199 protein-coding genes and 4 pseudogenes (1 of these 203 cut by a window edge) are annotated in these 230686 nt (G+C 59.4%); 151 read left to right on the top strand and 52 right to left on the bottom strand.

Annotated features, from left to right (window positions below; translation table 11 throughout):
* Positions 1 to 171 precede the first annotated feature (171 nt).
* From CRX69_RS12375 to CRX69_RS12385, 3 genes are read left to right on the top strand one after another with little or no spacing between them, the layout of a single operon-like run.
* On the top strand, positions 172 to 669 hold the full coding sequence (locus tag CRX69_RS12375; RefSeq protein WP_047227934.1) for a hypothetical protein: 498 nt from the start codon (positions 172 to 174) through the stop codon (positions 667 to 669).
* A gap of 33 nt (positions 670 to 702) precedes the next feature.
* The gene (locus CRX69_RS12380) at positions 703 to 1479 is read left to right on the top strand and encodes a class II glutamine amidotransferase (protein WP_047227933.1); all 777 of its coding nucleotides are present in this window, start codon (positions 703 to 705) and stop codon (positions 1477 to 1479) included.
* A gap of 13 nt (positions 1480 to 1492) precedes the next feature.
* On the top strand, positions 1493 to 2035 hold the full coding sequence (locus CRX69_RS12385; RefSeq protein WP_047227932.1) for a DUF2937 family protein: 543 nt from the start codon (positions 1493 to 1495) through the stop codon (positions 2033 to 2035).
* A 109-nt stretch (positions 2036 to 2144) separates the two neighbouring features.
* On the opposite strand, the gene CRX69_RS12390 is transcribed toward CRX69_RS12385, so the two are convergent.
* The 3 genes from CRX69_RS12390 to CRX69_RS12400 all read right to left on the bottom strand — a co-directional run bounded on the left by CRX69_RS12390 (position 2145) and on the right by CRX69_RS12400 (position 5423).
* Complete coding sequence (locus CRX69_RS12390) at positions 2145 to 3323, bottom strand: vWA domain-containing protein (protein ID WP_047227931.1); 1179 nt, start codon at positions 3321 to 3323, stop codon at positions 2145 to 2147.
* Positions 3324 to 3359: 36 nt separating this feature from the next.
* Complete coding sequence (locus CRX69_RS12395; protein WP_003184225.1) at positions 3360 to 4205, bottom strand: AAA family ATPase; 846 nt, start codon at positions 4203 to 4205, stop codon at positions 3360 to 3362.
* Positions 4206 to 4346: 141 nt separating this feature from the next.
* On the bottom strand, positions 4347 to 5423 hold the full coding sequence (locus tag CRX69_RS12400; protein WP_047227930.1) for a DUF748 domain-containing protein: 1077 nt from the start codon (positions 5421 to 5423) through the stop codon (positions 4347 to 4349).
* A gap of 129 nt (positions 5424 to 5552) precedes the next feature.
* Between CRX69_RS12400 and cysK the strand changes: the two genes are divergently transcribed.
* Entirely contained in the window at positions 5553 to 6527 is a 975-nt protein-coding gene (gene cysK, locus CRX69_RS12405) for a cysteine synthase A (RefSeq protein ID WP_107322095.1), read from the top strand.
* A gap of 168 nt (positions 6528 to 6695) precedes the next feature.
* Here the strand turns inward: cysK and CRX69_RS12410 are convergent, their stop codons facing one another.
* Entirely contained in the window at positions 6696 to 7613 is a 918-nt protein-coding gene (locus tag CRX69_RS12410) for a DMT family transporter (protein ID WP_047227928.1), read from the bottom strand.
* A gap of 130 nt (positions 7614 to 7743) precedes the next feature.
* Here CRX69_RS12410 and aceK point away from each other — a divergent pair, with 130 nt between their 5' ends.
* The 7 genes from aceK to CRX69_RS12450 all read left to right on the top strand — a co-directional run bounded on the left by aceK (position 7744) and on the right by CRX69_RS12450 (position 18899).
* A complete protein-coding gene (gene aceK, locus CRX69_RS12415; protein WP_047227927.1) occupies positions 7744 to 9465 on the top strand; it encodes a bifunctional isocitrate dehydrogenase kinase/phosphatase in 1722 nt (573 codons plus the stop codon).
* Positions 9466 to 9672: 207 nt separating this feature from the next.
* Positions 9673 to 13584, top strand: a complete 3912-nt coding sequence (gene hrpA / locus CRX69_RS12420) for an ATP-dependent RNA helicase HrpA (RefSeq protein ID WP_047228035.1) — start codon at positions 9673 to 9675, stop codon at positions 13582 to 13584.
* Positions 13585 to 13908: 324 nt separating this feature from the next.
* On the top strand, positions 13909 to 15030 hold the full coding sequence (locus tag CRX69_RS12425) for a beta-ketoacyl-ACP synthase III (RefSeq protein WP_047227926.1): 1122 nt from the start codon (positions 13909 to 13911) through the stop codon (positions 15028 to 15030).
* A gap of 163 nt (positions 15031 to 15193) precedes the next feature.
* On the top strand, positions 15194 to 15805 hold the full coding sequence (locus CRX69_RS12435; RefSeq protein WP_047227925.1) for an RNA polymerase sigma factor: 612 nt from the start codon (positions 15194 to 15196) through the stop codon (positions 15803 to 15805).
* Positions 15799 to 16035: an anti-sigma factor family protein gene (locus CRX69_RS12440; RefSeq protein WP_047227924.1), complete on the top strand. Its 237-nt coding sequence runs from the start codon at positions 15799 to 15801 to the stop codon at positions 16033 to 16035. The genes CRX69_RS12435 and CRX69_RS12440 overlap by 7 nt, the downstream gene beginning before the upstream one ends.
* Before the next feature lie 284 nt (positions 16036 to 16319).
* A complete protein-coding gene (locus tag CRX69_RS12445) occupies positions 16320 to 17630 on the top strand; it encodes an OprO/OprP family phosphate-selective porin (RefSeq protein WP_047227923.1) in 1311 nt (436 codons plus the stop codon).
* 144 nt (positions 17631 to 17774) lie between these two features.
* Positions 17775 to 18899, top strand: a complete 1125-nt coding sequence (locus tag CRX69_RS12450) for a GNAT family N-acetyltransferase (protein WP_107322096.1) — start codon at positions 17775 to 17777, stop codon at positions 18897 to 18899.
* 16 nt (positions 18900 to 18915) lie between these two features.
* Here CRX69_RS12450 and aqpZ read toward each other — a convergent pair whose 3' ends face one another.
* The 5 genes from aqpZ to CRX69_RS12475 form a co-directional block, all read right to left on the bottom strand.
* The gene (gene aqpZ / locus CRX69_RS12455) at positions 18916 to 19605 is read right to left on the bottom strand and encodes an aquaporin Z (RefSeq protein ID WP_107322097.1); all 690 of its coding nucleotides are present in this window, start codon (positions 19603 to 19605) and stop codon (positions 18916 to 18918) included.
* A gap of 368 nt (positions 19606 to 19973) precedes the next feature.
* Complete coding sequence (locus tag CRX69_RS12460; protein WP_047227920.1) at positions 19974 to 21806, bottom strand: ABC transporter ATP-binding protein; 1833 nt, start codon at positions 21804 to 21806, stop codon at positions 19974 to 19976.
* Positions 21807 to 21890: 84 nt separating this feature from the next.
* Complete coding sequence (locus CRX69_RS12465; RefSeq protein ID WP_047227919.1) at positions 21891 to 22454, bottom strand: peptidylprolyl isomerase; 564 nt, start codon at positions 22452 to 22454, stop codon at positions 21891 to 21893.
* A 4-nt stretch (positions 22455 to 22458) separates the two neighbouring features.
* Positions 22459 to 23262: an alpha/beta fold hydrolase gene (locus CRX69_RS12470; protein ID WP_047227918.1), complete on the bottom strand. Its 804-nt coding sequence runs from the start codon at positions 23260 to 23262 to the stop codon at positions 22459 to 22461.
* A gap of 14 nt (positions 23263 to 23276) precedes the next feature.
* Positions 23277 to 24200, bottom strand: a complete 924-nt coding sequence (locus CRX69_RS12475) for a PA3225 family LysR-type transcriptional regulator (protein ID WP_107322098.1) — start codon at positions 24198 to 24200, stop codon at positions 23277 to 23279.
* 50 nt (positions 24201 to 24250) lie between these two features.
* On the opposite strand from CRX69_RS12475, the gene CRX69_RS12480 reads away from it, so the two are divergent.
* The 3 genes from CRX69_RS12480 (at position 24251) to CRX69_RS12490 (ending at position 26531) form a co-directional block, all read left to right on the top strand.
* Entirely contained in the window at positions 24251 to 24565 is a 315-nt protein-coding gene (locus tag CRX69_RS12480) for a hypothetical protein (RefSeq protein ID WP_047227916.1), read from the top strand.
* A 151-nt stretch (positions 24566 to 24716) separates the two neighbouring features.
* On the top strand, positions 24717 to 25316 hold the full coding sequence (locus CRX69_RS12485) for an FMN-dependent NADH-azoreductase (RefSeq protein ID WP_047227915.1): 600 nt from the start codon (positions 24717 to 24719) through the stop codon (positions 25314 to 25316).
* A 348-nt stretch (positions 25317 to 25664) separates the two neighbouring features.
* Positions 25665 to 26531 (top strand): carboxylate/amino acid/amine transporter, encoded by an 867-nt coding sequence (locus CRX69_RS12490; protein WP_107322099.1) that lies wholly within the window; start codon positions 25665 to 25667, stop codon positions 26529 to 26531.
* A 116-nt stretch (positions 26532 to 26647) separates the two neighbouring features.
* On the opposite strand, the gene CRX69_RS12495 is transcribed toward CRX69_RS12490, so the two are convergent.
* A complete protein-coding gene (locus tag CRX69_RS12495; protein WP_047227913.1) occupies positions 26648 to 27946 on the bottom strand; it encodes a mechanosensitive ion channel family protein in 1299 nt (432 codons plus the stop codon).
* 193 nt (positions 27947 to 28139) lie between these two features.
* Between CRX69_RS12495 and CRX69_RS12500 the strand changes: the two genes are divergently transcribed.
* Positions 28140 to 29486 (top strand): DEAD/DEAH box helicase, encoded by a 1347-nt coding sequence (locus tag CRX69_RS12500; RefSeq protein ID WP_107322100.1) that lies wholly within the window; start codon positions 28140 to 28142, stop codon positions 29484 to 29486.
* A gap of 236 nt (positions 29487 to 29722) precedes the next feature.
* On the opposite strand, the gene CRX69_RS12505 is transcribed toward CRX69_RS12500, so the two are convergent.
* Positions 29723 to 29998, bottom strand: a complete 276-nt coding sequence (locus tag CRX69_RS12505; RefSeq protein WP_047227911.1) for a hypothetical protein — start codon at positions 29996 to 29998, stop codon at positions 29723 to 29725.
* 290 nt (positions 29999 to 30288) lie between these two features.
* On the opposite strand from CRX69_RS12505, the gene CRX69_RS12510 reads away from it, so the two are divergent.
* From CRX69_RS12510 to CRX69_RS27590, 5 genes and pseudogenes are all read left to right on the top strand, one after another.
* Entirely contained in the window at positions 30289 to 31995 is a 1707-nt protein-coding gene (locus CRX69_RS12510; protein ID WP_107322101.1) for a ShlB/FhaC/HecB family hemolysin secretion/activation protein, read from the top strand.
* 24 nt (positions 31996 to 32019) lie between these two features.
* Positions 32020 to 32424, top strand: a pseudogene (locus CRX69_RS12515) (two-partner secretion domain-containing protein); the annotation flags it as partial.
* Positions 32425 to 32542: 118 nt separating this feature from the next.
* A complete protein-coding gene (locus CRX69_RS12520; RefSeq protein ID WP_107322103.1) occupies positions 32543 to 32806 on the top strand; it encodes a MafI family immunity protein in 264 nt (87 codons plus the stop codon).
* Positions 32807 to 33035: 229 nt separating this feature from the next.
* A pseudogene (locus CRX69_RS12525) lies at positions 33036 to 33407 on the top strand (ShlB/FhaC/HecB family hemolysin secretion/activation protein); the annotation flags it as partial.
* A 24-nt stretch (positions 33408 to 33431) separates the two neighbouring features.
* Entirely contained in the window at positions 33432 to 33596 is a 165-nt protein-coding gene (locus CRX69_RS27590) for a hypothetical protein (RefSeq protein WP_157952123.1), read from the top strand.
* Between the two features lie 111 nt (positions 33597 to 33707).
* Here CRX69_RS27590 and CRX69_RS12530 read toward each other — a convergent pair whose 3' ends face one another.
* Positions 33708 to 33980 carry a hypothetical protein gene (locus CRX69_RS12530; protein WP_047227909.1) on the bottom strand — a complete coding sequence of 91 codons (273 nt, stop codon included), beginning with the start codon at positions 33978 to 33980 and terminating at the stop codon, positions 33708 to 33710.
* A gap of 253 nt (positions 33981 to 34233) precedes the next feature.
* Positions 34234 to 34965 carry a DUF899 domain-containing protein gene (locus tag CRX69_RS12535; protein WP_107322104.1) on the bottom strand — a complete coding sequence of 244 codons (732 nt, stop codon included), beginning with the start codon at positions 34963 to 34965 and terminating at the stop codon, positions 34234 to 34236.
* A gap of 187 nt (positions 34966 to 35152) precedes the next feature.
* Here CRX69_RS12535 and CRX69_RS12540 point away from each other — a divergent pair, with 187 nt between their 5' ends.
* Positions 35153 to 35545: a transcriptional regulator gene (locus CRX69_RS12540; protein WP_076385904.1), complete on the top strand. Its 393-nt coding sequence runs from the start codon at positions 35153 to 35155 to the stop codon at positions 35543 to 35545.
* Between the two features lie 136 nt (positions 35546 to 35681).
* On the opposite strand, the gene CRX69_RS12545 is transcribed toward CRX69_RS12540, so the two are convergent.
* From CRX69_RS12545 to CRX69_RS12555, 3 genes are all read right to left on the bottom strand, one after another.
* Entirely contained in the window at positions 35682 to 36548 is an 867-nt protein-coding gene (locus tag CRX69_RS12545; protein WP_076385902.1) for a DUF6279 family lipoprotein, read from the bottom strand.
* Positions 36549 to 36644: 96 nt separating this feature from the next.
* Positions 36645 to 37361 carry a TorF family putative porin gene (locus CRX69_RS12550; protein WP_107322105.1) on the bottom strand — a complete coding sequence of 239 codons (717 nt, stop codon included), beginning with the start codon at positions 37359 to 37361 and terminating at the stop codon, positions 36645 to 36647.
* 194 nt (positions 37362 to 37555) lie between these two features.
* A complete protein-coding gene (locus tag CRX69_RS12555) occupies positions 37556 to 37744 on the bottom strand; it encodes a hypothetical protein (RefSeq protein WP_018607615.1) in 189 nt (62 codons plus the stop codon).
* Between the two features lie 352 nt (positions 37745 to 38096).
* On the opposite strand from CRX69_RS12555, the gene CRX69_RS12560 reads away from it, so the two are divergent.
* A complete protein-coding gene (locus CRX69_RS12560; protein WP_047227905.1) occupies positions 38097 to 38933 on the top strand; it encodes a CvfB family protein in 837 nt (278 codons plus the stop codon).
* 430 nt (positions 38934 to 39363) lie between these two features.
* The gene (locus CRX69_RS12565) at positions 39364 to 40809 is read left to right on the top strand and encodes an NCS1 family nucleobase:cation symporter-1 (RefSeq protein WP_047227904.1); all 1446 of its coding nucleotides are present in this window, start codon (positions 39364 to 39366) and stop codon (positions 40807 to 40809) included.
* Here CRX69_RS12565 and CRX69_RS12570 read toward each other — a convergent pair whose 3' ends face one another.
* Positions 40810 to 41982 (bottom strand): MFS transporter, encoded by a 1173-nt coding sequence (locus CRX69_RS12570; protein WP_047227903.1) that lies wholly within the window; start codon positions 41980 to 41982, stop codon positions 40810 to 40812.
* Between the two features lie 103 nt (positions 41983 to 42085).
* On the opposite strand from CRX69_RS12570, the gene ptrR reads away from it, so the two are divergent.
* Together ptrR and CRX69_RS28075 are read left to right on the top strand one after the other, a co-directional pair.
* On the top strand, positions 42086 to 42979 hold the full coding sequence (gene ptrR / locus CRX69_RS12575) for a putrescine utilization regulator PtrR (RefSeq protein WP_047227902.1): 894 nt from the start codon (positions 42086 to 42088) through the stop codon (positions 42977 to 42979).
* A gap of 140 nt (positions 42980 to 43119) precedes the next feature.
* Positions 43120 to 43248, top strand: coding sequence for a PA1414 family protein (locus CRX69_RS28075; RefSeq protein ID WP_256222727.1), 129 nt, complete (start codon positions 43120 to 43122; stop codon positions 43246 to 43248).
* A gap of 268 nt (positions 43249 to 43516) precedes the next feature.
* Here CRX69_RS28075 and CRX69_RS12585 read toward each other — a convergent pair whose 3' ends face one another.
* The 4 genes from CRX69_RS12585 to speB all read right to left on the bottom strand — a co-directional run bounded on the left by CRX69_RS12585 (position 43517) and on the right by speB (position 48044).
* A complete protein-coding gene (locus tag CRX69_RS12585) occupies positions 43517 to 44905 on the bottom strand; it encodes a sodium:solute symporter family protein (RefSeq protein ID WP_047227901.1) in 1389 nt (462 codons plus the stop codon).
* Positions 44906 to 45062: 157 nt separating this feature from the next.
* Complete coding sequence (locus tag CRX69_RS12590) at positions 45063 to 46607, bottom strand: purine-cytosine permease family protein (RefSeq protein WP_240539602.1); 1545 nt, start codon at positions 46605 to 46607, stop codon at positions 45063 to 45065.
* Positions 46608 to 46658: 51 nt separating this feature from the next.
* Positions 46659 to 47084: a YybH family protein gene (locus CRX69_RS12595; RefSeq protein WP_076385888.1), complete on the bottom strand. Its 426-nt coding sequence runs from the start codon at positions 47082 to 47084 to the stop codon at positions 46659 to 46661.
* 9 nt (positions 47085 to 47093) lie between these two features.
* Positions 47094 to 48044, bottom strand: a complete 951-nt coding sequence (gene speB / locus CRX69_RS12600; protein ID WP_003198979.1) for an agmatinase — start codon at positions 48042 to 48044, stop codon at positions 47094 to 47096.
* A 324-nt stretch (positions 48045 to 48368) separates the two neighbouring features.
* Between speB and CRX69_RS12610 the strand changes: the two genes are divergently transcribed.
* Both CRX69_RS12610 and CRX69_RS12615 read left to right on the top strand, forming a co-directional pair.
* Positions 48369 to 49262, top strand: coding sequence for a LysR family transcriptional regulator (locus tag CRX69_RS12610; protein ID WP_047227898.1), 894 nt, complete (start codon positions 48369 to 48371; stop codon positions 49260 to 49262).
* A 9-nt stretch (positions 49263 to 49271) separates the two neighbouring features.
* On the top strand, positions 49272 to 49868 hold the full coding sequence (locus CRX69_RS12615; protein ID WP_076385886.1) for a tRNA-uridine aminocarboxypropyltransferase: 597 nt from the start codon (positions 49272 to 49274) through the stop codon (positions 49866 to 49868).
* 151 nt (positions 49869 to 50019) lie between these two features.
* On the opposite strand, the gene CRX69_RS12620 is transcribed toward CRX69_RS12615, so the two are convergent.
* From CRX69_RS12620 to CRX69_RS12635, 3 genes are all read right to left on the bottom strand, one after another.
* Positions 50020 to 51384, bottom strand: coding sequence for an HlyD family type I secretion periplasmic adaptor subunit (locus CRX69_RS12620; RefSeq protein WP_047227896.1), 1365 nt, complete (start codon positions 51382 to 51384; stop codon positions 50020 to 50022).
* A 167-nt stretch (positions 51385 to 51551) separates the two neighbouring features.
* The gene (locus tag CRX69_RS12630; protein WP_107323257.1) at positions 51552 to 53711 is read right to left on the bottom strand and encodes a type I secretion system permease/ATPase; all 2160 of its coding nucleotides are present in this window, start codon (positions 53709 to 53711) and stop codon (positions 51552 to 51554) included.
* A 27-nt stretch (positions 53712 to 53738) separates the two neighbouring features.
* Entirely contained in the window at positions 53739 to 55097 is a 1359-nt protein-coding gene (locus tag CRX69_RS12635) for a TolC family outer membrane protein (protein ID WP_107322109.1), read from the bottom strand.
* A 452-nt stretch (positions 55098 to 55549) separates the two neighbouring features.
* Here CRX69_RS12635 and CRX69_RS12640 point away from each other — a divergent pair, with 452 nt between their 5' ends.
* On the top strand, positions 55550 to 62647 hold the full coding sequence (locus CRX69_RS12640; protein ID WP_107322110.1) for a retention module-containing protein: 7098 nt from the start codon (positions 55550 to 55552) through the stop codon (positions 62645 to 62647).
* A gap of 128 nt (positions 62648 to 62775) precedes the next feature.
* Here the strand turns inward: CRX69_RS12640 and CRX69_RS12645 are convergent, their stop codons facing one another.
* Positions 62776 to 63171 carry a YbaN family protein gene (locus CRX69_RS12645; protein ID WP_107322111.1) on the bottom strand — a complete coding sequence of 132 codons (396 nt, stop codon included), beginning with the start codon at positions 63169 to 63171 and terminating at the stop codon, positions 62776 to 62778.
* 8 nt (positions 63172 to 63179) lie between these two features.
* Positions 63180 to 63767, bottom strand: a complete 588-nt coding sequence (locus CRX69_RS12650; RefSeq protein ID WP_047226200.1) for a UPF0149 family protein — start codon at positions 63765 to 63767, stop codon at positions 63180 to 63182.
* A gap of 420 nt (positions 63768 to 64187) precedes the next feature.
* On the opposite strand from CRX69_RS12650, the gene recQ reads away from it, so the two are divergent.
* From recQ to CRX69_RS12670, 3 genes are all read left to right on the top strand, one after another.
* Positions 64188 to 66314, top strand: a complete 2127-nt coding sequence (recQ, locus tag CRX69_RS12660) for a DNA helicase RecQ (protein WP_107322112.1) — start codon at positions 64188 to 64190, stop codon at positions 66312 to 66314.
* Between the two features lie 118 nt (positions 66315 to 66432).
* On the top strand, positions 66433 to 66867 hold the full coding sequence (locus CRX69_RS12665; RefSeq protein WP_047226202.1) for a MarR family transcriptional regulator: 435 nt from the start codon (positions 66433 to 66435) through the stop codon (positions 66865 to 66867).
* Positions 66868 to 66960: 93 nt separating this feature from the next.
* Complete coding sequence (locus CRX69_RS12670; RefSeq protein ID WP_107322113.1) at positions 66961 to 68886, top strand: FimV/HubP family polar landmark protein; 1926 nt, start codon at positions 66961 to 66963, stop codon at positions 68884 to 68886.
* 126 nt (positions 68887 to 69012) lie between these two features.
* Here CRX69_RS12670 and CRX69_RS12675 read toward each other — a convergent pair whose 3' ends face one another.
* Positions 69013 to 71214 (bottom strand): patatin-like phospholipase family protein, encoded by a 2202-nt coding sequence (locus CRX69_RS12675; RefSeq protein WP_107322114.1) that lies wholly within the window; start codon positions 71212 to 71214, stop codon positions 69013 to 69015.
* 71 nt (positions 71215 to 71285) lie between these two features.
* Here CRX69_RS12675 and CRX69_RS12680 point away from each other — a divergent pair, with 71 nt between their 5' ends.
* Positions 71286 to 71573, top strand: coding sequence for an Rdx family protein (locus CRX69_RS12680; RefSeq protein WP_047226205.1), 288 nt, complete (start codon positions 71286 to 71288; stop codon positions 71571 to 71573).
* Here CRX69_RS12680 and CRX69_RS12685 read toward each other — a convergent pair.
* Positions 71567 to 72460 (bottom strand): DMT family transporter, encoded by an 894-nt coding sequence (locus tag CRX69_RS12685; RefSeq protein WP_107322115.1) that lies wholly within the window; start codon positions 72458 to 72460, stop codon positions 71567 to 71569. The two genes, CRX69_RS12680 and CRX69_RS12685, sit on opposite strands and share 7 nt — an antisense overlap.
* Before the next feature lie 92 nt (positions 72461 to 72552).
* Positions 72553 to 73302 (bottom strand): helix-turn-helix transcriptional regulator, encoded by a 750-nt coding sequence (locus CRX69_RS12690; protein ID WP_076385868.1) that lies wholly within the window; start codon positions 73300 to 73302, stop codon positions 72553 to 72555.
* A 134-nt stretch (positions 73303 to 73436) separates the two neighbouring features.
* Here CRX69_RS12690 and CRX69_RS12695 point away from each other — a divergent pair, with 134 nt between their 5' ends.
* A complete protein-coding gene (locus CRX69_RS12695; RefSeq protein WP_047226208.1) occupies positions 73437 to 74255 on the top strand; it encodes a UDP-2,3-diacylglucosamine diphosphatase in 819 nt (272 codons plus the stop codon).
* Between the two features lie 124 nt (positions 74256 to 74379).
* Here the strand turns inward: CRX69_RS12695 and CRX69_RS12700 are convergent, their stop codons facing one another.
* Positions 74380 to 74970 carry an HD domain-containing protein gene (locus tag CRX69_RS12700; protein ID WP_107322116.1) on the bottom strand — a complete coding sequence of 197 codons (591 nt, stop codon included), beginning with the start codon at positions 74968 to 74970 and terminating at the stop codon, positions 74380 to 74382.
* Positions 74971 to 74990: 20 nt separating this feature from the next.
* Positions 74991 to 75302, bottom strand: a complete 312-nt coding sequence (locus CRX69_RS12705) for an Mpo1-like protein (protein WP_047226210.1) — start codon at positions 75300 to 75302, stop codon at positions 74991 to 74993.
* 161 nt (positions 75303 to 75463) lie between these two features.
* Between CRX69_RS12705 and CRX69_RS12710 the strand changes: the two are divergent.
* Positions 75464 to 76520, top strand: a pseudogene (locus CRX69_RS12710) (AraC family transcriptional regulator).
* On the opposite strand, the gene CRX69_RS12715 reads toward CRX69_RS12710, so the two are convergent.
* Complete coding sequence (locus tag CRX69_RS12715; protein WP_107322117.1) at positions 76477 to 77931, bottom strand: TrkH family potassium uptake protein; 1455 nt, start codon at positions 77929 to 77931, stop codon at positions 76477 to 76479. The pseudogene CRX69_RS12710 and the gene CRX69_RS12715 overlap by 44 nt on opposite strands.
* Positions 77932 to 78114: 183 nt before the next feature.
* Between CRX69_RS12715 and CRX69_RS12720 the strand changes: the two genes are divergently transcribed.
* Positions 78115 to 78684, top strand: coding sequence for an NAD(P)H nitroreductase (locus CRX69_RS12720; RefSeq protein WP_076385862.1), 570 nt, complete (start codon positions 78115 to 78117; stop codon positions 78682 to 78684).
* 199 nt (positions 78685 to 78883) lie between these two features.
* Here the strand turns inward: CRX69_RS12720 and CRX69_RS12725 are convergent, their stop codons facing one another.
* The 3 genes from CRX69_RS12725 to phhA form a co-directional block, all read right to left on the bottom strand.
* Complete coding sequence (locus CRX69_RS12725) at positions 78884 to 80077, bottom strand: amino acid aminotransferase (RefSeq protein ID WP_076385860.1); 1194 nt, start codon at positions 80075 to 80077, stop codon at positions 78884 to 78886.
* Positions 80077 to 80433 (bottom strand): 4a-hydroxytetrahydrobiopterin dehydratase, encoded by a 357-nt coding sequence (locus tag CRX69_RS12730; protein WP_003184087.1) that lies wholly within the window; start codon positions 80431 to 80433, stop codon positions 80077 to 80079. The genes CRX69_RS12725 and CRX69_RS12730 overlap by 1 nt, the downstream gene beginning before the upstream one ends.
* A gap of 99 nt (positions 80434 to 80532) precedes the next feature.
* Complete coding sequence (gene phhA, locus CRX69_RS12735; protein ID WP_047226214.1) at positions 80533 to 81318, bottom strand: phenylalanine 4-monooxygenase; 786 nt, start codon at positions 81316 to 81318, stop codon at positions 80533 to 80535.
* A 336-nt stretch (positions 81319 to 81654) separates the two neighbouring features.
* Between phhA and CRX69_RS12740 the strand changes: the two genes are divergently transcribed.
* The 64 genes from CRX69_RS12740 to CRX69_RS13060 all read left to right on the top strand — a co-directional run bounded on the left by CRX69_RS12740 (position 81655) and on the right by CRX69_RS13060 (position 150681).
* The gene (locus CRX69_RS12740) at positions 81655 to 83214 is read left to right on the top strand and encodes a sigma-54-dependent transcriptional regulator (protein WP_107322118.1); all 1560 of its coding nucleotides are present in this window, start codon (positions 81655 to 81657) and stop codon (positions 83212 to 83214) included.
* Positions 83215 to 83558: 344 nt separating this feature from the next.
* Positions 83559 to 84296 (top strand): flagellar basal body rod protein FlgF, encoded by a 738-nt coding sequence (locus CRX69_RS12750; protein WP_047226216.1) that lies wholly within the window; start codon positions 83559 to 83561, stop codon positions 84294 to 84296.
* 49 nt (positions 84297 to 84345) lie between these two features.
* Complete coding sequence (gene flgG, locus CRX69_RS12755; RefSeq protein WP_047226217.1) at positions 84346 to 85131, top strand: flagellar basal-body rod protein FlgG; 786 nt, start codon at positions 84346 to 84348, stop codon at positions 85129 to 85131.
* 51 nt (positions 85132 to 85182) lie between these two features.
* Complete coding sequence (gene flgH / locus CRX69_RS12760; protein WP_047226218.1) at positions 85183 to 85878, top strand: flagellar basal body L-ring protein FlgH; 696 nt, start codon at positions 85183 to 85185, stop codon at positions 85876 to 85878.
* A 45-nt stretch (positions 85879 to 85923) separates the two neighbouring features.
* Positions 85924 to 87009: a flagellar basal body P-ring protein FlgI gene (locus CRX69_RS12765; RefSeq protein WP_160892017.1), complete on the top strand. Its 1086-nt coding sequence runs from the start codon at positions 85924 to 85926 to the stop codon at positions 87007 to 87009.
* A 10-nt stretch (positions 87010 to 87019) separates the two neighbouring features.
* Positions 87020 to 88324 (top strand): flagellar assembly peptidoglycan hydrolase FlgJ, encoded by a 1305-nt coding sequence (gene flgJ, locus CRX69_RS12770; RefSeq protein ID WP_107322120.1) that lies wholly within the window; start codon positions 87020 to 87022, stop codon positions 88322 to 88324.
* A 10-nt stretch (positions 88325 to 88334) separates the two neighbouring features.
* A complete protein-coding gene (gene flgK / locus CRX69_RS12775) occupies positions 88335 to 90401 on the top strand; it encodes a flagellar hook-associated protein FlgK (protein WP_047226220.1) in 2067 nt (688 codons plus the stop codon).
* 13 nt (positions 90402 to 90414) lie between these two features.
* Positions 90415 to 91980 (top strand): flagellar hook-associated protein 3, encoded by a 1566-nt coding sequence (locus tag CRX69_RS12780; RefSeq protein WP_047226221.1) that lies wholly within the window; start codon positions 90415 to 90417, stop codon positions 91978 to 91980.
* A 93-nt stretch (positions 91981 to 92073) separates the two neighbouring features.
* Positions 92074 to 95640 (top strand): glycosyltransferase, encoded by a 3567-nt coding sequence (locus CRX69_RS12785; RefSeq protein ID WP_107322121.1) that lies wholly within the window; start codon positions 92074 to 92076, stop codon positions 95638 to 95640.
* Positions 95641 to 95896: 256 nt separating this feature from the next.
* Positions 95897 to 96670, top strand: a complete 774-nt coding sequence (gene rfbF, locus CRX69_RS12790) for a glucose-1-phosphate cytidylyltransferase (protein WP_076385852.1) — start codon at positions 95897 to 95899, stop codon at positions 96668 to 96670.
* Positions 96652 to 97734 carry a CDP-glucose 4,6-dehydratase gene (gene rfbG / locus CRX69_RS12795; RefSeq protein WP_107322122.1) on the top strand — a complete coding sequence of 361 codons (1083 nt, stop codon included), beginning with the start codon at positions 96652 to 96654 and terminating at the stop codon, positions 97732 to 97734. The genes rfbF and rfbG overlap by 19 nt, the downstream gene beginning before the upstream one ends.
* Positions 97731 to 98291, top strand: coding sequence for a dTDP-4-dehydrorhamnose 3,5-epimerase (rfbC, locus tag CRX69_RS12800; protein ID WP_047226225.1), 561 nt, complete (start codon positions 97731 to 97733; stop codon positions 98289 to 98291). Before rfbG ends, rfbC begins: the two co-directional genes overlap by 4 nt.
* Positions 98291 to 99160, top strand: a complete 870-nt coding sequence (locus CRX69_RS12805) for an NAD-dependent epimerase/dehydratase family protein (RefSeq protein ID WP_107322123.1) — start codon at positions 98291 to 98293, stop codon at positions 99158 to 99160. Before rfbC ends, CRX69_RS12805 begins: the two co-directional genes overlap by 1 nt.
* Positions 99150 to 100220: a class I SAM-dependent methyltransferase gene (locus CRX69_RS12810; protein WP_047226227.1), complete on the top strand. Its 1071-nt coding sequence runs from the start codon at positions 99150 to 99152 to the stop codon at positions 100218 to 100220. Before CRX69_RS12805 ends, CRX69_RS12810 begins: the two co-directional genes overlap by 11 nt.
* A gap of 15 nt (positions 100221 to 100235) precedes the next feature.
* On the top strand, positions 100236 to 100973 hold the full coding sequence (locus tag CRX69_RS12815) for a cephalosporin hydroxylase family protein (RefSeq protein WP_047226228.1): 738 nt from the start codon (positions 100236 to 100238) through the stop codon (positions 100971 to 100973).
* A 50-nt stretch (positions 100974 to 101023) separates the two neighbouring features.
* Positions 101024 to 103957 carry a TIGR00180 family glycosyltransferase gene (locus CRX69_RS12820; protein WP_107322124.1) on the top strand — a complete coding sequence of 978 codons (2934 nt, stop codon included), beginning with the start codon at positions 101024 to 101026 and terminating at the stop codon, positions 103955 to 103957.
* Positions 103958 to 103982: 25 nt separating this feature from the next.
* Complete coding sequence (gene pseB / locus CRX69_RS12825; RefSeq protein WP_107322125.1) at positions 103983 to 104984, top strand: UDP-N-acetylglucosamine 4,6-dehydratase (inverting); 1002 nt, start codon at positions 103983 to 103985, stop codon at positions 104982 to 104984.
* A complete protein-coding gene (gene pseC, locus CRX69_RS12830; protein ID WP_107322126.1) occupies positions 104981 to 106141 on the top strand; it encodes a UDP-4-amino-4,6-dideoxy-N-acetyl-beta-L-altrosamine transaminase in 1161 nt (386 codons plus the stop codon). Before pseB ends, pseC begins: the two co-directional genes overlap by 4 nt.
* Before the next feature lie 4 nt (positions 106142 to 106145).
* On the top strand, positions 106146 to 106847 hold the full coding sequence (gene pseF / locus CRX69_RS12835; RefSeq protein WP_047226232.1) for a pseudaminic acid cytidylyltransferase: 702 nt from the start codon (positions 106146 to 106148) through the stop codon (positions 106845 to 106847).
* On the top strand, positions 106844 to 108349 hold the full coding sequence (gene pseG / locus CRX69_RS12840; protein ID WP_107322127.1) for a UDP-2,4-diacetamido-2,4,6-trideoxy-beta-L-altropyranose hydrolase: 1506 nt from the start codon (positions 106844 to 106846) through the stop codon (positions 108347 to 108349). The genes pseF and pseG overlap by 4 nt, the downstream gene beginning before the upstream one ends.
* Positions 108342 to 109394: a pseudaminic acid synthase gene (pseI, locus tag CRX69_RS12845; RefSeq protein ID WP_047226234.1), complete on the top strand. Its 1053-nt coding sequence runs from the start codon at positions 108342 to 108344 to the stop codon at positions 109392 to 109394. Before pseG ends, pseI begins: the two co-directional genes overlap by 8 nt.
* A 196-nt stretch (positions 109395 to 109590) precedes the next feature.
* Positions 109591 to 110517, top strand: coding sequence for a ketoacyl-ACP synthase III (locus CRX69_RS12850; protein WP_107322128.1), 927 nt, complete (start codon positions 109591 to 109593; stop codon positions 110515 to 110517).
* An 84-nt stretch (positions 110518 to 110601) separates the two neighbouring features.
* Positions 110602 to 111894: a motility associated factor glycosyltransferase family protein gene (locus CRX69_RS12855; RefSeq protein WP_047226236.1), complete on the top strand. Its 1293-nt coding sequence runs from the start codon at positions 110602 to 110604 to the stop codon at positions 111892 to 111894.
* Positions 111891 to 112160: a hypothetical protein gene (locus tag CRX69_RS12860; protein ID WP_047226237.1), complete on the top strand. Its 270-nt coding sequence runs from the start codon at positions 111891 to 111893 to the stop codon at positions 112158 to 112160. Before CRX69_RS12855 ends, CRX69_RS12860 begins: the two co-directional genes overlap by 4 nt.
* A 253-nt stretch (positions 112161 to 112413) precedes the next feature.
* The gene (locus CRX69_RS12865) at positions 112414 to 113265 is read left to right on the top strand and encodes a flagellin domain-containing protein (RefSeq protein WP_047226238.1); all 852 of its coding nucleotides are present in this window, start codon (positions 112414 to 112416) and stop codon (positions 113263 to 113265) included.
* Between the two features lie 72 nt (positions 113266 to 113337).
* On the top strand, positions 113338 to 113703 hold the full coding sequence (locus CRX69_RS12870; protein ID WP_047226239.1) for a flagellar protein FlaG: 366 nt from the start codon (positions 113338 to 113340) through the stop codon (positions 113701 to 113703).
* Between the two features lie 81 nt (positions 113704 to 113784).
* On the top strand, positions 113785 to 115221 hold the full coding sequence (gene fliD, locus CRX69_RS12875; RefSeq protein ID WP_107322129.1) for a flagellar filament capping protein FliD: 1437 nt from the start codon (positions 113785 to 113787) through the stop codon (positions 115219 to 115221).
* 134 nt (positions 115222 to 115355) lie between these two features.
* The gene (gene fliS / locus CRX69_RS12880; RefSeq protein WP_107322130.1) at positions 115356 to 115751 is read left to right on the top strand and encodes a flagellar export chaperone FliS; all 396 of its coding nucleotides are present in this window, start codon (positions 115356 to 115358) and stop codon (positions 115749 to 115751) included.
* A gap of 11 nt (positions 115752 to 115762) precedes the next feature.
* Entirely contained in the window at positions 115763 to 116059 is a 297-nt protein-coding gene (gene fliT, locus CRX69_RS12885; RefSeq protein ID WP_047226242.1) for a flagellar protein FliT, read from the top strand.
* 169 nt (positions 116060 to 116228) lie between these two features.
* Positions 116229 to 117704 (top strand): sigma-54 dependent transcriptional regulator, encoded by a 1476-nt coding sequence (locus tag CRX69_RS12890; RefSeq protein ID WP_047226243.1) that lies wholly within the window; start codon positions 116229 to 116231, stop codon positions 117702 to 117704.
* 111 nt (positions 117705 to 117815) lie between these two features.
* A complete protein-coding gene (locus CRX69_RS12895) occupies positions 117816 to 119024 on the top strand; it encodes a sensor histidine kinase (RefSeq protein ID WP_107322131.1) in 1209 nt (402 codons plus the stop codon).
* Between the two features lie 5 nt (positions 119025 to 119029).
* On the top strand, positions 119030 to 120418 hold the full coding sequence (locus CRX69_RS12900; RefSeq protein ID WP_047226245.1) for a sigma-54-dependent transcriptional regulator: 1389 nt from the start codon (positions 119030 to 119032) through the stop codon (positions 120416 to 120418).
* Positions 120419 to 120633: 215 nt separating this feature from the next.
* Positions 120634 to 120960: a flagellar hook-basal body complex protein FliE gene (fliE, locus tag CRX69_RS12905; protein ID WP_047226246.1), complete on the top strand. Its 327-nt coding sequence runs from the start codon at positions 120634 to 120636 to the stop codon at positions 120958 to 120960.
* Between the two features lie 15 nt (positions 120961 to 120975).
* Positions 120976 to 122760, top strand: a complete 1785-nt coding sequence (gene fliF, locus CRX69_RS12910) for a flagellar basal-body MS-ring/collar protein FliF (RefSeq protein WP_047226247.1) — start codon at positions 120976 to 120978, stop codon at positions 122758 to 122760.
* Positions 122753 to 123772 (top strand): flagellar motor switch protein FliG, encoded by a 1020-nt coding sequence (fliG, locus tag CRX69_RS12915; RefSeq protein WP_003199086.1) that lies wholly within the window; start codon positions 122753 to 122755, stop codon positions 123770 to 123772. The genes fliF and fliG overlap by 8 nt, the downstream gene beginning before the upstream one ends.
* Before the next feature lie 7 nt (positions 123773 to 123779).
* Positions 123780 to 124625, top strand: coding sequence for a flagellar assembly protein FliH (gene fliH, locus CRX69_RS12920; protein ID WP_047226248.1), 846 nt, complete (start codon positions 123780 to 123782; stop codon positions 124623 to 124625).
* The gene (gene fliI, locus CRX69_RS12925; protein ID WP_047226249.1) at positions 124615 to 125973 is read left to right on the top strand and encodes a flagellar protein export ATPase FliI; all 1359 of its coding nucleotides are present in this window, start codon (positions 124615 to 124617) and stop codon (positions 125971 to 125973) included. The genes fliH and fliI overlap by 11 nt, the downstream gene beginning before the upstream one ends.
* A 6-nt stretch (positions 125974 to 125979) precedes the next feature.
* Positions 125980 to 126429: a flagellar export protein FliJ gene (gene fliJ, locus CRX69_RS12930; RefSeq protein ID WP_047226250.1), complete on the top strand. Its 450-nt coding sequence runs from the start codon at positions 125980 to 125982 to the stop codon at positions 126427 to 126429.
* A 102-nt stretch (positions 126430 to 126531) separates the two neighbouring features.
* Positions 126532 to 126927: an STAS domain-containing protein gene (locus CRX69_RS12935; protein ID WP_331717220.1), complete on the top strand. Its 396-nt coding sequence runs from the start codon at positions 126532 to 126534 to the stop codon at positions 126925 to 126927.
* 9 nt (positions 126928 to 126936) lie between these two features.
* Entirely contained in the window at positions 126937 to 128643 is a 1707-nt protein-coding gene (locus CRX69_RS12940) for an ATP-binding SpoIIE family protein phosphatase (protein ID WP_047226251.1), read from the top strand.
* A 31-nt stretch (positions 128644 to 128674) separates the two neighbouring features.
* Positions 128675 to 129019 (top strand): Hpt domain-containing protein, encoded by a 345-nt coding sequence (locus CRX69_RS12945; RefSeq protein WP_107322132.1) that lies wholly within the window; start codon positions 128675 to 128677, stop codon positions 129017 to 129019.
* Between the two features lie 88 nt (positions 129020 to 129107).
* Complete coding sequence (locus CRX69_RS12950) at positions 129108 to 130478, top strand: flagellar hook-length control protein FliK (RefSeq protein ID WP_107322133.1); 1371 nt, start codon at positions 129108 to 129110, stop codon at positions 130476 to 130478.
* A 234-nt stretch (positions 130479 to 130712) separates the two neighbouring features.
* On the top strand, positions 130713 to 131216 hold the full coding sequence (gene fliL / locus CRX69_RS12955) for a flagellar basal body-associated protein FliL (RefSeq protein ID WP_047226254.1): 504 nt from the start codon (positions 130713 to 130715) through the stop codon (positions 131214 to 131216).
* Between the two features lie 9 nt (positions 131217 to 131225).
* The gene (gene fliM, locus CRX69_RS12960) at positions 131226 to 132194 is read left to right on the top strand and encodes a flagellar motor switch protein FliM (protein ID WP_003184019.1); all 969 of its coding nucleotides are present in this window, start codon (positions 131226 to 131228) and stop codon (positions 132192 to 132194) included.
* 54 nt (positions 132195 to 132248) lie between these two features.
* Positions 132249 to 132707, top strand: a complete 459-nt coding sequence (fliN, locus tag CRX69_RS12965) for a flagellar motor switch protein FliN (protein ID WP_047226255.1) — start codon at positions 132249 to 132251, stop codon at positions 132705 to 132707.
* Positions 132708 to 133145 (top strand): flagellar biosynthetic protein FliO, encoded by a 438-nt coding sequence (gene fliO / locus CRX69_RS12970; protein ID WP_047226256.1) that lies wholly within the window; start codon positions 132708 to 132710, stop codon positions 133143 to 133145.
* Positions 133145 to 133894: a flagellar type III secretion system pore protein FliP gene (fliP, locus tag CRX69_RS12975; protein ID WP_047226257.1), complete on the top strand. Its 750-nt coding sequence runs from the start codon at positions 133145 to 133147 to the stop codon at positions 133892 to 133894. The genes fliO and fliP overlap by 1 nt, the downstream gene beginning before the upstream one ends.
* Before the next feature lie 24 nt (positions 133895 to 133918).
* Positions 133919 to 134188, top strand: coding sequence for a flagellar biosynthesis protein FliQ (gene fliQ / locus CRX69_RS12980; protein ID WP_047226258.1), 270 nt, complete (start codon positions 133919 to 133921; stop codon positions 134186 to 134188).
* 4 nt (positions 134189 to 134192) lie between these two features.
* Positions 134193 to 134975, top strand: coding sequence for a flagellar biosynthetic protein FliR (gene fliR / locus CRX69_RS12985; RefSeq protein WP_107322134.1), 783 nt, complete (start codon positions 134193 to 134195; stop codon positions 134973 to 134975).
* A gap of 3 nt (positions 134976 to 134978) precedes the next feature.
* Complete coding sequence (gene flhB, locus CRX69_RS12990; protein ID WP_047226260.1) at positions 134979 to 136115, top strand: flagellar biosynthesis protein FlhB; 1137 nt, start codon at positions 134979 to 134981, stop codon at positions 136113 to 136115.
* A 181-nt stretch (positions 136116 to 136296) separates the two neighbouring features.
* Positions 136297 to 138426, top strand: coding sequence for a flagellar biosynthesis protein FlhA (gene flhA, locus CRX69_RS12995; RefSeq protein ID WP_047226414.1), 2130 nt, complete (start codon positions 136297 to 136299; stop codon positions 138424 to 138426).
* Positions 138427 to 138437: 11 nt separating this feature from the next.
* On the top strand, positions 138438 to 139787 hold the full coding sequence (gene flhF, locus CRX69_RS13000; RefSeq protein WP_107322135.1) for a flagellar biosynthesis GTPase FlhF: 1350 nt from the start codon (positions 138438 to 138440) through the stop codon (positions 139785 to 139787).
* Between the two features lie 117 nt (positions 139788 to 139904).
* A complete protein-coding gene (gene fleN / locus CRX69_RS13005; RefSeq protein ID WP_003184001.1) occupies positions 139905 to 140735 on the top strand; it encodes a flagellar synthesis regulator FleN in 831 nt (276 codons plus the stop codon).
* On the top strand, positions 140732 to 141475 hold the full coding sequence (gene fliA / locus CRX69_RS13010) for an RNA polymerase sigma factor FliA (protein WP_003184000.1): 744 nt from the start codon (positions 140732 to 140734) through the stop codon (positions 141473 to 141475). The genes fleN and fliA overlap by 4 nt, the downstream gene beginning before the upstream one ends.
* A 166-nt stretch (positions 141476 to 141641) precedes the next feature.
* Positions 141642 to 142013, top strand: a complete 372-nt coding sequence (locus CRX69_RS13015; RefSeq protein ID WP_003183998.1) for a chemotaxis response regulator CheY — start codon at positions 141642 to 141644, stop codon at positions 142011 to 142013.
* A gap of 18 nt (positions 142014 to 142031) precedes the next feature.
* Positions 142032 to 142817 carry a protein phosphatase CheZ gene (locus tag CRX69_RS13020; protein ID WP_047226262.1) on the top strand — a complete coding sequence of 262 codons (786 nt, stop codon included), beginning with the start codon at positions 142032 to 142034 and terminating at the stop codon, positions 142815 to 142817.
* Positions 142818 to 142844: 27 nt separating this feature from the next.
* Positions 142845 to 145109 (top strand): chemotaxis protein CheA, encoded by a 2265-nt coding sequence (locus tag CRX69_RS13025; RefSeq protein WP_107322136.1) that lies wholly within the window; start codon positions 142845 to 142847, stop codon positions 145107 to 145109.
* Positions 145110 to 145157: 48 nt separating this feature from the next.
* The gene (locus CRX69_RS13030; protein WP_047226264.1) at positions 145158 to 146276 is read left to right on the top strand and encodes a protein-glutamate methylesterase/protein-glutamine glutaminase; all 1119 of its coding nucleotides are present in this window, start codon (positions 145158 to 145160) and stop codon (positions 146274 to 146276) included.
* The gene (locus CRX69_RS13035) at positions 146276 to 147016 is read left to right on the top strand and encodes a flagellar motor protein (RefSeq protein WP_018606553.1); all 741 of its coding nucleotides are present in this window, start codon (positions 146276 to 146278) and stop codon (positions 147014 to 147016) included. The genes CRX69_RS13030 and CRX69_RS13035 overlap by 1 nt, the downstream gene beginning before the upstream one ends.
* Before the next feature lie 15 nt (positions 147017 to 147031).
* Positions 147032 to 147916, top strand: a complete 885-nt coding sequence (gene motD, locus CRX69_RS13040; RefSeq protein WP_047226265.1) for a flagellar motor protein MotD — start codon at positions 147032 to 147034, stop codon at positions 147914 to 147916.
* Positions 147917 to 147965: 49 nt separating this feature from the next.
* Positions 147966 to 148757, top strand: coding sequence for a ParA family protein (locus tag CRX69_RS13045; RefSeq protein ID WP_047226266.1), 792 nt, complete (start codon positions 147966 to 147968; stop codon positions 148755 to 148757).
* Positions 148758 to 148853: 96 nt separating this feature from the next.
* Positions 148854 to 149726: a CheW domain-containing protein gene (locus tag CRX69_RS13050; RefSeq protein ID WP_047226267.1), complete on the top strand. Its 873-nt coding sequence runs from the start codon at positions 148854 to 148856 to the stop codon at positions 149724 to 149726.
* A 72-nt stretch (positions 149727 to 149798) separates the two neighbouring features.
* Positions 149799 to 150284 carry a chemotaxis protein CheW gene (locus tag CRX69_RS13055; RefSeq protein ID WP_024778681.1) on the top strand — a complete coding sequence of 162 codons (486 nt, stop codon included), beginning with the start codon at positions 149799 to 149801 and terminating at the stop codon, positions 150282 to 150284.
* Between the two features lies 1 nt (position 150285).
* Positions 150286 to 150681: a DUF2802 domain-containing protein gene (locus CRX69_RS13060; protein ID WP_047226268.1), complete on the top strand. Its 396-nt coding sequence runs from the start codon at positions 150286 to 150288 to the stop codon at positions 150679 to 150681.
* Between the two features lie 270 nt (positions 150682 to 150951).
* Here the strand turns inward: CRX69_RS13060 and CRX69_RS13065 are convergent, their stop codons facing one another.
* Complete coding sequence (locus CRX69_RS13065; RefSeq protein ID WP_047226269.1) at positions 150952 to 151281, bottom strand: EscU/YscU/HrcU family type III secretion system export apparatus switch protein; 330 nt, start codon at positions 151279 to 151281, stop codon at positions 150952 to 150954.
* Entirely contained in the window at positions 151278 to 152864 is a 1587-nt protein-coding gene (fliK, locus tag CRX69_RS13070) for a flagellar hook-length control protein FliK (protein ID WP_047226270.1), read from the bottom strand. The genes CRX69_RS13065 and fliK overlap by 4 nt, the downstream gene beginning before the upstream one ends.
* A 199-nt stretch (positions 152865 to 153063) precedes the next feature.
* Here fliK and ccmA point away from each other — a divergent pair, with 199 nt between their 5' ends.
* From ccmA to CRX69_RS13130, 12 genes are all read left to right on the top strand, one after another.
* Positions 153064 to 153699 (top strand): cytochrome c biogenesis heme-transporting ATPase CcmA, encoded by a 636-nt coding sequence (gene ccmA, locus CRX69_RS13075; RefSeq protein WP_047226271.1) that lies wholly within the window; start codon positions 153064 to 153066, stop codon positions 153697 to 153699.
* Complete coding sequence (ccmB, locus tag CRX69_RS13080; RefSeq protein ID WP_047226272.1) at positions 153696 to 154364, top strand: heme exporter protein CcmB; 669 nt, start codon at positions 153696 to 153698, stop codon at positions 154362 to 154364. The genes ccmA and ccmB overlap by 4 nt, the downstream gene beginning before the upstream one ends.
* Positions 154365 to 154458: 94 nt before the next feature.
* The gene (locus tag CRX69_RS13085) at positions 154459 to 155214 is read left to right on the top strand and encodes a heme ABC transporter permease (RefSeq protein ID WP_047226273.1); all 756 of its coding nucleotides are present in this window, start codon (positions 154459 to 154461) and stop codon (positions 155212 to 155214) included.
* Complete coding sequence (gene ccmD, locus CRX69_RS13090; protein WP_007939192.1) at positions 155211 to 155387, top strand: heme exporter protein CcmD; 177 nt, start codon at positions 155211 to 155213, stop codon at positions 155385 to 155387. Before CRX69_RS13085 ends, ccmD begins: the two co-directional genes overlap by 4 nt.
* Entirely contained in the window at positions 155384 to 155839 is a 456-nt protein-coding gene (gene ccmE / locus CRX69_RS13095; protein ID WP_047226274.1) for a cytochrome c maturation protein CcmE, read from the top strand. The genes ccmD and ccmE overlap by 4 nt, the downstream gene beginning before the upstream one ends.
* 3 nt (positions 155840 to 155842) lie before the next feature.
* On the top strand, positions 155843 to 157828 hold the full coding sequence (locus CRX69_RS13100; RefSeq protein WP_047226275.1) for a heme lyase CcmF/NrfE family subunit: 1986 nt from the start codon (positions 155843 to 155845) through the stop codon (positions 157826 to 157828).
* Complete coding sequence (locus tag CRX69_RS13105) at positions 157825 to 158361, top strand: DsbE family thiol:disulfide interchange protein (protein WP_047226276.1); 537 nt, start codon at positions 157825 to 157827, stop codon at positions 158359 to 158361. Before CRX69_RS13100 ends, CRX69_RS13105 begins: the two co-directional genes overlap by 4 nt.
* The gene (locus tag CRX69_RS13110; RefSeq protein ID WP_047226277.1) at positions 158358 to 158831 is read left to right on the top strand and encodes a cytochrome c-type biogenesis protein; all 474 of its coding nucleotides are present in this window, start codon (positions 158358 to 158360) and stop codon (positions 158829 to 158831) included. Before CRX69_RS13105 ends, CRX69_RS13110 begins: the two co-directional genes overlap by 4 nt.
* Positions 158824 to 160026, top strand: coding sequence for a c-type cytochrome biogenesis protein CcmI (gene ccmI / locus CRX69_RS13115; protein ID WP_047226278.1), 1203 nt, complete (start codon positions 158824 to 158826; stop codon positions 160024 to 160026). The genes CRX69_RS13110 and ccmI overlap by 8 nt, the downstream gene beginning before the upstream one ends.
* A gap of 14 nt (positions 160027 to 160040) precedes the next feature.
* A complete protein-coding gene (locus CRX69_RS13120; RefSeq protein WP_047226279.1) occupies positions 160041 to 160448 on the top strand; it encodes a lipoprotein in 408 nt (135 codons plus the stop codon).
* 167 nt (positions 160449 to 160615) lie between these two features.
* Positions 160616 to 161491: a polyamine aminopropyltransferase gene (gene speE, locus CRX69_RS13125; protein WP_047226280.1), complete on the top strand. Its 876-nt coding sequence runs from the start codon at positions 160616 to 160618 to the stop codon at positions 161489 to 161491.
* A gap of 290 nt (positions 161492 to 161781) precedes the next feature.
* Positions 161782 to 163875, top strand: coding sequence for an LTA synthase family protein (locus tag CRX69_RS13130; protein ID WP_076385811.1), 2094 nt, complete (start codon positions 161782 to 161784; stop codon positions 163873 to 163875).
* 58 nt (positions 163876 to 163933) lie between these two features.
* Here CRX69_RS13130 and CRX69_RS13135 read toward each other — a convergent pair whose 3' ends face one another.
* Positions 163934 to 164086 (bottom strand): DUF3309 family protein, encoded by a 153-nt coding sequence (locus CRX69_RS13135; protein WP_018606531.1) that lies wholly within the window; start codon positions 164084 to 164086, stop codon positions 163934 to 163936.
* A 367-nt stretch (positions 164087 to 164453) separates the two neighbouring features.
* Here CRX69_RS13135 and CRX69_RS13140 point away from each other — a divergent pair, with 367 nt between their 5' ends.
* The 3 genes from CRX69_RS13140 (at position 164454) to csrA (ending at position 166011) form a co-directional block, all read left to right on the top strand.
* On the top strand, positions 164454 to 165269 hold the full coding sequence (locus CRX69_RS13140) for an SDR family oxidoreductase (RefSeq protein ID WP_076385809.1): 816 nt from the start codon (positions 164454 to 164456) through the stop codon (positions 165267 to 165269).
* A gap of 57 nt (positions 165270 to 165326) precedes the next feature.
* The gene (locus CRX69_RS13145; RefSeq protein ID WP_076385806.1) at positions 165327 to 165659 is read left to right on the top strand and encodes a YnfA family protein; all 333 of its coding nucleotides are present in this window, start codon (positions 165327 to 165329) and stop codon (positions 165657 to 165659) included.
* Positions 165660 to 165810: 151 nt separating this feature from the next.
* On the top strand, positions 165811 to 166011 hold the full coding sequence (gene csrA, locus CRX69_RS13150; RefSeq protein ID WP_076385804.1) for a carbon storage regulator CsrA: 201 nt from the start codon (positions 165811 to 165813) through the stop codon (positions 166009 to 166011).
* Here the strand turns inward: csrA and CRX69_RS13155 are convergent.
* From CRX69_RS13155 to mnmC, 5 genes are all read right to left on the bottom strand, one after another.
* Positions 166000 to 166227, bottom strand: a complete 228-nt coding sequence (locus CRX69_RS13155) for a YheU family protein (protein WP_047226285.1) — start codon at positions 166225 to 166227, stop codon at positions 166000 to 166002. The genes csrA and CRX69_RS13155 overlap by 12 nt on opposite strands.
* A 222-nt stretch (positions 166228 to 166449) precedes the next feature.
* Positions 166450 to 167640: an osmoprotectant NAGGN system M42 family peptidase gene (locus tag CRX69_RS13160; RefSeq protein WP_047226286.1), complete on the bottom strand. Its 1191-nt coding sequence runs from the start codon at positions 167638 to 167640 to the stop codon at positions 166450 to 166452.
* Between the two features lie 189 nt (positions 167641 to 167829).
* Positions 167830 to 169566 carry an N-acetylglutaminylglutamine synthetase gene (gene ngg / locus CRX69_RS13165; protein ID WP_107322137.1) on the bottom strand — a complete coding sequence of 579 codons (1737 nt, stop codon included), beginning with the start codon at positions 169564 to 169566 and terminating at the stop codon, positions 167830 to 167832.
* Positions 169567 to 169569: 3 nt separating this feature from the next.
* Positions 169570 to 171342, bottom strand: coding sequence for an N-acetylglutaminylglutamine amidotransferase (locus CRX69_RS13170; RefSeq protein WP_047226288.1), 1773 nt, complete (start codon positions 171340 to 171342; stop codon positions 169570 to 169572).
* A 283-nt stretch (positions 171343 to 171625) separates the two neighbouring features.
* Positions 171626 to 173608 carry a bifunctional tRNA (5-methylaminomethyl-2-thiouridine)(34)-methyltransferase MnmC2/FAD-dependent 5-carboxymethylaminomethyl-2-thiouridine(34) oxidoreductase MnmC1 gene (gene mnmC / locus CRX69_RS13175; RefSeq protein WP_107322138.1) on the bottom strand — a complete coding sequence of 661 codons (1983 nt, stop codon included), beginning with the start codon at positions 173606 to 173608 and terminating at the stop codon, positions 171626 to 171628.
* 151 nt (positions 173609 to 173759) lie between these two features.
* Between mnmC and pap the strand changes: the two genes are divergently transcribed.
* The gene (gene pap, locus CRX69_RS13180) at positions 173760 to 175280 is read left to right on the top strand and encodes a polyphosphate:AMP phosphotransferase (RefSeq protein ID WP_047226290.1); all 1521 of its coding nucleotides are present in this window, start codon (positions 173760 to 173762) and stop codon (positions 175278 to 175280) included.
* Positions 175281 to 175386: 106 nt separating this feature from the next.
* Positions 175387 to 176571 (top strand): thiolase family protein, encoded by a 1185-nt coding sequence (locus tag CRX69_RS13185; RefSeq protein WP_107322139.1) that lies wholly within the window; start codon positions 175387 to 175389, stop codon positions 176569 to 176571.
* 184 nt (positions 176572 to 176755) lie between these two features.
* Here the strand turns inward: CRX69_RS13185 and CRX69_RS13190 are convergent, their stop codons facing one another.
* Positions 176756 to 176953, bottom strand: a complete 198-nt coding sequence (locus CRX69_RS13190) for a DUF6316 family protein (protein ID WP_047226415.1) — start codon at positions 176951 to 176953, stop codon at positions 176756 to 176758.
* A gap of 187 nt (positions 176954 to 177140) precedes the next feature.
* On the opposite strand from CRX69_RS13190, the gene CRX69_RS13195 reads away from it, so the two are divergent.
* Positions 177141 to 178103: a DMT family transporter gene (locus CRX69_RS13195; RefSeq protein WP_047226292.1), complete on the top strand. Its 963-nt coding sequence runs from the start codon at positions 177141 to 177143 to the stop codon at positions 178101 to 178103.
* Positions 178104 to 178268: 165 nt separating this feature from the next.
* Here CRX69_RS13195 and CRX69_RS13205 read toward each other — a convergent pair whose 3' ends face one another.
* On the bottom strand, positions 178269 to 179663 hold the full coding sequence (locus CRX69_RS13205; RefSeq protein ID WP_076385794.1) for a class II fumarate hydratase: 1395 nt from the start codon (positions 179661 to 179663) through the stop codon (positions 178269 to 178271).
* A gap of 190 nt (positions 179664 to 179853) precedes the next feature.
* On the opposite strand from CRX69_RS13205, the gene CRX69_RS13210 reads away from it, so the two are divergent.
* The 5 genes from CRX69_RS13210 (at position 179854) to CRX69_RS13230 (ending at position 184225) form a co-directional block, all read left to right on the top strand.
* A complete protein-coding gene (locus tag CRX69_RS13210) occupies positions 179854 to 180372 on the top strand; it encodes a DUF2059 domain-containing protein (protein WP_047226294.1) in 519 nt (172 codons plus the stop codon).
* A gap of 12 nt (positions 180373 to 180384) precedes the next feature.
* Positions 180385 to 180684, top strand: coding sequence for a BolA family protein (locus CRX69_RS13215; protein WP_047226295.1), 300 nt, complete (start codon positions 180385 to 180387; stop codon positions 180682 to 180684).
* 150 nt (positions 180685 to 180834) lie between these two features.
* Positions 180835 to 181776, top strand: coding sequence for an oxygen-dependent tRNA uridine(34) hydroxylase TrhO (trhO, locus tag CRX69_RS13220; protein ID WP_092397619.1), 942 nt, complete (start codon positions 180835 to 180837; stop codon positions 181774 to 181776).
* A gap of 36 nt (positions 181777 to 181812) precedes the next feature.
* Complete coding sequence (locus CRX69_RS13225) at positions 181813 to 182415, top strand: DsbA family protein (RefSeq protein WP_171061403.1); 603 nt, start codon at positions 181813 to 181815, stop codon at positions 182413 to 182415.
* Positions 182408 to 184225, top strand: a complete 1818-nt coding sequence (locus tag CRX69_RS13230) for an ABC transporter ATP-binding protein (protein ID WP_107322140.1) — start codon at positions 182408 to 182410, stop codon at positions 184223 to 184225. Before CRX69_RS13225 ends, CRX69_RS13230 begins: the two co-directional genes overlap by 8 nt.
* 10 nt (positions 184226 to 184235) lie before the next feature.
* Here CRX69_RS13230 and CRX69_RS13235 read toward each other — a convergent pair whose 3' ends face one another.
* Positions 184236 to 187724: a deaminase domain-containing protein gene (locus tag CRX69_RS13235; RefSeq protein ID WP_107322141.1), complete on the bottom strand. Its 3489-nt coding sequence runs from the start codon at positions 187722 to 187724 to the stop codon at positions 184236 to 184238.
* Positions 187709 to 188899 (bottom strand): hypothetical protein, encoded by a 1191-nt coding sequence (locus tag CRX69_RS13240; protein WP_107322142.1) that lies wholly within the window; start codon positions 188897 to 188899, stop codon positions 187709 to 187711. Before CRX69_RS13240 ends, CRX69_RS13235 begins: the two co-directional genes overlap by 16 nt.
* Positions 188900 to 189200: 301 nt before the next feature.
* On the opposite strand from CRX69_RS13240, the gene CRX69_RS13245 reads away from it, so the two are divergent.
* Both CRX69_RS13245 and CRX69_RS13250 read left to right on the top strand, forming a co-directional pair.
* On the top strand, positions 189201 to 191660 hold the full coding sequence (locus CRX69_RS13245; RefSeq protein ID WP_047226416.1) for an EAL domain-containing protein: 2460 nt from the start codon (positions 189201 to 189203) through the stop codon (positions 191658 to 191660).
* A 79-nt stretch (positions 191661 to 191739) separates the two neighbouring features.
* The gene (locus CRX69_RS13250) at positions 191740 to 192510 is read left to right on the top strand and encodes an iron-containing redox enzyme family protein (protein WP_218575624.1); all 771 of its coding nucleotides are present in this window, start codon (positions 191740 to 191742) and stop codon (positions 192508 to 192510) included.
* A 147-nt stretch (positions 192511 to 192657) separates the two neighbouring features.
* On the opposite strand, the gene CRX69_RS13260 is transcribed toward CRX69_RS13250, so the two are convergent.
* The 5 genes from CRX69_RS13260 to CRX69_RS13280 all read right to left on the bottom strand — a co-directional run bounded on the left by CRX69_RS13260 (position 192658) and on the right by CRX69_RS13280 (position 197665).
* Entirely contained in the window at positions 192658 to 193584 is a 927-nt protein-coding gene (locus CRX69_RS13260) for a GGDEF domain-containing protein (RefSeq protein ID WP_047226301.1), read from the bottom strand.
* A gap of 362 nt (positions 193585 to 193946) precedes the next feature.
* Positions 193947 to 194687, bottom strand: coding sequence for a YciK family oxidoreductase (locus CRX69_RS13265; RefSeq protein ID WP_047226302.1), 741 nt, complete (start codon positions 194685 to 194687; stop codon positions 193947 to 193949).
* A gap of 210 nt (positions 194688 to 194897) precedes the next feature.
* Positions 194898 to 195569: an N-acetylmuramic acid 6-phosphate phosphatase MupP gene (gene mupP, locus CRX69_RS13270; RefSeq protein WP_047226303.1), complete on the bottom strand. Its 672-nt coding sequence runs from the start codon at positions 195567 to 195569 to the stop codon at positions 194898 to 194900.
* Positions 195570 to 195573: 4 nt separating this feature from the next.
* Positions 195574 to 196272 (bottom strand): bifunctional 2-polyprenyl-6-hydroxyphenol methylase/3-demethylubiquinol 3-O-methyltransferase UbiG, encoded by a 699-nt coding sequence (gene ubiG, locus CRX69_RS13275; protein WP_047226304.1) that lies wholly within the window; start codon positions 196270 to 196272, stop codon positions 195574 to 195576.
* A 61-nt stretch (positions 196273 to 196333) separates the two neighbouring features.
* A complete protein-coding gene (locus CRX69_RS13280; protein ID WP_107322145.1) occupies positions 196334 to 197665 on the bottom strand; it encodes a TRZ/ATZ family hydrolase in 1332 nt (443 codons plus the stop codon).
* Positions 197666 to 197771: 106 nt separating this feature from the next.
* Between CRX69_RS13280 and mtnA the strand changes: the two genes are divergently transcribed.
* The 27 genes and pseudogenes from mtnA to CRX69_RS13415 all read left to right on the top strand — a co-directional run.
* The gene (gene mtnA, locus CRX69_RS13285) at positions 197772 to 198848 is read left to right on the top strand and encodes an S-methyl-5-thioribose-1-phosphate isomerase (RefSeq protein WP_107322146.1); all 1077 of its coding nucleotides are present in this window, start codon (positions 197772 to 197774) and stop codon (positions 198846 to 198848) included.
* Positions 198849 to 199295: 447 nt separating this feature from the next.
* Positions 199296 to 201959: a DNA gyrase subunit A gene (gyrA, locus tag CRX69_RS13290; RefSeq protein ID WP_047226307.1), complete on the top strand. Its 2664-nt coding sequence runs from the start codon at positions 199296 to 199298 to the stop codon at positions 201957 to 201959.
* A 233-nt stretch (positions 201960 to 202192) separates the two neighbouring features.
* Positions 202193 to 203278: a 3-phosphoserine/phosphohydroxythreonine transaminase gene (gene serC, locus CRX69_RS13295; RefSeq protein ID WP_076385786.1), complete on the top strand. Its 1086-nt coding sequence runs from the start codon at positions 202193 to 202195 to the stop codon at positions 203276 to 203278.
* Complete coding sequence (pheA, locus tag CRX69_RS13300) at positions 203278 to 204372, top strand: prephenate dehydratase (RefSeq protein ID WP_003199233.1); 1095 nt, start codon at positions 203278 to 203280, stop codon at positions 204370 to 204372. The genes serC and pheA overlap by 1 nt, the downstream gene beginning before the upstream one ends.
* A 13-nt stretch (positions 204373 to 204385) precedes the next feature.
* Positions 204386 to 205498 (top strand): histidinol-phosphate transaminase, encoded by a 1113-nt coding sequence (gene hisC, locus CRX69_RS13305; RefSeq protein WP_107322147.1) that lies wholly within the window; start codon positions 204386 to 204388, stop codon positions 205496 to 205498.
* Between the two features lie 28 nt (positions 205499 to 205526).
* Positions 205527 to 207734: a bifunctional prephenate dehydrogenase/3-phosphoshikimate 1-carboxyvinyltransferase gene (locus CRX69_RS13310; RefSeq protein ID WP_047226310.1), complete on the top strand. Its 2208-nt coding sequence runs from the start codon at positions 205527 to 205529 to the stop codon at positions 207732 to 207734.
* Positions 207731 to 208420 carry a (d)CMP kinase gene (cmk, locus tag CRX69_RS13315; protein ID WP_047226311.1) on the top strand — a complete coding sequence of 230 codons (690 nt, stop codon included), beginning with the start codon at positions 207731 to 207733 and terminating at the stop codon, positions 208418 to 208420. The genes CRX69_RS13310 and cmk overlap by 4 nt, the downstream gene beginning before the upstream one ends.
* Positions 208421 to 208540: 120 nt before the next feature.
* A complete protein-coding gene (gene rpsA / locus CRX69_RS13320; RefSeq protein ID WP_014337228.1) occupies positions 208541 to 210235 on the top strand; it encodes a 30S ribosomal protein S1 in 1695 nt (564 codons plus the stop codon).
* 270 nt (positions 210236 to 210505) lie between these two features.
* Positions 210506 to 210784: a hypothetical protein gene (locus tag CRX69_RS13325; protein ID WP_107322148.1), complete on the top strand. Its 279-nt coding sequence runs from the start codon at positions 210506 to 210508 to the stop codon at positions 210782 to 210784.
* A gap of 146 nt (positions 210785 to 210930) precedes the next feature.
* Complete coding sequence (gene ihfB / locus CRX69_RS13330; RefSeq protein ID WP_047226313.1) at positions 210931 to 211227, top strand: integration host factor subunit beta; 297 nt, start codon at positions 210931 to 210933, stop codon at positions 211225 to 211227.
* Positions 211228 to 211253: 26 nt separating this feature from the next.
* A complete protein-coding gene (locus CRX69_RS13335; protein ID WP_047226314.1) occupies positions 211254 to 211478 on the top strand; it encodes a LapA family protein in 225 nt (74 codons plus the stop codon).
* 195 nt (positions 211479 to 211673) lie between these two features.
* Positions 211674 to 212741 carry an LPS O-antigen chain length determinant protein WzzB gene (locus tag CRX69_RS13340; protein WP_107322149.1) on the top strand — a complete coding sequence of 356 codons (1068 nt, stop codon included), beginning with the start codon at positions 211674 to 211676 and terminating at the stop codon, positions 212739 to 212741.
* A 232-nt stretch (positions 212742 to 212973) separates the two neighbouring features.
* Positions 212974 to 213833, top strand: a pseudogene (locus tag CRX69_RS13345) (IS3 family transposase); the annotation flags it as partial.
* A gap of 484 nt (positions 213834 to 214317) precedes the next feature.
* A complete protein-coding gene (locus CRX69_RS28235; protein WP_157952124.1) occupies positions 214318 to 214830 on the top strand; it encodes a transcriptional activator RfaH in 513 nt (170 codons plus the stop codon).
* 150 nt (positions 214831 to 214980) lie between these two features.
* On the top strand, positions 214981 to 216258 hold the full coding sequence (gene tviB, locus CRX69_RS13355; protein ID WP_107322151.1) for a Vi polysaccharide biosynthesis UDP-N-acetylglucosamine C-6 dehydrogenase TviB: 1278 nt from the start codon (positions 214981 to 214983) through the stop codon (positions 216256 to 216258).
* Between the two features lie 71 nt (positions 216259 to 216329).
* Positions 216330 to 217355 carry an NAD-dependent epimerase/dehydratase family protein gene (locus tag CRX69_RS13360; RefSeq protein ID WP_107322152.1) on the top strand — a complete coding sequence of 342 codons (1026 nt, stop codon included), beginning with the start codon at positions 216330 to 216332 and terminating at the stop codon, positions 217353 to 217355.
* Between the two features lie 171 nt (positions 217356 to 217526).
* Entirely contained in the window at positions 217527 to 218657 is a 1131-nt protein-coding gene (gene rffA, locus CRX69_RS13365; RefSeq protein WP_107322153.1) for a dTDP-4-amino-4,6-dideoxygalactose transaminase, read from the top strand.
* Entirely contained in the window at positions 218654 to 220060 is a 1407-nt protein-coding gene (locus tag CRX69_RS13370) for a lipopolysaccharide biosynthesis protein (RefSeq protein ID WP_107322154.1), read from the top strand. Before rffA ends, CRX69_RS13370 begins: the two co-directional genes overlap by 4 nt.
* The gene (locus CRX69_RS13375) at positions 220061 to 221347 is read left to right on the top strand and encodes a glycosyltransferase family protein (RefSeq protein ID WP_157952125.1); all 1287 of its coding nucleotides are present in this window, start codon (positions 220061 to 220063) and stop codon (positions 221345 to 221347) included. It abuts the gene before it with no gap.
* A 48-nt stretch (positions 221348 to 221395) separates the two neighbouring features.
* Positions 221396 to 222385 (top strand): EpsG family protein, encoded by a 990-nt coding sequence (locus tag CRX69_RS13380; RefSeq protein WP_157952126.1) that lies wholly within the window; start codon positions 221396 to 221398, stop codon positions 222383 to 222385.
* Positions 222386 to 222441: 56 nt separating this feature from the next.
* Complete coding sequence (locus CRX69_RS13385) at positions 222442 to 223578, top strand: glycosyltransferase family 4 protein (protein WP_107322157.1); 1137 nt, start codon at positions 222442 to 222444, stop codon at positions 223576 to 223578.
* Positions 223579 to 223790: 212 nt separating this feature from the next.
* Positions 223791 to 224915 carry a glycosyltransferase family 4 protein gene (locus tag CRX69_RS13390; RefSeq protein ID WP_107322158.1) on the top strand — a complete coding sequence of 375 codons (1125 nt, stop codon included), beginning with the start codon at positions 223791 to 223793 and terminating at the stop codon, positions 224913 to 224915.
* A 121-nt stretch (positions 224916 to 225036) separates the two neighbouring features.
* The gene (locus tag CRX69_RS13395; protein ID WP_107322159.1) at positions 225037 to 225630 is read left to right on the top strand and encodes a sugar transferase; all 594 of its coding nucleotides are present in this window, start codon (positions 225037 to 225039) and stop codon (positions 225628 to 225630) included.
* Positions 225631 to 225670: 40 nt separating this feature from the next.
* Positions 225671 to 226309 carry an acetyltransferase gene (locus CRX69_RS13400; RefSeq protein ID WP_240539596.1) on the top strand — a complete coding sequence of 213 codons (639 nt, stop codon included), beginning with the start codon at positions 225671 to 225673 and terminating at the stop codon, positions 226307 to 226309.
* A 144-nt stretch (positions 226310 to 226453) separates the two neighbouring features.
* Positions 226454 to 227632, top strand: coding sequence for a DegT/DnrJ/EryC1/StrS family aminotransferase (locus tag CRX69_RS13405; RefSeq protein WP_107322160.1), 1179 nt, complete (start codon positions 226454 to 226456; stop codon positions 227630 to 227632).
* A gap of 75 nt (positions 227633 to 227707) precedes the next feature.
* Positions 227708 to 228757: an MraY family glycosyltransferase gene (locus tag CRX69_RS13410; RefSeq protein ID WP_107322161.1), complete on the top strand. Its 1050-nt coding sequence runs from the start codon at positions 227708 to 227710 to the stop codon at positions 228755 to 228757.
* Between the two features lie 87 nt (positions 228758 to 228844).
* On the top strand, positions 228845 to 230686 hold the 5' portion of the coding sequence (locus tag CRX69_RS13415; protein ID WP_107322162.1) for a polysaccharide biosynthesis protein. Its footprint extends 153 nt past the window's final position; only the first 1842 of its 1995 coding nucleotides appear in the window; it begins with the start codon at positions 228845 to 228847; its stop codon lies beyond the right edge, outside the window.

The raw sequence follows: 230686 nt of genomic DNA on the forward strand, positions 1-230686 counted from the left end.
CTCGAACGTTGTACGAAATAGGGACTGATGGCCGGTGTGGTTAGTTCGGTCAGCCACCTGCGGCGGCAGAAATTAACCGACAGATACTGCGGCACAGACCACTCGACAGACGCCGGGGCAGCCTGACGAGCGAAAAGCCGTTACTATAAGCGCCTATTTGCCTGCCTTGCCATGGACACCATGACCGAGAACGACTATCTGATCGCCTGGGGCCTCTATGCCTTCGCCGCCCTGGGCTGCCTGCTGGTATGGATGCGCATGACCCGCTGGATCTGGCGCTGGTTGCGCGAGCCCCTGCGCCTGTTGATGGCGGTGTTGCTGTTCAGCCCCACTATCGTCGACCCCGTGAAGGAACAGGTTGCTCCGGCCCTGGCCATCGTTGCCCTGGACGTGCTGTTCAAGGTCGGCAACAACGCCTGGCGTGCGGTATCCGATCTGTTCATGTACGGCATGATCGTCTTTGGTCTTTATTTGATCTTCGTGCTGATCCGCTTCCCCATCGAGCGTGCAGCCAGCGCTCGCAAGGAAAAAGCCGCTGCCGCCAAAGCCGCCGCCGCTGCCGATGAACTACAGGATGAGCAGCCGTTCGGCGTGGCGGGTGATGACCGTTACGGTCGCCCGCCAGTACCGAGCAACCCTCAGCGTTCGCGCATCGAACCGCGGCTGTAGCCAGGCTTGTCCCATTGAAGCGAGGGTCCGAGCATGTGTGAGTTACTGGGCATGAGCGCCAACGTGCCGACCGATATCGTGTTCAGCTTCACCGGGCTGATGCAGCGTGGCGGCAAGACCGGACCGCACCGGGACGGCTGGGGCATTGCCTTCTATGAAGGTCGTGGCCTGCGCCTGTTCCAGGACCCGGCCGCCAGCAGCGAGTCGGAAGTGGCGAACCTGGTGCAGCGCTATCCCATCAAGAGCGAAGTGGTGATCGGGCACATTCGCCAGGCCAATGTCGGCAAGGTCTGCCTGTCCAACACCCACCCGTTCGTACGTGAGTTGTGGGGCCGCAACTGGTGCTTCGCTCACAATGGCCAACTCGCCGATTTCCAGCCGGGCGCAAGCTTCTATCGTCCGGTGGGCGATACCGACAGCGAGGCGGCGTTCTGCGATTTGCTCAATCGCGTGCGCCAGGCGTTCCCGGAACCGGTGGAGGTGGAGCAACTGTTGCCGTCGTTGATCCAGGCCTGCACCGAATACCGCAGCAAGGGCGTGTTCAATTGCATGCTCAGCGATGGTGACTGGCTGTTCTGCTTTTGCTCGACCAAACTGGTCCAGATCACCCGTCGCGCGCCGTTCGGCCCGGCGCGGCTCAAGGATGTGGACGTGATCGTGGATTTCCACGCCGAAACCACGCCCAATGACGTGGTCACGGTAATTGCCACCGAACCCTTGACTGAAAACGAAACCTGGACCCGCTACGAACCGGGCCAATGGAGCCTGTGGCGGCGCGGCGAATGCGTCAGCCATGGCCAGACCGAATAAGGACTTCACGATTATGTTGCTCAGTTATCTACGGCTGGTGTTGTTCGCGGTAGGCCTGTTGGTGGGGGTGCAGGTGCCCGGTTTCATCAGCGATTACGCCAAGCGGGTCGAGGCGCACCTGATCGAAGCGCAGACCGGACTGAAAGGCTTCCAGGGCACCGCCAACCAGTTTTTCAAGGGCGACATGCAAGCGCTGGTGGCTCACTACCGTGCCAGCGAAGACCCGATCTTTCGCAGTGATGCTGACAGCCTGAACACCTTGCTCGTCCGTCAGCAGGCGTTGGACAAGCAATTCCAGGCGATGCAGGGGCCGTGGTACATCCGTTTGCTGCAAGTGGCACTGGCCGCTGACCCGGAAATTCGCAAGGAAACCTGGAACGGCTACAGCTACCAGATTCTCCTGACCCCCGAAGCGATGATCTGGGGCCTCAGTGGCGCCATGTTGCTGTCGTTTGGCCTGGAGTGCCTGTTCCGCCTGATCGACTGGGTGGTGCTGGGCGGCAGGCGTCTGCGCCAGAGCCGACCGATTGAAGAGCGCGATTTGCGCGGGCTGTAACATCGCTCGGAGGCTGAAAGCATCGCGAGCAGGCTCGCTCCCACATTGGACTCGAGACCCTGCGGGAGCGAGCCTGCTCGCGATGAGGCCCTAAAGGGCGGAAAAAATCTTACTTGGAAAGAAACCGCATCCCTTCTTCCAGCCCTCGCAAGGTCAGCGGGAACATGTGGTCCTCCACCAGTTCGCGCACGATGTTGGTCGACGCGGTGTAGCCCCAGGTGTCCTTCGGGTATGGATTGATCCAGATGAGTTTCTTGTACTTCTCCATGAAGCGCTGCATCCAGACATACCCCGGTTCTTCGTTCCAATGCTCGACGCTGCCGCCGGCCTGGGTGATTTCATACGGGGCCATGGCGGCGTCGCCGATGAAGATCACTTTGTAATCGGCGCCATACTTGTGCAGCAAGTCTTGGGTCGACGTGCGTTCGGAAGTGCGGCGCAGGTTGTTTTTCCACACTGATTCATAGACGAAGTTGTGGAAGTAGAAATACTCCAGGTGCTTGAACTCGGTCTTGCAGGCCGAGAACAGTTCTTCGCAGATTTTTACGTGGGCATCCATCGAGCCGCCGATGTCGAACAATAACAGCAACTTGACGGTGTTGCGTCGCTCCGGGCGCATCTGGATATTCAGAAGGCCGGCGTCCCGGGCGGTGTGGTCGATAGTGCCATCGATGTCCAGTTCTTCGGCGGCCCCCTGGCGGGCAAACTTGCGCAGGCGGCGCAGGGCGACCTTGATATTACGGGTGCCCAGTTCCACCTGGTCGTCCAGATTCTTGTACTCGCGCTGGTCCCAGACCTTTACGGCTTTGCCCTGGCGCTTGCCGGCGTCACCGACGCGGATGCCTTCGGGGTTGAAACCGCCGGAGCCGAACGGGCTGGTGCCGCCGGTGCCGATCCATTTGTTGCCGCCGGCATGGCGCTCCTTCTGTTCTTCCAGGCGTTTCTTGAATTCCTCGATCAGCTTGTCCAGGCCGCCCAGGGACTGGATCTGCGCCCGCTCTTCGTCGGTCAGCGAGCGCTCGAACTCCTTGCGCAGCCAGTCTTCGGGAATCAGCGCCTGGAGATGATCATCGAGTTTCTCCAGGCCATTGAAGTAGGCGGCGAACGCCCGGTCGAATTTATCGAAATGCCGTTCATCCTTCACCAGGATCGCCCGGGACAGGTAATAGAACTCGTCCATGTCGGCGAAGATCACCCGCTGTTTCAGGGCGTTGATCAGGTCCAGCAGTTCACGCACCGACACCGGCACCTTGGCGGCGCGCATTTCATTGAACAGGTTAAGCAGCATGGCAATCGCCCTCGCTCTTGTTGAAACGAAGAGGGTTCAGCGGGTGCCACGGCGGCTCATGAACGCCAGGCGCTCGAGCAGTTGCACGTCCTGTTCGTTCTTGACCAGGGCACCGGCCAGAGGCGGAATGGCCTTGGTTGGGTCGCGCTCGCGCAGCACCGCTTCGCCGATGTTGTCGGCCATCAGCAGCTTGAGCCAGTCCACCAGTTCGGAGGTGGAAGGTTTTTTCTTCAGGCCCGGCACCTTGCGCACGTCGAAGAACACGTCGAGCGCTTCGCTGACCAGGTCTTTCTTGATATCCGGGTAATGCACGTCGACGATTTTCTGCAGGGTGACGCGGTCGGGGAAGGCGATGTAGTGGAAGAAGCAGCGGCGCAGGAAGGCGTCCGGCAGTTCCTTTTCGTTGTTGGAGGTAATGATGATGATCGGCCGCTGTTTGGCCTTGATGGTTTCATCGGTCTCGTAGACGTAGAACTCCATCTTGTCGAGTTCTTGCAGCAGGTCGTTGGGGAATTCAATGTCGGCCTTGTCGATCTCGTCGATCAGCAGAATCACCCGCTCTTCGGACTCGAACGCTTCCCAGAGCTTGCCTTTTTTCAGGTAGTTGCGCACGTCGTGCACCTTGTCCACGCCCAACTGCGAGTCCCGCAGGCGGCTGACCGCATCGTACTCGTAGAGGCCTTGATGGGCCTTGGTGGTGGACTTGATATGCCAGGTGATCAGGCGCGCGCCGAAGGATTCAGCCAGTTGTTCGGCCAGCATGGTCTTGCCGGTGCCCGGTTCGCCCTTGACCAGCAAGGGACGTTCCAGGGTGATGGCGGCGTTGACGGCCAGCTTCAGGTCATCGGTGGCCACGTAGGCGCTGGTGCCTTCGAACTTCATCTGTAATTTCCTCGAACGTGACGCCGGCCTGACGAGGCGGGGCGCGCGAAATAAATGTCGTGCCCGACTATAACGCGGTGCCCCGCCGACTGTGAACGCAGACGCTGTATTCAGTCTCTGAATGGAGCGTCACATGTTGACTCAGTCGGCCGACGGCGGCGGCTGCTCATACCGGGCATTGAAGGCCTGGACGAAACCGTTGCGCAGGATCTGGAGGAAGGCTTCGAAGGCGCTGATGTCCTGCTGATGGACATTGCCGCTGAGTTCCACCCGGGTGGCAAACTGGTTCTTGCGCTGGTTCTTCAGGGCCGTTTCTCCCGCGCCCACCAAGGCCTCCCAGACCGAACGGAAGATGTTCTTTTTTTCGTTTTCCACATCCTGCTGCCAGTCGAACACGTCAACGTCGCGCAATAGCGGTTTGATGTAGCCGCTGAGCTGGGCGTTCTCGGCTTCTGCCTCCACCACCAGATCGCCATGGCCGGCATTGAAATCGAATTTGCCATAGGCCGCGGCGAAATCGTTGAGGCGCTTGAGTTCGATGTCCCTGGCGCGCAAGCGGAAGTCGAAATCCTCGAAGTCGCTCAACGGGTCGAAGGTCGCCTGCACTTCCAGCGGCGCATGTTCGGCCACCAGGGCCTTGCCCTCGAAACGGGCGTCGCGCTTGCCTTCGGTGTCGACCACGTTGGTCAGGTTATAGAAGCTGGCATTGACGTCGGTAGCCCGCAGGTTCACGGGCGGCTTGGAGTTGAAGTTGCGAAATGTCACCTTGCCATCCCGGATCCGCACTTCGTTGAAGGTAATGGGCAGCAGCTTGCTCAGTTGCTCGCGCCAGTTGGTGCCCCTACCGGTCTGGGAGTTCTGCCGGTCGGCTCCGCCGTCGACGAAATTCACTTCGGGACGGACGAACTCCGCCTCGGCCACCACCGCATGGTCGTACCACAGCGAATGCCAGCTGACCGACAGGTCGATCAGTGGCGCCTCGACAAATGGCACGGGAACCTTGCCGTCGACCTTGACGATCTCCAGGCCGTTGATCCGGTAGGCCCCGCGCCAGAGCGCCAGGTCCACATCGGTCACCTGGCCGCGGTAGTCACCCATGTCGGCCAGTTTGTCGTTCAGGTAGTCGCGCACCAGGAATGGCAAGGTGAAATGCAGGGCCACCAGCACCGCAACGATGGCGGCGAAAGTCCACAGTGGCCAGCTGTATCGACGCTTCATTTCAGTCAGTCTCCCGCGTTGTTAAAACATTGACTGTTGTAACAACTGGAACGTTCGGTGCAACTGGACGCCCATGGGCAACAGGCATACCTTTAAGCGCTAAATCCCCGCTGCATTAAGGACCCAGTCATGAGCCGCATATTTGCTGACAACGCCCATTCCATCGGCAATACGCCACTGGTGCAGATCAATCGCATTGCCCCGCGTGGCGTGACCATCCTGGCCAAGATCGAAGGGCGCAACCCAGGTTACTCGGTCAAGTGCCGGATCGGCGCCAGCATGATCTGGGACGCCGAAAGCTCGGGCAAGCTCAAGTCCGGCATGACCATCGTCGAGCCGACTTCCGGCAACACCGGGATCGGTCTGGCGTTCGTAGCCGCCGCCCGCGGCTATAAGCTGATGTTGACCATGCCGGCCTCCATGAGCATCGAGCGGCGCAAGGTACTCAAGGCCTTGGGCGCGGAGCTGGTGCTCACCGATCCGGCCAAGGGCATGAAGGGTGCCATCGAGAAAGCGGCCGAAATCCTCGCCAGCGACCCCGCCAAATACTTCATGCCGCAGCAGTTCGATAACCCGGCCAACCCGGCCATTCATGAAAAAACCACCGGCCCGGAGATCTGGAACGACACCGACGGCGCTGTGGATGTGCTGGTGGCGGGCGTCGGCACCGGCGGGACCATTACCGGGGTTTCGCGATACATCAAGAACACCTGCGGCAAACCGATTCTGTCGGTGGCGGTGGAGCCTGTGGTTTCGCCGGTGATCACCCAGGCGATGGCGGGGGACGAGATCAAGCCCAGCCCCCACAAGATCCAGGGGATCGGTGCCGGGTTCGTGCCGAAAAACCTCGATCTGTCGATCGTCGATCAGGTCGAGCGGGTTACGGATGAGGAGTCCAAGACCATGGCCCTGCGCCTGATGCAGGAGGAGGGAATCCTGTGCGGCATTTCCTGTGGCGCGGCGATGGCTGTAGCCGTGCGCCTGGCGGAAAAGCCGGAAATGCAAGGCAAGACCATTGTCGTGATCCTGCCGGATTCGGGTGAGCGCTACCTGTCGAGCATGTTGTTCAGTGATCTGTTCACTGAGCAGGAGACTCAGCAGTAATCGTGCCCCCCAGCGACTGGTGAGCGAAGGTTATTGTGGCGAGGGGATTTATCCCCGTTGGACTGCGCAGCAGTCCCCAGAACAGCTCAGTCACCTCGAGGTGTCAGTTATGGGGTCGCTTCGCAACCCAGCGGGGATAAATCCCCTCGCCACAAGGGTGGGGGATGTTCAGTTGCGCTGGCCTGGGAGCGGCTCCTTGGTCGCGCTCGCCGCTGGTTTCAATACCAGCCACAGCGCCGCCGCAATCAGCACCCCGCCATACAGGTGCGCCATCCCCAACGGCTCATCCAGCAGCAACGCCCCCCATAACACGCCAAACGGCGGGATCAGGAAGGTCACGGTCATGGATTTGACCGGGCCAATGGAACTGAGCAGGCGGAAATAAAGAATGTACGCCAGCGCTGTACACACCAGGCCCAACCCCAGCAGCGACAACCAGACGCTCCAGCCACCCCAACTGGCCGGAGGGTGACTGATGACGCTGTAGCCAAACAATGGCAACAGCAACACCGTGGCGCCGAACATGCTGCCCAGGGCCGCGAGACGGCTGTCCAGCCCGCCTTGATGATCAAGCCAGCGGCGGGCAAGGAACCCGGCGAAACCGTAGCAGGTGGTGGCGAGCAGGCAGGAGAGGGCGCCCATCAGCAATTGCAGGTCGAAGGCCACCGGCCCCGCGCCGGTCAGGATGCCGACGCCGAACAATCCCAGGAACACACCGCTGACCTTGGTCATGGTGAGTTTTTCGCTGAAGAACAGCGCGCCGATCAACACCCCCATCAAGGGTGTGGTGGCGTTGAAGATTGCCGAGTAACCGGCCGGCAGCACCTGGGCCGCCAGCGAATAAAACGTCGCCGGAATGCCCGAGTTGATCAGGCCCAGCACCATCACGATTTTCAGCTTGCCGCGAAAATTCCAGTCGATACGCATCAACGCCAGGATCACCAGCAAGCCGACAAAAGCGATGGACACGCGAAAAAATGCAGTGGGGATTGTGCCAATGACAGGGGCGATAATGCGCATGAACAGGAAACTGGCTCCCCAGATGGCGGCCAATGACAGCAAACGCAGGATATCAACGGGGTTCACAGCGCATTCCTTCCTTGATCGGGTCGCAAGTGTCGCCTCGCTCAAGACCGATGGCAATGGTTGCGTTGCCGCGCGATTGGCCTCTAAGCTCAGTCGCCAATAACAAGCATGACCCGCCGAGGTTTACCCTATGCCGCAGCCATGGCCCGCCGCCGATATCGCCCGTTCGATCCTCGAAGGCTTTGACGATTACCGTGAGCATTTCCGGCAGATCACCGATGGCGCCCGCGCCCGGTTCGAGCAGGCCCGTTGGCAGGAGGCGCAAGAGGCGTCTGCGGCGCGGATCAACTTGTATGAAGAAAAGGTCTTCGAAACCGTCGCCCGCTTGCGCAAGGCTTTCGCAGCCGAGGCCCTGATGGACGTCAGTTGCTGGCCGCTGGTCAAAAGCGCCTACATCAGCCTGATCGACCTGCGTTTCGACGATGAGCTGTCCGAGACCTGGTACAACTCGATCTTCTGCGGGCTGTTCAGCCATGACCTGATCAGCGACGGCACCATGTTCATCCATACCACCCGGCCCAGCCTGCGCCGCGCCCGAGCCGCCCAGACTCGTACCTACAAACCCGAGGGACAGCTGGACCGGATGCTGGCGGCGATTTTCGCCGATTACCGTTTCAGCGAGGATTACGCCGACTTGCCGGGCGATTTGCAGCGCCTTGAAGCCCAATTGCGGGAGAACCTGCCCGACTGGGTCTGCAAGGACCCGCAACTGACGGTGGAATTGTTTTCGTCGGTGCTCTATCGCAACAAGGGCGCCTACCTGGTGGGACGGATCTATACGCAAGACGACCAATGGCCGTTGGTGATCCCGCTGCTGCACCGCGAAGGCCGGGGCATCCAGATCGATGCGCTGATTACCGACGAGGCGCAGGTGTCGATCATTTTCTCGTTCACCCGTTCTTACTTCATGGTGGACGTGCCGGTCCCGGCGGAATTCATCGGCTTTCTCAAGCGCATCCTGCCGGGCAAGCACATCGCCGAGCTGTACACCTCCATCGGTTTCTACAAACACGGCAAATCCGAGTTCTACCGGGCGCTGATCAACCATCTGGCGAATACCGACGACCAGTTCATCATGGCCCCTGGTGTACGTGGCATGGTCATGAGCGTATTCACCCTGCCGGGCTTCAACACCGTATTCAAGATCATCAAGGATCGTTTCTCGCCGTCGAAGAACGTCGACCGCGCGACCGTGATCGAAAAGTACCGGCTGGTGAAAAGCGTCGACCGGGTCGGGCGCATGGCCGATACCCAGGAATTCGCCGATTTCCGCTTTCCCCTGAGCAAGTTCGAACCGGCATGCCTGGAGGAACTGCTGGACGTGGCGCCGTCCACGGTGTCGGTGGAAGGCGACACGGTATTGATTCGTCACTGCTGGACCGAACGGCGCATGACGCCACTGAACCTCTACCTGGAAAACGCCAACCAGGACCAGGTGCGCGAGGCGCTGGAAGACTACGGCCTGGCGATCAAACAACTGGCGGCGGCCAACATCTTCCCTGGCGACATGCTGCTCAAGAACTTCGGCGTGACCCGCCACGGCCGCGTGGTGTTCTACGACTACGACGAAATCTGCTTTCTCACCGAAGCCAACTTCCGTCACATTCCCCAGCCGCGGACCCCGGAAGACGAAATGGCCTCCGAGCCGTGGTATTCCATCGGGCCGCTGGACGTTTTTCCCGAAGAGTTCCCACCTTTCCTGTTCGCCGACGCGGGGCAACGCAAACTGTTCGATCAACTGCACGGCGAGTTGTACAACGCCGATTACTGGAAGGGCCTGCAAGAGGCGATTCGGGCGGGCAAGGTGATCGACGTGTTCCCCTATCGGCGTAAAGACCTGGACAGCGAATAACCCCGAAGTCAGCGCAAAACCTCTGTGGGAGCGAGCCTGCTCGCGATAGCGGTGGATCAGCCAGCATTAATGTCGACTGACACACCGCTATCGCGAGCAGGCTCGCTCCCACAAGGGAACAGCGGGCAGGCTGCCATGGGTCGGCGCAGCCTGCGCAAATCTGCGACAATCGGCCCCCTGCACAAACCGACGACCCTTGCGTACCTGATGACTGACCAAGCCCCCGCTATCGACAAGCTGCTGAAAAACCTCGACCACGCCATGCTCGCCGACCGTCACCGGTTGCGGCGTCAGTTGCTCGAGCTGCGCAAGAAACCCGACGAGGCCAAGCTGGCCCAGTGGGTGACGCGCATGCAGGCGTCGTGTGATCAGGTGTTGGCGCGCAAGGCCAGCCTGCCGGTCATCCGTTACGACGACAGCTTGCCGATCGCCGCCAAGCGCGACGAAATCAAGGACGCGCTGCTCAAGCACCAGGTGCTGATCATCGCTGGCGAAACCGGCTCGGGCAAAACCACGCAACTGCCGAAAATCTGCCTGGAAATCGGTCGCGGCCAGCACGGTTTGATCGGCCATACCCAGCCGCGGCGGATCGCCGCGCGTAGCGTGGCGAGCCGGGTCGCCGAAGAGCTGGCCACGCCGCTGGGGGCGCTGGTCGGTTACCAGGTGCGGTTCGAAGACCAGAGCGACGCCAACACTCTGATCAAGTTGATGACCGACGGCATCCTGCTGGCCGAGACCCAGAACGACCGTTACCTGGAACGCTACGACACGATCATCGTCGACGAAGCCCACGAGCGCAGCCTGAACATCGATTTTTTGCTCGGCTACCTCAAGACCCTGCTGCCGCGTCGCCCGGACCTTAAAGTCATCATCACCTCGGCGACCATCGACCTGGAGCGTTTTTCCAAGCACTTCGATGACGCGCCGATCGTGGAAGTCTCGGGTCGCACCTTCCCGGTGGACACCTGGTATCGCCCGTTGACCCTGGAGCAGGACGAGGAGGGCAACCGCGTCGAGGATGACTTGACCGTCGACCAGGCGATCCTCGCCACCCTCGATGAAATCGCCGCCTATGAGCGTAGCGAACGCCGCAGCCCCGGTGATGTGCTGGTGTTCCTGCCGGGCGAGCGGGAGATTCGCGACGCGGCGGAAATGCTGCGCAAGGCCCAGCTCAAACACACCGAAATCCTGCCGTTGTATGCGCGGCTGTCGCCAGCCGAACAGCAGCGGATCTTCCAGTCCCACCCTGGCCGTCGCGTGGTGCTGGCGACCAACGTCGCTGAAACGTCGCTGACCGTGCCGGGCATCCGCTACGTGATTGACAGCGGCACCGCGCGCATCAGTCGCTACAGCTATCGCGCCAAGGTCCAGCGCCTGCCCATCGAAGCCATTTCCCAGGCCAGCGCCAATCAGCGCAAGGGCCGCTGCGGGCGGGTCGAGCCGGGGATCTGCGTGCGGTTGTACAGCGAGGAGGATTTCCTCGGCCGGCCGGAATTCACCGACCCCGAGATCCTGCGCACCAACCTGGCGGCGGTCATCCTGCAGATGTTGCACCTGCGCCTGGGGGAGATTACCGATTTCCCGTTCATCGAACCGCCGGACGGCAAGGCCATCAGCGACGGCTTCAACTTGCTGCAAGAGCTGTCGGCGGTGGACCGCAACAGTCAGTTGACCCCGCTGGGCCGCCAGTTGGCGCGCTTGCCGGTGGACCCGCGCATGGGCCGTATGCTGCTGGAAGCGGCGAAACTGGGCAGCTTGCAGGAAGTGCTGATCGTCGCCAGCGCCATGTCGATCCAGGACCCGCGCGAGCGTCCACCGGAGCGTCAGCAGGCGGCTGACCAGGCCCACGCCCAGTGGAAAGACCCCGACTCGGACTTCGCCGGGCTGGTCAATCTGTGGCGCGGTTTCGAAGAGCAGCGCCAGGCCCTGACCGCCAGCCCGCTGCGCAACTGGTGCCGCAAGAATTTCCTCAACTACCTGCGCCTGCGCGAGTGGCGCGATTCCCATCGCCAGTTGAGCTTGATCTGCCGCGACATGCAGTTGAGCCTCAATAAAGAGCCGGCTGATTTCCCGAAACTGCACAAGGCGGTGCTTTCCGGCCTGCTGAGCCAGATCGGTCAGAAAACCGAAGACGGCGACTACCTCGGTGCCCGTCAACGACGGTTCTGGGTTCACCCCTCGTCAGGCTTGGGCAAGAAGCGTCCGCAATGGCTGATGACCGCCGAACTGGTGGAAACCACCAAGCTGTACGCGCGCATGGTGGCCAAGATCGAACCGGACTGGATCGAACCGCTGGCCGGCCACCTGATCAAGAAAAACCACTTCGAACCCCATTGGGAGAAAAAGCGCGGGCAGGTGGTGGCGTATGAGCAGATCACCCTGTTCGGGCTGATCGTGGTCGGTCGCCGGCCGGTGCATTACGGGCCGGTGGACCCGGTGGTGTCGCGGGAACTGTTCATCCGCGAGGCGCTGGTGCGCGGCGAGATCCAGTCCCGGGCCAAGTGCCTGAGTGCCAATACCCAACTGCTGGAGCAACTCGACGAACTGGAAGCCAAGGCCCGCCGTCGCGACATCCTGGCGGACGAGGAAACCCTGTTCGCCTTCTACGATGCGCGCTTGCCGGCCGAGATCCACCAGACCGCGACCTTCGACAGCTGGTACCGGATCAACAGCCAGAAAGACCCGCAACTGCTGATCATGCGCGAAGAAGACGTGCTGGCCCGCGAGGCCAGTGAAGTCACTGCCGCGTACTACCCCGACACGTTGCGCGTCGGTGAGCTGACCTTGCCGCTGAGCTACCATTTTGAACCCAACCATCCCCGCGACGGCGTGACCTTGCGCGTGCCGGCACCGCTGCTGCCCATGTTGCCGCCGGAGCGTCTGGAATGGCTGGTGCCCGGGATGATCGAAGCCAAGTGCATCGCCCTGGTGCGCAACCTGCCCAAGGCCCTGCGCAAAAACTTCGTGCCCGTGCCGGATTTCGTCAAGGCCGCGCTGCAACGCATCACCTTTGCTGAGGGTTCGTTGCCGCAATCCCTGGGCCGCGAACTGCTGCGCATGACCGGCGCGCGGGTCAGCGACGAAGCCTGGGCGGAAGCTGCGCAGCAGGTGGAAAGCCATCTGCGCATGAATCTGGAAATCGTCGACGGCCAGGGCAAGTTTCTCGGCGAAGGCCGTGACCTGGCCGAGTTGACGGCGCGCTTTGCCGAAGCCAGCCAGGCCGCCTTGGCCGTGCCGCAGACGGCGAAAAGCCAGGCGCCGGTGGAAGCGAAAATCTTCGCCCCGGTGGCCGAGAAAACCCAACAGAAGATTGCCGGGCTGTCGATGACGGTGTACCCGGCGCTGGTGGAAGAGGGCGGTGTGGTCAAGGAAGGCCGTTTCCCGACCCCGGCTGAAGCCGAGTTCCAGCACCGTCGCGCCTTGCAGCGGTTGCTGATGCAGCAATTGGCAGAATCGGCCAAGTTCCTGCGCGGCAAACTGCCCGGGTTGACGGAACTTGGCCTGCTGTACCGCGAACTGGGACGCATCGACAGCCTGGTGGAAGACATCCTGCTGGTCAGTCTCGACAGCTGCGTGCTGGAAGGCGAGGCGAGCCTGCCCCGTGATGGCGCCGCACTAGCATCCCTGGCCGAGCGCAAACGCGGCGGCTGGACCGAACACGCCGAACGCCTGGCGAAGCTGACCCTGGAGATCCTCAAACTCTGGCACGGCCTGCAAAAACGCTTCAAGGGCAAGATCGACCTGGCCCAGGCCGTGGCGCTGAACGACATCAAGCAGCAACTCAGCCATCTGGTGTACCCGGGATTTGTGCGCGAAACCCCGCATCAGTGGCTCAAGGAGCTGCCACGCTACCTCAAGGCCATCGAGCAGCGCTTGGAGAAACTCGGCAGCCAGGTGCAGAAGGACCGGGTCTGGAGCGGTGAACTGTCGAACCTCTGGGCCCAGTACCAGACCCGCGCCAGCAAACACGCCCAGGAAGGCAAGCGCGACCCGCAACTGGAGCTGTACCGCTGGTGGCTGGAGGAATACCGGGTGTCGCTGTTTGCCCAGCAACTGGGCACCAAGGTGCCGATTTCGGATAAGCGCTTGAGCAAGCAGTGGGGGCAGGTGGAGCCCTGACCCCGGCGCAAGACCTGTGGGAGCGAGCCTGCTCGCGATAGCGGTGGGTCAGTCAACATTGATGCTGGCTGATCCAGCGCTATCGCGAGCAGGCTCGCTCCCACAGGGTTTGGTTTTGTAATTCACTGAGAATGGGCCAAACGCCAGCGTTTATGGCAAACTTCGCGCCTATAAATGCCGGTCCCGTGGTTTTTAGCGTCGATGATCACGGGCGGATCGGAATAAAGCGCTGCCAGGTCTGCTTCCCCTGGATGGGAAAAGACCCCTTGTGTGTTGGTACGTCGGTGCCAACGCTTTCTGCCTGAACAGATCAGAGACACGACCATGCATAACGTCGTCATCAGCGGCACCGGCCTGTACACCCCGGCCAACAGCATCTCCAATGAAGAGCTGGTGCAGTCTTTCAATACCTACGTCGCGCAATTCAACGCCGACAATGCCCAAGCCATCGAGCGGGGAGAAGTCGAGGCGTTGACCGAATCCAGCGCGGCGTTCATCGAAAAAGCTTCTGGCATCAAGAGCCGCTTTGTCATGGACAAGGATGGCATCCTCGACCCGCAACGCATGACCCCGCGCCTGCCCGAGCGCTCCAACGACGAGTGGTCGGTGCTGTGTGAAATGGCCGTCGGTGCCGCGAAACAGGCCCTGGAACGCGCCGGCCGCACCGCCGCCGACATCGATGGCGTGATCGTCGCCTGTTCCAACCTGCAGCGTCCGTACCCGGCCATCGCCATTGAAGTCCAGGAAGCGCTGGGCATCGAAGGCTTTGGTTATGACATCAACGTGGCCTGTTCCTCGGCGACGTTCGGCATCCAGGCCGCGGCCAACAGCGTACAACTGGGCCAGGCCCGGGCGATCCTGATGGTCAACCCTGAGGTGTGCACCGGCCACCTGAATTTCCGCGACCGCGACAGCCACTTCATCTTCGGCGACGCGGCCACCGCGGTGATCATCGAACGGGCGGACCTGGCGACCTCGCCGTATCAGTTCGACGTGGTCAGCACCAAGCTGCTCACCAAATTCTCCAACAACATCCGCAACAACTTCGGCTTCCTCAACCGCGCCGGGGAAGAGGGGATCGGCAGCCGTGACAAGTTGTTTGTCCAGGAAGGTCGTAAAGTCTTCCGCGATGTTTGCCCGATGGTGGCCGAACTGATTGGCGTGCACCTGGAGGAAAATCAGCTGAGCGTCGGTGAAGTGAAGCGTTTCTGGCTGCACCAGGCCAACCTGAGCATGAACCACCTGATCGTGCGCAAGCTGCTGGGTCGCGAAGCCACCGAAGAAGAAGCGCCGGTGATCCTCGACCGCTACGCCAACACCAGCTCGGCGGGTTCGGTGATTGCGTTCCACTCCTACCAGGATGATTTGCCCAGCGGTTCGGTCGCCGTACTCAGCTCGTTCGGCGCCGGCTATTCGATTGGCAGCGTGATTCTGCGTAAGCATTGATCCTCTGGCGGCGACGAATTTTTTGTGGGAGCAAGGTCATGTGGGAGCAAAGCTTGCTCACGAAACAGGCAGCGCGGTTTATGAAGGACCGCATCGCGGGCAAGCCTTGCTCCCACATCAGCCCCCTCGCCACAGCCGCGATCTATTCAGCAATGGGCGTTGAATGACCGTCACCGACGACACACAACTGCTCCAACGCCTCTTGGCCGGTGAGCAGCAGGCCTTCAAAGAGCTGGTCAGCACCTACCAGAGCCCGATGCGCGCCGTGGCCTACGCCATCGTGGGCAGTCGGCATGCCGATGAAGTGGTGCAGGACGCCTGGTTGTCAGTGGTGCGCAACCTCAATGGCTTCCAGGGCCGCTCCAGTCTCAAGACCTGGCTGCTGACCATCACCGCCAACGCCGCCAAGGGCCGCTACAAGCAGAACCGTCGGGAGGTGTTGCTCGATGATCTGCCGTCGCCCCACGGCACCCTGGGCGATGATCGTTTCGCCGCGGATGGCCATTGGCTGCTAGCACCGTTCGCCTGGCATCAGGACACACCGGAGGCGCTGCTCACGATGAGTGAGCTGCGCGAATGCCTCGAGCACACGCTGCTCAGTCTGTCGCAACTGCAAAGCAGTGTCTTGACCCTGCGCGAACGTCAGGGCCTGGAACTGGAAGACATCTGTAATCTTCTGGACATCTCGCTCTCCAACGTACGTGTGCTGTTGCATCGGGCACGGCTGAAGGTCTTTGCGACCGTAGAACATTTCGAGGAAACCGGCGAATGCTGACCTGTAAGGAACAAGTGGCGCGCTCCAGCGATTTTCTCGACGGCCAACTGAGTTTTCGTGAGCGCCTGATGATGCGCCATCATCTGATGTTCTGTGCCACGTGCCGGCGTTTCATTCGCCAGATGCGCCTGATGCAGGCCACGCTCAGAAAGCTGCCTGAATCGCCGGTTCCCAATCTGGATCAGTTGGCTGAAAAACTCGCGGCCGAGCGCCGTAAAAATATTCGCTGAGTCCCAGACACCCCTACGCCCCTGTGGGAGCGAGCCTGCTCGCGATGGCATTGTTTCATTCGACATCAATGCCGGCTGATTGACCGCTATCGCGAGCAGGCTCGCTCCCACTGGTATTGGTGCATCGGTTATTCCCTTTCGAAGTAAAAAGTTCCCCTGTCATAAAATCTTTATCTGACAGCAACTGCGCTGACACAACCCATCGCCAAGATCCCCTCCAACACCAGCGGGCTCAGTTCCGCGTGTTTTCTAACGGCATAGACTACCAACAGGGGAATTCTTCGATGATCCGTAAGCACTTCGCAGGTGTTGCCGCCAGCGCACTGGCAATGGCAGTAACCGCCCAGGCTTTCGCCGGCACCGTCACCACCGATGGCGCCGATATCGTGGTCAAAACCAAGGGCGGCCTTGAGGTCGCTACCACCGACAAAGAGTTCAGCTTCAAGCTTGGCGGTCGTTTGCAGGCTGACTACAGCCAGTTCGACGGTCTCTACACCGATAATGGCAATTCGGCCGACGCCGCTTACTTTCGTCGCGCTTTCCTGGAACTGTCCGGCGTGCTGTACACGGACTGGGCCTACACCATCAGCTACGACTTCTCGCATAACGCCGGCAGTTCAGACGACGGTTACTTTGACGAAGCGTCCATGGCCTACAACGGCTTCAAGCCGGTCTCGATCAAATTCGGTCGTTTCGACCCGGATTTCGGTCTGGAAAAAGCCACCAGTTCCAAGTGGGTGACCGCGCCGGAGCGTAACGCCGCTTACGATCTGATCGACTGGGCCAACGGCCACCAGAACGGTCTGGGTCTGCAAGCGTCCAGCACCTTCGCCGATTCGTTCTATGCCTCCGCTGGCGTATTCGCCAAGGACAACAACGACACCGACGGCGACAGCGTCAAGCAGGTCAACGGTCGCTTCGTATTCGCGCCGATGCATGACTCCGGCAACGTCCTGCACTTCGGTGTGAACGTCGCCTCCCGTGACGTCTCCGACACCGTATTCGATGCACGTTACCGTTCCCGCCTGGGCATGCGTGGCGTCGAAACGCTGGGTGGCAACGATGCCGGCCCTAACGGCAACCGTCCGTTGCTGGGTGGCGCGAACAACTCGCCGGCCGGTTCGTACGACACCGACACGGCGTTCGGCCTGGAAGCCGCTTTCGCCATGGGGCCTGCGTCGATCCAAGGTGAATACATTTCGCGTAAAACCAAGGCTGACAGCGATGCCTTCGAAGACATCAAAGGCCACGGCTTCTACGTCCAGGGTGCCTATACCATCACTGGTGAGTCCCGTGGCTATAAAGTCGGCAAGTTTGACGCGATCAAACCCCAGAACAAATCCATCGGCGCCTGGGAAGTGTTCTATCGCTACGACAGCATGACCGTCGAAGACGACAACATCACCACTGCCTCCGCGACCCGTGACGTGGGCGATGCCGAAGCCAAGGTGCACAACCTGGGCGTGAACTGGTACGCCAACGAAGCAGTGAAAATCTCCGCTGCCTACGTCAAGGCCAAGGCCGACAACGTGACCAATGCCAACGGCGACGACGATGGCGACGGTTTTGTCATGCGCGCCCAGTACGTGTTCTGAGTTGGGCTGACTTGATACAACGCTTCATGTTTCATCCGTTATAGCTCCTTTGAACCCCGCCTCTGGCGGGGTTTTTTTTTTACGTCCGTCCGCTCAGGATCGGCGATACTCGCCCCATCCGCATTCTGGATATCGGGGAGCCGCATGCCGCTACACGTTCTGGACAGCCTGTCCGCCATCGCGCCGCAAGAGTGGGACGCGCTGGTGCCCGCCAATCAACCTTTCCTGCGCCACGCTTTCCTCACGGCCCTGCAAGACAGTGGCAGCCTGGGCCCGCAATCAGGCTGGCAGGCCGAGCATCTGCTGCATATTGAAGACGGGCGTGTGCTGGCGGCTCTGCCCAGTTATCGCAAGTGGCATTCCTACGGCGAGTACGTGTTCGACCATGCCTGGGCCGACGCCTGCGCCCGGGCCGGGATCGACTATTACCCCAAGCTGTTGACGGCGGTGCCGTTCAGCCCGGTCAGTGGCCCGCGGCTGCTGGCGGCGAGTGGGGAAGACGGGTTGGAGTTGCTTGCCAGCCTGCCGGGTTATCTGGAAATCGAATCGCTCTCCAGTGCCCACATCAACTTCACCGATGCCTTTACCGACGCAGCGCTGGCCGGGCAGGAGGGCTGGCTGCAGCGGATTGGTTGCCAGTACCACTGGCGCAATCGCGGGTATCGGGACTTTCAGGATTTTCTCGACGCGCTCAGTTCCCGCAAACGCAAGCAGATGCGCAAGGAACGTGAGCAAGTGGCGGGGCAGGGCATCGATTTCCAATGGCTGGAAGGTCATCAACTGGACCAGGCCCAGTGGGATTTTGTCTACGCCTGTTACGCCAATACTTACGCGGTGCGTCGGCAAGCGCCGTACCTGACCCGGACGTTTTTCAGTCTGCTGGCCGAGCGCATGCCCGAGGCCATTCGCGTGGTGTTGGCCAAGCAAGGTTCACGGCCGGTGGCGATGGCGTTCAGCCTGGTGGGCGGTGACAGTTTTTATGGGCGTTACTGGGGGTGCCTGGCGGAATTCGACCGTTTGCACTTCGAGACCTGTTTTTATCAGGGCATGGATTACGCCATTGCCCACGGCTTGCAGCGTTTCGATGCCGGTGCCCAGGGCGAGCACAAACTGATTCGTGGTTTCGAGCCGGTGATCACCCGTTCCTGGCACTACTTGCGCCATCCTGGCCTGAAGGCGGCGGTTGCAGACTTTCTGGTCCGGGAGCAGGAGGGCGTGTTGGCGTATGCCGAAGAGGCGAAGACCGCACTGCCTTATCGACAGTGCTGATCTTCGCCGGCGTGACTCAGCTGTTTTCCTTGCCCAGCCAGCGGTAAGCAACACCGCCAACGATGGCGCCCAGCAACGGTGCCACCCAGAACAGCCACAATTGCTCGATGGCCCAGCCGCCGACGATCAGTGCCGGACCGGTACTGCGGGCCGGGTTGACGGAGGTGTTGGTGACCGGAATCGAGATCAGGTGGATGAGCGTCAGGGCCAGGCCGATGGCAATCGGTGCCAGGCCGACTGGCGCACGTTTGTCGGTGGCGCCGAGGATGATCAGGATGAACATTGCCGTCATGACCAGCTCAGTCACAAAGCCGGCCACCATGGAGTACTGACCGGGCGAATGTTCGCCGTAACCGTTCGCTGCCAGGCCGGAAGCGGCCAGGTCGAAGCCTTCCTTGCCGCTGGCGATGAAGTAGATCAACGCGGCGGCGAGCACCCCACCAATGACCTGGGCAATGATGTAGGCAGGCAGTTCCTTGGCCGGAAACCGCCCGCCCACGTACAAGCCCACCGACACGGCCGGGTTCAGGTGGCAACCTGAGATATGGCCGATGGCGAACGCCATGGTCAACACCGTCAGGCCGAATGCCAGGGCAACCCCCAGCACGCCAATCCCGGAAGCGGCCAATACAGCGCTGCCACAGCCGCCCAACACCAGCCAGAACGTACCCAACAACTCAGTCGTTGAACGTTTGAGTAAAGACATAAGCATCCTTGATAGAACAGTCGTGATAATCGGTTATGCATCCAGCAGAGTTACGACAGGTTCATCTCCAGAACCTGGGCTGAGTACAGCAGAACGTTGCGACAAATCCAGCGGCATTAAAAAACCGCCAGAGTCATGGACTGTGGCGGTTTCGTCCTTGGACGGTGGGGAGTATGTGGTTGCGGTGTGGGCTAAATGGATCCTGGACAGAATTTTTCAGAATGGCGCTCGGGCGCTGGGCTGTGGGAGCAAAGCTTGCTCGCGAGGCAGGCGCCTCGGGCCATCCGGGAGACCGCGTCATCTTCATCGCGGGCAAGCCTTGCTCCCACACGACTCCCACGCCTCCTGTCTGTAGAAGCCAACCCGGTTCAGTCGATGCCCACAAACCCACCCGTCTGATGCTGCCACAGCCGCGCATACAACCCGCCATGGGCCAGCAGTTCGGCATGGCTGCCGGTCTCGGCGATGCGGCCGTTTTCCAGCACCACCAGCCGGTCCATTCGCGCGATGGTGGAGAGGCGGTGGGCGATGGCGATCACGGTCTTGCCTTGCATCAGGGTCTCGAGGCTTTCCTGGATCGCCGCTTCGACTTCCGAGTCCAGTGCTGACGTCGCTTCGTCCATGATCAGGATCGGCGCATCCTTGAGCAGCACCCGTGCGATGGCAATACGCTGACGCTGGCCGCCGGACAGCTTCACCCCGCGTTCACCCACATGGGCATCGAAACCGCTGCGGCCTTCAGCGTCCGACAGCAGCGGGATGAACTCATCGGCCCGGGCCTTGTGCACCGCCGCCCAGAGTTGCGCATCGGTGGCGTCGGGTTTGCCGTAGAGCAGGTTGTCGCGAATGGAACGGTGCAGCAGCGACGTGTCCTGGGTGATCATGCCGATGCGCTCGCGCAGGCTTTCCTGGCCCACTTCTGCGATGTCCTGCCCGTCGATCAGAATGCGTCCGCCTTGCACGTCATACAGACGCAGCAGCAGGTTCACCAGCGTGGATTTGCCCGCACCGGACGGGCCGATCAGGCCGATCTTTTCCCCCGGCTTGATCACCAGGTTCAAGTCGCCGATCACCCCGCTTTTCTTGCCATAGTGGAAATCCACATGCTCGAAGCGCACTTCGCCACGGGCCACCGCCAAAGGCTTGGCCTGGTCGCGGTCGGTAACGCTGACGGGCTGGGCGATGGTCTGCAAACCGTCCTGGACCATGCCGATGTTTTCGAAGATGCCATTGACCACCCACATGATCCAGCCGGACATGTTGACGATACGAATCACCAACCCGGTCGCCAGGGCAATCGCGCCCACGCTGATCAGCGACTGGGTCCAGAGCCACAGGGCCAGCGCCGTGGTGCCGACGATCAGCAGCCCGTTCATGCTGGTGATGACCACGTCCATGCTGGTGACCACGCGGCCGGCCAATTGGGCTTTCTCGGTCTGCTCCTGGATGGCTTCGCGGGCGTATTGCTGTTCGAAGTTGGTGTGGGCGAACAGCTTCAGCGTGGTGATGTTGGTGTAGCCGTCGACGATCCGGCCCATGAGTTTGGAGCGGGCATCGGACGATACGACGGAGCGCTCCTTGACCCGCGGCACGAAGTAGCAGAGTGCACCGATGTAGGCGGCGATCCAGATCAGCAGCGGGATCATCAGGCGCCAGTCGGCTTCGGCAAACAGCACCAGTGAGCTGATGGCGTAGATCAGCACGTGCCACAGCGCGTCCACGGCCTGCACCGCTGAGTCGCGCAAGGAGTTGCCGGTCTGCATGATGCGCTGGGCGATGCGTCCGGCGAAGTCGTTCTGGAAAAAGTTCAGGCTCTGCTTGAGCACGTAGCTATGGTTTTGCCAGCGGATCAGGCTGGTCATGCCGGGGCTCAAGGTCTGGTGCACCAGCAGGTCATGCAAGGCCACGAAGATCGGCCGGAAAACCAGCGCCACCACCGCCATCCACGCCAGCTCCAGGCCGTGGAGCTTGAAGAAGTCCACGTTCGGCGTGCCCTGGGTCAGGTCGATGATGCGGCTCAGGTAGCTGAACAGCGCCACCTCGATCAGTGCGCCGATCAGGCCCACCACCAGCAGCACGGCGAAGCTGGGCCAGACTTGTTTCAGATAATAGATGTAGAAGGGCAGGACGCGGTTCGGTGGTGCCGAGGTCGGGGCGTCGCGGAAAATGTCGATCAGTGTTTCGAAACGGCGATAAACCATGGGTACATAGCCCGGGCCGGGCTCTCCTTCTTTCCTGTGAGCGGCGCGGGATCGCCGCCGCCGCTCAGGCTTGCCCTGTGCTGTTTAGTCGATGCGCTTGGCCGACTTGATGATCACAGGATCGATCGGCACGTTTTGCATGCCTTGTTTGGTGGTGGTCTGGGAGTTGACGATGATGTCCACCACGTCCATGCCCTTGACCACTTTGGCGAACACTGCGTAACCGGCGTCGCGGCCCGGGTCGAGGAACGCATTGTCGGCCACGTTGATGAAGAACTGGCTGGTGGCCGAGTTCGGGTTGGAAGTACGCGCCATCGACAAGGTGCCACGAACGTTATGCAGGCCATTGCTGGCTTCGTTCTTGATCGGTGCCTTGGTGTCTTTCTGTTGCATCTGTTGGGTGAAACCGCCGCCCTGGGCCATGAAGCCCGGGATCACGCGGTGGAAAATCGTGTTGTTGTAGAAGCCGCTGTCCACGTACTCAAGGAAGTTCTTGGTACTGATCGGCGCCTTGACCGGATCCAGCTCGATTTCGATCTGACCGTTGGTGGTGTCCAGCAATACGTGGGGCGCCGTGGTCGGCTGTGCGGCCATCAGGTTGGCGGCAAACAGGACGGAGCCGGCGGCGAGGGCGATTTTTTTCAGCATGGGTTCAGTGATCCTGAGTAGTTGAGTCGATTGCGGTCAAAAATTCGAGCAGGGTTTGGTTGAAGCGCTCGGGTTGATCCAGCGGGGTCGCGTGCCGTGAGTCGGCAATGACCACCAGCCGGGCATCGGGCAGCAGTTTCACATAGGCCTCTTTCAAGGCCACGGGGGTGTAGTCGTGGTCGGCGCAAATGACGAGGGTTGGACAGGCCACCTGCGACAGTCGTTCCTGAACCCCCCAACCCACAATGGCATCGAAGCTGGCGAGATAAGCACGTTTGTCGTTTTTTGCCCAGCGCCGGGCCATTTCCAGGCGTAACTCGGTCTGTTGCGGTTTGGGGAACAACTTGGCGCCCAGGGCCTTGCCAATGGTTTCAAGGCTCAGAAGGCGCATCAGGCTCCAGCGCTTGAACCATTGCCAGCAGTCATCAGGCGTGCGGACTTTGACTTGCGGCGCGCTGTTGACGATGCACAGGCTCTTGACCCGCCCTGGCTCATCCACGGCCAGTTGAAAACAAATCATGCCGCCCATGGACCAGCCCACCAGATGCACCGGGCCCAGGTCCAGGTGTTCGAACAGGGCGATCAGGTCGGCGCTGAAACCTTCGATGCTGTAAGGCCCGCGAGGTTTGTCGGAGCGTCCATGACCACGCACGTCCACCACGATCAAACGGTAGTGGGCGGACAATACCGGGATCTGTTTTTCCCAGTCGCGGGTGCTCGAGCCCAGCCCGTGGACCAGGATCAAGGGCGCGCCGTGGCCGTATTCCTCGTAGTGCAGGTTGCAATCTTCGTGGGCGAAATAGGCCATTGGCAAAATCCTTGTCAGGCTTGTTCAGGGGCGGCGAACGGCGCATCCAGCGGCGCGGTGTCGAAGGTGCGCAGCAGTTCGATGAGGATTTGCGTGGCCGGGCCCAAGGGTTTTTCCTTGTTGGAAAAAAGATAGAAGGTGGAGTTGCGAGTGCCGCCCTGTTCCAAGGGTAAACGCTTGAGCAAGCCTTCCTTGAGTTCCCGCTCGATCATGTGCCGCGGCAGCCAGGCGAAGCCCAGGCCGCTGCCGACGAACGTCGCGGCGGTGGCCAGGCTGCCGACGGTCCAGCGTTGCTCGGCACCCAGCCACCCGACGTCGCGGGGTTGCTGGCGACCGGAGTCGCGGATCACCACCTGCAATTGGCTTTCCAGATCCTGGAAGTTCAGTTCGCGGTTGAGGCGATGCAGGGCGTGTTCGGGATGGGCCACCGCGACGAATTCAACATCGCTCAGTTCGGCGCCCAGGTAACCGGGAATGCTGAAGCCGCTGATGGCCAGGTCCGCCACGCCTTCGAGCAGCACTTCCTCGACACCCGATAGCACTTCTTCGCGCAAGCGCACGCGACAGCCACGGCTTTGCGGCATGAACGCGGTCAAGGCGCGTACGAGGCGGGCGTTGGGATAGGCGGCATCGACCACCAGCCGCACTTCCGCTTCCCAGCCTTGCTCCATGTGATGGGCCAGGTCTTCCAGTTGGCTGGCCTGTTTCACCAATTGACGGGAACGACGCAGCAATACGCCGCCGGCTTCGGTCAACACGGCCTTGCGCCCATCGATACGCAGCAACGGCACGCCGAGCTGGTCCTGCATGCGGGCCACGGTGTAACTCACCGACGACTGGGAGCGGTGCAGCACCTCGGCGGCCTGGGCGAAGCCGCCGTGGTCGACCACCGCTTGCAAGGTTCGCCATTGATCCAGGGTCACGCGGGGCGCTTTCATATTGAGCTCCTCTTGTCCTAAGCTGGCGGTCCCTTGGTGGAGACTGCCTAATGAAAAAAATCTGTTGTGTGGTGCTGGCCCTGTTGCCGCTGACTGCGTTCGCGTACCCGATCGATGTGGAAAAACACCTCAACGGCCTGAGCATCGACTACACCGCCTATGACACCGACGCCGACATCGGCTCCATTCAGGTCAACAACTACGGCGGCACCGACGCGGCCTGCACTGTGGTGTTTCGCAACGGCCCTGAAGCACCACGTACCCGCAAGATCGAAGTCGCCGCCGGCAAGTTCAAGAACGCCACCGCCAAGTTCAACCGCAACATCATCAAGCTGCGCATCACACTGACCTGCCAGCCGAAATAAGTCGGTGACACAGGAGCGAGCCAATCCTTGCTCCGCTTATAAACGAATTTATCGATGTTTTGCAGCAATTATTTGCGCTTTTTGATCGATGTAACCATGTTTAAGCTTCACTCCATCGACTGACAACATTCTCCGATGGAGGCTACAACCCATGTCCCGCGTTCTGATCATCGAAAGCAGTGCCCGCCAGCAAGACTCGGTTTCCCGTCAACTGACCCAGACCTTCATCAACCAATGGAAAGCTGCGCACCCGGCCGATGAAATCAGTGTTCGTGACCTGGCCATCCATCCGGTACCGCACCTGGACGCCAATCTGCTTGGGGGCTGGATGAAGCCCGTCGAGCAGCGCAACGACATCGAAAACGCTTCCCTGGAACGCTCCAACCAGTTGACCGATGAATTGCTGGCCGCTGACGTGCTGGTGATGGCTGCGCCGATGTACAACTTCGCCATCCCGAGTACCTTGAAAGCCTGGCTGGACCACGTACTGCGTGCCGGTGTGACCTTCAAGTACACCCCCACCGGTCCCCAGGGCCTGCTGACCGGCAAACGTGCCTTCGTCCTGACCGCTCGCGGCGGCATTCATGCCGGCGCCAGCTCCGACCATCAGGAACCCTACCTGCGTCAGGTCATGGCCTTCATCGGCATCCACGACGTGACCTTCATCCATGCCGAGGGCATGAACCTGGGCGGTGATTTCCAGGAGAAGGGCTTGAATCAGGCCAACGCCAAGCTGTCCCAGGTCGCCTGATCCGTTAATCCTCAGGTAATCGCCAGGTGGTCTAGTGGCCTGGCGCTCCCTTCAAGCTGTTTTGCGCATCGAACCTCCCTTTGCACTTGTTGCTCCTGAGTGCAGTCGCCCGATTGAACGCTTTAGCGAGATCGGGCTTTTTTTTGCCTGCAATTCCAGGCCAGCCACACAACCCTGTGGGAGCGAGCCTGCTCGCGATTGCAGTGTGACTGTGTAAGAGAAATCACCTGACACTCCGCCATCGCGAGCAGGCTCGCTCCCACAGGGTTCAGTGCCTGGGTTGGCTACTGCGGTTAGCGACAACCGGCAAAAACCGCTATCTTCGCCGCCATCCGAAACGAGGGGCGTATGGGCTATCTACTTTTTGTCACGCTGATTCAGGCGTTTTCCTTCAGTCTGATTGGCGAATACCTGGCCGGGCATGTCGACAGTTACTTCGCGGTGCTGGTGCGGGTTGTGCTGGCGGGGCTGGTGTTCATTCCGCTGACCCGCTGGCGTCAGGTGGAACCGTCGTTCGTGCGCGGCATGCTGTTGATCGGCGCCTTGCAGTTCGGCGTGACCTACGTGTGCCTGTACTTGAGCTTTCGTGTGCTGACGGTGCCTGAGGTCCTGCTTTTCACCATCCTGACGCCGCTGCACGTGACCCTGATCGAAGACGCGCTCAATCGTCGCTTCAATCCCTGGGCCTTGATCGCGGCGCTGGTGGCGGTGGCTGGCGCGGCGGTGATTCGTTACGACCGGATCAACCCGGATTTCTTCATGGGCTTTTTGCTGCTGCAACTGGCCAACTTCACCTATGCGGCCGGGCAGGTGCTGTACAAACATCTCGTCGCTCGCCATCCCAGCGACCTGCCGCACTACCGGCGTTTCGGCTACTTCTACCTCGGCGCACTGGCGGTGGCGTTGCCGGCCTTCCTGATGTTCGGCAAGGCGGATTTCTGGCCAGAAGCACCGCTGCAATGGGGCGTACTGATATTCCTCGGCCTGGTCTCTACCGCTTTGGGGCTTTACTGGTGGAACAAAGGCGCGTGCATGGTCAACGGCGGCACGCTGGCGGTGATGAACAACCTGCATGTGCCGGTGGGGTTGCTGGTCAACCTGCTGATCTGGAACCAGCACGAGGAACTGGGGCGGTTGCTGCTGGGCGGGTCGGTGATATTAGCGGCGGTGTGGATCAGTCGGTTGGGGGTACGCCAGCCGCTGCCTGCACACTGAACCCCTGTGGGAGCGAGCCTGCTCGCGAAGCGTCGTATCAGTCGCTGTATCTGTTGTCTGACACTGCGCTTTCGCGAGCAGGCTCGCTCCCACCGGGGATCTCTGCGACTTGAAGGTCAAACCACCTGCTTCTGCGGCTCCGGCAGAGGACTGGCCCCCAATGCCGCCGGCAACAGCCCCGAACGCAGATCCATGCCACTGGGCTGTTGATACAGGTTCAACCCGAACTCCGGCATTACCGCCAGCAGGTAATCGAAAATATCCCCCTGGATACGCTCATAGTCGGCCCACGCAGTGGTGCGGGTGAAGCAGTAGATTTCCAGCGGGATGCCCTGGGCCGTGGTCTGCATCTGGCGGACCATGCAGGTCATGTTTGGCTGGATGTCCGGGTGGCTTTTCAGATACGCCAAGGCGTAGGCGCGGAAGGTGCCCAGGTTGGTCATGCGCCGGCGGTTGGCCGACATCGCCGCGACGTTGCCCTGGGCTTCGTTCCAGGCCTTGAGTTCGGCCTGTTTGCGGCTGATGTAATCGGTCAGCAGATGAACCTGGGTCAGGCGCTGTTCTTCCTCGTCCTGCAAAAACCGCACGCCGCCGGCGTCGATGAACAGGCTGCGCTTGATCCGCCGCCCGCCAGATTGCTGCATGCCGCGCCAGTTCTTGAACGACTCGGACATCAGGCGCCAGGTGGGGATCGAGACGATGGTCTTGTCGAAGTTCTGCACCTTGACCGTGTGCAGCGTGATGTCCACCACATCACCGTCGGCCCCCACCTGAGGCATCTCGATCCAGTCACCGACCCGCAGCATGTCGTTGCTGGTCAACTGCACGCTGGCGACGAACGACAGCAAGGTGTCCTTGTAGACCAACAGAATCACCGCCGACATGGCCCCCAAACCCGACAGCAGCAATAGCGGTGAGCGGTCAATCAGGGTGGCAACAATGATGATCGCGCCAAACACATACAGCACCATTTTCGTCAGTTGCACGTAGCCTTTGATCGAGCGGGTGCGGGCGTGTTCGGTGCGGGCGTAGACATCCAGAAGGGCGCTGAGCAGGGCGCTGATGGCCAGCACCATGAACAGGATGGTGAAAGCCAGGGCAACATTGCCCAGGAAAATCATGCTGGTCTTGCTCAGTTCCGGCACCAGGTGCAGGCCGAACTGGATGACCAGCGAGGGCGTCATCTGCGCCAGGCGATGGAAAACCTTGTTCTGGCGCAGGTCGTTGACCCAGTGCAGGGCCGGCTGGCGACCCAGCAACTTGGCACCGTGCAGGATCAGGTAACGCGCCACGCGCCCCAGCACCAGGGCAATCACCAGCAGCAGTATCAGTGCAAGGCTGGAATGCAGGAGGGGATGCTTATCGAGAGCACCCCAAAGGTCTTGAATGTTGACCCAGAGCTGTTTGATGTCCATGGACGAAACGGTTCTTCTATAAAGACGCGACGGTGCGATTAGAGCATTTAAGCCAGGTTAAGTGACCCTTGATGACGAATCGGCTCACAAAAAAGCCACTGATTAGCGCCGTTCGTATAAAGAAACTCGGCCTTCGCGCTCGAAACCGTTACCCTATGCAGCTGTTTTTTTGCATTTCTTCGAGGTAGCACCCGTGTTTTCCCAATTCGCCCTGCACGAACGCCTGCTCAAAGCCGTGGCCGAGCTTAAATTTGTCGAGCCAACGCCGGTGCAGGCAGCGGCTATTCCGCTCGCGCTCCAGGGGCGTGATCTGCGGGTGACGGCGCAGACCGGCAGCGGCAAGACCGCGGCGTTCGTGTTGCCGATCCTCAACCGCCTGATCGGCCCGGCCAAGGTTCGCGTCAGCATCAAGACCCTGATCCTGCTGCCGACCCGTGAACTGGCCCAGCAAACGCTCAAGGAAGTGGAACGCTTCTCGCAGTTCACCTTCATCAAGTCCGGCCTGATCACCGGTGGCGAAGACTTCAAGGTCCAGGCCGCTATGTTGCGCAAAGTACCGGACATCCTGATCGGCACGCCAGGGCGGATGATCGAGCAACTGAACGCCGGCAACCTCGACCTGAAAGAAGTCGAAGTACTGGTGCTGGACGAAGCCGACCGCATGCTCGACATGGGTTTTGCCGAAGACGTGCAGCGCCTGGTGGATGAATGCGTCAACCGCCAGCAGACCATGCTGTTCTCCGCCACCACTGGCGGTTCGGGCCTGCGGGAAATGATCGCCAAGGTGCTGAACAACCCTGAGCACTTGCAGCTCAACGCGGTCAGCCAGCTGAACTCCACGACCCGTCAGCAGATCATCACCGCTGACCACAACCAGCACAAAGAACAGATCGTGAACTGGCTGCTGGCCAACGAAACCTACGAAAAAGCCATCGTGTTCACTAACACCCGCGCCATGGCCGACCGCATCTACGGTCGCCTGGTGGCCCAGGAATACAAGGCGTTCGTGCTGCACGGCGAGAAGGACCAGAAAGACCGCAAGCTGGCCATCGACCGCCTCAAGCAGGGCGGCGTGAAAATCCTCGTCGCCACCGACGTCGCCGCCCGCGGCCTGGACGTGGAAGGCCTGGACATGGTCATCAACTTCGACATGCCCCGCAGCGGCGACGAATACGTGCACCGTATCGGTCGTACCGGACGCGCCGGCAACGATGGCCTGGCGATTTCGCTGATCTGCCATGGCGACTGGAACCTGATGTCGAGCGTCGAGCGCTACCTCAAGCAGAGCTTCGAGCGCCGCACCATCAAGGAAGTCAAAGGCACCTACGGCGGACCGAAAAAGGTCAAGGCCTCGGGCAAGGCCGTTGGCGTGAAGAAGAAAAAGGTCGACGCCAAGGGCGACAAGAAGAAAACCGGCGCCAAGGCCCCGACCAAGCGCAAGATCGCCAACCGTCCGAAGACCGACGCTTTGTCGCTGGTCAGCAAGGACGGCATGGCCCCACTCAAGCGCCGCAAGCCGGAGGCGCCAGCGGCTGAGTGAAGCTGCGTCAGCGCTTGATAAAAAGAACCGGACCTTGAGTCCGGTTTTTTATGGATAACTGAATCTGACGCAAAACCCGTGGCGAGGGAGCTTGCTCCCGCTGGGCTGCGCAGCAGCCCCAACAAAGTGGAATTTACAATCATCTAACGAGTTGACGCTTCGATTTCAGGGGGCGCTTCGCACCCAGCGGGAGCAAGCTACCTCGCCACAAAAGCAAGCTGTATCCGCTCCGGGCGTCACCCCGCTTTCTTCTCAGCATTCTTGAGCTCTTGAAGACGCTCATCAATCAACTGGCACTTGTCCGGCACATCTTTGCTGGCGGTCTCCAGGTCCATGGCCTGCAGTTCCTTATTCATTTCCTTAGCCTTCTCCGGGTTCTGTTCGGTGAGCCTGGTCACTTCCTTGGCCAATTGTTCACGCTTGGCGGTGGCTTGCTCGGGCGTGCAAGTGGCCCAGGCAGGCAGGGCGCAGGTGAGGGTGGCGGCGAGGGTGAGTTTGAGGAGGGTTTTCATGGCAGGGGCCTCGTATTCCTTGTTGGGCTGATAAGGGGTTGAGGCCACGCGAGGGTGGAAAGTTCATTGGCTGGATGTTGCGAGGCACGCCCGCGATTGTTTCTGTCCCTCTCGCAGGCAGTTTCCGGTTCCGCATCGGACCTTTCGTACTTCCGTGGGGGAGGCGTCTTATTTCAGATGGATGGTTTCGGTAATAGTCCCGCGGACTCAAACAAATAGTTGACGTCAAAATGATGGCTAATTAGTATCGCGCCACTATTTTGATATCGTTTTTGCTAGAGGGATCTAACATGTCCTCCCCCTTACTTTGGGCGAGGTTGTGCGTAGCTTTGCTGTGCCTTTCTCCGCTTCCCCTTGCTCACGCTGCCCCCACCCCCGGCGAAACCGACCTTATCCGCGAGCGTCAGAACCGCTTGCTCGAAGAGCAGCGTCAACGTCTGGAAGAACTCAAGGACTTACCCGGCAAGGCGGAGAAACCGGCCCAGCCAACAGCGCCTGCCGATGCCCGATGTTTCCCCATCAAGACCATCGAACTAAAGGGCGCCGACAGTCTGTCGGCCAGTGAGCGGGAAGCGTTGCTCAAACCTTACATCGGCCAATGCCTGGGCGTGACGCAGCTCAATGAACTGCTCAAAGTCATCACCGATCGCTACATCGAAAAAGGCCTGGTCACCAGCCGGGCCTATTTACCGCAGCAGGATTTGTCCGGCGGGCATTTAAGCGTGCTGGTGGTCGAAGGGCGGCTAGAAGGCTTGAAGGGCGCCGAGAACAGCAAGCTCTCGGACCGTGAATTGGCGATGGCCTTTCCTGGCAAGACCGGCGAGTTGGTCAACCTGCGAGAGATCGAGCAGATGGTCGATCAGCTCAATCGCCTGCCATCGAATCAGGCGAAGATGGAGCTGACCCCCGGCCAGAACGTCGGTGGCAGTGAAGTGCGCGTCACCAACGAAGTACAAAAGCCCTGGCGTGCCGGGCTGTCGCGTAGCAACGACGGCCAGCGCAGCACCGGCGAGCAGCAGTGGGGCACCAGTTTTGAGTGGGACAGCCCGCTGGGCTTGGCCGACCAGTTGATGTTGCGCGGTGGTCACGATGCGATGACCGACCACCAACACACCTCCAACAACGCCATGCTCTATTACAACTTGCCTTTTGGCTGGTGGAACGTCAGCTACACCTACAGTCGGAGCGAGTACCGCTCGCAGATCCCGGCCAACGGTTTCAACTTCAAGCAGACCGGCGACAGCCAGAACCATCAGTTGCGAGTCGAACGGGTGATTCACCGCGACGCCCTGAGCAAGACGTCTCTCAACACCGGCCTGGCCTACCTGCGCACCAATAACTTCATTGAAGACAGCAAACTGGACGTCAGCAGCAATCGCCTGAGTGAAGGGCAGTTCGGCATCAACCATGGCCGACGGGTCGGCAGTGCTTTCGTCAACCTGGACCTGGGTGTGCAGCAAGGCATCGGCGCTTTCGATGCCCAGGGCGATCACGATCCGGGTCCCGGCCAGGCCGACGCCCGTTATCGCAAATACACCGCTACCGTCAGCTACCTGCAACCGTTCAAGTTGTGGGGCGAATCGTTCAGTTTCAGCAGCCTGATGACCGGCCAGCGCAGCGAGGACGTGCTGTTCAGCCCCCAGCGCATGAGCCTGGGCGGGCAATCGTCGATTCGTGGCTACAAGGACCAGTCGCTATCCGGCGACAGCGGTGGTTATTGGCGCAACGACCTGCGCTGGAGCCGCCCGGTGACGCTGGAGTGGTGGCGCCCGGTGTTCGCTGAATACGGCACCAGCCTCGGTTACGACCAAGGCGTGATTCGTGGCGGCCGCTACAACGACGACCAGCACGGGCGCATGTCGAGCAATTCTCTGGAGTTGTTCGCCCGCGGCCAGCACCTGAGCGCCAGCGTCACCTTCGCCCATTCCCTGGAACGCCCGGATGCCCTGACCGAGCGCGAAGCGCCGATCTACTTCCGCGTGGATGTATTCCTTTAATTCCTGCTGCAACGAGACTCGATCATGGACGACCGCCAACACGCCTTTCTGGCCTGCCAGCCTTCTGCTGCCTTGCAAACCCGCGAGTACTTCTGGGGCATGCCCAAACGCGGCCTGGCGTTCCTGTTGGCCAACGTTATGTTCTGGCAACCGCTGTGGGCCCAGGCTGACGGCATCGTGGTCAGCGCGCCGGGCACAGGCCTGGACCGGGCCGGCAACGGCGTGCCCATCGTCAACATCGCCAAGCCCAACGGTAGCGGCCTGTCCCACAACCAGTTCAAGGATTACAACGTCGGCAGCAACGGCGTAATCCTCAACAACGCCACCGCCCGCACCCAGTCCACCCAGTTGGGCGGGATCATCCTCGGCAACCCGAACCTCAATGGCACGGCGGCCAAGACCATCCTCAACGAAGTCAACGGCGGCAACTGAGGTGCGAGATGGGGTTCGTATGCGTGTTGTTTACCAACCCGCGATAAGTAATGTTGTAACTGCATTTCCTGATAATGCACCTATACCACCTTATAAATCTATTAAGTAGGCTGCTATGTACTCGCAACGAATATTAAAGCTAGGTGCTAAATTTGAAGGGCGTTTGGAAGCGGTATTTCTGGCGGGGGCATTGGACTATGTCAAGTACAATGAAGAGAGCTTGGCGTTAGAGATTTTTTGTGAGCATATTTGTGAGTACGATGTAGCGCTGAGTGTTGATGAGTTTAAAGAGATTCAGGAGTTAGCATTGGATATGGGGTTTGAACTTGGAAATGCTCCTTTTAAATATTTGCAGGCGCTAACAAAGACTGAAGAGTAACGTTGAGTACATCTCGAGGAAAAGGGACAGATTTGAATGGCACTTACTTAACCTTCTTCAGGTACCCATTCTTCTTGACCTCAGCCCTTGCTGCTCGACGAGTTGTCATCAGCAAGGGATAAGGCTTGGGTCTTCGTTTTATAGCGCAAGATTCGATTCTGTCTGGGCGATTTCCTACACGCTTCTTGGTAATCAACTTAAGCAGAAAAACGGGGACAGACCCTGAGGGATCCTGTTCAGCCCCCAGCGCATGAGCCTGGGCGGGCAATCGTCGATTCGTGGCTACAAGGACCAGTCGCTGTCCGGCGACAGCGGTGGTTATTGGCGCAACGACCTGCGCTGGAGCCGCCCGGTGACGCTGGAGTGGTTGCGCCCGGTGTTCGCTGAATACGGCACCAGCCTCGGTTACGACCAAGGCGTGATTCGTGGCGGCCGCTACAACGACGACCAGCACGGGCGCATGTCGAGCAATTCGCTGGAGTTGTTCGCCCGCGGCCAGCACCTGAGCGCCAGCGTCACCTTCGCCCATTCCCTGGAACGCCCGGATGCCCTGACCGAGCGCGAAGCGCCGATCTACTTCCGCGTGGATGTATTCCTCTAATTCCTGCTGCAACGAGACTCGATCATGGACGACCGCCAACACGCCTTTCTGGCCTGCCAGCCTTCTGCTGCCTTGCAAACCCGCGAGCACTTCTGGGGCATGCCCAAACACGGCCTGGCGTTCCTGTTGGCCAACGTTATGTTCTGGCAACCGCTGATGACGAACGGGGACAGACCACGTTTTCTATGATGTAGAAACGTGGTCTGTCACCGTTTTTCTCTTATTGTTTGTGAAAAGTATGCAAAGTGTATCTCCCTTATTCGAGCACGAAATGGGCGACCCAAAGGTCGCCCGTTTTCGTTATTCAGCAGCCTGCGCCCGCAACCGCCTCCCAATCACGTCCATCACATCACACCCATCACGCAACGCTATCGTCAGCATCTTGCAAAAGTCCGAAAGCACCAGCGTATCGGAGCTGATATCCGAACGGAACGCGATATTTTCCAGCAGTTGGGTCACGGTGCGGATGCGGTAGTCGGCGGTTTCGAAGAGGACATCGAGCGGGGCTTCGGTGTCGATGAGCAGGGTGGCCGGGGTGCAGTCAATTCCGGTGATGGACATGTATCTGGTCATAGTCAGAGCCTCGAAAGTTGATTGAGTCTCTCTGTAGGTCGGGTCGCCAAACCCGGTCGCTTTTTTGGGTGACGAAGGACTATAGAGCGATCCACTCTTGAGCCACAAGACACCGCTTTCCGAGCTTCATGTAGGACCTTTGGCCTGGCAGTTGTCGGCTTTGGCTGAGGCCAAGCAGGCAACTGCTGCGCAGTCGAGCGGGAGCAAGCTCCCTCGCCACGGGGAGCGCGCTCGACTTGCGCGGGTTGGCGTATCAGCCATGGCAGCAGCTATGAGGCTTGGCCTCTTCGTATTTATCGTGATGCCGCACCCAGTCCATGATTTCGTCTTCGTTGCGGCCCTTGGGCGTGAGATCCAGGTAGTTGTAGGTGCCGACCAGGATGTCGAGGCCGCGGGCGTAGGTGGAGTAGGTGTGGAAGATGTCGCCGGCTTTGTTGCGATAGAAGACGCTTAGGCCGGGGAGTTCGCCTTCGGTGGTGTCGGTTTTTTCGTAGTTGTAGGTGGCTTTTCCGGCGGCGGTGTCTTCGGGTTTGAAGCTGACGCCGAAGTCGTAGTTGAAGTCGCAGCCTTCTGACGAGACCCAGTCGAAGGCCCAGCCCATGCGACGTTTGAACGGCTGGAACTCGGCGAACGGCGCGCGGGAGACGGCGACCACGGCGACGTCGTGGTGGGCCAGGTGTTGGTTGGCGCCGTCGATGTGGTCGGACAGGAATGAGCAGCCATCACAGCCTTCTGTCCAGCCGGGGCCGAACATGAAGTGGTAGATGATCAGTTGGCTGCGGCCGCCGAACAGGTCGGCCAGGCTCAGTTCGCCGTTGGGGCCCTGGAAACGGTAGGGTTTTTCGATTTTTACCCAGGGCAGGGCGCGGCGTTCTGCGCTGAGTTTGTCGCGTTCGCGGGTGAAGGCTTTTTCGTGGATCAGGTGCTGGCGACGGGCGGCGAGCCATTCTTCCCGCGAGACGACGGCATGATTTTCTACGTTCATGGTGAATTCTCCTGCGTGGCAGAGCCGCTGATTCGGCACTTCTGTCAGTGGTCGTTTGGCCCGGGGGGAATTCGACAGGCCGTTGGTCGGCTTGGGCAATAGCCCACCGGTAAGCCCGGCTGAACGGCAGCGCAGCGCCTGGGTCACACTTTAAGTAGGCATCTCACTCTTTGGAGGATGGACCAGGATGACGACTTATAACTGGGACTTGATCGAACGGTTGTTGCACGAAGTGCAAAACGGCGCCGGCCACAGCTTTACCCCTCGGCCTTATGCGGAGCAGTACGCGGCAGAGAAGGCAGCCGCAGGCGAGCCGATCGAGAACCTCGATCATCTGAAAGCGGTCGCCGGGGAGTACGAAAAGCTGCTGTTGGAGCGTAACTATATCGAGCCTCGGCCGGAGGAAGAGGGCGGTAACGGCGAGAACTTTGTGCTGACGCCCCGTGGCTCGCGGTTGTTGAGCCTGATCGACAGCAGCATCCCGGGCAATGATCATCCGCGCCAGGTGCTGGATGAGCAGGAAGATGCGCTGGATGAGTTTACTTTTGATGAGGTGGCTTCGAAGGCGCAGATTGCCTGACAGGCCTGCACTGAGCCCTGTGGGAGCGAGCTTGCTCGCGATAGCGGTCTGACATCAACAGGTGTGTTGCCTGTTCTGCCGCTATCGCGAGCAAGCTCGCTCCCACATTCGATCTCCCACATGCATCTCAGTGGTTTTATGAGCGTGCTGCCTTCAGGCACTTCAAATCACTGAAATCCTTTTTCACCCGGTCGATTTTCCTCAGCAAATGTTCGCGCTGCGTCGGGGTGCTGTCGGCCATCACGTCCACCAGCAGGCTGCGGGCCTGGGCTTCGGTTTTGTCGAAGGCCTGGCGGTAGGCGGGGGTCCAGAGGCTTTCGCGGTCGACCAGCAGTTGCTCGATGCGCTTGGGGAAATCGGGGCTGTGGCGTTGGGCCACAGCTTCGCTGAACTGGTTTTGCCAGTGCGCGCGGTTGGCGATCCATTGCTGGTTTTGATCGCCCAAGGCTCGGGACCAGGCCTGCACGCGTTGGCGCTGGGTTTCGCTTAGCGGGCCGAGCCAGTCGTTCAGGCGTTTCTCCATGCGTTCGCTGCGCTCCTGGATTTGCTGCTGCAACGTCGGCTTGAGGTATTGCTGCTGGCGTTTGCGTTGGTCTTTGACGAACGCGGCGTCCATGTCCGCGACCTGATCGTCGTTCAACCCCTGCAATAACTCGATGGCCGACGGGGTGATTTCCCGGGCGGTTTCGGCGATGGCGGCCTTGGCTTCCCGGGTACGCTGTTGCAGGGCCTGGTCGGTCACCTGGTTGGTTTGCACCATGTTCTTCAAGCGGTCCAGCCAGTCAAGGTAGCCGGGCAGTTGTGTGGTGCAATGCCAGTTCAAGTGTTCATTGAGACGGTCGTTGAACCAGTCCTTTTGCTCGCCATTGATGTCCAGATAGTCGTTGAGCGTCCAGGGGATGATCAGGTCGAGGTTGCGGTAGGCCAGGCCCACGCGGCTGCAGGCGGTGACGGTGAGCAGCAGGGCCATGAGGAGGGCGATGCGGGTGAACCAGCGCGACATGAGCGAGTCCTTGCGAAGGCATGGGTTGCGAAGGCGTAACTGTCTTGTTTGAGCATGGCAGGTGCGCGGCAGTTCAGCCGATCGAATAAGTAACGCTTAGTAAAAAGGGTGGGCCATCTTGAGGGTCAGCAGGCCGTCGCATTCGCTGTTGTGGCCGGAGTACGCCGAGCAACGGCTGCCGCTCAGGCTGGAGTCGCTGTAGATCAGGTCCAGGTCGATGCCTCTCCAGGGGCGGGAAATTTTCAACGACCAGTCACTGAAACTGCCTACATAACCGTCCTCCACCGACACCGGTGAGTTGTACTGGTGGGTGGTGTATTTGGCGCTGACGCCAATGCCAAACGGCACGTTGCCGCCCAGGTCGGCAAACAAGGTGCTGTTCTGTTTATCCGGGTCGTTGCTGAAGGCCGCGCCGAAACGGCTGCCCAGTACGGTCAGGCCACCGAAGAATTCCTGGCTGTCGAGCGTGTCGAGGGTGGGGTAGCTGTAGTGGATCAGGCCGATTTCGTAACCCAGGGTCTGGTCGAAGGGCTGTTTGAAGCCCATGTAGGAATCGACTTCAAGATTGCTCGATGGGCTCAGGCCAACGCTGGGCGACCACTGGCCCACGTACCAGCCGCTGTCGTGGCTCAGGTCCAGGCCGCCATGAAACGAGCCGGTGCTTGACGGCGTGACCAGGCCCTGGGCCATGCTGCGGCTGGGCGTGGTGCCGAGTTTGAGGTCGAAGTCGCCGAGCTCGCCCTGAAACACCTGCCCATGGGCGAGAGGGCAGGCCAGCAGGCTGAGCGTCAGGGAGACAATGGGAATGCGCATGCTTCACTCCATGGATAGCGAGGAGCAGGATCGGTCATCAAGCTGAAACACTTGAGCTAGAGAGGTGCAAGCATACCGGCGAAAGCTCGGCAGCGAAGGCCGTTCGTCGATTCTTGCAGGATGAGGGTAAGCGGGGAGGTTCCAGTCCAAGCGCTTCGAAGCTCAAAGCGCTTTGGGACCAGGTGACGCGCGGGTTACTTTTTGCCCAGGCTGATCTGCTTGGACGGGCCGAATGTCTGGCCGCTGACGCCCTTGGCAATTTGCTGGATTTCACCGCCGGACTTGAGGAATGCAGCGATCTGGTCGTTGATAGACTCGCTGGTTTCCACGGCTGGAGCGGGCTTTGCTTTGCTGTTGGATGCTTTTACGCGCATGACGGCCATTAACCTGTAAATAATTAATTGGGCCAGGCATCGTACAGGAAATACTTGACAATTGCTTGGCAAATATACTCCCTCAATTATCACGCCGGGTGCTGGAATAAGGCGTGGTGTATGCCGTCATTATTGCCCTAAGCCACTGTTTTAAATAGCAACCCTCTGGACTGTATAACTTAAAAACGGCTGGCCGAAACGGCCTGGAGGGCCGTTGTCCGCCTGACGAATGGCCGCATACGCGAGGAAAACCCAGGGAAATCAACGGCTGCACAAGGCCCTTCCGGCCGCCCGCGCCAGAGGCCACGAATCACGCCGCAAAACCGGGTAGAATGCCGCCCACGCAATGAGGGTATTGGAAATGGCTTTAGTCGGGCGCTACAACAGTTTGCAAGTGGTTAAACACACTCACTTCGGTTTATATCTGGACGGCGGTGCGGACGGCGAAATTCTGCTGCCCAATCGTTATATCCCCAAGGATATTCCCAGCGAAGATGAAGACTGGCTCAATGTTTTTATTTATCTGGACAGCGACGACAAACTGATCGCTACCACGGAAAAACCCAAGGTTCAGGTCGGAGAGTTTGCCAGCCTGAAAGTGGTTGAAGTCAACAGCATCGGTGTATTCCTGGACTGGGGCCTGCCCAAGGACTTGCTGCTGCCGTATTCCGAAGAAAAGCGCCAGATGACCGCCGGCGAATATTGCGTGGTGCACGTCTACCTCGACAAGCACACCCGCCGCATCACCGCCACGGCGCGCCTGGACCGTTATCTGGACAAGACCCCGGCCAACTACACGCCGGGGCAGGAAGTCGATTTGCTGGTCGCCGAAGCCACCGACATGGGCTTCAAGGCGATCATCAATAACAAGCACTGGGGCCTGATTCACAAGAACGAAATCTTCAAGTTCATGCGCGCCGGCAAGCAGGAAAAAGGTTTCATCAAGGAAATCCGCCCGGACGGCAAGATCAGCTTGAGTTTGCAACCGGTGGGTCAGGAAGCGGCGACCAGCCTCAATGCCAAGATCCTCGCCAAGTTGCGCGAAAACAACGGCACGCTGCCGGTCAGCGACAAGAGCGACCCGGTGCTGATCAGCAGCCTGTTTGGTGTCAGCAAGGGCAACTTCAAGAAAGCCATTGGTGCGCTCTACAAGAATGGGCAAATTGTCATTCATGCTGATCGGATTGAGTTGAGCTGATCTTCAGTCGAGCCACGGCATCTGTGGCAAGTAAGGATTCATGTGGCCAGGGGAGGCCGCTGTGGGAGCAAGGCTTGCCCGCGATGGAGACGATGCGGTCTTTCTGATACCGAGGCGCCTGTTTCGCGAGCAAGCTTTGCTCCCACAGCGATGCGCCGTTCCTCAAAATCTCCTGGCCACAGGAGCGGTGTTCGGCTCTCCTCTGTATACAAAACCCTGCACCTTTAGCATGCACCCACGCCCTGTTCGTGGGCGCGTGCCTGCTCCTGCCCGGCTTTAGTCCCCGCCACACACCGCAGTTTGTCTCATATTCCCCACCTCTGGCACGCATTCTGCGTAGCAACCCGTATACAAACCATGCCGGCTCCCGTGCGCAGTATGGTGAGCAGGTTGATACGGGGGCACGGCGGTCCTCAAAAGGAGCCTCGCAATGTCCGAGCAACTGCCCAACGGCTACAGCCCTCGTCTCTATAACGAAGACCTGGGTCCGCTGCCGCAGAAATGGAACTGGTACAACATTTTCGCGTTTTGGATGAGTGATGTGCACAGTGTCGGCGGTTATGTGTTCGCTGCCAGCCTGTTCGCGTTGGGGCTGGCGAGTTGGCAGGTGTTGATTGCGTTGCTCTGCGGCATCTGCATCGTGCAGTTGATCGCCAACCTGGTTGCCAAGCCGAGCCAGCAAGCGGCGGTGCCGTATCCGGTGATCTGTCGCCTGGCGTTTGGGGTATTCGGGGCGAATATTCCTGCGGTGATCCGCGGCTTGATCGCGGTGGCGTGGTACGGCATTCAGACGTACCTGGCTTCCAGCGCGCTGATCATTGTGGTGCTGCGGTTTTTTCCTTCCATGGAAGTCTATGCCTCGCCGCAATTTGCCGGATTGTCCTACTTGGGCTGGTTCGGTTTCCTCAGCTTGTGGTTCGTCCAGGCGCTGGTGTTCTGGGCCGGTATGGAGTCGATCCGTCGCTTTATCGACTGGGCCGGACCGGTGGTGTACGCCGTAATGTTCCTGTTGGCGGGTTGGATCGTATGGAAAGCCGGCTGGAGCAACATCAATTTCACTCTGGCGGAGAAGTCCTTGTCCGGCTGGCAAGCGTTCGGTCAGGTGATCGTCGCGACGGCGTTGGTGGTGTCGTACTTCTCCGGTCCGACCCTCAATTTTGGTGATTTCAGTCGCTACTGCCGGAGCATGTCTGACGTGCGCCGTGGCAATTTCTGGGGGCTGCCGGTGAATTTCCTGGCGTTCTCCCTGGTGACCGTGGTGATTGTTTCCGGGACGTTGCCGGTGTTCGGCGAAATGCTCCATGACCCGATCGCCACCGTGGCGCGTATCGACAACGACGTGGCGGTGTTGCTGGGCGCCTTTGCCTTTGTGACTGCCACCATCGGCATCAATATTGTCGCCAATTTTGTATCCCCGGCGTTCGACTTCGCCAACGTCGCCCCCAGCAAGATCAGCTGGCGTGCCGGCGGCATGATTGCCGCGATTGCATCGATATTCATCACGCCGTGGAACCTGTTCAACAACCCCGAAGTGATTCACTACACCCTGGACGTGCTGGCAGCGTTCATCGGTCCGCTGTTCGGGATTCTGTTGGTGGATTACTACCTGATCAAAAAGCAGCAGATCGACGTCGATGCGCTGTTCAATGACGGGCCCAGCGGGCGCTATTACTACAGCGGCGGCATCAACTGGACGGCGGTCAAGGCGCTGGTGCCGGCGACGTTGATGGGCGTGGCGATTACCTTCACGCCGATGTTGCAACCGATGGCCAATTTCGCCTGGTTCACCGGTTGCTTCCTGGGCGGGGTGTTGTATTTCGCCTTGGCACGGCGTGACTCGACCGTGCACCTGAGCCCATCGCTCGGCCAGGCCTGATTAACGCAGGGCGGTCTGGGCGCAAGGGCTCACCGTACCCCCGCTGGCGGGCCGCAGTAACAGCCCGCCGGCCAGCAGCAGGCCACTGCCGGCAATGATCAGCGCCGGTTGCAAGCCACCGCTGAAGTGGCTGCTCGACGCCGCCAGCAATGGCCCGCTGAGCTGGCCCAAGGCAAAGCAGGCGGTCAACAGGCCCGCGTTGCGCTGGGTGGCGTGGGGTGCCAGTTCCCGGGAACGCAGCATTACCAGTTGCATGCAGGCCAGGAATGGTGCTCCACACAGGATTACGCCCAGCGCCAGCCCCGGCCCGCTGCCCAGCAGGCAGGCGAATACTCCGGCGGCTTGCAGCCAGAGTGTACCGATCAGCCAGCGACCGGTGGTGTTCGGGTTGGGACGACGCAAGCTGACCAGCAACACGCCAGTGGCGGCGGCCAGACCGAAGCAGGGCCAGAACAGGTCTGCTTGCCATTGCCCGTGGAACTGCGCCGAGGCCATCTGCGACAGGAAGGTGGCGGGAATGATGTAGCCCAAGCCGTACAGGGCATACACCACGCCAAGTCGAGCGATGCCACGGTTCGGCGAGGCGCTGACGGGCGCTGTAGCGGTCGCGGCTGCGGCGGGTTGCGGCAGAATCGGCAGAATCACCAGCAGCATCGCCAATGCCACGCCGGCATACACAAGCCACAGGGTCGCGGAGGTCTGGCCGAGCAGGTTCGAGCCCAAGGCGAGCAAACCGGTCAGAAAAATCCCCAACCCTGGGCCGGCAAACACCAGGGCGCCGAGCCGTGGCCGTCCCGCCGCCGCAGCCAAGGGTTGGCTCAGGGCGGTGATCATCACCAACACCCAGGCGCTTGCCACTCCGGTACCAAAGCGCAGTGCCAAGTGTGGCCAGAAGCCCCAGGCCCAGAACGAAGCCAGGGTCAGCAGCACGCACAGCCACAGGCCCCCGATCAAACGCCGCCGCAACTGTTCCGGACGGCGGGCGAACATGGCGTCCAGCGCGCCGAGGAAGTAACCCAGGTAGTTGGCCGCGGCAATCAGACCGGCGGCGGTCAAGTCGATCTGACCTTCGCCGATTAAATGAGGTAACTGCGGCGTTAAGGCGAAGCGACCAATGCCCATGGCCATCATCAGGGCGATGAAACTGCCGAGCAGGCGAATCAGAGGTGACATGGCGGGTCTCCAGCGTTGAGGCGAATGACCGTCAGGCTAGGACTGATTGACTTTCATTAAAAATGAATAATAGTGAGTAACTTGTTCATTTTTGGAGAATGTCGTGGAGTTCAGCCAATTGCGGATTTTCCAGGCCGTGGCCGAGGAAGGCTCCATTACCCGCGCTGCCGAGCGGTTGCATCGGGTGCCGTCGAACCTCTCGACCCGGCTCAAGCAGCTTGAGGAGCAACTGGGCGTGGATCTTTTCCTGCGCGAGCGTCAGCGTTTGCAGCTATCGCCGGCGGGAAAAGTCCTGCTGGACTATGCGATCAAGCTTTTTGCTCTGCACGACGAAGCCCATGCTGCCGTGCAGGGCGGGCAACCGGCCGGGGATTTTGTGTTGGGTACGATGTACAGCACGGCGGCGATTCATTTGCCGGACCTGCTGGCCGGTTATCACCGCACGTACCCGGCGGTGAATTTGCAGGTGCAGTCGGCGCCCAGCGGTGAACTGCTCGAAGGCTTGCTCACCGGGCGCCTTGACGCGGCGCTGGTGGACGGCCCGCTGGAGCTGGCGGGGTTGGACGGGGTGCCGTTGTGCGACGAGCGGCTGGTGCTGATCACCGAGGCCGATCACCCGCCAGTGCGCAGTGCGCTGGATGTTCAGGGCCGCTCGGTATTCACCTTTCGCCAGGGCTGTTCCTACCGCATGCGTCTGGAAGCCTGGTTTGCCCATGACCATGCGGCCATGGGCCGGGCGATGGAGATTGAGTCTTATCAGGGGATGCTGGCCTGTGTGATTGCCGGCTCCGGGGTGGCGCTGATGTCCGAGTCGATGCTCGCCAGCCTGCCGGGCCGCGAGCGTGTGAGGATGCATCCGTTGGCCGAGCCGTTTGCCAGTGCCACGACTTGGCTGATGTGGCGCAAAGGGATGGTGGGGGCCAATCTCACCGCCTGGATTGAACTGCAGCAACAGGCCCGGCCGCGGGCGCCGCTGATGGTGGAACGATCAGCTTGAGCGCCTAGCGTTGGATTTTGATGGATTCAGTAACAGATCATTGCAATGTGTGACGAGCATTGCGTAGGACTTCGGACTATTATCAGTGCGAAGGGGCCACAGAATTTTGCCGCTCGTACCACCCTGAAGGGGGCACCACGATGAAAGAGAAAATCCAGAACTGGCTTCATGACTTGGGTGTCGCGCTCGGCCTGATCGAGCCGCCCATGCAACCGATCCCTATCCGCACCGATGACGAGCAGCGCCGCCGCCAGCCGCGCCGTCGGTAAAGACACCGCGAATATCGGAGAGATCGCAGTCTCAGGRTGTTTCAGTTGAAACAGCCTGAGACTGCGATCTTTTTTGTTTTTGAAGGAAAATCTCTGTGGGAGCTAGCCTGCTCGCGATAGCGGCGGATCAGCCACCATTGATATTGACTGATACACCGCTATCGCGAGCAGGCTCGCTCCCACAGGGTTTTCATCGTCTGGAACTGAGCGATACAAGGGCAAAAAAAAAGGTGTGGCCACCGACGCCACACCCTCGAAGAAACTGCTTTCAGACCGCCTTGGCCACCACCTTCGACCGAGGCGACAACAGACTCACCACCACGAAACTCACCAGCGCCACGCTCAGGCTGTAGTAGATCGGCGTATTGGCGTCCAGGCCGTCCTTGATCATGAAGAACAGCGCGGTCAAAAAGCCCAGCGACATGCTGGTGATCGCGCCGGCCGTGGTTGCGCGTTTCCAGTAGATGGCGCCGATCAGCGGAATCAGCATGCCGCCCACCAACAGGTTGTAGGCCAGGGTCAGGGCACTGATCACATCGCTCACCACCAGGGCGATGCCCAACACCACCACACCCAGCAGCAGGGTCGCGATGCGGTTTTCATGAACGTCGCCATTGCCGCTTTCACGGCCCTGGCGCAGACGCGGCAGCAGGTCCTGGACCACAGTGGTGGAGGCTGCCAGCAGGCCGGCCGCGGCGGTGGACATCAAGGCCGCCAGGGCGGCGGCGATCACCAACCCGCGAATGCCGTTGGGCAGGCTGGTCTGGACGACGCTGGCAAAGGCGTTGTTGACGTTTTCCAGGTCCGGCAGCAATACCTTGGCCGCCATGCCGATCAAGGCCCCGGCCAGGCCATACAGCACGCAGTACAGGCCTGCGGCGGTACCGGCCACTTTCGCCACGCCTTCGCTACGGGCGGTGAACACCCGCTGCCAGATGTCCTGGCCAATGAAGATGCCGAAGAAGTAGATCAGGAAGTAGGTGAGGATGGTGTCCCAGCCAATCGCGGTGAAATCGAAGTAGCTGGCCGGCAAGGCCGCCACCATCGCGTCCCAGCCGCCCGCATCGCTGATGGACATCGGCATCAGCAGGAACACCAGGCCGACGGTCATGATCAAGAATTGCACGATGTCGGTGAGGGTCAGCGACCACATGCCGCCGATGGTGGAATACAGTACGACGACGCCGCCGCCCACCAGGATCGACACCCAGAACGGCAGGCCGAACAACACCTGCATCACCGTGCCGATGGCGATGGTCGAGGTGGCGCCGATCATCAACGCATAAACCAGCATGATCAGTGCACTGGCGTGGCGCGCGGCGGGGTTGTAGCGGCGCTCCAGCACTTGGGTCACGGTGTAGATCTTGAGTTTGAGCAACGGTTTGGCGAGGAACAGACTCAGGCCGACGATACCCAGGCCGATGGCGCCGCACAGCCAGAACCCGGAAATCCCATGGACGTAGCCCAGCCGCACGGTGCCGATGGTGGAGGCGCCGCCCAGAACGGTGGCGGCCATGGTGCCCAGGTAAAAGCCCGGGCCGAGGTTGCGCCCGGCGACCAGGTAGTCGTCACGAGTCTTGGCGCGGCGCATGCCGTACCAACCCAGGGCAATCATGCCGGTGGCATAGATGAGAACGACGATTAAATCCAAAGCCATGATGGCGTGTCTCCGATTATCTTTTTTATAGTTAGGTCGAGATGGCGCCATGGACAGATGGAGTCGAGCGTTGCCGTTGTGGCGAGGGGATTTATCCCCGTTGGGCTGCGCAGCCGCCCCATGGCAGTCAACTCAATCTGTCAGGCACACTGATATGTCAGGGTTTGGGAGCGCTGCGCGCTCCAGCGGGGATAAATCCCCTCGCCACAGGTTCGGCGCTCGGTGAGACCGAACCCTTGCTACGCGGATCATCCGGCCCATACACCGCCGCCGGCTCGGGAAACAACCCAAGCAGCACCAGGTAAATCACCGAGGCCAGGCCCAGGGTCACCGGCAGGCCGATGTCGATGCCACCGGCCAGTTCGCCCAGCGGTCCGACGAACTGCCCAGGCAGGTTGACGAAGCACAGCCCCACCAGCGCGCTGGGAATCCAGGCCCCCAGGCCGCGCCAGTTCCAACCGTGGCTGAACCAGTAGCGCCCGCCGGTTTCGCCACGGGTGAACACTTGCAGATCATCCGGGCAGTAGAAGCCGCGGCGCACCAGCAGGCCGATGATCATGATCACCATCCATGGCGTGGTGCAGGTGATGATCAGCACGGCGAAGGTCGATACGCTCTGCACCAGGTTCGCGGCGAAGCGCCCGATGAAGATGAAGGCAATCGACAGCACGCCGATCAGCAGTGTTGCCTTGACCCGCGACAGAACTCGTGGGAACACGCTGGACATGTCCAGCCCGGTGCCATACAGCGACGTGGTGCCGGTGGACATGCCGCCGATCACCGCGATCAGGCACACCGGCAGGAAGAACCAGCCCGGCGAAACCGCCAGCAGGCCGCCCACATAGTTATTGGCTGCGATGTAGTCCGGTGCCTTGATCGCCACGATGGTGGCCGTGGCAAGGCCGAACAGGAACGGGATCAGCGTCGCCAGTTGAGCGGCGATCACCGCCAGCATGATGCGTCGCTTGGGCGTGTTGCGCGGGATGTAACGCGACCAGTCACCGAGGAATGCGCCGAAGGAAATCGGGTTGCTCATGGCGACCAGTGCCGCGCCGATGAACGCCGCCCAGAAGCCCGGCTGGCCGAGGCCGACGGTGCCGGCGAACTGGCTGTCGAAGGCCGGCGCGAAGGCGGCGATGCCCAGCAGAAACAGCAGGCTGGCGGCCCACACGGCGATGCGGTTGACCCACAACATGAAACGAAAGCCGTAGATGCACACCGTCAATACCAGCAAGGCGAACAGGCCGTAGGCCAGGCCCAGGCTCAAGTCGGTTTCCGGCACACCGATCAAACGCTTGGCGCCACCGATCAACGCATCTCCCGAACTCCACACCGACAGGGAGAAGAACGCGATGGCCGTCAGCAGCGACAGGAACGAGCCGACGATCCGCCCGTGTACGCCGAAATGCGCCCCGGAGGACACCGCGTTGTTGGTGCCGTTGAGCGGGCCGAACAGGCCCATGGGCGCGAGGATGATCGAACCGAGCACCACCCCCAGCACAATCGCCCAGACCCCGGCCTGGAACGAGAGGCCGAACAGCACCGGGAAACTGCCGAGCACGGCGGTGGCGAAGGTGTTGGCGCCGCCGAAGATCAGTCGAAACAGATCCGTCGGGCCAGCGGTTCGCTCATGGTCCGGGATCTGTTCGACCCCGTTGGTTTCGATTTGCGTAAGGCTTTTGTCGTTATTGTTATGCATGATCTGCTCCGATCATAAAGGCGCGCCCATCGTGTGCGAGCGTCGTCTGTTTGGCTAAGGGGGTGGCAGCCCTTCCGGCATAGCGGACAAATGTTCATGGCAGGCCAGCCATAGGCCCTGTTGTTCTTGTGTGCGTCCTTCCTGCTTGCGGAACAGAATGGTTTCGCGCTCCTGGCTAAAGTGTCGCTCCCCTTGCATGCGCAACTCGGTAGCCACGTCATGGATGAAAATCGCCACGTCCCCTTGCAGGCTGACGAAGGCGTTGCTCGAGGTACACGACAGCACCTCGAAGCCATCCTCGGACCGCCAGCGGTCCCACAACGCCTGGTAGGCATCGCGAGACAGCAGAGGTTGTTCGAGGGTGTAGAACACGAAACTCGCGTCGGGTGTGAAGGCGCCGAAGTAGGCGTCACGGTCATTGCGGGCGAAGGCCGACACCAGTTCAGCGGCGGCCTTGAGCACTTGAGCCTGATCGTTCATGACCGCGCCTCAGCGATGGACCACACCGGGCAGTACGCAGAGCATCTCGTACAGCAGGTTGGCGCCCAGCAGCGAGGTGTTGCCGGTGGTGTCGTAAGGCGGCGAGACTTCTACCAGATCGCAACCGACCAGGTCCAGGCCCTGGCAGCCACGCACGATTTCGATGGCCTGGATGGTGGTCAGGCCACCGATTTCCGGGGTGCCGGTGCCAGGGGCCCAGGCCGGGTCGATGCCGTCGATATCGAAGCTCAGGTACACCGGGCCGCCGCCGACCTTCTCGCGGACTTCGGCCATCAGTGGGGCGAGGGATTTGTGCCAGCACTCTTCGGCCTGGACTACGCGGAAACCCTGGTTGCGGCTCCAGTTGAAGTCATCGGCGGTGTAGCCCTGGGCCCGCAGGCCGATCTGCACCACGCGGTCGCAATCGAGCAGGCCTTCTTCCACCGCGCGGCGGAAGGTGGTGCCGTGGGCGATTTTCTCCCCGAACATGTGATCGTTCACATCGGCATGGGCGTCGATGTGCACCAGGCCGACCTTGCCGTGTTTCTTGTGGATCGCCCGCAGGATCGGCAGGGTGATGGTGTGATCGCCGCCCAGGGTCAGGGGAATGACGTTGTGTTCCAGAATCTTGTGGTACGACTCTTCGATGATCCGCACGGCGTCCAGCAGGTTGAAGGTGTTGATCGGCACATCACCGATATCGGCCACCGACAACGAGTCGAACGGCGCGGCACCGGTGGCCATGTTGTAGGGACGGATCATTACCGATTCAGCGCGGATCTCGCGGGGCCCGAAACGGGTGCCGGCGCGCAGGGAGGTGCCGATGTCCAGCGGCACGCCGACGAAAGCAGCGTCCAGGCCGGCAGCGGTTTGTAAATGGGGGAGTCGCATCATGGTGGCGATGCCGCCGAAGCGCGGCATTTCGTTGCCGCCCAGTGGTTGGTGAAGAATCTTGTCCACGGGTAGGGCCTCATCGTTGTTTTATTTATCAGGGGCCGATTCTGCGAAAAGCCTGGGAGTGGAAGAATCGCTGGGGGCAAATACTTAGTTCAGATTTTTCTAAACTAATTCGGGATGGAGCGATAGACTCGCGATTGATCTCTGGGGCAACACCATGCTTGCAAGCTGTGCAAGCAAAGCTGTGGGAGCAAAGCTTGCTCGCGACATAGGCGCCTCGGTTCCAAGGGGGAAACCGCGTTGACTTCATCGCGGGCAAGCCTTGCTCCCACAGATAAACCCCCTTGCCACAAAGTGTGCAGTGACCCGCCTGTATGGAGAGACCCCATGGCCAACGCTCTACCCGACCTGAAACTGTTGCGCATTTTCGTCAGCGTCGTGCGGCACCAGGGGTTCGCCAATGCCCAGCACGAGCTCAACCTTTCCACGTCGGCCATCAGCACCTACATGAGCCAGCTCGAATCGGCCCTGGGCCTGGTGTTGTGTCATCGTGGGCGGGGCGGGTTCAGCCTGACCAGCAAGGGCGAGTTGTTCCACCAGGAGACCCTGCGTCTGTTGGGCGAGCTTGAAGGGTTCGAGCAATACGCCGCCGCGCTGAAAGGCGAGTTGCGCGGCACGCTGAACCTGGGGGTGATCGATTCCACCGTCAGCGACAAAGCCCTGCCGTTCGCCGAAGCCATCGGCGCCTACAGCCAGGAGCATCCGGCAGTCCACCTGCACCTGTCGGTCATGAGCCCGTACGAACTGCAACTGGGCGTGCAGGACAACCGCCTGGACCTGGCCATCGGCGCGTTTTCCACGCGTATGAGCGGCCTGGTCTACATGCCGCTGTACCGTGAGCAGCACTGGTTGTATTGCAGCAACCGTCACCCGCTGTTCAACGAGCGGCGTATCCCCGAGCAACTCATCACCCAGCAGCGCATGGTCGGGCGCGGTTACTGGAGCCAGGCCGAACTGGCCCGCCACGGCTTCAAGCACAGCGCGGCGACGGTGGAGAGCATGGAGGCGCAGTTGATCCTGGTATTGTCCGGCGCCTACGTCGGCTATCTGCCCGAACACTACGCTCAGGCCTGGGTGGACAAGGGCGATTTGCGCGTGTTGTTGCCGGCCACTTTTGGTTATCAGGCACCGTTTTCGATGATCGTACGCCGTGGCCGCAGCCGTGAGCCGCTGATCCAGACTTTTCGCGACCTGCTCAAGGCGCAGCTCAATCAGGCCTGAGGTGCCGTCATGTCCAGAATTCATTGTCCGCGCTGCCACAGGCCGCAAAGTCATTGCCTGTGCCCGCTGATCCCCAGCCTCGACAGTCGCACCCGGGTGCTGTTGTTGCAGCATCCCAGCGAGGTGAACCATGCCCTGAACACCGCGCGGCTGGCGGCGTTGGGGCTCAATAATGCCGAGTTGATCGTGGGCGAGGTGTTCGAGGATTTGCCTGGGTTGCTCAATCAACCGGGTTATCAGGCGCGGCTTTTGTTTCCCGGCGAAGAGGCGCAGCCCATGCATGCTTATGCTCCGTCTGAGGATCCGCTACTACTGGTCGTCCCGGACGGCACCTGGCGCAAGGCGCGCAAGTTGCTGCACCTCAACCCTCTGTTGGCGGCGCTGCCGAGGGTGACACTGGCCGCGGGCAGTGTGTCTCGATACCGCTTGCGCAAGGCGCCAGGGCCAGGGGCGTTGTCGACGGTGGAGGCGGTTGTCCAGGCGCTGCAAACCCTTGAGGCACCGACCTGTTTTGAGCCGTTGCTGAGGCCGTTCGAAGCGTTGATCGAGGGGCAGATAGCGGCGATGGGGGAGGAGGTTTTTCGGCGTAATCATGCCGAGAAATGAGTGGTGCCTTTGCTGGCCTCATCGCGAGCAGGCTCGCTCCCACAGTTGATCTCCAGTGCATGCAAAAATCTGCTAACACCACAGATCCAATGTGGGAGCAAGCCTGCTCGCGATAGCGGCAGCACAATCAACCAAAGTCTCAGCTCAAGGTCTACCGCTCACGCATCGCCTCAGTCCGCGCCTTCAACACCGGCTTGAGCAGGTAATCCAGGACACTTTTCTCCCCGGTAATGATGTCCACCGTCGCCACCATCCCAGGAATGATCAACAACGGTTTGGCATCGCCGCCCAAGTGATTTTTATCTGTGCGCACCTGGATCAGGTAGAAGCTGTTGCCCTTGTCATCGGTGATGGTGTCGGCGCCGATCAGTTCGAGCCTGGCGCTCATCCCGCCGTAGATCGTGTAGTCATAGGCACTGAACTTGACCATGGCTTTCTGGCCCGGATGCAGGAAGGCCACGTCCTGGGGGCGGACCTTGGCTTCGATCAGTAGGTTGTCTTCCAGCGGCACGATTTCTGCCATGTCGCTGCCCGGCTGCACTACGCCGCCGATGGTGTTGACCTTTAGCTGCTTGATCACCCCATGTACCGGCGAGACCACGGTGGTGCGGGTCACGCGGTCGTCGATGGCAATGCTCGAAGCGGTGATTTTTGACAACTCCGTGCGTTTCTCATTGAGTTCCTTGGCCGCTTCGGAGCGAAAGGACTGTTCCGATTCGTCGATCTTGCTCTTGATCTCGTTGATCGCCGATTCGGCCCGAGGAATCGCCAGGGTGGTGGCGTTGAGTGAGCCACGGATTTCCACTGCGCTGCGTTTGAGCCGCAGGATTTCCACCGGCGACACCGCCCCGGTGCGCACCAGTGGTGCCGACATGTTCATCTCTTCTTGCAGCAAGGCCAGGCTGGAACTGAACTGGCCCTGCTTGGAGCGAAACTCCGCCAGCTCCTGGGTTTTCTGGCGCAGTTGTTCGGACAGCGTCCGCTGTTCGCTGGCCAGGCGCCGCTGTCGTTGTTCATACAGCGAGCGTTCGTCCTCGGCCACTTGCGGGGCCTTGCTGATGACTTCAGCGGACAGTTCGAAAGGTCGGCCTTCGGCTTCGGCCGACAAGCGTTCGACCTGGGCGGTCAGGGCATAACGGTCGGCCTCGCTTTCGCCCTTGTTCGACAGAAACCGTGTGTCGTCCAGGCGTAGCAGGGTGTCGCCCTTGTTCACCATCTGCCCTTCGCGCACGAAAATCTCGGTGACGATGCCGCCCTCCAGGTTCTGGATTACCTGAATCTTGCTCGAAGGAATGGCCTTGCCTTCACCGGTGGTGACTTCCTGCAAGACTGCCAGTTTGGCCCACACCAACGCGGTGATGATCAGTCCGGCCGCCAGCCACACCGTGACCCGCGAGCGACGGGGCGAATCCTGCAGCGCGGCACCGGCGGTTTCCGGCATGAACTCGCTTTCGGCGCTTTTGCTGAAACTGCCGAAGTAGCTTCGGGCCGCTGAATCGGGTGTTTGAGCAGACATGGGCGATACCCGTCAGTTAGAAAAAATAAAGCCGAACACATACCTGTGGCTTGAGGGGGTTATCTGTGGGAGCAAGGCTTGCCCGCGATGAAGCTAATGCGGTCTCACTGGAACCGAGGCGCCTGTATCGCGGGCAAGCCTTGCTCCCACAGGTTGCGGTGTTGTTTCTATACCGCCGCAGACCCCACCCGTCCTTTACGCAGTGCATCGATCACCGCTTCCTTCGGCCCATCGGCCACAATCCGGCCGTTGTCCAGCACCACCAGCCGATCCACCAGGCTGAGCATCGACGTGCGGTGGGTCACCAGCAGCACCGTCTTGCCCTGCACATGGGTATGGAGCTTTTGCCGCAACACGTCTTCGCTGCTGTTGTCCATGGCGCTGGTGGGTTCGTCCAGCAGCAGGATCGGCGGGTCGAGCAATAGGGCTCGGGCCAGTAGCACGGCCTGGCGTTGCCCACCGGAGAGCAACTGCCCGCGCTCGCCCACCGGGCGGTCGAAGCCCTGGGGATGCTGGCGGGCCAGTTCGGTAACGCCGGTCAGTTCCGCCACTTCCAGCATGCGTGCATCGCTGATGTAGCGGGCGCCGAGGGTGAGGTTGTCCCGCAGGCTGCCGGCCAGCAGCGGCAGGTCATGGGCGACATAGCCGATCTGCTGGCGCAGGTCCGCCACGTCCAGTTGCCGAAGGTCGAGCCCATCGAGCAGCAACTGGCCTTCCTGGGGCTCATAAAATCCCATCACCAGGCGCGCCAGGGTGCTCTTGCCCGAGCCACTGCGACCGATGATCCCGACCCGTTCGCCGGGCTTGAGGCTGAAACTCACATTCGCCAGCGCCGGGGCGTTCTGGCCGTTGTAATGGAAGGTCACGCCGCTGACGTCCAGCGCGCCCTGCAATTGGGTGCGATCCAGCGGCCGTTGTTTGGCATCGCGCTCCTGGGGCAGCGCCATCAGCGCATCGGTGCTGCGCATGGTCAGCTGTGCCTGCTGGTAGCGGGTGATCAGCCCGGCGATCTGCCCCAGCGGCGCCAGCACCCGGCTGCCGAGCATGTAGGTCGCCACCAGCGCGCCGACGCTGAGGTTACCGGCGATGATGCTGTAGACCCCGGCGACGATGGTCGCCATGCCGGCCAGTTGTTGCAGGAACAGCGTACCGTTGGTGGCCAGCGCCGAGAGGCTGCGGGCGTGGCTGTCCAGGCGGGTGAGGGCGCCATGGGTGCTTTCCCACTGATACTGGCGCTCGCTTTCGGCGCTGCAAGCCTTGAGGGTTTCCAGGCCGCCGAGGGTTTCAATCAGCAATGCCTGGCGCTGGGCGCCCAGGGCCAGGCTTTTCTGCACGGTGTCACGCAGGCGTGCCTGGATGATCATGGCGAAAATAATGGTGAGCGGAAAAGCCACCACCGGAATCACCACCAGCCAGCCACTCAGCAACCCGATCACCACCAGCATCAGCACGGCGAAGGGCAGGTCGATCAGGCTGGTGAGGGTGACAGCGGTCAGGAATTCGCGCAGACCCTGGAAGTCATGGATGCTTTGGGCGAACCCGCCGATGGTCACCGGTTTGGCCTTCATCGCCATGCCGGTGATGCGTTCGAACAGGGTCGCGGAGAGGATCACGTCGGTTTTCTTGCCGGCGGTGTCCAGCAGATGGGCGCGCACCACGCGCAAAACCAGTTCGAAACCCGTGCCGATCAACAGCCCCACGGCCAGCACCCACAACGTCGATGTGGCTTGGTTTGGCACCACGCGGTCGTAGGTCTGCATGACGAACAGCGGCACCATCAGCCCCAGCAGGTTGATCAGCAAACTTGCCAGGATCGCGTCGCTGTACAGCCAGCGCGACAGTTTCAAGGTGTCACGAAACCAGGCCTCGACCCGTGGAACCAAGGGTGCACGCAGGTCTTCGAGTTCATGGCGCGGCCGGGCGAACAAAGCCTGGCCGCTGTAGACGGCGCTCAGTTCGTCGCGGCTGACCCACTGCTCGCCGCCATCGGCTTCGCTGGGCAGGATCAGCGCCTGGCCGTCCTCGCTCCAGCGCCGCAACACGGCGCAACGACCACCGGCCAGAATCAGCATCACCGGCAGGTTGAGTGGCGAAATATCGGCCAGCTCTCGGCGCAGCAAGCGCGCCTGCAAATTGGCCCGGGCCGCTGCGCGCGGCAGCAGGTCCAGGCTCAGACGTTGGTGCGCCATTGGAAGCCCGGCGCCAAGGCTGGCGCGGCTGACTGTCGCGCCATGGAGTTTGCAGAGGATCAACAGACCGTCAAGCAAGGGATCATCGACATTCAGCCGCGGATCGGTGCTGAGGGTTGCGGGTTCCATGCTGGTCACATTGATCGCTCCCATTTTTTTGGGGGGCTACTTCAGTTCTGGCAGCCGCGCTTCGTTTTTGACTTCTGTTTGAGCGACCGCGTCGGCCGGCAGCACCACCCGCTGTTTGCTCAACAGCTGGCCCATGTTCGCCAATACCCGATACATCGAGTATTCCTCGGTGTAGCGCACTTCGGTGTAGCGACGGTTGGCGTTGTACAGCTCGTTTTCGCTGTCGAGCACATCGAGCAGGGTCCGCTGGCCGAGACCGAACTGATCCTGATAGGCGGCGCGTACGCGGGAAGTGGTTTCGGCGTATTCCCGGGCGGTGGGGGTCTGCTTGCGGGCGTTGAGCATCGCGTTCCAGGCCAGGCGGGTGTCTTCGTTGAGCTGGCGCAGGGCGTTGTTGCGGATGTCCATGGCCTGGTTGATCTGGTGGGCATTGGACGCCAACCGGGCCTTGTCGCTGCCGCCGCGGAACAGGTTGTAGTTCATCACCACGCCGACCCGCCAGTTGTTGTCGTGGCCTTCTTCGCCGCCGAGGTTGTTATTGGCGCCCACCGCCGCCTCGGCGTCGAACCGCGGATAGAACGGCGACTTGGCCACTTCATACTGGCTTTCGGCGGACTGCACGTCGGCCTGGGCCGATTTCAGGTACGGGTTGTTGTCCACCATGCTTTGCTGGGCTTGGCGCAGGTCAGCGGGCATCTCGCCTTTGGTCGAGGGCGGTGTTTCCAGCTCATCGGGCATGCGTCCGACCACGCTGTAGAAGTTAGCCTCGGCGTCGGCCAGGTCGACCTGGGCGGTGTCGTAGTTGTTTTCCGCCAGGGCCCGGCGAGCATTGGACTGATCGGAGTCGGCGGTACTGCCCACGCCACGCTCGGTGCGCAGGCCGATCTGGTCGTTGACGCGCAGGTGAGCCTGCAGGTTGTTCTTGGCCAGGGTCACCAGCTCGCGACGCTTGAGCACTTCCAGGTAAACCTCGATGGTGCGCAGCGCCAGGTCCTGGGCGGTGCCTTGGGCGTAGTAGGCCCGGGAATTGACCACGCCTTTGGTGCGTTCCACTTCATTGGCAGTGTTGAACCCGTCAAACAGCATCTGCCGCAGGCGCAGCTCCGACTGGGTGTAAGTCAGGATATTGGTGTGGTGATTGCCCAGCGCCCGGGTGTTGGTGTTGTCGCTGTAGCCGCGCCCGTAGCCGGCATTAAGGTCCACCGACGGGAAGAACCCCCCTCTGGCGACCTTGACGTCTTCATTGGCCGACAGACGGCTATCGACCCGTTGCGCCAGTTCCGGGTGAGTAGCAATGGTGCTCTGGATCGCTTCGGTCAACGACATGGCCTGCGCTGAAGAAGAGCAGGCCATGGCCAGCAAAACCGCGCTGCAGAGGGGGGAAAGAACGCGCATGGGGTGCATCTCCTAAGGTCTGTTGTGCTTCGCTGTCGCCAAAATATTGACGTATTTAAGATCAAAACCGTTTCAAGCTTGTAACAACACAGCTAAGAACATCCTGCGCAAAACCTAAGAAGAATTTCTCATAAGACTTATGCCAAAAAAAACTTATGTGCTTGGAAAAAAGCGGCACATTGTTCAAAGCGAAAGCCTTTGAATCTGCGGGTCCTGACGGATTTTGGGCGTCAATAAAGTTCCATAATCATTTTGAAGCGATGTGAAGAGGTGCCGAAAAGGACGACTTGAAAGGTGATTTTAAGTGACGGTTTTTTGTCATTGTGGCGAATAGCTAGCGCCTTTTACGTCCCCGAAAGCTGGCAGATTTTCCAGATTCCCTGGCTGCCAACCCGAGCACCAATTCTTCACCCAGACAGGTGCCGACTGCGGTTGGCAACGGAGGAATGCACATGGCAGCGCTCATCGGTACCGTCAGCAAGGTGGTAGGACAGGTTTTCGCAGAAGCCGTCGGCGGTCTGCGGCGACCTCTGGTTGAAGGTGATCGGCTCTATGCCGGCGAGCACCTGATTACCGGGGCCGAAGGGGCGGTGGCTGTGCAGTTGCAAAACGGCAAGGAGTTGACCCTGGGCCGCGGAAGTGACCTGACGCTGAGCCCACAATTGCTCGCCAACCAGGCCTCTGCTAGCGATACGCCTGAGGCCACCACACCCAGCGATGCGCAACTGACCGATGTGCAAAAACTGCAACAAGCCATCGCCGCCGGCGCTGACCCGACCCAGACCGGCGAGGCGACGGCTGCAGGCGCCGAGGGCGGTAATCCGGGGGGCGTGGGTGGCGGGCACAGTTTTGTGTTGCTGGAAGAGGTCGGCGGGGAAGTCGATCCGCAGATCGGTTTTCCCACCGCCGGGTTCAACGGGATACCCGAGTTTCCAGACCTGCGTCTGGCCGGTGATCCGGATGACGGCGGCGACGATGCAATCGTGCCACCGGTAGACCCTGAAACCCCGGACAACCCGGTTACCCTTGATGGCTTGACCGTGGATGGCGGTGAATTGACCGCCAATGAGGCGAACCTGTCTGACGGTTCCGCCAGCAATCCCGGCGCGCTGGTGCAAAGCGGCAGTTTCACCATTTCCGCGCCCGATGGGCTGAGCAGCCTGAGTATCGGTGGAATCGCCGTGATCACCGGTGGCGTGCCCGCAGGTTTTCCCCAATCCATCACCTCGGCGCTGGGCAACACGTTGACCATCACCGGTTACAACCCCGCGACCGGTGTGGTCAGCTACAGCTATACCCTGACGGACAATGAAAGCCATCCCGCCGGGGGCGGGGCCAACAACATCAGCGAGCAGTTCCCCGTCGTGGCCGTCGACAGCGATGGCGACACCGCCACGGGGACCCTGGACGTCAACATCACCGACGACGTACCCCAGGCGATTGACGACAGCCACGCCAGCACCGCATCGGAAAGTCTTGTCACGCTCACCGGCAACGTCTTGCCCAACGATCATCAAGGCGCCGACCGCATCCCCACCGGTCCTGACAGCGGGCCGATCATTGGCGGCACGTTCACCGGCACCTACGGCACCCTGGTGCTGAACCCCAACGGCACGTACACCTACACCCTCAACACCAGCGACCCGCAATTCGTGGCGTTGCACGGCGGCGGAAGTGGCACTGAAACCTTCACCTACACCCTGACCGACTCCGATGGCGATACGAGCACCGCCAACCTGGTGCTACAGGTACACAACAACGACGACCCGGTGATCATCGAAGGCCTGGACACCGAAGGCGGTGAGCTGAACCTTCAGGAGAAAAACCTCAGCGACGGCACCAGCCCGGACGCTCCAGCGCTGACCCAAAGCGGCACCTTCACCATCACCGCGCTGGACGGTGTGCAGACCCTGAGCGTGGGCGGCATCAATGTCGTCACGGGCGGTGTTGCGGCCGGTTTCCCACAATCCATCACCACGGCCCTGGGCAACACACTGACCATCACCGGCTTCAACGCCGCCACGGGCGTGGTGAGTTACAGCTACACCTTGCTGGACAACGAAGCCCACGCAAACGCCAATGGCGCCAACAGCCTCAGCGAGCAATTTGCCGTCGTGGTCACCGACGACAACGGCACCACGGCCACCGGCAATCTGGACGTGAATATCGTTGATGATGTGCCTCAAGCCGTGGACGACAGCAACGCCGGCACCGCCTCGGAAACCAACCTGACCCTGACGGGCAGCGTGCTGACCAATGACACCGAAGGCGCGGATCGTGTGGCGTCCGGCCCGGTCACGCCCGGTACCTTCACTGGCACTTACGGCACGCTGGTTCTCAACGCTGACGGTTCCTACACCTACACGCTCAACACCGCCGACGCCGACTTCAAAGGCCTGCACGGCGGCGGCAGCGGTAGCGAAACCTTCACCTACACCCTGACTGACGCCGACGGCGATACCAGCACCGCCAATCTGGTGTTGCAGGTGCACAACAACGACGACCCGGTGATCATCGAAGGTTTGGACACCGAAGGCGGTGAGCTGAGCCTTCAGGAGAAAAACCTCAGCGACGGCACCAGCCCGGACGCTCCAGCGCTGACCCAAAGCGGCACCTTCACCATCATCGCGCTGGACGGTGTGCAGACCCTGAGCGTAGGTGGCATCAATGTCGTCACGGGTGGTGTTGCGGCCGGTTTCCCACAATCCATCACCACGGCCTTGGGCAACACACTGACCATCACCGGCTTCAACGCCGCCACGGGTGTGGTGAGTTACAGCTACACCTTGCTGGACAACGAAGCCCACGCAAACGCCAATGGCGCCAACAGCCTCAGCGAGCAATTTGCCGTCGTGGTCACCGACGACAACGGCACCACGGCCACTGGCAATCTGGACGTGAATATCGTTGATGATTTGCCCACCGCCCATGCTGATTCCGCCTCGGTGGACGAAGGCGGGACGGTCAGCGGCAACGTTCTGAACAACGATGTGGGCGGTGCCGACGGACCCGCCGCAAGCGGCGCGGTGATCGGTGTGCGTGCTGGCAGCGACACCTCAACCTCGGCGGTTGGCGGCCTCAACACCCAGATCAACGGCACCTACGGCTATCTCACGCTGGACGCCAATGGCAACGCCGTTTACCACAGCAACCCGAACACCGTCAGTGCACCCGGTGCCACTGACGTATTCACCTACACCGTGCGCGATGCCGACGGCGATGAAAGCACCACCACCATCACCATCGATGTCTACCACAGCTGCCTCGTCGCTGAAACCGATCAGGACATCACCGTCTACGAAAAAGCCCTGGACCTGAATCAGGACGGTCAGGACCTGGCTCCCGGCACCGTCACCGGCAGCGCACCGAACGCTACCACTGAAACGGCCAGCGGTAGCCTGGTCGGCTCGGTCACAGGTGCAATCGGCGCCGTCACCTTCGCCCTGGTAGGCAACGCCACCGGTGCCTATGGGCAACTGCTGCTCAACCCCGACGGTTCGTACACCTACACCCTGACCTCGCCAGCCACCACCGCACCTTCGGCCAACGATGGTCCGAATGTCCTGAGCGAAAGCTTTACCTATCAAGCCACCGATTCGCTGGGCAATACCGTCACCAGCACCATCGTTATCAACATTGTTGACGACGTACCCAACGCCCATGCCGATTTGGCTTCGGTGGTGGAGGGCGGCACGGTCAACGGCAATGTGCTGGACAACGACGTGCTCGGCGCCGACGGTGGCGCAGTGATCGGCGTACGTGCCGGCAACGACACTTCAACCCCTGCAACAGGTGGCCTCAACACCCAGATCAACGGCACCTACGGCTATCTCACGCTGGACGCCAATGGCAATGCGGTCTACCACAGCAACCCGGACGCCGTCGGCGCGCCGGGCGCCACCGACGTATTTACTTACACCGTGCGCGATGCTGACGGCGATGAAAGCACCACCACCATCACCATCGATGTCTACAACAGCTGCCTAGTCGCTGAAACCGATCAGGACATCACCGTCTACGAAAAAGCCCTGGACCTGAACCAGGACGGCCAGGACCTGGCCCCCGGCACCGTCACCGGCAGCGCGCCGAACGCTACCAGCGAAACCGCCAGCGGTAGTCTTGTCGGCTCGGTCACAGGTGCAATCGGCACCGTCACCTTCGCCCTGGTAGGCAACGCCACCGGTGCCTACGGCCAGTTGCTGCTCAACCCGGACGGTTCGTACACCTACACCCTGACCTCGCCAGCCACCACCGCACCTTCGGCCAACGATGGTCCGAATGTCCTGAGTGAAAGCTTTACCTATCAAGCCACCGATTCGCTGGGCAATACCGTCACCAGCACCATCGTTATCAACATCGTTGACGACGTGCCCAACGCCCATGCCGATTTGGCTTCGGTGGTGGAGGGCGGCACGGTCAATGGCAATGTGCTGGACAACGACGTGCTCGGCGCCGACGGTGGCGCAGTGATCGGCGTACGTGCCGGCAACGACACCTCAAACCCTGCAACAGGTGGCCTCAACACCCAGATCAACGGCACCTACGGCTATCTCACGCTGGACGCCAATGGCAATGCGGTCTACCACAGCAACCCGGACGCCGTCGGCGCGCCGGGCGCCACCGACGTATTCACTTACACCGTGCGCGATGCCGACGGCGATGAAAGCACCACCACCATCACCATCGATGTCTACAACAGCTGCCTAGTCGCTGAAACCGATCAGGACATCACCGTCTACGAAAAAGCCCTGGACCTGAATCAGGACGGCCAGGACCTCGCTCCCGGCACCGTCACCGGCAGCGAGCCGAGCGCCACCAGCGAAACCGCCAGCGGTAGCCTTGTCGGTTCGGTGACTGGTGCCAGTGGTGCGCTGACGTTCAGTCTGGTGGGCAACGCCACCGGCGCTTACGGCCAGTTGTTGCTCAACCCCGATGGCTCGTACACCTACACGCTGACTTCGCCCGCCACGACGGCGCCCAACGCCAACGACGGCCCGAATGTATTGAGCGAAAGCTTCACCTACCAGGCCACGGACGCCTTGGGCAACAGTGTCACCGGCAACCTGGTGGTGAGCATCGTCGACGACGTGCCCACGGCCGTCGCGTCCGAGCGTTCGGTGACGGCGGTGGAGATCGACTCGAACCTGTTGATCGTGCTCGATGTGTCCGGGAGCATGGCCGACCCCTCGGGTGTACCGGGGCTCTCGCGGCTGGACCTGGCGAAACAGGCCATCAGTGCCTTGCTCGATAAATACGACGATCTGGGGGATGTGAAAGTCCAGCTCGTGACCTTCAGCAGCAGCGCCACCGACCAGACTTCCGTATGGGTGGACGTGGCGACCGCCAAGTCGCTCCTCTCCGGCCTGTCAGCGGGCGGTGGGACCAACTACGATGCGGCGGTAGCGGCGGCCAAGACCGCGTTTGTCACCTCGGGGCAACTGACCGGAGCACAGAACATTGGCTACTTCTTCTCCGACGGCAAGCCCACGACGGGCCAGGGGATTGATGCGGCGGACGAAGCGGCGTGGAAAGCATTCCTCGACGCCAACGGCATCAAGAACTACGCCATCGGCCTGGGCGGCGGGGTCAGTGACACTCACCTCGACCCGCTGGCCTACGACGGCAGCACCCACACCGACACCGACGCGGTGCTGGTCACCGACCTGAACCAGCTCAACTCGGTGCTCTCCGGCACCGTGCAGGGTGTGCCCGTCACTGGCAGCCTGCTGGGCGAGGGCGGCTCGTTCGGCGCCGACGGCGGGTTTGTCAAAAGCCTGGTGGTCGATGGCACCACCTATAGCTACGATCCGGCCGCCAACGCCGGACAGGGTGCGCTGACCGCCAGCGGCGGGGCCAACCATGGCACCTTCAACACCGCCAACAACACGCTGAGTATCGCCACCGACCACGACGGCACGCTGGTGGTGAATCTCGACACCGGCGAGTACAGCTACACCTCCCAGACCGCCACCAACACATTGATCACCGAGACCATCGGCTACACCATCAGCGACAACGACGGCGACCTAGCCAGTTCCAGCCTGGTGGTCAAGGTTCTCCCCAACAGCCCGCCCGTGGCAGTCGACGACAACATCATCACCAACGTCCTGTCGGGCAACATCGTGATCCCGGGAGAAATGCTGCTGGGCAACGACAGCGACGCCAACGGCGACCCGCTCACGGCGTCGCCCACCGGCTTCAACACCGGCTGGGTTGCCAGGGGCGCAGACTTCACCGGCAGTACCGGCACGGTCAGCTTCACCGGTAACAACGTGCAGTCGATCAACCTCAACCGCGGCGCTTTTGTCGCCAATGCCGCGACCATGACCGCGGTGCTGGTGGTCAGCGGTGCACTGGGGATGGTGTCCAACCACAACACCAACGATGAAGACCGGCTCAACATCAGCCTCAAGCAGGGGGAAACCCTCACCCTGGACCACAACCTGGCGGCCGGACGGATCGCTCTGGAGTACTCCCTCAACGGCGGGCCTTTCATCGCGATCACCGACGGTGCCTCGTTCACCGCGGCGGCCGATGGCAACTACCAGATCCACGTCACCAACATCGCCAATGGCAGTGGTGGCAACCCCAACGGCGCGGAAAACTACCAACTGACCTTGACCGTCAACTACGCCGGCGCCCAGGACAGCACGCCGGATTACCATGGCAGCTACACCGCCAGCGACAATCACGGTGGCAGCGACAGCGCAGCGGTCGGCATCAGCTATCAGGCAGGCCACACCCTGACGGGCACGACCGGAGACGACGTGCTGATCGCCGGCGAGGGGGACAACATCCTCAGCGCGGGTGACGGCAACGACATACTCAGCGCCGGTTCGGGCAACAACGTCTTGCATGGCGAGGCGGGCAACGACTTGCTCTACAGCGGCGCCGGCAACGACCTGCTCGACGGTGGTACCGGCAACGACACCGCCAGCTACGCCCACGCCAGTGCCGGGGTTACGGTGAACCTGGGTCTGTTAGCCGCGCAAAACACCGTGGGCGCCGGCATCGACACCCTGGCGGGCATCGAAAACCTGGTCGGCTCGAACTTCAACGACACCCTCACCGGCGATAGTGCCAGCAACCGCATCAACGGCGGCCTGGGCGACGACGTGCTCAATGGCGGTGGTGGCGATGACGTGTTGATCGGCGGCCTGGGCAACAACACCCTGACCGGAGGCAGCGGCGCTGATACCTTCCAATGGCAGGTGGGCAACAGCGGCCATGACCTGGTCACGGACTTCACCCCAGGCCTCGACAAACTCGACCTGTCGCAACTGTTGCTGGGGGAAAACGGCAGCAACGCGTCCCTGGACGATTACCTGCACTTCAGCGTCACCGGCAGTGGTGCGTCGGTCATGACCAGCATCGACGTCAGCTCCACGGCCGGCGCCGCGCCGAACCAGACCATCGACCTGGCCGGCGTCAACCTCGCCAGCTACTACGGCGTCACACCGGGCGTGGACGGCATGATCGCCGGCGCGGATACGGCGACCATCATCAACGGAATGTTGAATGATCACTCGTTGAAGGTGGACACCGTGTGAGGTGAACTGAAACAACAAAACCCGTCATGTTCAAATAGGATATGGCGGGTTTTGTGTTTTTGAGGGGATGCACGCTTTTCGGGTGAAGGACATCCATACTCCTGTGGCGAGGGAGCTTCGCGCCGACTTCAGGGCTTATGCAGGGTTTTTTGCTTGAGGATATAAACCGTCACCAGTACCGCACTGGTGAGCATGAACACCCGCGCCCACGGCAGGGGCACCAGGTAGCAGGACAGGAGGATGCTCACCCACATCAGGCCGATGGCGTAGACCTTGCCCTTGAGTGGGATGCCGTTGCCGCTGAGGTAATCAGCGATCCAGGGCCCGAGCCGCGGATGGCCCACCAGCCAGCGATAGAAGCGTGGCGAGCTGCGTGCGAAGCAGGCCGCGGCCAGCAGCAGGAAAGGGGTAGTGGGCAATACGGGAATGAAGATCCCGATGACCCCCAGCACCACGCTCAACCAGCCAATGGCCAGCAGAACGTAGCGCAGGATCAGCGAGCGGTTACCGATGGGCGCGGGCACCCGGTGGCTCAGTGGTGGCGCGGCTTGAGGATCGCCGGTTTCTCGTCCGGGGCGTTGCACAGTAGGTACAGGGCGGTGAGGGCTTCAGGGATCTGCACGATCATGTCGTCCATCAGGTTCGCGTCGGCGGCGATGTCGGAAAACTCCGGTTGCTCGTCGAACAGACCGGAACCGACCATGATCGGCAGCAGCATTTCGCTGACTTCTTCCTCGGCGGTTTCGAACCAGGCGGCTTCGCGCAGGAACACGCCTTCCATGAAACCGATGCACCAGCCACGCAGTTCCGAATCGTCCGGGTCATCGCCCAGGTCCAGCTCGCATGGCAATTCGAATTCTTCGTCGGAAGCCAACTGACGGGCGATGTGGGCCTTGAGCAACACCAGCGTGGTTTCGATGACCTCACGCTCGGCATCGTCGGCGTAATGCGGCTCTTCGGCGAACAGGGCGTCGATCCACTCACGCTCCGGCACTTGTTCGGAGCAGATGGACAGGGCGGTCAGATAGCCGTGAGCGGCCACGTAATCCAGCGCCTCTTCGTGCAGCTCATCGGCGTCGAGGAAGACTTGCAGGCGGGTCAGTTGCTCAGCGAAGGACATTACAGGCTACCTTGGGGAATAAACAATGCGGGAATTCTAGGCCTTCTTGAGCGCCCAGGCCAGCCGCGTGGTGTATTTGCCTCTCCAATGCCCGGGGTGGACACAAATTTGCGCTCGCCCACAGATCAAATGTGGGAGCGAGCCTGCTCGCGATAGCGGTGGAGCAGCTTGCATTGATGTTGAATGGGCCGATGTCATCGCGAGCAGGCTCGCTCCCACAGGGACTGATGGCAACCGGAAGACCCCCGACACCTCTTGTCAGCATCACCCTTTACAACGAAACCCTCGGGTATACTGCCGCGTTTTGTGATGCCCTGCGGCGTCCCGGCGTTTCGAAACGCGCACTTACGATTTGCCGGTGCAGTGTTTTTGATTCTGAACCAGCCTTGCAGGGATGTTTCGGTGATTTTTGGAGTTTTTATGCTCGAACAGGCTCAACGCGTCCTCAAGGACATCTTCGGCTACGACAGTTTTCGTGGCCGTCAGGGTGCCATTATTGAGCGCGTGGCCAGCGGTGGCGATGCTCTGGTGCTGATGCCCACCGGCGGCGGCAAATCGTTGTGCTTCCAGGTGCCGGCGCTGTTGCGCAACGGCCTGGCGGTAGTGGTCTCGCCGCTGATTGCGTTGATGGACGACCAGGTCGCGACCCTTGAAGAGCTGGGGGTTGCAGCCGCTTCGCTGAACTCGACCCTCAGCGCCGAGCAGCAACGGGACCTGGCGGCGCGAATCAAGCGCGGTGAAATAAAAATGCTCTACCTGGCCCCGGAACGCCTGGTGCAGCCGCGCATGCTGGCGTTCCTGCAGAGCCTGGAAATCGCTCTGTTTGCCATCGACGAAGCCCACTGTGTGTCCCAATGGGGCCACGACTTCCGTCGCGAGTACCTGCAACTGGGGCAACTGGCCGAACTGTTTCCCGACGTGCCACGCATCGCCCTGACCGCCACCGCCGACAAACGCACCCGCGAAGAAATCGTCGAACGTCTGCACTTGCAGAACGCCGAGCGCTTCCTTTCGAGCTTCGACCGACCCAACATTTTCTACCGCATCGTGCCCAAGGAGCAGCCGCGCAAGCAGTTGCTGGCGTTTATTGCCGAGCGGCGCAGCGATGCCGGCATCGTTTATTGCCTGTCGCGCAAAAAGGTCGATGAAGTGGCGGCGTTTCTCTGCGAACAAGGCTTTCCGGCATTGCCGTATCACGCCGGCCTGCCCAATGACCTGCGGGCCTACCATCAGAAGCGCTTCCTCAATGAGGAAGGCCTGATCATGGTGGCCACCGTGGCGTTTGGCATGGGCATCGACAAGCCCAACGTGCGTTTCGTCGCGCACTTGGACCTGCCCAAATCCCTCGAGGCGTATTACCAGGAAACCGGGCGCGCCGGCCGTGATGGTTTGCCGGCGGACGCGTGGATGGCCTACGGCCTGCAAGACGTGGTGATGCTCAAGCAGATGCTGCAGAACTCCGAGGGCGACGAGCGCCACAAGCGTCTTGAGCAGCATAAGCTCGACGCCATGCTTTCGCTGTGCGAAGAGACCCGCTGCCGGCGCCAGACCTTGCTGGCTTATTTCGATGAAGACATGCCCCAGCCTTGCGGACATTGCGATAACTGCGTCGACGGCGTGGAAACCTGGGACGCCACCGAGCCGGCCCGCCAGGCGTTGTCGGCGATTTATCGCACCGGCCAGCGCTATGGCGTGGGGCATCTGGTGGACGTGCTGCTGGGCAAGGACAACGAAAAGGTGCGCAGCTTTGGCCACCAGCATCTTTCGGTGTTCGGTGTGGGCAAGGCACGCACGGAAAGTGAGTGGCGTTCATTGTTCCGCCAGCTCGTGGCCCGCGGGCTGGCCGATATCGACCTGGAAGGCTACGGCGGCCTGCGCCTGAGTGCGAGTTGCCGGCCGTTGCTCAAAGGCGAGGTCTCCCTCGAACTGCGCCGTGATCTCAAGCCGGCAACGGCGATCAAGAACAGCAAGAGCCAGGCCAGCCAACTGGTGCGCGGCGAAGAGCGCGACCAGTGGGAAGCCTTGCGCGCCTTGCGTCGCAAGCTGGCCGAAGAGCATGGCGTGCCGCCGTATGTGATCTTCCCCGACTCGACGCTGCTGGAGATGCTCCGCAGCCAACCCACGTCCCTGGCGGAAATGGCCCGGGTCAGTGGCGTGGGCGCGCGCAAGCTGGAGCGTTACGGCGAAGCCTTCCTCCAAGTGCTGGGCGGCGAGGTCGAGGCGCCGAAAGCGGTGGCCGATGTTCGTCACGAATTGATCACCCTGGCCCGCGCCGGCATGACCCCGTTGCAGATCGCCGGGCAACTGCAATGCTCGGAAAAGAATGTTTATACGATGCTGGCCGAGGCCATCGGCAAGCAGCAGTTGTCTTTGGAGCAGGCGTTGGATTTACCCGAGGAATTGATGGGCGAGGTGCAGGATGCGTTTCTGGACGGCGAAGGCGAGTTGCCAGCGGTGTCGGAAGTCGCAGCACTGTTTGTCGGTCGGGTTCCGGAAGGTGTCCTGTATTGTGTCAGGGCTGCGTTGCAGTCGGAATTTGAAGTCTGATCAGTGAGTTACCTTCCTTTAACGATTCACTACAGGGTAAACCTTGCCTGAATCCGAAGCTCATGCTTAGCTGACTAATAATTAGTTTTTCTCTATTTCAGATCTGATGAGTTTTTTTATGCCGTTAACCGATCAACACCGTTTTGGCATGCAGTTGGCGCAGATGTCTCGAGGCTGGCGCGCCGAGCTGGATCGTCGCCTGGCCGGGTTGGGTCTGTCTCAGGCCCGCTGGCTGGTGCTGTTGCACCTGGCCCGTTTCGAACAGGCGCCGACCCAGCGCGAACTGGCCCAGAGTGTCGCTGTCGAAGGCCCGACCCTGGCCCGGTTGCTCGACAGCCTGGAAGCTCAGGGCCTGGTGCAGCGTCAGGCCGTGGCCGAGGATCGTCGTGCCAAGAAAATCGTGCTTTGTGCACCGGCGCTGCCGCTGATCGAACAGATCGAAACCATTGCCACGCAACTGCGCCGCGAGTTGTTCGAGGGGGTCGATGAAGCCGACATGCGCGTGTGCATGCGGGTCCATGGCACGATTCTGGCCAATCTGGAAAAATCCTGAGGCATATCCCAGGCATCAGACTTTTGAGATTCGGCGGTTCGCGAACTATAACCAGTACTTAGGCGCTCAGTCTGGTAATCAAAAGGGATGCCCATGCTTGTAAGTTTGCAGTGCACGTTGCGCAGTTGGCTCAACGTGTTGGTAGTCGTGGCAGCCATGGGGTATTCGGCGTTGGCATCGGCGCTGGGGCTTGGGGAGATCACCCTCCATTCCGCCCTGAATCAGCCGTTGCGTGCCGATATCGCCCTGGTCGATGTGACCGGGGTAAGTGAAAGCGATTTGTCGGCCAGCCTGGCGAGCGCGGACGATTTCAGCCGTGCCGGCGTGGAGCGGGTGTTCTATCTCAATAGCTTGCGCTTCACGCCAGTGCTGCGCGGCGAGCGCGGCTACATTCGGGTGACCTCCAGCAAACCGGTGGAGGAACCCTTCCTCAATTTCCTGGTGCAGCTCAATCAACCCAACGGGCGTCTGCTGCGCGAATACACCGTGCTGATCGACCCACCGGGCACGCCGGGTATCGTACCGGCGCGGGACGAGCCTTCCGCCGCGGCCCAGGCAACGCGTGCGGTCAAGCCGCCTGCGGCTACTCAAGGCAAGCGCTATACCGTCGTGCAGGGAGACAACCCCTGGTCCATCGCCAAACGCCTGCATGACGCCGGCAGCAATGCTTCGGTCAATGAGCTGATGCAGGGCATCCAGGCCCTGAACCCCGGCAGTGACCGGCTTTCCGTGGGCCAGCGTTTATTGCTGCCCGATTCTGCGGTTCTGCCATCAGCGACAGAAACGGCTGCCGCCCCGGCCTCCGCCATGTCCGACGAGCAACTGGCCGCCAGCGTGCTGCAAAACGAGCAGCAACAAAAAACCATCGAGCAACTGCAGGCGCTGCTCCAGTCCCAGGACGAAGAAATCGCGAGTCAGCGCAAGCAGATCAGCGAGTTGCAGACACAACTGGCCGAGCTCACGCCAGCCCCTGCTGAATCTGCGCAGCCGGAGTCTGTGCCTGCCGCAACCCCCGCGCCGCCAGATCAAGCACCACCCGTCACAGAACCGGTCCCGGAACCAGAGGAGGGCATTAACTGGCTGTGGATAACAGCGCTGGTGGGGCTGTTGGGGTTGCTCGGGTTATTGCTGTTCCTTCGTCGGCGGCAGCAAGAACAGGCGGAAATGGAGTCCCTGCCCGAGCGTCCTGAACCGATGCTGGAAGACGACACCCAAACCTACGCTTCGACCGCCGACACGGAACAGCCTGAGGCCGCCACGTCGTTCAGCAACGGTGATGCACCTTTGGGGGACGTGCTGGAAGGGGTCGGGATTTACCTGACCTACGGTCGTTTCACCGAAGCGGCGGGATTGCTGCGCGCCGCGCTGCTGACGGAGCCCGCGCGCACCGACCTGGGCCTCAAGTTGCTGGAAGTGCTGGGCAAGCAGGGCGATACCATCGGTTTCCAGGCCCAGGAACATCATTTGTTGGCGCAGGGCATTGACGTCAGCACACTCGAAGAAATCCGCGGGCGTTATCCGAAGGTCGCCGCGGTGGCCGCGCCCATGGTCACAGAACCTCAGCCGCCGCTGACTGACGTCGCTCCTGCGTCCAGTGACGAGTTCGAACTCGATCTGGATGCGCTGTCCATGGAAACCAGTTGGGATCTTGCCGAGCCGCAGCACAGCGCCACTGAAAAAACACCTGTTGCGTCCGAAGGCTTTGGGGACTTGTCGCTTTCGAGTTTCGACGCGCCGGACCTGCAGTGGAGCGCACCTTCGGAAACCGAATCGCTGGACGATGCATTTCTCGACGGGTTTGCCGATGAAGAGCAGTCGCTGGAACTGGAGCCGATGGTCCTCGAGCCTGTCCACCAAGAGCCTCAGGTACCGGAACACTCCGACAAGCTGGAGCAGGCGCAGAACTGCATTGACGATGGCGATCTGAAAACCGCCGTCGCACTGCTGGAAGAGTTGCTCGAAGAGGGCAACGAACCTCTCAGGCAAACCGCGCGCGTGCTCCTGGCGGGGATTCGCTGAAGTCCTTTATTAGTGAGCCTGCCGGCCCCTTCGCGAGCAGGCTCGCTCCCACAGGGGATTTGCGGTGAACGCCAAGCCCGCGAACGACACGAAACCAATGTGGGGGCTGCTGCGGATACAGGGCCATCAAAACGTCTGCCCCAGATTCAGATACACCGCCCGCTCATCATCATCGTTAAACCCATAGCTGAAATTCAGTGGCCCCAACGGCGTATCAAACCCCAGGAAAATACTGGCGGCATTGATGTAGCCGCTGTCGAACTCATTGTCGTTGTTCCACGCCCGGCCGCGTTCCAGGGAGCCGCCGATGTACAGCGGGAAATCCAGCGGCAGGTAGGCTCGCGGTGTGAGCCTTCGGTAATACACAGCGCGCATCAGGCTTATGTTCTGCCCGGAGATGCCGTCTTGGCGAAAGCCCGACAGTTGCCGCGCACCACCGAGTACAAAGCTTGAAGTCACCACTTCAGCGGTGTCCAGGGTACGCCCGTAACGCCCACCGAGGATGAAGGTGTCCGGGCCGTGGCTCAGCGCCTTGTCCAGATTGAGTTCCCATTGGCGGTAACGCTGGTCGGAACCCAATCCCGGCTCATACTGGCGCCAGGTCAGGCCGATGTCTTCGCCTTCATGGGGGAAGTACACATTGTCGAAGGAGTCGAATGAATACTTCAGGTCGTAGAAGCCTTCATTGAAACTTTCGCTGGGCTGGTCGTGATCGCCAATGCGTACATCTGCCTCGCCCCAGGCTTGGCCGACACCGAAACGGATTTCGCCGCTGTTGCCAATCTGCCGGCCCAGGTTCAGGCCAAAGCCATAACGTTCGACGCGGTACTGGGCCACCGGGTCGTTGTCCAGGATGGACTCGACGTTGCGGGATTCGAATTGCCCGTAGGGTGCGATGAAGTAGCGCGAGCCGACATCCAGCGGCTGGTAGAACTCGCTGTACAGCTCCTGCTTGTCGCCAATCTGTGCCCGGGTCAGCCACTCGGCGCCGAGGCGATTGATGCCATTGACCCGATAGCTGGCGCCGAGGTTGAAAGCGCTGTCGCCGCGCATGTCGTCCGACAGGCTCAACCCCAGCCGCAGGTAATCGGTGCCGGTGCGTTTGCCCCGGGCACTGATGACCAGCGTATGGTCCGGGGCCTTGTGCACTACGCGGTATTGCACCTGCTCGAAGTAATCCAGCCCGTACAACGTGCCCATGTCGGTCTGCAAACGACCCAGGTCCAGCGGCTCGCCGACTTGCTGGCGAACGTAATAGCGAATCACGTCGTCACCGACTTTGGAGTCGTTCTCCACGCGAATGGCGGTGATGACCGGCGTGCGCTCGCTTGGGGTACGCGCCGCCATGAGCTCGGGGTCGGCCGGCTCCGTGGGGCGCAGGTGCGCCAGGCGGGCCTCGAGTATTTGGGTGGCACGGTAACCGGCGTCGATCATTTCCTGGGCGCGGCCGAAGTCTGTGGCGCCGAAGCTCGCCAGCGCCGGCTGGATCAGCACATCGTCTTCTCTGAGCGTTGCCAATTGTTCTTCTGAGTTGCGCCGGGTCATCAGGGTGGTCGACTGGTTCAGGACGTCGATCACGGTGACCAATTGCTTGCGGGTGCTCAGCGGGGTGCCGATGTCCACCACGATGGCCCTGTCCACGCCCATTTCCCGGGCCACATCCAGCGGGATGTTGTCGGTCATGCCGCCATCCACCAGCAACCGGCCGTCCAGTTCCACCGGCGCGAATACCGCCGGGATCGACATGCTGGCGCGGATGACCTTGGGCAGGTGGCCCTTGCGAAACACCACCTTCTCGCCACTGGCGATGTCGGTCGCCACGGCGCGGAAAGGGATGGGCAGTTTGTCGAAGTCCCGGGTGTCGCTGGCGTGGGCCAGCAGGCTTTCAAGCAGCAGGGCCAGGTTCTGCCCCTGGATAACGCCCAAGGGCAGGCCGAGGCTGCCGTCATCACGAAAGCTGAGTTTCTGTTTCACCAGAAAGTCCCGATCGTCCTGCTTGCGCCGGAACGGTACGTCCTTGCGCGGCGGAGCGTCGGACAGGGCCTGTTGCCAGTCGATGCCCAGGGCGAGTTTTTCCAACTCGTCGATTTTGTAACCTGAGGCATACAGTCCACCGATCACTGCGCCCATGCTGGTGCCCGCGATGGCGTCGATCTGGATGCCTTGCTCCTCCAGGGCCTTGAGCACCCCGATGTGGGCCAGGCCCCGGGCGGCGCCGCCGGACAGTACCAGGCCGATTTTCGGACGCGGCGCCTCGACGGCGGGCTCGTTGGCATGGCCGAGCAGGGGCAGCAGTAGCAGAAGCAGGCAAGGCAGCAGGCGGCGCATCGTCAATCTCGGGGCGGGCAATCAAAGGCAGGTATTATAGCGATGCCTTTGCCCCCAGGAGTTCACCCGCAATGACCGAGCACAAACCGGAAGTCGTCATCACCTATTGCACCCAATGTCAGTGGCTGCTGCGCGCCGCCTGGCTGGCTCAGGAACTGCTCAGCACGTTTAGCGACGACTTGGGCAAGGTGTCGTTGGTGCCGGGCACCGGTGGGGTGTTTCATATCAGTTGCGATGGCACGCAGATCTGGGAACGCAAGGCCGATGGTGGTTTTCCCGAGGCCAAGGTTCTCAAGCAGCGGGTCCGCGACCGGATCGACCCGGAGCGGGACCTGGGCCACAACGACCGGGTTCAGTGAGACGCGGCTTGGGCGCTTACACCCGGTTTCTTTGTGCCGCCACTGAGTTGGCTCGACATCACGATCGCGACGATGATCAGCGCGCCACCCAGCAGCATGCGCAACGTCGGGTTTTCATCGAATAGCAACCAGGCGATGGTGATGCCGTAGACCGGTTCCATGGCAAACACCACCGCCGCCGTGCGGGCCTTGATCACCGCCAGGCTGGCGACAAACAGGCTATGGGCCAGGCCGGTGCAGAACACCCCCAGCAGGGCGATCCAAAGCCAGTCGACAGGGCGCACGTCAATCAGGTGCGGCGCTGCCATTGGCAACAGGCAAAAGCCGACCACCAGGTTTTGGCACAAAGCGGCCTGTACCGGCGGCACCCGTGTGGAACCGGCGCGGTTGACCAGCGAAAGCAGCGAGAACAGCAACCCCGAAAGCACGGCCCACAGCAGGCCGGTGGTGGCGCCGCTGGCCAGGTCGAAGTGCGGTGTGACCAGCACCAGGCCGATGCTTACCATTGCCACCAACAGGATTTCATTGGCACGGATCCGCTCGCGGAAAATCAACCCTTCGAGCAACACCGTGAAGGCCGGGAAGCTGGTAAAGCCCAACGTGGCGATTGCCACACCGGCGACTTTGACCGATATGAAGAAGCTCACCCAGTGTCCGGCGAGCAATAGGCCGCCCAGCAGCAGGCGTCGAAGGTCCTGTGCGTGGAGCTTGTGCCAGCGGGCGCTGCTGGCGAAGCGGGCAAAAAACGCCAGGGCCAGCACGGCGAATACGGCGCGGCCGAACACAATGACCGCTGGCGAGGCGGCGGCGAGCTTGCCGAATACACCGGTCAGGCCAAACATGAGTGCGCCAATGTGCAGGGCGCCGAGGGCGGTACGGGGAGTCATTGCGATCCTTGTCCAACGGTTGAGCGTCTGGGTATTGAACCCGCTACCGGCCGTTCATGTCTGTCGCGATCCTCGCGTTTTTTAGCGCGAAGCTAGCGCTGGCGCCGCAGCTTGCCCGGTGAGGCGCCGAATTCGCGCAGCACTGCGGCGGCAAAGGCGCTTTGCGAGCTATAACCGACCCGGTGGGCGATTTCACCGATGGGCAGTTGCGAATCACGCAGCAGGTCCACCGCCTTGTGTAGACGGCGACTGCGGATGTAGTCCATCGGGGTTTGCCCGCATTCAGCGACGAAGCGTGCATGCAAGCGGGCACTGGAGAGCCCGGCGACCTGGGCCAGGTCCGCCACTTGCAGCGGATAGGCGGCGTACTGGTCAATGTGGGCGTTGAGCGCCGCATAGGGCAGGCGCCGGCCGCCGACGATGTCCTGGCCAGTGCCATTGAGGCTGGCCAGGAGCAGCACGGCCCCTTGTTGGGCGATCACCGGGTCGTCCACCGGGCTGCCCGCAAGCCAGCTGACCAACTGGCTTTGCCCCGCATCCAGGGGCCTGCGCGCGGCATTGTCGAGCAATCGGCGGCTGGCGTCGGCGTGATCACCCAAGGCTTGCCCGATCCAGTCATCGCTCGGCACATCCAGCACCAGGCAACGGCTGCCACGGGGGCTGCCGCAGGCGTGATGGGCACCGGCGGGTATCACCACGAAACTCTGCTGCACGACCTGGCTGCCACAACCTTCGACCTCGAAATCCAACAGCCCGGACAACCCGAACACCAGTTGGGCGTGGTCGTGGCTGTGGACAATCAGGTCGTGGCTGTAATGGCGTAGCGTCAGGGTCGGTCTCATCTCGGTCTCCCGGGGCAGGCCGTCAGCATACACCGAGGCCACGCTGCTTCGCGCTGTCATGTAACGGACTTGTATTTGTCATGGGGTATTAACCGCAGGGAGGCACAGTGGCTAAAACGATCAGAGGGTTGCCCATGACCAGCGCCGAGCTCGCCAGACCCAGCCGCAAACAGCGTGTTCGCACCTTATGGATTTCCGATGTGCACCTGGGCACCCGGGACTGCCAGGCCGAGCATTTGTCGCAGTTTCTCAAGGGCTACCATACCGACAAGATCTACCTGGTGGGTGACATCATCGACGGCTGGAAGCTGCGCGGCGGCATGTACTGGCCACAGGCTCACACCAACGTCATTCGCCGCTTGCTGACCATGAGCAAGCGCGGCACTGAGGTGATCTACGTCACCGGTAACCATGACGAATTTCTGCGGCGATATTCGAAGCTGATCCTGGGCAATATCCAATTGGTGGACGAAGCGGTGCACGTCACTGCGGACGGCCGGCATTTGCTGGTGATCCATGGCGATCAGTTCGATGTCATCACCCGGTACCACCGTTGGCTGGCATTCCTTGGCGATTCGGCCTACGAGTTCACCCTGACCCTGAACCGCTGGCTCAACCATTGGCGGGCCCGTTATGGCTACGGTTACTGGTCGTTGTCGGCGTACCTCAAGCACAAGGTCAAGACGGCGGTCAGCTTCATCAGCGACTTCGAAGAAGCCATCGCCCATGAATGTGTGAAGCGTGAGCTGCACGGCGTGGTATGCGGACACATCCACCATGCCGAGATGCGCAGGGTGGGCGAGGTGGAGTATCTCAATTGTGGCGATTGGGTCGAGTCGTGCACGGCGCTGATCGAGCATTGGGACGGCTCGATCGAGTTGTATCGGTTGGCCGATGCCCAGGCGCGGGAGGCGTTGATCCGGGCTGAGTTGAAAGTCACCGAACCGGCGTGAGCCGATCTGACGCCATCGCGGGCAAGCCTTGTTCCCACAGGTATTCACAGCCTGCGAGAGCAAGCACCACCTGTGGGAGCAAGGCTTGCCCGCGATGGACGGCGCCGCGATCCCCAGCAATCAGTCAGGCTTGAGCCTGTTCAGCCATCGCCGCCTTGTAGATCGACTGCTTCGGTGCGGCAAACAGCCTTTCCAGCATTGGCTCGAAGAAACTCAACGGCAGGGTGTCGTACTCGGCATCGAACGCCGCGGCGTCGTATCGGGCGCAGAAATCAATGGTCGCCTGGTATTGGGGATGCGCTTTGAATTGCTCGCGCAGGTGCCGGTCCATGCCCAGGTGATGGAAGAAGTAATAGCCCTGGAATATCCCGTGTTTCTCCACCATCCACAGGTTTTCGGCGCTGACGAACGGCTTGAGGATGGCGGCGGCAATGTCCGGGTGGTTGTAGCTGCCCAAGGTGTCGCCGATGTCGTGAAGCAAGGCGCAGATCACATATTCCTCGTCCCGTCCGTCACGATAGGCGCGGGTGGCGGTTTGCAGGGAATGGGTCAGGCGATCCACCGGAAAACCGCCGAAGTCGCCGTCCAGCAACTTCAAATGGGTCAGGATTCGACCCGGTAATTGCCGGGCATAGGCGCTGAAGTCGGCAGCGATGATTGCCCAGTCTTCCTCAGTACCGTCCTTCATGTGGGTAAAGCGCGCGTGGGAGTTCATGGGCAGTCCTTTGAGAGTGGCTAGAACGCAACTTTGCCCCGCAGCATGTCGCGGTACATGACGAAATCGCCGAGCAGGCTGTAGAACGGGTGCTGGAACGTGGCGGGACGGTTCTTTTCAAAGAAGAAATGCCCGACCCAGGCAAAGCCGTAGCCGGCAATGGGCAAGACGATCAGCCACCAGCCGTTGCCGACGATCAGAGCCAGGGCAACAATCAGGATGACCAGAGAGGTGCCGATAAAGTGCAAGCGCCGGCAGGTGCTGTTGCTGTGCTCGCTGAGGTAATAGGGATAGAACTCAGCGAACGTATTGAAGCGTCTGGTGTTTTCCACGACTGCGGGCTCTGTGGTTATTGTTCTGTTGGTTCTGGGCGACCAACGGTTTGATTGAAGTCTAGAGCGATCACTTGCAACGACCAGTGACAATGGGCGCCACTTTAGTATCCTTCGCAAATCCAGCCGTACCCTGCGGCTCGTCATGCAAGTAAAACGTCATGAGCGAACGAACGACTTCTTCAAGCTGGGCGATGGGGATTGTCAAGGCACTGGAAATGGACGGCCTGGATTGTCGGATGCTGTTCAAACAGCTGGGGCTGGACTATGACGCGCTGGAAGATCCAGATGCACGTTTCCCCCAGGATTCGATGACCCGACTCTGGCAACGCGCCGTGGAGTTGTCGGGCAACCCGGCCATCGCTTTGAACATGGGTAAAGTGGTGCGCCCGGCGTCGTTTCACGTGGTCGGGTATGCCTTGATGTCCAGCCGCACGCTGGTCGAGGGTTTCCAGCGGCTCGTGCGTTATCAGCGGATCATCGCTGAAAGCGCCGACCTGAGCTTTCGTCAGATGGAGGGGGGCTACGGGTTGGTTCTGACAGTGCATGGCGACCATCTCCCGCCCACCCGCCAGAGTGCCGAGGCTTCCCTGGCCTGTGCGCTGGCCATGTGCAACTGGTTAACCGGACGCACCCTGCACCCGATGAAGGTGCTGTTCCAGGGCGCCGAACCGGTTGATCTGGCGCCTTATCAACAGGCGTTTCCCGCGCCACTGATGTTCGGCGCACCTTACGACGCGTTGATCTTCGAACGTAGTGACATGGAAGCACCGTTACCCACCGCCAACGAGGCCATGGCGCAGCTCCACGACCGGTTTGCCGGTGAATACCTGGCGCGTTTTTCCGAAAGCCGCGTGACCCACCAGACCCGGCAAGTGTTGTGCCGGCTGCTGCCACGGGGCGAGCCTAAGCGTGACGTGGTGGCGCAGACGCTGCACCTGTCCCAGCGCACCTTGCAGCGACGCTTGCAGGAAGAGGGCACCACGTTCCAGAGCTTGCTCGATGACACCCGCCGCGAACTGGCCGAACAGTATCTGGCGCAGCCGGCCCTGACCCTGCTGGAAATCGCCTATCTGCTGGGCTTCGCCGACCCGAGCAATTTTTTCCGGGCCTTTCGACGCTGGTTCGACACCACGCCCGGCGAATACCGGGCGCGGTCAAACGGCCAGCCCGGTCAGTGACGCCAGAACGCCGGGATACACAGCACGAACACGGTGATGATCTCCAGTCGGCCCAGCAGCATGCCAGCCGACAGAATCCACTTGGCCGCATCCGGCAGCGGCGCAAAGTTGCCGGCCGGGCCGATGGTCTCTCCCAGTCCCGGGCCGACGCCGGACACGGTGCTGGCCGCGCCGGTCAGGGCGGTCATCCATTCCACGCCCAATAGCGAGAGCAGCAGGGCGATCACGCAGATGGTGATGGCGAAGAAGAACGAGAAGGTGAGAATCGAGCGTACGATTTCTTCGTCGAGGCGGTGGCCGTTGTATTTCTGCTTGATCACCGCGCGCGGGTGGATCAATTGCTTGAGGTTGGCCCTGAGCAGGATGTAGGCAACCTGGAAGCGGAAGATCTTGATCCCGCCGGCCGTCGAACCGGAACAGCCGCCGACGAAACCCAGGTAGAAGAACAACATCAGCGAGAAATTGCCCCACAGGCTGTAGTCTCCCAGCGCGAAGCCTGTGGTGGTGACGATCGACGTCACGTTCAACGCCACGTGCCGCAGGGCCTCCAGCCAGTGCAGGTCGGTTGTCGCCCAATACCAGGTGCCCAGTACCACCCAGGTCACCAGCAGCACCGCCAGCAGGCCTTGGACCTGTTGGTCCTTGATCAGCGCCCGGCGATTGCCCCGCAGTGTCGAGACGTACAAGGCAAACGGCAGGCTGCCGAGGATCATGATGACGATAGTGACCCAATGCACCGCCGGTTCGGTCCATTTGGCCAGGGATTTGTCCGACGTCGAGAACCCGCCGGTGGAGATCGCCGACATCGCATGGTTGATGGCATCGAACAGGTTCATCCCCGCCCACCACAGTGCGAGGGTGCCGAGAATGGTGATGCCTACATAGGACGCCACGATCAGCCGCGCCACCATGTGGGAGCGGGGCATGACTTTCTCCGAGCGGTCGGAGGATTCGGTCTGGAACAGTCTCATGCCACCGATGCGCAACAGCGGCAGGATCGCCACCGCCATCGCAATGAAGCCGATCCCGCCGAGCCAGTGCAACAACGACCGCCACATCAGGATGCCGGGGGACATGTTATCCAGGCCGCTCAGGACCGTGGCGCCGGTGGCGGTGATCCCGGACATGCTTTCGAAGAACGAGTCGGTGTAGCTGATGTGCTGGGTCAGCAGGAAGGGCAACGCGGCAAAGATACACACCACCAGCCAACTGCTGACGGTCAGCAGGTACATGTCCCTGGGGCGCAAATGTACGTGTTCCGGGCGGCCGGGAAGGACCAGGGCCAGGCCGGCGACAAAAGTGATCATGCTCGACCAGAGGAACGATGGCAGGTCGTTGGTGCGCTCGAAGATCAGCAAGGTGGCCATGGGCACGACCATGAAGATCGCCAGGGTGATCAGGAAGATGCCGATGATGAAACCAATGATCCGTAGGGTCGGCAACGCCATGAAGTCCGCTCGGGCTGAAAGGGAAGGGCGTCATTCTACCCGCGACAAGCGGCATGTAAACCGGCACCCGGTGGCGCGTGAGGCCAGTGGCCTGCGCAATGGACTTCTGGTTGCGGAATTTGAGCTAACGAACTCGCCGTACAAGCCACTAGAATAGCTGGACATTTTTTCAGGAGGTGGCCGATGCAGGCTCTCGACGCTTTGCTCAACCGTGTTTCCGTCCCGCGCCTGGTGGACCCGGCGCCTACCGCCGAACAGCGCGAGGTCATGTTCGCCGCGGCGATGCGGGCTCCGGATCATGGCCAGTTGCGGCCATGGCGATTTCTGACGGTCGAAGGGCAGGCGCGTCATCGCATGGGCGAGCTGCTGGCCGAAGCGGCGCGGTTCAATGATCCGCTGGTAGCCGAAGCCGTCGTGGAGAAGGCGCTCAACGGCCCGCTGCGCGCACCGCTGGTCGTGGTGGTGATTGCACGGTTGCAGGACCATTTCAAAATCCCCAAGTCCGAACAAATGCTGGCGGCCGCCTGCGCAGCCCACGCAATCCTGTTGGCGGCTTACGCCCAAGGGGTGGGCGGAGTCTGGCGTACGGGTGAGCTGGCGTATTCACCTCATGTGGCCAAGGGGCTTGGTCTTGAGGACGGTGAAGAGGTGATCGGTTTTCTCTACCTGGGCACACCGCAGAAAGAGGCCCGCACGGCGCCGAAGGAAGATGTCGGGCAGTTTGTCCGGGAGTGGACGGGCCCGCAGGTCTAGCGTCTGGCGCAGCTTCTGTGGTGAAGAGGACTTATCTGTGGCGAGGGGATAAATCCCCGTTGGGCTGCGTAGCAGCCCCAAAACCTTCGATACAAGGCAACCTGACTCTCCGGGGTGACGGATTTAAGGGCTGCTGCGCAGCCCAGCGGGGATGAATCCCCTCGCCACAAGGGGATGTGTTCAGCTATTCAAAGGCTGGTTACTTGCACACGTCAGCAATAGCCTCAGCCAGCAAATCCAGGCGCGTGGCGTCGATGCCTGCCACGTTGGCCCGGCCTGTGCCGACCATGTACACGCTGTGGCGTTCGCGCAGGAGCCTGACCTGTTCCGGCGTCAGGCCGGTGTAGGAAAACATTCCCCGTTGCACGCCGATATGGGCGAAGCGCTCACGCAAACCGTGGGGTTCGAGCGCTTCCAGCAGGCCGCTGCGCAACTGTGCAATGCGCAGGCGCATGGTCTGCACTTCGTCGGCCCACAGGCTTTTGAGGTCCGGGTTGCCCAGGATCGTCGCCACTACCGCCGCGCCATGATCCGGTGGCGTCGACCACAGGTTGCGAGCGATGTTCGCCAGTTGGCTGCGGATATCCACCAGTTTGTCGGCATCGCCGGCGCAGACGATCAGCGCACCGGTGCGGTCGCGGTACAGGCCGAAGTTCTTCGAACAGGAACTGGTGATCAGAACTTCAGGCAGTGCCTGGGCAAACAGCCGGACGGCCCAGGCGTCCTGCTCCAGCCCATCGCCGAAACCTTGATAAGCGAAGTCGATCAACGGCAGCAGGTTGCGGCTGCGCATCACTTCCAGCACCTGGCGCCATTGTTCCTGGGTCAAGTCGAAGCCGGTGGGGTTATGGCAGCAGGCATGCAGCAACACCACATCGCCCTTGGGTGCCTGGCTCAGGGTCGCCAGCATCGCTTCGAAATCCAGGCGGTTGTCGGTGCCTACATAGGGGTAATGGCTGGCCTTGACCCCGGCGGCGGCGAAGATGGTTTCGTGAATCGGCCAGGTCGGGTTGCTCAACCAAACGCCGCGGCCCGGCAGGCACTGGGCAATGAAGTCGGCACTCAGGCGCAGGGCGCCGGTGCCGCCCGGCGTCTGGGTCGCACCGGCACGTTTGTCCTTGATCAGCGTCGAGTCGGCGCCCAGCACCAGTTCATTGATCAACTGGCCGAACGCGGCGTCGCCATGACCGCCGATGTAGGTCTTGGTGCTCTGGCGGTCCACCAGGCGCTGCTCGGCCTGTTTGACTGCCGCAAGAATCGGCGTCAGGCCTTGGGCGTCTTTATAGACGCCCACGCCCAGGTCGAACTTGCCCGGATTACTGTCCGCCGCGTAAGCCTCCATCAGGCCGAGGATCGGATCGCCGGGCACCCGGCCGATGGCATCGAAATGCATTACTTGCGGCCCTCGGCGGTCTTGGCCACGTCATCGGTGCGGGCGGCCATGATGAAGTCGTTGCGGTGCAAGCCCTTGATGGAGTGGCTCCACCAGGTCACGGTGACTTTGCCCCATTCGGTGAGCAGACCCGGGTGATGACCTTCGGCCTCGGAGATTTCCCCGACGGCGTTGGTGAAGGCCAGGGCGTGCTTGAAATTCTTGAACAGGAAGACTTTTTCCAGCTGCATCACGCCGTCGCGCACTTCGATGTTCCAGTCCGGGATCTGCTTGATCAGTACCGGCAGTTCTTCGTCGCTGACTTGTGGCGCGTCGGCGCGGCAGGCTTCGCAATGGGCTTGGTTCAGAGTGTTCATGGTGTGTTCCCGGATCGAATATTTGAAAAACGTCGATGCACTCACGCTAAAGCAAAGCCGCGTTGTGCAACAGACTCAATTGAGATTAAAAGACGCGGTTCACGCAGCTTTTGGCGGAAATTTCGGAGCGTGCAGGCCCAGTTCGCGACCACGCTTGACCATGCCCATGATGTCTTCGTGGGCCAGGTCGAACAGGCGCTTGAGCTCGGGGAGCACGAAATACACCGGCTGCAGGATGTCGATGCGATACGGCGTGCGCATGGCTTCCAGCGGATCGAAGGCTTGATGCTCCGGCTCGTCCGACAGGCAGTAAACAGTTTCCTTGGGCGAAGACAGGATGCCGCCACCGTAGATGCGTCGGCCTTGCGGGGTTTGCACCAGGCCGAACTCAATGGTCATCCAGTACAAGCGCGCCAGGTAGACGCGTTCTTCCTTGGAAGCCTGTAGGCCGAGTTTGCCGTAGGTGTGGGTAAATTCTGCAAACCAGGGGTTGGTCAGCAGCGGGCAGTGGCCAAATATCTCGTGGAAAATGTCCGGCTCTTGCAGGTAATCCAGTTCTTCGCGGGTACGAATAAACGTCGCGACGGGAAACTGCTTGCTGGCGAGCAATTCAAAAAAGGTCTGGAAGGGGATCAGCGCTGGTACCCGGGCCACTTGCCAACCGGTGGTTTCACCCAACACCTTGTTGATTTCACCCAATTGCGGAATACGGTCGTGGGGCAGGCCCAGCTTGTCGATACCGTCCAGGTACTCCTGGCACGCACGGCCTTCGATGACTTTGAGCTGGCGGGTGATCAGCGTGTTCCACACCGCGTGTTCTTCGGCAGTGTAGTGAATAAAACCTTGCGCATCGGGCTCGCGGGCCACGTATTGCGTCTGCTTCATGCTGCTCTCCTGCTGATTTCCCTCTGGGGGACGGCTTGTTTGTTGTTATGTCCAGCGATGCATTAGAGATAACCCGAAGCAGGGATGTGTGCAGCAGGCAGGCAAGAGTGGGTATCGCGATAAAGGTGTGGTTTCGTAAAGTTTTCGTTACGGTTCCAGCTGTTCTTCGCTATTGCCGGGTTTTTCGACTGGGAAATGGCCTACAACTGTCACATAATCTTGACGTTTATTTGCGCTGCCAAGCAGAAAAACTTGTAGCGAGGGAGCTTGCTCCCGCTGGGCTGCGAAGCAGCCCGCTCTCCCATGCTTGCATACACATCGATATCGGGCCTTTTCATGCGCATCAAAGTCCATTGCCAGAACCGCATCGGCATCCTGCGGGACATCCTCAACCTGCTGGTGGAGTACGGCATCAACGTCGCCCGCGGGGAAGTGGGCGGTGAGCACGGCAATGCGATTTATCTGCACTGCCCGAATCTGATCAACATCCAGTTTCAGGCGCTTCGCCCGAAGTTCGAAGGCATTGCCGGGGTCTTCGGCGTCAAGCGGGTGGGGTTGATGCCCAGTGAACGTCGGCACATGGAGCTCAACGCGCTGCTCGGCGCCCTGGAGTTTCCGGTGCTGTCCATCGACATGGGCGGTTCCATCGTCGCCGCCAACCGGGCGGCGGCGCAGTTGCTCGGGGTGCGAGTGGACGAAGTGCCGGGGATTCCACTGTCCCGGTACGCCGAGGATTTTGACCTGCCGGAGCTGGTGCGCGCCAATCAGTCACGCATCAACGGTTTGCGGGTCAAGGTCAGGGGCGATGTGTTTCTGGCGGACATCGCGCCACTGCAATCGGAGCACGACGACAGCGAGGCCATGGCCGGCGCGGTGCTGACGCTGCATCGGGCGGACCGGGTGGGCGAGCGCATTTATAACGTGCGCAAGCAGGAATTGCGCGGCTTCGACAGCATTTTCCAGAGTTCGAAGGTGATGGCGGCGGTCGTCCGGGAAGCCCGGCGCATGGCGCCACTGGATGCGCCGCTGTTGATAGAAGGCGAAACCGGCACTGGCAAAGAGTTGCTGGCTCGCGCCTGTCACCTGGCGAGTCCGCGCGGGCAGTCACCGTTGATGGCACTCAACTGTGCGGGGTTGCCCGAGTCCATGGCCGAGACCGAACTGTTCGGCTACGGCCCGGGTGCTTTCGAGGGGGCCCGGGCCGAAGGCAAGCTCGGGTTGCTCGAGCTGACCGCCGGAGGCACGTTGTTCCTCGACGGGGTAGGGGAAATGAGCCCGCGCCTGCAAGTGAAATTGCTGCGCTTTTTGCAGGACGGTTGCTTCCGTCGTGTAGGCAGCGATGAAGAGGTGTACCTGGATGTCAGGGTGATCTGTGCGACCCAGGTGGATTTGTCCGAGCTCTGCGCCCGAGGGGAATTTCGTCAGGATCTGTACCACCGTTTGAACGTCCTTTCGCTGCACATCCCGCCCCTGCGCGAATGTCTCGACGGCTTGATGCCGCTGGTGGAACATTTTCTTGACCAGGCCAGTCGGCAGATTGGCTGTGCGCTACCGAAACTGGCCCCGGCGGCGATGGACCGTCTCAGCCACTACCACTGGCCAGGCAACGTTCGGCAGCTGGAAAACGTGCTGTTCCAGGCTGTCTCCCTGTGTGATGGCGCAACGGTGAAAGCCGAGCATATCCGTCTGCCGGACTACGGCGTGCGTCAGCCCCTGGGGGACTTTTCCCTGGAGGGCGGGCTGGACGACATCGTCGGGCGATTCGAGAAAGCCGTGTTGGAGCGGCTGTATTCCGAACACCCCAGCAGCCGGCAACTGGGCAAGCGGCTGGGGGTTTCCCATACGACCATTGCCAATAAGTTGCGTGAGTATGAGGTGGGTAAGACCGGCTCATAATAGTTGCTTACCTGTTGTGTTTGGTGGGGACTTCTATCGCGAGCAGGCTCGCTCCCACAGGGGTATCGAGTGTTCAAAATCCTGCGAGCACCCAAGATCCATGGTGGGAGCGAGCCTGCTCGCGATGACGGCAGTAGCCGTTGCCAGAAGGTCAAGCGTTGCCACCAAACGGCATGACACCGCCGGTTTTTCGTCTTCGATACATTTCCCCAAATCCCTTCAATAACCCTGAAGCCCTTTGTTTGTGCGGCTCGACGGCGCCAGAAAAAAGTTGGTCTGCAAATTGCTTAGTGCTCAGCAGTACAGCAGTGGACGGCAAACGTCCGGCATGCAGAGGAACGACAGTGGACAAGTACCTTTATGTGGCAATGACCGGCGCCAGCCAGAACGCACTGGCGCAGCGGGCCCATGCCAACAACCTGGCGAACATCTCCACCAACGGTTTTCAGAAAGACCTGGAGCAGGCTCGTTCGATGCCGGTGTTTGGCGACAGCTTTCCGGCGCGGGCATTTGCCATGTCCGAGCGTCCAGCCACTGACTTCACCCCTGGCGCGCTGGTGGAAACCGGCCGCGACCTCGACGTGGCAGTCAGCGGGCCGGGCTGGATGGCTGTGCAGAACCCTGAAGGCGGTGAAAGCTACGTGCGCACCGGCAGCCTCAACGTTGACGCCCTGGGCGTGCTGCGGGCCGGCAACGGTATGCCGGTGATGGGCAACGGTGGGCCGATCGCCGTGCCGCCAGAGCAGAAAATCGAAATCGGCCAGGACGGCACCATCAGTATCCGCGCCATGGGTGAAGGCCCGCGCGTGATGGCTGAAGTCGACCGCATCAAGCTGGTCAACCCGGATCTTCGCAACATGACCAAGGGCCTGGACGGCACCATCCGCACCAAGGACGGCCAGCCGGCTGTCATTGATGCCAACGTGCAACTGGTGTCGGGTTTCCAGGAAGCGAGCAACGTCAATGCCGTGGACGAGATGACTTCGGTGCTGGCCCTGGCCAAGCAGTTCGAGCTTCACGTCAAGATGATGAACACCGCCAAAGAAGGCGACGAAGCCATGGCTCGGGTCTTGCAGATCTAATCATTAATTACAGCGTCGCGCCGAAAAACAGGCGTACGAGGAGAATCGAATGCTTCCGGCTCTTTGGGTTGCCAAAACAGGTCTGTCCGCCCAGGACACCAACCTTTCTACTATTTCCAACAACCTGGCGAACGTGTCGACCACGGGTTTCAAGCGTGATCGCGCCGAGTTCCAGGACCTGCTGTACCAGGTCAAACGCCAGCCAGGCGCCCAATCGACCCAGGACAGCGAATTGCCGTCGGGCCTGCAAGTGGGTACCGGTGTGCGCATCGTCGGCACCCAGAAAAACTTCACCGCCGGTAGCCTGCAAACCACCGAGCAGCCGCTGGACATGGCCATCGACGGTCGCGGTTTCTTCCAGATCCTGCAGCCCGATGGCACCACGTCCTACACCCGTGACGGTACGTTCCACCTCGATTCCAATGGCCAGATCGTCAACGCCAGCGGTTTCGCCCTGGAACCGGCGATCATCATTCCGAACGACGCCCAAACGTTCACCGTGGGCCGCGACGGCACCGTGTCCATCACTGTGGCGGGCAACCCTGCTTCGCAGGTGATCGGCAACCTGCAGACTGCCGACTTCATCAACCCGGCCGGCCTGCAAGCGGTGGGTAACAACCTGTTCCTGGAAACCGCGGCCAGCGGCGCGCCACAAGTCGGCACGCCAGGCCTGAACGGCTTCGGTACCACGCTGCAGAACACCCTGGAAACGTCCAACGTGAGCACCGTGGAGGAGATGGTCAACATGATCACCACCCAGCGCGCCTACGAGATGAACTCCAAGGTGATCTCCACCGCCGACCAGATGCTCTCGTTCGTTACGCAGAATCTGTAATCACGTCTATAGGGCGGCCTGAGGCCGCCTGCAACACCAAGAGGTAGGGTCATGAATCGCTTCGTATCTGTTCTGGCACTGAGTGGAGTTACTGCGCTCGCGGGCTGTGTCGCGCCAACGCCCAAGGCCAATGACCCGTACTACGCTCCGGTGTTGCCGCGCACGCCGTTGCCGGCCGCTGCCAACAACGGTTCGATCTACCAGGCTGGCTTCGAGCAGAACCTGTATAGCGACCGTAAGGCTTTCCGGGTTGGGGACATCATCACCATCACCCTGAACGAACGGACCCAGGCCAGCAAGAACGCCAACTCGCAGATCGACAAGACCAGCGAGACCAGCGTTGGCCTGACGTCGTTGTTCGGCTCCAGCCTGACCACCAACAATCCCATCGGTGGCGGGGACCTGAGCCTCAACGCCGGTTATGGCTCCGACCGGGCCACCAAGGGCGACAGCAAGTCCGGACAGAGCAACAGCCTGACCGGCTCGATCACCGTGACCGTCGCCGATGTGTTGCCCAATGGCATCATCGTTGTGCGGGGCGAGAAGTGGCTGACCCTCAACACCGGTGACGAGCTGGTGCGCATCGCCGGCATGGTTCGCGCCGATGATATCGCTACCGACAACACCGTCTCGTCGACCCGTGTAGCCGATGCACGTATTACCTACTCGGGCACCGGTGCTTTTGCCGATGCGAGTCAGCCAGGCTGGTTCGACCGTTTCTTCCTCAGCCCGAAGTTCCCTTTCTAGGTGGCCCAGTTGAATCTTAAGCGGTTGAATCTCAAGCAGCTGTTGATGGGGGCACTGCTGATGTCGGCGGCCTTCACCGCTCAAGCCGAGCGTCTGAAGGACATCGCCAGCATTTCCGGCGTGCGCTCCAACCAGTTGATCGGCTATGGCCTGGTCGTGGGTCTCAATGGCACGGGCGACCAGACCACCCAGACCCCGTTCACCCTGCAAACCTTCAACAACATGTTGTCGCAGTTCGGCATCAAGGTGCCGGCGGGTTCGGGCAACGTGCAGTTGAAGAACGTGGCGGCGGTGTCGGTCAGTGCCGACCTGCCGGCGTTCGCCAAGCCCGGGCAGCAGGTGGATATCACTGTTTCGTCCATCGGTAACTCCAAGAGCCTGCGCGGCGGCACCCTGTTGTTGACGCCGCTCAAGGGTATCGACGGCAACGTCTACGCCGTCGCCCAGGGCAACCTGGTGGTGGGTGGCTTTGACGCCGAAGGCCGTGACGGTTCCAAGATCACCGTCAACGTTCCGTCGGCTGGCCGCATTCCTGGTGGTGCGTCGGTGGAACGTGCGGTGCCGAGCGGTTTCAACCAGGGCAACAGCCTGACTCTGAACCTCAACCGTTATGACTTCACGACCGCCAAGCGCATCGTTGACAAGATCAATGACATGCTCGGCCCTGGCGTGGCACAGGCCATCGACGGCGGCTCGGTGCGCGTCACCGCGCCTCTGGATCCGAGTCAACGGGTCGACTATTTGTCGATCCTGGAGAACCTCGAAGTCGATCCGGGCCAGGCGGTTGCGAAAGTCATCATCAACTCGCGCACCGGCACCATTGTGATCGGCCAGAACGTCAAGGTTTCACCCGCCGCGGTGACCCACGGCAGCCTGACCGTGACCATTACCGAAGACCCGATCGTCAGCCAGCCTGGACCCTTGTCCAACGGCCAGACCGCCGTGGTGCCCCGTTCGCGGGTCAATGCCGAGCAGGAAGCCAAGCCGATGTTCAAGTTCGGCCCGGGCACTACCCTGGATGAAATTGTCCGGGCGGTGAACCAGGTCGGCGCGGCGCCGGGCGACTTGATGGCGATTCTCGAAGCCTTGAAGCAGGCCGGCGCGTTGCAAGCCGACCTGATCGTGATTTAAGGAACGAGCCATGGATATGCGCAAGGGCGCTTTGATCAGCGGGGATTCGGGTTCCTACTCGGACCTCAATCGCCTGAACCAGCTCAAGGTCGGCGACAAGAACAGTGACGGTAACCTGCGCAAAGTGGCGCAGGAATTCGAGTCGCTGTTCATCGGTGAAATGCTCAAGTCCATGCGTGCGGCGACCGAGTCGATGGGCAAGGACAATCCGCTCAATACCGCTGAAGCCAAGCAGTACCAGGAAATGTACGACCAGCAGTTGGCCGTTTCCATGTCTCGCGAGGGCGGTGGTATCGGCCTGGCCGACGTGCTGCTGCGCCAGATGTCCAAGAACAAACCCCTGGTGTCAGGCGAGGCGGCAACGCTGTCGGCCGGCAAGCAGGAGCAAGCGTTGGACGAGGCCGTCAAGGCCCCGGTGCCGACGCCCATTGCCGCCGGCACGTTGCCCGACGGGCCATTGTCGCGCTCCAACGGCCAGCGTCCGCTGTGGGCTTCGCGGGCCGTGAGTGCGCCGCAAGGGGTGGGCGAGGGCGTTCACCGCAACGACATGGAATTGCTCAACCAGCGCCGCCTGGCCTTGCCGCCCAAACTGGCCGATCGGCTGCTTGCCGGGTTGGTGCCTTCGGCTGCCGCCGCGCCTGACGTCAAGGCGCAGAATATTTTGCCGGATCGTGCCATCACCGCCGTCAAGCCTGCCACCGGCGAACTGGCCAATGGCGACTGGCTGGCCGCGCTCAAGGCGTCAGAGCCGAGCGAGTCCATGCAGGTGTACGGGCGTGCCGTGGCGCAGCCACCCCTGGCGCCAGCCCGCAAGGCCTTCCGCGATGCTGACGAGTTCGTCGATGCCATGCTGCCAATGGCCAAGGAAGCCGCGGACCGTATCGGCGTGGACCCTCGTTACCTGGTGGCCCAGGCGGCCCTGGAAACCGGCTGGGGCAAGTCGGTCATGCGTCAGCCTGATGGCAGCAGCAGCCACAACCTGTTCGGTATCAAGGCCAGCAAGAACTGGACGGGCGATTCGGCGCGGGCGATCACCAGCGAATTCCGCAATGGCGAGATGGTCAAGGAGACGGCCCAGTTCCGTTCCTACGCTTCGTATCGCGACAGCTTCCATGACCTGGTCAATCTGCTGCAAAGCAACAGTCGCTATCAAGATGTGCTGAAGTCGGCCGATAACCCGGAACAGTTTGTGCGTGAGTTGCAGAAGGCCGGTTACGCCACCGACCCGAACTACGCCAGCAAGATTTCGAATATAGCCCGGCAGATGACCAGTTACCAAAACTACGCTTCGGCTGGCGCCACTACGACTTTATAAGGTCTGAACCATGAGTTTGCTCAACATCGGGATGTCGGGTCTGTCCGCAAGTCAGACCTCATTGGTGACCACGGGTAACAACATTGCCAACGTTGATACCGCCGGTTATTCGCGTCAGCAGACCGTGCAGACCACCAAGGCGTCCAATCAATACGGCAACGTCTTCATCGGCTCCGGCACCACCCTGGCCGATGTGCGCCGGGTCTATAACGCCTACCTTGAAGCGCAGTTGAAGACCACGACCTCGCTCAACAGCGATGCGGCCGCGTATCAAGGGCAGATCACCCCGCTCGATGCCTTGCTGTCGGACAGCGGCACGGGCCTCAATGGCGCGCTGACCAAGTTCTTCGCCTCGGTGCAGAACGTCAACGCCAAGCCGGGCGATGATGCGTCCCGTCAGTTGCTGCTCAGCGATGCGCAAGCCTTGAGCAATCGTTTCAATTCGGTCGCCAGCCAATTGACGGAGCAGAATCAGAACATCAACGGCAACCTGTCGAGCATGGTCGATCAGGTCAACAAACTGGCTACCACCGTCGCTCAGTTGAACAAGAAAATCGCCGAAGTCTCCAACTCCGGCGGTGCTCCCAACGACCTGCTCGACGCCCGCAACCAGACCATTCTCCAGCTCTCGGCCTTCACCGGCACTCAGATCGTGGAGAACGGCAGCAGCCTGGACATCTACTTGGGTTCCGGCCAGCCTTTGGTGATGGGCAATACGGTCAACACCCTGGAAACCGTGCCGGACAAGAACGATCCGGGCCGCCTGGGGATCCAGCTCAATAGCGGTTCCAGTGTCATGGACCTCACCCAGGTACTTACCGGCGGCGAGATCGGCGGCCTGATGCGCTATCGCAGCACTGTGCTTGACCCGGCCATGAATGAACTGGGCCGCGTGGCCCTGGTGGTCGCCGACCAGATGAACGCGATCCAGGCCTCGGGCATCGACAAGAACGGCGCCTTCGGTTCCAACCTGTTCACCAACATCAACAGTGCCGCGCAGATGAGTCAGCGCAGTATTGCCGCGTTGAACAATAGCGCCGGTTCCGGCAACTTCAACGTGGCCATCGAAGACACCGGCGCGCTGACCACCAATGATTACAAGGTGAAGTTCACCAGCGCCACCGACTACACGGTCCAGCGCCTGCCTGACGGCACTTCGATGGGTTCGTTCAATACCGCGACGACGCCGCCGCCGGTGATCGACGGCTTTTCGATGACCTTCGCCAATGGCACCGCTGCCGCTGGCGATTCGTTCAAGATCACCCCGACCCGCAACGCGGCGACCAGTATCAAGACCGAGATGACCGACTCCAAGCGGTTGGCGATTGCCGCGCCGCTGGGCGCAGCCATCGTGCCGGGCGGCAGCGGTACGCTGACCATTCCGGCCAGCGGCCAGCCGACCATGACGTCGCAGTTGGACATCTACGACGAAGCCACCACCACCATCATCCAAAACGGCATCAAGACCTCGATGCCAGTCAAGGTGGTCTTCGGCGCGACGTCCGCCGACGGTACCAGCCAGGCTTACCAGTTGCTCGATGCCACGGGTGTCGAGATCAGCAATGGCACGATCAAGCCCGGCCAGAGCAATACCTTGAGCCTGAGCGTTCCACTCAAGGATGCCAGCGGCAACCCGATCATGGACTCCTCGGCACCGCCGGTGCAGCGTACCGTCACCTTCGACATGTCGATTGCTGGCGCACCGTCCAACGGTGCCGCGATCGATGTGAGCGTCAGCCAGGCCGGCAGCCTGGATAACCGTAACGGCACTGTCCTGGCCGGTTTGCAGACTGCCAAGACCGTGGACACCGGTTCCGCCAGCAAGGGCATTTCGTTGAACGATGCCTACGGCAAGCTGGTGGAGGGCGTAGGTTCCAAGGCCGCCCAGGGCAAGCTCGACAGCGCTGCCACCGGCGCGATCCTGGATAACGCCAAGGGCGCTCGCGATTCGCTGTCGGGCGTGGACCTGGACGAAGAAACCGGCAACCTGGTCAAGTATCAGCAGTACTACACCGCGTCTTCGCAGATCATCAAGGCTGCGCAGGAAATCTTCAGCACATTGATCAACAGTCTTTAAGGAGTCGTAGCCCATGCGAATTTCTACCGCCCAGTTTTACGAATCCACGGCTGCGAACTATCAGAAAAACTTCGCCAATGTGGTCAAGACCAGCGAAGAGGCCAGCAGCCTGGTGCGCGTCAATACCGCTGCCGATGACCCGGTAGGGGCTTCACGTCTGCTGCAACTGGGCACACAGGCCTCGATGCTGGCTCAGTACGAAACCAACGCCAACACCATCAAGGCGACGCTGGGCACCACTGAAGCGGTGATGACCAGCATTGGCAACGTGCTGCAGCGCGCCAAGGAATTGGCCGTCGGTGCCGGCAACGCTGGCTACACCGACGCCGACCGCCAGGCCAACGCCTCGGAGCTGGCGCAGATCGAAGAGCAGTTGCTCAGCCTGATGAACAGCAAGGACGAAAACGGCAAGTACATTTTTGCCGGTTCCAAGGGCGACACCATCCCGTTCACCCGCAACAACGATGGCAGCTACAGTTACAACGGTGACCAGGTGACCCTCGACCTGCCGGTCGGCGATACCATGTCGATGGCCACCAACAGCACCGGCTGGGAAGTGTTCCAGCAGGCCGTCAACACCAGCCGCAGCCAGGTCACCATGACCGCGCCGGCGGTGGACGATGGTCGCGTGGTGCTGTCCAACGGTCAGGTCTCGTCCAGTGTCAGCTACAACAGCAAATTCCGCAGCGGCGAACCCTATACCGTTGAATTCACCAGCGGCACGCAGCTGAGAATCACCGACTCCGGCGGCAACGACGTCACCGCCGAAGCCAGCCAGGGCGGCGCTTTTGATCCCAGCAGCAAAAAAGGTCAGGCGGTGCAGTTCCGTGGTCTGGAACTGACCCTGAACATCAATCTGCAAACCGGTGATGATGCCAATACCGTGTTGCCGGGCCATACCTTCACCCTGGCCGCCAAGCCGGACACCTTTGCCGCGACCCGCAGCCCGGGCAACCCGACCACCGTCCAGGTCACGGGCAGCGAGATCACCGACCCGGTGGCGTATCACGCCAGTTTCCCTACCGGTTCGGCCGTATTGAAGTTCACCAGCGCCACCGACTTCGACCTGTACGCCGCGCCGTTGACCGCCAACAGCCAGCCGGTGTCCAGCGGCACCCTGGCCGGCAACGTGGCCACCGCCTCGGGCGTGAGCTTCACCCTGGACGGTACGCCCGGTGCGGACGATCAGTTCAGCATCGCGGTCAATACTCACGAGACCCAGAACATTCTGGACACCGTGAACCAACTGAAAACCGCGTTGAGCACGCCAACCAACAACGATCCGATTGCGCTGCAAAAGCTGCAGGCTTCGCTGGCCTCCGGTATTGGCAACCTGGCCAGCGGCACCGATCAGTTGTCCAGCGCCTTGAGTTCGGTAGGTGGGCGTGGTCAGGCTCTGGAAACCCAAAGCGACACGAACCAGAGCCTGTTGTTGGCCAATAGCCAGACCCAATCGTCGATCCGCGATTCCGATCCGGCCGAAGTGATGACCCGCTTGACGTTGCAACAGACCATGCTGCAAGCCTCGCAACTGGCTTTCAGCAAGATCACCCAACTGGGCCTGTTCAACAAGATCTGAGCCGGTATCGACCGAGCCGCCAACCGTCTTTTTTAAGCGGTTCCGGGGCTCCGGCCTGAAAAGGTCGGGGCCCGCCGCTCGAGAGTTTTCGCCGTGAAACCATTGCCCCTCGTCAGTATTGTCATTCCTGCGTACAACCCCCGGTTCTTCGATCAGGCACTGCTCAGTGCCCTGGCCCAGACTTACGAGCAGATTGAAATCGTTGTTTGTGACGATTCGCCTGGCGATGAGATTCGCCGGATAGTCGATTCCTTCACTGAGCCGTCCCATCCGATCCGCTATCTGCGAAATCCGCAGCGACTGGGGCTTCAGGGCAACCTGTTGCGTTGTGTCGAAGAGGCCAGGGGCGAGTTCATCAAAGTGCTGTGCGACGATGATCGGCTGTTTGCGCCGAGCATTGCGATGCAGGCCCAGGTGCTGATCGATCACGCCGATGCCAGCGTGGTATTTGCCCTTCGCTTGTTGTGTGACGCTGGCAACTTCATCCTGCCGCCTCGCGTCGACAATTGCCGATTCTCGCCGAACGATGCCCTGCTCAAGGGCGATGACATGCTGGCGATTTTCGAGAGCACGCCGACTAATTTCGTTGGTAATTTCAGTTCCGCCCTGATGCGCCGGGCCGATGTGCTCGAGCTGCTGCCAGCGCTGGTCCAGGGCGGAGCCGGTTTCGTTGCCACCCTCGACTTTGCCTTGTTTGTCTGTCTGATGCGCCGCGGTAACCTGGCAGCGCTCAATACGGTTTTGAGTATCGAGCGCTTGTACCCTGAGCGTTTGAGCAAGACTGCTGAAATGCTCAAGGCTGCGAAAGTGGAGTGGCAATGGTTGGCGCAGATGCTCGCCGCACGCAACGGTGAAGCGGCTCCGGCCTCTGGCTGGGTGCGTTGCGTTGATCTGGACAAAGTCACCGATCAGCCTCACGCCTGGCAGGAATTATGTGTGACCCGCGTGCTGGGCAATCGCAATACGGTCGTCAATGGCCGGGTAGGTGCCCAGAGCGAGAGTTATGCCGAGTTCTACAGCGAGTGGCTGTCGATTCGTCGCTTCAGCGAGGTCGAGCAGCGTGTCATGCCTGCGCGCATCGACAGTTGGCCATTGCGTCCGAACATCGTGCCGATTGTCATCGACAGTGCCGGCGACGACGTGGCATTGGCGACCACGCTGCGCAGCATAGAGGGCCAGCTCTATCCGGCCCAGGCTGTCGTGGTGCTTTCCGACGCCCGTTGTGAGGTCAATGATCGGGTGTTGCAGTTGCCTTATCAGTCCGACTGGGCGCGGCAACTCAATGCCATCGTTGCGCAGTTGGAGGGCGCACATTGGTTCTATCTTCTGCGTGCTGGCGATACCCTCCGTGATTCAGCGTTGTTGATCCTGGCCGAACGCGTGGCGGGCAAGAGCGGAATTCTCTGCGCTTACAGCGACGAAGGCGCGCTGGTAAACGGCGAGTCCATCGAGCCGGTGTTCAAGCCTGATTTCAACCTCGACCTGATGCGCGCCTATCCCTACGTCGGTCGGGCCCTGGCCTTCGAGCGTGAACGCTTCATGACCCTGGGCGGGTTCGACCCGGCTCGCGGTGAGCTGGCGCCTCACGATCTGCTCTGGCGGCTGGTGGAAGAGGCCGGCCCGCAAACCATCGAACACATTGCCGAGATCCAGGTTGAATCCACACTGAGCTTCGCCCAGTGGTTGTCGTGGCCCGAGGTGATCGAGGGCAACGCTCCTATGGTCGGCGCTCACCTGGAGCGTATTGGCGCACCTCACGAGATTCGCCAGGATGTGTTGCCGCTGATCAATCGCATCGACTACCGCTACGGCACCCGTCCGTTGGTGTCGATCATCCTGCGCACGGGTGATTCACTGGCAGCCTTGCAGCGCTGCTGCGAAAGCCTGATCGAGCGCACTGCCTATACGCACTATGAAATCCTGATCGTGGACAGCGGCGTCCGGGATTCGGCCATGCTTAGCTGGCTCGAGGACATGGCGCAGCTGGGCGCGAGCATGCTGCGCGTGCTTCGCTACGCCGGTGACGACAATGACGCCTCGGTGCGTAACTTTGCCGCGAGCCAGGCCCGGGGCGACTACCTGTTGCTGCTGAGCCCGCAGATTGTCATTTGCGAAAGTGACTGGTTGGACGAGATGATCAACCATGCCCTGCGTCCGGAAGTCGCGGTGGTCGGCGCAAGGATACTCAGCCCCCAGGGCACGATTGTCGGTGGTGGGCAGATTCTCGGGTTGGCCGGGCCGGTGGGATCACCATTTTACGGTGAGTCCGCGACCTCTCGTGGCTACATGCAACGTCTGCATACGACCCAGAACTGGAGTTCGGTCAGCAGCGACTGCCTGATAGTGCGCAAGCAGGTGTTCGAGGAGCTGGGTTGTCTCGATGACGCGACGTTCACCCAGGGCCTCAGTGACGTCGATTTGTGCTTGCGTGCAGGTAAAGATGGCTACCTGGTGGTCTGGACACCCTACGCCAGCGTCATGCAAACGACCGGGCAATCGTCAGCCCAGCCGGAAGAAGTGTTGCAGGAGCGCGAACGCGAAGTTTTCTATCGCAAATGGTTGCCGCAGATTGCTCGTGACCCGGCTTACAGTCCTGCCTTGAGTCTTGGGGCTTCCAGTTTCAGTCTGGAACCGTCACTGCGCAATAACTGGAATCCGTTCTGCACCCGTGCATTGCCCTTGGTACTGGGACTGCCGGTCAACTCCACCGCGGTCGGCCACTATCGGGTCACCGCCCCGCTGGCCGAACTCGAAGCCAGCGGGCGGGTGATCGCCCGGGTGGCCTACGAGTCGCCTTCGACCGTGGAAATCGAGCGGCTGTCCCCGGATACCATCGTTTTGCAGGGGCGCTACAGCGAAGGCGCTGCCGGTGACATCCTGCGGATGAAGAAGTACTCCGGCGCCTTGCGGATTTTCGAGCTCGACGATTACGTCGTCAGTGCCCCCAAGAAAAATACTCACGCCCGTAACAAACCGGTCAACACCGAGCAGATGCTGCGCGAGGGAATTGGCTTGTGTGACCGGGTGGTGGTGACGACCCAGGCGCTGGCCGATGCCTTGTCGAGCATGCATAGCGAAATTCGGGTAGTGCCCAACATGCTGCCGCCCGAACCGTGGACCCGGTTGACCAGCCGGCGCGGAACATCTTCCAAGCCGCGGGTTGGCTGGGGCGGCGGGACCAGCCACAGCGGTGACCTGGAAATCATTGCCGACGTCGTCCGCGAACTGGCCAATGAGGTGGAGTGGGTGTTCTTCGGGATGTGCCCGGACGCGTTACGCCCCTACATTCATGAGTTCCACGGCTCCGTCGGGTTGCAGACTTACCCGTTCAAACTGGCCAGCCTGAACCTTGACCTGGCGCTGGCGCCGCTGGAGTTCCACATCTTCAACGACTGCAAGAGCAACCTGCGCTTGCTGGAATACGGCGCCTGCGGCTACCCGGTGATCTGCACCGACACCAAGGCCTACGACGGCTTCCTGCCGTGTACCAAGGTGCGCAGCAACAGTACCGAGGAATGGATCGCGGCAATCCGCATGCACCTGGCCGACCCTGACGCCAGCTACCGCATGGGCGATGAACTGCGCGAAGCGGTGCTTCGTGATTTCATGCTCAGCGGCGACAACTTGCAGCATTGGTTGTGGGGCTGGTTGCCGGACTGAGCATGAGCTGTTTGGGCCGGAAAGCCTGTGGCGAGGGGATAAAATTCCCTCGCCACTAAGATCAGTATTCAACCCTGTTTTGATTCAAATCCCCTCCGGCGAGCTGGCGCGTTTCCTGCAAGCCCCCCTCATATCGCCATAAAACGAGCGCTTGCGGCATTCCGCGGCGCCCGGATCGGCATCGAAGGTGTAATCCCCGCGCCCGCAGAGCGAAACAACGCTTGGCCGAGCCCGGTGATGAACAAGAGGGGAGACGATGAAGGCAGTTATCTTGGCAGGTGGTCTCGGCACGCGGATCAGCGAGGAGTCGCACCTCAAGCCAAAACCGATGATCGAAATCGGTGGCAAGCCAATTCTTTGGCACATCATGAAGCAGTATTCCGCTCATGGAATCCACGACTTCGTCATTTGCCTGGGCTACAAGGGCTACGCCATCAAGGACTTCTTCGCCAACTACTTCCTGCACACCTCCGATGTCACGTTCGACATGTGCAACAACCGCATGGACGTTCACCAGAACTACAGCGAGCCGTGGCGCGTGACCTTGATCGACACCGGTGAAGACACCATGACCGGCGGCCGGCTGCGGCGGGCGGCGCGTTATCTGGAAAACGAAGAGGCGTTTTGCTTTACCTATGGCGACGGCGTCTCGGACCTCAACATCGGTGCGCTGGTGGATTTTCACCTGGCGCACGGCAAGCTCGCCACGGTGACGGCAGTCCAGCCTCCTGGACGTTACGGTGCGCTGGAGCGTGACGGCGATAGCGTCCTGGGTTTCACCGAAAAACCTCGGGGTGACGGTGGCTGGATCAACGGTGGTTTTTTTGTCCTCTCGCCGAAGGTCCTGCCTTACATTGCTGACGATCAGACTTCCTGGGAGGCCGAGCCGCTGGCAGCGTTGGCAACGGAACAGCAACTGCAGGCGTTCCAGCACGACGGTTTCTGGCACCCGATGGACACCCTGCGCGATAAAAATCATCTTGAGGCCCTGTGGCAAAGCGGGGAGGCCCCATGGAAACAATGGGGTTGAGCCCGGAGTTCTGGCACGGCAAGCGGGTGCTGGTCACCGGCCACACCGGTTTCAAGGGCAGTTGGCTGGCGCTGTGGCTGCAAAGCCTGGGCGCTCGGGTCAGCGGTTTTTCCCTGGATCCGGCCACCGAGCCCAACCTGTTCGAGCTGGCAAGGGTGGGCGAGGGCATCGATGATCGGCGCGGTGATTTGCGCGACCTCGGCGCGTTGCTGGAAGTGCTCGCCGACGTGCAGCCGCAGATCGTCCTGCACCTGGCGGCTCAACCATTGGTACGCGAGGGTTATCGCGATCCGCTGGGCACTTATTCCAGTAACGTCATGGGCACCCTGAACCTGCTCGAAGCGGTCCGCCAGATCGGCGGCGTGCGAGCCTGTGTCCTGGTCACTACCGATAAGGTCTACGCCAATCAGGAATGGCTGTGGCCCTACCGAGAAAACGAAGCCCTGGGCGGCCACGATCCTTACAGCAGCAGTAAGGCCTGCTGCGAGTTGCTGGCGCAGTCTTATGCCGCCTCGTTTTTCTCCGCCGATCGTTACGCTGAACACGGCCTGGCCCTGGCCACGGCCCGGGCTGGAAACGTACTGGGTGGCGGTGATTTTGCCCCTGAACGGCTGATTCCAGACGTGCTCAAGGCTTGGTCGGCGGACGAACCGGTGACGCTGCGTTATCCCCAGGCCGTACGCCCCTGGCAGCACGCCCTGGAGCCGCTGGCCGGCTACCTGCAATTGGCCGCGCGCCTCTATGAGCAAGGCCCGGAGTTTGCCGGTGCCTGGAACTTTGGCCCCGGCGAGGCCGACATGTGCAGCGTCGGCGAAGTCGTCCAGTTGCTCGCCGAGCGCTGGCCGCTGGCGCCGGGCCTACGGATCGAACCGAGTGCTTTGCATGAAGCCGGCCTGCTGCGCCTGGACAGCAGCCGTGCCCGTCAGTTGCTGGGTTGGCAACCGCGCTGGTCGTTGCAGCAGTGTCTTGCCCAGACCCTCGATTGGCATTTGGCGTGGCAGAACGGCGATGACATGCGTGCGATAACTCTGAATCAATTGAATCTCTACAGAGGTCGGTTATGACTGATTTCACCCTTCAGGCGTTGGCGCTGGAAGGCTTGTATCTGATCCGGCAAAAAGTCTTCTGCGATGATCGGGGCCGTTTTGCCCGATTGTTCTGTCAGTCCCGCCTCACGCTTCAGGGGCGTCCATTCGCTATTCGCCAGATCAACCATTCACGTACGGTCGAAAAAGGTAGCGTTCGCGGTCTGCACTACCAAAAGCCGGGATATGCAGAGTCCAAGCTGATTACTTGCGTCCGGGGCGCGGTATGGGACGTGGTGGTCGACTTGCGGCCGCAATCCCCAACCTACCTGCAGTGGCATGCCGAGGAGCTGCAAGCCGATGACGGCCGCAGTTTGCTGATTCCTGCCGGTTTCGCTCATGGTTTCCAAGCCCTCACTGATGACGCTGAAGTGCTGTACCTGACTGATGCTGACTACGCTCCGGATCATGAAGCCGGCCTTTCGGTGATTGACCCTGCACTGTCTATACCCTGGCCGTTGCCGGTTAAAAACCTGTCGGTCAAAGACGCGAGTCATCCGTTGCTGGACAAAGACTTCAGTGGAGTTGAGCTGTAATGGGGCATTCCTCGACCGTACTGGTTACGGGAGCCACCGGTTTTGTCGGTCGGCATCTGGTCAGTGCTTTACTCGCTAAAGGCTTCAAGGTTCGAGCTTCTGGCCGAAACGTCGAAATCGCGCGTGCCATGCCATGGTTTGATGATGTGGAGTTTTGCACGGCAGACATCCACGCACCGGACCTGGACGTGGCCGCTCTGACTGACGGGGTCGAGGCCATCGCGCATCTGGCTTGGCCAGGCCTGCCGAACTATCAGGCGCTGTTCCATTTCGAGCGAACCTTGCCTTTGGACTACGCGTTTCTCAAGCGCGTGATCGAGGCTGGTGTCAGCCATGTGCTGGTCACCGGTACCTGTTTTGAATACGGGCTGCAAAGTGGCCCATTGAACGAGACGGTGATCGCACAGCCTTGCACGCCGTATGGCCTGGCGAAACATACATTGCATCAGTTTCTTGAAGCCTTGCAGCGCGAGCGCGCCTTTACGTTGCAGTGGGCACGCCTGTTTTATTTGCACGGCGAGGGACAGAGCCCTAACAGTCTGTTGGCCAGTCTCGATCGGGCGATCGACGAAGGTGATGCGCAGTTCAACATGTCTGCGGGCGACCAGTTACGCGATTACCTGGAAATCGGACAAGCCGCTTCTCAATTGGCCTCGCTGATTGCGCGGCGCGATGTCGAGGGGGTGATCAACTGTTGCAGTGGTCATCCGGTGTCGGTGCGGGCTCTGGTTGAACAGCGAGTGCGTGAGCGCCAGTCGGCCATCGCCTTGAACCTGGGGCACTACGGGTACTCGGGTCATGAGCCCATGGCGTTTTGGGGTGATGCTCAGCGGATTTCTCAGCTCAGGAGAGAAGAACATGCAGCATGAACTGTATCGGGCTAGCGGACTGCCGATTCTGCAGAACCGCACATTTGCCACTGCCGAACAGGCTCAGGCGTCGGCCAGCGCGGATATCGTGCTGGTGCAGGACAGCCAGAGCGGTCTGATCTTCAATCAGGCATTCGACGCGAGCAAACTCAGTTATGACGTCGACTATCAAAACGAGCAGGCTCACTCAGTGCAGTTTCAACAGCACCTGAATGACGTCGAAGCGATCCTGGCGCGACATTTCAAAGACAAAAGCCTGATTGAAGTTGGCTGCGGAAAAGGTTATTTCCTCGAGATGCTGCGAGGCATGGGCTACGCCATCACCGGGATCGATCCTTCCTATGAAGGTGATAACCCTGATGTGATCAAGGCTCCCTTCAGTCGGGAGTTGGGGATGGCGGCTGATGCCATTGTGTTGCGCCATGTGCTGGAGCACATCAGCAATCCGGTCGGTTTTCTGACTGAAATCGCCGCTGCCAACCAGAACGGACAGATTTATATCGAAGTGCCGTGTTTCGACTGGATTGTGGAGCACAGAGCCTGGTTCGATGTGTTCTACGAGCACGTGAATTACTTCCGCCTCGCCGATTTGCGCGCAATGTTCGGGACGGTGCACGAGGCGGGTCATTTATTCGGCGGCCAATACCTTTACATCGTTGCGGATCTTTCCACTTTGCGCAGCACACCCGCCGAGGCACCACAGCCGCTGATGCTGCCTGAAAACTTCACCGCCAGCCTCGACCGTGCCGTGCAGATCATCCGGGGCGCGCCTGAGCAAGGTTCGGCGATCTGGGGCGCTTCCTCCAAAGGCGTGATCTATTCATTAGCGCTGCAACGTGCAGGCGTGGCAGTGGATCGCGTGGTGGATATCAATCCAACCAAGCAGGGGCGCTACTTGCCTCTGAGTGGTGTGCGAGTGTCCTCCCCCCAGGAGGCGATGGACACCTTGCCTGAAGGCGCCAATCTGTTTGTGATGAATTCCAATTACTTCGAAGAGATCAAGCGGATGACCGGTGGGCGATACGTCTATCACGCCGTTGACAGCGCTTCGTTCCAATAACCGCGAGATTCGAACATGACCGACAATACTCTTCATAAAACTTTCGAAGCCCAATGCCAGGCTGAAATCTCAGCTCAAGGCCAAGACGAGAAAGTCGTTGCGCTGGCCAAGGAGTTCTTCAACGAATCGGCCCGCCACAAGTACAGCTACCATTTTTCATGGATGGGCCGGCCGATCATCCAGTTGCCGCAGGACATGATGGCCATGCAGGAACTGATCTGGCAGATCAAGCCTGACCTGATCATCGAGTGCGGCATCGCCCACGGCGGTTCGATCATCTACTACGCCTCGTTGCTGGAACTGCAAGGCCACGGTGAAGTGCTGGGCATCGACCTGGATATCCGCCCGCATAACCGTGAAGCCATCGAAAACCACCCGATGAGCAAACGCATCTCGATGATCGAGGGTTCGAGCATCGATGCGGCTATCGCCGAGCAGGTCCATGCAGCGGCCAAAGGCAAGAAAGTCATCCTGGTGCTCGATTCCAACCACACCCACGACCATGTGCTCGAAGAACTGCGTCTGTACGCGCCGCTGGTTTCGGTAGGCAGCTATTGCGTGGTGATGGACACGGTGGTCGAGGACATGCCGGCGGACTTTTTCCCGGATCGTCCATGGGGCCCGGGCGACAACCCGAAAACCGCGGTGTGGAAATACCTCGAGGAAAATGGCGATTTCGAAATTGACCGGCAGTTGCAGAACAAGCTGCTGATCACCGTTGCACCGGATGGCTATCTGCGCCGGGTTCGTTAATTCATCCGTATCAAATCATTGGCGTCTGGCAGGTTGTGGGGACAGGAAATATGCAGGTTCGAAACAATGCTCAAAGCAACGTGGCACCGCTGAACGAGCGGTTCACAGTGGTGGTGATCTCCCACAACCGCAGTGCGTTCCTGCGCCGGACATTGCATTACTACAGCGGCTATCCGTGTTCGGTGCTGGTGCTTGATTCATCGGTCGAGCGCGATGAGCAAATTGCCCGGGACTTTCCCTCGGTCGATTACCGGCACTTGCCTCAGTTCACTTACAAGGGGCTGCAAGACAAGCTGGTGTACGGCGTCAATCAGGTCACGACGCCCTACATGGTGTTCGCCGCCGATGACGATTTCCTGCTGCACGATGCCTTGACCGAATCGGTGGAGTTCCTCGAAGCCAATCCTGACTATGGCCTGTGCCATGGCTACGGGATCATGTATTTGTCCTGCGCCACAGAAGTCTGCTACTTCCGTCGTGATCGCAAGGTGCATGAGGACTACAACAGCGAACTGGCCGAGGACCGTGTGATCCGTTTCATGGATCAGTTCCTTCCGCCGTTCTACGCCGTGACCCGCACCGACCTGCTGCAGCAGTGGTACGGCATGCTGCCGCCAGGCACCAGTTTCGAATGGCAGGAAATCGGTCATACCTTTTACTTGTTGGCGTGCGCCAAGGCGCGGATCTTGCCGATTCCGTTCGCCGTGCGCGAACTCAACTACGGCGGTTCCGAACACAACACCAATGTGTTGACCGTGCTCACCTTCAAGGATGCCAAAAGCGTTGCCGAGCGTGAACAGTTCGCCGAGTTTCTGGCATCCGTGCCTACCCAGCTTACCGAGCAGGCTCCGGAGCGTATCAAACAGATTGCTTTGGACAGTTTTGCGGCCATGGCTGACTGCTTGCAGCAGGGGCGCTCACTCAAAGGTACACAGATCATTCGTTCGGCCTGGCTGGAAGCAGGGGGCGAGCCGATGCGTTCGTTTGGCCCCCAGCAGTTTGTCGAAATGCCATTTTATAATCAGCGGGTTTTCGATCTGCTGACCCAGTTTGAATTCCTGCTGCATGCAATGCCGGCCGGTCGCCTTCAGCTTCAGCAACTGGAAGGCATCCTGCTGCGCCAGCACGAACTGATGCAGGTGCAACCCAACGACAACGAACGCACGATACGCAGCCGCTTGTGGGAAGCCCAAGGTCTTTATGCGTTCAACCGTACCGTGGTCAAGCGCCTGGCCGAGTCGTTGAAGAACAGCGACGAGCCTGAAGAATCGGTGAAGTTGCAGGCCTGGCTCGAGCGTCTGGACTCGGTGCCGGGGCAGCAGGATCGCCGGTTACTGGAGAACATGCACTCCGGTCGCTTGTTGAGCTGGCTTGAAGCACGTAACCCCGATGAACAGCAACTCAAGTCCATCGCCGCCCACCTGGCCGAGCATCAGGGCGGGCCGCGGTTTGGCATCCTGTTGCTGGATCTGGACGCTGACATGTTCAAGTTGCAGGCTACCTTCGACAGCCTGGTCAACGGCCATTGCAAAGCATTCAACGTCGTGGTGTTCACCACGGGTGACTTGCCGGCGACCACCACCGCGCGTGACACCGTGCACTTCGTCAAAGTCAGCACCACCAATTACGTCGAGCGCATCAATCAGATCGTCGGGCAATCCACCGCCGACTGGCTGTTGCTGGCCGAAGCCGGTGACCAGTTCACCCAAAGCGGCCTGCTGCGCGCCAGTCTCGAACTGATCGGTGCCGAGGGCGTGCGCGCGGTGGCCATGGATGAAATCCAGCGCAAGGCCGATGGCGGCCTCACCGACGTATTCCGCCCGGGGGTCAACCTCGATCTGTTGCAATCGGTGCCTTCGTTGATGGCGCGGCACTGGCTGATTCACCGTGAGGTGCTGACCCAGGCCCGTGGCTTTACCGCGCAATACACCCAGGCCCTGGAACTGGACCTGCTGTTGCGCCTGATCGAGGACGAAGGGCTCAGCGGCCTGGCGCATCTGGCCGAGCCGTTGTTGATCTGCAACGCCCCGACGCAGGAAGAAAACCCTCAAGAGCGTCAGGTGTTGACCCGTCACTTGACTGCCCGGGGCTATCGCGCCCAGGTCACTTCGGCCCAGCCGCTGACCTACCAGATCGATTACCAGCACGCCGAACGGCCACTGGTGTCGATCATCCTTGAGAGCCGCGACAACTTCGAACACATCCAACAGGCGTTGGTCAGCGTGCTGCAGCGTACCCGCTACCATCGTCATGAAATCGTGATTGCCGACAACCACAGCCAATCCGAAGACCTGATCCAGTGGCTGGATAGCCTGGAAGGCAAGGGCGACCGGATTAGCATCCTGCGCAGCGACCGCCGCTTGAGCACTTCGGCGTTGTACAACTGGGCCAGCGGCCAGGCCAAAGGTGACTATCTGGTGCTGCTGTCGGCCCAGGTGCAAGTGGTCAATGCCAACTGGCTAGACAGTCTGCTCAACCAGGCCCAGCGGCCTGAAGTGGGGATCGTCGGCAGCAAACAGATGGACAACCGCGGTGTCACCACCCAGGCCGGGCTGGTGCTTAAGCCCGACGGCCAGGTGGGCTCGGTGTTTGTTGGCGAACGCAAGGACGCCAAGGGCTACCTCAACGGTCATCAGGTGGAGCAGAGCTACTCGGCGGTGTCGGGCGCTTGCCTGATGATCCGCAAGGAGCTGTTCGAAGCCGTGGACGGCCTGGACGAGGAACACTTCGCTGAGGCGTTTGCCGATGTCGATCTGTGCCTGAAAGCGTCCGATGCGGGTTATCTCACCGTCTGGACCCCTCAGGCCCAGATGCTGCACCCCGGCACATTCGCCCAAGCGCCACAGGCTGCCGGCGCTCTGCAGGACAAATGGCGGGCGCGCTTTGAACACGACCCGGCCCGTAACCCCAACCTGGCCTTGACCGGCACCGGCTTTGCGCTGGGCACCGCTACGGCTGTCGATTGGTCGCGGTTGCTCGCATAAGCCTGCCAGGCAAAAGGAATCAGGTATGTTCAACGGCAAATCGATTTTCATCTCAGGCGGCACCGGTTCGTTCGGGCGCAATTTCATCCGCCGGTTGCTGGAGCAGTACCAGCCCAAGCGGGTGGTGGTGTTTTCTCGTGACGAACTCAAGCAGTACGAGATGCAACAAACCTTCAATGCCCCGTGCATGCGTTATTTCCTGGGGGACGTGCGTGACGCCGACCGTTTGCGCCAGGCTATGCGTGGGATTGACTACGTGGTGCACGCGGCCGCCCTCAAACAGGTGCCGGCGGCGGAATACAATCCCACCGAATGCATTCGCACCAACGTCAATGGCGCCGAGAACATCATTGCGGCGGCCATCGATAACGGTGTGAAAAAAGTCGTTGCGCTGTCCACCGACAAAGCGGCCAGTCCAATCAACCTGTACGGCGCGACCAAGTTGCTGTCGGACAAACTGTTCGTGGCGGCCAACAATATCGCGGGTGAACAGCAGACCCGGTTTGCCGTGGTGCGCTATGGCAATGTCGCCGGTTCGCGAGGCTCGGTGGTGCCGTTCTTCAGCAAGTTGATCGCAGAGGGTGCGACGGAGCTGCCGATCACCGATGAACGCATGACCCGCTTCTGGATCACCCTCGACCACGGCGTGCAGTTTGTGCTCGACAGCTTTGCCCGCATGCACGGCGGTGAAGTATTCGTGCCAAAGATTCCGTCGATTCGTATCGTCGATCTGGCGTCGGGCATGGCTGGGCATTTGCCTCACAAGAACGTTGGAATTCGTCCTGGCGAAAAACTCCATGAGCTCATGGTGCCGCTCGATGACGCGCGCATGACCATCGAGTTTGCCGATCACTACACCATCCAGCCGTCGATTCGCTTCACCAGCGTGGATGTGGATTTCGCGCTGGACAATTTGGGGGAGTGCGGCAAGCCTGTGGCGGAGGACTTCGAATATCGCTCCGACACCAATCCGCACTTTTTGTCGGTTGATCAGATTGCCGACCTTCATGCCCGGTTGCCGACATGATTCCCTACGGGCGGCAAAGCCTCGATCAAGCTGACATCGATGCGGTGGTCGCGGTATTGCGCTCCGATTGGCTGACCCAGGGGCCGGCGCTTGAGCGTTTCGAACAGGCCATGGCCCTTCGTTGCCAGGCCGATCACGCCGTTGCGGTGTGCAATGCGACCGCCGCGCTGCACATTGCCTGCGTGGCGGCGGGGCTGGGGCCAGGTGATTGTTTATGGACCACCCCCAATACGTTCTTGGCCTCGGCCAACTGCGGGCGTTATTGCGGTGCGCAGGTCGATTTTGTCGATATCGATCTGCTGACCTGGAATCTCGATGCCGATGCCCTTACCACAAAGCTTGAAGAGGCCGAGCGCGATGGAACGCTGCCCAAGGTGTTGGTGGCGGTGGCGTTCTCGGGGCAAAGCTGTGACATGCGTAGAATCGGCCAGCTATCGGAGCGATACGGCTTCACAGTGATCGAGGATGCTTCCCATGCAGTGGGGGCGTCTTATGCGGGCCGGCCGGTGGGCTGTGGTGAATTCGCGGACATGACGGTGTTCAGTTTCCACCCGGTGAAAATCATCACCAGCGCCGAAGGCGGCATGGTCCTGACCAATCGCCCGGACCTGGCACAGCGCCTGCAACGCCTGCGCAGCCATGGAATGACCCGCGAGGTCGGCCAAATGACCGAGCCCAGCCATGGACCGTGGTATTACCAGCAAGTCGAGTTGGGTTTCAATTACCGCATGACAGATCTGCAGGCCGCGCTGGGACTCTCGCAGTTGAACAAGCTGGACGGGTTCATCGCACGGCGCCGTGAGCTGGCAGCGCGATACCATCGTTTGCTGGGCGGTTTGCCATTGACCTTGCCCGGCTTACAGCCCGAGGCGGAGTCGGCCTGGCATTTGTATGTGGTGCGCCTGCAACTCGATGGCATCACCCTGAGCCACCTTCAGGTATTCGAGGGCTTGCGTGCGGCCGGGATTGGCGTAAACCTGCATTACATTCCAGTTCATTTGCAACCGTATTACCGTGACCTGGGATTCGCCACAGGTGATTTTCCCCAGGCCGAACGTTATTACAGCGAAGCCATCAGCTTGCCCATGTTTCCTTCCCTCAGTGATGAACAGCAGGACTATGTGGTCGAGCAGCTGCGCCGATTGCTTGAGGAGTAACGAGGTGAACGCCATCGCGATCATTCCCGCCCGGGGCGGCAGCAAGCGGATTGCACGCAAAAACCTGAAGCTGTTCGCTGGCGTACCCATCATTGTCCACTCGATTCGCACGGCTCTGGCCTCGGGGCTGTTCGCTGAGGTGATTGTCAGCACCGATGACGAAGAAATCGCCGAGCTGGCGCAGGTTCATGGCGCGCGGGTACCGTTCATGCGTCCGGCCGCGCTGGCTGATGATTTCACCGGAACGGCAGCGGTGATTGCCCATGCGGTGGGCGAGTTGCGCGAGCGGTCGTTCGATTTCGCCTGTTGTATTTATGCCACTGCGCCGCTGTTGCAGGCGCGGTTCCTGTGTGAGGGATTTGAGTTGTTGCGCGAGCACCCTGACAAGTCGTTCGCGTTTTCAGTGACCGGTTTTGGTTTTCCCGTCCAACGGGCCTTGACCCTGGATGAGCAGGGCGCGCTGACCCCGCTTTATCCGCAGTTTCGCGACACTCGCTCTCAGGACCTGCCGGAAGCTTTCCAGGATGCCGGCCAGTTTTATTGGGGGCGTCGGGAGGCCTGGTTGCGGGGGGACGTGCTGTTTTCCCCCAACAGCCTGCCGGTGATTCTGCCCCGCCATCTGGTGCAGGACATCGATACCCCTGAAGACTGGAAGCGGGCCGAATACCTCTACGCCGCCTTGAAAGCAGGCGGGGAACTGCAATGAGGGTGCTGATTCGCGCGGACGCCTCGCCAACCATTGGCAGCGGGCACATTGCTCGCTGTCTGACGCTGGCTCGCGTGTTGCGTGGGCAGGGAGCGCACGTCGCGTTTGCCTGTCGCTCGCTGTCAGGGCATCGATTACAGGCACTAGAAACCGAGGGCTTCGAAACATTTGCCTTGCCGGATCTTTATCCCGGCGAGGACCCGCTGCAGGCGATCGAGTCGTTGCTGCCCTGGCAGGCGGATATCACTGCGTTGGAACAGGCCTTGCGCGCTCAGCAGCGTTTCGACTGGATCATCGTCGACCATTATGGCCTGGACCATCATTGGCAAACCGCCGCACGGCGCTTTACGCCCCGGATCATGGCCCTGGACGACCTGGCAACACGTACCTATAGCGTCGATCTACTGCTCAATCAGAACCTGTCCGGCACCCGGGCCGCGTACGCAGGGCTATTACCCGAGCACTGCCAGACACTGCTCGGGCCGCGGTACGCGTTGTTGCGTGATGAGTTTTGTGGTCGGGCGATTGAGCCAAAACCCAAGGTCAGACGGGTACTGGTTAACTTCGGCGGGTTTGATGCCGCGATGCAAACCCATCACGCCATGCAAGCGCTGGCGGATTTTGATGATCTTGACGTCGATTTTGTCGCCGGTGCCGACAACCCGGCCTGGGCTCAGATGCAGGCGATAGTGGCGACTCGGCCGCGCTGGCGGTTGCACAGTTTCGTGCGCAACTTTCATCAGCTCATGTTCGAGGCGGACCTGTTCGTCGGCGCCGGTGGAGGTACCAGTTGGGAACGCGCCGCGATGGGCCTGCCTACGATTTGCATTGCGGTGTCGAACAATCAGCAGGCCAATGGCGAGGTTATGGCGACGCTCGGCGCACACGTTTATCTCGGACCTCGGGAGACGGTCAGCGTCGAGCAGTTGCGCCAGGCCATCGGGTTCGTTGCGGACAATCACGGCATGCGCTGTAGCTTGTCCCAGCGCTCACGGCAACTGGTCGATGGCTTGGGCGCGAAAAGGGTCGCAGCGACGCTGGCCGGTGCTTTGCTGCGGATTCGCCCGGCCACGCAAGCTGATGCCCAGCTGCTTTATGACGGTCGTAACGCCGAGGCCGTACGCCGCGTATCGCTGGATACGTCGATCATTGACTGGGACCGTCATTGTCAATGGCTGCAAGCAAGTCTGGTGAACGCACAGCGCCTGTTGCTGATCGGTGAAACCACGGACGGGCCCGTGGGCGCGTTACGTTATGACTTGCAAGGCGCCGAGGCGCTGGTGTCGATTTATCTGTTCGAAAGTCGTCTGGGGCTGGGGTGGGGCAAGGCGCTGCTGACCCATGGCGAAGCCTTTGCCAGCGCCCATTGGCCTCAACTGCGGACTCTCACCGCGCAAATACTGCCCGTTAACCAAGCATCTCTGAACCTGTTTCGGCAGGCCGGTTTTATTCAAAGTACCTGCGTGTTTACGCGTGTATTGAAGGATCACCCCCATGAATAGTTTCAAGATCGGCCACCGCAGCATCGGGGCGCAGGTGCCACCGTTCATCATTGCCGAAATGAGCGGCAACCATAACCAGTCCCTGGAGGTGGCGTTGCAGATCGTCGAGGCCGCCGCCCGGGCCGGTGCCCACGCCTTGAAGCTTCAAACCTACACCGCCGATACCATGACGCTGGATTTGAGCGAAGGTGAGTTCTTCATCAAGGACCCCAACAGCCTGTGGGCCGGGACCTCGCTTTATGACTTGTACGAAAAGGCTCATACACCGTGGGAATGGCATGCGCCAATTTTCGCCCGGGCCAAGGCGCTGGGCATGCTGGCGTTCTCGACGCCGTTTGACGAGACAGCCGTGGATTTCCTCGAGAGTCTGGACGTGCCGGCCTACAAGATCGCCAGTTTCGAAAACACGGATCTGCCGCTGATCCGCCGGGTCGCCGCCACCGGCAAGCCGTTGATCATTTCCACCGGCATGGCCAGCATCGCAGAACTCGACGAAACCGTGCGTGCCGCCCGCCAAGCCGGCTGCAAGGATCTGGTGCTGCTCAAATGCACCAGCACCTATCCGGCCACGCCGGCCAACAGCAACGTGCGCACCATTGCTCATTTGCGAGAATTGTTCGGTTGTGAGGTGGGCTTGTCGGACCATTCCATGGGCGTCGGGGTGTCTGTCGCCGCCGTCGCGTTGGGCGCGACCGTGGTGGAAAAACATTTCACTCTTGACCGCGCCGCTGGCGGAGTGGACGCCAGTTTCTCGCTGGAACCGGCGGAACTCGCGGCGCTGGTGATCGAAACCGAGCGCGCCTGGCAGGCGCTTGGGCAGGTGCACTATGGCGTGACGGAGGCTGAGCGCAAGTCGCTGGTCTATCGCCGGTCGCTGTACGTGACGCAAGACATGAACCCTGGTGAGGCGTTTACACCGCAGAACCTGCGGGCCATCCGCCCGGGCCTGGGACTGGCTCCCAAACATGTGGACGCCGTGATGGGCCGGCGCGCTCGCCAGGCGATCGCGCGGGGTACTCCCCTGGGTTGGGCACTGGTTGAATAGCTTTGTGATCGAGCTAATCAGTAAAATCGCGTGACCTGTGAGTCATAACGCGCATCTTCACTGTATTGTATTGACCGGGAAGATGGCGCCTGGCCCTTATCAGGCCCAGTGATAGCCCTTTACACTTCCCGTTTGTCGGCGCCCCTCGAATCCTTGCGAGCGGTGGTATTGGGCTGTTTTTAATTGGGAAGCCGTAATGATTGGCATAAAAGGCATTGCGAGCTACGTTCCTGTAGCCGGCGTGGATAATTACGCACAAGGTGCGAAGTTCGACAAGGATGAAGAGTTCATCCTAGGCAAGATCGGTTCCGCCTTCTTGCCGCGCAAGGATGACGGGCAGGAAACCTCGGACCTGTGTGTAGAAGCGGCCAATGCGCTGTTTGCCAACAATCCCGGCCTGAAACGTGAATCTGTCGATGTACTGATCGTCGTTACCCAGAACGGCGACGAAGAAGGCTTGCCTCACACGGCGGCCATCGTTCAGGACAAGCTGGGTTTGCCGACCACTGTCGCAGCGTTTGATATCTCCCTGGGCTGCTCGGGTTATGTCTATGGCATCTACGCCATCAAGGGCTTCATGGAAGCCGCCGGCCTGAAGAATGGCCTGCTGATAACGGCGGACCCGTATTCGAAAATCGTTGATCCGGAAGATCGCAACACCACGATGTTGTTTGGAGACGCCGCCACCGCTACCTGGATGGGCGAGGATGCACCGTGGCACCTGGGCAAGGCCAAGTTCGGCACCGACGGTTCCGGTGCGCCGCACCTGAAGGTCAGCGACGGGGTGTTCTTCATGAACGGTCGCCAAGTGTTCAATTTCGCCTTGATCAAGGTTCCGGCTCATTTGCATGAGTTGCTCGCCGAGTCCGATCTGCAGGCCAGCGACATCGATGCGTTCTGCATTCACCAGGGCAGTGCGGCGATTGTCGATGCGGTGGCGCGGCGTTTCGAAGGCGAGCCGGAGAAGTTCATCAAGGATATGGTCGAGACCGGGAACACCGTGTCGTCGAGCATTCCATTGCTGCTGGAAAAGCACGTGCTCGATTCCGACTGGAAACGCGTGGCGTTAAGTGGTTTTGGCGTGGGCCTGTCCTGGGGCTCGGCGATCATTTATCGTCCTTGAGCCGTTAAAGCCCGAGCACAAAAAATAGCGTCCAAGGTGTAACCTTGAACGCTATTTTTTTGCCTGATGGAAAAGCGAGACGCCATGAGCGAGTTCTTTGAGCGCAATTTCCAGGTGATCGAGCAACGTTGGCCGGCCGTGGCCCAGCGGCTGCTGCTGGAGAATGCCGGTGAGTTGCAGGCCGATCTGGTGGAGGGCCTGGGTTCGACCCTTAGCATCAACGGCATCCAGCTGACCAGCCGGCATGACCGTCTCGCCGAAGCCGACCTGCAAGCCGGCAGCCTGCCGCCAGACGCCACTGCGGTGCATGTCTATGGCACCGGGCTGGGGGATCTGCAAAACCGGCTGCTGGAGCAGGCAGAGGTTGAACATCTGTACGTGCATATCCTCAATGGCTCAGTGTTCGCCCTTGTGTTGCAGTTGCTGGACCAGTCGTCATGGCTTGCTGACCCGCGTGTCGAAATGCTTTACGCCGGCGATCTGGCGGAACTCCAGTTGCCGTTTTTCGCCCTGCCCGCCGAACTGGTGCTGGCCGACGATTTCAACGCGAAGATACGCGACCGGCTGATCAGTGAAACGCATCTGGCCTTCAACAACCGGGAATTCGACCCACGGGCTCCGGAGATCATCGAGCGTCTGCAATCCACCTTCGGTCTCGTGCAAAGGGATCGCGATGTCGCCGAGCTGTTTGGCACCCTCAATGGACGCGAAGTTTTTGTCATCGCCACCGGGCCAAGTCTCGAACAGCACTTCGAGCGGTTGCGCGGCTTGAATAGCCAAGCCGAGCGGCCGCTATTGATCTGTGTCGATACGGCCTATCGGCCCTTGATCATCCAGGGCATCCGACCGGATATCGTGGTCAGCATTGATCAACGCATTTCGGCGCGCCACCTTCCGCCCGAAGACACCGGTGCCATTGCACTGGTTTACCTGCCAATGGCGGACCCATCGGTGATTGAAGCCTGGCAGGGCCGCCGTTATGCCGGTTATTCCGCCAGCCCTGTCTATCATCAAATGCGCCAGCAACTGCCTCGGGGCGAGTTGTACGTAGGTGGCAGCGTGATTCATCCGGCCGTGGACCTGGCCGTCAGGATGGGCGCAGAGCAGGTCACTTTGTTCGGAGCCGATTTCGCTTTTCCCCATGACAAGACCCATGCGGGTTGGGGCGACGGCGACCTGGGGCCACAGTTGGACGCATCCAGGCACTGGGTGCTTGATGGCCATGGCCAGCGGGTCAAGACTCAGCTCAACTTCCGTAGCTATTTGTGTGAGCTGGAGCGATTTGTCGCCGGGCACCCTCAGGTGCGCTTCTATAACAGCAGTCGAGACGGAGCGATGATCGTGGGCACTGCTTTTCATCCGGAGTTTGTGCGATGAGCGGCCTTGAGGTGGTCATCGAAGACGCGCGCGGGTGTGCTCGGCTGTTTCGTCTTGGCCGCGATGTCGAGGCGGGACTGGCGATGGTTGCAGTGGTCGAGGCGGCCCAGCCTTTTGTCGCGCTTATGCCTGGCGATGTCCAGTCAGCGTGGGGCGGTTTGCTTGGCTTGATGTTCAACGATCAGCAGGCTCAGAACTGGCTTTCGCTGGCGGATTATCTGGAGTTCGAGTTGGTTGAGCTATTGACCGCTGGTCAGGCGGTTTAAGTCTTTTTCCCCTCCGCTAGGACCGCTGTCTGGACGAATAGCGGCTCCGGCAATTCCCTGACGTCATTTTTTTACCTTCTAAGCGCTGCCAAGTCCTTGATTTACGAGGGGTGGCACCCTGATGGCAAATTATTTGAAAAAACAGCTAAAGCAAGTTCCGATTACGACGATAACTATTACGAAGGTTCTCTAGGCCACACCCGGCGGTTGCCAGGGCCGGAAGCCGCAGTACCCAACCAACGAGGAATTCGTCATGGCTTTAACAGTAAACACCAACGTCACATCGTTGAACGTTCAGAAGAACCTGAACCGGGCTTCCGATGCTCTCTCCACTTCGATGACCCGTCTGTCTTCCGGCCTGAAAATCAACAGCGCCAAAGATGACGCCGCCGGCCTGCAGATCGCTACCCGTATGACTTCGCAAATCCGCGGTCAGACTGTTGCGATCAAAAACGCCAACGACGGTATCTCCATCGCTCAGACCGCTGAAGGCGCTCTGCAGGAATCCACCAACATCCTGCAGCGTATGCGTGAACTGGCTGTCCAGGCTCGAAACGACTCCAACGGTACTGCTGACCGTGACGCTCTGAACAAAGAATTTGCTCAGATGTCGGACGAACTGACCCGTATCGCCGAGTCGACCAACCTGAACGGCAAGAACCTGATCGACGGTTCCGCTGGCACCATGACTTTCCAGGTCGGCTCCAACACTGGTGCTACCAACCAGATCACTCTGACCCTGGATAGCGGCTTCGACGCTGCAACCTTGAGCGTTGACTCTGCTGCCATCGCCATTACCGGTAACGACAGCGCCACGGCCGAAGCCAGCACCGCTGCTGCAATCGATGCAATCGACGCTGCTCTGGCAACCATCAACTCCAGCCGTGCTGACCTCGGTGCTGCACAAAACCGTCTGACCAGCACCATCTCCAACCTGCAGAACGTCAACGAAAACGCCGCCGCTGCACTGGGTCGTGTACAAGACACCGACTTCGCTGCTGAAACTGCCCAGCTGACCAAGCAGCAGACTCTGCAACAGGCTTCCACTTCGGTTCTGGCCCAGGCCAACCAACTGCCATCCGCTGTACTGAAGCTGCTTCAGTAATAGTCGGATGAGTTTTAGCGGGGGAGTGCGCTTGCGTACTCTCTCGCTTTTTCCGTTCAAGAGGTGATGGACATGGATATGAGCGTGAAGCTGAACTTGTCTTATCCAGCTGCGAAGCCGGCGACGACATTTGCCGACAAGCCAGTGGAGAAGCCTCGAGCCGATGCTGCCACCGTGGTACCGGTCAAGGATGAGCCAAAAGACGCTGAGGCCGAGCAGGAAAAGCTGAAGAGAGCGGTTCAGGAGATCGAAACCTTTGTTCAGTCGGTCAAGCGCAACCTGGAGTTCTCAATCGATGAGCCTTCAGGCAAAGTGGTCGTCAAAGTGATTGCCAGTGGTTCCGGTGAAGTGATTCGCCAGATCCCTAACGAAGAAGTGCTCAAACTGGCGAACAGTTTGAATGATGCAAGCAGCCTGTTGTTCAGCGCACAAGCCTGATAGCTGGCACGAATTTTGTTGTTTGGTTCTTTTGACGTTTTAAAGGTCAAAAGACCGGCGGCACACTGAAGGGAGTCCCACATGGCAAGTCCAATTCTACCTGGCTTGGGTTTAGGCTCTGGCCTTGATACCGGTGCTATCGTCAAGGCATTGGTGGATTCTGACAAAGCAGCCAAGCAAGGTCAGATTGACCGTGCCACCAAGACCAATACCGCCAATATTTCGGGGATCGGCACCCTGAAGTCACTGTTGGCTACCTTCCAGTCCGCGCTTGAAAGCCTGGGCAGCACCACCACGCCTCAATTCACCGGTGTTTCCGCTACTTCGGCCAATACCAGTGCGCTGACGGTGACAGCCGGGAATTCGGCGGTAAGTGGTATCTACTCGGTCAAAGTCACTCAGCTGGCAACCTCCTCAAAAGTTGCCACGGCTGCTTTCGCCGGTGGCGCTTCCAGTGCGGTGGAGACCGGTACGCTGACCATCAGCCAGGGCGGTACGGATTACACCCTTGATATCCCTGCTGATTCGACGCTGCAGTCGGTTCGGGACGCTATCAACAGCAAATACTCCTCCAGCGGTCTGACCGCCAACATCGTGACCGACAGTTTTGGTTCACGTCTTGTGGTGGGCTCGACTAAAACTGGTGCGGGTAACGATATTTCCCTCAGCGGTGTTGCCAGTCTTGCGGCTGACGGCTCTGTAGCGATGGCTACCCCCCCCACCGCGACTTCTTCAGGTTCTCTGGTGTTCGCACAGGATGCCGAGTTCAGCGTCGACGGCCTGGCGATGACCAGTCCGACCAACAAGTTGGATAACGTGGTCTCAGGCTTGAGTATGACGTTAGTCGTTGCCGATACCGGCCCGACGACCGTCACCGTTGCTGCCAATACCGACGGTCTGAAAGCTTCGATCCAGAAATTTGTCGATGCTTATAACGCGATCGCGAAGGCCGTGACTTCCCTGACCAAGCCATCGACAGATGCCGAAGGTAACTCGGTTCCGGCAGCATTGACCGGCGACTCATTGCCTCGTTCGCTTTTGGCGGCTATTCGCGCGCCTTTGTCCGAAACCGGTGCTGGCGATAAGCTGACCGTGTTGTCGCAGCTGGGAATTACCACCAATCAGACGACTGGTGCCCTGGATTTTGACAGTACAAAGTTCGCAACCGCTGTGAACGAAAAGCAATTGGGTGGGGAAATCCAGACCCTGTTCACTGGGGAGAATGGCCTGATCGAGCGCATGCAGAATGCACTCAATCCCTACACGGAGACCAGTAAGAAGGACTCCAACGGGAAGACCGTGGATAACATCCTGACGGCTCGATCCAAGAACCTGGAAGTTCTCAAGGCGAAACTGAGCGAAGATCAGTTGGCCCTTGATCGCCGAATCGAGACCCTCACCGCGGTGCTGACCAAAAAGTACAACGACATGGATACCCTGGTGGGCAGGCTGAAAGCCACTGCCAGTAACATCACCTCGATGTTCGAAGCCATGACGGCACAGCAGAAAAACAGCTGATTCTGGTCGATACACAAAAGCCCGGTAGCGTCTCAGGACGCTCCGGGCTTTCGGCTTTTTCGATCTAAAGTTTTTTGACGCGGCGTCGATACGCTGTTTATACGAACCGAAGTTTTTTTTTGATGAGGTAGAACATGAATCCGATGTTAGCCCTTCGCCAATACCAGAAGATTGGCGCCCAGGCGCAAACCTCCGAAGCAAGTCCCCATCGTCTGGTGCAGATGCTGATGGAGGGCGGGCTGGACCGCATTGCCCAGGCCAAGGGTGCGATGGAGCGCAAGGATATCGCCAATAAAGGCGTACTGATCAGTAAGGCCATCGGCATCATTGGCGGTTTGCGTGAAGGCCTGGACCTGGAAAACCAGGCCGCGTCGGTCACCGAGCTGGATAGCCTCTATACCTACATGATGAAGCGCCTTGCCGAAGCCAACGCCAAGACTGATCCGAAGATCCTCGACGAAGTCGCCGATCTGCTGAGCACGGTCAAGGAAGGTTGGGATGCCATCGCCGTACCGGGTCCGCAATTCTAAGGAGCACGCTCATGAGTCTTGTCTTGCAGCGAATCGAACAAACCCGTGATGCCCTGGTCGGTGCCCTGGCCGAGCGCAACTGGGAGGCAATCGGTCAATTGGACCTGGCTTGCCGTTCCTGCATGGAAGACGTTCTGAGCGAGCCTGAGGTAGACGAGGCGGCGTTGCGGAGCAATCTTGAGGAGTTGCTGGGGGTCTATCGGCAGCTGCTGGAGGCGGCCACTGGCGAGCGTCAGGCGATTGTCGACGAGATGTCGCAGATCCATCAAGCGCAGAACGCGGCAAAGGTTTACCATCTGTTCGGTTAACGCTCAGTTAATCCGAACAAAGTGCGCCATAAATTTGACTGTGCACGGTTTTTTGACTTAACTAGTGGCTGTTTACAGATTTCAGGCGTCTACAGGCATGACAAGTCTGCAAGCGTCTAGCTTGCCCCCAAATTCCGGGCATTGAGTTGACTAGGGAAGTTGCTATTGCATGTGGCGTGAAACCAAAATTCTCCTGATCGATGACGATAGCGTCCGCCGCCGCGATTTGGCGGTGATCCTAAATTTTCTTGGTGAAGAAAATTTACCCTGCGGAAGCCATGACTGGCAGCAGGCCGTCGGCTCTTTGTCGTCCAGTCGTGAGGTCATTTGCGTTCTGATCGGAACCGTAAATGCACCCGCAACGCTTTTGGGCTTGCTAAAGACACTCTCAACCTGGGATGAGTTCCTTCCGGTTTTGTTAATGGGCGAAAATTCTTCCGTTGACTTGCCTGAGGACCAGCGCCGCCGGGTACTTTCCACCTTGGAAATGCCTCCCAGCTACAGCAAGTTGCTCGATTCGCTGCACCGCGCCCAGGTTTATCGCGAGATGTACGACCAGGCGCGCGAGCGCGGCCGGCATCGCGAGCCCAACCTTTTCCGTAGTCTTGTTGGCACCAGTCGGGCGATCCAGCATGTGCGCCAGATGATGCAGCAGGTCGCCGATACCGACGCCAGCGTGTTGATCCTGGGTGAGTCGGGCACCGGCAAGGAAGTGGTTGCGCGTAACCTGCACTACCATTCCAAGCGTCGCGAAGCGCCGTTCGTGCCGGTCAACTGCGGTGCGATCCCGGCCGAGTTGCTCGAGAGCGAACTGTTCGGACACGAGAAGGGCGCCTTCACCGGCGCCATCACCAGCCGGGCCGGGCGGTTCGAGCTGGCCAACGGCGGCACGCTGTTTCTCGATGAAATCGGTGATATGCCGTTGCCGATGCAGGTCAAGTTGCTGCGAGTCTTGCAGGAACGCACCTTCGAGCGCGTGGGCAGCAACAAGACCCAGAGCGTCGATGTACGAATCATCGCCGCGACCCACAAGAACCTCGAGAGCATGATCGAGGTGGGCAGTTTCCGCGAAGACCTCTATTACCGCCTCAATGTTTTCCCGATTGAAATGGCACCGCTGCGTGAGCGGGTCGAAGACATCCCGCTGCTGATGAACGAACTGATTTCGCGCATGGAGCACGAGAAGCGCGGCTCGATCCGTTTCAACTCGGCGGCAATCATGTCCCTGTGCCGCCACGGTTGGCCGGGTAACGTCCGTGAGCTGGCCAATCTGGTCGAGCGCATGGCGATCATGCATCCCTACGGTGTGATCGGCGTGGTCGAGTTGCCGAAGAAATTCCGTTATGTCGACGATGAAGACGAGCAAATGGTCGATAGCCTGCGCAGCGATCTGGAAGAGCGCGTGGCGATCAACGGCCATACGCCCGACTTCACCGCCAATGCCTTGCTGCCACCAGAAGGCCTTGACCTCAAGGATTATCTGGGAGGCCTGGAACAAGGCCTTATCCAGCAGGCCCTGGACGATGCCAACGGTATCGTGGCCCGCGCCGCCGAACGCCTGCGCATCCGTCGTACCACCCTGGTGGAGAAGATGCGCAAGTACGGCATGAGCCGTCGCGAAGGAGATGAACAGGCGGATGATTGACGCCTGTTTTCCAACCGCCTGATTTTTCAGGCGGTTTTTTTTCGGCACGGGTATTGCTACATCCCTCGCAACGTTCCGTTTAACTGACGGTCAGCCAAGCGAGAGAGCACGATGACCCAAGCCGCCCAGATCTCACCTGTCCCCGAGCCGGGGATCATGCCGTCCGCCGAGCAGGCAAGCCGGGTTGGACTTGAGCAGGCCTTTTCGCTGTTCGACCAGATGTCCAGCCGGTTGACCGATTCCTACAGCCTGCTCGAAGCTCGCGTCACTGAGCTCAAGGGCGAGCTGGCAGTGGTCAGTGCCCAGCGCATGCAGGAGCTGGCGGAAAAGGAACGGCTGGCTAATCGGCTGCAAAATCTCCTCGACCTGTTGCCCGGTGGCGTTATCGTCATCGATGCCCATGGGCGCGTGCGCGAAGCCAATCCGGCGGCCTGCGAGCTGCTTGGCCTGCCATTGGAGGGCGAGTTGTGGCGGCACGTCATCGCCCGCTGCTTCGCCCCGCGTGAAGACGACGGCCATGAAGTGTCGCTCAAGGACGGTCGGCGCCTGTCCATCTCCACTCGTTCGCTGGACGCCGAGCCCGGGCAGCTCGTGTTGCTCAATGACCTGACCGAAACCCGTCACCTGCAAGATCAACTGGCCCGCCACGAACGCCTGTCTTCCCTGGGGCGGATGGTGGCCTCGCTGGCTCATCAGATTCGTACGCCGCTGTCGGCCGCTTTGCTGTACGCCAGTCATCTGACCGAGCAGCAACTGCCGGTGGAAACCCAGCAACGCTTCGCCGGACGCCTGAAAGAGCGGCTGCACGAGCTGGAGCATCAGGTGCGCGACATGCTGGTGTTCGCTCGTGGCGAGTTGCCATTGACCGATCGCGTCACCCCCAAGGTCTTGCTGCAATCCTTGCAAGCCGCCGCATTGACTCACGTGCAGGACCTGCCAATTCGCTGGCAATGCGACAGCCATGATGGCGAGGTGTTGTGTAATCGCGACACCCTGGTGGGCGCAGTGTTGAACCTGATCGAAAACGCGGTCCAGGCCAGCGGCGGCGACGTCCGGCTCAAAGTGCACTTGTTCACACGGGGCAACACCTTGCGCTTGTGTGTCAGTGACAGTGGTAGCGGCATCGAGCCAGCGGTGCTGGCGCGTTTGGGCGAACCCTTTTTTACCACCAAGACCACAGGCACGGGCTTGGGCCTGACCGTAGTCAAGGCAGTGGCGCGTGCCCATCAGGGAGAATTGCAACTGCGCTCGCGTCTGGGGCGTGGCACCTGTGCACTGGTGCTTTTGCCATTGTTTTCCAGTACGCCGGGAGTGGAGTGAAGGTCATGGCGATCAAGGTGTTACTGGTTGAGGATGACCGGGCCCTGCGTGAGGCGCTGGCCGATACCCTGGTGCTGGCCGGGCACGATTACACCGCCGTCGGTTCGGCGGAAGATGCTTTGCTGGCCGTGGCTCAAGAGACCTTCGGCCTGGTGGTCAGTGACGTCAACATGCCGGGCATGGATGGGCACCAGCTGCTTGGTTTGTTGCGCGCCCGCCAACCTCAATTGCCGGTCCTGCTGATGACTGCCCACGGTGCCGTCGAGCGTGCCGTGGATGCCATGCGCCAGGGGGCTGCGGATTATCTGGTCAAGCCGTTCGAGCCCAAGGCGCTGTTGGACCTGGTGGCCCGCCATGCCTTGGGCAGCCCTGCCGTCGAGGGTGAAGGCCCGGTCGCGATCGAACCGGCCAGTGCGCAGTTGCTGGCGTTGGCCGCGCGGGTGGCTCGCAGCGACTCCACTGTTTTGATTTCCGGCGAATCCGGCACCGGCAAGGAGGTGCTGGCGCGCTACATTCACCAGCAATCCCGGCGTGCCAGCGAACCGTTCATTGCCATTAACTGTGCGGCGATTCCCGACAATATGTTGGAGGCGACGCTGTTCGGTCACGAGAAGGGCTCGTTTACTGGCGCCATCTCGGCCCAGGCCGGCAAGTTCGAGCAGGCTGACGGTGGCACCATTCTGCTCGATGAAATTTCCGAAATGCCCCTTGGCCTGCAAGCCAAGCTGTTGCGCGTGTTGCAGGAGCGGGAAGTGGAGCGGGTGGGTGCGCGCAAGCCTATCAGCCTGGATATCCGCGTGGTGGCGACCACCAACCGCGACCTGGCTGGCGAAGTGGCGGCAGGGCGTTTTCGCGAAGACCTTTACTACCGTCTATCAGTATTTCCGCTGGCCTGGCGACCGTTGCGCGAGCGCACCGCCGATATCCTGCCGCTGGCCGAGCGTCTGCTGACCAAACACGTCAATAAAATGAAGCATGCGGCAGCCAGGCTGTCCCCCGAGGCCCAGGCGTTTCTGATCGCCTACCCTTGGCCTGGCAACGTACGGGAGCTGGATAACGCGATTCAGCGGGCATTGATTCTGCAGCAGGGCGGTCTGATCCAGCCGGAAGATTTTTGCCTGAGCGGTCCGGTGGCCTGCGCGCCATTGCCGGCCGTGTCAGCGGTCCCGGCGTTCGCCCCTCCGGCGGAAGTGGAGGGCGAATCGGCCGGTGCTTTGGGAGACGACCTGCGTCGTCGCGAATTCCAGATGATCATCGACACCCTGCGCGCCGAGCGCGGGCGTCGCAAGGAAGCGGCCGAGCGCTTGGGGATCAGCCCGCGCACCCTGCGCTACAAGCTGGCGCAAATGCGTGACGCCGGCATGGACGTCGAGGCCTACCTGTTCGCCAGTTGAGTGATGTGCACCGAATATCCCTTGTGGGAGCGGGCTTGCTCGCGAAAGCGATTTACCAGTCGCCGTTGCATTGACTGAACCACCGCCTTCGCGAGCAAGCCCGCTCCCACATGCATTTGTTTTTTACGGTCACGGAGCTGGCACCCTTGTTGCTAATACCTGTGTACCCGCTGAGTAAGTGTCAAAAAAATGCGGGCCGCCAGAGAGAGTAGACCATGAGCCAAGGTATTGAATTTAATCGGTTGATGCTGGACATGCGGGCCATGCAAATGGACGCCATGGCACAGCCTAAGTCGGTCGCGGTCCCGGAAGTGGGCGCCAGCAGTTTTTCCGACATGCTCGGTCAGGCCGTCAATAAAGTGAACGATACCCAGCAGGCATCGAGTCAGTTGGCCAGTGCTTTCGAGATTGGCAAAAGTGGCGTCGATCTGACGGACGTGATGATCTCTTCGCAGAAAGCCAGTGTCTCGTTTCAGGCGTTGACCCAGGTTCGTAACAAGCTGGTTCAAGCCTACCAAGACATCATGCAGATGCCGGTCTAAGGAAATTATTGAGTCATGGCAGAAGCAGTCGCTGATAACGTTCCGGCCAAGGCCACTCCGCCCGACGGCAAACCGCCGCTGTTCGGTCTGTCCTTCCTGGAAAACCTCTCCGAGATGACCATGCTGCGTCAGGTGGGCCTGTTGGTCGGCCTGGCTGCCAGCGTGGCGATCGGGTTTGCCGTGGTGCTGTGGTCCCAGCAGCCAGACTACCGTCCTTTGTACGGCAGTCTGGAGGGCATGGACGCCAAGCAAGTCATGGAAACCCTGGCTGCCGCCGACATTCCTTATACCGTCGAACCCAATTCCGGCGCCTTGCTGGTCAAGGCCGACGACGTGGCGCGCGCGCGCCTCAAGCTCGCCGCTGCTGGCGTAACGCCCACCGATGGCAATATCGGTTTCGAGATCCTCGACAAGGACCAGGGCCTGGGTACCAGCCAGTTCATGGAGGCGACCCGTTATCGTCGCGGCCTTGAAGGCGAATTGGCGCGCACCATTGCCAGTCTGAACAACGTCAAGGGTGCCCGTGTGCACCTGGCGATTCCAAAAAGCTCGGTGTTTGTGCGCGATGAGCGCAAGCCAAGCGCCTCGGTACTGGTTGAACTGTATTCCGGTCGCTCTTTGGAGCCCAGCCAGGTCGTGGCCATCGTCAATCTGGTGGCTACCAGTGTTCCCGAGTTGAGCAAGTCCCAGATCACCGTGGTCGACCAGAAGGGCAACCTGTTGTCCGATCAGGCGGAGAACTCTGCTCTGACCATGGCCGGCAAGCAATTCGACTACAGCCGTCGCATGGAAGGCATGCTGACTCAGCGGGTGCACAACATCCTGCAACCGATCCTGGGTAACGACCGCTACAAGGCCGAGGTGTCGGCCGATGTGGATTTCAGCTCCGTCGAATCGACGTCCGAACAGTTCAACCCTGATCAACCGGCGTTGCGCAGCGAACAGTCGGTGAACGAGCAACGCACCGCCAGCAATGGCCCGCAAGGCGTGCCTGGTGCGCTTAGCAACCAACCGCCGTCGCCGGCCAGCGCGCCCCAGACCACCGGTGGTGCCACTGCGGCCGCTGGCATGGTGCAACCGGGCCAGCCGCTGATCGACGCCAACGGCCAACAGATCATGGATCCGGCCACCGGTCAGCCGATGCTGGCGCCGTACCCGGCCGACAAGCGCCAACAATCGACCAAGAACTTCGAGCTCGACCGTTCCATCAGCCACACCAAGCAGCAGCAGGGCCGTTTGAATCGCCTGTCGGTCGCGGTGGTGGTGGACGATCAGGTCAAGATCAACCCGGCCAATGGCGAAACCAGCCGTGCGCCGTGGAGTGCCGACGAACTGGCGCGGTTCACTCGCCTGGTGCAGGACGCGGTCGGTTTCGACGCCAGCCGTGGCGACAGCGTGAGCGTGATCAACGTGCCGTTCTCCCAGGAGCGCGGCGAAGAAATCGCCGACATTCCATTTTATTCGCAACCCTGGTTCTGGGATGTGGTCAAGCAAGTATTGGGTGTGCTGTTCATCCTGATCCTGGTGTTCGGCGTGCTGCGTCCGGTGCTCAACAACATTACCGGTGGCGGCAAGAACAAGCAGTTGGCTGGCTTGGGTGATGTAGAGCTGGGAGGCATGGGCGGCCTGGATGGCGAGTTGGCCAATGATCGCGTCAGCCTCGGCGGGCCGCAGAGCATTCTGTTGCCAAGCCCGAGCGAAGGCTATGACGCTCAGTTGAACGCTATCAAGAGTCTGGTGGCAGAAGATCCGGGTCGTGTGGCCCAGGTCGTGAAAGAGTGGATTAACGCAGATGAGTGATAATCGAGCCGCTGTTGCCAAATTGTCCCGGGTCGACAAAGCCGCGATTTTGCTGCTGTCCCTGGGATCGACCGACGCCGCCCAAGTGTTGCGTCACATGGGGCCCAAGGAGGTCCAGCGCGTGGGCGTGGCCATGGCGCAGATGGGCAACGTGCACCGTGAGCAGGTCGAACAGGTGATGAGCGAGTTCGTCGACATCGTCGGCGACCAGACCAGCCTGGGCGTCGGATCTGACGACTACGTGCGCAAAATGCTCACCCAGGCCCTGGGCGAGGACAAGGCCAATGGCCTGATCGACCGGATTCTGCTGGGCGGCAATACCAGCGGCCTGGACAGCCTCAAGTGGATGGAGCCGCGCGCGGTGGCTGACGTGATTCGTTACGAGCACCCGCAGATCCAGGCGATCGTGGTGGCTTACCTCGACCCGGACCAGGCCGGTGAAGTGCTGGGCAACTTCGATCATAAGGTGCGCCTGGACATCATCCTGCGGGTATCGTCGCTCAATACCGTGCAGCCGGCGGCCCTGAAAGAATTGAACCAGATTCTCGAGAAGCAGTTCTCGGGTAACTCCAATGCCTCGCGCACCACTCTGGGTGGCATCAAGCGCGCGGCGGACATCATGAACTTCCTCGACAGTTCGATCGAAGGCCAGCTCATGGACTCGATCCGCGAGTTCGACGAAGACCTGTCCGGTCAGATCGAAGACCTCATGTTCGTGTTCAACAACCTGTCCGATGTCGACGATCGCGGCATTCAGGCGCTGTTGCGCGAAGTGTCCTCCGACGTCCTGGTACTGGCCCTCAAGGGGTCGGACGAAGGCGTCAAGGAAAAGATCTTCAAGAACATGTCCAAACGGGCGGCCGAACTGTTGCGCGACGATCTCGAGGCCAAGGGCCCGGTACGTGTCAGCGACGTGGAAACCGCACAAAAGGAAATCCTCACCATCGCCCGCCGTATGGCCGAAGCCGGAGAGATCGTGCTCGGTGGCAAGGGCGGCGAAGAGATGATCTAAGGTCGTTATGTCTGCCAAGAGTGATGGTTCACCCAGCGACCTGATCCGCGCTCGGGACGTCGGTGGTTTTGACGTCTGGTCGCTGCCCAGCTTCGATCCCCACGTGCCCGAGCCTGAGCCTGAGCCCGAGGAAGAACTGCCGGAAATGGAGGAGGTGCCGCTGGAAGAAGTCCAGCCACTGACCCTCGAAGAAGTCGAAAGCATTCGTCAGGAGGCCTACAACGAAGGCTTCGCCATTGGTGAAAAAGAAGGTTTCCATAGCACCACGCTCAAGGTTCGCCAGGAAGCCGACGTAGCGCTGACAGCCAAGCTCCGCGCGCTGGAATCGCTGATGCTCAACCTGTTCGAGCCCATCGCCGAGCAGGACACTCAGATCGAGAAGTCCCTGGTCGGGCTGGTGCAGCACATCACTCGACAAGTGATCCAGCGGGAACTGGCCATTGATTCGAGCCAGATCGAACACGTCATGCGCGAAGCCCTCAAGCTTTTGCCGTTGGGCGTGGGCAATGTGCGGCTGTACATCAATCCTCAGGATTTCGAACTGGTCAAGGCGCTGCGTGAGCGTCATGAAGAAACCTGGCGCATCGTCGAGGACGAATCCCTGCTGCCGGGCGGTTGCCGTGTGGAAACCGAGCACAGCCGCATTGATGCGACCATCGAAACCCGCATCAGCCAGATCATGGCCAAGCTCTTCGACCAGTTGCACGAACAGGCACTGCACCCGGCTGCTGCCGACCTGAGCCTGGAATTGCCGGACGAGCCCCAGGTTGACACCCCTATTGATCCAGACGCCGCAGAGTCGGATGCTCTTGAACTCAGTACCCCTGAACTGGACGGCCGCGATGCGCCTTGAGCGAACCAGCTTCGGCAAGCGCCTGGGCAGCTACGCCGAGGCCACCGAGCTGGCCGGGCAGCCGATCCTGGAAGGGCGCTTGCTGCGCATGGTTGGCCTGACCCTCGAAGCCGAGGGCCTGCGTGCCGCCATGGGCAGTCGCTGCATGGTGATCAACGACGACAGTTATCACCCGGTCCAGGTCGAAGCCGAAGTCATGGGCTTCTCCGGCAGCAAGGTCTTTCTGATGCCGGTGGGCAGCGTAGCCGGCATCGCACCTGGCGCGCGGGTTGTGCCTTTGGCTGACACCGGTCGGCTGCCCATGGGCATGAGCATGCTCGGACGGGTGCTGGACGGCGCCGGGCGTGCCCTGGACGGCAAGGGCGGCATGAAGGCCGAGGATTGGGTGCCGATGGACGGCCCGACGATCAACCCCCTCAAGCGCGACCCCATCAGCGTGCCGCTGGACGTGGGCATTCGTTGCATCAACGGTTTGTTGACGGTCGGGCGCGGTCAGCGTCTGGGCCTGTTTGCCGGTACGGGGGTGGGCAAGAGTGTGCTGCTGGGCATGATGACCCGATTCACCGAGGCGGACATTATCGTGGTCGGGCTGATCGGCGAGCGGGGCCGCGAGGTGAAGGAGTTCATCGAGCACATCCTCGGCGAAGAGGGCCTCAAGCGATCAGTGGTCGTGGCTTCGCCAGCCGATGATGCACCGTTGATGCGCCTGCGGGCCGCCATGTACTGCACGCGAATCGCCGAGTATTTCCGCGACAAGGGTAAGAATGTCCTGCTGCTGATGGACTCGTTGACCCGTTTCGCCCAGGCCCAGCGGGAAATCGCCCTGGCCATCGGCGAACCGCCGGCCACCAAGGGCTATCCACCCTCGGTATTCGCCAAGTTGCCCAAGCTGGTTGAGCGCGCCGGTAATGCGGAAAAGGGCGGCGGTTCGATCACGGCGTTCTATACCGTGCTGTCCGAAGGCGACGATCAGCAGGATCCCATTGCCGACTCGGCCCGTGGCGTGCTCGACGGTCACATCGTGTTGTCCCGGCGTCTGGCCGAAGAAGGGCACTATCCGGCCATCGACATCGAGGCGTCCATTAGTCGGGTCATGCCGTCGGTCATCAGCGCCGAGCACCTCAAGCGTGCCCAACAGTTCAAGCAATACTGGTCGCGCTATCAGCAAAGCCGCGATCTGATCAGCGTCGGTGCCTACGTGCCCGGCGGTGATCGTGAGACCGATACCGCCATCAATCTCTATCCGGCAATGGCGGTCTATCTGCGCCAGAGCCTGAACGACAACATCGGCATGGGCGCCAGCGAGGCGCACCTGCAGAGCATCTTCACTCCGGTCGCCGGCGGATAACCGGCCATGGCCACGAGTCGTGCGGCGCGTCTGGCGCCCGTGGTGGAGATGGCGGAAAAAGCCGAAAAAACCGCCGTCCAGCGTCTGGCATATTTCCAGGGGCAGGTGGCCGTCGCCGAAAGCAAACTGGCGGACCTGGAAAACTTCCGTCTCGAATACCAGGAGCAGTGGATCGCCCGTGGCAGCCATGGGGTTTCCGGCCAATGGTTGCTGGGTTACCAGGGCTTTCTTGCGCAATTGGGCACCGCCATTGACCAGCAGCGCCAGAGTCTGGTCTGGCACCAGAACAACCTGGAAAAGGCTCGCCAGAGTTGGCAGGAGGCTTTCGCCCGGGTCGAAGGGCTGCGCAAACTCGTACAGCGTTATATCGACGAAGCGCGGCGATTGGAGGACAGGCGCGAGCAAAAACTGCTGGATGAATTGTCCCAGCGTCTGCCGCGTCAGGATCCGTATTGATCATCGGGCCGGGATTTTGAGAGGGAAGTGTTCCAAACCTTGCTCAGACTTCTACCAGGTGCTAAACCTTGTACACGTATGTCCATGACAAGGAAGCCGAACATGTCAGTCGTTACCGAAGTATCCCCCGATGGGCAAAAGCTGACGATCTCGATCAAGGGTCGTTTCGATTTTGGGCGGCATCAGGAGTTTCGCGAGTCTTACGAGCGGCTCAACAAAAAGCCCGAATCCATTGTGGTGGACTTGAAAGAAGCCACTTATCTCGACAGTTCCGCCTTGGGCATGCTCCTGTTGCTACGCGATCATGCCGGCGGCGAAGATTCGGATATCCGGATCGTGAACAGCAACAGTGACGTCAAGAAAATCCTCGCGATCTCCAACTTCGACAAGCTGTTCGATATCTATCCGAAAGAAGAAGCCGGGAAAGACAGCTCGGGAGAAAAAGACAAGCCACAGGCAGGCCATCTCCAGGACAAACTTCATCCCGGAAAAGCTTGACCGGCAGCCATGTTGTCCGACCTCGAACCGCTGACGGTCCTGATTGCCGAAGACAGTGCCGCTGACCGACTGCTGCTGTCGACTATTGTCCGTCGTCAGGGCCATCACGTGCTCACTGCGGCTGACGGTGCCGAAGCGGTGGACATCTATATCCAGCAGCGTCCGCACCTGGTGCTGATGGATGCGATGATGCCGGTGATGGATGGTTTCGAGGCGGCGCAAAAGATCAAGCAACTGGCCGGGGAGCAGTTGGTTCCGATCATCTTTCTCACCTCGTTGACCGAAAGCGAAGCCTTGGCCCGATGTCTGGAAGCCGGGGGGGACGATTTTCTGGCCAAGCCGTATAACCAGGTCATCCTGGCCGCCAAGATCAAGGCCATGGACCGCTTGCGTCGGTTGCAGGCCACTGTCGTGGAACAGCGTGACCAGATATCCCGGCACCATGACTACCTGCTCAACGAGCAGCGCGTGGCCAAGGCCGTGTTCGACAAGATCGCCCATTCCGGCTGTCTGAGCGCACCGAACATCCGTTACCTGCAATCCCCTTACGCCCTGTTCAACGGCGATCTGCTGCTGGCCGCATTCAACCCGGCGGGCGATATGCACATCCTGCTGGGGGATTTCACCGGACACGGTTTGCCGGCCGCTGTCGGCGCGATGCCGCTGGCGGAGGTGTTCTACGGCATGACCGCCAAAGGTTATGGCCTGGCGCAGATCCTGCGGGAGATGAATGCCAAGCTCAAGCGCATCCTGCCGGTGGACATGTTCTGTTGCGCGACCCTGTTATGCCTGAGTTTCCAGCGCTGCACGGTGGAAGTCTGGAACGGCGGCATGCCCGATGGTTACCTGCATGACAGCCTCAGCGGTGTGCGCACGCCATTGCCGGCGCGGCACCTGCCGCTGGGCGTGCTCACTCCCCAGTTGTTCGATGACCGCACTGAAGTACACCCCATGTCGCTGGGTGACCGGGTATTCCTGCTGTCCGATGGCGTGATCGACACCGCTGACGACAATGAGCAGCTGTTTGGCGTGGAGCGTTTGCAACAGGTCTTTTCGGCCAATCGTGAGCCCGACTGTCTTTTCGAAGACATCCAGCAAGCCTTGCGGGACTTTCGCGGCGAGCCGCGGGACGACTTCAGCATGGTCGAGGTGCGCTTGGTCGCGCCGACGCAACTCAACCCGCCACCGCCGGTCTATTCCGATAGCGGCCAGTCCAGTCCCCTGGACTGGTCGATGAGTTTCGAGTTTCGCGCGCAGACGCTCAGGCGGTTCAACCCGATGCCGTACCTGTTGCAGCTGTTGCTTGAGGTTCATGGGCTCAGGGCTCAGAGTGGCGCTCTTTACAGCGTGCTGTCGGAGCTCTACTCCAATGCGCTGGACCATGGCGTATTGGGGCTCGATTCGAGTCTCAAGCGCGACGCGTCGGGTTTCGCCCGTTACTACAGCGAGCGCAACCAGCGCCTGGATGAATTGAACAGCGGTCACGTCCGGGTTCATGTGCACGTCACGCCTCACGGTGACGGTGGTCGTCTGGTCATTGAAGTCGAAGACAGTGGCCAGGGCTTCGATGTCGCCCGGGTGTTGGCACGACCTGCGGACAGTAACCGGTTGTCGGGGCGCGGCGTGAGCCTGGTGCGTCAGTTGAGCCATCAGGCCTGCTGGTCCGACGATGGTCGTAGTGCGCGCGTGGAGTTTTTCTGGGAGGCTCTGGCATAATCGGCGCCATTCTTGATCAGGGAGCGAACAAGTGAGTGAGATTCATCTGGACCGCGACGTACTGAGTACGTTGAAGGAAGTCATGGAGGACGGGTATCTGGAGTTGCTGGATACCTTTCTTAACGATTCCGAAGCACGCCTGCGTGTGCTGCATGAGGTGCGGGATGCGGAAAAGCTCAGTGCCACGGCCCACAGTTTCAAGGGCAGCAGCAGCAACATGGGTGCCATCCGCCTGGCAGAACTGTGTGGCGAACTGGAGCAACGTGCCAAACAGCCGTCGTTGAGCGGGATTGAAAAGCTGGTCAGCGAAATCGACAGTGAATTCGCCCATGTCCGCAAGCTTTGCAGGGAAGAGCGTGAAGGGTTCCACTGCTGAGATTCGAGCATTGCCAATAGGTTGGCCCGTCCCTTGCATTGTCCTCTCTCGACTGTACCTATGATTCCAGTGCAGCGGAGACCTTTTTATGCCCGTAACGCCCAATACACTGCTTCAGGCCACCCCGCAGGCCAAGCCTCAGGCCGCCGTCAATTCACCGGCAGCGGCCCCTGAGTTCGGGAATAAAGCCTCCAGCTTCGCCCAGGTCTTCGCCCGCCAGGCCCCCGCGAAGTCGTCGACCGCCCCCGAGCCATCGGTTAAACAGGTGCGCGACCAGGCTTCTGATAACACCGTCAAAAAAGACGATGGCAACGAAACGGCTGCCGCCTCCGAGACGACGGTTGCCGATAGCGGCAAATCCTTGCCCGCCGACAAGCCGTCAACGGCCGATGACAAGGTGGCCAGTGATGACGGTGCCGACACGACTGAAACCCCAGTGGCGGAAGTTGCTTCTGGCGATCCGGCTGTGGACCCCGCGCTGCTGCCGGATATGATCGCAACGGTTGTCGCAACCGAGGCAGAACCCGCCCCCGTGGTGGCCACGACGATGCCTCAAGTCGCGGCTGCGGTGGCGGCGCCGGTTGCTCCATTGGCCGCAGCGGCCCAGGCTTCGGTGGCGGTCGATCCTGAGTTCGATCCGGCGGCCGATCCGCTCGATGCATTGCCTGCCTTGCGTCTGGCGATGGAGCAGAGCGGCCATGTTTCCGCTGCCAGCCAGGCGCAGTCCAAGACACCTGCCCCTGCATCGCTTGACGGTGAGCCGACATCGGTCCAAACCTTTGCCGCCGGCATGGCAAGCATGCTCACCGTCCAGGCTGACCAGAACAGTACTGGCCCCGGCAGCCAAGGCGGTGAAAAGGCATTTGGCGGCTTGATCAATGAGGGCCTCAAGGATCTGACCGCCGCCTCCAGCGATACTCGCGTGGATGACTTCGCCAACCGTCTGGCAGCGCTAACCCAGGCCGCCACGCCAAAAACCGCCAATGCGATACCGGTCAACCAGCCTATCGCCATGAATCAGAGCGGCTGGACCGAAGAAGTGGTCAACCGGGTGATGTACCTGTCGAGTGTCAACCTCAAGGCGGCCGATATCCAGTTGCAGCCGGCCGAACTCGGTCGTCTGGATATTCGGGTGAACATGGTTCCGGATCAGCAGACCCAGGTGACGTTCATGAGCGCTCATTCCGGCGTTCGCGAAGCGCTCGAAGGTCAGATGCATCGCCTGCGCGACAGTTTTGCCCAGCAGGGCATGGGCCAGGTCGACGTCAGCGTGTCCGACCAATCCCGTGGCTCCCAAGGGCAGGAACAGCAAGCGCAGCAACAGGCCCAGGCTGGGCGCACAACATCGTCCGGCGGTCGGGTGGATTCGGTAGAGGAAGACCTGCCAGCCAGCATTGCTGAAGTAGCAGCCACTGCCACCAGCGTGATCGGCACCAGCGCGGTCGATTTCTACGCCTGACCCCAAGATGTCCCCCCCTGTGGGAGCGAGCCTGCTCGCGATAGAGGTGAATCAGTCCCAAAATGGGTGACTGACACTCCGCTATCGCGAGCAGGCTCGCTCCCACATTGGTTTTATGGCGTTCTGCAGATTGCATCCCAATCGTGATCCTTGTGCCCCGACACTTCTGGCATAACACTTGCTCCTGCCTTGCCGTGCAACAGTGAAAACCCCGATTAGTGACGGATTATTGGCATGGCGAAGAGCGAAGCAGCAGCTGTAAAGGACCCGGCAACCAAGGGCAAAATCAAGCTGATCATCTTGATCGTGGTGGGCTTGCTCCTGGCCATTGGGGTCTCTGTGGGGGCGACCTGGTATTTCATGCACAACGCTCAAAGCAAGCCGGCCGTGGCGGTCGAGGCCGCGCCGGTGGGCAAGCAGCCGGCGATTTTCGAGCCGATGGCGCCCGCTTTCGTGGCCAACTACACCCAGAACGGCCGCCAACGCTACATGCAGGTCAGTATCACCCTGTTGGGCCGCAACCAGGCTGATCTGGAAGCGCTGCGGGTGCACATGCCACTGATCCGCAATAACCTGGTGATGCTCTTTTCCGGACAGAATTTCGACACCCTGGCCACGCCCGTCGGCCAGGAAATGCTGCGTCAGAAAGCCACGGCCAGCGTGCAGGAAGTGGCTCAGAAAGAGCTCGGCAAAGTGGTGATCGAACAGTTGCTCTTCACTAACTTCGTATTGCAGTAGGAACCCGACATGGCCGTGCAGGACCTGTTGTCCCAGGATGAAATCGACGCGCTGTTGCATGGTGTCGACGATGGCCTGGTGCAGACCGAAAACGCTGCTGAGCCGGGCAGCGTCAAAAGCTACGACCTGACCAGCCAGGATCGCATCGTTCGCGGACGGATGCCGACCCTGGAAATGATCAACGAGCGTTTCGCCCGATACACCCGCATCAGTATGTTCAACATGCTGCGCCGTTCGGCCGATGTAGCCGTCGGTGGCGTGCAGGTGATGAAGTTCGGTGAATACGTGCACTCGCTATATGTACCCACCAGCCTCAACCTGGTGAAGATCAAGCCGTTGCGCGGCACAGCGCTGTTCATCCTTGACGCCAAACTGGTGTTCAAGCTGGTGGACAACTTCTTCGGCGGTGACGGTCGTCACGCCAAGATCGAAGGGCGTGAATTCACCCCGACCGAGCTGCGGGTAGTGCGCATGGTGCTGGAGCAGGCCTTTGTCGATCTGAAGGAGGCCTGGCAGGCGATCATGGAAGTGAACTTCGAGTACATCAACTCGGAAGTGAACCCGGCCATGGCCAACATCGTCGGCCCGAGCGAAGCCATTGTGGTTTCGACCTTCCACATCGAGCTCGATGGCGGTGGTGGCGATCTGCACGTGACCATGCCGTACTCGATGATCGAGCCGGTACGGGAAATGCTCGACGCCGGCTTCCAGTCGGATCTCGACGATCAGGACGAGCGCTGGATCAATGCTTTGCGTCAGGATGTGCTGGATGTCGACGTGCCGATCGGCGCGACGGTTGCCCGGCGTCAGCTGCGCCTGCGGGACATCCTGCATATGCAGCCGGGGGACATTATTCCTGTCGAGATGCCTGAAGACATGATCATGCGCGCCAACGGTGTACCGGCCTTCAAGGTCAAGATGGGCTCTCACAAAGGCAACCTGGCGTTGCAGGTGATCGAGCCGATCGAACGCCGCTGAGCGGTGTCGAATCCTTACGTTTTTAACTGAATTTTTGCCCGCCGAGGACAAATGATGGCTGACGATATGAACACCCAGGATGACCAGGCGCTGGCCGACGAGTGGGCTGCGGCCCTGGAAGAAACCGGCGACGCCGGGCAGGCCGACATTGACGCTTTGCTGGCGGCCGACACTGGCGCTCACGCCTCCAACCGCCTGCCGATGGAAGAGTTTGGCAGCGTGCCCAGAAGCAACGAACAGGTGACGCTGGACGGGCCGAACCTGGACGTGATTCTCGACATCCCGGTGTCGATTTCCATGGAAGTGGGCAGCACCGACATCAACATCCGCAATCTGCTGCAGCTTAACCAGGGCTCGGTGATCGAGCTGGATCGCCTGGCTGGCGAGCCGTTGGATGTACTGGTCAACGGCACGCTGATCGCCCATGGCGAGGTAGTGGTGGTCAACGAGAAGTTCGGCATTCGCCTGACGGACGTGATCAGCCCGAGCGAACGCATCAAGAAGTTGCGCTGAGTGAAAGGTTTTTTCGCCGCAGCCTTGATGCTGCCATTCAGCGTGCTGGCGGCCGAACCGGTAGCCACCGTAGCGGCTGCGCCGGCGGCGGGTAGCGGGATCGCCGGGCAACTGGCGCAATTGGTGCTCGGTCTGCTGCTGGTGCTGGGGTTGATCTTCTTCCTGGCCTGGTTGCTGCGGCGTGTGCAGCAGGCGGGGCCAGCCGGCAAGGGGCAGGTCATCGACATCGTCGGTTCCCGCGCGCTTGGCCCGCGGGACCGGCTGGTGCTGGTTCAGGTTGGCAACGAGCAGATTCTGCTGGGGCTGAGCCCGGGTACCATTACTGCATTGCATGTTCTCAAGGAGCCGGTGCAGGTGCCTGCCACCGACCAGGCCACCCCCGAGTTTGCCCAGCGTCTCATGGAACTGTTGGGTAAAGATCAGAAGGATAAAAAGTAATGCCATTGCGCATTCTGTTGGCGGTGGTCCTGATGCTGGCCGCGCCGTTGGTGCTTGCCGCCGATCCGCTGTCGATCCCGGCAATTACCTTGGGCACCAACGCCGAAGGAGCTCAGGAGTATTCGGTCAGCCTGCAGATCCTGCTGATCATGACCGCGCTGAGTTTCATCCCGGCGTTCGTCATGCTGATGACCAGTTTCACTCGGATCATTATCGTCTTTTCGATCCTGCGCCAGGCCCTGGGCTTGCAGCAGACGCCGTCGAATCAGATTCTTACCGGCATGGCGCTGTTCTTGACGATGTTCATCATGGCACCGGTCTTCGACCGGGTGAACCAGGATGCGCTGCAGCCCTATCTGGCGGAAACCATCACCGCCCAAGACGCGGTGGCCAAGGCTGAAGTGCCGATCAAGGATTTCATGCTGGCCCAGACCCGCACCAGCGACCTGGAACTGTTCATGCGCCTGTCCAAGCGCACTGACATTGCCAGCCCGGATCAAGCGCCGCTGACCATCCTGGTGCCGGCGTTCGTGACGTCCGAGCTCAAGACCGCGTTCCAGATTGGTTTTATGATTTTCATCCCGTTCCTGATCATCGACCTGGTGGTCGCCAGTGTGCTCATGGCCATGGGTATGATGATGCTGTCGCCATTGATCATTTCCCTGCCGTTCAAGATCATGCTGTTCGTGCTCGTGGACGGCTGGGCCCTGATCATCGGCACCCTGGCGGGCAGTTTCGGCGGTGTTTAGGCCATTTGTGCGGGTAGCAAGAATATGACGCCTGAAGTAGCGGTAGACCTGTTCCGCGAAGCGCTCTGGCTGACGACCATGATGGTCGCCGTGCTGGTGATACCCAGCCTGCTGGTGGGCTTGCTGGTGGCGATGTTCCAGGCCGCGACCCAGATCAACGAACAGACCCTCAGCTTCCTGCCGCGCCTGCTGGTGATGCTGGTGACGTTGATCGTCGCCGGTCCCTGGCTGGTGCAAACTTTCATGGAATACATCCTGCAGCTTTACGGCAGTATTCCGCAGTTGATCGGCTGACCTGATGTCGATGCTCGAACTGACGGATACCCAGATCAGTACCTGGGTGGCGTCATTTATCCTGCCGTTGTTTCGTGTCACCGCGGTGCTGATGAGCATGCCGGTGTTTGGCACTACCCTTGTGCCAACCCGCGTACGGCTGTATTTCGCTCTGGCGATTACGGTGGTCATCGCACCAGGGTTGCCACCTATGCCGCCGGTCAACGCTCTGGACCTCAGTGCATTGATGCTGGTGGCCGAGCAGATTCTGATTGGCGTCTTGATGGGCTTTTCGCTGCAGCTGTTTTTCCAGGCGTTTGTGGTGGCCGGGCAAATCATTTCGATCCAGATGGGCATGGCGTTCGCCTCCATGGTCGACCCCACCAACGGTGTGAACAGCGCAGTGATCGGGCAGTTCCTGACGATGCTGGTGACCCTGCTGTTTCTGGCCATGAACGGGCACCTGGTGGTGTTTGAGGTGTTGACCGAGAGCTTCACCACATTGCCGGTGGGCAGCGCGATGCTGGTCAATCATTTCTGGGACATCGCCGGCAAGCTTGGCTGGGTTTTAGGAGCGGCGATGGTGTTGGTATTGCCCGCGATTACCGCGTTGCTGGTGGTCAATATTGCCTTTGGCGTGATGACCCGGGCGGCGCCGCAGTTGAACATTTTCTCCATCGGTTTTCCGTTGACCCTGGTGCTGGGCCTGGTGATTTTCTGGATCAGCCTGGGGGATATTCTCAATCAGTACCAGCCGCTGGCGACCCAGGCCCTGCAGCTGTTACGCGACATGGCACAGGCGCGCTGAACCATGGCCGAAAGCGAGAGTGGGCAGGACAAGACAGAAGACCCCACGGAGAAGCGCAAGAAGGAGTCTCGGGACAAGGGCGAGATTGCGCGCTCCAAGGAGCTCAATACCCTGGCGGTGATGTTGGCCGGGGCGGGCGGTCTGTTGATTTATGGCGGCGGGCTGGCCCTGGATCTGCTGGAAATCATGCGCCTGAATTTTTCCTTGCCCCGCGAGGTACTGCTCAGTCCCGGTGCCATGGGGCAATACCTGCTGCACTCCGGCAAGATCGCGATCCTGGCCGTGCAACCGGTCCTGATCTTTCTGCTGTTGGCGGCCATTATTGGCCCGATTTCCCTGGGGGGCTGGCTGTTTGCCGGTAAGAGCCTGGCGCCCAAGTTCAGTCGGATGAACCCGGCCAACGGCCTCAAGCGAATGTTTTCCAGCACGGCGCTGATGGAGTTGCTCAAGGCGCTTGGGAAGTTTTTCCTGATCCTGTTTGTCGCGCTGACGGTACTGCAGGCCGATATCGACGACTTGCTGCGCATCGCCCATGAGCCCTTGGAGCAGGCGATTATCCACAGCGTGCAGCTGGTGGGCTGGAGTACCTTGTGGATGGCTTGCGGCTTGATTCTGATCGCCGCCATCGACGTGCCGATCCAGCTGTATCAGAGCAAGCAGAAGCTGATGATGACCAAGCAGGAGATCCGCGACGAGCATAAGGACCAGGAGGGCAAGCCGGAGGTCAAGCAACGGATTCGCCAGTTGCAGCGTGAAGTGTCCCAGCGCCGGATGATGGCGGCGATCCCGGACGCCGACGTGGTCATCACCAACCCGACTCACTACGCCGTGGCACTCAAGTACGACCCCGATAAAGGCAATGCTCCGGTGTTGCTGGCCAAGGGCAGTGATTTCCTGGCGCTGAAAATCCGCGAGATTGCCGTAGCCAACGAAGTGATGCTGCTCGAGTCCCCCGCGTTGGCGCGATCGATTTACTACTCCACCGAACTCGACCAGGAAATCCCCGGAGGCCTGTACCTGGCCGTGGCCCAGGTGTTGGCCTACGTCTATCAGATCCGTCAACACCGCGCCGGCAAGGGCAAGCGCCCCGAGCCTCTCAAGGATTTGCCGATTCCACCGGATTTGCGCCGCGACTCCTGATTCGGGCCTGCGCTGATTGCGCTCGGATGCAGAACCAGTGGGAGCGAGCCTCGATTGCATTCAGCGCCTTGGCTAGCGCCTCTATTTCAGCCTCTGACAAAAGTTGGAAGGCTTCTTGCAATACCCCGTCTGCGCCCGTTTCGGGCGTCAAAAGTTTGCTTCACAGGAACGGGGATTATTGGTGGATCGCTCTCAGTTATTCAACACCGCGCGCAACAACGTAGCCGACCTCAGCCGGGGTAATCTGGGCGTGCCGTTGTTGCTGCTGGTCATGCTCGCCATGATGATGCTGCCGGTGCCACCGTTTCTGCTGGACGTGTTCTTCACGTTCAACATCGCTTTGTCCATCGTTGTACTGCTGGTGTGTGTGTACGCATTGCGGCCACTGGATTTCGCGGTGTTCCCGACCATTCTGCTGGTGGCGACGCTGATGCGCCTGGCGCTCAACGTGGCGTCCACCCGGGTGGTGATGATCCACGGGCATGAAGGCCACGCCGCTGCCGGTAAGGTGATCCAGGCCTTCGGTGAAGTGGTGATCGGCGGAAACTACGTGGTGGGTATCGTCGTCTTCGCCATTTTGATGATCATCAACTTTGTCGTGGTGACCAAGGGTGCCGGACGGATTTCCGAGGTGAGTGCGCGTTTCACCCTCGATGCAATGCCCGGCAAGCAAATGGCAATCGACGCCGACCTCAACGCTGGCCTGATCGATCAGGGCCAGGCCAAGGCCCGTCGTCTGGAAGTGGCCCAGGAAGCCGAGTTCTATGGCTCCATGGACGGTGCCAGCAAATTCGTGCGCGGCGATGCCATCGCCGGCCTGCTGATCCTTTTCATCAACCTGATCGGCGGTATGGCTGTCGGTATCTTCCAGCACGGCATGACATTCGGCGATGCCGGCAAGGTTTACGCGCTGTTAACCATTGGTGACGGTTTGGTGGCGCAATTGCCATCACTGTTGTTATCTACAGCTGCCGCGATCATGGTGACCCGTGCGTCCGGCTCCGAAGACATGGGTAAGCAGATCGGCCGGCAGATGTTTGCATCGCCCAAGGCGTTGGCCGTTGCAGCCGGACTGATGGCCGTGATGGGCCTGGTCCCCGGGATGCCCCATTTCTCGTTTCTGAGCATGGCCGCATTGGCGGCGGGTGGCGCCTACCTGTTCTGGAAGAAACAGAACGTACAAAAGGTTCAGGCCCTGCAGGAGGTCAAGCGTCAGCAGGAACTGTTGCCGTCGCCGGCTCGTGCCATGGAAACCAAGGAGCTGGGCTGGGACGACGTGACGCCGATCGACATGATCGGCCTGGAAGTCGGTTACCGTCTGATCCCCTTGGTGGACCGCAATCAGGGTGGTCAATTGCTCGCGCGGATCAAGGGTGTGCGCAAGAAGCTGTCCCAGGACCTGGGCTTTCTGATGCCCACCGTACATATTCGTGACAACCTCGATCTGGCGCCAAGTGCCTATCGCTTGACGCTGATGGGGGTGATCCTGGCCGAAGCCGAGATTTACCCGGACCGTGAACTGGCGATCAACCCGGGACAGGTCTACGGTTCGCTCAACGGCATTACCGCCAAGGATCCGGCTTTTGGCCTGGAAGCGGTATGGATCGAAATCAGCCAGCGGGCCCAGGCCCAGTCCCTTGGCTATACCGTGGTGGACGCCAGTACCGTGGTCGCGACCCACTTGAACCAGATTCTGTACAAGCACTCCAGCGAGCTGATCGGTCACGAAGAAGTCCAGCAATTGCTGCAAGTGCTGGCCAAAGGCTCGCCGAAGCTGGCCGAAGAGCTGGTGCCTGGCGTGGTTTCGTTGTCGCAATTGCTCAAGGTGTTGCAAGCGCTGTTGGCCGAGCAGGTGCCGGTGCGCGACATTCGCAGCATTGCCGAGGCTATCGCCAACAACGCTTCCAAGAGTCAAGATACCGCCGCTCTGGTGGCTGCGGTGCGGGTTGGCGTATCCCGCGCAATCGTCCAAAGCATTGTAGGCACTGAGTCGGAGCTGCCTGTGATCACGTTGGAGCCAAGGTTGGAACAGATATTGCTCAATAGTCTGCAGAAGGCAGGACAAGGCTCGGAAGAGGGCGTTCTGCTGGAGCCAAGCATGGCCGAGAAGCTGCAGCGTTCGCTGATCGATGCAGCCCAGCGGCAGGAGATGCAAGGCCAACCGGTGATCCTGCTGGTGGCCGGTCCGATTCGCGCGATGCTTTCGCGATTCGGGCGCCTCGCGGTCCCGGGGCTGCATGTGCTGGCGTACCAGGAAATACCGGACAACAAGCAAGTGACCATCGTTGCGACAGTAGGGCCCAACGGCTGAGGTAGTGGTTTATGCAAGTGAAGCGTTTTTTCGCCGCCGATATGCGTCAGGCCATGAAGCTGGTTCGTGACGAGCTGGGCGCTGAAGCCGCCATCATCGGCAACCGTCGGATCGCCGGCGGTGTCGAGCTGACGGCGGCTCTGGATTACAAATTGTCGGCGCTGGCCCCGCGGGTTCCCAACGTGGAGCTCGAGGATGAGCTGCGCAAGACCCAGTCGCGCATCGCCAGTGCCCAGGCCGAATTGAGCTTGCGCAGCAGTGACGGCGAAGCCAGCGCGGGCACCAATCGTCAATTGTTCGCCGGCCAGCCTCTGACCGCCGGATTGCCGTTGACCGCGGCCGAGCCACTGGTCGAGCAGGCCAAGGCCGAGCCGCGTCGTCCGGCGCCGGTTCAGGCTGCCTCAGGCGGTGGCGTCGACCCGCGCGCCCTGGACTCGATGCGCTTCGAACTCAACAGCCTGCGTGAACTGATGGAAGTTCAGCTCGGCTCCCTGGCCTGGAACCAGTTGCAAGGCAACCGTCCGGCCCAGGCAAACCTGTGGCGTCGCCTGCAACGTATCGGCCTGTCCGGTCCGTTGTCCCGCGACCTGCTGGCGCTGATCAACGATATCGAAGAACCTCGTCAGGCCTGGCGCATGTTGCTGGCGCACCTGGCGCGGATGATCGCCACACCGGAAGTCGAGCCTCTCGAAGAAGGTGGCGTCATTGCCATGGTCGGCCCGGCCGGCATGGGCAAGACCACCACCCTGGCCAAGCTCGCGGCGCGTTATGTACTCAAGTACGGCGCCCAGAGCATCGCCCTGGTGAGCATGGACAGTTTCCGTATCGGTGCCCAGGAACAACTCAAGACCTTGGGCCGGATCCTCAATGTGTCGGTGACCCATGTGGATCCGGGCCAGTCCCTGGCCCAGGCGCTGGAACCGCTGCTGCGCAAGCGCGTCGTGCTGATCGATACCGCCGGCCTGCAAGCCAGCGATCCGGCCCTGCGCATGCAGCTTGAAAGCCTGGCCGGGCGTGGGATCCGGTCAAAAAATTATCTCGTGTTGGCAACCACCAGCCAAAAACAGGTTCTAACCGCCGCATACCACAGCTACAAACGCTGCGGGCTGGCCGGCTGCATCCTGACTAAGCTGGACGAAACGGCAAGCCTGGGCGAGGTGTTGAGCCTGGCGATCGGTCATGATTTACCGGTGGCCTACCTGACCGACGGGCCGCGGATCCCGGATGATTTGCATCTGCCGCGCCGTCATCAACTGGTCAGTCGTGCCGTGAGTGTGCAAATGCAGGAAGAACCCAGCGAAGAAGCCATGGCTGATATGTTCGCTGATATCTACCACAGCCCGACCAAGCAGGTCGGCTGAGGTAATCATGAATATTTTTTGTACCTACATCGATGGTCTGCCATGCATTGTTCCTTCATGCGAGCGCGCAGCCAGTAATGTGGCCTCCGTCTAAGTAAGACAAGGTAAAGAACGAACATGGGCAGCATGCATCCCGTACAGGTGATCGCGGTGACCGGCGGCAAAGGTGGCGTCGGCAAGACTAACGTGTCAGTGAACTTGTCCCTGGCTCTGGCAGAGCTTGGCCGACGAGTCATGCTGCTGGACGCCGACCTGGGCCTGGCGAACGTCGACGTGCTGCTGGGGCTCACGCCCAAGCGCACGCTGGCGGACGTGATAGAGGGCCGCTGCGAACTGCGCGACGTGCTGCTGCAAGGGCCGGGCGGGATTCGCATCGTGCCGGCTGCCTCGGGCACCCAGAGCATGGTTCACCTGACCCCGGCTCAACACGCCGGCCTGATCCAGGCCTTCAGCGACATCGGTGACAACCTCGATGTGCTGGTGATCGACACCGCTGCCGGTATCGGTGATTCGGTCGTCAGTTTCGTACGCGCTGCCCAGGAAGTCTTGCTGGTGGTCTGCGACGAACCGACGTCCATCACCGACGCCTATGCCCTGATCAAGTTATTGAACCGTGACTACGGCATGAACCGCTTCCGCGTCCTGGCCAACATGGCCCAGAGCCCGCAGGAAGGTCGCAACCTGTTCGCCAAGTTGACAAAGGTCACGGATCGTTTCCTGGACGTCGCCCTACAATACGTCGGCGCTGTGCCCTACGACGAAAGCGTACGCAAGGCCGTCCAGAAGCAACGTGCGGTTTATGAAGCCTTTCCCCGTTCCAAATGCGCACTGGCGTTCAAGGCTATTGCCCAGAAGGTTGATACCTGGCCACTGCCAGCCAACCCTCGCGGGCATCTGGAGTTTTTCGTCGAGCGTCTCGTGCAACAAACAGCAGGGCCCGTGTTATGACAGCCAGCGGTTACAACCATCTCTACAAGAAATCGGCACGGGACGCCCAGTACGAATTGATTGAGCGATACGCGCCTCTGGTCAAGCGTATCGCCTATCACTTGCTGGCGCGGTTGCCGGCCAGTGTCCAGGTTGAAGACCTGATCCAGGCGGGCATGATCGGCCTGCTCGAAGTGTCGAACAAATACGACGCGAGCAAGGGCGCCAGTTTCGAGACCTATGCCGGTATTCGCATTCGCGGGGCGATGCTCGATGAAGTCCGTAAGGGTGATTGGGCGCCGCGTTCGGTGCATCGCAATACCCGCATGGTCAGTGACGCCATTCGCGCCATTGAAGCTAAAACCGGGCGTGACGCTAAAGATCACGAGGTTGCGGCCGAACTCCAATTGAGTCTCGATGATTATTACGGGATTTTGAACGATACCTTGGGCAGTCGCCTGTTCAGTTTCGACGACCTGCTGCAGGACGGCGAACACGAAGGGCTGCACGAGGACGGCGCGAGTGCTCACATGGAGCCATCGCGTGACCTGGAAGATGAGCGTTTCCAGAGCGCGCTGGCGGATGCGATTGCCAATTTGCCGGAGCGTGAGCGACTGGTCTTGGCGCTGTACTACGACGAAGAGCTGAACCTCAAGGAAATCGGTGAGGTCCTGGGTGTCAGCGAATCGCGGGTCAGCCAGTTACACAGCCAGTGCGCGGCCCGTTTGCGGGGGCGTTTGGGGGAGTGGCGAGCGCGCTGACAGCAGTGTGGGGACACTGCGAACGAGGCTGGCCTGGCATGTGCTGAGCCAGTCTTTCTCTGTTGTCCTCCAGACCGTTGTCGAGTGTTGTGCCGGATTGATTGAAATGGCGCGTTCAGGTGCTGGGCGCGTTTAAGACTGCTTGGAGGTCGAATTGGACAAGAACATGAAAATCCTCATCGTTGATGACTTCTCAACGATGCGGCGGATCATAAAAAACCTGTTGCGTGACCTTGGGTTCACCAACACGGTCGAGGCCGACGATGGCACCACTGCCATTCCGGTTCTCAACAGCGGAAGCATCGACTTTCTGGTGACTGACTGGAACATGCCCGGCATGACCGGTATCGACTTGCTGCGCCATGTGCGCGCCGACGAAAAACTCAAGCACCTTCCGGTGCTGATGGTCACTGCCGAAGCCAAGCGCGAGCAGATCATCGAAGCGGCCCAGGCCGGTGTGAACGGCTACGTGGTCAAACCCTTCACGGCCCAGGCGTTGAAAGAGAAGATCGAAAAAATCTTCGAACGCATCGGTTAACGGCGCCACGGGGGAGCTATGGATAACGAATCTTCAATGGGTGATTTCGAATCGACCCTGAAAAAACATGCCCGCGAACTGGTCGACAGCCTTGAGAAAGGCCGCTTTGGCGATGCGGTTCAAATGATCCATGAGCTCAACCAGACCCGTGACCGCGGTCTGTATCAGGAAGTGGGCAAGCTCACGCGTGAACTGCACAGCGCGATTGTCAATTTTCAGATCGATCCGAACATGCCGCAGGCCGAGGAGGTCTCGCAGATCACCGACGCGACCGAGCGTCTGGGTTATGTGGTCAAGCTGACCGAGGCCGCGGCCAACCGCACCATGGACCTGGTGGAGAACGCAACGCCGCTGGTCAATGGCCTGAGCGATGAAGCCCAGGCCTTGAGCACCGACTGGGGTCGCTTCATGCGGCGCGAAGTCGGGGCTGAAGAGTTTCGCGAGCTGGCCCGTCGGGTCGACGGTTTCCTGACGCGCAGTAGCGCCGAGAACCGCGCCGTGGCGAGCAACCTCAACGACATTCTGCTGGCTCAGGACTATCAAGACCTGACCGGCCAGGTGATCAAGCGGGTGACCCAACTGGTCACCGAAGTGGAAAGCAACCTGCTCAAACTGGTGTTGATGGCCAGCCAGGTAGACCGCTTTGCAGGCATCGAACACGACCGTGAAGCGATGCTCGCTGAAAAAGATCCACAAAAACATCTCTCTCAGGGTGAAGGTCCGCAAATTCATGCCGATAAAAGAGAAGACGTTGTGTCCGGTCAGGACGATGTGGACGATTTGCTGTCCAGCCTTGGATTTTAGGTTTTAGACCTCTAGGAGCACCCATTAATGAGCTTCGGCGCCGATGAAGAGATCCTTCAGGATTTCCTGGTTGAGGCCGGCGAGATTCTAGAGCAACTGTCCGAACAGCTGGTCGAGCTGGAAAGCCGACCTGATGATGCGGATCTGCTCAATGCAATTTTTCGCGGTTTCCACACTGTAAAAGGAGGCGCCGGCTTCCTCCAGCTCAATGAGCTGGTGGAGTGCTGTCACATTGCCGAAAACGTGTTCGACATCCTGCGCAAGGGTGAGCGTCGCGTTGACTCGGAATTGATGGACGTGGTGCTCGAAGCGCTGGATGCGGTCAACAGCATGTTCAGTGAAGTGCGCGAGCGCTCGCCGATCACCGCTGCTACGCCTGAGCTGCTCGCCGCGCTGTCGCGCCTGGCCGAGCCGCAGTCGGCTGACGAAGCTGCACCGGTAGCCGCGCCAGTGGTTGAGGAACCGGTCGCCGAGGAATCAGGCGACATCACCGATAACGAATTCGAACAACTGCTGGACTCGCTGAACGCCGTCAAGGCTCAAGCCCAGGCTCCGGCAGCGCCTGCTGCCCCGGCTGCGCCGGCCGCCGATGCCGCCGCCAGCGATGAAATCACCGACGCCGAGTTCGAGTCGCTGCTCGATCAGCTTCACGGCAAGGGCCAGTTCGCCGTGGATGCCGTCGCCCCCCCGAGTGCCCCGGCCGCCCCGAAAGCGGCGGGCGACAACTCCGATATCACCGACGATGAGTTCGAGGCTTTGCTCGATCAGTTGCACGGCAAGGGTAACTTCGCCGTGGACGCACTGGATTCGGCTATCGCCTCCGCGCCGACCCCAGCCAAGCCTGCCGCCGCAGCAGCGGGCAGCGACCTGATCAGCGATCACGAATTCGAATCACTGCTCGACGAACTGCACGGCAAGGGCAAGTTCAGCGAAGTCGGCACCGCCTCAACAGCCACTGCGCCTGCCGCCACTGCCACAGCGGCTGCGCCAGCGGAGAAGGCCGCGGCCAAACCCGCCGCCAAGGCACCGGAACCGAAGGCTGAGACACCCAAGCCTGCTGCCGCTGCCCCGGCGCCAGCCCGCGCACCGGCGGCCGCGCCGGCGGAAAAGCCGGCCAGCGAAGCCGAGACCACTGTACGGGTCGACACCGCTCGCCTGGACGAGATCATGAACATGGTCGGCGAACTGGTGCTGGTGCGTAACCGCCTGGTGCGCCTGGGCCTCAACAGCCAGGACGAAGCCATGGCCAAGGCCGTGTCGAACCTGGACGTGGTCACGGCTGACTTGCAGACGGCGGTCATGAAGACCCGGATGCAGCCGATCAAGAAAGTCTTCGGGCGCTTCCCGCGCCTGGTTCGCGACCTGGCACGCCAGCTCAAGAAAGAAATCAACCTGGAACTAGTGGGCGAAGAGACCGACCTGGACAAGAACCTGGTCGAGGCTCTGGCCGATCCACTGGTCCACTTGGTGCGCAACGCGGTCGACCACGGTATCGAGTCGCCGCAAGAGCGCGAAGAGTCAGGCAAGCCCCGCAGCGGCAAGGTGGTATTGGCCGCCGAGCAGGAAGGCGACCACATCCTGCTGTCGATCTCCGACGACGGCAAAGGCATGGACCCGAACGTACTGCGCTCCATCGCGGTGAAGCGCGGTGTGATGGACAAGGATGCCGCCGACCGCCTGAGCGACACCGAGTGCTACAACCTGATCTTCGCCCCGGGGTTCTCGACCAAGACCGAGATTTCCGACGTGTCGGGCCGTGGCGTGGGCATGGACGTGGTGAAAACCAAGATTTCCCAGCTCAACGGTTCGATCAACATCTACTCGACCAAGGGCCAGGGCTCGAAAATCGTCATCAAGGTCCCGCTGACCCTGGCGATCATGCCGACCCTGATGGTGATGCTGGGCAACCAGGCATTCGCCTTCCCGCTGGTCAATGTCAACGAAATCTTCCACCTCGACCTGTCGCGCACCAACGTGGTGGACGGCCAGGAAGTGGTGATCGTGCGGGACAAGGCACTGCCGCTGTTCTACCTCAAGCGCTGGCTGGTCAGCTCCGCCGCTCATGTCGAGCAGGGTGAAGGCCATGTGGTGATCCTTTCGGTGGGCACCCAGCGGATCGGCTTCGTCGTCGATCAGTTGGTGGGCCAGGAAGAAGTGGTCATCAAGCCGCTAGGCAAGATGCTCCAGGGCACCCCGGGCATGTCCGGCGCCACCATCACCGGCGACGGTCGCATCGCGTTGATTCTCGATGTGCCAAGCATGCTCAAGCGTTACGCCGCACGGCGTATTTGATTCTGGAGGGGCGCGGCCCGCAGCCGCGTCTCGTCTAACGGAGTGTTTATGGTAGTTAAAGTCCTGGTGGTGGACGATTCGGGGTTTTTCCGCCGCCGCGTCTCGGAAATTCTCTCGGCGGACCCGAGTATTCAGGTCGTCGGTACGGCGACCAACGGCAAAGAGGCAATCGATCAGGCGCTGGCGCTCAAGCCGGACGTGATCACCATGGACTACGAGATGCCGATGATGGATGGCATCACGGCGGTGCGGCATATCATGCAGCGCTGCCCGACCCCAGTATTGATGTTCTCCTCCCTGACCCATGAAGGCGCCCGGGTGACCCTCGATGCGCTGGACGCCGGGGCGGTGGATTTCCTGCCGAAAAATTTCGAAGACATTTCGCGCAACCCCGACAAGGTTCGGCAGTTGCTGTGTGAGAAGGTCCACAGTATTTCCCGCAGCAACCGGCGTGTCGGTGCCTATAGCATACCTGCGCCAGCGCCTGCACCAGCCCCGGCTTCATCGGGCAGCTTCAATCCGGCCCCAGCGCGCAGTGCCCCGGCCCCAGCGCCAGCTCGTTCCGCGCCCGCCAGTACGTCATCGTCGCCGGCCCCCAAGCGCAAAGCCTACAAACTGGTCGCTATTGGTACGTCCACCGGCGGCCCGGTGGCGTTGCAGCGGGTCCTGACCCAGTTGCCGGCCAACTTTCCGGCGCCGATCGTGCTGATCCAGCATATGCCCGCGGCCTTCACCAAGGCGTTCGCCGAGCGTCTGGACAAGCTGTGTCGTATCAGCGTCAAGGAGGCCGAGGATGGCGACATCCTGCGTCCGGGCCTGGCGCTGTTGGCGCCAGGCGGCAAGCAGATGATGATCGATGGTCGCGGCGCGGTGAAAATCCTGCCCGGCGATGAGCGGCTCAATTACAAACCGTGCGTGGACATCACTTTCGGCTCCGCCGCTAAATCCTACGGCGACAAAGTTCTGGCGGTGGTGCTCACCGGCATGGGCGCCGACGGTCGCGAAGGCGCGCGCCTGCTCAAGCAGGGCGGCAGCGCCATTTGGGCCCAGGATGAAGCCAGTTGCGTGATCTATGGCATGCCGATGGCGATTGTCAAAGCGGATCTGGCCGACGCGGTGTACGGGCTGGACGACATCGGTAGACACCTGGTCGAGGCGTGCCTGTAATGGATGTGCTCAGCCTGATCGGCATCATCATGGCGTTCGTCGCCATTATTGGTGGCAATTACCTGGAAGGCGGTCACCTGGGGGCCTTGGCCAACGGCCCGGCGGCGTTGATCGTGATCGGCGGCACCGTGGGCGCGGCGCTGTTGCAGTCGCCCATGAGCGCCTTCAAGCGCGCCATGCAGGTGCTCATCTGGATTCTGTTCCCGCCGCGCGTCGACCTGGCCGGGGGCATCGACCGCGTGGTGAACTGGAGCCTGACCGCCCGCAAGGAAGGTTTGCTGGGTCTGGAAGGGGTGGCCGACGCCGAGCCCGACAACTACTCGCGCAAAGGCCTGCAACTGTTGGTGGACGGCGCTGAGCCGGAAGCCATCCGCAGCATCCTGGAAGTGGATTTCTACACCCAGGAAAGCCGTGACATCGAAGCAGCCAAAGTCTTTGAAAGCATGGGTGGCTATGCGCCGACCATCGGCATCATCGGTGCGGTGATGGGCCTGATCCACGTGATGGGCAACCTGGCCGATCCGTCGCAACTGGGCAGTGGTATCGCCGTGGCTTTCGTCGCGACCATTTATGGTGTGGCCAGTGCCAACCTGGTGCTGCTGCCGATCGCCGCCAAGCTCAAGTCCATTGCTTTGCGCCAGTCGCGTTATCGCGAAATGTTGCTGGAAGGGATCCTGTCGATCGCCGAAGGTGAAAACCCGCGTTCCATTGAGTTGAAGCTTCAGGGCTTCATGGACTGATGGGAGACATGGAAAATGGCACGTCGCAGGCATCGTGAAGAACACGTCAACCATGAACGCTGGCTCGTCTCTTACGCCGACTTCATCACGCTGCTGTTCGCTTTTTTCGTGGTCATGTATTCGATCTCTTCGGTCAACGAAGGCAAGTACAAGGTTATTTCCGAGGCGCTGATCGGCGTGTTTACCGACTCCGACCGCGCCCTCAAGCCCATCCCCATTGGTGATGAGCGGCCCAAGACCACCACGCCTGCCAAACCGCTGGTCAGGGACTCCGAGCAGGTCGATGCCGGTATCGCTGGCGGCAGCGATCCGTTGAAAAGCATTGCCGATGATATCAGCGCGGCGTTTGGTGATCTGATCAGCTCCAATCAGATGACCGTGCGCGGCAACGAGTTGTGGGTTGAGATCGAACTCAATTCCAGCCTGTTGTTTGGCAGCGGCGATGCCATGCCCAGCGACATGGCGTTCAACATCATCGATAAAGTGGCCGCGATCCTCAGGCCTTTCGACAACCCGATCCACGTAGAAGGCTTCACTGACGACCAGCCGATTCGCACTGCGCAGTACCCGACCAACTGGGAACTGTCCTCGGCGCGTTCGGCGAGCATCGTGCGCATGCTCGCGATGCAGGGCGTAAACCCCGGTCGGCTGGCGTCGGTGGGCTATGGTGAATTCCAGCCGGTGGCCAACAATGCCACCGCCGAGGGGAGGGCGCGCAACCGGCGAGTGGTGTTGGTGGTGTCGCGCAACCTTGAGGTGCGCCGCAGCCTGACCGGGACCGGCACGGCCCATGCAACACCGGATGCGGCATTGAAGCGTGCTGGCACACAAACTGCACCGACCCAGCCCAAGTCGCCGGGAAGACAGAGCGCCGTCAATTCTCCGTCACCCGCTTTATAACCGAGCTATTTCTCGGTCGAGCCTTTATCGACCGGGAGGAACAATCCGAATGAGAGTCTGGGCAGTCGCCAATCAAAAAGGTGGTGTGGGTAAAACCACATCTTCCATCGCTTTAGCCGGATTGCTGGCCGAGGCGGGCAAGCGCGTGGTCATGGTCGATCTGGACCCCCACGGCTCGATGACCAGCTACTTTGGTTACGATCCCGACAGTCTGGAGCACAGCAACTACGACCTGTTCCTGCACAAGGGCGGTGTGCCCGAAGGCTTGCCGGGGCAGTTGCTGCTGTCCACCAGCGATGAGCGGATTTCCCTGTTGCCATCCAGCACCGCCCTGGCGACCCTGGAACGGCAGTCCCCGGGACAAAGCGGTCTGGGCTTGGTGATCGCCAAGAGTCTGGCGCAACTGTGGCAGGATTTCGATTACGCGATCATCGACAGCCCGCCGCTGCTTGGCGTGCTGATGGTCAACGCCTTGGCGGCCAGCCAGCAACTAGTTATCCCGGTGCAGACCGAGCATCTGGCAGTCAAGGGCCTGGAGCGCATGGTCAATACCCTGGCGATGATCAACCGCTCACGCAAGCAATCGTTGGCCTTCAACATCGTGCCGACCCTGTTTGATCGTCGCACCCAGGCGTCCCTGGGCACCCTGCGCGTGCTACGGGACATGTACCCGGATGACATCTGGCAAGGCTACATTCCGGTCGACACGCGTTTGCGTGACGCCAGCCGTGCCGGTGTGACCCCTTCGCAATTCGATGGCAAGAGCCGCGGCGTGCTGGCCTACCGGGCGCTGCTCAAGCACCTGCTGGCCCAGCAGCTCGTTTCGCAGCAGGTGGCTTAAGGTGACGAGGCTTACCAAAGGCATTGCACTCGCTTGTGAGCGCTCAAGTCCAGGCGCATACATGCCGATAACCTTTTCAAGTGGCGCACTGTTCCCATGAGCCGCCCGATAAAGACAACCTCGCGTCCGCAACTGGCCCTGCAGTCTTATCTGGATGGGCTGTTGCAGGAAGCAACCGAAGAACTGCCACCGCAACCGAGCGTGATCGAGGCGTTGCCCGAGACCGTCGAAGCCGAAGGTGGACTGGATGAATTTCAGGCGGCCGTGCTCGAAGAGCAGGCCCGTGATGCACACAAAACAGTGATTGCCGCGGCAGTCGAGGCTCCGTTCATCAAGCCTCAGGTGGCAGTGATGCAAGCGCCTGCGCCGATCCTGGCGCCGGTCTCGACCGTTGCACCGTTGCTGCAGGGCCTGGTGACGCCGGTGGTGGAAGTCCATCTGCCACCAAGCAGCCCCCCGCCGCCGGTGCCGACCGACGACCGTCCGGCCTGGGCCGCCGAGCCGTTCGAGTGTTTGTTGTTCGATGTGGCCGGGTTGACCCTGGCGGTGCCGCTGGTATGCCTGGGATCGATATATTCCCTGGCCGGGCAGGAACTGACGCCGTTGTTCGGTCAGCCGGAATGGTTCCTGGGGATCCTGCCGAGCCAGGCCGGCAACCTGAAGGTGCTGGATACCGCGCGCTGGGTGATGCCGGACCGTTATCGCGATGATTTTCGCCAGGGCCTGCAATACGTGATTTCGGTGCAAGGGTATGAATGGGGTTTGGCGGTGCATCAGGTCAGTCGCTCGCTGCGCCTGGACCCGAACGAGATCAAGTGGCGCAGCCATCGAGGCCAACGGCCATGGCTGGCCGGTACGGTGATCGAGCACATGTGCGCCTTGCTGGACGTTTCCGAGCTGGCCGAATTGATCGCCAGTGGCGGGGCAAAACACCTGGGCGGCGCCAAGCCGGTTCAGAAACCGAAATAAGACAACCCGTGGCGCACCACGTCACGGGGCAGAACACACACCGCCACAGGCGGTTTTTCGAGGGGTCAGGGTATGAATGATAAGGCGTCGTCTCTCAAGGGTTCCGAAGATCCGATTTTGCAATGGGTAACCTTCAAGCTCGATAACGAAACCTACGGCATCAACGTGATGCGCGTTCAGGAAGTGCTGCGCTATACCGAGATCGCCCCGGTTCCCGGTGCGCCAAGCTACGTGCTGGGCATCATCAACCTGCGCGGTAACGTGGTCACGGTGATCGACACTCGCCAGCGGTTTGGCTTGAACTCCACCGAGGTCAACGACAACACCCGTATCGTGATCATCGAGGCCGACAAGCAAGTGGTCGGCATCCTCGTCGACAGCGTCGCTGAAGTGGTTTACTTGCGTCAGTCGGAAATCGAAACCGCGCCTAACGTCGGTAACGAAGAGTCGGCCAAGTTCATCCAGGGCGTGTGCAACAAGAACAACGAGTTGCTGATCCTGGTCGAGCTGGAGAAGATGATGAGCGAAGAGGAATGGTCGGAACTGGAGAGTATCTGATTTGATTCTTGAGGTAGCAGTCATTGTCCTGTTCCTTTTCTGGGCAGGCACGCTGGCGATGTTTGTCGCGTACATACGCGGCCAGCGGCAGATCGCCGCTCAGCAGGCCCAGGGCGATGCGTTGCGTGATCAACGCATCCGGGACCTGGCCAAACGCGTCGACGATTACCAGAACGGCACCGTGCGCATGGGCGAAGCCCTGCACGAGCTACGCGCCGTGGTCGCTCCGTTGCCGGACAAACTGGCCCAGTTGGAGCAGCGCGACCCCTCCAGCCTGTCCTTCGCCCAGGCCGCTCGCCTGGTGGGCATGGGCGCCAGCGTCGACGAACTGACCCAAGCCTGCGGCCTGACCCAGGCCGAGGCGGAGTTGATGAGCAAGTTGCATAAGGGCGGCTGATAGTTTCAAGCGGCAAGCTGCAAGAAAGATCAAGAGATCGCAGCCTTTGGCAGCGCCTACAGGGTTCACATTCCCCTGTAGGCGTTGCTGAAGGCTGCGATTTTTTTTGGGGTGCGCTTTTGTGGCGAGGGGATTTATCCCCGCTGGATCGCGAAGCGGTCCTGAATCTGGGCGATCCGGCGAGTCAGAGAAAATGAGTCGCTTTTTTTGGGGTTGCTACGCAACCCAGCGGGGATAAATCCCCTCGCCACAGGAACAGCATCGCAGTGATCAATAATCGTCGCCGCGATCGGTCACATCCTTCTCGACACTTGGCGCGTTCGGGTCATAGCCCTGGGGGAATTTGCCTTTCAAGTTCCAGGCAAAGGCAATGATTTCGGCAATGGTGCGATACAACTCTTCCGGGATGCTGTCGCCCAGTTCCATCCGCGCCAACAGCTTCACCAATTCAGCGTTTTCATAGATCGGCACTTCGCTTTCGCGGGCGATCCGCAGGATTTCCTCGGCCAGGGCTTCGTCGCCCTTGGCGGTGAGGGTCGGGGCGTGGAGGCCGTCGTACTTGAGGGCGATGGCCTGGCGTGGTGCGGTGTCGGTTGTCATGCGGTTTCGTCCACCCAGCGTTGTTCCAGTCGCGTCTTGGGGCCTTGGGGCGGGGTGCCGAGGTGGCAATCCAGGTCGCCAACGTTCAGGCCGCAGGTCACCAGGCGTTCACGCAGCGCGGTCAGATTGTTTTCGATCAGGTTGGCGGTATACGGCCGCTCTGCCCATAGCTGGCTCGACAGGCTGCCGCTGAGCAACTGGGCCTGAATCTGCAGCGGCCCCAGTGGCTCCATGTCGAACGCCAGCTCGACCCGCCAGAGCTGCTGTTTCGGCTCGCGTTCTTCACGGCGTTCCGGTGACTCCTCCCGGGGCGGGGTTTCCTCGCGCTGGAACTTGACCTGCAGCGGCACGATGTCCTGCAGGTTGCGCATGGGGATTTCCAACTGCCAGGTGCTCATCAATCGACCGTCGTCGGTCAGGCCCGTCTGTTCCAGGCTCGACAATTGATGGCTTTGCAGGCGCGACACGGCGGCGGCGGCCAGGCGCAACAAATGTTCCAGGTCGCCTTCATCGTCCTGGCCTTTCAACAGGCGCGAAGGCAGGGGGAAACTGGTGGGTTGCGGCTTGACGCTGACCTGGCCGAGGGTGCCGAGGGCGTTACGCACGAAGCTGGGTAGCGCCTGGGCCAAGGTGTTGGCGGCGATGATGGCGGCGAGGTTGGTTGAGGCGGGCAGGGCCGGGGTCAGTTGGGCGATCAGTTTCAGCAGATCGCCCTTCATGTCTGGCGCCAGGCTCGGTACTTGCCCGGCCAGCAGTTTGCTTTCCAGGAACGCGCCGCTGGCGGCCATGGCCTGGGCCAGGCCCTTGGGTGTGCTCAGTTGCTGGATGTCGGGCAGGCCCGCCAACAGGCGTGTCACCGCAGCGCGCAACTCGGCGCCAGTGTCGTCGCTGGCCGGAAGCTTTTGCAGCGCGGTGTTTTGCAGCGCGGTGACCAGGCTGTCCAACGAGCCCTGGCGGCTCATCTGCGTGACCAGTTGCTGGCTCACCGCCAGTTGTTCCTGGCGGTTGCTCAAGGGGACAAATTTCAAGGTTTGGGCGTCTTGTACCTGAGCGCTCAATAGCGTGCCGATGCGCAGCGGTTGCGGGCTGTCGATGTCCAGGGTACTTCCGGCCTGGGCGGTGTTGAGCAGGCTCACCAGCGACCGGTACACCGCGGGTTGCCCCGGCAACTGCGGCAACGCCTGGCTGGTCAGTACCTTGCCTTGCAGCAGCGTGCCGACCGGCATCTGTGCCGTGTCGATACGGGTCAGGGTGGCGACGCTCGAGGCGATGGCCTGCTGCACGGTAATCGCCAGGTTGCTGGCGGACGGCTGAGTCACGGCCAGGCTGGTGCCTTGGGGCAATGGCTGGGTGCTGGTGGCTTGCACGGTGGTTTGGCGACCGCTCTCCAGGGTGACCTTGAGCAACAGCTGGAAGGTCTGTTCCGCCTGCTTGAGCGACAACACCTCGGCCTTGGCGGTCTGGCCCGCACCGATCAGGCCTTCGACCGGCGTCAGCAATTTGAGCAGCTCGCCCGTGACCGCCGGCATACGGGTTGTTGCCGAGGCCTGAGGCAACGGCGGGATGTTCATGTCGCCTGTCATCTGCGGTCTTACCTTGGGAAACTAATTGAGCACGCCCCCTGGGGCATGACATGTATAATGCCGCCGGTCTTTCAGGGAGTGGCGAAAACCTTGCAATTGTTTGACGCAGCTCTGTGGAACCGGCCGCCAAAGCATCTATGCTGCACCTCTTTAACGGCCGCTGCATTGCCGACTTGAACCGTATAAGGCCCGCTATCCCTTGACCAGTCCTCTCCTGCAAACCGTTGGCCTCGCCTGTGAGCGAGATTTGCGGCTGCTTTTCGAGAATCTCCAATTGAGACTCTCGCCTGGCGATATGGTGCAGATCAGCGGTCCCAACGGCAGTGGCAAGACCAGCCTGTTGCGCCTGTTGGCCGGGTTGATGCAGCCGACTGCCGGCCAAGTGCTGCTCAATGGCCAGCCGTTGCACAGCCAGCGCAGCGAACTGGCCCGCAATCTGCTCTGGATCGGCCATGCCGCTGGCATCAAGGATTTGCTGACGCCTGAAGAAAACCTCAGTTGGCTCTGCGCGCTGCATCGACCGGCCGGGCGCGAGGCGATCTGGCAGGCGCTGGCGACGGTGGGCCTGCGCGGCTTCGAAGACGTGCCGTGCCACACCCTGTCCGCCGGCCAGCAGCGCCGCGTGGCCCTGGCCCGGTTATATCTCGACAGCCCGCCGCTGTGGATTCTCGACGAGCCGTTCACCGCCCTGGACAAGCAGGGCGTGGCGCAGCTCGAGGAGCACCTGGCCGGGCACTGCGAGCGTGGCGGCATGGTGCTGTTGACCACTCACCACACATTGGCGCGGATGCCATCCGGTTATCGCAACATCGATCTTGGGAACTGGGCTGTATGAGTGTGTTTGGCCTGCTGCTTGCCCGCGAGGCGCGCCTGTTGTTCCGCCGTCCGGCCGAACTGGCCAATCCGCTGGTGTTCTTCGCGATTGTCATCGCACTGTTCCCGCTGGCGGTCGGTCCCGGGACTCAATTGTTGCAAACCTTGTCGCCGGGGCTGGTCTGGGTGGCGGCCCTTTTATCGGTCCTGCTCTCGCTGGACGGGCTTTTCCGCAGTGATTTCGAGGACGGATCCCTGGAACAGTGGGTCCTTTCGTCGCACCCCCTGGCCCTTCTGGTTTTGGCCAAGGTACTGGCACACTGGGTTTTTTCCGGCCTGGCACTGGTGCTGCTCTCGCCGCTGCTGGCAATGATGCTGGGCTTGCCCGCTGCCTGCATGCCGGTATTGTTGGTATCGCTGTTGCTGGGCACGCCGGTGTTGAGCCTACTCGGCGCAGTCGGCGCGGCATTGACGGTGGGGTTGAAGCGCGGCGGCCTGTTGCTGGCGCTGCTGATCCTGCCGCTGTATATCCCGGTGTTGATCCTCGGCAGTGGCGCCTTGCAAGCCGCGCTGCAAGGCATGCCGGCAACCGGTTATCTGCTGTGGCTTGGGAGCCTGACCGCCCTGGCGATAACCCTGACACCCTTTGCAATAGCCGCTGGCCTGAAAATCAGCGTCGGCGAATAATAATGAGGCCTGGTCAAGAACTGACCACTTCTTTTGAAGTAAAGGCAGACCTGGCGACTCGTAATGACGAGTCGCAACCGTGATGGAAACAGCAATGAACTGGACCTGGTTTCATAAGCTCGGCTCACCCAAGTGGTTCTACGGCATCAGCGGCAAACTGCTGCCCTGGTTGAGCATCGCCGCACTGCTGCTGATAGGCATCGGCGTGGTCTGGGGCCTGGCCTTCGCACCGCCGGACTACCAGCAGGGCAACAGCTTTCGCATCATCTACATTCACGTTCCCACGGCGCTGTTGGCCCAGTCCATCTACGTGATGCTGGCGGTGTGTGGCGTGGTCGGGCTGGTGTGGAAGATGAAACTGGCGGACGTGGCCCTGCAATGCGCCGCGCCGATCGGTGCCTGGATGACCGCCGTAGCGCTGGTCACCGGGGCGATCTGGGGCAAGCCGACCTGGGGCTCATGGTGGGTCTGGGATGCCCGACTGACGTCGATGCTGATCCTGCTGTTTCTGTACTTCGGTCTTATTGCGCTGGGCAACGCCATCAGCAATCGTGACAGCGCCGCCAAGGCCTGCGCGGTACTGGCGATTGTCGGCGTGATCAACATCCCGATCATCAAGTACTCGGTGGACTGGTGGAACACCCTGCACCAGGGCGCGACCTTCACCCTCACCGAAAAACCGGCGATGCCTGTGCAAATGTGGCTGCCGCTGTTGCTCACCGTGCTGGGTTTCTACTGTTTCTTCGGCGCGGTGCTGCTGCTGCGCATGCGCCTGGAAGTGCTCAAGCGCGAGTCCCGGGCCAGTTGGGTGAAGGCCGAAGTACAGAACAGCCTGGAGGCCGCTCGATGAGTTTTGCATCATTCGGCGATTTTCTCGCCATGGGCCATCACGGCCTGTATGTCTGGTCCGCCTATGGCATCTGCCTGGCGGTGCTGGCCCTCAACGTGGCGGCGCCGATCCTGGCCCGCAAGCGGTATCTGCAACAAGAGGCGCGTCGTCTGCGCCGGGAGAATGGTCAGTGAATCCGCTGCGCAAAAAACGTCTTGTCATCATTCTTGCCATCCTGGTGGGGGTCGGCGCCGCAGTCGGCTTGGCCCTGAGCGCCTTGCAACAGAACATCAACCTGTTCTACACCCCGACCCAGATTGCCAACGGCGAAGCGCCCAAGGACACGCGCATTCGTGCCGGCGGCATGGTGGAGGAGGGGTCTCTGGTGCGTTCCGGGGACTCGCTGGACGTGAAATTCAACGTCACCGATTTCAACAAGACCGTGACCATCACCTATCGTGGCATCCTGCCGGACCTGTTTCGCGAAGGGCAGGGCATCGTCGCCCTGGGTAAGCTCAATGCCGAAGGCGTGGTGGTGGCCGATGAAGTCCTGGCCAAGCACGACGAAAAATACATGCCGCCGGAAGTGACCAAGGCTTTGAAAGACAGCGGCCAGTCGGCGCCCGCTCCCGTGAAGGAGGGTTGATCGATGACCGGTCTGTTTATTCCTGAGCTGGGTCACCTGGCGATGATCCTGGCGTTGTGTTTCTCCATCGTTCAGGCGGTGGTGCCTTTACTCGGTGCCTGGCGCGGTGATCGTTTGTGGATGAGCCTGGCCCAGCCGGCGGCTTGGGGGCAGTTCGCCTTCATGTTGTTCGCCTTTGGTTGCCTGACCTACGCGTTCATGGCTGATGATTTCTCCGTGGCCTACGTTGCCGGTAACTCCAACAGCGCCTTGCCTTGGTACTACAAGTTCAGCGCGGTGTGGGGCGCCCATGAAGGGTCTCTGTTGCTCTGGGCGTTGATCCTCGCCGGCTGGACCTTCGCGGTCTCGGTGTTCTCCCGGCAGTTGCCCCAGGTAATGCTGGCCCGGGTGCTGGCGGTGATGGGGATGATCAGCATCGGTTTCCTGTTGTTCCTGATCGTTACCTCCAATCCGTTCGAGCGCATCCTGCCCCAGGTGCCGATGGACGGTCGCGACCTCAACCCATTGCTGCAGGACATCGGCCTGATCGTTCACCCACCGATGCTCTACATGGGCTACGTTGGATTCTCCGTGGCCTTCGCCTTCGCCATCGCCGCGTTGCTGGGCGGTCGTCTCGATGCCGCCTGGGCGCGCTGGTCGCGTCCCTGGACCATCGTCGCCTGGGCCTTCCTGGGCATTGGCATCACCCTGGGTTCGTGGTGGGCCTACTACGAACTGGGCTGGGGTGGCTGGTGGTTCTGGGACCCGGTGGAAAACGCCTCCTTCATGCCCTGGCTGGTGGGCACCGCGCTGATCCACTCCTTGGCCGTCACGGAAAAACGCGGCGTGTTCAAGAGCTGGACGGTGCTGCTGGCCATCGCCGCATTCTCCCTGAGCCTGCTGGGAACCTTCCTGGTGCGTTCCGGCGTACTGACTTCGGTGCATGCCTTTGCCTCTGACCCTGAGCGTGGCGTGTTCATCCTGATGTTCCTGCTGTTCGTGGTCGGCGGCTCGCTGACGCTGTTCGCTGTGCGCGCGCCGGTGGTGAAAAGCCAGGTCGGCTTCAACCTCTGGTCCCGGGAAACCCTGCTGCTGGGCAACAACCTGGTACTGGTGGTTGCCGCGTCGATGATCCTGCTGGGCACGTTGTACCCGTTGGTGCTCGACGCGCTGACCGGCGCCAAGCTGTCGGTCGGCCCGCCGTACTTCAATGCCTTGTTCATTCCGCTGATGGCGATCCTGATGGTGGTGATGGCTGTCGGCATGCTAGTGCGCTGGAAAGACACACCGGTCAAATGGCTGATGGGCATGCTGACGCCCGTGCTGCTGGGCACTGCTGCCCTGGCCGTCATCGCCGGGATCGCGTATGGCGATTTCAACTGGGCGGTGCTGGCGACCTTCGTGCTGGCGGCCTGGGTATTGCTGGCCGGGGTCAGGGATATCTTCGACAAGACCCGCCACAAGGGCTTGATCAAGGGCCTGCCAACCCTGACCCGCAGCTACTGGGGCATGCAGCTCGCCCACCTGGGTATCGCGGTCTGCGCCTTGGGCGTGGTGCTGTCCAGCCAGAACAGCGCCGAGCGCGACCTGCGCCTGGCGCCCGGAGAGTCCATGGATCTGGGTGGCTATCAGTTTGTCTTCGAGGGTGCCAAACATTACGAAGGCCCGAACTTCACTTCCGACAAAGGCACCGTGCGGGTGCTCCGCGACGGCCAGGAAGTGACCGTGCTGCATCCGGAAAAGCGCCTCTACACCGTGCAGAATTCGGTGATGACCGAAGCTGGGATCGATGCCGGTTTCACCCGCGACCTCTACGTAGCGCTGGGTGAGTCCCTGGGCGATGGCGCGTGGGCGGTGCGGGTCCACGTCAAGCCGTTCGTGCGCTGGATCTGGTTCGGCGGCTTGCTGACCGGCCTGGGTGGCGTGCTGGCGGCCTTGGATCGTCGTTATCGGGTCAAGGTAAAAACCCGGGTGCGTGAAACCCTGGGCATGACGGGAGCCCCTGCATGAAACGTTGGTTGATGCTGTTGCCGCTGGCGCTGTTTTTGTTGATGGCGGTGTTTTTGTACCGGGGGCTCTACCTGAACCCGGCCGAATTGCCCTCGGCGATGATCGGCAAGCCGTTCCCTGAGTTTTCCCTGCCGTCGGTGCAGGGCGACAAGACACTGACGCGGGCGGACCTGCTGGGTAAACCGGCACTGGTCAATGTCTGGGGCACCTGGTGCATTTCCTGCCGGGTTGAACATCCGGTATTGAACAAACTGGCCCAGAACGGCGTGGTGATCTACGGCGTCAATTACAAGGACGTCAACGCCGATGCTTTGAAGTGGCTGGCCGAATTCCATAACCCGTATCAACTGGATATCCGCGATGAAGAGGGCTCCCTGGGCCTGAACCTGGGCGTCTACGGGGCGCCGGAAACTTTTTTCATCGACGCCAAGGGTGTCATCCGCGACAAGTTCGTCGGCGTGATCGACGAACAGGTCTGGCGCGAGAAGCTGGCCGCCAAGTATCAGGCGCTGGTCGACGAGGCCAAGCCATGAAGCGCTGGTTAGCAGCCCTCATCCTCGGGGTGAGCCTGGCTGGCGTGGCCCACGCCGCCATCGATACCTATGAATTCGCCAACGAGGGCGAGCGCGAGCGGTTTCGTGAATTGACCAAGGAGCTGCGCTGCCCCAAGTGTCAGAACCAGGACATCGCCGATTCCAACGCACCGATTGCCGCCGACCTGCGCAAGGAAATTTTCCGCATGCTCGGCGAAGGCAAGGACAACCAGCAGATCATCGATTTCATGGTGGACCGCTATGGGGAGTTCGTGCGCTACAACCCGGCCTTGACCTCCAAGACCGCGCTGCTCTGGTTTGGCCCCGCCGGGCTGTTGTTCGGTGGTTTCGTTGTCATCGCGGTGATTGTGCGCCGCCGCCGGGTCCAGCGCACGGCTGCCCCGGACACGCTTTCTGTCGAAGAGCGCCAGCGCCTCGACCAACTGTTGGATAAAACCAAGCATGATTGATTTCTGGCTCGCCGCAGGTCTGCTTCTCCTGGTTGCCCTGAGTTTTCTGTTGATCCCTGTATTGCGCGGTCGCCGCGCCCAGCGCGAAGAGGACCGCACCGCGCTCAACGTGGCGCTGTACCAGGAGCGCGTCGCCGAGTTGCAGGCCGAGCAGGAAGAGGGCGTGCTGAACGCCGCGCAACTGGACACCGGCCGCGCCGAAGCCGCGCGTGAACTGCTCGCCGACACCGAAGGCGCCGATGCGCCGCGCGAGTCTCGCTTGGGGAAACCGTTGCCGTTACTCGCCGCCGTGCTGGTGCCGGTGTTGGGCCTGGGGCTGTATCTGCATTTCGGCGCCAGCGACAAGGTCGAGCTGACCCGTGAGTTCGCCCAGGCACCGCAGTCGATGGAAGAAATGACCCTGCGCCTGGAGCGCGCGGTGGCCGCGCAACCGGATAACGCCGAGGGCTTGTATTTCCTCGGTCGCACCTACATGGCCCAGGACCGACCGGCGGATGCGGCGAAGATCTTCGAGCGCACCGTGGTGGTGGCCGGCCGGCAACCCGAGCTGCTTGGGCAGTGGGCTCAGGCGCAGTATTTCGCCGATGGCAAGAAATGGTCGGACAAGGTCCAGGCCCTGACCGACGAAGCGCTCAAGCTCGATCCCAAGGAAGTCACCAGCCTGGGCCTACTGGGAATCGCCGCGTTCGAAGGCGAGCGCTATCAGCAAGCCATTGATTATTGGGGCCGCCTGCTCGCGCAACTGCCGGAAGGCGACAAGTCCCGTGAGGCGCTGCAGGGCGGTATCAACCGCGCCACCGAGAAGCTTGAGGCCAGCGGCGGCAAGGTCGCCCAAGCGCCAGTGAGCAAGGCTGCGGCATTGCTCAAGGTGCGCGTCGAGCTGGCGCCAGCGCTCAAGGCCAAGGTGCAGCCGGGCGACAGCGTGTTCATCTTTGCCCGCGCCGCTTCCGGCCCGCCGGCGCCGCTGGCGGCCAAGCGCCTGACCGTCGCTGATCTGCCTGTTACCGTGGAACTGGGCGACGCGGACGCCATGATGCCGCAACTGAAACTGTCGAACTTCCCTGAAGTCCAACTGGTGGCGCGCATTTCCCGGGCCGGTCAACCGACCGCCGGTGAATGGATCGGCCGCAGCAAGCCTCTGGCGAGCAGCACCACGGCGCAGCAACAACTGACTATCGACAGCCCGGATAAATAACAGGAATTCGCACCATGACCGCCATCGCTCGTATCACCCTGCTCACGCTCGTCCTGGGCCTGAGTGCTTGTGCGGTCCAGCGTCCGCCGCAGCCGTCGGCGCCGCTGCCTCCCATCCCGTCTTCAGGCCCGGCCACCAAGCCGGGGCCGTCGACCGCCCCAAGCAAGCCCGTCACGCCGAACACACCGGCCAAGCCGTTGCCTCGTACTTCCGCCAGCTTCGCCCCACCACCCGGCGGCAATAGCCACTGGGACGCCAAACTTGGGGTCTATGTGCTGGACAACCACACCAACACCTTCTATCGCCAGCGCACCTATTACCGCTGGAGCAACGGCTGGAGCCGCTCCATCAGCCCGAACGGGCCGTGGGAAGAAACCACCATCGAAGGCGTTCCGGCGGGGTTGGGGCGTCAATTCCACTAAGAGAGACCAGCCTGTGGCGAACCGGCTCGCCCCGGCTGGGCTCGACAGCTGCTACGCAGTTTGGCCGGTGATGAGTTCAAGGTTCGACCTGTCATGCCCGGCGTCGTAGAATGCGCGCCTTTGCGAGCCTTCACCGGCCAACCGCGTATTTATCGGAGCACCTGACCATGACGACTACCCCGACCGGCGACTATCTGGAAACCCTCTACGAAGGCTACGGCCAGCGTTTTCGGATGGACAAGCTGCTGCACGAAGTGCGCACCGAGCACCAGCACCTGGTGATTTTCGAGAACCCGCGCATGGGCCGGGTGATGGCGCTGGATGGCGTGATCCAGACCACCGAAGCCGATGAATTCATCTACCACGAAATGCTGACCCATGTACCGATCCTCGCCCACGGCGCGGCCAAACGCGTGCTGATCATCGGCGGTGGCGACGGCGGCATGTTGCGTGAAGTGACCAAGCACCTGGGCGTTGAGCACATCACCATGGTGGAAATCGACGGCACCGTGGTGGACATGTGCAAGGCGTTCCTGCCCAACCACTCCAAGGGCGCCTACGACGACCCGCGCCTGAACCTGGTGATCGATGACGGCATGCGTTTCGTCTCCACCACCCAGGAGAAGTTCGACGTCATCATCTCCGACTCCACCGACCCGATCGGCCCGGGTGAAGTGCTGTTTTCGGAAAACTTCTACCAGGCCTGTCATCGCTGCCTGAACGAAGGCGGCATTCTGGTGACCCAGAACGGCACACCGTTCATGCAACTGGGCGAAGTACAAACCACTGCCGGGCGTCTGCGTGGCCTGTTTGCCGACTGGCATTTCTACCAGGCCGCCGTGCCGACCTACATTGGTGGCGCCATGACTTTCGCCTGGGGCTCGACGGATACTGCCTATCGCAAGCTGACCCGCGAGACCCTGCGTGAGCGCTTCATTGGCAGCGGCATTGTTACCCGCTACTACAACCCTGAAGTTCACATCGGCGCGTTCGCCATGCCGCAGTACGTCTTGCGGGCGATCAACAAGCCAAGCAACGACTGATCAGGACTCACAAGCTGTGGCGGGGGTTATATCCCCTGACCACAGAGAGGTTCGACACAGACTCATCGGGCAATCCGGAGTTTTTTGTGTTTGCGAATAGTCATTGAACAAAATTTTCACAGGACCTTGCGGACAATCCCGGCGCCTGTTGCCGTCGGTGAATGAATGGCGATGCTCAGCCATTCATTCAACGCTCGCGCACTCGCGCAGACCCAGGGACCCGGGTGATGGTCGGCATAGGACGCGCCGTTGTTCTATTCGCCCTCAACCCCATTAGGTCCTTACACGACATGGCAATCCCGGACGCCCTGAGTCAGCAACGCACCACGCATCGCCTGCTGCAACCGACCGTCAAATCTCACCTGGCCTACACGTTGCTCTGTGCCTTGGTGATGATGATCATGTTCAGCCTGTTGCGCGTTGCGCTACTGGTCTACAACCGCGAAATGATCCTCGACACCCCGGCCTCGACCTTCGTCGAGGCGTTCGTCAACGGTCTGCGTTTTGACCTGCGTCTGGTGGTCTATCTGTGTATTCCGCTGCTGCTGGCCTTGTTCAGCGCGCGGGCCATGGCGGCTCGTGGTTTTTTTCGTTTCTGGCTGACCGTGACCGCCAGCATCGCGCTGTTCCTCGGTCTGATGGAGATGGACTTCTACCGCGAGTTTCACCAGCGTCTCAACGGCCTGGTCTTCCAGTATGTGCAGGAAGACCCGAAAACCGTGATGAGCATGCTCTGGTATGGGTTCCCGGTGGTGCGCTACCTGTTGGCGTGGGTCGTGGGCACGCTGATCCTCACGATGGCGTTCAAGGGCGCCGACCGCGCGACTCGACCGCGCGGGCCGTTCAGTGGCGGCACCATTGGCACACGCCAGGTGGCTCCGTGGTACGGGCGTGTCGCGGTGTTCATGGTCTGCTTGGTCGTGGCCGTGGGCGCCGCCCGGGGTACCTTGCGCCAGGGGCCGCCGCTGCGCTGGGGTGACGTCTACACCACCGATTCGAACTTTGCCAACCAGTTGGGCCTTAATGGCACGTTGTCACTGGTGGCCGCGGCCAAGAGCCGGATGTCCGAACACCGCGACAACATCTGGAAAGCCACCCTCGAGCAACCGCTGGCCCAGCAGACGGTGCGGGACATGCTGGTGATGCCCGACGACAAACTGGTCGATGCAGACACCGCCGCCGTACGTCGCGACTACACGCCACCGGCCGACAAGACTTTGCCGATCAAGAACGTGGTAGTGATTCTCATGGAAAGCATGGCGGGGCACTCGGTAGGTGCCTTGGGCGCGCCGGGCAATATCACGCCTTATCTGGACAAACTGTCCAAGGAAGGTCTGCTGTTTGACCGCTTCTTCTCCAATGGTACTCACACCCATCAGGGCATGTTCGCCACCATGGCCTGCTTCCCGAACCTGCCGGGCTTCGAGTATCTGATGCAGACACCTGAAGGCAGCCACAAGTTTTCGGGGCTGCCGCAACTGCTCAGTGCCCGCAACTACGACGACGTGTATGTCTACAACGGTGATTTCGCCTGGGACAACCAGTCGGGTTTCTTCAGCGGCCAAGGTATGACCACGTTCATCGGGCGCAATGATTATGTGAACCCGGTGTTCTCCGACCCCACCTGGGGCGTGTCCGACCAGGATATGTTCGACCGCAGCCTGATCGAACTCAAGGCACGGGAAAACGGCAAGCCGTTCTATGCGTTGCTGCAGACCCTGTCCAACCACACGCCGTATGCGCTGCCGACACCGTTGCCGGTGGAACCGGTCACTGACCGTGGCAGCCTGAATGCGCACCTGACTGCCATGCGCTATTCCGATTGGGCCCTGGGTCAGTTCTTCGAAAAGGCCCGCAAGGAGCCTTATTTCAAGGAGACGCTGTTTGTCATCGTCGGAGACCACGGCTTTGGTAACGAGCGCCAGATTACCGAAATGGACTTGGGCCGTTTCAACGTACCGATGCTGTTGATCGGCCCGGGTATCCAGGAAAAGTTCGGCCAGCGCAACCACACCGTGGGCACGCAGGTCGATATCGTCCCGACCATCATGGGCCGGATCGGCGGGCAAGTGCGTAACCAGTGCTGGGGCCGCGATCTGTTGAACCTGCCGCCAGGCGACAGCGGATTTGGCGTGATCAAACCGTCGGGCAGTGATCAGACCACGGCGATAATCCGCGACGACAAGATTCTGGTACTGCCAAGGGAAAAGGAAATGGCGCCGAAGCTGTACCGCTACCAACTGGGTGCCCAGCCACGCGCGGATGTCATCTCCGACGCGCCGCAGGCTCTCGAAATGAAACTCAAGCTGGAGGCGTTTCTGCAAACCGCCACCAAGAGCCTGCTGGATAACACCGCCGGCGTGACACAAGGTGTTCCGGACTGAGAAGTTCCGCCCATAAAAAAGAGGCCTTAACGGGCCTCTTTTTTTGTCACTTAGTGGTTCATATCTTGCCCAGTAATAGCAGGATCAACAGCACTACCAGTACGACACCGATGATTCCGGACGGACCGTAACCCCAACTTCTAGAGTGCGGGAAGACCGGCAGGCCACCGATCAGCAGGAGGATCAGGATAATGATGAGTATTGTGCCCATTGTTGATTTCCTTATTGGTCAGTTCTGGAGTGATGCAACTTTCAACTACCAGCACGCATGCGTTAAATCCGGGCGGCTTAATAAGTACGACCGTAACGTCCTGTAAAAAATTCAAAGTCTTTTTGAGGCGTGAAAGAACCCGTCTTCGGGAGCAAAGCGGGCTCGCGCTGCAAACGACACCATCTTCCAGAACTGCGTCGCGCCGATCGTGAGCAAGCTTTGCTCCCGCAGGCGGTTCCACTGGGTTGTTCCCCTCAAAACCTATTAAGGTTTGCCCTCGCCATTCAGCACTCTGATGGAGCGTGGGTGCGGCGGGGTCCTTCGCTACACTCGGCGCATCTCTCCCGGAACAACAAGGCTGTTTCCTATGCAAAATCGCATGATGATTACCGGTGCCGGTTCTGGCCTGGGTCGCGAAATCGCGCTGCGCTGGGCCCGCGAAGGCTGGCGCCTGGCCTTGTCGGATGTCAGTGAGCCGGGCCTTCAGGAAACCCTCAGGTTGGTGCGTGACGCAGGCGGCGACGGTTTTGTCCAGCGCTGCGACGTGCGCGACTACAGCCAACTGACGGCGTTTGCCCAGGCCTGCGAAGAGAAGCTCGGTGGCATCGACATCATCGTCAACAATGCCGGTGTGGCCTCGGGTGGGTTCTTCAGTGAACTGTCCCTGGAGGATTGGGACTGGCAGATCGCGATCAACCTGATGGGCGTGGTCAAGGGTTGCAAGGCGTTCTTGCCGTTGCTGGAAAAAAGCCGCGGCAAGATCATCAACATCGCCTCCATGGCCGCCCTGATGCAGGGCCCGGCCATGAGCAACTACAACGTGGCCAAGGCTGGTGTGGTGGCGCTGTCGGAAAGCCTGTTGATCGAGCTGGCACAGCAGGAAATCGGTGTGCATGTGGTGTGCCCGTCGTTTTTCCAGACCAACCTGCTGGACTCCTTCCGCGGCCCGACTCCGGCGATGAAAGCCCAGGTTGGCAAGTTGCTGGAAAGCTCGCCGATCAGCGCTGCCGAGATTGCCGATTACATCTATGAACAGGTCGCCCAGGGCCAGTTCATGATCCTGCCCCACGAGCAAGGGCGCATGGCCTGGGCCATCAAGCAGAAGAATCCGCAATTGCTGTACGACGAAATGACCGTCATGGCCGACAAGATGCGCGCCAAGGCTCGACAGAACCCGAGTTGACCTGAGTGTCCGGCGTCCTCAGGATGGCCGCATTCGGCCCTCCTGATGGACGCTCACATGCTCAACTATTTTTGGTTCTTTCTCGCCGCGCTGTTTGAAATCGCCGGCTGTTACGCGTTCTGGATGTGGCTACGCCAGGGCAAGAGCGCCTGGTGGATTGTGCCGGCCCTGTTGAGTCTTACGCTGTTCGCCCTGTTGCTGACCCGCATCGAAGCGACCTACGCCGGTCGTGCCTACGCCGCTTATGGCGGTATCTATATCATCGCCTCGATCGGCTGGCTGGCCGTGGTGGAGCGAGCGCGGCCGCTGACTTCCGACTGGGTGGGGGTGGCGCTCTGCGTGTTGGGGGCGAGTGTGATTCTGTTCGGTCCGCGGGTTTCCGCCTCTTGAATAAGTCCGCTATCCGACAGGGTTTTGCAGGACGTTTCCTTCAGTTGCCAGAGTGTTGCTTGTAGGGCGTTACTGAATTCTTGAGGGTCTCTTGAGAACCTCAGGCGGGGCGGGCATGGTCAAGGTCCAGATATTCTTAAGGACAAGAACCATGCTCGTACTTAGCCGCGCTGTGGGTGAACTGATTTCCATCGGTGATGATATTTCCGTCCGAGTGCTCTCGGTCAACGGCACCACTGTTCGTTTTGGCGTGGAAGCGCCACGGCACATCGACGTTCATCGCTCCGAGATATACGAAAAGATTCAGAAAAAAAGGGCCCTGGCCAATCGCAAGGTCTGCTCAGTCGAATAGATGCTTGGGCACGTCGTGCTTGAGCATCAACTGGCACTGTTCGCTTTCCGGGTCGAAGACGATCATCGCCTGGCCTTTGGTCAAGGCCTGCCGGACCCGCAATACGCGGGTCTCCAGCGGCGTGTCATCGCCATTGTCGGTGCCGTCGCGGGTCACGAAATCTTCGATCAGGCGAGTGAGCGTGTCGACTTCGAGTTGGTCGTAAGGGATCAGCATGGGGTACCTCGGCTAGACAATGTCGCGATGCTACGACCAAAGGGCTTTTGCGGCTAGCCTGGCTTGGGGCTTGCGGTGTCTGTTGCGGCGCTATCGCGAGCAGGCTCGCTCCCACAGTGTGCCTGCGTCGGGCACGAACTTTATGCTCAACGAAGGTCTCCTTGTGGGAGCGAGCCTGCTCGCGATGGCGTCATGACGGGCACTGAGATTCTGGAACTGTGCTCAGTTATCCGACCGCTGCCCAATCAAACTATCCACCGACGGCACCCGGGTATCGCTTTCCATCTGCGCATCGTGTTCGAGTTGATGGCTGAAGCGGTCCAGCGAACCCTGGGCCGGTTGGGCGTCGCTGGCGAATACCGGTGGGCTGAGGATGTAGGCGCCCAGCAGACGGCTCAGGGCGGCCAGGCTGTCGATGTGGGTGCGTTCGTAGCCATGGGTGGCGTCGCAGCCGAAGGCCAGCAGGGCGGTGCGGATATCGTGGCCGGCGGTGACGGCGGAATGGGCATCGCTGAAGTAATAACGGAACAGGTCGCGGCGCGCCGGCAGTTCGTTTTCCCTGGCCAGCTTCAGCAAGTGCCGTGACAGGTGATAGTCGTAAGGGCCCCCGGAATCCTGCATCGCCACGCTCACTGCGTGTTCGCTCGAGTGCTGGCCCGGTGCGACCGGCGCGATGTCGATGCCGACGAACTCGCTGACATCCCAAGGCAGCGCAGCCGCCGCGCCGCTGCCGGTTTCTTCGGTAATCGTGAACAGCGGGTGGCAGTCGATCAGCAGTTCTTCGCCACTGTCGACAATCGCCTTGAGCGCCGCCAGCAGCGCCGCGACCCCGGCTTTATCGTCCAGGTGCCGAGCACTGATATGGCCACTCTCGGTGAACTCCGGCAAAGGATCGAACGCCACATAGTCGCCAATGCCCACCCCCAGTGTTTCGCAATCGGCGCGGGTGGTGCAGTAGGCGTCCAGGCGCAGTTCGATGTGATCCCAACTGATGGGCATTTCGTCCACGGCGGTGTTGAATGCATGCCCGGACGCCATCAGCGGCAGTACGCTGCCTCGGATCACCCCCGTGTCCGTAAACAGGCTGACGCGACTGCCCTCGGCAAAGCGGCTGGACCAGCAACCCACCGGAGCCAGGGTCAGGCGCCCGTTGTCCTTGATGGCGCGCACCGAGGCGCCGATGGTGTCCAGGTGAGCCGACACGGCCCGATCGGGGCTGCTCTTGCGGCCCTTGAGGGTGGCGCGGATCGTGCCGCGCCGGGTCATTTCAAACTCGATACCCAACTCTTCGAGCCGCTCGGCGACGTAGCGCACGATGGTGTCGGTGAAGCCGGTGGGGCTGGGAATGGCGAGCATTTCCAGCAGGACTTTTTGCAGGTACTCGAGATCCGGTTCGGGAATTTTGCTGATCATGGAAACTCCTGATGAGTTGAGCGCATCGATGGTTTCGATGAGGAAGGGAATGTGTCTGACCTATGAAAGGTTGGTGTCCTTCAAGCCGCCATCGCGAACAGGTTCGCTCCCACAAGGTTTCTGCGGCGGTGCATACCACCGGGTGGGAGCGAGCCTGCTCGCGATGAGGCCCGCCCAGGCACTACACCTCTATTGGGCCACCGCCTGACTATGGGGAAACAATAAATCCACAAAGCGTTCGGCAGTGGGTTGCGGTTCGTGGTTGGCCAGGCCGGCGCGTTCGTTGGCTTCAATGAACACGTATTCGGGCTGATCGGCCGCCGGCACTAACAGGTCGAGGCCAACCATGGGAATATCCAAGGCCCGCGCGGCGCGTATCGCAGCTTCAGTCAGGGTCGGATGGAGGATGCTCGTGACATCTTCCAGCACGCCGCCCGTATGAAGGTTCGCCGTACGCCGTACGAACAGGTGTTTGCCGGCGGGCAGCACACTGTCGTAGTCATAGCCTGCCGCGCTCAATGTGCGTTGGGTCTCGGCGTCCATGGGAATCTTGCTTTCACCCCCCGTGGCCGCCTGTCGGCGGCGGCTTTGGGCTTCGATCAGCGCGCCGATGGTGTGCCGACCGTCGCCGATCACCTCCGCTGGCCGCCGGATCGCGGCCGCCACCACTTCAAAGCCAATCACCAGTACGCGCAGGTCCAGGCCCTCGTGGAAGCTCTCCAGCAGCACCCGGCTGTCAAACTGGCGGGCCGTTTCAATCGCGCTCTGCACCTCTTCAATCGTGCGTAGATCCACCGCGACACCCTGGCCCTGTTCACCGTCCAGTGGCTTGACCACTACCCGTTCATGCTCATCGAGAAAGGCCAGGTTGTCATCGGCGTTGCCAGCCAACTGTTGGGCCGGCAAGTCCAAGCCGGCGTTTTTCAGCACTTTGTGGGTCAGGCTTTTGTTCTGGCACAGGGTCATGCTGATAGCGCTGGTCAGGTCGCTGAGGGATTCACGGCACCTGATCCGGCGGCTGCCGTGGACCAGGGTAAACAATCCACCTTCGGCGTCGTCCACCTGGACTTCGATGCCCCGGCGGTGAGCCTCTTCGACAATGATGCGCGCATAAGGATTGAACTGCGCCTCGGGGCCCGGCCCCAGGAACAACGGCTGATTGATGCAGTTCTTGCGTTTGATGGCGAACGTCGAAAGATTGCGGAAGCCGAGCTTGGCGTAGAGACTTTTCGCCAGGCGATTGTCGTGCAGCACCGAAAGGTCCAGGTAACTCAGGCCCCGGCTCATGAAGTGCTCGATGAGGTGGCGCACCAGGACCTCCCCGACACCGGGCCGCGAGCACTGCGGATCCACGGCCAGGCACCAGAGGCTGCTGCCGTTTTCCGGGTCGTTGAAGGCTTTCTGGTGATTCAGGCCCATGACGCTGCCGATCACCGCGCCGGTGTCATCATCTTCGGCCAGCCAGTAGACCGGCCCGCCCTCATGGCGCGGCGTGAGTCGTTGCGGATCGATGGGCAACATGCCCCGGGCCTGATACAGCAGGTTGATCGCCTGCCAGTCGGCGTCGCTCTGGGCCCGGCGAATCCGGAAACCGCGAAATACCCGGGTGGCCTGGCGATAGTCGCTGAACCACAGGCGCAAGGTGTCGGATGGATCGAGAAACAGCTGCGCCGGTTCCAGCCCGAGTATTTGCTGGGGGGCGGCGACGTACAAGGCAATGTCGCGCTCACCCGATTGCTCATTGAGCAACTCTTGGGCCAGGCTTGCCGGGTCGGGGAAGGTGTGGCCGATCAGCAATCGGCCCCAGCCGCAGTGCACCGCGATCGGGTCGGCGCCCAGTTCGCTGCCGTCTTCGGCCAGTCGCGCCTGCAGGCGTTCATAGGAGGGCGCCTGGCCCCGCAGCAGGCGTTGATTGTGGGGTTTCATCGATCAGATTCCTTGCTCGCTGAGCCACAGGTTCAGCGCCGCCAGTTGCCACAGCCTTGAGCCGCGCAACGGGGTGAGCTGGCCGTTGGGGTCGGTCAGCAGTCGATCAAGCATCGCCGGGTTGAACAGGCCGCGATCCTGGCTCGGGTCCAGCAGCAGTTCGCGGACCCAGGCCAAGGTGTTGCCTTCCAGATGCTTGAGACCGGGTACAGGGAAATAGCCTTTTTTGCGGTCGATGACCTCGCCGGGGATCACCCGTCGAGCGGCTTCCTTCAGGACCTGTTTGCCGCCGTCGGGCAGTTTGAATTTCGCCGGGACCCGTGCCGAGAGTTCCACCAATCGGTAATCCAGGAATGGCGTGCGCGCTTCCAGGCCCCAGGCCATGGTCATGTTATCGACACGCTTGACCGGGTCGTCCACCAACATCACCGTGCTGTCCAGACGCAGGGCCTTGTCCACCGCTGCGTCGGCGCCCGGTTGGGCGAAGTGTTCCTTGACGAAATCACCGGCCGCGTCATTGGCCGTCAGCCATTTGGGCTGCACGGTAGCGGCATATTCTTCGTAGCTGCGATCAAAGAATGCGGCGCGATAGGCCGCGTATGGGTCACTGGCGCCGTCCACTTGTGGATACCAGTGGTAACCGGCGAACAGTTCATCGGCGCCCTGGCCGCTTTGCACCACTTTGCAATGCTTGGACACTTCCCGCGACAGCAGGTAGAAGGCGATGCAGTCGTGACTGACCATCGGCTCGCTCATGGCTCGAAACGCCGCCGGCAGTTGCTCGATGATTTCTTTTTCGTCGATGCGTAACTGGTGGTGATGAGTGCCGTAGTGCTTGGCGATCAGGTCCGAATACTGGAACTCGTCACCGCGCTCGCCACCGGCATCCTGGAAGCCGATGGAGAATGTGGAAAGGTTTTCCACACCGACCTCCCGCAGCAGGCCCACCAGCATGCTGGAGTCCACGCCGCCGGAAAGCAGCACGCCGACATCCACGGCGGCACGCTGACGAATGGCGACCGCTTCACGGGTGCTGTCGAGCACGCGGTCGATCCAGTCTTGCAGATTCAGGTGCTGTTCGTCGGCCCGTGGTCCGTAGGGCAGGGTCCACCAGGTTTTCTGCTCGGTGGTGCCGTCGGCTTCGACCCGCATCCAGGTGGCAGGCGGCAGCTTTTCAACGCCGGCCAGCAGGGTGCGAGGCGCCGGGACCACGGCATGAAAATTCAGGTAATGGTTCAGCGCCACCGGGTCGAGCATCGGACTGATGTCGCCGCCCTTGAGCAGCGCCGGCAACGCCGAGGCAAAGCGCAGGCGCTGGCCGGTGCGCGACAGGTACAGCGGTTTGACACCGAGGCGGTCGCGGGCGATGAACAGCCGCTTGGCGTCGCGTTCCCAGATGGCGAAGGCGAACATGCCGTTGAGCTTGGGCAACAGTGCTTCGCCCCAGGCGTGGTAGCCCTTGAGCAGCACTTCGGTGTCGCCACCGGAATAGAAGGCGTAGCCCAGGCCTTCCAGCTCGGCGCGCAATTCAGGGTAGTTGTAGATCGCGCCGTTGAAGGCCAGGGACAGGCCCAGTTGATTGTCGATCATCGGCTGGGCCGAACCGTCGGACAAGTCCATGATTTTCAGGCGCCGATGGCCCAGGGCAATGGGGCCTTGACTGTGGAAACCCCACGCGTCGGGGCCGCGAGGAGCCAGGTGATGGGTGATTCGCTCTACGGCCGCAAGGTCCGCAGGTTGTTGATCGAAACGTAACTCTCCAGCTAATCCGCACATAAGTCCTTACCGGTTTTTCCGTTGGGGAGGGTCAAACACCATACGCCAAAATGGCGGGTACTTTGAAACTGACCGGTGGGATCGGTGTGAGTTTTAGATCAATGCGTTATAAGCAGCTGAAGTAGGGGCGCTCGGGCGGCTGAAAAACCACGGCAAAACATCAACCTGTGGGAGCGAGCCTGCTCGCGATCGCGGTGTGCCAGTCACTTGGATGCCAGATGATCTGGCGCAATCGCGAGCAGGCTCGCTCCCACAGGTTTTTGTGGCATACCGGCAATCTGCATTAGGCCTTGCCCCGAACCAGCGCCCGCAACGCAAACCGGTTCGGATGACAGGCCTCGGCCACGCTTCGGGGCAGGGGCAAAGGTTCGTTGTCCAGCCAGGCGGCAATCAACTCGCCCGACAATGGCGCGGTGATCAGGCCCCGGGAGCCGTGGCCGCTGTTGATGTACAAGCCATCGAGCCAGGGGCATGGGCAGTCCGGCACCTGGCGGGCGTCCTTGCTCAGCGCCGAGTATGCCTCGGTGAAGGCCTGACTCTCGGCCAAGGGGCCGACAATCGGCAGATAGTCCGGACTGGTGCAACGGAACGCTGCGCGGCCCTGGAGGTGTGCCGGGTCCAGGGTGCTGGCGTCCAGGCGTTCCACCAGATCAGCGGAGATTTGCTCCAGCATCTGCAGGTTGCCAGCGTGCTCGGCGGCGGTAGGGGTCAGGTCGTCGTTCTTGAAATCGAAACTGGCCCCCAGGGTGTGCTCGCCCAACCGTGCCGGAGCCACGTAGCCTTCGGCGCAGACCACCGTGCGCAGTGCCTGGCTGTGGGCGGTTTGCGGCAGGCGGGTGATTTGCCCGCGAATGCGCTTGAGGGGCAAGTCGGCGGCCGCATCGAAGCGTTTGATCTCGGCGGCGCTGGCGAGGACCACTACCGGCGCGCTGGCCAGGCAACGTTCACCGTCCCAGGCCTGCCACTGACCGTCGATGCGGCGCAGCTCGAGGACTTCATGGTGGTTTTGCACCTCAATCTTGGGGGCGGATGCCTGCCAGCGGCACAGCGCGGGCGGATGCACCCAACCGCCTTGCGGGTAAAACAGACCGCCACAGGCCAGGCCGATACCGGACTGCGCCTCGGCCTGGGACTGATCCAGGACGTGCAGCAAATCTTCGGCAAAGGCCTCGGACAATTGCGCCTGGCGCTCGGCTTCCTTGGCGCTGAAGGCCAGTTGCAAGACACCGCAGCCGTCCCAGTCCACACCTCGCTGCAGATGTTCGAGCAGGCGCCGGGTGTAACCGAAACCGCTGAGGATCATCTGCGACAGCGCCGTACCATGGGCCGAAAGCTTGAGATACAACACGCCCTGCGGGTTGCCGGACGCTTCTTCGGCCAACCCGGCATGCCGTTCCAGCAGTGTCACCTGCCAGCCACGGGCCGCGAGGCTGGACGCGCTGGCGCAACCGGCCAGGCCGCCGCCGATCACCAGGGCTCGACGCTCGCCGCTGTGCGCCGTGGGGCGGGCGTACCAGGGTTTTACCGGGGGCGGTGCGGGTGTCAGTTGCGGCCAGCCGAGAAACACCCCGCGAAGGATTTCCCATTTATGGCCGATGCCCGGCGTACGCTTCATCTTGAAGCCGGCCGCGTTCAACAACCGTCGCACCCAGCCGGTGCTGGTAAAGGTGCTGAGGGTCGCGCCGGGGGCAGCCAAGCGCGCCAGTTCGGCAAACAGCTCGGCGGTCCACATCTCGGGATTTTTCGCCGGCGCGAAACCGTCCAGGAACCAGGCGTCGATTTGCGCATCCAGCTGTGGCAATTGTTCCAGGGCGTCGCCGATCAACAAGGTCAGGGTCACCCGGCCGTCTCCCAGCGTCAGGCGCTGGAAGCCCTGATGGATGGCGACGTACTGCGCAAGCAATTGATCCGCCTGAAGCTTGAGTTGCGGCCACAAATCCAGTGCCCGGCGCAGGTCGGGGGGGCTCAAGGGGAATTTCTCGACACTGACAAAATGCAGCCGCGCCCCGGCCGGTGCGCACTGCTCGAACAACTGCCAGGCGCAGAGAAAATTCAGCCCGGTGCCAAACCCGGTCTCGCCGATCACCAGCCGCCCGTCGTCCGGCAGCGCGGCAAAACGCTCGGTCAGGTTGTTCTGTTCAAGGAACACATAGCGGGTTTCTTCCAGGCCCGACTGATCGGAAAAATACACATCGTCGAACACCCGCGAGCGCGGGCGACCCTGATCATCCCAGTCGAGTTGGGCGTGGTGCTGTACGGGTGTCATGGCAGGCTCGGTCAAAACTGGGAGGCCATTCTAGCCGATCGGTATGGGCTTGCTTGACCCATCGCAATACAGCGTTCGTCTGGATGGAATCTGCTGCACCGGCCCGCGTCCAATCCGCTAGTCTTGCCCCATTCCCTGGAAGGAGCTGTCCATGTTCGAATCCGCTGAAATCGGTCACGCCGTCGATAAAGACACCTATGACGCCGAAGTGCCGGCACTGCGTGAAGCGTTGCTCGAAGCCCAGTACGAGCTACACCAGCAGAGCCGTTTTCCGGTCATCGTGCTGATCAACGGCATCGAAGGCGCCGGCAAGGGCGAAACGGTGAAATTGCTCAATGAGTGGATGGACCCGCGGCTGATCGAAGTGCGTACCTTCGATCAGCAGACCGACGAGGAGCTGGCGCGGCCACCGGCCTGGCGTTATTGGCGGATGCTGCCGGCCAAGGGACGCATGGGGATTTTCTTTGGCAACTGGTACAGCCAGATGCTGCAGGGGCGCGTTCATGGCCAGATCAAGGACCCACGGCTCGATCAGGCCATCAATGGCGCTGAACGGTTGGAGAAAATGCTCTGCGATGAAGGCGCGCTGATCTTCAAGTTCTGGTTCCACCTGTCCAAGAAACAGATGAAAGCCCGGCTCAAGGGGCTCAAGGACGACCCGCTGCACAGCTGGCGCATCAGCCCGCTGGACTGGCAGCAGTCCCAGACCTACGACAAGTTCGTCAAATACGGTGAGCGGGTCCTGCGCCGCACCAGTCGAGACTACGCCCCGTGGCATGTGATCGAAGGCATGGACAGTTATTATCGAAGCCTTACGGTCGGACGGATCCTGCTTGACGGGATGCGCCAGGCCTTGCACCGCTCGAGGATCAAAGCGGAAAAGGTCAATGTGGCGCCACTGCCGCCGCTGGACGACCAGGTCACGCTGCTGGACAGCCTGGACATGACCCTGCGTCTGGACAAGGCCGATTACGAAGAACAACTGATCGCCGAGCAGGCGCGTTTTTCCGGCCTGTTGCGCGATAAACGCATGCGCCGCCATGCCCTGGTGGCGGTGTTCGAGGGCAATGATGCGGCGGGCAAGGGTGGGGCGATCCGGCGGGTCGCGGCAGCGCTCGACCCGCGCCAGTACAGCATCGTACCGATTGCCGCACCCACCGAGGAAGAGCGCGCCCATCCCTACATGTGGCGGTTCTGGCGGCATATCCCGGCGCGGGGCAAGTTCACCGTGTTCGATCGCTCCTGGTACGGCCGGGTGCTGGTGGAGCGGGTCGAAGGTTTTTGCAGCAAGGCCGACTGGCTGCGGGCCTACGGCGAGATCAACGATTTCGAGGAGCAGATTGCCGACGCCGGAGTCGTGGTCGTCAAGTTCTGGCTGGCCATCGACAAGGAGACTCAACTGGAGCGCTTCCAGGAACGCGAGGAAATTCCTTTCAAGCGCTTCAAGATCACCGAGGACGACTGGCGCAACCGTGACAAATGGGATGCCTACCGGGCGGCGGTGTGCGACATGGTTGACCGCACCAGCACCGAGATTTCTCCCTGGACCCTGGTGGAGGCCAACGACAAGCGCTGGGCGCGGGTCAAGGTGTTGCGCACGCTTAATGAAGCGCTGGAGGAGGCCTTCGAGCGCTCAGCAAAGCAGGCTCGCAAGGCGAGCAAGGGCAAATAGTGGCCGATGGGAACGCATACGCGGGGTGAATGATCGTCGCGGTCGGTTATGCAGTGGATCTATGCTCAATTGACTCCTAACCGACAATAACAATTGAGGTACAGCCATGCGTGAAGTGGTGATCGTCGACAGCGTGCGGACCGGCCTGGCCAAGTCTTTTCGCGGCAAGTTCAACATGACCCGTCCGGACGACATGGCGGCCCATTGTGTCGATGCATTGTTGGCACGCAACGGGATCGATCCGGCCAGCGTCGAGGACTGTATCGTCGGCGCCGGTTCGAACGAGGGCGCCCAGGGCTATAACATCGGCCGTAACGTGGCGGTGCTTTCGCAACTGGGCATCGGCACCGCCGGCATGACCCTCAACCGCTTCTGCTCCTCGGGCCTGCAAGCCATCGCCATCGCCGCCAACCAGATCGCCTCCGGTTGCAGCGAGATCATTGTTGCCGGTGGCGTGGAATCCATCAGCCTGACAATGAAAAGCGTCAATACCGATCACCTGATCAACCCGCTGCTCAAGGAGCAAGTGCCGGGGATTTATTTCCCCATGGGCCAGACCGCCGAGATCGTCGCCCGCCGTTATCAGGTCAGCCGTGAAGAACAGGACCGCTACGCCTTACAGAGCCAGCAGCGCACTGCCCAGGCCCAGGCGGCCGGGCTGTTCGACGACGAGATCGTGCCGATGGCGGTCAAGTACAAGGTCGAGGACAAGAACACCGGTGCGGTGCAGATTCTCGACGGCGTGGTTGATCGCGACGATTGCAACCGCCCCGACACCACCTATGAAAGTCTGGCGGGCTTGAAGCCGGTGTTCGCCGAAGACGGCTCAGTGACAGCAGGCAACTCGTCACAGTTGTCCGACGGGGCTTCGATGACCCTGGTGATGAGTCTGGAAAAAGCCCTGGCCCTGGGGCTCACGCCCAAGGCGTTTTTCCGTGGCTTTACCGTGGCCGGTTGCGCGCCGGACGAAATGGGCATCGGTCCGGTGTTTTCGGTGCCCAAACTGCTCAAGTCCAAGGACTTGCATATCGATGATATCGACTTGTGGGAACTCAACGAAGCCTTCGCATCCCAGTGTCTCTACAGTCGTAACCGGCTGGAAATCGATAACGAGAAGTACAACGTCAACGGCGGTTCGATTTCCATTGGCCACCCGTTCGGCATGACCGGTTCGCGCCAGGTCGGCCATCTGGTGCGCGAACTGCAACGGCGCAGCCTGCGCTACGGCATCGTGACCATGTGCGTGGGCGGCGGGATGGGGGCGACGGGGTTGTTTGAGGCGGTGAGATAACCGGGCGCTGACAGTTAGCGAGATGATTACTTGTGGCGAGGGGATTTATCCCCGCTGGGTTGCGCAGCAACCCTAAAATCTACAACCGAGGTATATCAGGCTGACAGAGTGGTTTGCTTTGGGGCTGCTTTGCAGCCCAGCGGGGATAAATCCCCTCGCCACAAGGGGGGCTGCGTCAGCTGCGCTAGCTGGCAACCTGGGTCAGTTGCTGCATCCGCGCGATATACGCTTTTATCTCCCGTTCTGCCGCCTCGCGGCTGGCGAACGGGCCTTCCTGCGTGCCTTCTCGGGTATTGAAATAAAACTCGCCGTTTACCCGGCAGATCCGGTCGCTGCGAAAAATCGTCGTAGGGGCGGGATCCTGGGCGCGTTTGCCAAACATGGCGGTCTCCAAAGGCAGCGGGGCAATGTCATTTGAGCTTATGCGCAGTCCTTGATTTGCGCCTGGCCAGGCGATCGACGGCAACGACCCGTACAGTCCCATGGACGTCCACGGCCTAACTGTCCCTGTGTCCTGGAGCGATCCGCGCCTAGAATGGGAGCTCTTTGTCTTGAGCTGCGAGGGTTGCATGCACATATCGTCCGGTCGCTGGGTCTACGGCCTGTTCCTTGCCCTGCTGACCGCCCTGCTGTGGGGCATCCTGCCGATCAAGCTCAAGCAAGTGCTGCAGGTGATGGATCCGGTCACCGTGACCTGGTTTCGCTTGCTGGTGTCCGGTGGCTTGCTGTTCATCTACCTGACGGCCACTGGCCGTTTGCCCAGTCGCAAGGTGTTGGGCCCCCGGGGCGGCTGGCTGGTGGCGATGGCGGTGTTGGGGCTGGTCGGCAACTACGTGCTGTACCTGATGGGCCTCAATCGCTTGAGCCCCGGCACCGCGCAACTGGTGGTGCAGATGGGGCCGATCATGTTGCTGGTGGCCAGCCTGTTTGTGTTCAAGGAGCGTTTCAGCGTGGGACAGGGCATCGGCCTGCTGGTGTTGTTGATCGGCTTCACGCTGTTTTTCAACCAGCGCCTTGGCGAGCTGCTGACGTCCCTGAGCGACTACACTGCCGGGGTCTTGATGGTGTTGCTGGCGTCGACGGTCTGGACCTTCTATGCCCTGGGCCAGAAGCAACTGCTGACGGTGTGGAATTCGTTGCAGGTGATGATGGTGATCTACCTGTTCTGCGCACTGCTGCTCACGCCCTGGGTGCATCCGCTGGAGGCGCTGCAACTGAGTCCGCTGCAAGGCTGGCTACTGCTTGCTTGCTGCCTCAATACCCTGATTGCCTACGGCGCCTTTGCCGAGGCCCTGGCTCACTGGGAGGCGTCGCGGGTCAGCGCGACCCTGGCGATCACGCCGTTGGTGACCTTCGCTGCGGTGGCGTTGGCAGCCTGGTGGTGGCCTGACTACGTGCATGCCGAGCAGATCAATCTGTTGGGGTATGGCGGGGCGGTGCTGGTGGTGTTGGGATCGGCATTGGTTGCCCTGGGGCCGTCGCTGATTGCCGGGCTCAGGGCCCGGCGTGAGCGACTGGCTGTCGGGCGATAGACCGCGACTGCAAGAAGAACCGCTTTTTTGTGGGAGCGAGCCTGCTCGCGATAGCGGTCTGGTCGTCGATAATGATGTCGAGCCGACCGGCCTCATCGCGAGCAGGCTCGCTCCCACAGGTGGGTTGTGTTGAGCGCACGCTTTGCGTCCAACCAAGCACACATCTCAGCCCTGGCTTCCGGCCTCCAGCATATTCTCCGGCCGCACCCAGGCATCGAACTCTTCGTCGGTCAGATACCCCAACTGCAAGGCCGCTTCGCGCAGGGTCAGCCCTTCGCCGTAGGCTTTCTTGGCGATTTCGGCGGATTTGTCATAGCCGATGTGTGTGTTCAGGGCGGTGACCAGCATCAAGCCACGTTCCAGATGCGCCGCCATCTGCTCGGCATCCGGTTCGAGCCCGGCGATGCAGTGCTGCTGGAAATTGCTGCAGCCATCGGCCAGCAGACGGATCGACTGCAACAGGTTGTGAATGATCACCGGCTTGAACACGTTCAATTGCAAATGACCCTGGCTGGCGGCGAAACCGATGGTCACGTCGTTGCCCATGACCTGGCAGGCCAGCATCGACAAGGCCTCACACTGGGTGGGGTTGACCTTGCCGGGCATGATGGAGCTGCCCGGTTCATTGGCTGGCAACTTCACTTCGGCGAACCCGGCCCGTGGCCCGGAACCCAGCAGGCGCAGGTCATTGGCAATCTTCATCAGGGTCACGGCCAGGGTTTTCAGCGCGCCGGACAACGTGGTCAGGGGCTCATGGCCGGCCAACGCCGCGAACTTGTTTGGCGCGGTGACGAAGGGCAGGCCGGACAGCGCCGCCAGTTCAGCGGCGATCGCCTCGCCGAAGCCGTGGGGCGAGTTGAGCCCGGTGCCCACTGCCGTGCCGCCCTGGGCAAGTTCGCAAACCGCCGGCAGTGCCGCACGGATCGCCCGTTCGGCGTAATCGAGTTGAGCGATGAAGGCTGACAACTCTTGGCCGAAGGTGATCGGCGTGGCATCCATCATGTGGGTGCGGCCGGTCTTGACCAGTTTCATGTGGCGCGCCGCCAATTCCGCCAGTGCGCCGGACAACTCGGCGATCGCCGGCAGCAATTGCTGATGGACCGCCTGGATGGCGGCGATGTGCATGGCGGTGGGGAAGCAGTCGTTGGAGCTCTGGGAGCGGTTGACGTGATCGTTCGGGTGCACCGGGCTCTTGCCGCCGCGGGGATTGCCCGCCAGCTCGTTGGCGCGCCCGGCGATCACTTCGTTGACGTTCATGTTGCTTTGGGTTCCGCTGCCGGTCTGCCAGACCACCAGGGGGAATTGGTCGTCATGCTGGCCGGCCAGGACTTCGTCGGCGGCCTGTTCGATCAGGCGCGCGATGTCGGCAGGCAAGTCGCCATTGCGGTCATTGACCCGCGCGGCGGCTTTCTTGATCAGCGCCAGGGCGTGCAGCACCGACAGCGGCATGCGTTCGTTGCCAATGGCAAAGTTGATCAGGGAGCGCTGCGTCTGGGCGCCCCAGTAGGCTTCATCCGGGACTTCAACCTGGCCAAGGCTGTCGGTTTCGATACGGCTCATCGGGTCAAACTCCTGTAGGTCTGAATGCACAGTTTAGGCCCTGAAGGGCGACACGGGTTCCCTCAATCATTTTTCGATCGTTTCGGCCCGTCAATCGGACGCGCAGAGCAATGGGGTTGAGGGCCGGCGTTTATTAGGCGCAGAATGATCGCCCTTGGGGTTTTACCTCGCCTGTAGAAAAGGAAACTCGATGACCCGTCTTCGTGCCATCTGTACCGCAGTTGCTCTGGTGTGTGCCAGCAGTCCTGTTTTTGCCGATACCGCCAGCCACAACGCCAGTGCCGAAGAGTTCCTGACCCTGGCGCACGCCGACAAACTGGGTACCCCGGTGTACATGCAAGTGCAGCAGATGTTTGCCCAGCGCTTTGAACAGACCAAGGCTCCCGAGTCGAAAAAAGCCACCCTCGAAACCTACCAGGCCAAGGCCAACGCCGCGCTGGATCAGGCCATCGGCTGGAAGAAGCTCAAGCCGGACATGGTCAAGCTTTACACCTCCAACTTCAGCGAGCCGGAACTCAAGGAACTGGTGTCCTTCTACCGTTCGCCCCTGGGTAAGAAAGTCCTGGAAAAAATGCCCCAGCTGACCCAGCAATCGGCCCAGTTGACCCAGGCCAAGCTGGAAAGCGCGGTGCCGGTGGTCAACAAGCTGCTGGCGGACATGACCGCCGAGCTTGAGCCCAAAGCCGCCCCTGCCAAGAAAAAGCCGTAAGCGGAGCCCGGTATGAGCATGCAACAACGCATCGAATCGACGCTCGGGCTGTTGCAGCCCGAACACCTGCAAGTGCTGGATGAAAGCCACATGCACAGCCGTGGGTTACAGACCCACTTCAAGGCCGTGGTGGTCAGCCACCAGTTCGAGGGGCTCAATCGCGTCAAGCGTCATCAGAAGGTCTACGGCACGCTGGGCGAGCTGATGGGTGAGTTCCATGCGTTGGCGCTGCACACCTATACCCCCGAGGAATGGGCGCAGATCGATACAGCTCCGGCTTCGCCGACTTGTGCCGGTGGCAGCAAGCACTGATCTGCAGAGAATGACTGCTGTTGTAGCTGTTGTCGCTGCACTCCTGCAACCCCTCTGTTTTTTGTTAGAATCCGCAACGCGCCTCACGGGGCGCGTTTTTTTTCGCATCCGGTTCACCCTTTGCGAGGGTAGCCACCTGGAGAAATACCCATGACACCATCCATTGTCGTGGCGGCACTGTATAAGTTCGTCACCCTTGAAGATTACGTCGAGCTGCGTGAGCCATTGCTCAAGGCCATGCTCGACAACGGCATCAAAGGCACGCTGCTGATCGCCGAAGAAGGCATCAACGGCACCGTTTCCGGCACTCGCGAAGGCATCGACGGATTGCTGGCCTGGCTCAAGAACGACCCGCGCATGATCGACATCGACCACAAGGAGTCGTACTGCGATGAGCAGCCGTTCTATCGCACCAAGGTCAAGCTCAAGAAGGAAATCGTCACCCTCGGCGTCGAAGGCGTGGATCCCAACAAACAGGTTGGCACTTATGTCGAACCGCAGGACTGGAACGCACTGATCAGCGATCCGGAAGTCTTGCTGATCGACACGCGCAACGACTACGAAGTGTCCATCGGCACCTTTGAAGGCGCGATCGACCCCAAGACCACCAGCTTTCGCGAGTTCCCCGAGTACATCAAAGCCAACTTCGACCCGGCCAGGCACAAGAAAGTCGCGATGTTCTGCACCGGTGGCATTCGCTGCGAAAAAGCTTCCAGCTACATGCTCGGCCAGGGTTTCGACGAGGTCTATCACCTCAAGGGCGGCATCCTGAAGTACCTTGAAGAGGTGCCTCAGGAAGAAACCAAATGGCGCGGCGACTGCTTCGTGTTCGATAACCGCGTGACCGTTCGCCATGACCTTAGCGAAGGCGACTACGATCAGTGTCATGCCTGTCGTACACCGGTGAGCGTAGAGGACCGTGCTTCGGAGCACTACGTGCCAGGCATCAGTTGCCCGCATTGCTGGGACAAGCTGAGCGAGAAGACCCGGCGCAGCGCCATCGACCGGCAAAAGCAGATCGAACTGGCCAAGGCCCGCAACATGCCGCATCCGATCGGCTACAACTATAAGCAATCACCTTCCGAGGCTTGAACCATGGCGCCACGCCTGCTCTATGTGATGGACCCGATGTGTTCCTGGTGCTGGGGTTTTGCGCCGGTTGCCGAGGCACTGGTCGAGCAGGCGCAGGCCGCCGGGGTAGAACTGCACCTGGTGGTGGGCGGTTTGCGCACCGGCAGCGGTTCGGCCCTGGAGCCGACCACCCGACGCTACATCCTCGAGCATTGGCAGGCCGTCACCCAGGCCACCGGCCAGACGTTCAAGCTTGAAGGGGCGCTGCCGGACGGTTTTGTCTATGACACCGAACCGGCCTGCCGGGCACTGGTGACGGCCCGTGGCCTGGCGCCGGACCTGGCCTGGAAACTGTTGAAGCTGATCCAGCAGGCGTTTTATGTCGAGGGTCGTGATGTGACCCACGCCAGCGTCCTGGTGGAACTGGCCGAACAGGCTGGACTGCCACGCATCGAGTTCGCCGCAGCCTTTGACCGCGCCGAGCAACATGCGGCCACTGCCGCGGATTTCACCTGGGTGCAGGATCTTGGCATCGCGGGTTTTCCTACGCTGCTGGCCGAGCGTGACGGTCAATTGGCCTTGCTTACCAACGGCTACCAGCCCCTGAGCCAGTTGTCTCCGCTGTTGGGCCGCTGGCTGGAGCGCGCGGCCTGTGCCTGACCGGGCGGATGACGTATCCCCTGGGCAGCGCGTCGACCGCTTGAGCTGGGCAGAAATCCGCCGTCTGGCCCTTAAACACAAGAAAGCCCTGTGGATCGCCAACGGCGTGGCCGTGCTGGCGACGCTGTGCAGCGTACCGATCCCGCTGCTGCTGCCGCTTTTAGTGGACGAAGTGCTGCTGGGCCAGGGCGACGCGGCATTGAAGGTCATGAACCATGCGTTGCCCAGCGGCTGGCAAAGCGCGGCCGGTTATATTGGCCTGATGCTGGTGGTGACCCTGGTCCTGCGATGCGGCGCTTTGCTGTTCAACGTGCTGCAGGCGCGATTGTTCGCCAGGCTGGCCAAGGACATCGTCTATCGCATTCGCGTCCGATTGATCGAACGGCTCAAACGTATTTCCCTGGGCGAGTACGAAAGCCTGGGCAGCGGTACCGTGACCACACACCTGGTCACCGACCTGGACACGCTTGATAAATTCGTCGGCGAAACCCTCAGTCGTTTCCTGGTGGCGATGCTGACACTGGTGGGCACTGCCGGCATTCTGGTGTGGATGCACTGGCAACTGGCGCTGCTGATCCTGTTGTTCAACCCGTTGGTGATCTACGCCACGGTCCAGTTGGGCAAACGGGTCAAGCACCTCAAGAAGCTGGAGAATGACAGCACCTCGCGCTTCACCCAGGCCCTGACCGAAACCCTGGATGCCATCCAGGAGGTGCGTGCCGGTAACCGCCAGGGTTATTTCCTGGGTCGATTGGGGACACGGGCCAGGGAGGTCCGTGATTACGCAGTGAGTTCACAGTGGAAAACCGATGCCTCGAACCGCGCCAGCGGTTTGCTGTTTCAGTTTGGTATCGATATTTTCCGCGCAGCGGCGATGCTCACCGTACTGTTCTCCGACCTCTCCATCGGCCAGATGCTGGCGGTGTTCAGCTACCTGTGGTTCATGATCGGACCGGTGGAGCAACTGCTCAATCTGCAGTACGCGTTTTATGCCGCCGGGGGCGCATTGTCGCGGATCAACGAGTTGTTGGCCCGTGCCGACGAACCGCAATACACCGGCAGTGTTAACCCGTTCCAGGGGCGTGCCACCGTGGGTATCGAAGTTCAGGGGCTGAGTTTCGGCTACGGCGACGAACTGGTGCTGAACCAGATGAACCTGTCGATTGCCCCCGGTGAGAAAGTCGCGATTGTCGGGGCCAGCGGGGGTGGCAAAAGTACCTTGGTCCAGTTGCTGTTGGGGCTGTACACGCCGCTGGCCGGGACTATCCGTTTCGGCGGTTCGACTCAGCAGGAAATCGGCCTGGAAACCGTGCGCGACAATGTTGCCGTGGTCCTGCAGCATCCCGCGCTGTTCAACGACACGGTACGGGCCAACCTGACCATGGGCCGCGAGCGCACGGACGAGGCCTGCTGGCAGGCACTGGAAATCGCCCAACTGCACCAGACGATCATAAGTTTGCCCAACGGTCTGGACAGCATCGTCGGCCGTTCCGGCGTGCGTCTGTCCGGCGGCCAGCGCCAGCGCCTGGCCATTGCCCGGATGGTGCTGGCCGAGCCCAAGGTGGTGATCCTCGACGAGGCGACGTCGGCGCTGGACGCCGCCACCGAGTACAACCTGCACCAGGCGCTGGCGCGGTTCTTGAGCAACCGTACCACCTTGATCATCGCGCACCGGTTGTCGGCCGTGAAGCAGGCCGACCGGGTGCTGGTGTTCGACGGCGGACAAATCGCCGAGGATGGCGACCATCAGCAACTGATTGCGGACGGTGGTTTATACGCCAAGCTCTACGGGCATCTGCAGCAGCATTGATCGCCAGGGATCAATCGGATTCGGTTGAAGAGCTCATTTCAGTTGCCGGACGCTTACGGCGCTGTCCCCAGATGACGTTCAACGCAGCGGCTCCGCGCTCATGACCGAACTCCTTCATGACAATCGCGCAGGATTCGCAAGGAGGCAGGGTGGTGGCAAGCGTGATCGACTTGATGTCTTCAGGGTTTGGATACTTTTCGCTGATGTAGGCAATCAGTTTGCTTTCACTGTCCGCAGAGGTCACTCGACTGAGCCTGTCCGAGGTGCCCGGAGCATCCATCAGATGAGGGATAGCGAGCAATTTTCCATCGGCGCTCAGAGTGAGGGAGGCAGGGTCAATCGCGTTCCTGATGCCATCAACATTGAAGTAAGTGGCCTCTTTGACGTTGACTTGCGTATAGCCACTGTGGGATTTGAACAGCGGCAGGTGCTGGGTGTAGTCCTCGATTCCGGAAACACTGACATATATTTCGTTGTTTCCGGATGCCGTGATGACGTGGGCAAAAGCTATGTTCTTTTGATTTTTGGTCGGAAGGGTTTTTTGCAGTTCTCGCATGGCGTCATTGATGGTCACCGCTCGGGTGGTGGATTGAGACGGGCCGGCAATGGACGGCGATGTAAAAAGCGCGTTGAAGATGCTTGCGGTTGATTTTTGTATGGCTTCGGGCGCTTGTGTGGTGGGTTGCCACACGGCTGCTCCGTTAGGCAAATCAGAGACAATCATCCTGGTGCGACGATCGAATAACACCGCCTCGGCGGGGTAGGTACTGACTTTCAACCACTTCATATTGGAGGGTGGATGGCTCGGTGCGCCAATGGGTATCGAAATTTCATCGATCTTGTCCAGTGCCCGTTCGACCTGGTCTCTGCCGTAGATTCGCGCGGCGTTGTTGGCGTTCAACGAACCGATATAAACCCGTTGCAGCTCTTCTCCCAAAGAGCCGGGCGTCAGGTCGCTTGGGCCAAGCCTTTTCAGGCTCAGAGCAGCCTCGACACTCTCAGTGGAGAGCAATCTGGTCATGTAATAATCATCCGTGTTCAAGCGGGTGAATATGTACGTGAACTGCTCATCGATCGAGGGAATGATGAGCGCGCCGGTTTGATGGATATCGTCAATTTTTTCTGCCGAACCGGTTACTTTGATGCCACCGTACAGACCGGTTTGAAATTCCAGGGTCGCCGTAATGGTTTCTCTGGGGATGGGGACTCTGCTGGAGAGACCGATCCATTGCGGTTTGCCTTTGTAGGTGTTGAGCTTGCCGTCCTTGAGTTCATAGATTTTCCCTTCGAAGGCGAGCAGGGCGCGATCGTTGGGATGCTTGGGCGTGGAGGGATAGAACGTTGCGTCACCAAACCAGGGCGCCCAGCTTAACTCAGTGCTGAACTCGCCCGCGGGTGGGCGCTCGGCAGGTTTGTCTTGCACTACATACCTGGTTTTGCACGCCTCATCCGGCGCACGACGAACACGGCACGCCAGTTTCCTGAAGGGTGGATTGTCATCCCGGTGGCTGATGCGACGCAGGGTTCCGGCCTTCAAACGATAGGGCACGCCATCCACATAGAAGAGGCGGCTGCCATCGGCTTCAAGCACTTCTAGTACCCGGGCATTTTCCGGTAACTCAACGAGGGTCTCGGTGTCGGTTTGCGCCCGTGTGTTGAAGTGGGAGCGGCCCGGTGACACGTCAGCACCCAGCCCAGGGCCGTAAGGCCTGGACGATAAAGGGTCAATCAAACGGTAATCGGCGCTGCCTGTGGCTGTGGTGTTGCGCACAGGAACATCGTCAGCTCCGCGCACAGTGCTCAACTGGTCATTCATTGTCAGTGGACGCCAGCGGCCCGGGTCCGTGGCTTGGGCCATGCCTTGGACGAAATCGTATTGGCCGGCGCGCCCGGACAACGTCTTGAGACTCAGATAGCCCTTTTTACTGAACCTGTACACGCTCTGGCTGCCTGCCCGTAGCAAGGACGCAATGCCGTCGAGCGGGTTCAGGGTGGCGTTGAGCAAACTACCTGTCAGCGTTGCAAAGGCAGGCAGTGCTTTGCCAATGCTCAACTTGCCCGCGGCGCTGACCAACTTCAGCGAGCCTGACGCAAACTTGCCCATGGGCCGGGCGAATGCAACAAAATCTGTGAACAGGCCAAAGGCTCCACTCACCAGGCGATCACGGTCCCCCGAAGCCAAGTCTTCGATACTGCCCCAGAAGGGCACAAACATTTTGAGGATTTCCAGGTTTTTTTCACGCCTGGCCTTTTGACGGTCGAATTCGGTTTCGCCATAACAACTGTCGTAGAGCTGTTTTTCGTCAACGAAAAGCAGCTTCTCGCAAATGTACCGGGCCAGGTCCAGGGTGACTTTCGACTCCAATGTCCGCGGTAGGGTGTGGTTGGCGTCGCTATTGTTCGATTCGCCGAACGTGCCGCCAAGTGGGTCCAGGATGGCTTGGCATTCTTTGTGAGCGCCGGGGAGGGTGCCTTTTACGTGGGCATCCCAATCGAACGGAAGGGTTTTATGGCGAAGAACATCCACACTCACTGCCGAGCCGCGGCTGATTCTCCACTTTTCGATTTTGCGCTCTGCGCCAATATGGTGTGGCTGAATATCCGGTCGTGGGCGGATCACCCCAGCCCGCGGGAGCAGTTCGTAGTACGAGGTTTTGCGCTGGCTCGTCGTTTCCAGGATGAAGCCATTACGCGCGCGCAGGGGCAGCGTCTTATCTTCGGATTCATTGTTTGCTTCAATGCCCGTGGTTTCTTTTCTGAGGGTGTAGACCTTTGTCACGCCGTACTCCAGGGCTTGGCGATCAGCCAGGGGTAGGGATGCGAGCAGGTGGGTGATCAACGTGCGATAGGAACTTCTGATGAAGCTGAGGTAGATGTCGAAATGGGTTTTGAACGTTTGCTCGATATCGGGGAGCTTCCTGTCCTGCTGGGCAATAGCGCTAAAGCCGGGCGCGGCAAAGTTAGTCTTTAGGGTCGTATCGTGGTCGATCTTGAACCAGACATCGGTGATGACTTTTCCATCGGGCCGGGTGACGAACCATTTATGCTCAGTGAGTTGGCCGGCTGCATACACATCCGTGAATGTGTAGGTTTGGGGGGCGAGTCTTGCGATGGGGCCGCTGAGCCGAGTCACGGGGGCGGCATAAGTGCTGGCCTCCTTCACCAGCTTCCTGCCATCCGTCACGAACCGGCCGTCTGCGAAGAGCTTCGCCATTTTAAGCCGGGCGATGTTCAGCCTCTCGGGGGGGCGGCTATCCAGCCAGTTGACCGCCCGGGTCATGCTATCGATGGTGAAGTCGAGCTTTTCTGCAGCAGTCTGTATGTCCTGCAGGGTGTAGTGCCCGTCGGCCTTATGGGCAACCAGGCCGTTTGTCACGGCCCATTCCAGCATGGGTTTCAATCTGGTCAGGGTGACCAGTTTCAGGTCATCAGCCGTGGCTTCACTGGCGTATTGGCCAGGGAAGTCGACCAGTTGCTGGAAACTCAGTCTTTGCAGCAACGTCGGGTCGATCGCGTCAGCAGACCCACACCATGAGCAAAATTTACCCAGACGGTGGAGCTTCGGTAAGGCAGTTGCGACGGTATATCGTGAATCTGGAAGTGCGGCGGGAACAAGGGTTGATAAAGACGCGCGAGCAGAATGGATTCGTTCACTGACGCGGCGCGTTTTGAAGACAGCAGATGCGCCTCGAACTCGGCCCGAATCTGCCCATAGCTTTTCCCCCAGTTGGACGAACGTTGCCACGGGTAACCGGCGATACTGTCCGGGCTCTCGTTTTGCCCGTTTTCAAGCCAAAGACGAATGGCGTGGGCGAGCAGCTTGGTGCATATCCCTGCAGCCGTGTCCTCACCGGGTCTGCCGCCAAACCATCCCAGCACTTGCAATAACCTGGTTGCCAGCTGCCGGGCGTTCGTCGATTGCAGAATAGCCTCCAGATACGCCGAAGGCTTCGCCCGGATTTGCGTCGTCGTCAATGTGTCGATATCCGAAGCGCCGAGGTAGGCCAGCAATGGGGTGTGCGGCGTAGGCAGGAATTGACGCACTGTGTCAGTGATCAGGTTCTCAGTGTGGGAGCTCAGGGCGTCGATGTTTATTCCATGTCCAAGTCCCAGCGTGTGGTGAGCGCGTTTCTCTTCCAGCGCATTCATCGTGGCGTTGCGTTGCTCGGTGTTTTGCCGATTGCATGGGGTAATACCGTAAAACCAGGTCATTCGTGCAAATGTTACTTGGCCGTCGAAACGAATTTGCCCGCCCAATAGTCGAGCAGTTTTTTCAATCTTTGCAGGCAGCCCGTTCCAAGAGGGGTCGTTGTTCAGTGGAACCCGAATGGTGGTTTCTCTGTTCCTTGACAGTGTCTCGTAGAGGGCTTTGCCGTCTTTTAAAGTGACGATCAAGTGGTAATGAGGGGCGCTTAGCGTTTTGCACAGCGCCTGATAGTTTTTATCCTGGATGAGCGTGTGCAGTGCTCGTTGTCCGGTTTCATTTTCCAACGCCATGGGTGAACAAAGCCTGGGCTTGAGCAGGCTGTCGGCCAACGTCTGTAGCGGTATCTGATGGTTTCGAACGAGCGATAGCATGGCCTCGTAATCGCCCAGCAAACCCTGATGTTTCTCGGCATAAGAGGGTGTCGGGCTCAGACTCGTTGAAAGGCCGGGGGCGGCGGTAGATTGCATATGGAGGTTTCCTGGTGATTAACGAACGTTTCTCTACGCGCCTCGATAAAGTGCAAGGTCTAGAGAAGTTCCGTATCAAAACAGTCCAGGCAAACCCGGGGTGGTAGATATGTATGGGGTGCAGGAAAGTTGTAACGGCGTTTGGCAATTACCAGGGTTTTATCACCGCTGTTGTCTCAGGCATCCAGGGGCATGGGGTGTCAAATAGTGTCCGGCCTCTTGCGGGGAGCTGCTACGCCTCCTAGTCTTGCGGGAATGAGCGGTCTGAATGCTGATCGCCTACGCCTATGCAAGGGATCTCATGACTCAAGCGCGGACTCTCGGAACCCCCCGGTTGTTGGGCATCGTCTGGCCTTTTATCGCCGTCGTCCTGTTTCAGGCATTGTTGGGGGGTGTCAGTCTTTACGTGTTGTCTGCGGTGCGCGGCTACGTGGCGGGAGAAAGCCTTTGGTCCAAGGGTCAGAAAGACGCCATTTACTACCTCAATCTTTATGCCGACAGTCGCGACGAAACAATCTTTCAAAAGTACCAGCGGGCCATCGCCGTACCTGAGGGTGGGCATGAGCTGCGGGTGGCCCTGGACCGTCAGCCGCCGGATCTGGAGGCTGCACGGGCGGGAATCCTCAAGGGCGGCAACCACCCGGACGACGTGTCCAGTCTGATCTGGCTCTACCTGAATTTTCGACACTTCAGTTACCTGGAAGAGGCTATCGATCTCTGGACGGTGGGCGACGGCTACCTGATTGAACTGGATGACGTCGCCCGCCAGATGCACAGCCGGATTACCGCAGGTCAGGCTTCTGAGGCAGATATTCGCGGCTGGAAGGCGAAAATCTTTGCCATCAACGATTCCGTCACCCCGGCAGCCAAAGCTTTCAGCGATGCGCTGGGGGAGGGGTCGCGCTTCATCCTGCGCCTGTTGCTGGTGACCAACTTCGCCACCGCACTGGGGTTGATCGTGCTGGCGCTGTTGCGCACGCATAAACTGCTGGCCCAGCGGCAGGTCTTCGCCAATGCCCTGCAACTGGAAAAGGAGCGGGCGCAGATCACCTTGCAGTCCATTGGCGACGGCGTGATCACCACCGATGTGGAAGGGGCAATTGCCTACATGAATCCCGCCGCCGAAGCGATGACTCACTGGAAGGCCGAGCACGCCACGGGACTGCCTCTGGCCGCCCTGTTCAATTTGCTCGATGACAACGCCCAGAGTGAAGGCCTGACCCTGATCGAACATATTCTCAGCGGCCGGCTCGGTGGCGGCAGCGAGCATTCCAAACTGATCCAGCGCCTGGATGGCAGCACTGTGTCCGTCACGCTCGTAGGTGCGCCGATCCGCCATGCCGGCAAGGTCAGCGGAGCGGTGCTGGTGTTGCACGACATGACCCAGGAACGCCAATACATCGCCAACCTGTCGTGGCAAGCCACCCATGATGCGCTGACCGGCCTGGCCAATCGCCGGGAATTTGAATATCGCCTTGAGCAAGCCCTGCACAATCTGACGCGCCAGGTGGGGCGCCATGCATTGATGTTCCTCGACCTGGACCAATTCAAGCTGGTCAATGACACCTGTGGCCATGCGGCGGGTGACGAACTGTTGCGGCATATATGCGCACTGTTGCAATCGGGGCTGCGGGAAAACGACACCCTGGCCCGACTGGGGGGCGATGAGTTCGGTATCTTGCTGGAGAACTGCTCGCCGGAGGCCGCGGAAAAGATCGCCGAAGGGCTGCGCCAGACCGTACAGAACCTGCATTTTGTCTGGAAGGGCCGGCCATTCGTGACCACCGTGAGCATCGGTCTGGTGCATATCGCTCAAAGCCCGACGACGCTGGAGGCGTCCCTGCGTGCCGCCGATATGGCCTGTTACATGGCCAAGGAAAAGGGCCGCAACCGCGTCCAGGTCTATCACGCCGACGACTCGGAGCTGTCCCTGCGCTTTGGCGAGATGGCTTGGGTCCAGCGCTTGCACATGGCCCTGGAGGAGAATCGCTTCTGTCTTTATGCCCAGGAAATCGCCGCGCTGGGTCCGGGCGACCATGGCGGCGGGCATATCGAGATCCTGTTGCGCCTGCATGATGAAGCCGGAAGGATGATTCTGCCGGACAGTTTCATTCCCGCGGCAGAACGCTATGGTTTGATGACTTCCCTGGATCGCTGGGTGGTGGAAAACGTCTTCAAGATCATCCGCCAGTGCCTGAACGATTCGCGACAGGGACCGATGGCCATGTGTGCGATTAATCTGTCAGGCACAACTATCGGAGATCAGGCATTCCTTGATTTCCTGCGTAAACAGTTCGCGGCCTACTCGATTCCACCAGAAATGATTTGTTTTGAAATAACCGAGACCAGTGCTATTTCGAATTTGGGCAGCGCCATCCGCTTTATCAATGAACTCAAGAGCTTGGGTTGTTACTTTTCGCTCGATGACTTTTGTGCCGGAATGTCTTCATTCGCTTACCTGAAACATTTACCTGTAGACTTCCTGAAGATCGACGGGAGTTTCGTAAAGGATATGCTGGACGACCCGATTAACCGTGCAATGGTCGAGGTGATCAATCACATCGGCCACGTCATGGGTAAGCGCACGATTGCCGAGTTTGTTGAAACTACCCAGATCGAGCAGGCGTTGCTGGAGATTGGGGTGGACTACGCTCAAGGGTATGTGATTGAACGCCCGCAGTTGTTTACCTGTGATACGTTGCAATGCAGGCCGGCCCGGCCGCAGCCGCTGTTATTCAAGGCCCCCGGCACGTTCCGCTGAACCTCTTGTTGATCCGGAAAAAATCACAATCAAAAGGAGCCCGACAGTGATCGACACATTCAACCGAACAGGCCCGCTCATGGACGCCACAAGCTATCCGAAATGGGCACAACAGCTCATTACCGATTGCAGCGAGAGCAAGCGCCGGGTTGTCGAACACGAGCTGTATCAACGCATGCGCGATAACAAGCTCAGTGCCAAGACCATGCGCCACTACCTTATTGGTGGTTGGCCGGTCGTTGAACAGTTCGCCTTATACATGGCACAGAACCTCACCAAGACACGCTTTGCCCGCCATCCCGGCGAGGACATGGCGCGTCGCTGGCTGATGCGCAACATTCGTGTCGAACTCAACCATGCCGATTACTGGGTCAACTGGAGCGCCGCCCATGGCGTGACCCTGGAAGATCTGCAAGCGCAGCAAGTGCCACCCGAACTCCATGCGCTGAGCCACTGGTGCTGGCATACGAGTTCTTCGGACTCGCTGATCGTGGCCATCGCCGCGACCAACTATGCCATCGAGGGGGCAACCGGGGAGTGGTCGGCACTGGTGTGTTCCAGCGGTATCTACGCGGCGGCTTTCGCCGAGGAAGACCGCAAGCGAGCCATGAAGTGGCTGAAGATGCACGCCCAGTACGATGATGCCCATCCCTGGGAAGCCCTGGAAATCATCTGCACCCTGGCGGGCATGAACCCGAGCAAGGCCTTGCAGATCGAACTGCGCCAGGCTGTCTGCAAGAGCTACGACTACATGTACCTCTTCCTGGAGCGCTGCATGCAACTGGAGCAATCGGAATCGGTGGGGAAAACCTCATCGCCCCGTGAGCGCCTGGCGTTGGCCGGGAGCTGATACCCGATAGCCAACCCAGGTGGGAGCGAGCGTGCTCGCGAAGGGGTCAGGACAGTCAACGGGGAGGTTGATTGCCTGATCGCCATCGCGAGCACGCTCGCTCCCACATTTTTCGACGGTGTTCACAGAATCTGTCATTGCTGGTTTTCAACCCGCCATCGCCAGCCGGTTGCGGCCCTCGCGCTTGGCCACGTACAACGCGTTGTCGGCCCTGCGCAGCAGGCTTTCGACTGACTCACCCGGCAGCAACGTCGCGCAACCCAGGCTGACCGTCAGTTCGATTCTGGTGCCTGCGGCAAAATAATCCTGCGCCTGGGCGGCATGACGCAGTCGTTCTCCGACCAAGGCCGCGGCGTCCCGGCTGGTGTTCGAGAGCAGAATCAGGAATTCTTCGCCGCCGAACCTGAACACCATGTCCACATTGCGCAGCTGATTCTTGATGGCCTCGGCTACGCCCTTCAACACCTCATCGCCGATACCGTGCCCATGACTGTCGTTGACGCGCTTGAAATGATCGATGTCCAGCATCAACAGTGACAGCGGTTGCAAATGACGCTTGGCCATATCAATTTCACGGATCAGCGTCTGGTCCATGGCGATGCGGTTGCCGGTGCCGGTCAGTGGGTCACGCAGGGCGCTTTGGGTCGCGGCGCGGTAGAGCAGAGCATTGCGCAACGGAAACAGCAGCGTCGACAACACAGACTCAAGGTCGGCTTGTTCGGTCTCGGTGAAGCGTTGATTGCGGCGAAACACCAGCTCGCCCAAGTACTCGCTTTCATGGCTGAGGTTGTAGGTGAGGGTGTGATGCCCGCGTTGCCCCAGCTCCAGGCGCAGATCGCTGGGGCTGTGGCGGTAGATCAGCGCGTCCAGCGGCACCAGCCGCTGAACCTCACGAAAAAACAGCCCCAGGATCCGTTGCGGCTCCAGGCTGGTCTGCAATTGCTGGCTCAGCTGCTGACGCAACTGCGAAAGATTGACAGAGCGTGCCACCAGCGGTGACGGCTGGCCAAAGCCCAGGCGCTGCAGTTTGGCGCTGTCGAAATCAATCGCGTTGATCTGGGTTGGCGTTTTCATATGGCGTGAGCCCCTAAGCAAATCTGTCCTGACAGGTTGGGTGAGGCGGCTTTGGGCGGCGCGTCGTACTGGTCCTTCAGTCCCGTAGGACATCTGATTTGAGTTTAGTCCGCTTTACCTGGCAGGCATAAGTCTCATCTCAACATCCATTACCCGCCGAACATGGCGTGTTTGAGGATCTTTAGAGCGAAAGTCGTGCCATTCGGTTCAGTAGAATAAAAACCGATTGTAAATCAATGTATTGACTACAAACGGCGAGCGCGTCGTCGGCATGGGGCGACATGGACTTGGCGGTTCGCCTGGCTACGTATCGGGCGCAGGGACGTCGCGACGGTAAACCGACGCGACGCGAAGGTGAACAATTATTGGGCGTTGAACGCCTGACCGTTGACGCCTGTGCTATCCGGCCCCATGAGGTACAGGTAGACCGGCATGATTTCTTCAGGCGTAGGGTTGTTGAGCGGGTTTTCCCCCGGATAGGCCTGGGCGCGCATGCTGGTGCGGGTGGCGCCGGGGTTGATGCTGTTGGCGCGCATGGGTGCGACGGTCTCGACTTCGTCGGCCAGGGTTTGCATCAGCCCCTCGGTGGCAAACTTGGAGACACCATAAGCCCCCCAGTAAGCCCGTCCCTTACGCCCGACGCTGCTGGAGGTGAACACCACGGACGCGTCCTTGGACAGCTTGAGCAGCGGCAGCAAGGTGCTGGTGAGCATGAACATGGCGTTGACGTTCACCTGCATCACCCGCATGAAGTTCTCGCCGGACAACTGCTCCAGCGGCGTACGCGGGCCGATGATCGAGGCGTTGTGCAGCAGGCCGTCCAGATGGCCGAATTCGGTTTCAATCATCGCCGCCAGTTCATCGTACTGATGGGGCAGGGCGGTTTCGAGGTTGAACGGGATTACCACCGGCTGTGGATGCCCGGCCGCTTCGATTTCATCGTAGACCTGGGTCAGGTTGGCTTCGGTCTTGCCCAGCAGCAATACAGTAGCGCCGTGGGCGGCATAGGCCTTGGCGGCTGCGGCGCCGATGCCGCGACCAGCGCCGGTGACCAGGATGACCCGGCCATTGAGCAGGTCGGGGCGGGCGGAATACTCAAACATAAAAAAACCTCACGAAACAGAACAAATGCGTGGTGATGCGCACGTGTGGCGAAGGGATTGATCTGTGGCGAGGGGATTTATCCCCGCTGGGCTGCGAAGCAGCCCCAAGTTTTTGCAGGTTGGCCTGATGCTGTAGGAGAGGCGCTTCGCGCCTCAGCGGGGATAAATCCCCTCGCCACAAAAGCATCGACAACAGTGAGTACGGTCAGCTCAGCAACTGCACAACGCGTTATCCAGCACTTCACGCAGCGCCGAGGGGTGATCGATCACCACATCTGCGCCCCAATGGTTCGGGTTGTCGTCCGGGTGAATGTAGCCGTAGGTCACCGCGCAGGTCCTGGTGCCGGCGCTGCGGCCAGACTCGATGTCCCGCAGGTCGTCGCCCACGAACAATACGCTGGCCGGATCCAGGTCGAGCATCTTGCACGCCAGAGTCAGCGGTTCGGGGTCCGGCTTGCTGTTCTTTACATGGTCGGGGCAGATCAGCACTTTCGAGCGTTCGGCCAGGCCTAGCTGCTGCATGATCGGCTCGGCAAAGCGCACCGGTTTGTTGGTGACCACCCCCCAGATCAGGTTGGCGGCCTCAATGTCGGCCAGCACCTGGGCCATGCCGTCAAACAGGTGGCTGTGCACCGCGCAGCCCTTGAGGTAGCGGTCGAGGAATTCCTGGCGCAGTTCCTCGAAACCCGGCGACTCCGGGTCCATGGAGAAGGTCACCGCGACCATCGCCCGGGCGCCGCCGGAAATTTCGTCGCGAATATGCTGCGTGTTCATCGGTGGCAGGCCACGGTCGGCACGCATGGCCTGGCAGATGGCGATGAAGTCCGGCGCGGTGTCGAGCAGCGTGCCGTCCATGTCGAAGAGAACCGCTTTGAGACGCATCGACTTACTCCTCGCGCAAGGTCTGGATCATGTAGTTGACATCAACGTCGGCGGCCAGCTTGTAGTGCTTGGTCAGCGGGTTGTACGTCAGGCCGATGATGTCCTTGACGGTCAGCCCGGCCATGCGGCTCCAGGCCCCCAGCTCCGAAGGCCGGATGAATTTCTTGAAGTCGTGAGTGCCACGTGGCAACAGCTTCATGATGTATTCGGCGCCGATGATGGCGAACAGGTAGGCCTTCGGATTGCGGTTGATGGTGGAGAAGAACACCTGACCACCGGGCTTGACCATGCGAAAGCACGCGCGGATGACTGATGATGGATCCGGTACGTGTTCAAGCATTTCCAGGCAAGTGACCACATCGAACTGCTCGGGCATTTCCTCGGCCAGGGCTTCGGCGGTGGTCTGCCGGTATTCCACGCTGACGCCGGATTCCAGTTGATGCAGTTGCGCAACCGCCAGCGGTGCTTCGCCCATGTCGATGCCCATCACCGTCGCTCCGCGCTGGGCCATGGCTTCGCTGAGGATGCCGCCGCCGCAGCCGACATCGAGCACCTTCTTGCCAGCCAGGCTGACTCGCTCGTCAATCCAGTTGACCCGCAGCGGGTTGATATCGTGCAGCGGTTTGAATTCGCTTTCACGGTCCCACCAGCGATGGGCCAGGGCTTCGAATTTGGCGATTTCAGCGTGGTCGACGTTGCTCATGTGCAGATCCTCGAAAAACTTGAAAAATCGTAGGGCCCGAGCCGTGGCTCAAGGGGCCTGGTTATTCGTTGTGGCCGCTGATGCGACGACCCCATGCCTGTGCCGTGGCACTGAGCTGCGATTCGTCCAGGCGGGTCAGGCGGCCGTCCTCAAGCAAGGGCTTGCCGGCCACCCACAGATGTTTCACGCAGTCGCGACCGGTGGCGTAGATCAGTTGCGACACCGGGTCATAGACCGGCTGCTGGGCCAGTCCCGACAAGTCAAAGGCCACCAGGTCGGCGGCCTTGCCGACTTCCAGCGAGCCGACCGTCGCTTCGATGCCCAGCGCCCGGGCGCCATTGAGCGTGGCCATGCGCAACGCCCGGTGGGCGTCCAGGGCCGTGGCCGAACCGGCGACGGCCTTGGCCAGCAATGCGGCGGTACGCGTCTCGCCCAACAGGTCCAGATCGTTGTTGCTCGCCGCCCCGTCAGTGCCGACCGCGACATTGACCCCGGCCTGCCACAAGCGCTCCACCGGGCAGAACCCGCTGGCCAGCTTCATGTTCGATTCCGGGCAGTGGATCACGCTACAGTTGCTTTCTACCAGCAACGCCTGGTCTTCATCGCTGACCTGAGTCATGTGCACCGCCTGAAAGCGTGGCCCCAGCAGGCCCAGTCGCCCAAGCCGGGCCATGGGTCGCTCACCGGTGTTATCCACAGCCTGCTGTACTTCGAAGGCGGTTTCGTGAACATGCATATGAATGGCCGCGTCCAGTTCTTCGGCGATTACCCGGATTTTTTCCAGGTTCTCGTCGCCGACGGTGTAGGGCGCATGGGGGCCGAATGCCACTTTGATCCGTGGATGATGCTTGAGGTCGCCAAACAATTCGATGCCCTGACGAATGGCATCGTCGGCGCTGGCGGCACCGGGGATCGGAAAATCGAGGATCGGAATGGCGATTTGTGCGCGGATACCGCTGTTATGCACACGCTCGCTGGCAACCTTGGGGTAGAAATACATGTCCGAGAAACACGTGATGCCGCCCTTGAGCTGCTCGGCGATCGCCAGGTCAGTGCCGTCGCGAACAAAATCTTCGTCGACCCATTTGCCCTCGGCCGGCCAGATGTGTTGTTCAAGCCAGGTCATCAAGGGCAGGTCGTCGGCCAGCCCGCGGAACAGGGTCATCGCCGCATGGCCGTGGGCGTTGATCAATCCGGGGCTCAGGAGCATGCCCGGCAGTTCGCGGACCTGGGCTGCGTCACACTTGAGGGCTTCTGCCCGTGGACCGATGAGCACGATGCAGCCGTCGCGGATGCCCAGGCCATGATCCTTGAGCACGACACCGGCGGGTTCGACAGGCACCAACCAGGTCGGCAGCAGTAATAAGTCGAGCGCAACGGCAGGCTTGGGCATCGTGGAACGGTTCCATGGCGTATAAAGGATGGCGAAGTATACCCGAGCGTCTTCGCGGAGGGATCGCTATAATCGGCGGCTTTTGTTCATGAGTGCGGGGTGTGGGATGCGCGATCGACTGTTGGCTGCGGAGAAGGTGAAGGCCATCGATTGGCGTGATGGCGCCCTCTATCTGTTGGATCAGCGTATTTTGCCGTTCGAGGAAACCTGGATCGCCTATACCTCGGCGGCCGGCGTGGCCGAGGCCATTCGCTCGATGGTGGTGCGGGGCGCGCCGGCCATCGGCATCAGTGCGGCCTATGGCGTAGTGCTGGCAGCGCGGGCGCGGGTGGCCGAGGGCGGGGACTGGCAGGCGGCGCTGGAGGCTGATTTTGCCCTGCTGGCCGACTCCCGGCCGACGGCAGTGAACCTGTTTTGGGCGCTTGACCGGATGCGCGACCGGCTGGGGCGCTTGAAAGAGCACGCCGAACCGCTGGCGGCCCTTGAGGCCGAAGCCATCGCAATCCATGAAAGCGACCGCGAAGCCAACCTGACCATGGCTCAGTTGGGTGTCGACCTGATCCGCAAGCATCAGGGCAACGCCCAGGCCATCCTGACCCATTGCAATACCGGCGCCCTGGCCACCGGCGGCTTTGGCACGGCCCTTGGCGTGATCCGGGGGGCATTCCTCGAGGGCATGGTCGAGCGCGTCTACGCCGACGAAACCCGTCCGTGGCTGCAAGGCTCGCGCCTCACCGCGTGGGAGTTGGCCAATGAAGGCATTCCGGTGACCCTCAATGCCGATTCCGCCGCCGCCCACATCATGAAGACCAAGGGCGTGACCTGGGTCATCGTCGGCGCCGACCGCATCACGGCCAATGGCGACGTGGCGAACAAGATCGGCACCTATCAACTGGCGGTCTGCGCCATGCACCATGGCGTGCGCTTCATGGTGGTGGCGCCGAGTTCGACCATCGACATGAACCTGGCCAGCGGCGAAGACATTCCGATTGAAGAGCGCGACGGGCGCGAACTGCTGGAGGTTGGCGGCAAGCGGGTCGGGGCGGAGGTGGATGCCTTCAACCCGGTGTTCGACGTCACCCCGGCGGACCTGATCGACGCCATTGTCACCGAGAAAGGCATCGTCGAGCGCCCGGATACGGCGAAGATGGCGCAGTTGATGTGTCGCAAGCGGTTGCACTGAAGGCTTTGAGTGGCGGGTCTGCCGCTATCGCGAGCGGGCTCGCTCCCACATTGGATCGGTGTTGTGGCCGGAATCTTCGGCATACACAGATCCCCCGTGGGAGCGAGCCCGCTCGCGATGAGGCCCTGAAAGTCAGCAAATGAGCCTGAATTGAACCTCAAATCTGCTTTCGGCAAGCCTCTAAGCCCCTCTCGTCCCATATCAGCCTGTCACCGGTCAACTAACTATGCTCCATGCGCATCAGGGGGATAGGTGCGTGGCGGCTCTTGTGATAACATCCGGCGGTTTCCAGGGCTGCCTCACGAGGTGGCCTTTACTGCGCAGATCCATGGCATAACTCGTTGATTTGTCGTAAGTCGCTGCATGGCACTTGTTCTGCAGCGGCGAGCTTCGTTCGTCCCATCTGGATGTGACGAGGTTTCACCAGAAAAAGGAATCAGGCTTCTCATGGGCGAACTGGCCAAAGAAATCCTCCCGGTCAATATCGAAGACGAGCTGAAACAGTCCTACCTCGACTACGCAATGAGCGTAATCGTCGGGCGGGCGCTGCCGGATGCGCGCGATGGCTTGAAGCCCGTGCACCGGCGCGTGCTGTTCGCGATGAGCGAGCTGGGCAACGACTTCAACAAGCCGTACAAGAAATCAGCCCGTGTCGTCGGTGATGTGATCGGTAAGTATCACCCCCACGGTGACACCGCCGTGTACGACACCATCGTCCGGATGGCCCAGCCATTCTCCCTGCGCTACTTGCTGGTAGACGGCCAGGGCAACTTTGGTTCCGTGGACGGCGACAACGCCGCGGCCATGCGATACACCGAAGTGCGCATGACCAAGCTGGCCCACGAACTGCTGGCCGACCTGCATAAGGAAACCGTGGACTGGGTGCCGAACTACGACGGCACCGAAATGATCCCGGCGGTCATGCCGACCCGTATCCCGAACCTGCTGGTCAACGGCTCCAGCGGTATCGCCGTGGGCATGGCGACCAACATCCCGCCGCACAACCTCGGTGAAGTCATCGACGGTTGCCTGGCCCTCATCGACAATCCCGAGCTGACGGTCGATGAGTTGATGCAGTACATCCCTGGTCCTGACTTCCCGACCGCTGCGATCATCAACGGTCGCGCCGGTATCATCGAAGCCTACCGCACCGGTCGCGGCCGCATTTACATGCGCGCCCGCTCGACCATCGAAGACATCGACAAGGTCGGTGGTCGCCAGCAGATCGTCATCACCGAACTCCCGTACCAGCTGAACAAGGCCCGTCTGATCGAGAAGATCGCCGAGCTGGTGAAAGAGAAGAAGCTTGAAGGCATCACCGAGCTGCGGGACGAGTCCGACAAGGACGGCATGCGCGTCGTGATCGAACTGCGTCGCGGCGAAGTGCCCGAGGTGATCCTCAACAACCTCTATGCCCAGACCCAGCTGCAAGCGGTGTTCGGCATCAACATCGTGGCGCTGATCGACGGCCGTCCGAGGATCCTGAACCTCAAGGATCTGCTGGAAGCCTTCGTGCGTCACCGTCGCGAAGTGGTCACCCGCCGCACCGTGTTCGAGCTGCGCAAGGCCCGCGAGCGTGGTCATATCCTCGAAGGCCAGGCCGTTGCCCTGTCGAACATCGACCCGGTCATCGCTCTGATCAAGGCCTCGCCAACCCCGTCGGAAGCCAAGGAAGCGCTGATCAGCACGCCTTGGGAATCCACCGCGGTAGTGGCGATGGTCGAGCGTGCCGGCGCCGACTCGTGCCGTCCGGAAAACCTCGACCCGCAATACGGCCTGCGCGATGGCAAGTACTTCCTGTCCCCGGAACAGGCGCAAGCCATCCTGGAACTGCGTCTGCACCGCCTGACCGGCCTGGAACACGAGAAGCTGCTGGCTGAATACCAGGAAATCCTCAACCAGATCGGCGAGCTGATCCGCATCCTCAACAGCGCCACGCGCCTGATGGAAGTGATCCGCGAAGAACTGGAAGTGATCCGCGCCGAATACGGCGACGTGCGCCGCACTGAGATTCTCGATGCGCGCCTGGACCTGACCCTGGGTGACATGATCCCGGAAGAAGAGCGCGTGGTGACCATTTCCCACGGCGGCTACGCCAAGACCCAGCCGTTGGCCGCCTATCAGGCCCAGCGTCGCGGTGGTAAAGGCAAGTCGGCCACAGGCGTCAAGGACGAGGACTACATCGCTCACCTGCTGGTTGCCAACAGCCACACCACGCTGTTGCTGTTCTCCAGCAAGGGCAAGGTGTACTGGCTCAAGACCTACGAAATCCCCGAAGCGTCCCGTGCCGCCCGTGGTCGTCCGCTGGTCAACCTGCTGCCGCTCGATAGCGATGAGTACATCACTACCATGCTGCCGGTGGAGGAATACACCGAAGGTCATTACATCTTCATGGCCACCGCCAAGGGCACCGTGAAGAAGACTCCGCTGGAATCCTTCAGCCGTCAGCGCAGTGTTGGCCTGATCGCCCTGGAGCTGGACGAAGGTGACGTACTGATTTCCGCTGCCATCACCGACGGTGAGCGTGAGGTCATGCTGTTCTCCGACGGCGGCAAGGTTACTCGTTTCAAGGAATCCGACGTTCGCGCCATGGGCCGTACCGCCCGCGGTGTGCGCGGCATGCGCCTGCCGGAAGGCCAGAAGCTGATTTCCATGCTGATCCCCGAAGAAGGCAGCCAGATCCTCACCGCTTCGGCGCGTGGATATGGCAAGCGCACGGCCATCAGCGAATTCCCTGAGTACAAGCGTGGCGGCCAGGGCGTGATCGCCATGGTCAGCAACGACCGTAACGGTCGTCTGGTCGGCGCTGTCCAGGTGCTCGATGGCGAGGAGATCATGTTGATCTCCGACCAGGGCACCTTGGTGCGCACGCGGGTGGCCGAAGTGTCGAGCCTGGGTCGTAACACCCAGGGTGTGACGTTGATCAAGCTGGCCAGCGACGAAACGCTGGTCGGGCTTGAGCGGGTGCAGGAGCCATCGGAAGTCGAAGGCGAGGAGCTGGAAGGCGAGGAGGGCGTGGCGTTCGACGGCACTCTTGCTACCGACGTTGACGACATGACCGGCGACCAACCGCTCGACGCTGCCGCAGACGAAGAAGAACCGCAGGACTAAGCGGACATGCAGGGGGCGGATGAAGATTCGCCCCCTTGTTGTTTGTCCCGTTTGAAAATTTGCGACACTGCACATGACGCGCAACTGTGGGAGCGAGCCTGCTCGCGATGACGGACTGACATTCAACATGGATGCTGACTGTTACATCGCTATCGCGAGCAGGCTCGCTCCCACATTTGGGTCATGTGTTGATTGAAGATTGATGTGACCACCAGATCAGAGCGAGATTGGATGTGAGCAAGAGAGCCTATAACTTCTGTGCCGGCCCGGCGGCGCTTCCTGAAGCGGTCCTGAAGCGTGCCCAAGGTGAACTTCTCGACTGGCATGGCAAGGGCCTGTCCGTCATGGAAATGAGCCATCGCAGCGATGAGTTCGTGTCCATTGCCACCAAGGCCGAGCAGGACTTGCGTGATCTGCTGAACATCCCCTCCAACTACAAGGTGCTGTTCCTGCAGGGCGGCGCCAGCCAGCAGTTTGCGCAGATCCCGCTGAACCTGCTGCCCGAAAGCGGCAAGGCCGACTACATCGACACCGGGATCTGGTCGCAGAAAGCCATCGAAGAAGCCTCGCGCTACGGCCACGTCAATGTCGCGGCCACTGCCAAGCCCTACGACTATTTCGCCATTCCCGGCCAGAACGAGTGGAACCTGTCCAAGGACGCGGCCTACGTTCATTACGCGCCGAACGAAACCATCGGCGGCCTGGAATTCAACTGGATTCCGGAAACCGGCGACGTGCCCCTGGTGGCTGACATGTCTTCGGACATCCTGTCGCGCCCGGTGGACATCTCCCGTTTCGGCATGATCTACGCCGGCGCCCAGAAGAACATCGGTCCCAGTGGCATCCTGGTCAGCATCATTCGCGAAGACCTGCTGGGACGCGCCCGTTCCTTGTGCCCGACCATGCTCAACTACAAGGTCGCCGCCGACAACGGCTCGATGTACAACACCCCGCCGACCCTGGCCTGGTACCTGTCCGGCCTGGTATTCGAGTGGCTCAAAGAACAGGGCGGTGTCGAGGCTATCGGCAAGCTCAACGAAGTGAAGCAGCGCACGCTCTATGACTTCATTGACGCCAGCGGCCTCTACAGCAACCCGATCAACAAGACTGATCGTTCGTGGATGAACGTACCGTTCCGCCTGGCCGACGATCGTCTCGATAAGCCGTTCCTGGCCGGTGCCGACGAGCGCGGGTTGCTGAACCTCAAGGGCCACCGTTCGGTCGGCGGCATGCGCGCTTCCATCTACAACGCCGTCGATATCAACGCGGTCAATGCGTTGATTTCCTACATGGCAGAGTTCGAGAAGGAACATGGTTGATGTCTGAGCAAGAACTCAAGGCGCTGCGCCTGCGCATCGATGCCCTGGACGAAAAGGTCCTGGAGCTGATCAGCGAGCGCGCGCGCTGCGCCCAGGAAGTGGCACGGGTGAAAATGGCCTCCTTGGCCGAAGGCGAAGTACCAGTGTTCTATCGCCCGGAACGTGAGGCGCAGGTACTCAAGCGCGTCATGGAGCGCAACAAGGGCCCTCTGGGCAACGAAGAAATGGCGCGGTTGTTCCGCGAGATCATGTCTTCGTGCCTGGCCCTTGAGCAGCCTTTGAAAGTCGCTTACCTGGGCCCTGAAGGCACCTTCACCCAGGCTGCCGCCATGAAGCATTTCGGCCACGCCGTGATCAGCAAGCCAATGGCGGCCATCGACGAAGTCTTCCGTGAAGTGGCGGCGGGCGCGGTGAACTTCGGCGTGGTGCCGGTGGAAAACTCCACCGAAGGCGCGGTCAACCACACGCTGGACAGCTTCCTTGAGCACGACATGGTGATCTGCGGCGAAGTCGAGCTGCGCATCCACCATCACCTGCTGGTGGGGGAGAACACCAAGACCGACAGCATCAGCCGGATCTACTCCCACGCCCAGTCCCTGGCCCAGTGCCGCAAGTGGCTGGATGCCCATTACCCGAATGTCGAGCGCGTGGCGGTGTCCAGCAACGCCGAGGCGGCCAAGCGGGTCAAGGGTGAATGGAACTCGGCGGCGATTGCCGGCGACATGGCGGCCGGCCTCTATGGCCTGACCCGCCTGGCGGAAAAAATCGAGGATCGTCCGGACAACTCCACGCGATTCCTGATGATTGGCAGCCAGGAAGTGCCGCCCACCGGCGACGACAAGACGTCGATCATCGTCTCCATGAGCAACAAACCCGGCGCGCTCCATGAGCTGCTGGTGCCGTTCCATGACAATGGCATCGATCTGACACGGATCGAGACCCGTCCGTCGCGCAGCGGTAAATGGACCTACGTGTTTTTCATCGATTTTGTCGGCCACCACCGCGATCCACTGGTAAAAGGTGTGCTGGAAAAAATCAGTCAGGAAGCAGTGGCACTCAAGGTGCTGGGTTCCTACCCCAAAGCAGTTCTTTAAGGGCGGATAGCTAATGAGTGGCAACTTCCTCGCTCTGGCGCAGCCAGGCGTGCAACAACTCTCGCCTTACGTTCCAGGCAAGCCGGTGGACGAATTGGCCCGCGAGCTGGATCTGGACCCGGCCAGCATCGTCAAGCTGGCAAGCAACGAAAACCCTTTGGGGGCGAGCCCCAAGGCGCTGGAGGCGATCCGGGACGAGCTGGCCGAGCTGACCCGTTATCCCGACGGCAACGGTTTCGCCCTCAAGAGCCTGCTGGCCGAGCGCTGTGGCGTGGAGTTGAGCCAGGTCACCCTGGGCAACGGTTCCAATGACATTCTCGAGCTGGTGGCGCGTGCCTACCTGGCGCCGGGCCTCAATGCCGTGTTCAGCGAGCATGCGTTTGCGGTCTACCCGATCGCCACCCAGGCCGTCGGCGCCGACGCCCATGTGGTGCCGGCCAAGGATTGGGGGCATGACCTGCCCGCCATGTTGGCGGCCATCGACGCCAACACGCGGGTCGTCTTCATCGCCAATCCAAACAACCCGACCGGCACCTGGTTCGACGCCCAGGCGTTGGACGACTTCCTGCAGGACGTGCCCGAGCACGTGCTGGTGGTGCTGGATGAGGCCTACATCGAATACGCCGAAGGCAGCGATTTGCCCGATGGCCTGGATTTTCTCGCCGCCTACCCGAACCTGCTGGTCTCGCGCACGTTCTCCAAGGCCTATGGCCTGGCATCGCTGCGGGTTGGTTACGGCCTGTCCACCGCCGTGGTGGCCGATGTGCTCAACCGCGTGCGTCAGCCGTTCAACGTCAACAGCTTTGCCCTGGCCGCTGCCTGTGCTGCGCTCGGGGACGACGCCTACCTGGCCGAAAGTCGCCGCCTGAACGAGGCTGGCATGCAGCAGTTGGAAGCCGGGTTCCGTGAGTTGGGCCTGAGCTGGATTCCATCCAAAGGCAACTTCATCTGCGTCGACCTGGGCCGTGTCGCTGCCCCGGTGTTCCAGGGCTTGCTGCGCGAGGGTGTGATCGTGCGTCCGGTGGCCAACTACGGCATGCCGAACCACCTGCGCGTCACCATTGGCCTGCCAGCGGAAAACAGCCGCTTTCTCGAGGCGTTGAGCAAGGTTCTGGCTCGTGGTTGATGTCACTTCACTGCAATCTGCTGCACCTATGATCGGTCGCCTGGTGGTGGTCGGTCTGGGATTGATCGGCGGCTCTTTCGCCAAAGGCCTGCGCGAAAGCGGTCTGTGTCGTGAAGTGGTGGGTGTCGATCTGGACCCGCAGTCGCGTCGGCTGGCGGTGGAACTGGGAGTGGTGGATCGCTGCGAGGACGACCTGGCGATTGCTTGCCAGGGTGCGGACGTGATCCAGTTGGCCGTGCCGATCCTGGCCATGGAGAAGCTGCTGGCACGCCTGGCGACCATGGACCTGGGGCAGGCGATTCTCACGGACGTCGGCAGTGCCAAGGGCAATGTCGTGCGGGCGGCCACCGAAGCCTTCGGCGGGATGCCGGCGCGCTTTGTGCCGGGTCATCCGATTGCCGGTTCCGAGCAGAGCGGGGTGGAAGCCTCCAACGCCGAACTGTTTCGTCGTCACAAAGTAATATTGACGCCACTGGACCAGACCGATCCGGCTGCGCTGGCAGTGGTGGATCGCCTGTGGCGCGAGCTGGGTGCGGACGTCGAGCACATGCAGGTCGAGCGCCACGATGAAGTATTGGCCGCCACCAGCCATTTGCCACACCTGTTGGCGTTCGGTCTGGTGGATTCATTGGCCAAACGCAATGAAAATCTTGAGATCTTCCGTTACGCTGCCGGCGGTTTCCGCGATTTCACGAGAATCGCCGGTAGCGACCCGGTCATGTGGCACGACATCTTCCTCGCCAACCGCGAAGCTGTCCTGCGCACACTCGATACATTTCGCAGCGACCTCGACGCCTTGCGCGACGCGGTCGATGCAGGGGACGGGCACCAATTGCTGGGCGTTTTCACACGCGCCAGGGTGGCCCGCGAGCATTTCAGTAAAATCCTGGCCCGTCGGGCCTATGTGGACGCTATGAACTCCAACGATCTGATTTTCCTGGCACAACCTGGTGGCTCCCTGAGTGGGCGTATTCGTGTACCGGGCGATAAATCGATTTCCCATCGTTCGATCATGCTCGGCTCCCTGGCTGAAGGCGTGACCGAAGTGGAAGGCTTTCTCGAAGGTGAAGACGCCCTGGCGACGCTGCAAGCGTTCCGCGACATGGGCGTGGTCATCGAAGGCCCGCATCACGGTCGCGTGACCATTCATGGTGTCGGCCTGCACGGCCTCAAGCCGGCTCCGGGGCCGATCTACCTGGGCAACTCCGGCACGTCGATGCGCCTGCTGTCCGGACTGCTGGCCGCCCAGGACTTCGACAGCACCCTGACCGGTGACGCTTCGCTGTCCAAGCGGCCGATGAATCGCGTGGCCAACCCCCTGCGGGAAATGGGTGCGGTGATCGAGACGGCGGCCGAAGGTCGTCCGCCAATGACCATTCGCGGTGGCAACAAGCTCAAGGGCCTGACCTACACCATGCCGATGGCCAGCGCCCAGGTGAAATCCTGCCTGCTGTTGGCCGGTCTCTATGCCGAAGGCAAGACCACTGTCACCGAGCCGGCCCCGACCCGCGACCACACCGAGCGCATGCTGCGCGGCTTCGGCTACCCGGTCACGGTCAACGGTGCCACGGCCTCCGTCGAGTCCGGCAGCAAACTGACCGCGACCCACATTGAGGTGCCGGGCGATATCTCGTCCTCGGCGTTCTTCCTTGTGGCCGCCTCGATTGCCGAAGGCTCCGAGCTGGTGCTTGAGCATGTGGGCATCAACCCGACCCGTACCGGTGTGATCGACATCCTGCGCCTGATGGGCGCTGACATCACCCTGGAAAACCAGCGTGAAGTGGGCGGCGAGCCGGTTGCAGACCTGCGCGTACGAGCAGCTAAACTCAAGGGTATCGAGATTCCCGAAGCGCTGGTGCCACTGGCCATCGACGAATTCCCGGTGTTGTTCGTGGCGGCGGCCTGTGCCGAAGGGCGCACCGTGCTGACCGGCGCTGAAGAACTTCGGGTCAAGGAGTCGGATCGTATCCAGGTGATGGCTGACGGCCTGATCGCGTTGGGCGTGAAATGCCAGCCGACGCCGGACGGCATCATTATCGACGGCGGCCAGATCGGCGGTGGCGAAGTCCATGGTCACGGTGATCACCGTATCGCCATGGCCTTCAGTGTTGCGTCTTTGCGCGCCAGTGCGCCGATCCGCATCCATGATTGCGCCAACGTCGCGACGTCGTTCCCGAACTTCCTGGCGCTGTGTGCCCAGGTCGGTATTCGAGTAGCACAAGAGGCACAGTCGTGAACATCAAGGCACCGGTTATCACCATCGATGGCCCAAGCGGTTCGGGCAAGGGCACCATCGCCGGAATACTGGCCAAACAATTGGGCTGGAACCTGCTTGATTCGGGCGCCTTGTATCGTCTGCTGGCGTTCGCCGCGGCCAATCATGGCGTCGATCTGACCAACGAAGAGCTGCTCAAGGCCCTGGCTGCGCATCTGGACGTGCAGTTCATCGCGGCGACCGACGGTCAGCTGCAGCGCATCATTCTGGAGGGTGACGAAGTCAGCAATGTCATTCGTACCGAAAGCGTCGGGGCCGGGGCCTCCCAGGTCGCCGCGCTGCCGGCGGTGCGCGAGGCGTTGCTGCAGCGCCAGCGCGCTTTCCAGGAGCCGCCCGGATTGGTGGCCGATGGGCGCGACATGGGGACCGTGGTGTTTCCCGATGCCCCGCTGAAGATTTTCCTCACCGCCAGTGCTGAGGAGAGGGCTCGTCGCCGATATTTGCAGTTGAAGGGCAAAGGCGAGGATGTTAGTCTGTCGAGTCTGCTAGATGAGATCCGTGCACGCGACGAGCGTGACACCCAGCGCGCAGTAGCCCCGCTCAAGCCGGCGGCTGACGCGATACAGCTGGATTCCACGGAGTTGTCCATCGATCAGGTGTTGCAACGCATCATGAGCGAAATCGCCATCCGCGATATCGCCGGGTGACCAGGAAGCTCCGCAGGGGACCAGTCATAGTCCTGCGGTGCTTCTTTTATATGAAACTAACCCACACCGTCTGGGGTGTGGAGGCGGGCGTATTCTTCGCCCTAATCAACAGGAATTAAAATGAGCGAAAGCTTTGCGGAACTCTTTGAAGAAAGCCTGAAAACCCTGAACCTTCAGGCAGGCTCCATCATCACCGGTGTTATCGTTGATATCGATTACCAAGCTCGCTGGGTAACCGTTCACGCTGGTCTGAAGTCTGAAGCACTCATCCCGCTTGAGCAGTTCTACAACGACGCTGGCGAACTGAACATCAACGTCGGTGACGAAGTTCACGTTGCGCTGGACTCGGTTGAAGATGGCTTCGGTGAAACCAAGCTGTCCCGTGAAAAAGCCAAGCGCGCTGAATGCTGGATCGTTCTGGAAGCGGCTTTCGCAGCTGAGGAAGTGGTCAAGGGCGTTATCAACGGTAAGGTTAAAGGCGGCTTCACTGTCGACGTTAACGGCATCCGTGCGTTCCTGCCAGGTTCCCTGGTTGACGTCCGTCCAGTGCGCGACACCACGCACCTGGAAGGCAAAGAGCTGGAATTCAAGGTCATCAAGCTGGACCAGAAGCGCAACAACGTTGTCGTTTCCCGTCGCAGTGTCCTGGAAGCCGAGAACTCCGCCGAGCGTGAAGCTCTGCTGGAATCGCTGCAGGAAGGCCAGCAGGTCAAGGGTATCGTCAAGAACCTCACCGATTACGGCGCATTCGTCGATCTGGGTGGCGTCGATGGCCTGCTGCACATCACCGACATGGCCTGGAAGCGTATCAAGCATCCTTCGGAAATCGTCAACGTTGGCGACGAGATCGATGTCAAGGTTCTGAAGTACGATCGCGAGCGCAATCGTGTTTCCCTGGGCCTCAAGCAACTGGGTGAAGATCCATGGGTTGCTATCAAAGCCCGTTACCCAGAAAGCACCCGCGTCACCGCTCGTGTTACCAACCTCACCGACTACGGCTGCTTCGCTGAGCTGGAAGAAGGCGTTGAAGGTCTGGTACACGTTTCCGAAATGGACTGGACCAACAAGAACATCCACCCTTCGAAAGTCGTACAAGTCGGCGACGAAGTGGAAGTTATGGTTCTGGACATCGACGAAGAGCGTCGTCGTATCTCCCTGGGCATCAAGCAGTGCAAATCTAACCCATGGGAAGATTTCTCTGGCCAGTTCAACAAGGGCGATAAAATCTCCGGCACCATCAAGTCGATCACCGATTTCGGTATCTTCATTGGTCTGGATGGCGGCATCGACGGTCTGGTTCACCTGTCCGACATCTCCTGGAACGAAGTGGGCGAAGAAGCCGTACGCCGCTTCAAGAAGGGCGACGAGCTGGACACCGTTATCCTGTCGGTTGACCCAGAGCGCGAGCGCATCTCCCTGGGCATCAAGCAACTGGAAAGCGATCCGTTCTCCGAGTACGTTCAAGAGAACGATAAAGGCGCAATCGTTAAGGGCATCGTGAAAGAAGTTGACGCTAAAGGCGCCATCATCACCCTGGCCGACGATATCGAAGCGACTCTGAAGGCCTCCGAAATCAGCCGTGACCGCGTTGAAGACGCGCGCAACGTTCTGAAAGAAGGCGAAGAAGTAGAAGCCAAGATCATCAGCGTTGACCGCAAGAGCCGCGTAATCCAGCTCTCCATCAAGTCGAAAGACGATGCTGAAGAGAAAGAAGCAATCCAGAGCCTGCGCGACAAGCCAGCTACCTCTGACATTGCTGCTGGTCCTACCACTCTGGGCGACCTGCTGCGTGCACAGATGGAAAAGCAGAACTGAGTTCTGTCAGACCATAAAAAAGGGCGACTTCGGTCGCCCTTTTTTGTGGGCGTGATTCGGGAAAACTGGCCTGTTTGTAAGTTGGCTCCTCTGTCTGACTCGGCAGTGAAACCAATCCTGCAACCTAACTGTCTCTTTCTTTAAGCAGATCAATCACCTATTCAGGGCTAGACTGCGGATGCTCCCCTGGGCCAATGTGGGAGCGAGCCTGCTCGCGATAGCGCCAGATCAAACACCACCCCGTCGGGTGCTGCATATTCAAGGAGATTAATGAACAGGCTCATCCTGGTATTCGCAGTATTGACCTTGGCAGGTTGCACCACAAGTGCCAAGACCCATGCAGTGCGTGGCGTCAGTGGCATCGAGGTCGATTGTTCCGGCCTGGGATCGGGCTGGGAAAAATGCCACAAGCGCGCTGCGAAGGAGTGCAAGGGCGCAGGGTACAAAGTCATCACTCGCTCCGATGATGCCAAGGATGAAGATCAGTATCCATTCGGCTTCAATCCGGCAGGCTACCTGACCCGCACGATGTTGGTCATTTGTCGTTGAATGCGCTCAAGTGCAAGGCTTGTGCAGAAGCGGGGCAAATACGACAGGATGAAGATATGTCAAGACTTGGGCTGTTCAAATTCTTCCGGTCATGCTAAAACCTTTTCAAGCGATTTTCCTAGCTGCTTGAAAAAGAAGGGAAAAATATGACGAAGTCGGAGTTGATCGAACGAATTGTCACCCATCAAGGGCTACTCTCATCTAAAGATGTGGAGCTGGCCATCAAGACCATGCTTGAGCAAATGTCCCAGTGCCTGGCGACCGGAGACCGCATCGAGATCCGTGGCTTCGGCAGCTTCTCTCTCCATTACCGTGCGCCGCGTGTCGGTCGCAATCCCAAAACCGGCCAATCCGTGAGCCTGGACGGTAAATTTGTTCCGCATTTCAAGCCGGGCAAGGAACTCAGGGATCGCGTCAATGAGGAGGAGGGGGATGACCTGTAAGGAGGCGTTTATGCAAGGGGAAATTCATGCACCGCTTTAAACGTTTTGCCCTCGTCTTGCTCGCGTTGCTAGTGGCTGCAGTCATCGTTCTGTTTGTGCTTGAAAATACCCACTCTGTCGCATTGTTGTTCTTGGGCTGGTCGACGCCGCAGGTTCCTGTTTCGGTTTTCGTGCTGTTGGCGTTTCTCGCTGGTATGATGTTGGGCCCGTTACTCGCATGGTTCATGGGCCTGCGCCGACGGTTTAAATAATGGATGTGTGAGCCCGGAAGTCTTTGTGTAAAAGGATCACTGTCTGCAACTTTTTTCTGGCGTTTGGGTGCGTTTTGATCGTGTTTAATTTAACTCAGTTTGTTGCGGTATCCGCCGAGGGGCTGATCGTTCTGCCTTTTAGCGTGTCCAGTTTGTGTGCGGGTGTCATGTCAAAAAAAGGACATGAGGCCTCAGATGCAAAATAATCCAGTCGAAACCCATCGCTCTGATGAGATTGACCTTATTGCCCTCGCTCAGGGTCTTTGGTCCCAAAAATGGTTGATCATTGGTGTGACTCTTTTAGTCACGGTAGGCGCGGCTGCGTATGCGTTTCTCAGTAAGCCGGTCTATGAGTCCAAGCTTTTCATCATGCCGCCAACGCAGAATGATATAGCCGAGCTGAATTTTGGTCGTGGGAAAAGCACTGAGCTGGAACCTTATTCGATCAAGTATGTTTATGACGTTTTTGCCAGAAACCTTCAAGGCGAGTCCCTGCGTCAGAAGTTCTTCAATGAGATTTATCTTCCCTCCCTCGATGAGTCTCAGCGACAGGGCGCGCTCGACCGTTTGTACGCGCGCTTTTCCCGGGAACTGGTGATCAAAGGGCCGGGAAAAGATACGCCAGATCGCTTTTCGGTGGCCGTTCAAGGTGGGGACCCTGTCCGGGCCACTGAATGGGCAAAGATCTACGTCCAACACGCCAGCGAAGCTGCTGAGTCGGAGCTGGTCAAGAACGTGAGCACCGAGGCGTCGGTAAATGCGCGTAACCTTGAGCAGCAAATTGTGAGCTTGCGCGAGACTGCGCAGCGCGTTCGCGAGGACCGCATTCAGCAGCTGCGGGAGGCGTTGAAGATCGCTGAAGCGATCGGTTTGACCTCGCCGAGAATCAACTCTTCTGCGGCGGTGGATATCACGGTAGATACCGGCGATAAAATGGATTACCAGCGGGGTAGCAAAGCATTGGCGGCGGAAATCAATGCGCTGGAGTCCAGGTCTTCTGATGATGCATTTATTACTGATTTACGGCCGCTGCAGATGCAGTACGGTTTATATCGTAAGTTGAATGTTGATCCTGAAAGGATTTCGGTTTATCGGCAGGATGGTAGTATTGAAGTGCCGGAGAGTCCGATAAGGCCAAGAAAACTTTTTATTCTTGTAGTGGGTTTTATTTCTGGGCTGGTATTAGGTGGATTTATCGCATTGATTCGATTTTTGGTCATTCGGCTATCAACAGCGTCGGGTGTAGTAGCTGCTCGTTCGTAGCTGATAGTAAATAGCCGACTTCCTCTTGAGGCGATTATCGCGGATTGAGGTGCAACTTCTTAAGCTATGTTTTTCATGTTTCCCGCAAAATCGAACCTACTCCAGATATCCGCTTGGAAGGTGCGCCAGCTAGGTTAGGGGAGGGGGGCTGCGATCTCTGTAGGCGAGGTGGAGTGGTCTAATGAAACCGGACACCCATTTGGGCGAGAATATCGCCACATAGAGGTGTCAGATGACCAAACAACGCCGTACCTTTTCCGCTGAATTCAAACGCGAGGCTGCCGACCTCGTTCTTAAGCAGGATTACAGCTTCATTGAGGCCAGCCGCTCGCTTGGTGTCGGCGAGTCGGCTTTGCGCCGATGGGTCGACCAAGTGCAGCAAGAACGCACGGGCGTCACCCAGCAGAGCAAAGCGCTGACCCCGGAGCAGCAGAAAATCCAAGAGCTGGAAGCCCGAATTGCTCGCCTTGAGCGGGAAAAATCGATCTTAAAAAAGGCTACCGCGCTCTTGATGTCTGAAGATCTCGAGCGTTCGCGCTGATTGACCAGTTGAGCATCCACGAGCCGGTTGATTGGCTGTGCAAGGTGTTTGAAGTGACCCGCTCGTGCTACTACGCTCGGCGTCTCAGGCGCCGCACACCGGATTTAGAACGCCTTCGATTGCGCAGTCGGGTGAACGAGTTGTTCACCCAGGGCCGCAGTGCTCCCGATAGCCGTAGCATCATGGCCATGATGCAGGACGACGGTGAGCAGATCGGGCGATTCAAGGTGCGCAGCCTGATGCGCGAGCTGGAGTTGGTCAGCAAACAACCGGGATTGCATGCTTACAAAAAGGCGACGGTCGAGCGGCCCGACATCCCTAATATTTTGAACCGGGTGTTTGATGTGCCCGCTCCTGACCACGTCTGGTGTGGCGATATCACTTACATCTGGGCTCAAGGGAAATAGCAGTATCTGGCGGTTGTGCTAGATATTTTTGCCCGCCGTGTTGTGGGCTGGGCGTTGTCGGGAAAGCCGGATGCCGACTTGGTCATCAAGGCCTTGGACATGGCTTACGAGCAGCGAGGGAAGCCTCAGGATCTGCTGTTCCACCCAATTTAATGGTGGGCTGCCACCGGCTCAGGCCGAGAAAAAACTTAACGTCGTGTCCGGGATCAGTTGACCACTACAAGGAGCGTTTGTGTCCTGCTAGGACCGCCTGTCTCTTTGATCAAATCAAATTCGTGTAGGCATGCTGTGCCTATCCTTTAGCGTTCTCCTATAATTTTGCCTGATGGCGATCTGCAGTGAATGCGATGTTCATTTCCTCCCCCATATCTCGGCTTAAGCGCGTACCGAAGCAAGGAATTCACCTATCGTTGGATAGGAAGCTCTGCGCGCAGATGATTGTGGCTAAGGATTTTTCCCCTTTAGTTGTATAATCTATTCATCTGAAGGTTCAACGCGCTTGGTTGAGGTCTTGCTCGATGGTTTAGAGCAAGCAAGCTGGAGAGCTGGTCCCTCCAGCCCAGCCAGTGAAGGGCGTTCCGCAATGAGTGGTGGGTGGATGTTGAGCGTTAGTGATTAGAGTATGGACATGAATATTCGCAATGCAATCAGCGAATCCACCCTCTGCAAGCGGCGGAAGGCTTGGTATCGGGCGCAGTGTAAATCCAGGCAGGATCATCGAGCTGAAGAAAATCTGCAGCGGAAGGGCTATGCGTGTACTCGTCCCATGTGCCGTCGTGTTCGAATCGTACGAGGACAGCCCCGGATCGTCCAAGAGTCACGATTTCCAAGATACCCATTCATAAATCTTCCTGCCGATACCGATTGGTCTCCTTTGCGTTCGACCCATGGGGTTAGTCGTATTGTGAGTTTTGGAGGGCGACCGCTGCGGCTAGCTAACTCTGTCGTCCTGAAATTACAACACCGCGATGAGTTGATGAGTAACTTTCATGTCACGTGCTCAGAGCGTGCTCAATCTCTCGAACCAACTTGCATTGAGCTTGATATTATTATGGTGGCTGCGGACGGTAAAGAGCGAATGGTCATGCTCGTAAATTGCTTGAATCGACAGGAGCAATCGATAAGTCATCATTATACATAGCTATATAACCGGATCACCTGAACGGATTCGGGCGTGGAAAGCATGAATCAGCGCACTAGGGCGTCGACGGTTAACCCTAGGACGGTAGCATGCATAGAAGCATGTTTTAGTTTGACCAGACTCATTCATTCGATAATTTAGGCTTTGACTATGCATCAATTGAACGATATTAAACTTGCTATTATTGGCCTGGGTTATGTGGGGTTACCGCTTGCTGTAGAGTTTGGAAAGTTTCGCCCGGTGGTTGGGTTTGATATCAACCAACCTCGTATAGACGCTCTGAAATCCGGACATGACTCTACGCTTGAAGTTAGCGATGCTGAACTAAATCAATCCAAATATCTAGGCTATAGCTCTATTGTAAGTGAGTTAGGTGAGTGCAACACTTTTATAGTGACTGTGCCCACGCCAATTGATCAATATAATCAGCCGGATCTTACCCCGCTGATCAAGTCTTCCGAGACTATCGGTAAAGTGCTTAAGAAAAATGATATTGTCATTTACGAATCCACTGTTTATCCAGGCGCAACGGAGGAAGAATGTGTTCCTGTGTTGGAGCGAGTTTCAGGTCTTGTCTTTAATGTCGACTTTTTTGTGGGGTACAGCCCGGAGCGTATAAATCCAGGTGATAAAGAGCATCGTGTTACTACAATAAAAAAGGTGACTTCCGGTTCTACCCCGGAAATAGCTGATCTGGTGGATGCGCTTTATAATCAGATAATCACTGCCGGCACCCACAAGGCCAGCAGTATCAAAGTCGCAGAGGCTGCGAAGGTTATCGAAAACACGCAACGTGATCTCAATATCGCTCTTATAAACGAACTTGCAATTATCTTCAACAAAATGGGGATTGACACAGAGGCCGTTCTTCAAGCTGCCGGTACTAAATGGAATTTCCTACCTTTCCGGCCCGGTCTAGTGGGTGGTCATTGCATTGGTGTCGACCCGTACTACTTGACGCACAAGGCCCAAGCTATCGGCTATCACCCTGAAATCATTCTTGCTGGCCGTCGACTTAACGACAGCATGGGAGCGTATGTTGTTTCCCAACTGGTGAAAGCGATGTTAAAACGCCGAATTCATGTGGATGGCGCCCGTGTTTTGATCATGGGCTTGACATTTAAGGAGAACTGCCCGGATCTACGCAATACGCGTATCGTCGATATTGTTGCTGAACTGGCGGAGTACAATATTGCGGTAGATGTCTACGATCCGTGGGTCAGCGTTGCTGAAGCTGAGCATGAATATGCTATCACCCCAATATCCGAACCGATGACTAACACCTACGATGGTATTGTTGTCGCGGTCGCACATAATGAGTTTCGGGATATGGGGGCTGAAACCATTCGCAGTTTTGGTAAGACTGAACATATTCTATATGACCTTAAATATTTGCTGGCTAGCTCGGATTCCGATATTCGCCTTTAAATAAAATTCAAATAGGCCAATGCCCGGGGATGCTCGGGTGTTGTACACTTTCTAACTATGAATCGAATTTTATGACTCGCTATGAAACCTTGCTGAAAACTCTCCCGTTATCTCCAAAGCAATGGCTGATTACGGGGGTTGCCGGATTCATCGGATCAAACCTGCTGGAAACACTACTAAAACTTGATCAGTGTGTGATCGGTCTGGATAATTTTGCAACCGGCCATCAGCACAACCTTGATGAAGTTAAGCGTGAAGTGACGGCTCAGCAATGGGAGCGGTTTAGATTTGTTGAGGGAGATATACGGGATCTTAAGAGCTGTGAGCAAGCCTGTTCCGGTGTGGACTATGTACTGCATCAAGCAGCTCTTGGGTCGGTACCTCGTTCGCTAAACGACCCCATTACTACAAATGCCACTAATATAGATGGCTTCTTAAATATGCTGGTGGCAGCCAGAGACGCTAAGGTTGAGAGTTTTACCTATGCTGCAAGCAGTTCTACTTACGGTGATCATCCAGGTCTACCTAAGATTGAGGATGTGATTGGCAAACCATTGTCACCTTACGCCGTGACTAAGTATGTGAACGAACTATATGCCGACGTTTTTGCACGTTGCTATGGGTTCAACAGTATCGGTCTACGTTATTTCAATGTATTCGGAAAGCGCCAAGATCCGGCGGGCGCTTACGCGGCAGTAATTCCGAAGTGGACGTCGTCGATGATAAGAAATGACGACGTTTTTATCAACGGTGACGGGAAAACCAGTCGTGATTTTTGCTTTATAGAAAATACAGTCCAAGCTAATTTGTTGGCAGCCACCACTGCTAATAAAGATTCATTAAATCAAGTGTATAACGTTGCTGTTAGTGGGCGTACTGATCTGAACCTACTATTCACTGTGCTTCAAAGCGAACTGAAAAAAAATGATGTAAATTACAGTAAGAGTGCAATATATCGCGATTTTCGTAAGGGCGATGTACGGCACTCTCAAGCGGATATTAGTAAAATCACCGAATTATTGGGTTATCAACCAAAGTTTGATATTGAACGAGGTATCGCGCATGCCATGCCTTGGTATATCAGTTTTTTAAAGTGATCATTACCTAAATATTATTATCATGGTTTATCTTAATTCTGTTGAATTGCAGGCGCTGGGATTTAAGCGAGTGGGTAAAGTCTTGAAATGGCGGATTGTTTGCCTGTCAAAAAAACGTTGTGTATTTTGAATGTTGCGGATAGCTAACTTAAATTAATTAATGGGCAAAGTATGATTTCGTTTAATAAGCCTCCCTATACCGGAAATGAAGAGAAGCACGTATTGACCGCTATGCGTAGCACTAAAATTTCAGGAGATGGCCATTATAGCGGTCTATGCCACCAATGGTTCGAGAAAGAACTTTCTTGTGCGAAGGCTTTGTTGACTCCGTCCTGCACCCATGCATTGGAAATGGCCGCAATACTCGTGGGGATCCAGCCGGGCGACGAAGTTATAATGCCTAGCTATACATTTGTCAGCACAGCAAATGCCTTTGCTTTGAGAGGGGCAACGATAGTATTTGTGGATATCAGACCAGATACCATGAATATCGACGAGCGTCTCATTGAATGTGCTATCACAGAAAAAACAAGAGCAATAGTGCCCGTTCATTATGCCGGCATCTCTTGCGAAATGGACACTATTATGGATATTGCCGCGCGGCATAAACTTTACGTTATTGAAGACGCGGCTCAAGGTCAAGGATCTACCTATAAAGGTCGGGCACTCGGAAGTATTGGTCATTTGGGAGCGTACAGCTTCCATGAGACAAAAAACTATACAAGTGGTGGCGAGGGAGGACTGTTGATAATCAACGATCAGCAGTTTGTCAGTCGTGCCGAAATCATTCGCGAAAAAGGTACAAATAGAAGCCAATTTTTCCGCGGAATGGTTGATAAATATAGCTGGGTAGATATCGGAAGTAGTTATTTACCTTCAGATATCCAAGCGGCGTTTCTCTGGGGGCAGTTGGAAAAATCTATTGCTATTAAAGAAAATCGATTGACGACGTGGGCTCAGTACAGTGCAGGGCTTCAATCTCTAGCAGCTGAAGGTAAAATTTCTCTTCCAGAAGTTCCTCTTGGATGCGAGCATAATGCTCATATGTTTTACTTGAAAGTAGCTGGTTTGGAAGTCAGGACCAGTTTGCTAGAGTATCTCGCGAAGCAAGGTGTTCATGCGGTTTTCCATTATGTTCCCCTTCATTCAGCCATTTGCGGGGAGCGTTACAGCCGTTTTCATGGAGAAGATGTGCAAACCACGCAAGGGAGCGAGCAACTTATTCGCTTACCTATTTGGTACGGCATCCCAGAGAGCGATGTCGCCCAGGTGATTGATGCTATTCAGAGGTTCTTTCGTTGAACTTCCGAACGGTCTCTGTTTATGCGGTAGGGATTGCTCTTGGAGCTGCATTAAGTCTTATTACTTTACCTATACTTGCATGGCTATTTCCGCCTGAGGATGTGGGTAGGGTTTCCTTGTTTCAGCTCTCCTTGTCGCTGATAGTAGTATTTTTTTCCTTCGGTCTTGATCAATCATATGTTCGAAATTTTAATGAGGTAGAGGATAAAGTAAATCTTGCTCGAATCTGTATGATGCCGGGATTTTTCGCATTACTAATAGGCGTGGCCCTAGTCGGTATGTATGCAAAGCAGTTGTCTTACTGGCTGTTCGATTTGGATAGTTTATTGCTTTACGGGATATTTTCGTTCGCTGTGGTTGTTTTGTATCTAGAGCGTTTTTTTTCCGTTTTTATTAGGATGAAAGAGTTGTCATTCGCGTACAGTTTGACTCGAGTATTCCCTAAGCTATTATTTCTGATATTTGTTTTTGGGGTTTTTTTGTTCCCCGCCCAGAAAAGCTTTGTTCTTTTAGCCGGTATGCAGAGCCTCTGCTGGTTATTGGTTGTGTTAATTATGCTGTGCTATCTGAAAGATGAATATTTAAAAAATAAAAAGCTTGTTTTTGAGTTCAGGGCTACGCGAGAGCTCTTCTATTTTGGTTTTCCATTGATGTTGAATGGTATTGCCTTTTGGGGGCTTAGCTTTCTAGATCGAATAATGCTTAAAGAGCTTTCGTCATTGTCTGAGTTGGGTGTTTATGCCGTGGCGTCAACTTTGGCGGGGGCTGCAATATTGTTCCAACAGATATTCACTACTATGTGGCATCCGGTAATTTACAAGTGGGTCTCCGAGGGCGCTGCCGAAGTAAAGTTGAAGAATATAAATGAGTCTGTTCAGTTATTTTCACTAGTCCTGATTTGCATAATTGCGCTGTGCTCGTTTGTTGTAATCTATGTTCTTCCAGAGGCGTACGTTTCAGCTAGATACATGCTTCCCGCTTGTATGGTTCCTCCTTTGCATATAATGATAACTGAGGTCTCTGGTATTGGAATAAGTATCTCAAAGAGAACTAAATTTCTCCCGGTCATTACTCTTGTCTGTGTGCTGGTAAACTTGGGCTTTAACTATTTTTTGATACCGACATTTGGTGCTGGAGGAGCAGCAGCATCCACTGCTCTTGCTTTTTCTCTATACCTAATACTTAAGACGGAGGTTTCTAATAGAGTTTGGGTTTCTTTTTCAAATGCGAAATTTTATATTTTCTCCTCTTCCGTTGTCGCGCTGTGTGTAATAAGTGCGCTGGTTGGTGAAGCCTTGGGTTATGGGCTCTATGTCGCTTGGGTAGCAGCGTTGTGTTTGTGTATATTGGGATACAAGGCGCAGGTGAGATTGTTGTACGGTTTTATAAGAGGTCGAATATAAATGTTATTTGTGCACGGTTCTTTGGCGCTCGGTGGCGTTGAGACTTTTTATGTAAGAATGGCTCAAGGTAGGAAAAAACGCGGGCTGGTAACTAAGTTTTTAATACTTTCAGCTGAGAGTAAAAGTCATCCTGAGCTTGTGAGTCGAGCTAAGGCTTGTGCAGAAGTATATTTCCTCGATGAGATAATACGATCACCCTTCACGCTTCCCTCTAGCGCAATTATTTATCAGTTTTCTTTGATTTATCCATTAAGACGCTCAGTGTTGCAAAAGATTTTTAACGGAATTAACTGTGCCCATGTCTCAAACGGCTTTTGTGCACACATGGTGTTGCGCTTGGCGTCGGTCTTGAAAATCGATTTAGGTCTCACAATGGGGCTTTATCACTCGATGGAGTTTTCTTGGGGCGCGCGTCTTCCCCGGTTACCTTTCTTTGAAAGAAGTAATCGTCAGCTTTTCTATTATTTACATGCGGTACAAGCCTTAATGTTCTTTAATGAGAAGACGGTAGATTTATATTCAAAGCTTTCCGGAAAAGATTTTAGTAACGTCGGCTTGTTTCCGCTGGGGGTTGTGGAAGGAATTTCAACGTTACCATCCAAGCGGTTTAGTCCGTTTCTTAACTTAGGCTCTGTTGGACGCCTTGTGGATTTTAAATCTTACAATTTATGGATGCTGGATGTCGTTAATGAGCTTAGGAGGTTGGGCCTTACTGTCAGATACGATATCTATGGGTATGGACCGACAGAGGAAACTATAGCTGACAAAATAAGAGATCTACATCTCGAAGATATTGTTTTCCTGAGAGGGAGTCTTGATTATTCTGAATTTTCTAAAATCGTATCTGAGTTCGATATATTTGTCGGGTCGGGTACTGCATTGGTTGAAGCGGCGGGGCTAGGTGTTCCATCAATTATTGGGATCGAAAACTCTAATGAAGCGACCACATACGGATTTTTGAGTGAGATACCGGGCTTCTCTTACAATGAAGACGGCCTTTATCCAAAGAGAAGTGCGGTGGATATACTTGTTGATTTTAGTTCTTATAATGAAGTTGATAAGTTGATTCTGAGTGAGGCACATGTAAAAAAAGCTGAGATGTTTTCTGTAGATACGTGTGTGGAGAATTTCGAGCAGGTCAAGCCTTCTGCTATGCTGAACTCACCATTGCGGAAAAAGTCTTCTCTCTTCTTCCGTTTTTTATATACTAGCAGCGTAGTTTTTTTTTCCCTGCTCTGGAGGCTTAAGGGACGTAAGTTAAGTCAGGTGGTGAGGTCTGTTGACTGATTAATCGTTACTGAAAATATTGTTCTTTTTCATAGGGTGTTTTTTATTGTGGTGGATGCAAATATTTATCAATTTAACTCTACACCTCGTTATGCCTGCGGCTGCTTAATTCTGGCGCTGATATTTGCTTTCGCTCTGGCGTCGCTCCCAGTCGACGCTTTTGTTGATAGAGATAACTATCTACGTTATGCCTCTAGCGCAGCGGAGATTTTCGCTCGAGGATTCGGGGAAGGACCTGCTTACATTGTTACAAATGAACCAGTATGGCTGCTGATCAATGTAATGCTTTCGTTCTTCTGTGAAGACGAAGATGTGGTAAGGATGGTGGTATTTATATCGTCTCTCTTGTCAGCTTATCTATTGTTGAGAGTCGATAGTAAGTTTTTTTTTATTTTGTTGCTTTTCTTGATTCTTCCTCAAGTTTTAAAAAATTATGTTGTTCACCTTCGTCAAGGCTTGGCCGTCGCTGTTTTTTTACTTGGATGGTTCTCCAGAGGAGGAGCAGCACGTAATGTGCTGATTCTTTTGACTCCTTTTATACATGCATCATTCTTTTTTGTTGTGGTGATATATTATTGCAGCGTGGTGTTTGCGCTGCTCAGATTTTCATCCGGTTTGCGAGTCGCTCTTTTTGCGCTAGCGGGTGGCACGGCTGCTTTTTCTGCTCTTTGGCTAGCCTCCAGTTTGGGAGCGCGCCAAGCAGAAGCCTATAGTCAGAATGACTTAGATATTAGTGGATTAGGTTTTATATATTGGTCAGCGATCGCCACGGTTTATTTTTTGCAAGGGAAGACTTTTTTAAAGGAAAACAGTTTTCAGGTAGGAATGCTGGTTTTCTACTTGGCTGTTTATTTCTTTCTGCCTGTATCAGGTCGTATTTTTGAAAGTGCGCTAATTTTGGTCCTGCTATCTGGTCTTCGCCTAACTTCCTGGCGGCGGGCTCTTTATTACCTGCTTTTTTGTTTTTACTTTATCATGCAGTGGCTTCCTAGATTATCGCAGCCAGGCTTCGGTTGGGGCGTGGAAAATTATATCTAGATGGACTGGTCTTCTTTTTTTCAGGTGACTGAAAGCGAACTAATGGTGCAGGGGTTATGAAAGTTATACATGTGATCATTGGTTTGAATTTGGGAGGAGCTGAACTCATGCTTTTTCGGCTCTCTGAAGCATTAAATGGTGATGATGATCAAGAGCATTCGGTTATATCCTTGACGGACTATGGGAAGCTTGGACCGATACTTACGAGTAAGGGGGTGAGCGTTACAGCGTTGGGTATGCGGAATATATTAGATGTCCCGCGGGTATCATATAAGCTATGGCAAATTTTCCGTTTGAGAAAACCTGATATCGTTCAAACTTGGATGTACCATGCTGATCTTATTGGCGGTATCGTTGCTCGATTTTCCGGTATCAAGAATATAATATGGGGAGTTCGTAGCACTAATATCCATCGAGGAGTCAGTAAGGTAACGAGGGGGATTCGTATATTATGCGTCTTCTTTTCATATGTAATACCTAAGTTAATTGTTTGTGCTGCTGAGGCATCGAGAAAGGCCCATGTGCGTATAGGTTATAGTCAACGGCGAATGACGGTTATACCCAACGGATTTGACACAAAATTATTGACTGCAACGCTTGAGGATAGAATGCAAATCCGCACTGCCGCGGGTTTTTCTGAGAGTGATTTGGTTGTAGGTAGCCTCGGCAGATACAACCCTGCTAAAGATCATGATAATTTCATTACTGCTGCGGCTTTTTTGGCAAAAGATTATCCAAACTTAAAGTTTTTGCTGGTCGGTCGGGAGTTGGATCTAGAAAATGAGGTCGTTATGAAGCGAATCAGAGAAACCGGTTACTCTGATCGCTTTGTGTTACTGGGTGAACGGCACGATGTCGCTCGCTGCTTGAAAGCTATGGATATTTTCTGCTTACATTCTCAGACCGAAGGTTTTCCAAACGTTTTAGGAGAGGCAATGACCATGGGGTTGCCCTGTGTAACTACCGATGTAGGCGATGCGTCCTTTTTGATCGGTGACACTGGCACGGTAGTAGAGCCCCATAACGCATTAGCATTAGCCGAAGCATTGAGATATCTGGTTGTTGCCGGAGAGACATTCCGTTTAGATTTAGGTAAAAAAGCGCAGCGCCGAATCCACGAAAATTTTACTATGAGCTGCGTCAAGTTGAGGTTCAAATCATTGTATGATCATCTGAGTTTAGATGATAGTTAGGAATAAGCTCGCTTAGGCTAAATATATCTGTATAAGTCAAGCGTAAAAGTCTCTTGGTATCAGTTGGAGTATGTTAGGTGCTAGCTATACACTGATTTCGATTAATAGAGTTACGCTGGCTGTTTGTAGGGTTGGTTTGGGCGCTTCCGAACTAGTCTAGTGAAAATATTCTCTGTAGTTTATATCTATAAAGATTGTTGGGCGGAAGGTTTATGAGATTTTTACTGGTTGCTAGCTTTCCTGAATCTATAATGGTATTTCGTGGTGAGTTAATTAAGGCTCTGCTCCGGCGTGGTTTTATTGTTCATATCGCGGCGCCGAACTTGTCATTAGGTAGCGCTGTACGAAAAGACCTTGAAGAGGCTGGACTCCAGGTGCACGAGATTCCACTCAGGCGAGTGGGAATGAATCCGCTATCTGATGTTCTTACTCTCTGGAGTTTGTGGCGTTTGATGCTGCGGATTAAGCCTGATGTTTTTTTGGGTTATACAATAAAGCCAGTTATATACGGATTGTTGGCTGCGCGTTTGGCTTGGGTTCCGAAGCGCTTTGCTCTTATTACTGGTCTCGGTTATTCTTTTCAAGGTAATAGCACAAAAAAAGGAAGTCGGAATTTTCTCCGCACTTTAGTTCAAGGTCTTTATAGGTTGGCACTTAGGGGTGCGAATAAAGTATTCTTTCAAAACTCAGATGATCAGAGATTGTTTTTAAATCGAAAGCTTATTCATTCGTTAGCAAAAACTGTGGTGGTCAATGGGTCTGGTGTTGATCTTGTTAGATATAAAATGCAGCCACTACCATCTCGGATGAGCTTTCTACTCATTGCTCGCCTTCTCGGGGATAAGGGAGTGCGTGAATATGCGGAAGCCGCGCGACGGGTTCGGGGTATGTATCCGTATATAAAATTTTATTTGGTCGGCTGGTTGGATGACAATCCTGACACTATAGGTAAACACGAATTAGAGTCGTGGGTCAGTGATGGGACGTTGGAGTTTTTGGGGCGTCTAGATGATGTTCGACCAGCAATCGTAAATAGTAGTGTTTATGTATTACCTTCCTATAGAGAAGGTACTCCGCGAACAGTACTTGAGGCGATGGCAATGGGGCGTCCAATTATTACTACTGATGCTCCCGGTTGTCGTGAAACTGTTTCTCACGGCCTGAACGGATTGTTGGTTTCTGTAAGGAGTGTTGATGATCTTGTTCAAGCAATGGTTAAGTTGATTGAAAATAGGGAGGTAGTTGAGCGGATGGCCATCGCTTCCAGAGCTATGGCCGAAGAGAAATATGACGTCCATAAAGTTAATGATATAATGCTGTTGGAAATGAATGTATAAATATTAGATTTTGCATTTTGCATTTTGCATTTTGCATTTTGCATTTTGCATTTTGCATTTTGCATTTTGCATTTGGAGTGTTAGCTTGATTGGCCGAGTTTATTTTTCTAAGGAGTGAGTCATGTTGAAACGCTTAATAGACGTTCTGGTTGCTTCCTTAGGTTTGATTTTGTTGTCCCCTATTATGCTCATAGTCTCTTGGCAAATACGGAGGAAGCTTGGTTCACCTGTATTGTTTCGCCAGAATCGCCCCGGGCTTAATGGCAGGCCGTTTGAGATGATAAAGTTCCGGACAATGCGTGATGTGTTGGCCGATGATGGGAATCAGCTGGCAGACTCGGAGCGGCTTACGAGCTTTGGCCGTTTTTTGCGTTCGAGCAGTCTTGATGAGTTACCGGAGTTATGGAATGTTTTGAAAGGTGATATGAGTCTTGTTGGACCGCGACCACTGCTCATGGAGTATTTGCCTCTTTATACCGCTGAACAATATCGGCGTCATTTAGTTCGTCCTGGTGTGACAGGGTGGGCCCAAGTAAATGGTAGGAACTCCTTAAGTTGGGAGAAAAAATTTGAGTTGGATAGCTGGTATGTTGATAATCATACAATTTATCTGGATATGAAAATTATTTTTCTTACAGTGAAAAAGGTTTTCCTTCGGGATGGTATCACCGCGGAAGGCGAAGCTTCGATGCCCAAGTTTACCGGTACAAGATGATCGCGACGTCGATTTGTTTGATTTTGCGAGGTGTAAATTGATGCTAAATAAGAAACTGGTCATTATTGGGTTCGGAGGTTTGGGGAAGGAAGTACATTGGTTGGCCACGCGTTTAGGTATTGATGTGCGTGGTTTTCTTGACGACAACCCTGATTTGCTGGGCGAACAATTTGATGGTTCCTGTGTAATAGGGAGTATTGATAGTTGGAAGGATTACAAGGATTGTGAGTTCATAATTGCAATCGGAAGTCCTCGAGTTCGCGTGGCGATTAGAGATAAGATGCTTATCCAAGGCGCGCCTAGTTTTGCTACGTTGGTTGATCCTACTGCTGTCGTAGATTTAAAGCAGGTTTCTATTGGTGAGGGAAGTTTGATTTGCGCGGGCACAACTTGTACTGTTCAAATAGTTATAGGGGCACACGTAGTTATTAATCCCCATTGCTCTATCGCTCACGAGGTCGTTATCAAGGATTTTGTAACGCTGGCACCGATGGTAGCTATTTCAGGTAACGTTTATGTTGATTCAGTAGTGGAGCTAGGAACAGGTTCATGTGTTCGTCAGGGCCTAAATCTGGGTGCAGGTTCTATGCTCGGTATGGGGAGTGTTTTGACAAAGGATATTTCGCAGTCTAAACTTTTCTTCGGGAATCCCGCAAGGTACATAAGAGAGTGGAAATAAATAGGGTGATGGAAACAAGTAAATAGGGTGAGGTTCCTAAGTGCAACTGATTCGTCAGTTTCTAGGTCTGATTTATATCTAATAAGTTTTGGCGGCTAAGCAAGGCTGGCGGTCAATTAAAGTGTTTATAGGGTGAATTTAGAAATGCTTAACTCTCCTTTTAGTCCATGGCCATGCTTCACCGAAGAGGAGGCCGATGCAGTCCGTGATGTTATTCTTTCCAATAGAGTTAATTACTGGACTGGTTCGGAGTGTCGAGAGTTTGAAAAAGAATTTGCCATCTGGTCGGGTGCGGACTACGCGGTCGCTGTTGCCAATGGCACTGTAGCGCTGGATTTGGCATTATTGGCTTTGGGGATTGGTGAGGGTGATGAGGTTGTTGTAACCTCCCGAACCTTTCTTGCTTCTGTTTCTTGTATTGTCAATGCGGGGGCCACCCCAGTATTTGCCGATGTTGACCGCGATTCGCAAAATGTTACAGCCGACTCTATTCAAGCGGTATTAACCCCTCGGACACGAGCCCTGATTTGTGTGCATTTGGCGGGATGGCCCTGCGATATGGATCCGATCATGGAGCTTGCGGCTAATTATAATTTTAAAGTTATTGAAGACTGTGCCCAAGCGCATGGTGCCCGTTATAAGGGGCGTACGGTTGGGTCAATCGGGCATATAGGCGCATGGTCGTTCTGCCAAGATAAGATCATGAGTACGGGCGGAGAGGGGGGGATGGTCACGACAAATGAGCGCTCCTTGTGGTCCAGAATGTGGTCTTATAAGGATCACGGAAAGAGTTGGGAGGCCGTTTATGAACGTGAACATGCTCCAGGCTTTCGTTGGTTACATGATAGCTTTGGCACCAACTGGCGAATGCTTGAAGTCCAGGCTGTTATTGGACGTATACAGTTACGCCGTATGGTTGAGTGGCATTCTAAACGTCTTAATAATGCCAAGCTTATTTGGGCATCCGCTCGAAAAATAGATGGTTTACGTGTCCCTAGAATTTCTTCCGAATGTATTCACGCTGCATACAAATGTTACGTATTCGTGCGGCCCGACAAGCTTGCGCCCGGCTGGGATCGTGATCGTATTCTACGAGAGATATCAGCTAAAAACGTTCCTGTTTTTTCGGGCTCTTGCTCTGAAGTCTATTTGGAGAAAGCATTCGAGGGGACGGATTGGCGGCCTTCTCAATCTCTACCGACGGCCAAAGAGTTGGGGGAGACTAGTTTGATGTTTTTAGTTCATCCAACTTTAACAGATAATGAAATACTCCAAACATGTGATGTGTTGACCGATGTTTTGAATCAGGCATGTCATGCTTGAGAAAATCTTGGTTGGTTGGCAGAACAAAGCTGTTGATGAGGTTGTTCTTCGCGGATATTCAAGGGTGTGCTGATTATGGAGCTTTTGTTTATTCTGTTGTCGACCATGGGGGGGGCTATATTCTTTACGTGGTTATTGCGCTTTTATGCAATTCGTCAGAATATTTTTGATATTCCCAATGCGCGAAGTTCACATAACCAACCGACTCCACGCGGGGGGGGCATAGCGTTTGTACTTAGTTTTTTATTTGCTTTGATTGTACTTGTGCCGGATGCATCATTAGGATGGTCGTCAATATGGGCTATTTTCGGCGCCGGGATAGGAGTCGCATTACTTGGCTTCTTCGATGATCATAGACCCATTGGAGTCTGCTGGAGATTGCTTGGGCATTTTATAGGTTCTATATGGGCGCTTTGTTGGCTGGGCGGCATGCCTGCTTTGGAGATATTTGGGAATCGGATTGATTTTGGCTGGGTCGGACATGCGTTCGCGGTTATTTACTTGGTGTGGATGCTTAATTTGTATAACTTTATGGACGGCATAGATGGTATCGCTAGTGTTGAGGCGATTTGCACTTGCCTCAGTGCCTGTCTACTCTATTGGGCTTCGGGTTTTAGCGACTTAGTTATGGTGCCTCTATTGCTCGCCATGGCTGTATTAGGCTTTCTTTATTGGAATTTTCCTCCCGCTCAAATATTTATGGGCGATGGAGGAAGCGGTTTTCTTGGGATTATCCTGGGAGTGAGTTCGTTACAGGCGGCAGGGTCTTCACCAAAGCTTTTTTGGGCTTGGCTGATTTTGCTTGGAGTTTTTATTGTTGATGCCACTGTTACCCTCATACGACGTGGGTTACGCGGTGAAAAGCTCCATGAAGCTCATCGCAGTCATGCCTATCAGTTCGCCTCACGTCAATACGGAAGTCATTTGCCTGTGATATTGGCGGTCGTGGCCATTAATATACTATGGCTATTGCCGTTGGCTGCATGTGTGGTGTTGTGGGGCTTGGAAGGTGCGTTAGGATTGGTTTTGGCGTATGTTCCTCTAGTGATGATAGCAGTCAAATTTCATGCCGGTGAGCCGGAGAAGGTTGTCCTTCATTTGGGCGGCAGGACGGGGTTTTTTTAGTGCCTATCTGTCGGTTGATCAGTTTCGAGGATACTACAATGGAATCCGTTATCGCTTAAGGAGCAGGTCAAGGTGCATGAAGGGGTTATGGCTAAATTAAGAACAACCATGCTGGGGTTGACGAGGCGCCAAAAGCGAGCAATCCAGGTTCTCACCGACATAATTCTTGTATGGGGGGCGTTGTGGCTGGCATTTGTCGTTCGGTTGGGTATCGAAGCGTTGGCCAGCCCGATAGAAACGCATCTCTGGCTTTTTGCATCCGCTCCGCTGGTAGCCATTCCAATTTTTATCCGCTTTGGCATGTATCGTGCCGTAATGCGTTATTTCGGTAACGATGCGTTGATCACCATCGGTAAGGCTGTCAGCCTATCTGCCTTGCTGCTGGCATTGGTGGTGTTCTGGTATAGCAACCATAAAACCGTGGTACCGCGCTCCATCATCTTCAACTATTGGTGGCTCAGCCTGATCATGATTGGCGGTTTGCGCCTGATGATGCGGCAATATTTCCTAGGAGATTGGTTTGCCGCTGCCCAACATGTACCGTTTACCAATCGGGACGATGGCCTGCCAAAGGTGGCTATCTATGGTGCCGGGGCCGCAGGTAATCAATTGGTGGCCGCATTGCGTATGGGACGGGTGATGCGTCCTGTCGCGTTCATCGATGACGATCGCAGCATTGCAGACCGGGTGATCGCCGGGTTGCAGGTCTACCAACCCAAACATATTCAAAAGATGATCGATGCGACCGGTGCGCAAGAGATTTTGCTGGCGATCCCGTCTTCGTCACGAGGTCGTCGTCGTGAAATATTGACGTTGCTGGAAGGTTTCCCGCTGCATGTGCGCAGTGTTCCCGGTTTCATGGATCTAGCGAGTGGCCGTGTCAAGGTCGATGACATCCAGGAAGTGGATATTGCGGATCTTCTTGGGCGCGATCCTGTGCCTGCACAAGCTGACTTGCTTGAGCATTGCATTGCCGGACAGTCGGTTTTGGTGACGGGGGCGGGAGGTTCAATCGGTTCTGAGCTTTGTCGGCAAATCCTAGCCCTCAAGCCCACAACGCTGCTGCTATTCGAGCATAGTGAGTTCAATCTCTACAGTATTCTGTCTGAACTTGAGCCGCGAATCGCTCGGGAATCGTTGTCTGTCCGCTTGCTGCCTATCCTGGGTTCGGTGCGCGATCAGCACAAGTTGCTGGACGTGATGAAAACCTGGAATGTCGACACGGTCTACCACGCCGCCGCTTATAAGCATGTGCCCATGGTCGAGCACAATATTGCCGAAGGTGTCTTGAACAACGTGATCGGGACGTTGAACACCGCGCAAGCTGCGTTGCAGGCGGGCGTCTCGAATTTTGTATTGATTTCCACCGACAAAGCCGTGCGCCCCACCAACGTGATGGGCAGCACCAAGCGTCTTGCAGAACTGACCTTGCAAGCCCTGAGCCGTGAACTGGCGCCAGTGCTGTTCGGCGATAAGGCCAATGTCTCGCGAGTTAATAAAACCCGCTTCACCATGGTCCGGTTCGGAAATGTGCTGGGCTCGTCAGGGTCGGTAATTCCACTGTTCCATAAGCAGATCAAGTCCGGCGGCCCGTTAACCGTTACGCATCCCAAGATCACGCGTTATTTCATGACCATTCCGGAGGCTGCACAGTTGGTGATTCAGGCCGGTTCCATGGGCTTGGGCGGGGATGTGTTTGTACTGGACATGGGCGAGCCGGTGAAGATCGTCGAGCTGGCGGAGAAGATGATTCACCTGTCTGGCTTGAGTGTTCGTTCGGAAAAGAACCCTCACGGCGACATTTCAGTCGAGTTCACAGGCCTGCGTCCTGGCGAGAAGCTTTACGAGGAGTTGCTGATTGGCGATAACGTTGTCGCGACCCCGCATCCGATGATCATGAGTGCCAACGAAGATCACCTGCCCTGGGAG

The sequence above is a fragment of the Pseudomonas rhizophila genome, assembly GCF_003033885.1.
Taxonomy (GTDB): Bacteria; Pseudomonadota; Gammaproteobacteria; order Pseudomonadales; family Pseudomonadaceae; genus Aquipseudomonas; species Aquipseudomonas rhizophila.

What these genes read in the sequence shown, in the direction of transcription:
- CRX69_RS12375 (WP_047227934.1), top strand. Translation starts at nt 172, where the DNA reads ATGGACACCATGACCGAGAACGACTATCTGATCGCCTGGGGCCTCTAT.
- CRX69_RS12380 (WP_047227933.1), top strand. Translation starts at nt 703, where the DNA reads ATGTGTGAGTTACTGGGCATGAGCGCCAACGTGCCGACCGATATCGTG.
- CRX69_RS12385 (WP_047227932.1), top strand. Translation starts at nt 1,493, where the DNA reads ATGTTGCTCAGTTATCTACGGCTGGTGTTGTTCGCGGTAGGCCTGTTG.
- CRX69_RS12390 (WP_047227931.1), bottom strand. Translation starts at nt 3,323, where the DNA reads ATGCTGCTTAACCTGTTCAATGAAATGCGCGCCGCCAAGGTGCCGGTG.
- CRX69_RS12395 (WP_003184225.1), bottom strand. Translation starts at nt 4,205, where the DNA reads ATGAAGTTCGAAGGCACCAGCGCCTACGTGGCCACCGATGACCTGAAG.
- CRX69_RS12400 (WP_047227930.1), bottom strand. Translation starts at nt 5,423, where the DNA reads ATGAAGCGTCGATACAGCTGGCCACTGTGGACTTTCGCCGCCATCGTT.
- cysK (WP_107322095.1), top strand. Translation starts at nt 5,553, where the DNA reads ATGAGCCGCATATTTGCTGACAACGCCCATTCCATCGGCAATACGCCA.
- aceK (WP_047227927.1), top strand. Translation starts at nt 7,744, where the DNA reads ATGCCGCAGCCATGGCCCGCCGCCGATATCGCCCGTTCGATCCTCGAA.
- hrpA (WP_047228035.1), top strand. Translation starts at nt 9,673, where the DNA reads ATGACTGACCAAGCCCCCGCTATCGACAAGCTGCTGAAAAACCTCGAC.
- CRX69_RS12425 (WP_047227926.1), top strand. Translation starts at nt 13,909, where the DNA reads ATGCATAACGTCGTCATCAGCGGCACCGGCCTGTACACCCCGGCCAAC.
- CRX69_RS12435 (WP_047227925.1), top strand. Translation starts at nt 15,194, where the DNA reads ATGACCGTCACCGACGACACACAACTGCTCCAACGCCTCTTGGCCGGT.
- CRX69_RS12440 (WP_047227924.1), top strand. Translation starts at nt 15,799, where the DNA reads ATGCTGACCTGTAAGGAACAAGTGGCGCGCTCCAGCGATTTTCTCGAC.
- CRX69_RS12445 (WP_047227923.1), top strand. Translation starts at nt 16,320, where the DNA reads ATGATCCGTAAGCACTTCGCAGGTGTTGCCGCCAGCGCACTGGCAATG.
- CRX69_RS12450 (WP_107322096.1), top strand. Translation starts at nt 17,775, where the DNA reads ATGCCGCTACACGTTCTGGACAGCCTGTCCGCCATCGCGCCGCAAGAG.
- aqpZ (WP_107322097.1), bottom strand. Translation starts at nt 19,605, where the DNA reads ATGTCTTTACTCAAACGTTCAACGACTGAGTTGTTGGGTACGTTCTGG.
- CRX69_RS12460 (WP_047227920.1), bottom strand. Translation starts at nt 21,806, where the DNA reads ATGGTTTATCGCCGTTTCGAAACACTGATCGACATTTTCCGCGACGCC.
- CRX69_RS12465 (WP_047227919.1), bottom strand. Translation starts at nt 22,454, where the DNA reads ATGCTGAAAAAAATCGCCCTCGCCGCCGGCTCCGTCCTGTTTGCCGCC.
- CRX69_RS12470 (WP_047227918.1), bottom strand. Translation starts at nt 23,262, where the DNA reads ATGGCCTATTTCGCCCACGAAGATTGCAACCTGCACTACGAGGAATAC.
- CRX69_RS12475 (WP_107322098.1), bottom strand. Translation starts at nt 24,200, where the DNA reads ATGAAAGCGCCCCGCGTGACCCTGGATCAATGGCGAACCTTGCAAGCG.
- CRX69_RS12480 (WP_047227916.1), top strand. Translation starts at nt 24,251, where the DNA reads ATGAAAAAAATCTGTTGTGTGGTGCTGGCCCTGTTGCCGCTGACTGCG.
- CRX69_RS12485 (WP_047227915.1), top strand. Translation starts at nt 24,717, where the DNA reads ATGTCCCGCGTTCTGATCATCGAAAGCAGTGCCCGCCAGCAAGACTCG.
- CRX69_RS12490 (WP_107322099.1), top strand. Translation starts at nt 25,665, where the DNA reads ATGGGCTATCTACTTTTTGTCACGCTGATTCAGGCGTTTTCCTTCAGT.
- CRX69_RS12495 (WP_047227913.1), bottom strand. Translation starts at nt 27,946, where the DNA reads ATGGACATCAAACAGCTCTGGGTCAACATTCAAGACCTTTGGGGTGCT.
- CRX69_RS12505 (WP_047227911.1), bottom strand. Translation starts at nt 29,998, where the DNA reads ATGAAAACCCTCCTCAAACTCACCCTCGCCGCCACCCTCACCTGCGCC.
- CRX69_RS12510 (WP_107322101.1), top strand. Translation starts at nt 30,289, where the DNA reads ATGTCCTCCCCCTTACTTTGGGCGAGGTTGTGCGTAGCTTTGCTGTGC.
- CRX69_RS12520 (WP_107322103.1), top strand. Translation starts at nt 32,543, where the DNA reads ATGTACTCGCAACGAATATTAAAGCTAGGTGCTAAATTTGAAGGGCGT.
- CRX69_RS27590 (WP_157952123.1), top strand. Translation starts at nt 33,432, where the DNA reads ATGGACGACCGCCAACACGCCTTTCTGGCCTGCCAGCCTTCTGCTGCC.
- CRX69_RS12530 (WP_047227909.1), bottom strand. Translation starts at nt 33,980, where the DNA reads ATGACCAGATACATGTCCATCACCGGAATTGACTGCACCCCGGCCACC.
- CRX69_RS12535 (WP_107322104.1), bottom strand. Translation starts at nt 34,965, where the DNA reads ATGAACGTAGAAAATCATGCCGTCGTCTCGCGGGAAGAATGGCTCGCC.
- CRX69_RS12540 (WP_076385904.1), top strand. Translation starts at nt 35,153, where the DNA reads ATGACGACTTATAACTGGGACTTGATCGAACGGTTGTTGCACGAAGTG.
- CRX69_RS12545 (WP_076385902.1), bottom strand. Translation starts at nt 36,548, where the DNA reads ATGTCGCGCTGGTTCACCCGCATCGCCCTCCTCATGGCCCTGCTGCTC.
- CRX69_RS12550 (WP_107322105.1), bottom strand. Translation starts at nt 37,361, where the DNA reads ATGCGCATTCCCATTGTCTCCCTGACGCTCAGCCTGCTGGCCTGCCCT.
- CRX69_RS12555 (WP_018607615.1), bottom strand. Translation starts at nt 37,744, where the DNA reads ATGGCCGTCATGCGCGTAAAAGCATCCAACAGCAAAGCAAAGCCCGCT.
- CRX69_RS12560 (WP_047227905.1), top strand. Translation starts at nt 38,097, where the DNA reads ATGGCTTTAGTCGGGCGCTACAACAGTTTGCAAGTGGTTAAACACACT.
- CRX69_RS12565 (WP_047227904.1), top strand. Translation starts at nt 39,364, where the DNA reads ATGTCCGAGCAACTGCCCAACGGCTACAGCCCTCGTCTCTATAACGAA.
- CRX69_RS12570 (WP_047227903.1), bottom strand. Translation starts at nt 41,982, where the DNA reads ATGTCACCTCTGATTCGCCTGCTCGGCAGTTTCATCGCCCTGATGATG.
- CRX69_RS28075 (WP_256222727.1), top strand. Translation starts at nt 43,120, where the DNA reads ATGAAAGAGAAAATCCAGAACTGGCTTCATGACTTGGGTGTCGCGCTC.
- CRX69_RS12585 (WP_047227901.1), bottom strand. Translation starts at nt 44,905, where the DNA reads ATGGCTTTGGATTTAATCGTCGTTCTCATCTATGCCACCGGCATGATT.
- CRX69_RS12595 (WP_076385888.1), bottom strand. Translation starts at nt 47,084, where the DNA reads ATGAACGATCAGGCTCAAGTGCTCAAGGCCGCCGCTGAACTGGTGTCG.
- CRX69_RS12610 (WP_047227898.1), top strand. Translation starts at nt 48,369, where the DNA reads ATGGCCAACGCTCTACCCGACCTGAAACTGTTGCGCATTTTCGTCAGC.
- CRX69_RS12615 (WP_076385886.1), top strand. Translation starts at nt 49,272, where the DNA reads ATGTCCAGAATTCATTGTCCGCGCTGCCACAGGCCGCAAAGTCATTGC.
- CRX69_RS12620 (WP_047227896.1), bottom strand. Translation starts at nt 51,384, where the DNA reads ATGTCTGCTCAAACACCCGATTCAGCGGCCCGAAGCTACTTCGGCAGT.
- CRX69_RS12635 (WP_107322109.1), bottom strand. Translation starts at nt 55,097, where the DNA reads ATGCGCGTTCTTTCCCCCCTCTGCAGCGCGGTTTTGCTGGCCATGGCC.
- CRX69_RS12640 (WP_107322110.1), top strand. Translation starts at nt 55,550, where the DNA reads ATGGCAGCGCTCATCGGTACCGTCAGCAAGGTGGTAGGACAGGTTTTC.
- CRX69_RS12650 (WP_047226200.1), bottom strand. Translation starts at nt 63,767, where the DNA reads ATGTCCTTCGCTGAGCAACTGACCCGCCTGCAAGTCTTCCTCGACGCC.
- recQ (WP_107322112.1), top strand. Translation starts at nt 64,188, where the DNA reads ATGCTCGAACAGGCTCAACGCGTCCTCAAGGACATCTTCGGCTACGAC.
- CRX69_RS12665 (WP_047226202.1), top strand. Translation starts at nt 66,433, where the DNA reads ATGCCGTTAACCGATCAACACCGTTTTGGCATGCAGTTGGCGCAGATG.
- CRX69_RS12670 (WP_107322113.1), top strand. Translation starts at nt 66,961, where the DNA reads ATGCTTGTAAGTTTGCAGTGCACGTTGCGCAGTTGGCTCAACGTGTTG.
- CRX69_RS12675 (WP_107322114.1), bottom strand. Translation starts at nt 71,214, where the DNA reads ATGCGCCGCCTGCTGCCTTGCCTGCTTCTGCTACTGCTGCCCCTGCTC.
- CRX69_RS12680 (WP_047226205.1), top strand. Translation starts at nt 71,286, where the DNA reads ATGACCGAGCACAAACCGGAAGTCGTCATCACCTATTGCACCCAATGT.
- CRX69_RS12685 (WP_107322115.1), bottom strand. Translation starts at nt 72,460, where the DNA reads ATGACTCCCCGTACCGCCCTCGGCGCCCTGCACATTGGCGCACTCATG.
- CRX69_RS12690 (WP_076385868.1), bottom strand. Translation starts at nt 73,302, where the DNA reads ATGAGACCGACCCTGACGCTACGCCATTACAGCCACGACCTGATTGTC.
- CRX69_RS12695 (WP_047226208.1), top strand. Translation starts at nt 73,437, where the DNA reads ATGACCAGCGCCGAGCTCGCCAGACCCAGCCGCAAACAGCGTGTTCGC.
- CRX69_RS12700 (WP_107322116.1), bottom strand. Translation starts at nt 74,970, where the DNA reads ATGAACTCCCACGCGCGCTTTACCCACATGAAGGACGGTACTGAGGAA.
- CRX69_RS12715 (WP_107322117.1), bottom strand. Translation starts at nt 77,931, where the DNA reads ATGGCGTTGCCGACCCTACGGATCATTGGTTTCATCATCGGCATCTTC.
- CRX69_RS12720 (WP_076385862.1), top strand. Translation starts at nt 78,115, where the DNA reads ATGCAGGCTCTCGACGCTTTGCTCAACCGTGTTTCCGTCCCGCGCCTG.
- CRX69_RS12725 (WP_076385860.1), bottom strand. Translation starts at nt 80,077, where the DNA reads ATGCATTTCGATGCCATCGGCCGGGTGCCCGGCGATCCGATCCTCGGC.
- CRX69_RS12730 (WP_003184087.1), bottom strand. Translation starts at nt 80,433, where the DNA reads ATGAACACTCTGAACCAAGCCCATTGCGAAGCCTGCCGCGCCGACGCG.
- phhA (WP_047226214.1), bottom strand. Translation starts at nt 81,318, where the DNA reads ATGAAGCAGACGCAATACGTGGCCCGCGAGCCCGATGCGCAAGGTTTT.
- CRX69_RS12740 (WP_107322118.1), top strand. Translation starts at nt 81,655, where the DNA reads ATGCGCATCAAAGTCCATTGCCAGAACCGCATCGGCATCCTGCGGGAC.
- flgG (WP_047226217.1), top strand. Translation starts at nt 84,346, where the DNA reads ATGCTTCCGGCTCTTTGGGTTGCCAAAACAGGTCTGTCCGCCCAGGAC.
- flgH (WP_047226218.1), top strand. Translation starts at nt 85,183, where the DNA reads ATGAATCGCTTCGTATCTGTTCTGGCACTGAGTGGAGTTACTGCGCTC.
- CRX69_RS12765 (WP_160892017.1), top strand. Translation starts at nt 85,924, where the DNA reads ATGGGGGCACTGCTGATGTCGGCGGCCTTCACCGCTCAAGCCGAGCGT.
- flgJ (WP_107322120.1), top strand. Translation starts at nt 87,020, where the DNA reads ATGGATATGCGCAAGGGCGCTTTGATCAGCGGGGATTCGGGTTCCTAC.
- flgK (WP_047226220.1), top strand. Translation starts at nt 88,335, where the DNA reads ATGAGTTTGCTCAACATCGGGATGTCGGGTCTGTCCGCAAGTCAGACC.
- CRX69_RS12780 (WP_047226221.1), top strand. Translation starts at nt 90,415, where the DNA reads ATGCGAATTTCTACCGCCCAGTTTTACGAATCCACGGCTGCGAACTAT.
- rfbF (WP_076385852.1), top strand. Translation starts at nt 95,897, where the DNA reads ATGAAGGCAGTTATCTTGGCAGGTGGTCTCGGCACGCGGATCAGCGAG.
- rfbG (WP_107322122.1), top strand. Translation starts at nt 96,652, where the DNA reads ATGGAAACAATGGGGTTGAGCCCGGAGTTCTGGCACGGCAAGCGGGTG.
- rfbC (WP_047226225.1), top strand. Translation starts at nt 97,731, where the DNA reads ATGACTGATTTCACCCTTCAGGCGTTGGCGCTGGAAGGCTTGTATCTG.
- CRX69_RS12805 (WP_107322123.1), top strand. Translation starts at nt 98,291, where the DNA reads ATGGGGCATTCCTCGACCGTACTGGTTACGGGAGCCACCGGTTTTGTC.
- CRX69_RS12810 (WP_047226227.1), top strand. Translation starts at nt 99,150, where the DNA reads ATGCAGCATGAACTGTATCGGGCTAGCGGACTGCCGATTCTGCAGAAC.
- CRX69_RS12815 (WP_047226228.1), top strand. Translation starts at nt 100,236, where the DNA reads ATGACCGACAATACTCTTCATAAAACTTTCGAAGCCCAATGCCAGGCT.
- CRX69_RS12820 (WP_107322124.1), top strand. Translation starts at nt 101,024, where the DNA reads ATGCAGGTTCGAAACAATGCTCAAAGCAACGTGGCACCGCTGAACGAG.
- pseB (WP_107322125.1), top strand. Translation starts at nt 103,983, where the DNA reads ATGTTCAACGGCAAATCGATTTTCATCTCAGGCGGCACCGGTTCGTTC.
- pseC (WP_107322126.1), top strand. Translation starts at nt 104,981, where the DNA reads ATGATTCCCTACGGGCGGCAAAGCCTCGATCAAGCTGACATCGATGCG.
- pseG (WP_107322127.1), top strand. Translation starts at nt 106,844, where the DNA reads ATGAGGGTGCTGATTCGCGCGGACGCCTCGCCAACCATTGGCAGCGGG.
- pseI (WP_047226234.1), top strand. Translation starts at nt 108,342, where the DNA reads ATGAATAGTTTCAAGATCGGCCACCGCAGCATCGGGGCGCAGGTGCCA.
- CRX69_RS12850 (WP_107322128.1), top strand. Translation starts at nt 109,591, where the DNA reads ATGATTGGCATAAAAGGCATTGCGAGCTACGTTCCTGTAGCCGGCGTG.
- CRX69_RS12855 (WP_047226236.1), top strand. Translation starts at nt 110,602, where the DNA reads ATGAGCGAGTTCTTTGAGCGCAATTTCCAGGTGATCGAGCAACGTTGG.
- CRX69_RS12860 (WP_047226237.1), top strand. Translation starts at nt 111,891, where the DNA reads ATGAGCGGCCTTGAGGTGGTCATCGAAGACGCGCGCGGGTGTGCTCGG.
- CRX69_RS12865 (WP_047226238.1), top strand. Translation starts at nt 112,414, where the DNA reads ATGGCTTTAACAGTAAACACCAACGTCACATCGTTGAACGTTCAGAAG.
- CRX69_RS12870 (WP_047226239.1), top strand. Translation starts at nt 113,338, where the DNA reads ATGGATATGAGCGTGAAGCTGAACTTGTCTTATCCAGCTGCGAAGCCG.
- fliD (WP_107322129.1), top strand. Translation starts at nt 113,785, where the DNA reads ATGGCAAGTCCAATTCTACCTGGCTTGGGTTTAGGCTCTGGCCTTGAT.
- fliS (WP_107322130.1), top strand. Translation starts at nt 115,356, where the DNA reads ATGAATCCGATGTTAGCCCTTCGCCAATACCAGAAGATTGGCGCCCAG.
- fliT (WP_047226242.1), top strand. Translation starts at nt 115,763, where the DNA reads ATGAGTCTTGTCTTGCAGCGAATCGAACAAACCCGTGATGCCCTGGTC.
- CRX69_RS12890 (WP_047226243.1), top strand. Translation starts at nt 116,229, where the DNA reads ATGTGGCGTGAAACCAAAATTCTCCTGATCGATGACGATAGCGTCCGC.
- CRX69_RS12895 (WP_107322131.1), top strand. Translation starts at nt 117,816, where the DNA reads ATGACCCAAGCCGCCCAGATCTCACCTGTCCCCGAGCCGGGGATCATG.
- CRX69_RS12900 (WP_047226245.1), top strand. Translation starts at nt 119,030, where the DNA reads ATGGCGATCAAGGTGTTACTGGTTGAGGATGACCGGGCCCTGCGTGAG.
- fliE (WP_047226246.1), top strand. Translation starts at nt 120,634, where the DNA reads ATGAGCCAAGGTATTGAATTTAATCGGTTGATGCTGGACATGCGGGCC.
- fliF (WP_047226247.1), top strand. Translation starts at nt 120,976, where the DNA reads ATGGCAGAAGCAGTCGCTGATAACGTTCCGGCCAAGGCCACTCCGCCC.
- fliG (WP_003199086.1), top strand. Translation starts at nt 122,753, where the DNA reads ATGAGTGATAATCGAGCCGCTGTTGCCAAATTGTCCCGGGTCGACAAA.
- fliH (WP_047226248.1), top strand. Translation starts at nt 123,780, where the DNA reads ATGTCTGCCAAGAGTGATGGTTCACCCAGCGACCTGATCCGCGCTCGG.
- fliI (WP_047226249.1), top strand. Translation starts at nt 124,615, where the DNA reads ATGCGCCTTGAGCGAACCAGCTTCGGCAAGCGCCTGGGCAGCTACGCC.
- fliJ (WP_047226250.1), top strand. Translation starts at nt 125,980, where the DNA reads ATGGCCACGAGTCGTGCGGCGCGTCTGGCGCCCGTGGTGGAGATGGCG.
- CRX69_RS12935 (WP_331717220.1), top strand. Translation starts at nt 126,532, where the DNA reads ATGTCAGTCGTTACCGAAGTATCCCCCGATGGGCAAAAGCTGACGATC.
- CRX69_RS12940 (WP_047226251.1), top strand. Translation starts at nt 126,937, where the DNA reads ATGTTGTCCGACCTCGAACCGCTGACGGTCCTGATTGCCGAAGACAGT.
- CRX69_RS12950 (WP_107322133.1), top strand. Translation starts at nt 129,108, where the DNA reads ATGCCCGTAACGCCCAATACACTGCTTCAGGCCACCCCGCAGGCCAAG.
- fliL (WP_047226254.1), top strand. Translation starts at nt 130,713, where the DNA reads ATGGCGAAGAGCGAAGCAGCAGCTGTAAAGGACCCGGCAACCAAGGGC.
- fliM (WP_003184019.1), top strand. Translation starts at nt 131,226, where the DNA reads ATGGCCGTGCAGGACCTGTTGTCCCAGGATGAAATCGACGCGCTGTTG.
- fliN (WP_047226255.1), top strand. Translation starts at nt 132,249, where the DNA reads ATGGCTGACGATATGAACACCCAGGATGACCAGGCGCTGGCCGACGAG.
- fliP (WP_047226257.1), top strand. Translation starts at nt 133,145, where the DNA reads ATGCCATTGCGCATTCTGTTGGCGGTGGTCCTGATGCTGGCCGCGCCG.
- fliQ (WP_047226258.1), top strand. Translation starts at nt 133,919, where the DNA reads ATGACGCCTGAAGTAGCGGTAGACCTGTTCCGCGAAGCGCTCTGGCTG.
- fliR (WP_107322134.1), top strand. Translation starts at nt 134,193, where the DNA reads ATGTCGATGCTCGAACTGACGGATACCCAGATCAGTACCTGGGTGGCG.
- flhB (WP_047226260.1), top strand. Translation starts at nt 134,979, where the DNA reads ATGGCCGAAAGCGAGAGTGGGCAGGACAAGACAGAAGACCCCACGGAG.
- flhF (WP_107322135.1), top strand. Translation starts at nt 138,438, where the DNA reads ATGCAAGTGAAGCGTTTTTTCGCCGCCGATATGCGTCAGGCCATGAAG.
- fleN (WP_003184001.1), top strand. Translation starts at nt 139,905, where the DNA reads ATGGGCAGCATGCATCCCGTACAGGTGATCGCGGTGACCGGCGGCAAA.
- fliA (WP_003184000.1), top strand. Translation starts at nt 140,732, where the DNA reads ATGACAGCCAGCGGTTACAACCATCTCTACAAGAAATCGGCACGGGAC.
- CRX69_RS13015 (WP_003183998.1), top strand. Translation starts at nt 141,642, where the DNA reads ATGAAAATCCTCATCGTTGATGACTTCTCAACGATGCGGCGGATCATA.
- CRX69_RS13020 (WP_047226262.1), top strand. Translation starts at nt 142,032, where the DNA reads ATGGATAACGAATCTTCAATGGGTGATTTCGAATCGACCCTGAAAAAA.
- CRX69_RS13025 (WP_107322136.1), top strand. Translation starts at nt 142,845, where the DNA reads ATGAGCTTCGGCGCCGATGAAGAGATCCTTCAGGATTTCCTGGTTGAG.
- CRX69_RS13030 (WP_047226264.1), top strand. Translation starts at nt 145,158, where the DNA reads ATGGTAGTTAAAGTCCTGGTGGTGGACGATTCGGGGTTTTTCCGCCGC.
- CRX69_RS13035 (WP_018606553.1), top strand. Translation starts at nt 146,276, where the DNA reads ATGGATGTGCTCAGCCTGATCGGCATCATCATGGCGTTCGTCGCCATT.
- motD (WP_047226265.1), top strand. Translation starts at nt 147,032, where the DNA reads ATGGCACGTCGCAGGCATCGTGAAGAACACGTCAACCATGAACGCTGG.
- CRX69_RS13045 (WP_047226266.1), top strand. Translation starts at nt 147,966, where the DNA reads ATGAGAGTCTGGGCAGTCGCCAATCAAAAAGGTGGTGTGGGTAAAACC.
- CRX69_RS13050 (WP_047226267.1), top strand. Translation starts at nt 148,854, where the DNA reads ATGAGCCGCCCGATAAAGACAACCTCGCGTCCGCAACTGGCCCTGCAG.
- CRX69_RS13055 (WP_024778681.1), top strand. Translation starts at nt 149,799, where the DNA reads ATGAATGATAAGGCGTCGTCTCTCAAGGGTTCCGAAGATCCGATTTTG.
- CRX69_RS13065 (WP_047226269.1), bottom strand. Translation starts at nt 151,281, where the DNA reads ATGACAACCGACACCGCACCACGCCAGGCCATCGCCCTCAAGTACGAC.
- fliK (WP_047226270.1), bottom strand. Translation starts at nt 152,864, where the DNA reads ATGACAGGCGACATGAACATCCCGCCGTTGCCTCAGGCCTCGGCAACA.
- ccmB (WP_047226272.1), top strand. Translation starts at nt 153,696, where the DNA reads ATGAGTGTGTTTGGCCTGCTGCTTGCCCGCGAGGCGCGCCTGTTGTTC.
- CRX69_RS13085 (WP_047226273.1), top strand. Translation starts at nt 154,459, where the DNA reads ATGAACTGGACCTGGTTTCATAAGCTCGGCTCACCCAAGTGGTTCTAC.
- ccmD (WP_007939192.1), top strand. Translation starts at nt 155,211, where the DNA reads ATGAGTTTTGCATCATTCGGCGATTTTCTCGCCATGGGCCATCACGGC.
- CRX69_RS13100 (WP_047226275.1), top strand. Translation starts at nt 155,843, where the DNA reads ATGACCGGTCTGTTTATTCCTGAGCTGGGTCACCTGGCGATGATCCTG.
- CRX69_RS13105 (WP_047226276.1), top strand. Translation starts at nt 157,825, where the DNA reads ATGAAACGTTGGTTGATGCTGTTGCCGCTGGCGCTGTTTTTGTTGATG.
- CRX69_RS13110 (WP_047226277.1), top strand. Translation starts at nt 158,358, where the DNA reads ATGAAGCGCTGGTTAGCAGCCCTCATCCTCGGGGTGAGCCTGGCTGGC.
- ccmI (WP_047226278.1), top strand. Translation starts at nt 158,824, where the DNA reads ATGATTGATTTCTGGCTCGCCGCAGGTCTGCTTCTCCTGGTTGCCCTG.
- CRX69_RS13120 (WP_047226279.1), top strand. Translation starts at nt 160,041, where the DNA reads ATGACCGCCATCGCTCGTATCACCCTGCTCACGCTCGTCCTGGGCCTG.
- speE (WP_047226280.1), top strand. Translation starts at nt 160,616, where the DNA reads ATGACGACTACCCCGACCGGCGACTATCTGGAAACCCTCTACGAAGGC.
- CRX69_RS13130 (WP_076385811.1), top strand. Translation starts at nt 161,782, where the DNA reads ATGGCAATCCCGGACGCCCTGAGTCAGCAACGCACCACGCATCGCCTG.
- CRX69_RS13135 (WP_018606531.1), bottom strand. Translation starts at nt 164,086, where the DNA reads ATGGGCACAATACTCATCATTATCCTGATCCTCCTGCTGATCGGTGGC.
- CRX69_RS13140 (WP_076385809.1), top strand. Translation starts at nt 164,454, where the DNA reads ATGCAAAATCGCATGATGATTACCGGTGCCGGTTCTGGCCTGGGTCGC.
- CRX69_RS13145 (WP_076385806.1), top strand. Translation starts at nt 165,327, where the DNA reads ATGCTCAACTATTTTTGGTTCTTTCTCGCCGCGCTGTTTGAAATCGCC.
- csrA (WP_076385804.1), top strand. Translation starts at nt 165,811, where the DNA reads ATGCTCGTACTTAGCCGCGCTGTGGGTGAACTGATTTCCATCGGTGAT.
- CRX69_RS13155 (WP_047226285.1), bottom strand. Translation starts at nt 166,227, where the DNA reads ATGCTGATCCCTTACGACCAACTCGAAGTCGACACGCTCACTCGCCTG.
- CRX69_RS13160 (WP_047226286.1), bottom strand. Translation starts at nt 167,640, where the DNA reads ATGATCAGCAAAATTCCCGAACCGGATCTCGAGTACCTGCAAAAAGTC.
- ngg (WP_107322137.1), bottom strand. Translation starts at nt 169,566, where the DNA reads ATGAAACCCCACAATCAACGCCTGCTGCGGGGCCAGGCGCCCTCCTAT.
- CRX69_RS13170 (WP_047226288.1), bottom strand. Translation starts at nt 171,342, where the DNA reads ATGTGCGGATTAGCTGGAGAGTTACGTTTCGATCAACAACCTGCGGAC.
- mnmC (WP_107322138.1), bottom strand. Translation starts at nt 173,608, where the DNA reads ATGACACCCGTACAGCACCACGCCCAACTCGACTGGGATGATCAGGGT.
- pap (WP_047226290.1), top strand. Translation starts at nt 173,760, where the DNA reads ATGTTCGAATCCGCTGAAATCGGTCACGCCGTCGATAAAGACACCTAT.
- CRX69_RS13185 (WP_107322139.1), top strand. Translation starts at nt 175,387, where the DNA reads ATGCGTGAAGTGGTGATCGTCGACAGCGTGCGGACCGGCCTGGCCAAG.
- CRX69_RS13190 (WP_047226415.1), bottom strand. Translation starts at nt 176,953, where the DNA reads ATGTTTGGCAAACGCGCCCAGGATCCCGCCCCTACGACGATTTTTCGC.
- CRX69_RS13195 (WP_047226292.1), top strand. Translation starts at nt 177,141, where the DNA reads ATGCACATATCGTCCGGTCGCTGGGTCTACGGCCTGTTCCTTGCCCTG.
- CRX69_RS13205 (WP_076385794.1), bottom strand. Translation starts at nt 179,663, where the DNA reads ATGAGCCGTATCGAAACCGACAGCCTTGGCCAGGTTGAAGTCCCGGAT.
- CRX69_RS13210 (WP_047226294.1), top strand. Translation starts at nt 179,854, where the DNA reads ATGACCCGTCTTCGTGCCATCTGTACCGCAGTTGCTCTGGTGTGTGCC.
- CRX69_RS13215 (WP_047226295.1), top strand. Translation starts at nt 180,385, where the DNA reads ATGAGCATGCAACAACGCATCGAATCGACGCTCGGGCTGTTGCAGCCC.
- trhO (WP_092397619.1), top strand. Translation starts at nt 180,835, where the DNA reads ATGACACCATCCATTGTCGTGGCGGCACTGTATAAGTTCGTCACCCTT.
- CRX69_RS13225 (WP_171061403.1), top strand. Translation starts at nt 181,813, where the DNA reads ATGTGTTCCTGGTGCTGGGGTTTTGCGCCGGTTGCCGAGGCACTGGTC.
- CRX69_RS13240 (WP_107322142.1), bottom strand. Translation starts at nt 188,899, where the DNA reads ATGCAATCTACCGCCGCCCCCGGCCTTTCAACGAGTCTGAGCCCGACA.
- CRX69_RS13245 (WP_047226416.1), top strand. Translation starts at nt 189,201, where the DNA reads ATGACTCAAGCGCGGACTCTCGGAACCCCCCGGTTGTTGGGCATCGTC.
- CRX69_RS13250 (WP_218575624.1), top strand. Translation starts at nt 191,740, where the DNA reads ATGGACGCCACAAGCTATCCGAAATGGGCACAACAGCTCATTACCGAT.
- CRX69_RS13260 (WP_047226301.1), bottom strand. Translation starts at nt 193,584, where the DNA reads ATGAAAACGCCAACCCAGATCAACGCGATTGATTTCGACAGCGCCAAA.
- CRX69_RS13265 (WP_047226302.1), bottom strand. Translation starts at nt 194,687, where the DNA reads ATGTTTGAGTATTCCGCCCGCCCCGACCTGCTCAATGGCCGGGTCATC.
- mupP (WP_047226303.1), bottom strand. Translation starts at nt 195,569, where the DNA reads ATGCGTCTCAAAGCGGTTCTCTTCGACATGGACGGCACGCTGCTCGAC.
- ubiG (WP_047226304.1), bottom strand. Translation starts at nt 196,272, where the DNA reads ATGAGCAACGTCGACCACGCTGAAATCGCCAAATTCGAAGCCCTGGCC.
- CRX69_RS13280 (WP_107322145.1), bottom strand. Translation starts at nt 197,665, where the DNA reads ATGCCCAAGCCTGCCGTTGCGCTCGACTTATTACTGCTGCCGACCTGG.
- mtnA (WP_107322146.1), top strand. Translation starts at nt 197,772, where the DNA reads ATGCGCGATCGACTGTTGGCTGCGGAGAAGGTGAAGGCCATCGATTGG.
- gyrA (WP_047226307.1), top strand. Translation starts at nt 199,296, where the DNA reads ATGGGCGAACTGGCCAAAGAAATCCTCCCGGTCAATATCGAAGACGAG.
- pheA (WP_003199233.1), top strand. Translation starts at nt 203,278, where the DNA reads ATGTCTGAGCAAGAACTCAAGGCGCTGCGCCTGCGCATCGATGCCCTG.
- hisC (WP_107322147.1), top strand. Translation starts at nt 204,386, where the DNA reads ATGAGTGGCAACTTCCTCGCTCTGGCGCAGCCAGGCGTGCAACAACTC.
- CRX69_RS13310 (WP_047226310.1), top strand. Translation starts at nt 205,527, where the DNA reads ATGATCGGTCGCCTGGTGGTGGTCGGTCTGGGATTGATCGGCGGCTCT.
- rpsA (WP_014337228.1), top strand. Translation starts at nt 208,541, where the DNA reads ATGAGCGAAAGCTTTGCGGAACTCTTTGAAGAAAGCCTGAAAACCCTG.
- CRX69_RS13325 (WP_107322148.1), top strand. Translation starts at nt 210,506, where the DNA reads ATGAACAGGCTCATCCTGGTATTCGCAGTATTGACCTTGGCAGGTTGC.
- ihfB (WP_047226313.1), top strand. Translation starts at nt 210,931, where the DNA reads ATGACGAAGTCGGAGTTGATCGAACGAATTGTCACCCATCAAGGGCTA.
- CRX69_RS13335 (WP_047226314.1), top strand. Translation starts at nt 211,254, where the DNA reads ATGCACCGCTTTAAACGTTTTGCCCTCGTCTTGCTCGCGTTGCTAGTG.
- CRX69_RS13340 (WP_107322149.1), top strand. Translation starts at nt 211,674, where the DNA reads ATGCAAAATAATCCAGTCGAAACCCATCGCTCTGATGAGATTGACCTT.
- CRX69_RS28235 (WP_157952124.1), top strand. Translation starts at nt 214,318, where the DNA reads ATGAATATTCGCAATGCAATCAGCGAATCCACCCTCTGCAAGCGGCGG.
- tviB (WP_107322151.1), top strand. Translation starts at nt 214,981, where the DNA reads ATGCATCAATTGAACGATATTAAACTTGCTATTATTGGCCTGGGTTAT.
- CRX69_RS13360 (WP_107322152.1), top strand. Translation starts at nt 216,330, where the DNA reads ATGACTCGCTATGAAACCTTGCTGAAAACTCTCCCGTTATCTCCAAAG.
- rffA (WP_107322153.1), top strand. Translation starts at nt 217,527, where the DNA reads ATGATTTCGTTTAATAAGCCTCCCTATACCGGAAATGAAGAGAAGCAC.
- CRX69_RS13375 (WP_157952125.1), top strand. Translation starts at nt 220,061, where the DNA reads ATGTTATTTGTGCACGGTTCTTTGGCGCTCGGTGGCGTTGAGACTTTT.
- CRX69_RS13385 (WP_107322157.1), top strand. Translation starts at nt 222,442, where the DNA reads ATGAAAGTTATACATGTGATCATTGGTTTGAATTTGGGAGGAGCTGAA.
- CRX69_RS13390 (WP_107322158.1), top strand. Translation starts at nt 223,791, where the DNA reads ATGAGATTTTTACTGGTTGCTAGCTTTCCTGAATCTATAATGGTATTT.
- CRX69_RS13395 (WP_107322159.1), top strand. Translation starts at nt 225,037, where the DNA reads ATGTTGAAACGCTTAATAGACGTTCTGGTTGCTTCCTTAGGTTTGATT.
- CRX69_RS13400 (WP_240539596.1), top strand. Translation starts at nt 225,671, where the DNA reads ATGCTAAATAAGAAACTGGTCATTATTGGGTTCGGAGGTTTGGGGAAG.
- CRX69_RS13405 (WP_107322160.1), top strand. Translation starts at nt 226,454, where the DNA reads ATGCTTAACTCTCCTTTTAGTCCATGGCCATGCTTCACCGAAGAGGAG.
- CRX69_RS13410 (WP_107322161.1), top strand. Translation starts at nt 227,708, where the DNA reads ATGGAGCTTTTGTTTATTCTGTTGTCGACCATGGGGGGGGCTATATTC.